The sequence below is a fragment of the Pseudarthrobacter sp. NPDC092202 genome (assembly GCF_044755505.1).
GTDB lineage: Bacteria > Actinomycetota > Actinomycetes > Actinomycetales > Micrococcaceae > Arthrobacter.
The window spans coordinates 1-222,914 of the sequence record NZ_JBIVRG010000005.1; the positions used below are offsets into that span (position 1 = coordinate 1).

Below are 222,914 nucleotides of genomic sequence, written 5' to 3' on the forward strand. Positions count from 1 at the left end.
CGCTCGGCTTCCGCAACCTCGCGAACTACACAGCCAGGAGCCTGCTCGAGGCCGGAGGTTTCAGACCCTCGCTACACCCTTGATTCCGAAGAGCCCCGTTAAGTGCGGGAGCGTTGGTGGGTGAATCGCTGAGTGGCGGGGCGCGGGGCCGGGGGCTCAAAGCTTCATCTTTTCTAACTTGTATTGCTTAGAAAAGATCGCTTTATCTTATGTGAGCGGAAGCTCATACTGGTGAATAAGACCTCCTTGAAACCCCAGGAAAGAACGAGAAACGCCATGACCCACATTGCAATGGAACCGGCAGCCGCCACCGGAACTGCGCCCCGGACTGTCGACGTTGACGTGCCCCAGGCCAAGGCATTGGCCAGTGAAGCGGTGGCACTGGTCCGCCACTGGCTGACCGAGGCGTCGAAGGTTCCCGTGGACGCTTCCGCCCAGCAGCTGGCCGGAGTCCTTAAGGACCCCAACGGCCTGGAATTCACCGTTGGCTTCGTGGACGGCGTGGTCCGCCCCGAGGACCTGAACGTCGCCGCCCGCAACCTCGCCGCGCTGGCCCCCAAAGTCCCCACCTTCCTGCCCTGGTACATGCGCAGCGCCGTGGCGCTGGGCGGGACCATGGCCCCGATGATGCCGCAGGTGGTCATCCCCATCGCCCGCAAGGTTCTGCGCGAGATGGTGGGCCACCTGATCGTTGACGCCACCGACGCCAAGCTGGGCCCCGCCATCGCGAAGATCCGCAAGGACGGCATCAAGCTGAACGTCAACCTCCTTGGGGAAGCAGTCCTGGGGGAGCACGAGGCCTCACGCCGGCTCGAAGGCACGCACACGCTGCTGGCGCGTCCCGACGTCGACTACGTCTCCATCAAGGTCTCCTCCACCGTGGCCCCGCACTCGCCGTGGGCCTTCGACGAAGCCGTTGAGCACGTCGTCGAGAAGCTCACCCCGCTGTTCGAGCGCGCAGCTTCATTTCCGAAGGCCAAGTTCATCAACCTGGACATGGAGGAGTACAAGGACCTGGACATGACCATCGCGGTCTTCACCAGGATCCTGGACAAGCCCGAGTTCAAGAACCTTGAAGCCGGCATCGTGCTCCAGGCCTACCTGCCGGACGCGCTGTCAGCCATGATCCGCCTGCAGGACTGGGCTGCCGAGCGGCGCGCCGACGGCGGAGCCGCCATCAAGGTCCGCGTGGTGAAGGGCGCCAACCTCCCCATGGAGCAGGTGGAGTCCTCGCTGCACGACTGGCCGCTTGCCACGTGGGGAACCAAGCAGGACTCGGACACCAGCTACAAGAGCGTCATCAACTACTCCCTGCACCCGGAGCGGATCAAGAACATCCGGATCGGCGTTGCCGGCCACAACCTGTTCGACATCGCCTTCGCCTGGCTCCTGGCCAAGCAGCGCGGCGTTGAGTCCGGGATGGAATTTGAAATGCTGCTGGGCATGGCGCAGGGCCAGGCCGAAGCAGTCAAGAAGGACGTGGGCTCGCTCCTGCTCTACACCCCGGTAGTGCACCCGGCCGAGTTCGACGTCGCCATCGCCTACCTGATCCGCCGCCTTGAGGAGGGCGCGAGCCAGGACAACTTCATGTCTGCGGTGTTCGAGCTGAGCGAGAATGAGGTGTTGTTCGAGCGCGAAAAGCAGCGTTTCCTTGCCTCACTGGAGGCACTGGACAACAGCGTTCCGGCGCCCAACCGGCAGCAGAACCGCAACCTCCCGCCGCAGTCCCTGCCGCACGATTCGTTCAAGGACACCCCGGACACGGACCCGTCACTGCCTGCCAACCGTGACTGGGGCCGGGCCATCCTGGAGCGCGTCCCGTCTTCCACCCTGGGCAACGCGTCCGTGAAAGCTGCCTTCATCAACGAAGAAGCAAAGCTGAACGAGGCCATCAGCACCGCCGTCGAAAAGGGCAAGGCCTGGGGTGCCCTGTCCGGCGCCGAGCGTGCCGAGATCCTGCACCGCGCCGGAGATGTCCTGGAGGCCCGCCGCGCCGACCTGCTCGAGGTCATGGCAAGTGAAACCGGCAAGACCATCGACCAGGGCGACCCCGAGGTCAGCGAAGCCGTTGACTTCGCCCACTATTACGCTGAGTCCGCCCGGAAGCTGGACACGGTCGACGGCGCCACCTTTGTCCCTGCCAAGCTCACCGTGGTCACGCCGCCGTGGAACTTCCCGGTCGCCATTCCGGCCGGGTCCACCCTCGCGGCACTCGCCGCCGGCTCCGCCGTCGTCATCAAGCCTGCCAAGCAGGCCGCCCGCAGCGGTGCCGTGATGGTCGAGGCCCTCTGGGAAGCCGGCGTGCCGCGTGACGTGCTGACCATGGTGCAGCTGGGTGAGCGGGAGCTCGGCAAGCAGCTCATCAGCCACCCGGCAGTTGACCGCGTGATCCTCACCGGCGGCTACGAGACCGCCGAGCTGTTCCGCTCCTTCCGCCAGGACCTGCCATTGCTGGCCGAAACCAGCGGCAAGAACGCCATCATCGTCACTCCCAGCGCGGACCTGGACCTGGCAGCCAAGGACGTGGCGTACTCCGCGTTCGGCCACGCCGGCCAGAAGTGCTCCGCCGCGTCCCTGGTGATCCTGGTGGGTTCGGTAGCCAAGTCCAAGCGCTTCCACAACCAGCTGGTCGACGCCGTCACCTCCCTGAAGGTGGGCTACCCGGAGGACCCCACCAGCCAGATGGGGCCGATCATCGAGGCCGCCAACGGAAAACTCCTCAACGCCCTCACCACCCTGGGCGACGGCGAAAACTGGGCCGTTGAACCGAAGAAGCTGGACAGCACCGGCCGGCTCTGGAGCCCGGGCGTGCGGTACGGCGTCAAGCGGGGCTCGTACTTCCACCTGACCGAATTCTTCGGCCCGGTCCTCGGCGTGATGACCGCGGACACCCTCGAAGAGGCCATCGCCATCCAGAACCAGATTGAATACGGCCTTACCGCCGGCCTGCACTCGCTGAACTCCGAGGAACTGGGCATTTGGCTGGACAGCATCCAGGCCGGAAACCTCTACGTGAACCGCGGCATCACCGGTGCCATCGTGCAGCGCCAACCGTTCGGCGGCTGGAAGAAGTCAGCTGTTGGCGCAGGCACCAAGGCCGGCGGACCCAACTACCTGGCCGGCCTGGGTGATTGGACCCCAGCCCGGAGCACCGCGAACGCTGAGATCACCCACCCGGGCGTGCGCCGCATCATCGATGCAGCCGAAGCCGCGCTGAAACCTGAAGGCCTCGCGTCCGTCCGGCGCGCACTTGCCTCCGATGCGCAGGCCTGGGCTGATGAATTCGGTACCGCCAAGGACGTCTCCGGACTCACTGCGGAACGGAACATCTTCCGCTACCGCAGCCTTCCCGTGACGGTGCGGCTGTCCGAGGGTGCACCGCTGGCGCACCTGGTGCGGACCGTGGCGGCCGGCGTGCTGGCCGGATCAGAACTGACGGTGTCCACTGCCATCGAGCTTCCCGCCCAGCTGCGCCCGGTACTGATCGCGCTGGACATCGAGGTGACCGTGGAGTCCGACGCCGACTGGCTGGCTTCCGCAGGACGCCTCGCCGCGGCAGGCAAGCTGTCCAACGGACGCATCCGCCTGATCGGCGGGGATTCCACCGAGCTGGCCAAGGCCACAGGCGGCCACCCCGACCTCGCCGTCTACGCCCACCCGGTCACGGAAGCGGGACGCGTTGAACTGCTTCCCTTCCTGCATGAGCAGGCCGTCAGCATCACCGCCCACCGCTTCGGCACCCCGAACCATCTCTCGGACGCGCTGATCTAGCTCCGCGGGGCGCTGGCCCTGGCTGGAGGCGCACTTGCCCGTTCCGCGGACGACGTGGCGCGTGCAAGCAGAAGGCCGGGGGCCACCTTATGGTGGCTCCCGGCCTTCTTTGCCGTCATGAGTCCGCGCCTGTTGCGCGGGTGGAGACCTCGCGGTAGCTAGCCCAAGTACCACCCGGGCGGCGTCCATGTCACTGGAACGCTGTGGGCGGAGAAATCCTCGCACCGGGTGCACGTGTACGCGACCTCGCCCAACGAAGCGACCGTTCCATCACGCCGGTAGGTTGGCGGGATGTAGGACTCCAGATAGACGAACTCGTCCGTCCGGCAGGTGTCGCAGGTGGGTTTTCCTACATAGCCGGTATCGGGTGTTGCGATCCCGGCGCCTAGATTGGAGCGGCGGGTGGCCGGCGTCCGCGCAGTGTTAAGCGGCCGCGCGTGGGCCGAACTGGCATGGGTGTTCCTGGCTGTCGTCATTGGCTGCCTGTCTCGGGCGGAATTCCTGACATGCAGGAGGCCCCCCGTACTTGAGAACCGGCCAGCTGCTTGACCTAGAAAGTCAGCATAGGGGATGCAACCTTCAGCAATCAATGGAAAAGGGGGAATAGCTGCGCCCAAAGGGGCTGCGCCAGCGTTATGCTTGCCGGTTAATTGTCCTGCCCACGATGGACTGCGTCAGCGCATCAATGACCTCTGCGTTAGCCAGCGGGTTGCGGATCAGCGTGAAGTCCACGTCGCCCACCGCCGGCAGGTCGAACCGCCGGGTGATGATTTTCAGGTCCTCGGGAACGAGCGACGACGGCATGACCGCCACGCCGATTCCTGCCCTCACGGCCGCCAGCACCCCACTGATCTGCCGCGTAGTGCAGGTGATCCGCCAGGTCCTGCCATGGGACTCGAGGGCGTCGATGGCCAGTTTCCGGCTCAGGCTGGGGGACGGGTAGGCGATGAGCGGGACCGGCGCTGCCGGATCCAGTGTGGTCTGCTCCAGGCCCACCCAGGAAAAGGAATCGTGCTGGACCACCGTTCCGTCCTTGGCTCCCGCCACCCACTTGACGAAAACCAGGTCCAGCTGCCCCGCGTTAAGCTTCCGGTACAGCTGGTCGCTTTGGCCCACTGTCAGCTCCAGGTTGATCTGCGGGTAGATCTGCCGGAACTCCCGCAGGATCCGGGGCAGGCCGGTGATGGCGAGGTCATCAGCCGTGCCGAAGCGCAGCCGTCCGCGCATGGCGGAGCCGGAAAAGTAGCGGGAGGCCGAGTCGTGGGCTGCCAGGATGTTCCGGGCGAAGCCTGCCATCGCGTCCCCGTTGTCCGTCAGCCTGACATCCCGCGTATCCCGGCTGACCAGGACCCTTTTGGCAGCTGCCTCCAGTTTGCGGACGTGCTGGCTGACCGTGGGCTGGGCCAGGCCCAGCCGCTCGGCTGCCTTGGTGAAGCTCAGTGTTTCTGCGACGGCAAGGAAGGAGCGCAGCTGGGCCGGTTCGAACACGTGGACTCCGGGGGCATCGGGCGGACAACGAGGGCATTGCGGTCTGCAATACGAGTTATAGGGATGATACGCCTCCATAATCACGTGTCCCAGCCTAGCGTTAAGGACATCCCGGACCGCACGCACTTGAGGACACACCTGTGGCACCCCCACCGCCGTCATCGGCAACCGTCACCCAGCCCATCATCGATAACGCCAACCCGGCGCCCCCTGACCACCAGACCCAGCCCCTCGCCGTCGTCAGCGAACGCCTGCCCTGGAAGCACACCTTCATCTCCCTGCGCGTCCCCAACTTCCGTATTTTCGCAGCAGGCCACTTCATCGCCGTCGTTGCCATCTGGATGCAGCGGATCGCCCAGGACTGGATGGTGCTGGAACTCTCCGGTTCCGTGACCGCCGTGGGCATCACCGTGGCGCTGCAGTTCCTGCCATCCCTGCTCCTGGGGCCGTGGGGCGGGATGATCGCCGACAGGTTCGCCAAGCGGAAGATCCTGATTCTCTGCCAGGGCATGGCGGCGGTCCTGGCGGCCGCGCTTGCGGTCCTCGCGCTGACCGGGGCCGTTGAGGTGTGGCATGTCTACGTCATTGCACTGGTGCTTGGCCTGGTGACGGTCCTCGACCAGCCGGCCCGGCAGGTCTTCGTCAACGAACTCGTTGGGCCCAAATACCTGCGCAACGCCATCAGCGTCAACTCCACAACCTTCCAGCTGGGCGGCCTCATTGGTCCTGCCCTGGCCGGGTGGATGCTTACTGCCGTGGGGGCGGGATGGGCCTTCGCCGGCAACGCGCTCGCGTGCTGTTCCACCGTGGCCATGCTGCTTCTTTTGCGCAAGGACCAGTTGTTCGTGAGTGAGCCTGCCCCGAAGACCAAGGGGATGCTGCGCGAGGGACTGCGTTACGCGCTGGGCAAGCCCACTATCTATTGGCCCTGGCTGATGGCAGGCTTCATCGCGGTCTTCGCCATGAGCCTGCCCGTGGTGCTCGCCGCCTTCGCGGACAACGTATTCAACGCCGGTGCCGCCGGGTACGGGCTCCTCAACGCCCTGGTGGCGCTTGGCGCGCTGGCCGGTGCGGTGGCGTCCACCCGGCGCCGCCAGCTCCGCCTGCGCTCGGTGGTGTTCTGCGCGGGAATGTACGGGGCCATGCTGTGCCTGGCTGCGCTGGCACCATCCATGCCGGTGTTCGGCGCAGTGATGGTGCTTTCAGGGTTCTGGTGCCTGATGTTCCTCACCGGGTCCAACCAGCTGGTACAGGTCAGCTCCAACATGGGGATCAGGGGCCGGGTCATGAGCCTGTACATCATGGTCCTGATCGGCGGCCAGGCAATCGGCGGGCCCATGCTGGGCTGGATCGCCGAGCACGCCGACCCGCATGTGGCACTGCTGGTATCCGGCGGCGTGCCCGCCCTCGCGGCGCTGACTGTCGCGGTGATCCTGGCGCGCAAGGGTTCGCTGTTGCTGAGGGTGGACTTCAAGGACCGGCGGCAGCCCGTGCGGATTGTCCGGCGGGCCGCCGCATAGCCAGGATTACAGCGCGAGGTGCGGGTATGCCTCTTCGCGTTTCTGGAATTCCAGGACATCCTTGTTGCGGATGACGCCGTCGCGGATCTCGATGGCACGGGAGATGGTCTCGTTGCCGTCCCACGCCCCGGGGCCGCTGACGACGGTTTCCAGGAAAGGCAGCAGGGCCTGGCTGATTTCCCAGCTGGCGGAGTTCCAGAGGTAGGACGGGCTGTGGTCCACGGCGTAGTAGTTAATGTGGCCGCCCACCGTGAACATGGGGTCGGCGAAGGTGGTGGACCGGGCCCAGCTGAAACCCATGCCTTCGTCGCATGAAACGTCCACAATGAGGCTCCCGGGACTGAACGCTGCCAGGTCCTCCACCCGCAGGTACGTCAACGGGTTGTTGGGGTCCTGCAGGGTGCAGTTGACTACGATGTCGCTCTCGGCCAGGAACGGCGCCAGCGGTACCCGGCCGCGCTCGCTGATGACCTGGCTCAGGAACGGGGCTTCGTCGTCGTGGTCAAACTGGACGATGTTCACCGAGTGGATGGGCGCGCCTACGGCGGCCACGCCACGGTTGGTCAGCACCTGGACGTCGTGGATCCCGTGGGCGTTCAGGGCAGTGACGGCGCCCCGGGCTGTTGCGCCAAAGCCGATGACCGTGGCGCTCAGCCTTCGGCCGTAGTCGCCGGTGGACCCGGTCAGGGCGAGGGCGTGCAGCACGGAGCAGTACCCCGCGAGTTCGTTGTTCTTGTGGAACACGTGCAGCCCGAAGCCGCCATCGCTGGCCCAGTGGTTCATGGCCTCAAAGGCGATCAGCGTCAGCTTCTTGTCGATGGCCAGCTGGGTGATGGCGCGGTCCTGGACACAGTGCGGCCAGCCCCAGAGGACCTGGCCGTCCCGCATATCCTGAAGGTCTTCCGGCTGCGGCTTGGGCAGGAGGACGACGTCGGCCTCCGCCAGCAGCGCCTCCCTGCCGGCCATCCTGCCCACCAAGGGTGAGAGGTGTTCATCGGAGACGCCCAGCCGCTCGCCGTAGCCGGTTTCGAGGATGATGTGCTCGCGGATTTCGGGCGCGATGCGCTCGACGTGCAGCGGGTGGATGGGGAGCCGGCGCTCGTCGGGCTTCTTTGTTGATGCCAGGACGCCGAGGGTGAGTCTGTTCCGGGGCCCCGTCACTTCTTTTTGGCGGCCTTGCCGGGCGTCACGTCCAGGGAGCTGGCCGGGGCGGAAGCGGCTTTTTTGTCGGCCCGCTTTTCCTTGATGGACTTGCCGGATTTTTTGGATGCTGTTTGACGCGGGGACTTGTCAGCCATGAATTGCTCCTGTAGCGGAACCGAAGAGGTTCCTGACTTCTGACCATACACGCCGGTACCTAATGGTCCCGGGGTGGTTTGTCTTCTGTCCCGCTGCGAGCGTGGAGCGGCTGACGGGAATCGAACCCGCGTATCAAGCTTGGGAAGCTAGCGCTCTACCATTGAGCTACAGCCGCGCTGCCCCGCCGTGGAGGGGCAGAACATAGCTTAGCGCAGAAGTTTGCCTGCTCTGCCCACCCGGCCTGCGGACCGCCCGTGTCCCGGTTGCAGGCGCGTCATCCAGTAACTCTTCAATAACGCCGCCTGCCGTAGCTAGGTGCGCCTGCCGCGCGCTGGCTAACCTGTTCCGGGTAGCTGCGGGGCCGGGGGGGATTGCAGCTATGAGCCACGCCGACGTTACCCACAGAAAGATCCCCATGGCATTCGCAGAACACGAGGTCCTCATCCGGCGGGACGCCATGGCCGTGTATCTGTACCTTCTTGATGCGACCAACCTGCCCGTGTGGAGTGATTCGGTGCGCAGCGTCAAACTGCTGCAGGGCGCATCGGCATCCCAGGGAGCGGTGTACCGGAAGATGGTGGCCGGCCGGTCCGGGCTGAGCATCCCGGCGGAGCTGGAGATCACCCACGCCAGGCCCGGCGCCGAAATCCGGTTCCAGGCCATCTCCGGCCCCGCCCACCGTTCGGGCGGTTACTACCTCAGTACGGAGGCGGCGGGAACGCGCGTCAGGTTTGCCCTTGAGGCCCGGGCGGAGGGGGCGGCCGGCATCCTGCACAGGCTCAGGTTCCTCGACCGGATCGGATTCCTCAACAGGATGCTTCAGCGGAGCCTCTGCTCCGAGGTGGCGCAGCTGGAACGGCTCAAGGACGTCCTGGAACTGCAACCGGCCAGGTAGCCCCGTTCCGCCAGCCGGTCAGCCAGCACGCCAGCCGGGCCAGCGCACCAGCCGCTTCAGTCCCGTGGGCCTGCACAGCACGCCAGCCGCCTCAGTGCCGTGGGCCTGCACAGCACGCCAGCCGCCTCAGTGCCGTCGGCCAGCACCAGCACGCCAGCCCCGCCAGCCGCGGGCAGGCTTCGCTGCACGATGTGCGTACCCGCGTTCACCGCGGCGGCGCGCCTACTGGGCCATGCGTTGCCCGGCCCACGGGCCAGGGATGTTCGACGGCGACGCGAGGCTTCCGGAGGTCAGGTCCCAGTACTGCACAACGTCGGATGCCCGTCGCAGGGCCAGCCCGGTGGAGTTCAGGCCGGTTACGTTGCGCAGCGGCCTGATGCCCGTGACGTCACCCCAGCCGGTAGCCACGGTGGCCCTGGCTTCGGCGCGCAGCGCGGTGGTGCCCCAGCCGCGGTGCAGCTGGACTGAGCCGTCAGCCCGGAGCGCCAGGATGTCCTGGAACCCGTCGGCGTCGTAATCCACCATGGACAGCTTCCGGGCGGCACCGATGGAGGCTACGAAGGTCCGTGCGGAGAGGTCGCCCAGGCCCTTATTGGGGTACAGGTAGAGGTTCCCCGCCCCGTCCAGGGCAAGGATCTGGGGGAGCCTGTTGTTGGCACACCACCCGCCCACGGCGAGGGTAAGGGTTTCCCACCCGCCGCTTCCGAGGGTGGCGGGTGGCTGGAATCCGCCGGCGGCAATGCCGCGGTGGAGGGTCAGGGTGCCGCTGCTCCACTGCGTGAGCAGGTCATAGGCGCCGTCCCGGTCCCAGTCGATAGTGAACACTTCCTTGGCGCCGGCAAAACCTGAGCCGATGACCTTGGCCGCGGCGTAGGTGCGCGCGCCCGTGGCTGCACGTGCCAGGAGCTGGCCGGAAGAATCGACGGTCACCAGGTCTGCGGGCCCCTTGATGGCCGCGGCCGAGAGGTCAAGCGTGGGTGGCATGTGCCGTACGGGTGCGTCGCACATGGTGGGCGGCGGTGCCGGGAAGGGTGTGCCCGACCCGGTCCCACCGGGGGAGTCGGTAGTGCCGGCGGGAAGGGTGGTGTAGCCGAAGAAGTTCACCACGCCCCAGATCTTGTACGTGCGGTCCGTATAGCTGATCCCGGCCCCCATGACATTGAAGCGAGGATCGAGCAGCATGGCGTTGTGGCCGGGGGAGCCTTTCCACCATTCCACCAGCAGCGCCGCGTCGCGGTCCGTTCGGATTGCGATGACCTCACCGGCACCGTTGTTCGGGCTCAGGGCGCGCTGATCGGTCCAGAAACTGGCGCGGTGCTCGATAACCTCGCGGGAGGCGATGCTGTCCGACCATTCCTGTGCCAGTGCTGCCACTGTTGCGTGGTACTTCACGGGGTTCAGGCCCTTGGACGCCCGGTACTCATTGATCCGGTTGAACACCGTGAGGATGGCCGCTGCGTTGCTGTCGGGAATGAGGGCTTCGGGCGCCGGAGCAGCCAGGGATTCCGGGGCCGCAAGGCCGGACGCCGATGGCGAGGAAAGTTCAGCGTCCGGCGCCCAGAGGGGAGGAATGGAAGGAACCTCGGGGGAAGGTTCTTCTTCGGAGGCTGGAACGGGTGCCGGTGCCGCAGGCCCGACCGAATCATCAAGGGTGCCGGTGGACGGACTGGTGGCGGGTGGGGGTGCTATAGGTTCCGCCGCCTCAGATTCCGTCGGCAAAGGTTCCGGCACCACAGGTTCCGGCAGCGGGTCCGTAGCCATGGGCCCCGTGGGTGAGGCCGGGCGGATATCCGGTTCAACCGCGGGGGCGAGCAGGGATCCGCCGGAGCCCGCGCCGGAGGGGGCCCCGGCGCCGTCGGTCACGGGCGGAGCGCCCAAGCTGACGCTGCTGGGCCCCGTTGCACCCACCGGCGGCCCTGCGGCCGGCATCGGCGGCGTTCCCGCCGACGAGGAGAGCAGCGCTAAAGCCAAGAGCACCCCGGTAAAAGAGGGCGCGGCCAATCTATTCACAACATCCCCAGCTCTGTTGGGCCATCCGGGAGACCATCCGGCGCCTGAATCACTGCTGTAACAGTAGCCCCACGAGCGCTCTGCAACAACGAAAAAATGTTGCTGTGGATAACTGTCCAGGACGGGCCATACGGTAATTTGGGACCGTGCTGATCTCTGACCGCGATATACGTGCCGAAATAGACTCCCAGCGGATCGTGCTGGAGCCGTACGATCCGGCGATGGTCCAGCCGTCGTCCGTGGATGTCCGGATCGACAAATTCTTCCGCCTGTTTGATAACCACAAGTACGCCCACATCGACCCGGCCGAGGAACAGCCGGAGCTCACGCGCCTTGTGGAAGTGGAGCCGAACGAGCCATTCATCCTGCACCCGGGCGAGTTCGTCCTGGGGTCCACGTACGAGACCGTCACGCTGCCGGACCATATCGCTGCGCGCCTGGAAGGCAAGTCATCCCTGGGCCGGCTGGGCCTCCTGACCCACTCCACCGCCGGCTTTATCGACCCCGGCTTCTCAGGCCACGTAACGCTCGAACTGTCCAACATGGCCACCCTGCCCATCAAGCTGTGGCCGGGCATGAAGATTGGCCAGCTGTGCTTCTTCCGGCTGACGTCTGCTGCGGAACACCCGTACGGCTCGGGCGACTACGGCAACCGCTACCAGGGCCAGCGCGGCCCTACCGCGAGCCGCAGCCACCTGAACTTCCACCGCACGGAGATGTAGAAACAGCGGAGCGCCTGCCACGGAGCCCCCACGCGGGGCAGCGTGTAGGAGCAGCATGTGGGGGCAGCGCGTTCTCAGGCTTTGGCAGCCACGCCTGCGGGCGGCAGCGCTGCCGTCAGGGGCCCTGCGAAACGGGCCGCGAGCGGGCCAATGACCGCCATCAGCAGCACATACGCGGTGGCAAGGGCGGCCAGTTCGCCAGGGACCGCCCCGGAGGCGACTGCCAGTCCCGCGATGACGATGGAGAATTCCCCGCGTGCGATCAGCGTGGCTCCGGCACGCAGGCGGCCGGGCCGGGCAATCCCTGCGCGCTTGGCCGCCCACATGCCGGTGGCCATTTTGGTGGCGGCCGTGATGACGGCCAGCACCAGGGCCCAGCCAAGGACCGGCGGGATGGACGTGGGGTCTGTGTTGAGCCCAAAGGCCACAAAGAAGATGGCGGCAAAAAGGTCCCGCAGCGGCTCCAGGATGCGGGTGGCATTGTGCGCCGTGGCCCCTGAAATTGCGATGCCGAGCAGGAATGCTCCCACCGCGGCGGAAACCTGCATGGCGGAGGCGATGCCGGCCACCAGCAGCGCGGCGCCCAGCACGTTCAGGAGGAATACCTCCGAGTTTTCGCTGTGAACGGCCTTGGACACGTGATGGCCGTGCCGCAGCGCCACCATCAGCACCACACTCACCACTGCCAGGGCGATGCCCACGCTGGTGAGGCCCCCCAGGAAACTGACGCCGGCCAGGATGGTTGTCAGAACGGGAAGATAGACGGCCATGGCAAGGTCCTCGAAGACCAGGATGGACAGCACCACCGGTGTTTCCCGGTTGCCTATCCGGCCCAGGTCGGTGATGACCTTGGCCGCGATTCCGGACGACGAAATGTACGTGACGCCGCCCAGAACCATGGCACCCACCCCGCCCCAGCCCAGCAGGTAGGCAAGTGCGGCCCCGGGCAGGAAGTTCAGGACCAGGTCCAGCACGCCGCCCTGCCAGGACCTGCGCAGGCCGGTGAAGAGCTCCGTCGCCGTATATTCCAGCCCGAGCATAAGCAGCAGCAGGATGACCCCGATTTCACCGGAGACGTGCGCAAATTCCTTCATGCCGTCGAGCTTGACGATGCCGCCTGCTCCGAAAGCGAGCCCGCCCAAGAGGTAGAGCGGGATGGGGGACATTCCGACCCGTCCGGCCAGCCTGGCCAGCAGGCCAAGGCAGAACACAACGGCCCCCAGTTCAATGAGGGTCAGGGCCAGCGGGTCCATGCCGTCTTATCCGCGACGCAGGATATCGGCCGCCGCGTCGAGGCCTTCCTGGGTTCCCACTGCCACCAGCAGGTCACCGGAGTGAAGCACGACGTCGGGTCCCGGCGACGGGAGCACCTCGCCTTCGCGCATGATCGCCACGATCGAGACGCCGCACCGGGTACGGATGCACGCCTTGCCCATGGGCTGGTTCTGGAAGGGGGAGCCCGGAGCGATGGAGAACTGCCGGGTGACGATTCCCGGGACGTCCTTGTGCTCCTCTGTAAGCTTCATGGCCAGGTGCTGCCCGCCAAGGAGGTTGCCAAGGGTGGCTGCTTCCTCGGTGGTGAGGGGGATGGATGCCTGGCAGGTGTCCGGATCATCCCAGGCCGAGACAATGAGCTCGGTCTGGCCCTCGCGCCGCTCCACCACGCCGATCCGGCGGCCCGAGGCGGTCATGAAATCCTTACGCCGGCCCAGACCGGGAAGGTTGGTTTCGTCCACGTTCATAGTTCCAGACTAGTCTGCCTGGCCTTGGTTGGGTGCGGGTCCCGAGGATTCCCGCAGCACCAGCCGCATGCCGGTGGGACCGGGCTCCGCAGCGGGCGTGCCGCCCGGGTTCAACGCTGCGAGCAACTGCCCCATGGCGCTGCTGCCCTGGGCCTCCAGGTCCATATGGACAGTGGTGAGGGAAGGGACCAGGAACGCCGATTCCGGATGGTCGTCCCAGCCAACCACACTTACATCACCGGGAACACGGAGTCCTTGATCGTGCAGCGCCCGGATGGCGCCGATGGCCAGCTGGTCGTTCGCGGCAAAGATGGCAGTGAAGGAAGGATTGGCCAGGAGGGCCCGCGCGGCGTCATATCCGGCGGCTGCACTCCACTGGGCCTCGGCCACCCCGCCGTCCTCCAGCCCGGCGTCGCGGACGGCTTTTCGGTAGACAGCCAAGCGGTTGCGTGCTGCCGGCCACTCCTGTGGCCCGGCAATATGGGCGATCCGCCGGTGGCCGAGGGCAGCGAGGTGCGCCACGATGGCCTGCGCGGCAGAACCGTCTGAAATGCGGCCCTGGCCGCGCATCTTGTCGTCATACTCGCCGGCCACCACCACGGGAATCCGTTCCTGCGCCTGCAGGAGGTCCGTCCCGGAGATGGGAACAAAAGACAGTGCCCCCGCGAACGGCCCGCCCTCCAGGATCCGGCGCAGCCGTTCGGTCCGATCCGGGCCGGTCCCTTCCAGGGCAACGACGTCCAGGTGGTAGCCGGCTTCCTGGGCTGTTGCGGCCGCGCCGTTGAGCATCCGGGACGGAAAGTACGGCGAGGATCCGGGGACCAGGGCCAGGAGCCGGTAGGCAGCCCTGGTCCGCAGCGAGCGGGCGGTGAGGTTGGGCGAGTAGTTCAGTTCCGCCATGGCCCGTTCCACCTTCTCCGAGGTGGCGGCCTTCAGCTTGGACCGGTCAGCCATGTACCGGGAGACCGTCTGGTGGGAGACGCCGGCCAGCCGCGCCACCTCGTAGATCGTGGCTGCACGGGCAGGCTGCGGGGCATCGGCGGGGGTTTGCGTCACGGCCTGGAATCCTCCCAGGTGGTGAGGCGTCCGCACATGCCGAACCCCTCACCCGCGCGCTGTTCGGCGCTGGCTACCGCTGCGCCCGCCAGGGAAGCGGCCGAGCCCTCTGCCAATTCACGGAGTGCTTGCTCCGTTGCCGTCACCTGGTTCTGGACGGTGGCTGCCCAGAGTTCCTTCCAGTGCCCGACGCGCGGGCGGACCAGCCGCGCCGCCGCACGGTGGAACTCCTGCAGCGCCGGAATGCCCTCCCGCATCACAGAGGTATGCAGTTCGGCGTATCCTTCCAGGGCGAGGTCGCGCCGCCTCCGCGCTGCCGCCGCAACTTCGTTTTCCGCTGCTTCCCGCGGCAGGGCGGCATGCTTGGCGTAGAGTTCCGGTTCCTGGAGGATGCGGTGCGGAAAGGTCAGGACGGCGTCTCCGGCCTCCGGCAGGCCCGCGTTGGACATAATCACGTTGAGGGTAAGCCCGCCCGTGTTCACCAGGCGGTGGACGGTACCGGGGCTGAACCACACCAATGATCCGGCTGCCAGGCCGTGCACCTGGACACCTGCCATCGAGATGGTGTGCACCTCTCCGGTGCCGGCCGTGACCACGTACGCCTCGGAAGAGACGGTATGGAGGTGCGGCGAGCCGCCGCACAGCCCGTCTACGGACTCCCAGTCATACACCCGCAGCCCGGTCACTGCGGTGCCGCCGGGAAAGCACGGAGCCGGAGGGGGCTGGCTGTTCACGGGCTGGCCCTTCATTTCCCGGCCGGGGACACCGGCGCAGCCGCAAGGACGCCGCGGGCGGCGGCTGCCAGGGCTTCCGCCCGGCCCAGGTCCGACGGGCCCTCCGCAACCACAACGCCGTACCGGAAACGGAGGGTGGCTCCTGGCTGGAACAGGACTTCCTTGCTGAAGAACGGGGCGGGGCCCATGCAGGCAAACGGTTCGGACCGCGCGAACCACTCCGGCTCCGGATGCGCGCTGCCGGGATCGTCAACCATCACCAGCGTTGAGAAGCGGCACGTCCCATCATGCTGCCCCACGAAGGAAAGCCAGGGGGCCCGCTGGCCGCGGAGCTCCTCGCCGGTGGCGCCACCGGGTCCCATGATGGTTCCGCCCGAAAAGGACCGGGGGCCGCGCCAGAACAGCCCGCCGTATCCTGCGTTCTCACGGCCCTCCGTGGTGGGGGAGCCGATGTGGATGTCGTCTCCGGAAACGTTGGTCATGGCGGTGTCGAACACCAGCGTGTAGCTGGCGTCCGTCCCCGGCACTACCCGGAAGGACCTCTCCTCCTCCACCACGGGCGATCCCTGCTGGGTGATCCATTGCAGCCTGTGCGCGAAACTGAACGTGCCGTCGTCGTCCGCTGCCTTGGTGGTTTCCCGGTGCTGCATGGCGCCGTTGTTGGGCAGCCATTGGTAGTCCTTGCCGCGCCGGTAGCTGGGGCCGCCCCAGAAGTTGTCCGGGCCAAGGTGCGGCAGGGACCAGGCGATGCCTTTGTGCCACACATGGTCGTGCGGGCGGTAGGCGCTCACCAGGTCACCTCCCGGGGTGCGGACCGGATGGAAGTACGGCCGTGGCGATTCGGCCTGGGGATCGTCTGCGGCGTACGTGTAGGTAAGGACGGACACGCCGTCCAGCAAGATTTCGACGGCGGCGCCATCGTCCGTCCAGCCGAGCTGGCGTGCGGGGGCTTGGGCGGTTGTTCCGGCGGTGGTGCTCATGCGTGGCTCTTTTCCAGTTTCCAGGGTTCCAGCCGGCCATCGGCGCGGTCGAAGAACGCGTTTCCTTCAGTGATTTCACCGCGGCGGACGGTCTTGCCGGTGATGGCGGAGGCGTAAAGTGCGGCGGCGAGCTCCATCGTGGGGTAGGCGTCGGCAAGCGTGACCGGCGGAACGGTCCCGGCGCGGACGGCCTCGATGACCCGGGCATATTGCGCGGGATGGCCGCTGGCTGTGCCGGCCTGGCCATTCGCCCACATCGCGGCAAGGTGCTCCTGGCCGGGTGCCGGGGTGAAGCGCCAGTTCGAATCGTCGTAGCCGTAGAGGTGCTCCAGTTCCACGGTGGCATGTTCATAGTCGAACCGCAGCTGGGAGGTTTCCCGGGGCGAGATCACGGAGTTGATGACGGTGCTGAGGGCACCTGACTCGAACCGCACGATGGCAGTGGAGACGTCCTCCGTCTCGGTCCGGCGGGCAAGCCTTCCGGCGAAAGCCGTTACTTCCTGCCATGGCCCCCAGAGGTGGAGGAGGAGGTCGAACTGGTGGATGCCGTGCCCCATGGTGGGACCGCCGCCCTCAACGTCCCACTGGCCGCGCCACGGAACGTCGAAGTATGCCTGGTCGCGGAACCAAAGGGTGTTGCAGAACCCGGTGAGCGGGTTGCCCAGGGCTCCGGACTCCTGCAGGTCCGCAAGCTTCCGGGCGCCGGTGCCGAAGCGGTGCTGGAAGATGCAGCTCACACGTTTGCCCGTGGCGCGTTCCGCTTCCTGCAGCTCCCGCAGCTGCCGGAGCGAGAGTGCGGGGGGCTTCTCCAGGACCACGTCCATGCCCAGTGCCAGGGCTTCCAGTGCCAACGGGGCGTGCGACGACGGCGGGGTGCAGACGGCAACAAGGTCCAGTCCGGCTTCCGCTGCCGCTGCCAGGGTGGAAGCGGTCTGGGCAACACCCACCTTTTGCGCAAATTCTGTTGCCCTGTCGGGGTCGATATCCACCGCCGCTACGAGCTCGGCGCCCGCTAGCTTCAGGGCTTCTGCGTGCGCGTGGGCGATGCCGCCGGTGCCGATGATTCCCGCGCGGGGCCGCTGTGGGGAGTTCGTCATGGTGGTCTCCTCATTGAAAGGATTCATGTTATCGATCACCATTATGTGATCGATAACATCAGGCGTCAAGAGGTGTGTGGCAGAACCCGAGGAAAAACCCGCACGACGTCAGGCAGCAGGAACCGTGGCGATGGTGGACTTGTCCGGCGCCTTCACCGGCAACAGGACCAGCAGCCCCGCCAGCAGTACCACCATGATGCCCAGGATGCCCCAGCGCTGGGCCTCGCCCGGTGCCACCACCGGAGCCGCGAGGGTGATGCTGAGGGTGAAAAGCGCTGGCGCCAGGAAGCTGACGGCGCGACCGGTGGTGGCGTAGAGGCCGAAGAGTTCACCCGACTCGCCGTGCGGGGCCAGCCTGGCCAGGTAGGCGCGCGATGAGGCCTGGGCGGGCCCCACGAACAGGCACAGGAAAAGCCCGAACACCCAGAAGGTGGTGCTGCCCGCCCAAGCCACCCCGAGGAAGGTGTAGTCCCCGTTGCCGAGCACCAGGATGACGCTCCCTGCAACCAGGAGGCCTACCAGCGAGCCGATAATCACCCGTTTGGGGCCTATCCGGTCATCCAGCAGGCCACCCAGGACTGCACCCACGGCGGCCACGACGTTGCCGAAAATGGCGAAGAAAATAACCTGGGACAGCTCAAAGCCGAAGGTTCCCGCAGCGATGATCCCGCCGAACGTAAAGACGGCGGCCAGCCCGTCCCGGAAGACAGCACTGGCCAGCAGGAAGTAGATGGTGTGGGGGCTGGTGGCGTAGATGGCCTTGATCCGCCGGATAAGCAGGCCGTAGCTGGCCAGGAGGCCCAGCCGCTTCGCTTGGGCGGAGCGGGGAAGCTCGGGCACGGCAAACAGCACGGGAAGGGCGAAAACAAGGAACCAGAGGGCCGAGAAAACCGCCACCAGCCGGATGTTCAGGCTGTCCTCGGTGGACGCCCCGAACCAGTCGAAGCTGGGCTGGACGAACAGCTGGAGGACGATCAGCAAGGCAACGATGCCGCCAAGATAGCCGGCTCCCCAGCCGAATCCGCTGACCCTGCCGATGTTCCGCGGCGTGGAGATCTGGGCGAGCATGGCGTTGTAGTTGACACCCGCGAACTCGAAAAACACATTGCCCAGGGCTATCAGGGACACTCCGAGCAGCAGGAACTCAGGCCGCGGGAAAACGAAGAAGCACAGCGCGGTGAGGAGGGCGACAGCCCCTGTGTTGACCCCCAGCCACAGCTTCCGTCGGCCGCCCGCGTCGGAGCGCTGGCCGGTGACCGGAGCCAACAGTGCAATGGCCAGGCCTGCAACTGCCAGCGCACCTCCCAGGACCGCCGAGGCCTGGTCTTCGCCGCCGAAGGCATTGGAGGTGAGGTAGACGGTGAAGACGAAGGTGGTCATCACGGCATTGAAGGCTGCGGACCCCCAGTCCCATGAAGCCCACGCCAGGATGCGGCCCTTGCTGGTGCGCTGGTTCCCGGAGTCAAGTTCCGAGGACGGCTGCGTTGCCCCTGGAGCGCTGGCGCTGTTCATAGGTGCATCGTATCCGCCCGTGGCGAACGGGGGCCGGAGCGAACCCCCGGGGATACCGGGCCGCGCGCCTGGCAGGGCGTAGGGACGGAGGGACGGCCACCTATGCCTTGATAAACTGGATCCTCCCGGACCTAACGAATGAACCGCCTGCTCCAACTTTTGACAATCGAATCCCTGACGACGCGGAGATACCAGTGATAACAGTCCTTGCCGTGCACTTTTCGGTGGCTGTCCTGGCGCCGTTCCTCTTCAGGTCCTGGGGCCGCAACGCGTTCTATGCACTGGCAGCTGTTCCCGGCGCATCCTTCATTTGGCTGCTGCTGCAGCACGGCCCGGTGTACACCGGAATGGGATGGGTCAGCGAAACCGTCCCCTGGATCCCCGGGCTCAAACTCGAGCTTGCCTTCCGCATGGACGCGCTCGCCTGGGTCATGTCACTTCTGGTGCTGGGCGTCGGCTCGCTGGTGCTGGTCTACTGCGCCAGGTATTTCAAGAAAAAAGACCAGGACCTTGGTGCCTTCGGTGCCCAGCTGCTGGCCTTTGCGGGCGCCATGTTCGGGCTGGTGGTGGCCGATGACCTGCTGCTGCTGTTCATCTTCTGGGAACTCACCACCATCCTCTCCTACCTCCTGATCGGATTCGCCCGCACCAGGCTGGCTGCGCGGCGGTCCGCGTTGCAGGCCCTGATGGTCACCACCGCGGGCGGGCTGGCCATGCTGGTGGGACTCATCATGCTGGGCCACACGGCCGGCACCTACCGCATCTCCAGCATCCTGGAGCAGGCGCCCGCCCTGGCAGGCGGAGCCTCCGGCTCCATGGTGAGCGCCGCCGTCGTACTCATCCTGGCGGGCGCCATCACCAAGTCCGCCCTGGTCCCGTTCCACTTCTGGCTCCCCGGCGCCATGGCCGCACCCACGCCGGTCAGCGCCTACCTGCACGCCGCTGCGATGGTCAAAGCCGGCATCTACCTGGTGGCCAGGCTGGCGCCCGGATTCTCCGAGACCGCGTACTGGCAGCCGGTGGTGCTGGGCCTGGGCCTGGCCACCATGCTGGTGGGCGGCTACCGGGCGCTGCGCCAGACCGACATCAAGCTCATCCTCGCCTACGGCACCGTCAGCCAGCTGGGCTTCCTCACCATGGTGGTGGGCCTGGGCACGCCGGACGCGGCGCTCGCAGGGCTCGCGATGCTCCTGGCCCACGGACTGTTCAAGGCCACCCTGTTCCTGGTGGTGGGCATTATCGACCACCAGTCAGGAACGCGCGACGTCCGCAAGCTTTCTGGCGTGTTCCGCTCCTCCCGCGCGCTCGGAGTGGTGGCCGCCATCGGCGCCGCGTCCATGGCCGGAGTTCCCCCGCTGGCCGGGTTCGTGGCCAAGGAATCCGTGCTGGAGTCCTTCGTCCACCACGCAGGAGACGATGCAGCCGGCCCGTGGGGGATGGTGGTCCTGGCCGGGCTGGTCCTGGGATCCATCCTCACCTTCGCCTACAGCGCGCGCTTCATGTGGGGCGCCTTTGCCGTCAAGCCCGGCGTGGAGCCCACCCCGTTCAAGGCCATCAGGCCCTCCTTCCTCGCCGCGCCCGCCATCCTTAGCCTCCTGACCATCGTGTACGGGCTGTGGCCAGCCCCTGTTGACGCGTGGATCCAGCCTTACGCCGCACTGTTCGCGTCCAACGCGCCCGACGCCGGAACAGCCGCCGAGCAGGCCGGTTACCTTGCGCTGTGGCACGGCTTCACGCCGGCGCTGGGCCTGACGGCCCTCACGTTCGCGCTGGGTCTGGCGATGCACTTTGGCCGCGACGCTGTCGCGCGGGCACAGTCCCTGGTGCCGCCGTGGGTGGACGGGGACAAGGCGTACCAGTACACCATCGGCGGGCTGGATGACGCGGCGGTGTGGATTACCGGACGCACGCAGCGCGGTTCGCTGTACTACTACCTGGCCGTCATCCTCAGCGTGGCTTTCGTGCTGCCCCTGTCCGTCATGCTGGTGGCCGGCAAGCCGCTTCCGGACGGGATCTACCTGGTGGACCCCGGATCCCCGCTCCAGCTCGTCGTGGGTGCGGGCATCGTGATCGGCGCCCTGGCGGCCGTCAAAGCCAACAAGCGGTTCCTGGCTGTCCTGATGGTTTCCGTCACCGGCTACGGCATCGCCCTGATGTTCGCGCTCCAGGGCGCTCCGGACCTGGCACTGACGCAGATGCTGGTGGAAACCATCATCCTGGTGGCTTTCGTGCTTGCCATGCGCAGCCTGCCGCCCGAGCTCCGCGACCGGACCGGCGGCAAATACCGGGTGGTGCGCGTGATCATCGGCCTAGCATTCGGCGTCACCATGGTGTTCGCCGCGATCTACGCCATGGGAGCACGGATAGCAACGCCGGTCTCCCTGGAATATCCGCGGCTCGCGTATGAGGGCGGCGGGGGATTGAACATCGTCAACGTGACGCTCGTGGACATCCGCGCCTGGGACACCTTCGGCGAAATCACCGTCCTGGCGCTGGCAGCCACGGGCGTGGCGAGCCTCATTTTCGTCCGTGGCCGCGGTGACAAAATCCTGAACTCCGCCACTGTGGCGGAGGGGACCGTGGGACGCCACCGGGGGGTCGACCCCGGCACCCGGGACGCGGCGGCGCTGGCCGTCAGCCGGAAGTTCGCGGCGTCTGCCCGGGATGCCTGGATCGTCGCGGGCCGGACTCTAGCCCCCGAACGCAGGTCCATCATTTTCGAGGTGGTCACCCGGCTGATCTTCCACTCCATGATCATGTTCTCGCTGTACCTCCTGCTGGCCGGCCACAACCTGCCCGGCGGCGGCTTCGCCGGCGGCCTGACAGCCGGACTCGCCCTGACCATCCGGTACCTGGCCGGAGGCCGGTTTGAGCTCCGGGAGGCTACTCCTGTCAGCGCCGGCGCCCTGCTGGGAATCGGGCTGGCTGTGGCCGCAACCACGGGCGCAGTGCCGCTGCTGCTGGGCGGCCAGGTGTTCCAGAGCGCGATTATCGAACTGTGGCTCCCGGTGTTCGGGGACATCAAGTTCGTCACCTCCACCATCTTCGACATCGGCGTGTACATCGTGGTGGTGGGCCTGGTACTGGACGTCCTGCGGAGCCTCGGCGCCGAAATCGACGAACACTTCGAAGCGCGTTCCGCTGTGGGGGCCCGGAATCCCGGCGAGGAACAGGAATTTGCGGGCGAAGCCTCCACCACAACGTCCGCGCCCGAGCAGGAGCCTGAAGGCGTAGCTTCCGAGACCACCGCAAAGGGCCAAGCATGAGCGTAAACCTGACCCTCCTGATCGTCATGGGGGCCCTGTACGCCTGTGGCATCTACCTGGTGCTGGAACGCAGCCTCACGCGCGTCCTGCTGGGACTGATGCTCCTGGCCAATGCAACCAACCTGCTGATCCTGGCCACCGGCGGTTACGCGGGGCTCGCGCCCCTGTACTCGAAGGACATTGCAGCCGGGGATTACAACGATCCCCTGCCCCAGGCCCTGATCCTGACGTCCATCGTCATTTCCTTTGCCGTCACCGCCTTTATGCTCGGCATCATCTACCGCACCTGGGTGCTGGCCCGCCGGGACGAGATCCAGGACGACGTGGAAGACCTTCGTGTTGCAGTAACGCCAAGCTTCGACGCCGAGGACGACGCCGAGGTCCCCGCCGAGACTTCGGAGTTTCCGCTCACCATGCTGGGCACGGACGGCCGCAGTGTCTCCAACCACGGCGTCTCCAACCACAGTGCCTCCAACGACAGTGCCTCCAACGACGGCGGCACGGGCCAGGGCGGCCCAGGCGGCTCTGCCCTGAATGACGGCGCTGCCGGGACAACGCTGGTAGCCGGCGGCCGCGAGATTCCCGTCGAACAGGCAGCCTCTGAAGAGAAACCCGGCTCCACCAATGTGGCCCCTGGCCCGGAAGGAGGCGGAAAGTGAACCTTGCAAGCCTTGCCCCGCTCGCCGTCGTACTTCCCATCCTGGGCGCCGCCCTGACCTTCATGCTGATCCGGCATTCACGGGCCCAGCGCGCGGTGAGCATCGCCCTGCTGTCCCTCACACTCCTGCTGGAGTGCCTCCTGCTGGCCTCCGTCTGGGACGGCGGCACGTTCGCCGTAACCCTGGGCGGCTGGCTGCCGCCATGGGGCATCGTGCTGGTGGTGGACCAGTTCTCGTCCCTGATGCTGGTGGTCTCCTCGGCGGTGAGCCTCGCTGTGCTGGTGTACGCAACAGGGCAGGGCATGGCCGACGGCGACCAGGACGCGCCCGTCTCGATCTTCCACCCGACCTACCTGATCCTGGTGGCCGGCGTCTCCAACGCATTCCTTTCTGGGGACCTCTTCAACCTCTACGTCGGGTTCGAGATCCTGTTGACGGCAAGCTACGTGCTGATGACGCTTGGCGGCACGGGACCCCGCATCCGGGCAGGCGTCACCTACGTGGTGGTGTCCGTGGTGTCCTCGGTGCTGTTCCTCATCTCGATTGCCATGGTCTACGGCGCCACCGGAACAATCACCATGGCGGACCTGGCCATCAAGCTCGGCGAGCTGGACCAGGGCACCAGGACACTGCTGCACGTGATGCTGCTGGTGGCCTTCGGCATCAAGGCCGCCGTTTTCCCGCTGTCCTTCTGGCTGCCGGACTCCTACCCCACGGCGCCGGCGCCGGTCACTGCCGTGTTCGCGGGCCTGCTCACCAAAGTGGGCGTCTATGCGATGGTGCGCACGGAGACGCTGCTGTTCCCCGGGGACTCGCTGAACACCCCGCTGATGGTTGCCGCCTTACTGACCATGGTGGTGGGAATCCTGGGCGCTTTGGCGCAGAGCGACATCAAGCGCCTGCTCTCGTTCACCCTGGTGAGCCACATCGGCTACATGGTGTTCGGCCTGGCCATGTCCTCCGTGGCGGGGCTTGGCGCGGCGGTCTTCTACGTGGTGCACCACATCACCATCCAGACGTCCCTGTTCCTGGTGACGGGACTGATCGAACGCCGGGGCGGCAGTTCGTCCGTGGACCGGCTGGGCGGCCTGGCTAAGCTGTCTCCGCTGCTGGCTCTGCTCTTCTTCGTGCCCGCCATGAACCTGGCCGGCATCCCGCCCTTCTCCGGGTTCCTGGGCAAGGTGGGGCTCATGCAGGCGGGCGTTGAACTCGGAACACCGCTGGCCTACGTGCTGGTGATCGGCGGCGTGCTGACCAGCCTGCTGACCCTCCTGGCCGTTGCCAGGGTGTGGAACCGCGCGTTCTGGCGCCGGCCCTCGGACGCCGAACATCCGGATCCCGTGCTGCTGGCCACGCCCGCCGCGCGCGTTACCGGGCCGGGAGCCAAGCCGAACACCGTCACCCTGCTGCCGCGGACCATGGTGGGCTCCACTGTTGGGCTGGTGGGCCTGGGCGTGGGCCTGACTGTGTTTGCGGGACCGCTGTTCATGGTTTCGGACCAGGCCGCGCACGACATGCTGGACAGGTCCTCCTACGTCCAGGCTGTCCTGGGGGAGGACACCGACGTTCCGCTGGTCCTTACCGCAGGAGGTGGGAAATGAGCCGCCGGCGCATTTCGCTGCGCCAGGAGCTTCCGCTCCTGGTGTGGCTGGTCATCGTCTGGGGTGCCCTGTGGCAGGACTTCAGCCCAGGCAACCTGCTGTTCGGAGCCCTGCTGTCGGTGGCCGTGGCACGACTGTTCTATCTTCCCCCGGTGGAGCTCAGCGGACGCTTCAATATCCTGTATGCCGTTCCGTTCGCACTGGTGTTCCTGGCCAAGGTGGTGATGGCCAGCATGCAGCTCCTGTACCTCGCCGTAGCCCGGGGTCCCAAGGTGAAGAACGCCGTTGTGGCGGTGACCCTGCGCAGCCACCAGGACCTCCTGGTCACAGCCACGGGCCACGTGATTTCACTGATTCCCGGGTCGCTGGTGGTTGAGGTGGACCGGTCAACATCCACCCTCTACCTGCATGCGCTGAACATCAGCTCTCCGCAGGAAGTCGAAAACTTGAAGAACGAGGTGCTGTCCATCGAAGCGGGGCTGATCAGGATCATGGGTACCAGGGAAGAACTCGAGATTCTGCGGACGGAGGCGGCCGCATGATGCAGATCGTCCTGGCAGTTACCGCCGTGATCTTTTCGCTTGCGGCCGTCGGCGCCATCATCAGGATCTCCCGCGGACCGTCCCTCCTTGACCGGGTGCTGGCCACGGACGTCCTGCTGGCCATCCTGGGCGGGGCCCTGTGTGTGGACATGGCCGTCAACAGGCACCTGAACAACCTGATGCTGGTGGTGGCCATCTCGATCATCGGCTTCATCGGGTCCGTGACCGTAGCAAGGTTTGTGGCAGACCGGAGGGAACAGCCCAATGAGTCCTGATTCCACTGCCCTGGATTCCTGGGTGGACGTGCTGTCCGCGGTGTTCATGATTGTTGGGGCCACCATGTCGCTGGGAGCGGCCATCGGCCTGCTGCGGTTCCCCGATCTCCTGAGCCGCATGCATTCCGCCACCAAGCCCCAGGTTCTGGGGCTGTTCCTGCTCCTGGCGTCCATTGGACTGCAGATGCGCACCTGGTGGGTGTGGCCCGTGCTGCTGGTGGCGTGGATCTTCCAGCTGCTTACCGTACCGGTCTCCGCGCACATGGTGGGCCGCGCCGGCTACCGCACCAAGCACCTGCACCGCGAGCTCCTCACCTCGGATGAGCTGGAGGCCGTGGTGCAAAAAGCCGCCGCCAAAGCCGCCCGTGAGGACGGTTCCGGCGACGGCTCATCCCGCACCTAAGAGTTTTTGTCCAGTTACAGGGACTTCCCGCGTGAGGAACCCGCCTTATCTGGACAAAAACTAGTGGGGAGGGGTCAGACGATGTCCTTGCTCTTGGCGAACCGGGTGATGGCGCGCTGGGTGCCGCGGTTGGCCAGGACCTGGATGATGGTGCTGACCGAGGCTGAGATCAGTGCGAACGTCAGGGCAGACTGCAGGCTCGTGGGAACGTCCTCGTCCTTCCCGGTGGGCGGCTTGCGCCCGGTGGACTTTTCCCAGATGGTGTTGACCAGCTTGGTGCCGACGAAGCCGGCGCCGAGGCTCACGCCGGTGCCGAGCAGCTTAATGAAAAGGTTCATTCCTTGATACTCCTTGCGGGCGGAAAACGGGCTGTCCCTAGCCTATCTGGCGTTTGCGGGGTCTTTTGCTCAGCTGGACGGGGGTTCCGTGCGGAACTTGATCATCTTGTGCGTCCCGTCGCAATAGGGCTTGATGGCGGAGGCACCGCACCGGCACAGCGCCACGGTTTTGCGGTCACGGGGCACCGGTTCGCCGGACGGCGTGACGATCTCGAAGTCGCCGCGCACAATGAGCGGCCCGTCGGGGCAGACCACGATGGAGCTCTCGGCTGGTTCCTGGTTCATTTGTGCTCCTGCTCTGGGTTGCTGTGGTCATCCATACGGTCCTGGTGCCCGTTTTCTGCACGTCTGCTGTGCCGCAGCCGAAGGTCGGCCTCCGAATGCGCGGCTGTCTTGAGGCGGGTCCCTGCGTAGGGCATGCCTCCGCTCAGCCGGAAGCCAAGCGCGATCCAGATGCAGACCGCGCGCTCCACGCCCCACAGCGGGGCAAACCACACCGTGCTGAAGGGGAAGACCGTTGTGCCCCCGTTCCGCCGCCGTCCGGTCCCGGCGGCAATGGCGGATGCGGCTGCCAGCGAAAGAAGGGCGGCCACTCGGAGCCGCGGGGGCAGACGGGCAGCGGCGAGGACTACCGGAAGCAGTGCGAGTTCCGCGCCGAGCCTCCACGGCTGGGCGAAATCGTCGTAGGCCTGGCGGACGCGTTGCTTCAGGAAGTGCCGCGCCTTCGGTGGCCGCCGTGCCACGAACAGGTCCGGGACAACCTTCTCGCAGCCTCCTGCGGCCTTGATGGTCCTGATCAGCTCGAGGTTTTCGAACAGGACCCCGTCGTACCCCTCTGCCGCCACAAGGGTGCTGCGGCGCAGTGCCAGGGTTCCGGGAAAGTCTGCGGACCAGGCGCGGTTTATCAGCTTCCTCGCCGTATCCCACCGCGCGTGCCACGGCAGGCGGTCGAAGTAGTTCTGCGGCCTCACCACGTCTGCTGAGCTGAGGTGCTGGACGACGGCGGCGAGGGACTCGCGCGTGTAGCGGACGTCGTCGTCGGCAATGACCAGCAGGTCCGCCGTCGAGGCCCTTACTCCTGTCATCACCCCCGCCACCTTGCCGTTTCCGCCGCGGCCGGCGCCGGCTTTACCAGGGCGGTCATTGCCGATTGCGGCCATCGGCCGGAGATGCCGGACGGTGGGCGGAAACACCCTGCGGTGTTGCTCGAACAGGTCCGGCGCGGAGCCGTCCACCACCGTGACGGCAATCCAGTTCGTGAGGCGGCGGAGGTAGGCGGCCAGGTCCGGCAGGTCCGAATCATCCGTCCAGCGCAGGGGCAGGATGTACTCAGCCGTCTTGCCTGGCGCCGGGGCGTTCATGCCGCATCCAGCACTTCCGCCCGCAGTGAGGACACGCCGTTTTCCCAGGATTGCAGGATGTGCGAAGACAACCTGCCGTCCACAGCCATGACCGCAGTGGCGCCGAACAGGACATCCGCCAGGAGATGGGGTTCCGCCTCAACCAGCCCGCCCGCAAGGTCCCGGCCGGCGATCTGCTCGTGGACGGCGTCGGCCTCCACATGCTCGTCGAAGTAATGGGTGACCTCCGTATCGAAACCGTGCCGGCGGAAGCCCCTGCCGTAGAGGCGGTTGGGCTGGGACGAGGTCATCTCATAGATGGCCAGGTGTCCGGTGATGGCACCGCGCAGCCGACGGTTCAGGCCGAACAGCGACATCAGGTTCACGGCCGCGAGGGAGACCGCCGGGACGGCGTCCACGTAGGACCCGTACCCGTCATCCATTCCCAGGCCCCGCATGGTGCGGGCAAAAAGGGCGCTGTGCATACGCTCGGGCCGTCCGCCGCCGTACTCATCCGCCTGGATTTCCACCAGTGCCGCTTTGGCCCGCCCCGAGAGCCTCGGGATGGCGAAGGTGTGCGGGTCCGCTTCCTTCAGCTGGTAGATGGACTTGTGGATCAGGAATTCCTTGAGCTGGCCAAGGCTGGCCTGCTTGGCCACATACCGGGAGAGGCTGGGGCCGCTGTCGCGCCCGGCCAGGGCGAACAAAATGTCTGCCACTTCGTCGCTGGTGACACGGGACTGGGCAGGGAGTTCCAGATCCCCGGCGGCCGCCGCGGCAGCTTCCCGGAGCGCGGCTTCGAACGGCTTTTCAAGGAGCTGGCGCACCCGGACCAGTTCCGGCACCCACTCCCAGTCGTCGCTTACGCCCTCAAGCCCGGAGTAATGGAGCTCGTAGAGGCAGAAGAGCGTCAGCTGGAGGTCATCGTCGCCAATGATGTCCAGAGTTGCCGGAAGGTGGCCTTCCACCGTCCGCTGCAGCGCCGCCAGGGCGCCCTCATCGGTGCCCGGCAGCTCCGAAAGGGCGCTGAACAAAGCGGTGCTGACGGGACCCCTTGCTGTTGGGACTTTCATGATGCTCCTTCGGGTCTGGCGTGTAGCGGGTCCGTGCCCCCGGCGCTGGGGGCACGGCAGGAGATGATGGTCAGCGGCGGCGGGTCCCGGGTGCTGACGAACTGGCGGTGCTGCTGGTGTCCGCTGCGGGAGCCGGCCCCCGGGCGAACATGATGGCCAGGGCAATCATCGCCAGGCCAAGAACCAGGTGGAGCCAGTTGTCCGCATGGTTCGCGGGGATGAAGTTCGCAGGGATGGGATCTCCCACCAGGAGCCCGTACAGCCAAAGGACCAGGTAGATGACGCCGCCGTAAATGAGAAAGTTCCGTGCCTGCGGGTGGGAGCGCGACATCAGGATGCCGGCAGCCCCAAAGAGCAGGTGGACGGCGTTGTGGAGGATGGACACCTGGAAGATCCCGAGCAGCAGCGCTTCCGATGCGTGGCCGGCCAGGCGGAGCGAGCCATAATTGGAGGTAATGCCGGGAATGAATCCCAGGATGCCGGCCAGGCTGAAAACGGCGCCCGTTCCGAGGGCAGCGTTCTGCAGGCCTGTGCGGGCGCCTTTCATGCGGATGCTGGCTGCCATGTGCTGTACTCCTCAAACGCTGGAGACAACATAGTAAGCATGATTACTAATAAATGCTAAGCAGCCTTTGTATTCTGCTGGGGCCGGGCGCCGGCGCACTGAACCCAGGCTGCGCAGTGAACGCAGGCTGCTACCCTCCCGCGCCGTTCCACGCGTACGGGTTTGTGGGCGGGCCTCCGCGGCGGCCGTGCTCGTAGCCTTGCTGCCAGGACTTCCCGACGACGGCCACCAGTTCCGCAAGCAGCGGATAGTAGGGGTGGTCCGGGCCGATGAAAAGCATCTCGTCCGAGGCTTTGTCCAGCGCCGCCCGGACCTGGTTCTCGGATGCTGGACCGGTCACGACGCCCTCCTGGATGGAATACCCGCCACTCGGCTCGAATGTACTCCCGCCGCCCCGGGGGTGTCCATGCACGCGGGGGCGTGCGCCGACGGCGTACCCGTCAGTCCGCGCCGGCCTGCCCGAGGATGTCACGCAGGGCCTCGACAACCAGGTCATGGTCCTGCACCTGCGGTAAACCGGACACGGTGACGGTTGCCACGGCACCCACTCCGGTGACGTACAAGGGGAAGGAGCCGCCGTGCGCGGCGTATCGGGTCTGGTCGAACCAGGCGTTGTCTTCGATCCGTCCCCCTTGGAGCCTGGCGCGCAGCCCCACCAGCAGGGAAGGGGCCTCGTACCGGGCGGCGGTCCGCTTCTTGGCCCCGATCCAGTGCCCGTTGTCCGGCGTTGCCCCCGGCAGGGCGACGTGGAAGAGGACCTGCTCGCCCCTGCTGATGTCGATGGCGATGGGCAGCCCGCGTTCCTTGCCCAACTCCACCAGGAGCAGCCCCAGGTTCAGGGCGTCATCCATGGAAAAGCCGGGAAACTGCAACTCCCGGACCTCCGCCTCAATCCGGGCAATCAGTGCTTCCAGGGATCCCTCCGGCTGGGCAGCCTGGGAATCTGGATCGTACCCGGTCATATCTGGTGGATTCGCAGTCATGGCCCACAATCTACCCCTCCCTGCGGTAAACTGAACCACGCCCAACAGGGCGGATATTTCACCAAACACAATCATTCAACGACAGGGGAGCGCCGCCGTCGGCATCACTGGCCATGCCAGGGACCGCAGGTGGGCGCTGAGAGTGCGGACAGCCGCAGACCCTCGAACCTGATCCGGTTAGTACCGGCGCAAGGGAGTCGAGTTCTCGAAGTGCGCGCAGCGGCAGCAGTGCCGGAAACCGCGCCCACTTTCCCCTCCTGTTCCTCAGGAGGACTACATGGCAACAACAGCAATCAAGAAGCCCGCCGGCAAGTCCTGGCGCGTCGTGGACATCGTGGTGGCGGCCCTCATCGCCGTCGCCGGCGGCGTCATCTTCTGGGCCTGGTCCCAGGGTGCCGCCGCGGTCTCCGGGCCCATGAATGCCGTCTACCCGCCCCTGACCGGCCTGATCGCCGGAGGCTGGATGATTCCGGCTGTCCTGGGCATGCTGATCATCCGCAAGCCCGGTGCTGCGCTCTTCTGCGAGACGGTGGCAGCCACCGGTGAACTGCTCATGGGCTCCCAGTACGGGGCGTCCGTACTGTTCTCCGGGTTCGTGCAGGGCCTTGGCGCGGAGATCATCTTCGCCATCTTTGTGTACCGGAAGTTCAACCTGCCCGTAGCCCTGCTGGCAGGCGCTGCCGCCGGTCTTTTCTGCGGCCTGAACGACTCGTTCGCACCGTGGGGCTGGAACATCGCCTACGCCGCCGGCGACAAGCTGGCGTACATCATCTTCACCGCCATCTCCGGCGCCATCATCGCCGGGGCGCTGTCCTGGGTTGCCACCCGCGGCCTGGCCAGGACTGGTGTCCTGAGCTCCTTTGCATCACGCAAGGCGGCAACGGAGCCTGTCTTCTCCTGATGGGCGCCCCTTCGCGGCAGGAGGCATCGACCCCGGTGCGTCCGGCTGCCGTCACGGCCCGCGGCTGGGGCTGGCGGCATGCAGGGCGCACCAGACCGGCCGTGCATGCCCTCGACCTGGAGATCCGCCCGGGGGAGCGGGTGCTTCTCCTGGGACCTTCCGGTGCCGGCAAGTCCACGCTCCTCCACGCCCTGGCAGGGGTGCTGGGGGACATAAACGACGACGGCGGCGACACCGGGGACTCCGACGAGACGGGCTCGCTGCTGGTTGACGGCGCCGTGCCCCGGGAGCAGCGCGGCCGGGCGGGACTGATGCAGCAGGACCCGGAGACGCAGGTGGTCCTTTCCCGCGTTGGCGACGACGTCGCCTTCGGCGCCGAAAACCTTGCCGTGCCCCGCGACGCCATCTGGGCCCGCGTGCACGAAGCGCTGGACGACGTCGGACTTTCCCACCTGCCGCTGGACCATCCGACGTCGGCCCTGTCCGGCGGACAGAAACAGCGCCTTGCGCTGGCAGGGATCCTTGCCATGCGGCCGGGCCTGATCCTGCTTGACGAGCCCACAGCGAACCTGGACCCGGCCGGTGTGCTGGAAGTCCGCGACGCCGTGGACCGCTGCCTGGACAAAACCGGTGCCACGCTGGTTGTGGTGGAGCACCGGGTGGCTGTGTGGAAGGACCTGGTGGACCGGATCGTGGTGCTGCAGCCGGGCAGCGCCACCGATGATGCCGTGCTGCTTGACGGCCCTCCGGACCAGGTGCTCGCCGAAGCCCGGACCATGCTGGCCGCGGCAGGCGTGTGGGTGCCCGGGTACGTTCCGCAGACGCGGGCCCGGTCAGCAAGCCCGGCCGCCCCCTCCGGAGAACTGCTGCTGGCGGCCGAGAAACTTGCGGTCTCTCGCGAACGCCCCCGCCGCAGCGGCTTTCGGAAAATACCCCCGGTCCCCGTCCAGCAGGACATTTCCGCGCAGGTCCGGGCCGGGCAGGCGCTGGCCATCACGGGTCCCAACGGTGCGGGCAAGTCAACGTTTGCGCTGACCCTCGCGGGGCTCCTGGAGCCGGTGGCAGGCAAGGTTTCCGCAACCCTGGAGCTCAGCCGCGGCGCCGGGATTGACCCTTACGCCTGGAAGGCCGAGGCGCTCATTGAGCGGATCGGTACCGTGTTCCAGGAACCCGAGCACCAGTTCGTCACCGGGAGGGTGCTGGATGAGCTGCTCTTCGGCCCGCGGCACCTTGGCCACGGTGAGGAACGCGTTGACGAGCTGCTGGAGCGGTTGCGGCTGACCCACCTGGTGGACGCAAACCCCTATACGCTCTCCGGCGGGGAGAAACGGCGTCTATCCGTGGCCACCGTGCTGGCAGCGCATCCCCAGGTGCTGGTGCTGGACGAGCCAACGTTCGGCCAGGATGCGAACACCTGGGCGGAGCTGGCCTCGTTCCTGTCCGAGCTTTTGGATGCCGGCACCGCCGTGGTGTCCGTAACCCATGACGCCGAATTCACTGCCGCGCTGGGTGGAACTGAGCTGCGGATGGCTGCGGCTGAACCGGTGGCGCCATGAGGCAGGAGCTGAACCTGCGCGGCAACCAGGCCCTGCTGGCCCGCGCCAATCCCCTGAGCAAGTTCGCCGCCGTCTTCCTCATCACCGCCGTACTGGCCCTTTCGATCGACTGGGTTTCCGCATCGGTGGCGCTGGCTTTCGAATTCCTGCTGTTCCCTCTCGCTGGCCTGACGGTGACGCTGCTGTGGCAGCGCGGCTGGCCGCTGATCCTTGCCGCGGCCGTGGGAGGCTGGAGTACCTCCATCCTGGCTCCGGACAGCGGAAGGACGCTGATCGACGTCGGCATCTGGACCATGAGCGAAGGCTCGCTGGAGCTGGGGGTGGGCTTCACCCTGCGCGGGCTGGCCATCGCCCTTCCGGCCGTGCTGCTGATGAGCTGCACGGACCCCACGGACCTCGCCGATGCGCTGGCGCAGAAGGCGCGCCTTCCGCACCGCTTCGTGCTGGGCACGCTCGCGGCCATGCGGCTGGTGGGCCTGATGGCGGAAGAGTGGCAGACCATAGGAATGGCCCGGCGGGCCCGGGGTGTGGGTTCCCGGGGCAGCGCAATGCAGCGGTTGAAGGCGACGTTGGGGCAGAGCTTCGGGCTCCTGGTCCAGGCAATCCGCCGGGCGTCACGGCTGGCCGTGACCATGGAGGCCCGCGGTTTCGGCGGCGGACGCCGGACGTGGGCGCGTGAATCCACCTTCAGCGCGCTGGATGCCTGGGTGCTAGCCGGGGGCGTGGTGATGGCGGGAACAGCCGTGATTGCAGCCGTGTCCCTCGGAACATGGAACATGGTGTGGCTGGGAAGCTGACACCTGCACCGGTCTAAAGGCAGGAATAGTTGTAGTCGAACCCCCTGGATACGAACTGGGCCAGCACCACCTTGCCGCCGGCGGTCAGGGGCTCCTTGGAGCAGGCGTCCGCCGCGCCGGAGGCGTTCAGCGATCCCGCCAGCCAGCTGGGCAGCACATAGAGATTGCTCGAGCTGCTGACCGTTCCAACAATCCGCTCCCACTGTTGGCCGGTCGAGTAGATACCCACCTTGGCCCCGATGCTGTGGAAGAAGTCCGTCATGCCTTCCAGGACTGTCCGGTTGGCGTCTTTGTCGGTGCGGGACCAGCTGTTCTCCGTTTCGACGTCCAGCCACCAGAAGTAGCTGGCGGGGTGGCTGATCCCGCGGAGGTACGCGTCGTCGTACGCCTTGGCATAGCCGTACATGTAGGCGCAGGCCTTGCCGTAATCCCCGTCTTCGCAGGGGCCGTAAGGGTTGTGGACCGTCTGCCCGGCCGGGTATTCGTCGTTTATGGGCCACCAGGAGCCGGCGGCGCCGGGGTTGGCGGTATTGACGTACAGGGAGACGGTGGGCTGGCCGGGGTGGCCGGCGGAATCCTCTGCCCACCGGAGCTGCTCGGACAGGCAGGGATTCGTGGTGTTGGCCAGGCCGTTGTTGACGCCCACAATGGCAAAAGCCTGGTCCATTGGAAAACCGCCGTTGCACTGCGGCCAGGAGATGTCATTCCCCAGAAGCGACTGCTGCCCCTCGCCGGGTGAGGGCGCAGCGTGGGCGGGAGCGCCGGCCACCAAAAGCAGCGCGGCAAAAAACACGCTCAACATTCCCCGCACGGACCGCACGTTCCCGGCGGATAATTCCCGGTGCGGCTCTGCGCTGCCCCGCAGTTTTCTGTTTGGCGCGGCCTCGCTGGCTGGTGTGCGGCGCATGTTGCCTCCGTTGCCCGCTGGACGAAGGGATCCTCCTCCAGTTTCCCGCCGGCGGCAGGGGAGGTCAAGGTGGCCACGCACCGGCCCCTATCGCATGAGACGGGTAGGGGTGCATTTAGTCGGACCTTCAGCTCCCCGGAATTCCTCGCCCGTAGCTCATCTATGATATAAAATTGACTATGACGCAGGAAACCGCCGAACACGTTGCCGCCATGTTGAGGGACGCCCGAAGTGAGAAGGGCTGGACCCAGGGCCAGTTGGCTTCCGAACTAGGAACGAGCCAGAGCGCCGTTGCCCGGATGGAGCAGGGTAAGCAGAACCTGAGCCTCAAAATGATCCAGCGCCTCGAGGCGATCTTCGACAGGAGCATCGTGAACGTGGGCAAGCCGCAGATGACCCACCTGCGGGTTGAGGGCGGCCATACCCTTTCCGGTTCTGTGGATGTCAACAGCAGCAAGAATGCCGGGGTGGCGCTTCTCTGTGCCAGCCTGATCAACCGGGGAACCACCATCCTTCGCCGCATAGCGCGCATTGAAGAGGTGAACCGGATTGTTGAGGTCCTGACCAGCATCGGCGTGGAGTGCACCTGGCTTAACGACACCGACCTGCAGCTCCGGCGGCCGGCCGTGCTGAACCTGGAAGCCATGGATGTTGACGCTGCGCGCCGCACGCGGAGCGTGATCATGCTTCTGGGCCCGCTGCTGGACGAGTCGGCCAGGTACCGTCTCCCGTATGCGGGCGGCTGCGACCTCGGCACCCGTACGGTTGAGCCGCACATGCAGGCGTTGCGGCAGTTCGGCCTCTCAGTGGAGGCCACCGCGGGCTTTTACAGTGTGCAGGCCCCGCCCGCAGACAGCCGGGACCGGTCATTCGTGCTTACAGAGCGCGGCGATACTGTCACCGAAAACGCCATCATGGCAGCAGCCCACCGTGAGGGTACAACCGTCATCCGGAACGCCAGCCCCAACTACATGGTGCAGGACCTTTGCTTCTACCTGCAGATGCTGGGCGTGGAGATCGAGGGGGTGGGCACCACCACCCTGAAGATCACGGGGCGCCTGTCCATCGACGCCGAGATCGAGTATTTCCCGTCAGAGGACCCCATCGAGGCCATGAGCCTGATCACCGCAGGCATTGTCACCAATTCAGAGGTGACCATCCGGCGCGTGCCCATTGAGTTCATGGAGATTGAACTCGCAACCCTGGGCCAGATGGGCCAGGAGCTGGAGATCTCCGGCGAGTATATGGCCCGGAACGGCCGGACGCGCCTGGTGGACGTCACCACCAAGCCTTCGGAGCTGCACGCTCCGGAGGACAAGATCCACCCCATGCCGTTCCCCGGACTCAACATCGATAACCTGCCCTTCTTCGCCGTCATCGCAGCCAACGCCCAGGGCCAGACCATGATCCACGACTGGGTCTACGAAAACCGGGCCATCTACCTTACGGAACTCAACCGGCTGGGCGCCCAGGTGCAGCTGCTGGACCCGCACCGGATCTATGTCAACGGACCCACAAAATGGCGTGCGGCCGAGGTGGGCTGCCCGCCTGCGCTGCGTCCGGCAGCCTGCCTGCTGCTGGCGATGCTTGCTGCGCGGGGAGTGTCAGAGCTGCGGAACATCTATGTCATTGAGCGCGGCTATGAGGACCTGGCGGAGCGGCTGAACGCCATCGGTGCGAAGGTGGAGTACTTCCAGGACTGACCTTTCACGGTTCGTCATGAAAGGCGGATCAACTCCAAAATCTTCCTGCCTGCCGCAGAATGACAGTATGCGTACATTCGGCGTCGAGGAAGAGCTCCTGATTGTTGACCCGGCAACGGGGGAGCCGCTTGCACTGGCCGATGCCCTGCTGTCCGGGCACAGGATGGCCGCCGATGACGCACCGGGTGCCCATGCGCTGGAAACCGAAGACAAGACCGTTTACGACGACGACGAGATGGGCTTGAGTGCCGAGCTTAAGCTTGAGCAGATCGAGACCCAGACGCGGCCCTGCCTGGAGTACGGCGTACTGCTGGACCAGATCCGTGCCGGCCGGACGCTTGCGGACCGGGCTGCCCAAAAGAACGGTGCCCGGGTGGCGGCGCTTGCCACCTCGCCCTTGGCCTCCACCAGCCATACGACGCCGGACCCCCGGTATGCCCTGATGCTGGAGCGCTTCGGCCTCACGGCGCAGGAGCAGCTCACGTGCGGCTTCCATGTGCACACGTATATCGAATCGCCGGAGGAGGGCGTGGCGGTCCTGGACCGGATCCGGGACAAGCTTGCCGTGTTGACCGCGTTGAGCGCGAACTCCCCGTTTTGGAACGGTATGGCGACGGGCTTCGAGAGTTACCGGACGCAGGCCTGGAACCGCTGGCCCACGTCCGGACCCGCGGGGATCTACGGGACCTACCCCGCGTACCGTCGGGTTGTCACGCGGTTGCTGGACAGCGGAGTGATGCTGGACGAGGGGATGCTCTACTTCGACGCCAGGCTTTCCCGGAATCACCCCACTGTGGAAGTGCGCGTGGCCGATGTCTGCCTCCGGGCGGAGGACGCTGCGCTCATCGCGCTCCTGGTCCGCGCACTGGTGGAGTCCGCCAGCCGGGAGTGGCGGGACGGCGTGGACCCTGCGCCGGTGCCCACTGTGCTGCTGCGGATGGCTGCATGGCAGGCAAGCAGCAGCGGGCTCAGCGGGGAGCTTTTGGATTTCGGCACGTTCCGGCCGGCCCGGGCCACGGATGTGGTTCGTTCGCTGGTGGATTACCTCGCGCCCGTCCTGGACGAGCAGGGAGAGCTCGCGATCGTCCGCCAGGGTGTGGAGGACATCATCGCCCGTGGCACCGGGGCAGCGGAGCAACGCCGGGTCCGGGACAAGGCCATGGCAGGTCCTCCGCCCGAAGATCTCGGCCTGGGCGCCGTTGTGAACCACGCTGTCAACATCACCATGCGGGGTGCCCCCGACCTCGCGGAAGTGGAAGCTGCTCCGGACCTGCTGCGCGTCCGGCAGTCCTAGGCAGCCCTGGGCAACCTTGTGCAGCCCTGGGCGTCAGCCGATTCTGGTCTGTCCTGCAGCCCTGGTCTGTCCTACACCCTGGCCTGACATAAAGAGCCGAAAGGGACGCTTCCAGCCATAGGTGCCACTTCGGGAACGGGTCGTTGGGGAGTTCATCCTCCGTGGGTCCGGGGTCTTCCGGCAGGTCCACGTCTGGCGGATCGAAGTCATCGGGCGGGTCTCCACGTCCTGAGGCATCCCAAAATGCTCAACAAAGCCCTGGAGGTCCCTGCCTTCGAACGCAGGCAAAACCGGTTGTCCTGGATCCGGCTGCTTTGCAGCACTCCACATGTCAGTAACCCAGCCTGGCCAGTGGGGTGGTTCCCAGTCCTGGTGTTCGCTTTTGTAGTGCCGGCCGGTGGGTGAGGTCCAGCCGGGCGGTTCATTTTTGGTGGCCGGTGTTGGTATCCACCCGCTGGAATGCCGAAGTTTGTGGTGCTTCGGGCAGGGCTGTCCGAGGTTGCTGATGCCGGTGGTTCCGCCGTGCTGCCAGGCCAGGAGGTGGTCTGCCTCGTTGTCCAACGAGTTGTTGTTGCAGCCGGGGAAGGGGCATTTGCCGTCCCGCATTCGCAGCCAGTTCCGCATGGCTTTGGTGACCCGGTAGCTGGTCCGGCCGATCTCCAACGGGGCCCCGTCCCTCGGATCAACCAGGACCCGGTGGAACGAATCCGTCCCGTTAGCGACGAGTTCGCGGGCCATGGACGCCGGTACCGGACCGTGCCCGTCCAGCATCGCGGGCTCATCCGTCAGTCCCATGAGGGAGAATACCGGCACGGTGACGAGCACCTGCGCCCGGATGGACGTGCCCTGGTCTGTGCCGGAGCCGGTGCTGCTGTCGCCAGGGCCCGAGCCGGTGCTGCTGTCGCCAGGGCCGGTGCCGGAGCCTGTGCTGTCTTTGCCGTGGGTGCAGTCTATGTGGCCAGCGCCGCTGGTGAGGCCCGCGGTGGCGAGGACGTCTGCGCGGAGCTGGGTGAGAGTGCGCGCCTCGTTGGGGCTTTGCATTCCCCGGGAGAGGGCGGTGAGCCGGTTCCAGATCGCCAAGCCCTGGTCAGCGGGTAGGTAGGCCGAGAGCCAGGCCATGCCATCCTGGCCAGGTGCGTACTCCACCCGGCGCTCCGCCACACCCTTGGCGTGGCGGTTCTCCAAAATGATTCGGGATGGTGGCGTTCCCGCCAGGTCCTGGCTTTGGCCCTGAACCGGTACGCCGGCATCTCCCCGATCGTTGCCGCTCCGGGCGGTCTGGGTGTGTCCGGATCCAGGAAGTGGGCCTCCAGGGCCGCGGCACCGGCCGGGTCAAGCGTGGCAGCCTCCTCCGCCATCCCCCGGGCATGGGCCCAGGAGATCGAGCCGCCCTGCAACGCTGCGAGGGTCCGGGGCAGGGACGTGGTCAGGGCGTGGGACTCGGCCAACAGGGCACCGGCGGCCCGGTCACTGATCACCAGTGCGCACCCGACCTCCGCCACCAGGCTCCGCTGCTGGGCCGTGGCCTCATGTGGTGAGGACGGTGGTCCGTTCAGCAGGCCCGTGGCGGCAGCGAGCACCTGAACCGCCTGCGCCTTCAACGCCGCCAGCTTCGCCTCCGATCGCGCCACTCCCGCCAGAACCCACAGTGCCCGGTCAGCAACCCGCTGCAACGGATCATCCAAAGCAGCAGCAGGACTTGGGGTGGCTTCGGGGCTAAGCCCTCCGGCGTCAACCGCAGCGTCCCTGCCATCCAATACAGCAGCTAACGCAGCGACGGCAGCCACAACGGCTGCCTCCGCCTGCTCAACCGCCGGGTCCGTTTCCATACAGACATCATCCTGCGGGGGTCTGACAAAAAGGACCATACGGCAGGGGCTGTGGATAACTAGTGGCCTGCTGGATATCCACAGCCCTGGCGGCACCCCCGCAGGCATGCAATACTCGGCGCGTGACGTCGTCGTACTCGTTCAAAGCGGAACTCTGGCTGTACCCCGGCGAGGCTGGCTGGCATTTCCTCACCCTGCCCCCGGACGTCGCGGACGATGTCCGCGCACAAAATGCAGGGCGCAGCAAAGCGTTCGGCTCAGTCCAGGTGAGTGCGGAAATCGCCGGCCAAACCTGGCAGACCTCGCTCTTCCCGGACACCACAACAGGGACGTACCTTTTGCCGGTCAAGAAGGCTATCAGGGCCAGGGCGCGAATCAGCGAAGGCGACTCCGTGGAAGTGAACCTGTCCGTTCAAGGCGCCTGATTCCCGGTGCAACCCTAAATCTGCTTGAGCGCCTGCTCCAGGTCGCCAATCAGGTCGTCCACATCCTCCAGGCCAACGGAAAGCCGAACAACGCCGTCGCTCAGGCCAATAGCGGCCCGCCCCTCCGGCCCCATGGCGCGGTGCGTGGTGGTGGCCGGGTGGGTGATGAGGGACTTGGCGTCCCCGAGGTTGTTGGAGATGTCGATGATCCGCAGGCCGTCCAGCAGCGCGAAGGCGGCTTCCTTCCCCGAGCGGCCCCCGGAGGGAGCCAGCTCCAGGGTGAGGACCGTGCCGCCGGCACTCATCTGCTTTGCTGCCAGCTCATACTGCGGGTGGGACTTCAGCAGCGGATACTTCACCCAGCTGACGGCCGGCTGTTCCTCCAGCCACTCCGCGAGCCGCAGCGCGGTGGCCGAGGAATGGTTAACACGCAGCGCCATGGTTTCCAGGCCCTTGGTGAGGACCCAGGCGTTGAAGGCGGACAATGCCGGGCCGGTGTGCCGCATCAGCTGCTTCACGGGGCCCTCGATGAACTCCTTGGTGCCCAGGATTGCCCCGCCGAGCACCCGGCCCTGGCCGTCGATGTGCTTGGTCCCGGAGTAGACAATGACGTCCGCGCCAAACTGCCCGCAGCGCTGCAGCAGGGGAGTGGCAAAAACGTTGTCGACGACGACGGTCGCCCCGGCCGCGTGAGCCAGTTCGCTGACCGCCGCGATGTCCACGATCTCCTGCATGGGATTGGACGGCGATTCGAAGAAGACGGCGGTAGTGGGCTGGGACAGGGCCTCGCGCCACTGCTCCAGGTCCGGTCCGTCAACGAAGACCGTCTCCACGCCCCACCGCGGCAGGATTTCGTTCAGGATCACGAAGCAGGACCCGAACAGCGAACGGGCGGCCACTACACGGTCGCCGGCACCGAGCAGGGCACCCAGGGCGGTGAACACGGCCGACATTCCGGACGCGGTGGCAAAGCACGCCTCTGTTCCTTCCAGGAGGCGGAGCCGCTCCTGGAACGTTGCCACGGAAGGGTTGCCGTAGCGGGAGTAGACAAAACGCTCGTCCTCGCCCGTGAAGGCGCGCTCGGCGGCGGCGGCAGATTCGTACACGAACCCTGAATTCAGGAAAATGGCTTCACTGGTTTCCTGGAAGTTGGTGCGGTCCAGGCCGCCGCGCACGGCCTGGGTATCGGGGCTCCAGCCGGCGGCGTCTTCGTTGAAGGTCACTTAGATCTTTCCCAGGTTTGTTGGCAGGCCGCGGTTCTTCCAGCCGTTGACGGTGCGTTCGCCGAAGCGGTCGGGGTCGCCTTCAAAGCCCTCCAGCACGTTGTAGGAGGTGAAGCCGGCCTGGGTGGCCGCTATGGCCGCCGCGATGGACCGCTGGCCGGAGCGGCACAGGAACACCAGTTCAGTTGCCCGGTCTTCGGGCGCCTGCTGGTTGAGGTCGTTGATGAAGTCAGGGTTTGGAATGCCCCCGGGGAAGGTCCACTGGATGAACAGCGGATCGTTCTCTGTTGCCTTGGTGTCCGGGATCCCGATGTGGGCCCATTCGCCCTCGGTGCGTACGTCCACCAGGATGGCGCCTTGTGCCAGCTTGTCCCAGGCCTCCTGCGGCGTCAGGTCTCCTGCGTAGCTCATGCGTGGCCCTCGCCGTCGAACTCAAGGTCGTCGCCTGCGGACTCGAGGTCATCCACGGCATCCGCCACTGCGGCGTCTGCCGAGGCGATGGCTGCCGGCAGGACCACGGCCTGTGCCACGATCACGCTGGTGCCGTTGAAGGTTGCGGCGGGGCTGCCGTGCAGCACATAGCCTTCCGCCAGGGCGTTCGAGATCCGCTCGCAGAATTCACGGTTGTCCGGGCCGCTGATGAGGCGGTAGGACAGTTTTTCTTCAGGGGCAGGTGCGTCAGACACGACGGATCTCCTTCTCTCACGCTTGCAGCTCGAATGGTCGATATGCCGAGTATTCACCTGAGGCACCCCGCCGTGGAAGGAGGGTTGCCGACCGGCCAGTCAGGGCTTGGCGCCGGTACTCATTACTCCCCAAAAACGTAACACTTGCCGCGCACCGCCGCACCGCCGTCGTCGTCATGTTGCGTAACTGAAGGATGCTGTGCGGAGGCACGGCACCAAAGATGCATGCGCCACGTCCGTTCAACGTACGACGGCGGCGCCACCTTGGGCATGCAGGTGCCAGGTGCCTGCCACCAGCGCCAGCCCGGATAAAGTTTGTCCAGGGGCGCCGCCCCGTCACTTGAGGAATAAGTCCCTGGGGGGTCTCATCAGCACGCTATCCGCTCCCGCACGTCCCGCCCCGAGCGGCCGCCCGCGGCCCCTCCACCGGATGGCTGCCGTCCTCGCCGCCGCGCTGATGGCCGTCCTGGCCGTGGTGGTGCCCGCCGGGCCGGCGCAGGCGGCCCGAAACCTCCCGGAGGAAGGCAAGCCGCTGCTGGGCGCAGTCCTCGAATGGGGAGAGGACACCGCCGGGGGCTTCTCCGAGCGGCTCGGGGCATCCCCCGCGATCTTCGGACACGACATCACCTTCCCCTTCCGCGCCTCGGAAGAGAGCGACATCCGGGGCTTCCTGGAACAATCCGCCGGACAGGGCGCCGATGCGATGCTCACGGTAAGGCCTGTTGTCCCGCTGGACCAGGTCACCCCTGACGCCGCTGCAGCTTTTGCCGGGGAAGTGCGCCGGATAAAAGGTGACTCTAAAGGCCAGCTGCTCATCCGCTTCGCTCCGGACATGAATGCCAGCTGGGTGGAGTGGGGCCAGCAGCCGGCCGCCTACCGGCAGTCATTCCAGGCGGTGACAGCGGCTTTCCGGGCGGCCGGGACCGCCGGCGGTTATGCCATGGTGTGGGAACCGTATTTGGGCAGGGACTATCCCTTCGAACGGAACCGGAACGCGCCCGCGCCCGGAACCGAGGGGTTCTCCCTGTTGGACACCAACGGCGACGGCGCCTGGAACGGCTCGGACAAAGCCTACGAACCCTACTACCCCGGGGACGACGCCGTGGACTGGGTGGGCTTGACGGCCTACCACGATGACACTGCAGGGGGCACCGCGGTCAACACCGTTCCCCGCGCCGGTGAGCTGCAGGAGATGCTGACGGCCTCCGGCGGGGAAAACTTCTACGGGACGTATGCGGCGGGGCGGGACAAGCCCTTGATGCTGCAGACTTCGGCCTTTTACAGCCCGTCCGCCGGAGGTGCCGCGGAAGCGGAGATCAAGGACAGCTGGTGGGGCCAGGTCCTGGAAGTTGCCGGATCAGCCGGTTTCGCGATGACGGGCGCGGTGGTCTGGGACGAACGCACCAGTACACGGGACACGGGTGTGGCCAGTATCGACTGGCGCCTCACCGGAAACGCGGGGATTGCCGAGGCTGCCCGCACCCGGCTTGAGGGATCCCCGGTGGTGACGGGGCCGGTTACCGATGTCGCCCCAGGTGCATCGTTCGTCAGGTCCAACACGCTGTCCGGGGCGGCCGCCTGGAGCGTGGGGGCGGCCCTCCTCATCCTCCTGGTGGCACTGTGGCAACTCCCCGCCAAAGTCGGTGCGGTCACGGCCTGGGGCTACAGCGACCCGTCCAGCAGGGACTCCCGCGTGGACCTGCTCCGTGGCCTTGCCATCGTCTTTGTGGTGGTGAACCACCTGGGCCTGGTGTCGCTGTTCCAGCTCCTGACCCAGGAGGCGGTGGGCTTTGTTTCGGGCGCCGAGCTGTTTGTCCTGTTCTCCGGGCTGGTGGTGGGCATGGTCTATGGGCCCAGGGCGAAGGACGACTTTGGAACGGTGGTGGACCTTACTTCGCGCCGGGCAGGAAAGCTCTACCTGACGGCGCTGGTGGTGCTGGTGGGCGTCTTCCTCTTGTCGCTGCTGCCGGTGTTCCGGACAGATGCGCTCACGACCTTCGTGGACCAGGGCACGGGCGGTGCAGGGCACGAAGGTGCCGGCCGCAGCTACGACCTCTATGCAGGCATGGAAACGCTGTTCCAGTTCCCCGTGCCGCCACAGGTTCTTCCCGCCATCCTGCTGCTCCAGTTCGGGCCGTGGCAGTTCAACGTGATGGGCCTGTACGTGGTGCTGCTGCTGGCCAGCCCCCTGATCCTCGCGGCCCTCAACCGCGGTAAAGCCGTGTGGGTGCTGGCGGCATCGCTGGCCGTGTACGCGGCGGGTACGGTGACGCGCTTCCGGATCCTGCCGTCGCAGTTCGAGGATTCATTTCCCCTGCTGGTGTGGCAGGTGCTGTTCGTCGTCGGCCTGGCGGCCGGGTTCCACCGGCGGAGGATCGTGGCCTGGCTTTCAGCGCACCCCTGGGCGGTTGCGGCCTGCACCGCCCTGGCCTTCGCGTTTGCCTTCCTGTCATGGGGCAATCCGTACCTGGCCAACGGGTTTGACGTCCGCCTGGCGATCATCCCGGACACCGCGTACCGGGCCATGTATGACCTGTTCTTCGGACGCACCTACCTCGCTCCGGGCCGGCTGCTGAACGTCCTGGTCCTGGTGGTGGCGGCCTATGCCTTCCTCACCGCGTACTGGAAGCCGGTGCAGCGCGCCCTGGGCTGGTTCCTGGTCCCCCTGGGCCGCGCCACCCTCTATGTGTTCATCATGCATGTGGTGCTCATAGCCGTCGTTGCCAATATCCCTGCCCTCCAGCAGGGAAACATCCTGGTCAACACGCTCGCTTATGCCGTAGTCCTCGGGCTCCTCTGGGTGATGGTGCGGACCCGGTTCCTCTTCAAAATCATCCCCACCTAAGGACGCGACCTCCGCGGAGGCTTATCTGAACTCACTCATGGCTGCGGCAGGATCAGCTGGTGGAGCAGATGGTCCTGCCACCGGCCTGCGATCTTCAGGTATTGCGGCGCAACCCCAATCTCCCGGAACCCTGCCCGCTGCAGGATCCGCTTGGACGCTGTGTTGTGCAGCAGGGTGGCAGCTTGGATGCGGTGCAGGCCAAGCCCGGTGCGGGCGTAGTCGACCGCGTGCAGAACGGCGGCCGTGCCAATCCCTTGCCCGGTGAGTTTGTGGTCCACCCAGTAGCCGAGGTTCGCGCTGAGGAAGGGGCCGCGGACGATCCCCGTCAGCGTGACTGTCCCAGCCACGCGCCCGCCCGCCCGGCCGGTGCGCGGCGTGCCCCCGCCGTCGTCCTCTTCCTGTACCAGTACCCACGGAACTTCCGAGCCCAGCGCGTACTGGCCGAGCTTGGCGCGGATTATGTCCGACTGGTGCCCGCTGGTAAAGAACGCATCCGAGCGTTTCGGCTCCCATGGAGCCAGGTGCTCTCGATTGCGCGCGTAGGCCTCGGACAGCGCGACGGCGTCCGCGGCCGTGAGCAACCTGATGCGTAGTCCTGCGCGCAGGTCAGCGCTGCTGTCAATCATGTACGGATCCTTTCGGGCGGGGCGCTGTGGATGCAGCGTATCCGGCCGCCGCCAAGAAGAGATCCGCAGGAAAAGGAATGGCGTGGACCCCGTGCCCGGAGGCACGTGGTCCACGCCGTTGTCCGTCTGCTGTGGCTTTGCTATACGAGCCCGGGGTAGCTCGCCAGGATGTAGTCGGCGGCAGCGGGGCCCTTCATGCGCAGCCCGTTGTGGCCGGAGGCAATCCTGCGGTGGCTCATGGCTGCCCAGAAGTCCGATTCAGGTCCCGGTTTCTGCTGGTTGATAAAGCACCAGCTGGTGTACAGGCCGTATAGGCGGTCACGGTCCAGCGTGGATTCCGAGGCCTGGTCGAGGTAGGTGGCTTCTTTGAGAAAGAGGTCGAACTGCGAATGTGCCATGACGGCTTCCCTTCGCTAAGTGCGGTGGTACTGCCGTTCGGCTACAGCAGCGAACCTCAATGCCGTGCACAGGGCAATGGAGTGTGGATGAAGCCGCAAAACAGGTGGGCTGCTGGATCAGCGGCACTACGAATTTGCTGACTACCGAATTGTTGGTTCCGGGCGGTGTCACTGCCGCATCTACACTGTAGACTTTAGCCGTAGACAACCAATCAGGCAAGCGCATGGAATTTCCCTCCATATTGAGGGGCTTGCCGCCACCCAGGACGGAAACCATGGCCTCCGCGAAAGTCCCCGCAACCATCACCGGGCCGATCCAAAAGCAGCGTCTAAGCCGGGAGCTCGTGCTGGCGAAAGCGCTCGAAGTGGTTGATGCGGACGGCCTGGACGCGCTGACGATGCGCCGCCTCGGCCAGGAACTGGGCCGGGACCCGATGAGCCTCTACCGCTATGCGGAGAACCGCGCCGCGCTGCTGGACGGGGTCACCGAGCTGGTGCTCAATGAACTCACCATCCACCCCCAGGATCCCGACTGGAAAGCCCAGCTGCGCCAGATCGCGCACGATCTACGCCGCCTGGCCCTGCAGCATCCCAACGTGGTGCCACTGCTCGTGACCAGGCCGCTCTCCACCCCGTTGGGACTGCGGCCGCTGGGCACCCTGCGTCCCCTCGAGCAGATCCTCTCCCTCCTGATCGGGGCAGGCTTCAGCCCGGCCGACGCCCTCCACGTCTACCGCGCCTACTACGGCTTCCTCTATGGCCATATCCTGAACGAACTCCAGGAATTCGTGGTGGACCCGGAGGAGAACGAAGCCTTGCTGCGGCTCGGCCTGCACCGGTTGCCCGCCAAGGAGTTTCCGCGGCTGCGGGCACTGGCCCCCGCCCTGGCCGAGTACGAGGGCTCGGCCGAGCTGGACCAGGGCGTCACCATCCTGCTGTCCGGGCTCGAAGCGCAGCTTTCACTGCGTCTGGGCAGCTCGGCCGGCTAACCGCCGTCCGCAAGTGCCACGCCGCGACCGGCAAGCGCCAAGCCGCCGTTGAAAACTCCCTGCGGACGCCGGACCGGGAACGGAACTACTCGAAGGAAGCGCGGCGCCTGTCCTGGGCGCGGGTGGCCCAGACGTCCGGCCGATTGACCTTGAAGCGGCGGCCCGTGAGCGCGCGGGCCGACAGCCGGATGTAGTTCGCCTTCTCGCCGGGCTGCCATGGTTCAAGCCCTAGGCTGTCCACGGCATCCTTGTCCGCCTGGTCTTCGATGAGCTGGGTATCCCCGCGCAGCACCACGCTCCACGCCTCTTCGGTGTGGGGATCGTAGCCGTCGATTTCCAGGGCCGCAGGCCGTTCGGACAGTGCGCTCCAGAGTTTGGTGACGCCGGCCGTCCGGAACGCGATGCTGCGGCGGTGCACCACGTAGTTGATCGGGAAGATCTCCGGGTGGCCATCCACTACCACGGCAAGGCGGCCGACAGTGTCATTAGCCAGGAGTTCCCAGCATTCGTCAAAGGTCAAGGTGCCATCCGGCTGCGTTTGCGAGTCCATGAAGCACACCTTACGGCCACTGTCGCTGCGGAACCTAGAGTGCAACGGCCCGAATCGCAGGCCGGGCTACTGGATGCCCGCCAACAGTTCGTTCAGCTCTGCGGTGAGCTCCTTCTGCACCGACGGCGTGCCCACCTGCTTGCCGTCGATGTGGTTGACCGGGGCCAGCAGCCGGACGCTGGAGATCAACCACACAGCGTCGGCGTCCAGCAGGTCCTGCGGCTCCAACGGGCCGTAGCCCAGTTCCCATCCTGCTGCCTTGGCGGCGGTGAACAGTGCCCCCTGCGAGGTTCCGGGCAGGATCCCGCTGTCCAGCTGGGGCGTGATGAGGCGCTTCACGGACGTGCCGTCGTCGGCCTTTTCCACGTGGGCCAGCAGCACGGTGGACGTGGGGCCCTCCAGGACCCGGCCGTCCGTGGAAATGAAGATGACGTCGTCCGCGCCCTGTTTGTGGGCGTGCCGCAGGGCAGCCATGTTGACGGCGTAGGAGAGTGTCTTGGCTCCGAGCAGCAGCCAGGGTGCGCGCTCGGCGGCGTCGCTGTCATAGCCGCGGTCCAGGAGGATCACATCGATCCCGGTTTCGCGCTGGCGTCGGGCGCCTTCGCCCACGGGCGAGACCTGCACCCAGCAGGTGGGAGCAGCCGCGCCCTCCACGCTGCGGGTCACCACAAGCTTCACCACCAGTTCGTCCGCGGCGGTGGGAGGGTTCTGGGCCCGGTGCTCGGACAGGGCTGTGGCAATGGCGCGGCGCCACTCGTCCTGGCCCGGGATGGCGAGGTCAAGCGTGTCTGCGGAGCCGTCTAGACGGTCCAGGTGGGCCTGGATTTTCCGGACGTTTCCGCCCACGGCCAGCATGGTCTCGAAGACACCGTCACCGCGGGTGGCGCCCTGGTCTGTCACCATCAGCTGCGGCTGGGAAGCGTCGGCCAGCCGGCCGTCAGGGTAAGTGGGGTCGAGGAAAACGAGAACCACGGGCGCTGGAGAGGTCATGGGTCCAGCTTAGTGCGGCGCCCCACAGATAAGCTGGGCGAAGTGCCCTGGCTGGAAACCGTCCGCCGGGAGCTCATTTTCCGGGGGTTCATCTCACGTGTTGTGGCCATTTTCGCTTGCCGGCACCGCTCCAGGGTGGGTTGTTGTGGTGCTGGGCATCGCCGACCTGGTAATCAGGGTGCTGGCTGTGGGCATCATTCCCGGCAACAGGCGGCCCACCACGGCCATGGCCTGGCTGCTGGGCATCTTCTTCGTTCCGTTCGTGGGCATCATCCTGTTCCTCCTGTTCGGCAACTTCAAGCTCTCCAGCCGCCGGCGGGAGCAGCAGCAGCAGGTCAACGAACGCGTGCGGGCCGGGATTTCCTCGCTTGCCGACGTCGAAAGCGACTACCCCGGACCCGAATGGGTCAAATCCGCCGGGGAACTGAACCGCAGGCTGGGGTCCCTGCCCATGGTGGACGGCAACTCCGTGGACCTGATCCCCGGCTATCCGGATTCCATCCTGGAAATGACGAACGCCGTCCGCAAGGCCAAGAAGTTCGTCAACGCCGAGTTCTACATCATGAGCACGGACCACATCACCGACGACCTCCTCACGGCCCTGGAGGAAGCAGCCGAGCGCGGCGTGGAAGTGCGCGTGCTGTTCGACCACATCGGCACCCTCCGCGTGCAGGGCTACAGGAAACTGCTGAAGCGGCTGCGCGCCGGCAAGATCCAATGGAAGCGGATGCTGCCGCTGCTGCCGATCCACGGCCAATGGCGCCGGCCGGACCTGCGCAACCACCGCAAGATCATGGTGATCGACGGCGAAATCGCCTTCACGGGTTCACAGAACCTGATCGAGCCCTCCTACAACAACCCCCGGCACCGCAAGGCAGGCCGCGAATGGGTGGAGCTGATGGCCTGCCTGCGCGGGCCCATCGTCACCACGCTGAACGTTGTTTTCGCCACCGACTGGCTCAGCGAAACCGATGAATCGCTGGAGCACCAGCTGCAGCTTCCGGCCAATCCGGAACCGGGGAACGTCACCGCCCAGGTGGTTCCCAGCGGCCCCGGGTTCATCACCGAGAACAACCTGCGGCTGTTCAACACCCTGATCTACTCGGCCCAGCACCGGATTTCCATCTGCAGCCCCTACTTTGTTCCGGACGACTCGCTGCTCTACGCCATCACCACAGCCGCCCAGCGCGGGGTGGACGTGGAGCTTTTCGTGTCTGAGAAGGGTGACCAGTTCCTGGTACACCACGCCCAGCGGTCCTACTACGAGGCCCTGCTGGAAGCCGGCGTCCGGATCTACCTCTACAAGGCCCCGTTCGTGCTCCACGCCAAGCACTTCACCATCGACGACGAGGTGGCGGTCCTCGGCTCCAGCAACATGGACATGCGCTCCTTCTCCCTGAACATGGAGGTTTCCGTCATGCTGTTGGGCGAGGACATCGTCACCAAGATGCGGGCCGTGGAGGACACCTACCGGGACATCTCCCACGAGCTCAAGCTGACGGATTGGATCAACCGGCCCCTGGCGGCCCGCTACGTGGACAACGTGGCGAGGCTGACGGCAACGGTCCAGTAAACCCCGGGGGTTTTTGTCCACTTATGTAGGGTTTAGGGGTCCTGAAGTCTGCATATCTGGACAAAAACTCCAGGGGTCAGGTGTGGGGGAAGTCCGCGCCGAGCGTTGAGAGGACGCCGAACGCCTTGGTGCGGATTTCCTCGTATTCGTCCTCCGGATCCGAGTCCGCGGTGATGGCACCGCCGACGCCGAGCGTCAGTTCCGCCGTTCCGTCGCCGCGGGTGCTGGTCACCAGGGTCCGGATGGCGACGGCGAGGTCCGTGGCCCCGTTCAACGAAAAGTAGCCGATGGCTCCCGAGTAGACCCCGCGGGGTCCACCTTCCAGGCTGTCCAGGATGGCCATGGTGCTGATTTTGGGGGCGCCGGTCATGGAGCCGGCGGGGAAGCAGGCGGCCACGGCTTCGGCCCGGGGTGAACCGGGCTTCAGCTGCGCATCGATGGTGCTCACCATCTGGTGCACCGTGGCGTAGCTTTCGATGGCGCAGAGCCTGCTGACGGTCACCGAGCCGGGGACGGCAAAGTGGCTGAGGTCGTTGCGCAGCAGGTCCACGATCATGATGTTTTCGGCGCGGTCTTTCAGCGCCGTGGCAAGGTCGGTTCGAAGTTTGGCGTCCTCCTTGGCGTCTGCACCCCGGCGGCGGGTTCCCTTAATGGGCTCTGCCCGCATGCCGCCGTCGGCCGCGATTTTCAGGAACCGCTCGGGCGAGGTGCTGGCCACCGTGAGGCTGCCAAAGCGCAGGTAACTGGCAAAGGGGGCGGGATTCCTGCGGCGCAGCGCCAGGTAGGTGGTCCACGGATCCAGGGCATCCGCCGGAATGTCCGCCGACAGGGCGGTGGTCAGGCAGACCTCGTAGGAGTTCCCCTCCCCGATCTGGTGCTGTGCCGCAGAGATTTTCGCCAGGTATTCAGCGCGCGTGTCCCGGCTGCGGAATTCCGGCGCTGCCGCGAGGACGACGCCGGTGCTGCCGCCGGACTGGGCGGCCGGCCCTGCGTCTTCCACGGCGGCCCGCGCCCGGTCCAGCCAGTCATCCGCGTCGGGAGCGTCCAGTGCCAGGAGCCAGGCGGTTCCTTCGGCGTGGTCCAGGACCACGGCCCTGCCGGCAAAGATGAGCGCCGCGTCGGCGGTGGGGGAGGGAACGTCGGTGCCGCCCGTCTCGCGCTTGAGCTCGTACCCCAGGCACCCGAGCCAGCCGAGCGTGAACCCGCCGGGGTACGCCTTGGGACTCTCGACGGCGGGGAGGCCCCACACTGTGTCCAGCCAACGGAAAAACGGGCCCTGTACGGTGGCGGTGGCGCATCCCGCGCTCATCAGGCTCTGGCCCGAACGGTGCGTTACAGACTGGCCGAACGTGCCGCCGTCGTCCGCCATGATGCTAAAGCGGCTGCGCTCCGCAGCCGCCGCTTCCCCTCCGTCCTGCTCCGGCAGGGCCCCCACGTTGGAGGAGTCCAGCCAGACGGCGTTGGCCGAGCGGCCGTAGAGGGAACGGAAAAGTCCTGGGCCGTCCGGGCGGATGTCCAGCCGTTCCGCGCGGAGGCGCAGCCCCCGCCGTGCTGACAGTTCCGGTGCCAGGGCCGGGGCCAGCGCCGGAAGGTAGGGGAGGACCTGCAGCACGTCCGCCGGTGCTGATCCGTCCGCGGGGTTCCGGACGCGGATATCGGCAATGCTGGGGACGTTGTCCGCCGCGAGCCACGCCTCTTCCTGCGCTGCCCACTGGTCCCAGAACGGCTCATAGGTTTCGCCATCCCGGTCCAGCGCCCGGGTCCGGCGCACGTCATCCGGCGCTTCGGCCCAGATCACCGCGTTCAGCAGCGGCCGGGCCTCTGCCGCGGCGGCCCCGACGCCCTCCATTATGACGATCTCGGCCGGAAGCGTCACCCGGGATTCGCCGTCGTAATGCTTCTCCCAGTCCCAGCAGACCCAGGCGGCTGCCTCCCCGCGGCTCAGGGGAGCGAGCACCGTGGAGACGTACCTTTCGATGCCGGCCGCCAGCCCATTCCAGCCGGGGTATATGTCCTCAAGGTGGAACAGCGACACCCTGTGGTGCGCGCGCAGCCTGGCGGCCAGTTCGACGGCGAGGGTCGTCTTCCCAGCGCCGGAGCGTCCGTCAATGGCGATGATGACGGGGGCTGGGCTCATGGAGTAGAGCGTACCTTTACGGCCGCCGGCCTTGCACAACGGGCAGGGAGCTAACGGGCCTGCCGCTGCAGTTCCGCGCCCCGGAGGACGGCCGACTTGATGTGCTCCACGATCCCCGGGAGTGCAGCGTGGATCTGGTGCCAGACGGCGTCGAAGTCCGCGTGGCCGCCGTACCAGGGGTCCTCGATGCCCTGGTCCAGCAGGTCCAGGCCTGCCGTGGCGGGATCGAAGCTGCGGAACATGCGGATCTTGTCCAGTGACTCCTGGTCCGGAGCGGCTTCGCTGAGCCAGGCATAGTGGTCGATGTCCAGGGCAAGGATCAGGTCCCTTGAATGGAACCAGTCCAGCTCCCACTCGCGTGCCACGTGCTGCTCTGAGCCAAGCTGGGTGGCGGCGAGCCGGCGGGCGGCCCGGGGGTCAATGGGGCGTCCGGCCTCGTAGCCGGTGGTTCCTGCGGAGTCCACGGCCACCAGGCCGTCCAGGCCTTCGCGTTCAAGGGCCGCGGCGAGCATGAGCTCAGCCATGGGGGACCGGCAGATGTTTCCGGTGCAGACGGCGATGACGCGGTATGGGCTCGACGCTGAGTTCATGAAACTAAGCATGCGCGCTATTGGACGGATTGGCTAGAGAAGTCATTCACATTGCTTGACAGGGTTGTAAAGAAACTTTCTTTCCGCGTCACGAACGCTGGATGGCTGAGTTTAGTGAAGGACGGCGAGGAGGATGCCCACGCCGATGAAGAGCACGCCAAAAACCTTGCTGAGGACCAGCTGCCCCCGGGTGGAGCGCGTAAAGCGGTGGAAGGACCGGGCGGCTGCCGCAAAGAAGAACCACATCACCAGGATGTCAATGGCAATAATCGTGGCAGTCAGCACAAGGTACTGGGGGAGCAGCGGCTGTTCGGGCCTGATGAACTGGGGCATGAAGGCCAAAAAGAAGATGATGGCCTTGGGGTTGAGCAGATTGACCCACAGCCCCCGGCGGAAGATGGACCAGGCGGGCTCATTCCGGAGGGCGGCGGTTTGCTGCTCTTCGAGAACCGGCTTGCTCAGGAACTGCCTGATGCCCAGGTACACCAGGTAGGCGGCGCCTGCGAAGCGGATGATGTTGAAGGCGACGGGAGAGCTTGCCACCAGCACTCCGACGCCGAGCGCCACGATCACCACGTGGATCACCAGGGCTGCCTGTTGTCCCAGGATGCCCCAGATGGACCGGCGGAACCCGGCGTTCAGGGAGTTGCTCATGGTGTTGATGGCTCCGGCGCCGGGCGTGAAGCTGATCAGGGTTCCGGCGCCCACCAGGGCGAGCCAAAGGGAGAATTGCACCATTCGAGTTTAGTGGCCGTTGGCGCCACCTAATCACCTGTTTGCCCTGCTGGCGGGCCGCGACTGCCGTACAGCAGGTGCACCCGGTGAGACCTGTGGGCAAGCCACGTATCAAAGCGCCGCAAGGTCAGGCCCGGGCGATGACCTCGCCGTTGGGGATCAGGAACCACCCGTCGTCGGTGGAACCCCAGCGGTGCCACCCGGCCGAGATCCGGGCCAGGTCCGCAGGGTTGGCGAAGCCGTACTCCAGTGCCTGCTCCGCGAAGGCGGAATGGAGCACGCGTTCGCCCCACACGCGCGCCTGCCACCGGCGCTGCTGGCTGGTGGCATAGAGCCAGTTGCTGCTGGAGGGCGCCACGTCGGTAAAGCCGGCCGCTTGCGCCCAGCTCACCAGCCGCCGGCCGGCGTCGGGTTCCGCCCCGTTCCGCCGCGCGATGCGCTGGTAGAGCTCCATCCACTCGTCCAGTTCCGGAATGGCGGGGTACCAGCTCATGCCGTGGAAATCGGCGTCGCGCACGGCAACGATGCCGCCGGGCTTGGCCACCCGCCGCATCTCACGCAACGCCTCCACCGGGTCCGTAAGGTGCTGGAGCACCTGGTGGGCGTGGACGACGTCGAACGTCTCATCCTCAAAGTCCAGGTCATAGATATTGCCGGCCACGAATTCCACGTTGGGAACCTCGCGCTCCATGGCGAGCGCCTTTGCCTGGGCGATGATGTCCGGGGACCGGTCCAGCCCCGTCACCTTCCCCGGTGCCACCAGGGCGGCGAAGTCGCACGTGATGGTGCCCGGGCCGCAGCCGACGTCGAGCACGCCGGACCCCGGCGTGAGGTGCGGCAGGACGAACGCTGCCGAATTCTCGGCGGTCCTGGCGGCATGGGCGCGGACCACGGATTCATGGTGGCCGTGCGTGTAAACGTCGTCTTCAGGCTGCTGCGCACTCATAACCAAACGCTACCCCCAACTGCTACTTACTTGGGTGGTGGGGATTGCCGGGCGGGGTGGGGCGGGCGAGTTGGTTGGGTCAGGCAGGGTTGTCCGGCTGGCTGGCGGAGGACTCTTCGCGCGCCGCAACCGTGGCCTCCACCATGGCAGTCATGAATCGGGTGACGGTATCCAGCTCCTCGGCCGAGAATCCGGCCATGGCACTGCCCATCTGGCGGGCCAGCGGAGCGAAAATTGCGCCGCCCTCCTGGAAAGCCTTGGGCGTCATCCTGAGCTGGACCTGCCGGCGGTCCGAGCCGTGCCGCTCACGGGTCACATGCCCCGAATGGTCCAGCCGGTCGATCAGGGCAGTAGTAGCGGGGGAGCTGAGGTGCAGTTCCTTGCGCAGGAGCCCTGGGGTAACCACATTTCCCTTGGCGGTGTGGCGCATAATCACAGCCAGGGCGTTGAGGTCTGTCCGGTGCATGTCCTTGCGGCCGCCTGCCGTGTCCACGTAGCGGTTGGCCTCCAGCGTGAACTCCTGCAGGAGGCGCACCAGGGGATGGGGTCCGCCGGCAGGCTGCGGAGGCCCTCCCTGCGGTGCCGGGTCGGTGCCGTCTGCCATGTCCACCTCCTGGTCCTCCTGGTGCTTGGCCGCCTGCAGAGCCATTTGCGCTTTGCGTACTGACGGATATTACTTGAGCGGCCCAAGCGCCCCAGTATCCGGGAAATCCAGAAAAAGCTAGCCAGACGCTTATCTCCATGGTGGAGATACTCTAATATGGAAACAATGTTACTCCCGCCCGTCGTCCGGAAGGCGTCATGAAACACAAATCGGAAAGAACGGAACGCGTGCCGTTCTGGCTGCGCTGGCTGGTCCCCGTCATCCTGGTTCTGACGTGGTTGGCACTCGCCGGCGTCGGAGGCCCCACTTTCGGACGCCTCGAAGAAGTCTCATCCAATGACCAGGCTTCCTTCCTGCCCGCCAGCGCTGAGGCTACGGCCGCACAGGACTGGCAGGCGAAGTTCCGGGATTCGGACGAGGTGCCCGGCGTGATCGTGATCGAGAGCGATGAAGCCTTCACTCCCGCGCAGCTGGGTGAGGTGGCAGGCCTGAAGGAAGAACTGGAGGGGCTGCAGCTTGGCAGCGCCGTCATCGGCCCGATCCCGTCCGAGGGCGGCAAAGCGGTCCAGTTCATCGCGCCGATCGATTCGTCCGCTGAGGTCAAAGAGGCTGTCCAGGAGCTGAGGGACACCGTTGCCGAGGCCGCCCCCGAAGGGATGCAGACCTTTGTGACCGGGCCTGCCGGACTCGCCGCGGACCTCACGGCCGCCTTCGCCGGCATTGACGGAATCCTCCTCCTGGTGGCCCTCGCCGCGGTATTTGTGATCCTCCTGATTGTTTACCGCTCCCTCCTGCTGCCCATCATGGTGCTCCTGACGTCCGTCTTTGCGTTGTGCGCAGCCATCCTGCTGGTCTTCGGCATGGCAAAGGCCGGGTGGATCCAGCTGAACGGCCAAAGCCAGGGAATCCTGTCCATCCTGGTGATTGGTGCCGCAACGGACTACGCCCTGCTCTACGTGGCAAGGTTCCGCGAGGCCCTGACCCACACCACCAACCGCACCGCAGCCGTCCTGACCGCGTGGAAGGCATCGTTCGAGCCCATCCTGGCCTCCGGCGCCACCGTGATCATTGCCCTGCTGTGCCTGCTTTTCTCCGACCTGAACTCCAACAAGGCCCTGGGCCCCGTGGCTGCTGCCGGAATTCTCTGCTCCCTGTTCGCGGCGCTCACGCTGCTTCCGGCACTGATGGCGCTTCTGGGCCGGGCGGCCTTCTGGCCGTTCCGCCCCAAGCTGGTCCCGGAGGACGAGCGCGAGCCCGAACTGGTGACCGGGCTGGAGGGGCAGAAGGGCCTGTGGCGCGCCACCGGATCCCTGGTCTCCAGGCGTCCTCGCGCGGTCTGGATCGCCTCGGTCCTCCTGCTGCTGGTGGCGTCCGCGGGCGTACTGCAGCTCAAGGCCAACGGCGTCCCGCAGACGGACGTGATCCTCACAGCCTCCAACGCTGTCGACGGCCAGGACGCCCTGGCCCGGCACTTCGACGCCGGCAGCGGCAGCCCCGCCGTCGTGGTTGCGGACCAAGGGAAGGCGCAGGAGGTGCTGGATGCGGTGAAAGCGGCCGACGGCGTGGGGGATGCTTACCTGCTGGCGCAGGGCAGCGTACCAGTCACCGGAGCCCCCGGCGCTCCCAGCGCCCCCGACGTCCGCGACGGCAGGGTGCTCATCAACGCCACGCTGAATTCCGCCGCGGACTCCTTGGAGGCCGAGGAAGCGGTCAAGGCCCTGCGTGTAGACGTCAAGGCCGTGGACCCGGAGGCCCTGGTGGGCGGGGTGACGGCGACCGCGCTGGATACCAACACCACCGCCCAGCGCGACCTGGTGATCATCATCCCCGTGGTCCTGGTGGTTATCCTCTTCATCCTGATGCTGCTGCTCCGCTCAGTCCTCGCGCCGGTGCTGCTGGTGCTCTCGGTGGTGCTGTCCTACGCGGCAGCCATGGGAGTTTCGGCGTTCGTGTTCAACAACATCCTGGGTTTCCCGGGCGCTGATGCCACCGTTCCGTTGTTCGGTTTCGTGTTCCTGGTGGCACTTGGGGTGGACTACAACATCTTCCTGATGAGCCGGGTCCGGGAGGAGTCGCTGAAACACGGCACCCGGCCCGGCATCCTTCGCGGCCTGGGCGTCACCGGCGGCGTGATCACCTCCGCCGGCGTGGTCCTGGCCGCCACCTTCGCCGCCCTGGGCGTCATCCCCATCATGTTCCTGGTGCAGCTGGCCTTCATTGTGGCCTTCGGCGTGCTGCTGGACACCGTACTGGTGAGGTCGCTGCTGGTGCCGGCCCTGGCCTACGACATCGGCCCGCGCATCTGGTGGCCCAGCAAGCTGGGGCGGCAGGCGGTTGGGGAGCGTCCGGGCCGGGCTGAGGCCCTGTTGGAGGAAACGCCGGCTCGATAGACTGCCTCTGCGCCCGCATGGACGCGGAACTCAAAGGAGAGATGCACCATGACCGAGAACCAGGAATCCCCGGCCGAGCAGCCCCGCAAGGGAAGCACTGCCCCCGGGCTGGAGGGCGAGGGCGGGCAGTACGTGGACGGCGACTATGGCGATGCCGGTGCCGTGGGGGAGCCGGCCGGCAACCTAGGGGACGGTGAATACCCGGACGGGGACTACGGTGAAGCCGGCACGTCCGGCGCAGCCCGGGAAGCGGGCGCGATCCGGGAAGAGCGGGACCCCCTGCACGGCCGGCGCGACAGCGAGCGGTAGCACCTCAACACAAAGCAGTACGGCGGCAGGTTCTCCAACAGCGAAAGCGGAGAGCCGCCGTCGTCCGCGTTTAAGCGCGGAAATCCGCGCCAGTGCTGGCAGCTGCGCGGTTCCCCGCGCCAACCAAACGACGAAGTTGAGCGTACCTCGCTCAACTTCAGATTGACATCAATCGCGTGCTGAGTAAAGTTGAGTGCAGAACGCTCAATAGCGGGCGCCAACCAGTTTCCAAGGAAAGAAGGAAGCAACACATGTCACGTGCAGTAGGTATCGACCTCGGAACCACCAACTCCGTCGTCTCCGTTCTCGAAGGTGGCGAGCCCACCGTTATTGCCAACGCCGAGGGTGGCCGCACCACGCCGTCCGTCGTTGCATTCTCCAAGTCCGGCGAAGTCCTGGTGGGCGAGATCGCCAAGCGCCAGGCCGTCAACAACATCGACCGAACCATCGCCTCGGTGAAGCGCCACATGGGCACGGACTGGACCGTCAACATTGACGAGAAGAAGTACACCCCGCAGGAAATTTCCGCGCGTATCCTCATGAAGCTGAAGAACGACGCCGAGTCCTACCTGGGTGAAAAGGTCACCGACGCCGTCATCACCGTTCCGGCCTACTTCAACGATGCCGAGCGCCAGGCAACCAAGGAAGCCGGCGAAATCGCAGGCCTGAACGTCCTGCGCATCGTCAACGAGCCCACCGCGGCAGCCCTGGCCTACGGCCTGGACAAGGGCAAGGAAGACGAACTCATCCTGGTCTTCGACCTCGGCGGCGGTACCTTCGACGTCTCGCTGCTGGAAGTCGGCAAGGACGAGGACAACTTCTCCACCATCCAGGTCCGCGCCACCGCCGGTGACAACCGCCTGGGCGGCGACGACTGGGACCAGCGCGTCGTTGACTACCTGCTCAACCAGCTCAAGGTCAAGGGCATCGACCTGTCCAAGGACAAGATCGCCCTGCAGCGCCTCCGCGAGGCAGCCGAGCAGGCCAAGAAGGAACTCTCCTCCTCCTCCAGCACCAACGTCTCCCTCCAGTACCTGTCCGTCACCCCCGACGGCCCGGTCCACCTGGACGAGCAGCTGACCCGCGCCAAGTTCCAGGACCTCACCAAGGACCTGCTGGAGCGCACCAAGAAGCCGTTCCACGACGTCATCAAGGAAGCCGGCATCAAGCTCTCCGACATCGACCACATCGTGCTCGTCGGCGGTTCCACGCGTATGCCCGCCGTCTCCGAACTGGTCAAGGAACTGGCCGGCGGCAAGGAGCCCAACAAGGGTGTGAACCCGGATGAGGTTGTAGCCGTTGGTGCCGCCCTGCAGGCCGGTGTGCTGAAAGGTGAGCGCAAGGACGTCCTGCTGATCGACGTCACCCCGCTGTCCCTCGGCATCGAAACCAAGGGTGGCGTGATGACGCACCTGATCGAGCGCAACACCGCCATCCCCACCAAGCGGTCCGAGACCTTCACCACGGCGGACGACAACCAGCCCTCCGTTGCCATCCAGGTCTTCCAGGGCGAGCGCGAGTTCACCCGCGACAACAAGCCGCTGGGCACGTTCGAGCTGACCGGTATTGCTCCGGCTCCGCGCGGCGTCCCGCAGGTTGAGGTCACCTTCGACATCGACGCCAACGGTATTGTCCACGTCTCCGCGAAGGACAAGGGCACCGGCAAGGAACAGTCCATGACCATCACGGGCGGCTCCAGCCTCTCCAAGGAAGACATCGACCGCATGGTCAAGGATGCCGAGGAGCACGCAGCCGAGGACAAGGCCCGCCGCGAGGCAACCGACACCCGCAACACCGCCGAGCAGCTCGCCTACTCCGTGGACAAGCTGATCGCCGACAACGCCGACAAGCTGCCTGAAGAGGTCAAGACCGAGGTCCAGGCCGACGTCGACGACCTCAAGAAGGCACTCGAAGGCACCGATGACGCCGCGGTGAAGGCAGCCTTCGAGAAGCTGCAGGCTTCCCAGGGCAAGCTGGGCGAGGCCATCTACTCCCAGGCCGGCTCACCCGACGGCGCCACCGGCGCTGCAGGTGCTGAAGGCGCTGCGGGTTCCGCTGCCGGTGACAAGGCTGGCGACGAGGACATCGTTGACGCCGAGATCATCGACGAAGACGAAGCGAAGAAGTAATCATGCCCCATCACGGTAACGAGGAAGAGCACACTTCCACCGGCCAGGACAGGCACGACGGCGAGCCGGTCATCCGGGACAACCGCAAGGTTGACCCGGTGACCGGGCAGGCCCGGCACCCGGAGGGCGGCCACCATGAAGGCGGCCAGGGCGCAGGTTCGGCTTCCGCCGGGCAGGATTCCGACGGCGACGCCCTTGCCCAGGCCGAGGAAATCCTCAACGGCGTGGAGGTGCCGGCGGAGGAATCCGTGGCGCAGGGCGCTGCCGCAGCGGGCTCGGCCAACGCAGAGGCAGCCGAGCTGCGGAACGACCTCCTCCGGCTGCAGGCCGAGTACGTCAACTACCGCAAGCGCGTTGAACGGGACCGCGCCGTGGCAGGCGAGATGGCCGTCATCGGCGTCCTGAACTCACTGCTTCCGGTCCTGGACGACGTGGACGCGGCCCGCCAGCACGGCGACCTGGCCGACGGACCGTTCGCCGCGATCGCCACCAAGCTGGAGAACGCGCTGAAGACCTACGGTTTGGTCCGCATCGACCAGACCGGCGTGGAGTTCGATCCCACGATCCACGAGGCCCTGATCCAGCAGCCCGGCGAGGACATCGAGGTTGACACCGTCAGCCAGGTGCTCCGCTCCGGCTACAAGTCAGGCGACCGGGTCCTCCGCGCAGCCCAAGTGATTGTGGCCGTTCCGGCTTAGCATTACTCCCATCGAGATGACAGTTCGCGGCAGTGATTCGACAGAACATTGGCGCGAACTGTCATCTCGGCACAAATTCTTGAAAGGAAACGCCATTGGCTAGCCAGGATTGGGTGGACAAGGACTTTTACGCGATCCTTGGTATCGCCAAGGACGCTTCCGACGCCGACATCAAGAAGGCGTACCGGAAGCTCGCGCGGCAGCACCACCCGGATACCAATGCGGGCAATGCTGCCTCGGAGAAGAAGTTCAAGGACATCTCCGAGGCCTACTCCGTGCTCTCGGACCCCGATGAGCGCCAGCAGTATGACGCCATCCGGGCCATGGGCGGCGGTGCCCGGTTCGCACCTGGCGGAGCCGGGGCGGGCAGCGCCGGCTTCGAGGACATGTTCGGCGGCCTGTTCACGGGCAACACCGGGCGGCATGCGGGCGGGTTCAACCCCTCCGCCGGCGGCATCCCGCCGGAGTTCGCCGATCTGTTTGGCGGCGGCTTCGGCCAGAGCGGATTCCAGCGGACCCCGCAGAAGGGTGCGGACCGCACAGCTTCCACGAGTATTTCCTTCGCCGGTGCCATCCGCGGCACCACCATCGGCCTTCGGGAGCCCAGCGGCGAAGTGATCGACGTCCGGGTGCCCGCCGGCATCAAGGACGGCCAGAAGGTCCGCGTGCGGGGGAAGGGCCAGCCTGGCGCCGCCGGCTACGGTGACCTGGTGGTGTCGGTCGCTGTCCAGCCGCATGCGTTCTACACGCGCGACGGCGACAACCTCCGGATCCACGTCCCCGTCACCTTCCCCGAAGCTGCTTTGGGAGCAGACATCGAGGTGCCCACCATCGACGGCGAAAAGGTGCGGGTCCGTGTTCCGGCCGGTACGCCGTCGGGCCGCACCCTGAGGGTCAAGGGCAAAGGCGTGAAGACGTCCAAGGGAACCGGCGACCTGCTGGTGACCATCGACGTCGCCGTCCCCAAGAACCTGAACAAGGAAGCCGAAGCCGCGGTCAAGGCATTTGCCGAGGCCACGGCCGGAGCCGATGTCCGTGAGGGCCTGGCCGCCAAGGCCCGGTTGTAGCAGGGGAGGTGTGCTGTGGACGTCAGTGCTGACCAACCTATCTTCGTGATTTCGGTCGCGGCTGAACTTGCGGACATGCACCCCCAGACGCTCCGGCAGTACGACCGCCTGGGCATCGTCTCGCCCAGCCGTGCCCCCGGCAAGTCCCGCCGCTACTCCCAGCGGGACATCAACATGCTCCGTGAGGTGCAGCGGTTGTCCCAGGAAGGCGTCTCGCTGGAGGGGATCAAGCGGATCCTGGAACTGGAGAACCAGGTGGCCGCCCTGCAGAGCAGGGTTGCGGAACTGACCGAGGAACTGGGCCGGCGCCGGCAGCCGCTGGACGCCCGGATCTTCGCTGCGGGCGCTGCGGGCGACGTCGTGAGCCTGGCACGCGGCCAGCGGCCACGCCCGCGCTCGCAGGCTGTGGTCCTGTGGCGGCCTCGCGCCATCGGCAGGTAAGTACAACGCCACGGGTACGGGCAGGAAATAGAGTACCCACTACTCGTGACCCCTGGAGCCCCTGGAAACTTCAATGGAACCATTGCTGGATCAGCAGCAGTGGTTCCAAGGTTTCTGGGGGTTTTTCCATGTGTGGTTTCGCTTTTTGCCGCCCTGCCGCTGGGGTTCACCGATGAGCCCGGGGATGGAGTCGGTGGCAGCGTTCAGCGGCTCGCTTCCCGGCCAGATGCTGCTGGCACTCGGACAAACGGTGGTGGTGGTGTGCGTCTGCTTCGACATGGTGCGGGCGCTGTCTGTCCCGAGGTCCCACCGTCGCTACCTGGCCAGCACGGTGTTCCGTACCCTGGCCATCCCGTCCATCGTGGTGAATGGCCTGACGGTGCTCATCGCCCTGGTGCTGTGGTCCTGGATCGATGTGGTCATGGGCATGTTCGTGCTGGTGGCCATCATCTTCCGCCTCCACCACGACAAGGACGAGGACAACTGGTGGAAGGGCAAGGGCAAGAAGTTGGCCCGCTGGGCGCGCCGGCAGTTTGCCGGCCGCACCTCCGCCGCTCCTGCGATGGGGTAGGCGGCATCGGGGCTAAGCGCGGTAAAGATCCTCATAAAGGTCCCGGACACGGGACCTGATGTCGTCCCGCACCAGGCGCATGCGCTCCATCCCCTCGATGCCGCGCTCGGAGGGCTCGTCGGTCTCCCACACCTCAAAGCGCGTTCCCTCGCGGGGCTCGAGCTTCGCTTCCGTTCCCAGCACGATCACCGCATCCACAACGTCCAGGACGTCCACCGTGACCGGCTTGGGGTGTTCGCTGCTGATGTCGATGCCCAGTTCGGTGAGCGACTCCACGGCCTGGGGGTTCAGGGACTTCCCGGGTTTGGTGCCGGCCGAGTACACGGTGACGTTCCCGTTGGCCAGCTGGTTCATCAGGCCGGCGGCGAGCTGGGATTTTCCGCCGTTCTTGCTGCAGACAAAGAGGACGGCCGGTTTCTTGGACGCGGGTGGCTGGTGGCTGGGGTTGGACATGGTGCTGCTCCGGAGGTCGGTGTTCAGTGTCTGGATCTAGTTGCTGCCGGAGCGGCCGTGGGAAAGCCCCGTGGGAAAGCCCACCAGGACAGGCTCGGGGGATGCACAGCAGCCGGCATCGGGCTGGGCGGCGGATGCGGCGGGGACGTCGCAGCTGGTGCCGGCGTCCGTGGAGCAGACGCCGGTCTCGGGCAGTTCCAGCTGGACGGTGTCAGCCGCCTCGCGGTCCCCGGCCAGGGCGGCCACCACCGAGCGGACCTGCTCATAGCCTGTGGCCAGGAGGAACGTGGGTGCCCGGCCGTAGGACTTCATGCCCACGATATAGAAGTCCTTGTCCGGGTGGGCAAGGAGCTTGGCGCCGTGAGGGGGGACGGTGCCGCAGGAGTGGAATTCCGGGTCGATCAGCGGGCCGAGCTCGCGGGGAGCTTCGACGGCGGGATCGAGCTCCAGCCGGAGCTCGCGCAGGATGTCCAGGTCGGGGCGGAACCCGGTGCAGGGGACCACAACGTCGGCATCAAGGGTGCGGCCATCGGCGGCTTCGACTGTGACATGGGAGTCGAGGGCCTTCAGTGAGCTGATGCCAAAGCCGGTGTGGAGTTCGATTTTTCCCGCCTCCACCAGGCGGCGGACACGGCCGCCGAGCTGTCCCCGGGCAGGAAGCCCGTCGGCGTCGCCGCCGCCGTAGACTTTGGCGGCCGAGGCGCCGCGGACGGCCCAAAGGATCCGGGTGTCGGGCTCGTCCTTGGCGAGGTCTGCGAGGCCGGTCAGCGTGTTGGCAGCGGAGTGGCCGGCACCCACCACCAGGACCCGGCGTCCTGCGAAGGCTGCCCGGTCACGGCCCGTAACGTCCGGCAGCGGTGCGGAGATCCGGTCCGCTGCGGTGTCCTCGCCGATGGCGGGTAGGCCTGAGGTGCCCAAGGGGTTGCGGCGGGACCAGGTGCCGGATGCGTCGATGACGGCGGCAACGGTGTGGTCCCGGGTTTCCCCGTCCGCGTGCTCTGCCCGGACAGTAAAGGGTGTGGTGTCCCGGTTGCGGGTGTGGGTCTTATCCAGCCCCGCCCGGGTCACGGCGGTGACCCGGGCGCCGGTCCGCAGCCGGGAGGCTATGGCGGGCAGCGCAGCCAGCGGCGCAAGGTAATTGTCCACGAGTTCCCCGCCGTATGGCAGCGCGGTGGGCCGGGGGGCTTCCCACCCGGCGGACTCCAGGAGGCGCACCGCGGCGGCGTCAAGGTTGAACCGCCAAGGGGAGAACAGCCGGATGTGCCGCCATTGCTCAATGGCCGCCCCCGCCGTCGTGCCTGCCTCGAAGATGAGCGGCTCGAGGCCGCGCTCCAGCAGGTGGGCCGCCGCGGCCAGCCCCACGGGACCGGCGCCGATCACGGCAACTGGAAGAGCTTGTGCTGCAAGGTTCTGTGCTGCATCCATGGTGTCCTCTGTTTCATCCGTAGGTGTGCGCGGTGGGCGGCCCAACCAGGTAGCAGTAGATGTCGTTTGGGGGCTCATAACGACACTTGCTGCTACCTGGTTGGGGGAGGGGGCGTGCTGGGGTTAGCAGCAGTCCTCGTCAGTGCAGGAACCGTCGTCGCAGCAACCGGAATCGCCGCAGCATCCTGTATCCATTCAGCTCACCCCCTCCCCTGGCAGGATTTCTAGGCGTGGGTTGGTTCCTCCACCAGGGCGGTGGCGATGCTGTCCGCGTCCTCGAGGGCTGCGAGGTAGCGTTCGGCGTCGAGTGCTGCGGCACAGCCGGTGCCGGCAGCGGTGATGGCCTGCCGGTAGCGGTGGTCCACGGCGTCCCCGCAGGCAAAGACGCCCGAGAGGTTAGTGACGGTGGTGGGGGCGTCCACCTTGATGTAGCCCTCGTCGTCCAGGTCCACCTGCCCGGCAACCAGTTCGGTGCGCGGGACGTGGCCGATCGCTACGAAAATACCGGTGGCCGACTGTTCCCGGGTCTCCCCGGTGCGGGTGTCGGTGAGCGTGACGCCGGTGACTTTGCTGTCGCCGTGGATGGCGGTGATGGCAGAGTTCCATGCGAAGCTGATCTTGGGATTGTCCTTGGCACGCTGCGCCATGATGCGGGAGGCGCGCAGCTCCTCGCGGCGGACGACGACGGTCACCGACTTGCCGAAGCGGGTCAGGAACATCGCTTCCTCCATGGCCGAATCACCGCCGCCGACCACGATGATGTCCTGCTCGCGGAAGAAGAAGCCGTCGCAGGTGGCGCACCAGGACACGCCGTGGCCGCTGAGCTTCTTCTCCTCGGGCAGCCCGAGTTCCTTGTAGGCGGAACCCGTTGCGAGAATGACGGCGGGGGCCTCGTGCACGTCGCCGCCGCCCGTGACCACGCGCTTGAGGTGGCCCGCCAGCGCCACCTCCGTGACGTCGTCGAACACTACCTTGGCGCCGAACTTTTCCGCCTGCTGCTGCAGCCCGTCCATCAGTTCGGGGCCCTGGATGCCACCCGGGAAGCCGGGGAAATTTTCCACTTCCGTGGTGTTCATCAGGGCGCCGCCGGCCGTGACCGAACCGGCCAGGACCAGGGGCTGCAGCCCTGCCCGGGCGGCGTAGATGGCGGCGGTGTAGCCGGCAGGGCCGGAACCGATGATGATCAGCTGTTCTTTGTTGACGCTCTCTGCGGTCGCGGTTTCAGTCACGGGAGTCTCCTGATGCTCTTGGGAAGTTACTTGGCGGCGGGGGTAAGGGAAGCGATCAGGTCCTCGATCCGGCCCCTGATCTCGTCACGAATGGGGCGGACGGACTCCACGCCCTTGCCGGCCGGGTCCTCCAGGACCCAGTCCTCGTAGCGCTTGCCCGGGAAGTAGGGGCATTCGTCGCCGCAGCCCATGGTGATGACGACGTCGGATTCCTTCACGGCCTCTGTGGTCAGGACCTTGGGGACCTCCGCGGACATGTCAATGCCTACCTCGGCCATTGCCTCCACGGCGGAGGGGTTGATCTTGTCCGCGGGCTGGGAGCCTGCGGAGCGTACCTCGATCGCACCCTTGGAGAGGCTGGTGAGGAAGGCGGCAGCCATCTGGGAGCGGCCAGCGTTGTGGACGCAGACGAACAGGACGGAGGGCTTCTTGGCAGATTCGGTGGTCATGGTGTTCTCCAGGGGTATGGCGGTGGTCAGAGTGAAGCGGTGGCGGAGCTGAAGAAGCGCTTTCGCGCCCACAGTGCGGCGTATACAAGTGCAACAAGTGCCGGCACTTCAATCAAGGGGCCGACGACGCCGGCAAGGGCTTGGCCGGACGTCACGCCGAAGGTGCCAATCGCCACGGCGATGGCCAGTTCGAAGTTGTTGCCCGCGGCCGTGAAGGCCAGCGTGGTGGTCTTGGCGTAGCCAAGGTCCAGCCACTTGCCGATCAGCATGCCGGCACCGAACACCACCACGAAGTAGACCAGCAGCGGAAGCGCGATCCGGGCTACGTCCAGCGGGCGGGCGGTGATGGTTTCACCCTGCAGGGCGAAGAGGAGGGTGATGGTGAACAGCAGGCCGTAGAGTGCCCACGGGCCGAGCTTGGGAAGGAAGGTGCCTTCGTACCAGTCGCGGCCCTTGGCCATTTCGCCGAGGGTGCGGGTGAGGAAGCCGGCGAGCAGCGGGATGCCCAGGAAGATCAGCACCGAAAGCGTGATGGCCCAGAAGGAGAAATCCGCGCTGATGGTGGGCAGGCCAAGCCAAGACGGCAGGAGCTGCAGGTAGAACCAGCCCAGTGCACCGAAGGCCACCACCTGGAAAACGGAGTTGATGGCCACCAGGACTGCGGCGGATTCCCTGTCCCCGCAGGCGAGGTCGTTCCAGATCATCACCATGGCGATGCAGCGGGCCAGGCCCACGATGATCAGGCCGGTCCGGTATTCGGGAAGGTCCGCGAGGAAGACCCAGGCCAGGACGAACATGAAAGCGGGGGCCAGGAGCCAGTTGATCACCAGGGAGGAGACCATGAGTTTCTTGTCACCGATCACGCGGCGGGTCTGGTCGTAGCGGACCTTCGCCAGGACCGGGTACATCATGACCAGCAGGCCGACGGCGATGGGCAGCGACACTTCGCCTACCTTCACCGCTTCCAGGGCTGTGTTGAGGCCCGGGATCAGGTTGCCGAGCAGCAGGCCGAGGGCCATGGCGGCAATGATCCATACAGGGAGGAAACGGTCCAGGGTGGAAAGTTTGCCGACGACGGCCTCTTCCCCTTGGGTGGGCGGTAACTGGGTCCGGGTGCTCACGGGTCTCCTGCGCTGCTCGGCAATAGATTGATGAAAGTCGATATAGGAAGTATTGCCAGCTATATCGATGGATGTCAATCTATGTGCATAATGGGTGTCATGAACCTCCTGCAGACTGCTGCTCCCGCCGTCGACGCTTCATGCTGCGTTCCCTCGGACAAGCCGGCGCTGGGCATTGAAGAGGCCCAGCGGAAAGCGCTGGTCTTCAAGGCCCTGGCCGATCCCAACCGCCTGCGCCTGCTGTCCATCGTCAAGGCGGAGGAATCGGGGGAGTCCTGCGTCTGTGATCTGACGGAGCCTTTGGACCTGGGGCAGCCCACTGTTTCCCACCACCTGAAGATCTTGGTGGAAGCCGGGATCCTGCACCGGGAAAAACGCGGCACGTGGGCCTACTACTCACTGGTGCCCGGCGTCATGGACGATATCGCCGGGATCCTTTCGGCGCTGTGACGGCGTCCTGCCGGATGAGCTGCACTGGGCTCAGCCGCGCCGGTGATGGTCCGTCCGGCGCATCCGGACGGCCACCAGCACGCCGGATGCTGCGGTGATGGCGGCAACCACAAGCACTGCCGCCGGGATGCCGTAAGCATCGGCAAGAACCCCGGAAAGCAGGGCTCCCACAGCAAAGCCCCCGTCCCGCCACAGCCGGTAGATCCCCACGGAACGTGCCCGCCAGAGTGGATGGGCGACGTCGCCGATCGCCGCGAGGAGGGTGGGGTAGACCATCGCCGTGCCGGCGCCGAGCAGGACCAGCGCTGCGAGCCAGGTTCCAAAATCCTGCCCGACGGCGACCATGGCCAGCGCAGCGGCCTGGACCAGCATGCCTCCGGCGATGAGCGGTTTGCGGCCTATCCGGTCCGAGAGCGGACCCGTCACCATTTGCCCCGCACCCCAGACGGCCGGGTAGACCGCGGCGAGGATTCCGATGCGTTCGATGCTCAGTCCCGCCGCGGCGAAGAGGACGGGGAAAAGTCCCCAGGCGAGGCCGTCGTTGAGGTTGTTCACCAGCCCGGCCTGGCTGACGGAGGAAAGCGACCTGTCGCGGAAGCTGGTGAGCGTAAAAACGTCGCGGCTGCTCAGGCCGGCCCGGGCTCCTGCGTGGACGGAGACGTGGCTGGTAGCCTCGGTTTTTGCGTGGTGGTGTGTCTCGCGCACTGCCAGCACGGACAGCCCCAGGCCGATGGCGATGAACGCTGCCCCGAGCAGGAAGGGCCAGGGCCGCAGCCCGTAGGTTGAGGCGATGTAGCCGGTGGCCAGCGCCGTGCCCGCAACGCCGAGGTAGCCGGCAGCTTCGTTGAGTCCCATTGCCAGGCCCCGGCGTTCGGGGCCCACGAGGTCCATCTTCATCATCACGGTGGTGGACCAGGTGAGGCCCTGGCTGATGCCCAGCACCACGTTGGCAGCCACGATCAGCCCCCAGGAATCACCGAAGATCAGCAGGAGCGGGACCGGGAGGGCAATGAGCCAGCCGGCAATGAGTACCGGTTTCCGGCCGTAGCGGTCCGAGAATGTTCCGGCGAAGTAGTTGGTGGCAGCCTTGGCCAGCCCGAACGCCACGATGTACGTCAGTGCGGTGGTGTACTGGTCCAGGCCAAAGACTTGGTCCGCCAGCAGCGGCAGCACGGTGCGCTCCTGGCCCAGTGTGCCGCCCACCAGGGCGTTGACTGCCACCAGCAGCATGAACTGTGCCAGGTTTTGCCGAAGCCCCAGCACGGTACCGCCTGATCCCCGCCCATGGCGTGGGATTGTCCTGCCCTGCATGCGGATTTCTCCGTTCGTGGTGGGGATATTTCGTGGTGGGGATATAAGGATGCCCGGACGCGCGGGGGCGCGCCCGGGCTGCCCGGGCCGGAGGGGGGTCCTGCCCGGGCGGTCTTAGGGGTTTATTTTGCTGAGACGGCGTTCTGGCGGGTCTGCTGGAAGGCGTCCCAGGCTGCGTAGCTGCCGTCGAGTTCGACGACGTCGTACCCGGCCCGGCGCAGGGCGCTGGCTGCTACGGAGTTCCGGACGCCGGACTGGCAGTAGGTCACGATGGTTCCGTCCGTGGGGAGCTTGTCCAGGTGCCACATGACGCGGCCGCCGCTGAGCTGGTGGGAGCCGGGGATGTTCCCGGCGATGTGTTCGCTGCGGTTGCGGACGTCCACGACCATGGCGGCGTCAAAGCCCTGCAGCTCTTCGGGCTGGATCAGCTTCGGGGTGCTCATGGGGAGCCCTTCGATGCTGGTGAGGTAGCCGGCGACGTTGTCGATGCCGACCCGTACCAGGTGGTCCCACATGTCCATGGCCTGTTCCTGGTCCGGTGCGAGCAGTACCAGGGGGTTTTTGTCGGTCTCGGGGTTCACTACCCAGGCGCCGTAGCTGGCCACGGACTTGCCTGCCGGGACGTTCAGGGAGCGGGCTACGGTGCCTTCGTGGACTTCGCTGTTGGGGCGGGTGTCGATGAAGGTCAGGGTGTCTGCTGCCAGGCCTGCTGCGACGTCAGCGGTGTCCAGTTCCTTGAGCGGGGCGCGTTCTCCCATGATGGCGGGGCCTTCACGGTTTTCGCGCTTCATCCGGCCGAAGTAGGCGTGGGCGTCGGGCTGGCCGTCGAGGAGTTCGTTGATGAAGCCCTGTTCGTCGTTGGCGGCGAGGTAGGGGCCCCACCAGGCGTAGAGCCGCTCGTAACCTACGGTGGAGGAGGGGATGGCGCCGAGGGCCTTGCCGCAGGCGCTGCCGGCGCCGTGGGCGGGGTGGACCTGGACGTAGTCGGGGAGGGTGAGGAACTTGTCCCGCAGGCTGGCGAAGAGCTGCTTGGCGCCTTCGAAGCGGGTGTCGATGCCGCCGGCTGCTTCGTCCAGCAGGTCCGGGCGGCCGAGGTCGCCGGAGAAGACGAAGTCGCCTGAGAGCAGGTAGCCGGGGTGGTCGCTGAAGGCGCCGTCGGTGACCAGGAAGGACAGGTGCTCGGGGGTGTGGCCGGGGGTGTGGAGGGCCTGGATGCTGATGTTGCCGATGGTGATCTTGTCACCGTCGTAGAGGCGTTCGCCGTCGAATTCGTACTGCCAGTCCGGTCCGCCCTCGCCGGAGACGTAGATCTTCGCGCCGGTGGCGGCGGCGAGTTCGCGGGTGCCGGAGAGGTAGTCGGCGTGGATGTGGGTTTCGGTGACGGCGATGATCTTCATGCCGTTCTTTTCAGCCAGTTCCTGGTACACCGCGATGTCGCGGCGGCCGTCCACAACAACGGCCGTGCCGTTGGCCTGGCAGCCGATCAGGTAGCTGGCCTGGGCGAGGTCTTCATCGTAAATACGCTCGATAAGCATCTGGTGCTCTCCTTTGGTTGAAAGGGGTTTGGGGTTTGCTCTGAATCCAGTATAGATACCCCGGGGGGTATCCTGCAAGTGGACTGCGGCCTAGGCCGTTTTTCTTTGGGACAGCTTGTGCAGGAGCCTGCGCAGGCCTGCCGGGGCGTGGCCAGGTTGTTGCCGTGACGGGTTCGGGGCGGGTTGATAGGTGACGGGGTGGCCTGCGCGGTACCACTCGGTGATCCCGCCGGCCACGTTCACGGCCTGGTATCCGCGGTCGGTAAGGATCCGCGCGGCCTGGCTGCTGCGTTTTCCGGAGCCTCACATGAGGTAAAGCGTGCCGCCGGGCAGGTCGGCAAGCCGGGAGGGCAATTCGTCCAGGGGGATGTTCAGGCTGCCCTGGATGAAAGCGGTTGAATGCTCCTCCCGGCTCCTGACGTCCACTACCGTGGCGGCGGGCCAGATTTCGGCGAGGCCGTCCGCGGTGATGGTGCGCAGTGGTTCCCCTGGTGCTCCCGCGTCAGGCGGGCTGGCCGGCTGCATCCGCCCGGAGTTTGTCCATGTCCAGGTTCTTGACGGCCTGGATGACTTCTTCGAGGCCCGTGGCGTTGAGGGCGCCGGGCTGGGAGAAGACGAGGCTTTTGTCCTTGAAGGCCATGAGGGTGGGGATGGAGGTGATGTTCGCTGCTGCGGCGAGGGCCTGTTCTGCTTCGGTGTCCACCTTGGCGAAGGTGATGTCCGGGTGCCGTTCTGCGGCCTTCCCGTAGGTGGGGGCGAACATGCGGCACGGGCCGCACCATGCTGCCCAGAAGTCAACGAAGACGATCTCGTTGCTCTCCAGGGTCTGGGCGAAGCTCTGTTCGGTGACGTCGATGGTTCCCATCGTCTTTCGTTCCTTTCAGGCGTTGTGTGGGGTGGAGGTTGGCGGAACTGCAGGGGTCAGGTGGTGGGGAGCCCGGCGCGGGTCCAGGCGATCATGCCGCCGGCCATGGTGTCCGCGGTGAAGCCGGCTCCGTTGAGGGCGTCGGCCACGCGGGCTGAACGGTTGCCGCTGCGGCAGACCGCAATGACGGGCACTGCGGGGTCCAGTTCGGACAGGCGTGCCTGCAACTGGCCCATGGGGATGTGCAGGGCCCCGGGGATCATGCCCTCGGCGACCTCGAAGTCCTCGCGGACATCAAGGATGCGGGCGCTGGAGCGCCGCTGCTCGGCGTCGGTAATGGTGATTTCAGCCATGATGTTTCTCCTTCGAAAGATTGTGTGCTGGTGTTAGCGGACGGGCTCGCCGGCCGAGCGCCAGGCGCCCATGCCGCCGCGCAGGGAGTAGGCCTGGTACCCCTGGGAGGCGAGGAGCCGTGCCGCTGACGCGGAGCGAACCCCGGAGGCACAGACAGCGATCACGGGCTTGTTCTTGTTGATTCCCGCGGTGCTGGCCTGCAGCCGGTCCAGCGGCACATGCTTGGCCTGCGGGGCCCGTCCGGAGCGCCATTCCTGGGCGGAGCGGACATCGATCAGCGCGGCGCCTGAGGACAGGAGGTCCTTGGCCTCAGCTACTGAGACCGTTGTGTAGGGCTTGCTGAAGGCTTTTTCAGGGAGCTTATGAGGCCCATGGTGTTCTCCTTGGTGGTGATGAATTCAGGCGGGTGAGGGGACTTTGCTGCGGCGGCCGGTGCGGTTGCGCAGGGGGCAGGAGCTGATGAAGAGCCAGCAGATGCCGGCGGTGGCTGCGGTGAGGGCTGCGATTCCGGCGGCGATGAACCAGCGCAGGTCGGCCGGGGCCTGCTGGATGAGGACGAAGGTTCCCATGGCCAGGACGAACCAGCCGAAGGCCTTCCGCAGTGCCGCTTCGGGGATCCGGCCGGCGAGTTTGGAGCCAATGAGGCTGCCAACGATCGCGGCGGCGGTGACGCCGAGGGTGATGCCCCAGTCGAGCTGGACGGTGGTGAGGTATCCGGCGAGTCCGGCGAAGGACTTCATGGCGATGACCACCAGGGAGGTGCCCACGGCCACGGACATCGGCAGGCCGCCGAGCAGTGCCAGGGCGGGGACTACGAGGAATCCGCCGCCTGCGCCGACCAGGCCGGTGATGAGCCCGACGACGGCGCCGTCCAGCAGGACCCGGCCCAGGGGCAGGTCGTGCTTGACCGGTGCGGCGCCGTCGTTGTTCTTTTTCTTCCGGCCGCGGAGCATGGCCACGGAGGTGGCGACCATCATGATGGCGAAGGCGATGAGGAGGATCTGGCCGGGGATGTGCCCGCCGAGGAGGCCGCCGACGAACGCGCCGGCCATGCCGGCGGCGCCGAAGATCAGGCCGGTGCGCCACATCACCCTTCCCTCCCGGGCGTGGCTGAGCACGCTGACCGCGGAGGTGACGCCGACGACGAACAGGGACGCTGCGATGGCTTCCTTGGCCTCGAACCCGGCCACGTAGACCAGGATCGGGACGGTCAGGATCGATCCGCCGCCGCCCAGGACGCCGAGCGAGAGTCCGATCACCACCGAGAGGGCAAGGACCAGGAAGAGGGTGGCGGTCATGATGCCTTGGCCTCGGCGTTCACCTCGGTGTTGACGGGCAGGGCGAGGATGGCGCTTTCGCGGGTGGGCTCCTTGGCGGCCTTGTTCCACGGCATCGCCGAGATCGCCTGGCCCATGGCGCAGGTGTTGGTGGCTGCGGAGAAGGTCAGGCCCGTGCCGATGACCCCGGCGAGGGTCCGGATCTTCGGGGAGACGAACTTGCCGCCGGCCAGGCCCAGGACCACCAGGGACCCGGCCACCAGGCGGACCTGCCGCTCGAGGTCCCAGCGGTCCTTGCCCTTGACCACGTCACCGCCGGCAGCGGCGAAACCGGGCGCCCCGCCGGTCAGGACGTAGGCGGTCTCGATTCCGGCCTTGGCAAGGCGCTGGCGGGCCTGCTCGGCGCGCACGCCGGACTGGCAGACCAGGACAACACGGGAACCCAGCCGGGCAGCGAGCTCATCGGTGTGCTCGGACAAAAGCGGCAGCGGCACGTTGTAGGAGCCGCGGATATGCATGGACTCGAACTCAGCAGCCGAACGCACATCGAGCACCACGAGGTCCTGGTGCTCGTTGAACCAGGACTGGAGGGTTTCAGGGGCGAGTGCAGTAACAGTGGGTGCCGTGGAAGGGGAAGTCATTGCTGGCCTCTCGATAGGGGAAGGATGAATACCCCACCGAGTATTACAGATACCCCCGGGGGTAGTCAAAACACCCCGAGGGGTATATAGTTGGAGGCAAGAACCCCATCTACGGAGACCTCATGGAACTCGACTCGACTGAACTGGCCCCAGTGGTCAACCGCCTCAAGCGCGCCCAGGGGCAGCTCGCCGCTGTCACGCGGATGCTGGAGGAGGGCAGGGACTGCAAGGACATCGTCACGCAGCTCGCTGCCGTATCCAAGGCGCTGGACAGGGCAGGCTTCGCGATCATCGCCAGCGGCCTGGAACAGTGCATTGTCCGCGAGGACAACACCATGGACAGGAAAGAGCTGGAGAAGCTCTTCCTCTCCCTCGCCTAGCCAGGCGGAACAACAGACCCCGCGCCGCGGGCAGGTCCCCCAAACTGCCCCGGCGCGGTCCTTTGTGTTTAAGTCAGTAGCTGGCGGGTGCGCCGCCGTCGGCCGGCTTGGTGTTCGCCGCCTGGACGTACCGAGCGGCGAGGGCTTCGGAACCCCTCGCCAGAAGCGCGACGTCGGCCCCGACCAGGATGAAGTCCGCGCCGTTGGCGAGGTAGTGCTTGGCCGTGTCCGGGTTGAAGGCGTTGACGCCGGCCGGTTTTCCGGCGGCTTTGGCGGCGGCGAGGCAGTGTTCAACGGCGGCGCGCACCTCGGGGTGTTCCTGCTGTCCCAGCAGGCCCATGGACGCGGCGAGGTCCGAGGGCCCGATGAAGATGGCGTCCACGCCGTCCACCTTCAGGATGTCCGCCACCGCGTCCACCGCCGCAGTCGATTCGATCTGCACCGTGACGCTGATGGTCTCACTGGCGCGAGCCAGGTAGTCCGGGACCCGGTTCCAACGCGCGGCCCGGGCCAGCGCAGAACCCACGCCCCGCACGCCGTGCGGCGGGTAGCGCGTTGCCGCCACCGCCGCCTCCGCCTCGGCAACCGAGTTCACCATGGGGACGAGCAGGTTCTGCACGCCAAGGTCCAGGTACTGCTTGATCACCACGGGGTCATTCACGGGCGGGCGGACCATCACCTGGACCGGGTAGCCGTGGATGGCCTGCAGCTGGGACAGGATGGATTCGAGCCCGTTGGGGCTGTGCTCGGCATCCACCAGCAGCCAGTCCAGCCCGGATCCGGCGCAGAGTTCGGCAATCAGCGGGCTGCCGGAGCAGACCCACATTCCTGCCAGCGGCCGGCCTGCTTCACCCTTTTGCGCAGCAAGTGCATCCCGGAAGGTGTCCCCTAGTCGAAACGGCATGTCACACTCCCCAGGGGCCCATAGTCGGCGTGCACGGTGTCGCCCTTGTACACCCAGAGCGGGCGGGTGAAGGATCCGGCCAGGATGATGTCGCCGGCCTGCAGTGAATCCCCGTGGGCGGCGATCTTGTTGGCCAACCAGTGCACGCCGTTGGCCGGGTGGTCCAGGACGCCGGCGGCGACGCCGGTTTCCTCCACTGTCTGGTTCTTGTAGAGGATCGCGGATACCCAGCGCAGGTCCACGGCGTCGGGCTTGACGGGGCGGCCGCCCACCACCATGGCGCCCATGGCGGCGTTGTCCGAGATGGTGTCCACGATGGTCCGGCCCTCCATCTCAATCCGCGAATCAAGGATCTCCAGGGCTGGAACCACGTAGTCGGTGGCATTCAGGACATCGAAGATCGTGACACCGGGGCCTTTCAGCCCGTCCTTCAACACGAACGCCAGCTCCACCTCCACCCGCGGATGGGTATATTTGTCCCACTCCACGGAACACCCGGTTTCCAGCACCATGTCATCAAAGATGGCGCCGTAATCCGGTTCGGTGATGCCGGTAGCGGCTTGCATGGCCTTGGACGTCAGGCCGATCTTGCGCCCCACCAGGGTCCGGCCGGCTTCCTCGTTCCGCCGCCGCCACAACTGCTGGACCGCGTAGGAGTCCTCCACGGTCATGTCCGGGTACCGGGCCGTCAGGCGCGGAACGGGCTTCCGGTTCCGGCCGGCCTCCACCAGCTCGTCCGCGATCGCCTCAATCGTCTTGTCATCCAGCATGGCTACAGCTGCGCCCCAAGCTTGAAACCGGTCCGGTCCTCTTCAGGAGCTCCATCCTTGCGGGTGTAGGAGAAGCCGTCGGCGCCCACCGTGACGGCCATCTCCGATTTTTCCTCGCGCTCGATGACGGGCTGCGGGTTGCCGTCCAGGTCCAGGACCAGGGAGGCCTCGGTGTACCAGGACGGGACCACCGGGTTGCCCCACCAGTCGCGGCGCTGGTTGTCGTGCACATCCCAGGTGATGGTGGGGTTGTCCGGATCGCCGGTGTAGTAGTCCTGGGTGTAGATCTCCACACGGTGGCCGTCAGGGTCCAGGATGTACAGGTAGAACGCGTTGGACACCCCGTGCCGGCCGGGCCCGCGCTCAATCCTGTCGCTGATGCGCAGGGCGCCCATCTTGTCGCAGATCTGGATGATGTTGTGCTTCTCATGCGTGGCAAACGCGATGTGGTGCATCCGGGGGCCGTTGCCGCCGGTCAGGGCGGTGTCGTGGACCGTCTGCTTGCGGTGCATCCACGCGGCGTACGTGACGCCGTCGGAATCCTGGATGTCCTCGGAGACGCGGAAGCCCAGGTCCTCCAGGTACTTGCGGCCGCGGGGGACGTCCGGGGTGACCTGGTTAAAGTGGTCCAGGCGGACCAGTTCGCCGGCGGAGTAGAGATCGTAGCGCTGGGTGAGGCGCTCCACGTGCTCCACCTCGTAGAAGAACTCATATGGGAAGCCCAGCGGATCCTCCACGCGGACGGAGTCGCCCACCCCCTTGGTGAAGCCTTCCTTGCGGCGCTCGGTGCGGCAGCCCAGTTCCTTGTAATACGCCTCGGCGGCGTCCACCTCGGTGGGGGACTTCACCCGGTAGGCGAATGCTGCCACGGCGGCGACTGGTCCCTTGCGCAGCACCAGGTTGTGGTGGATGAACTCCTCGAGGGTCCGCAGGTAGATCGCGTTCTCATCCTCCTCGGTGACGTGCAGGCCGAGCATGTCCACGTAGAAGGCGCGGGACTTGGCGAGGTCGGTGACCACGATTTCCATGTAGGCGCAGCGGACGATGTCCGGCGCCGGGACGGATGGGGTGGGAACGAAGTTGGTCATGATGGTCTCTCTTCTTTGAAAGGTTTTTGGAAAGAACGACGCCGGCGGGCTGGCGTGGGTGCGGGCGCTCAGCCTTCGTTGGCGGCGGAGTCCCCAATGCTGCCGAACTTGGGGGTGTGGACGGTGCCAAGGGTGATGTGCACGGCCTGCTGGTCGGTGTAGAAGTCGATGGAGCGGTAGCCGCCCTCGTGGCCCAGGCCTGAGGCCTTGACGCCGCCGAACGGGGTGCGCAGGTCACGGACGTTGTGGCTGTTCAGCCACACCATGCCGGCTTCGACGTTCTGGGAGAAGTTGTGCGCCCGGGTCAGGTTCTGCGTCCAGATGTAGGCTGCCAGGCCGTACCTGGTGTTGTTGGCCAGGGCGAGGGCTTCGTCGTCGGTGTCGAACGGGGTGATGGCGACGACGGGTCCGAAGATTTCCTCCTGGAAGATCCGGGCGTCGGGGGAGACATCGGCGAACACGGTGGGTGCGATGTAGTTGCCTTCGGGCAGGCCTTCGGGCCGGCCGCCGCCGGCCAGCAGGCGGCCTTCGGATTTCCCGATCTCCACGTAGGAAGCGACTTTTTCGTAGTGTTCCGGGTGGACCAGGGCGCCCACCTCGGTCTTGGGGTCGTGCGGGTCACCTACCACGATGTTCTTGGCGCGGGCGGCGTACTTCTCGCAGAACTCCTCGTAGACCGCCCGCTCCACCAGGATGCGGGAGCCGGCAGTGCAGCGTTCCCCATTGAGGGAGAACACGCCGAACAGGGCGGAGTCGATCGCTGCGTCCACGTCGGCGTCGGCAAACACCACGCAGGGGGACTTGCCGCCGAGTTCCATGGACAGGCCCTTGAGATTCTCTGCAGCGTTGCGGAAGATCGTCTGGCCGGTGGTGGTCTCGCCGGTGAAGGAGATCAGCGGGACGTCCGGGTGCTTGACCAGGGCGTCGCCGGCTTCTTCACCCAGGCCGTTGACCAGGTTGAAGACGCCGTCGGGCAGGCCGGCGTCCTTGAAGATCGTGGCCCACAGGGACGCGGACAGCGGGGTGAACTCGGCCGGTTTGAGGACCACGGTGTTGCCGGTGGCCAAGGCCGGGGCCAGCTTCCAGGACTCGAGCATGAACGGCGTGTTCCACGGCGTGATCAGCCCGGCGACGCCGATCGGCTTGCGGTTCACGTAGTTGATCTGTGAGCCGGGCACTTTCATGGCGTCGTCGAACTGGGCAACTATCAGGTCCGCGAAGAACCGGAAGTTCTCCGCCGCCCGCAGGGCCTGGCCCTTGGCCTGGGTGATGGGCAGGCCGGTGTCGAAGGTTTCGAGCTCCGCAAGCCGGGCCTCCTGGGCCTCGACGGCGTCGGCGATCCTGTTCAGCACGCGGGCGCGTTCGCGGGGCTTCATCCGCGGCCACGGGCCGTTGACGAAAGCTTCGCGGGCGGCGGCAACGGCGAGGTCGATGTCCTCCTTCTGGCCGGCTGCCGCGGTGGCGTAGTTCCTGTTGGACACCGGCTCCAGGACGTCGAAGGTCGCACCGCCCACGGAGTCAACGAACTTCCCGTTGATGTAGTGCTGGATGGAGGTGGGCAGGTCCTGCGGCACGTAATGGGTGCTGGGCGTTTCTACGGGAGAGGTCATCATTGAGTCCTGACTTGTAGGTTTACTGCTTACTTTGTGCCAGGTAGGCATCCAGGGTGGCGGAGCGGTGGCGCCGCGCGGCTTTCTCGATCTCGTCGGCGGTGGCTCCGGACTCGATGAGCTGGAGCAGCGCCTCGTGCTCATTCACAGATTCATGGGCGCGGCCGGGGACAAAACGGAACGTGGAGGACCGCAGTGCTGCCAGCCGGTTCCAGCCCCGGTGGACCAGATCCAGGATGTGCGGGTTGGGGCAGTGCTCGAACAGGATGCCGTGGAAGTCCTGGTTCAGCTGGGTAAACCGGACGGGGTCAAAGTGGTTGAGGCATTCACGCATCTCCTCGTTCACGGCCCGGGCACGGGCAATGGCCACCGCATCGATCAGGGGAGCGGACAGCGCGGTGGCGGCACCCTCCACGATGCTCAGGGTCTGCATCGTGTAGAGGTATTCGGTGGGATCGATCCCGGCCACGGTGGCGCCGACGTTCCGTTCAAACGTCACCAGCCCCTCTGCCTCCAGCCGCCGGATGGCTTCCCGGACCGGAACCACGCTGACCCCGAGGTCCCTGGCGATGCTCCCCAGGACCAGCCTGTAGCCGGGGGAGTAGGTGCCCTCCACGATCCTGGCCTTCACCACTTCGTAGGCCTGCTGGGACTTGCTGCCCGCGGCCAACACTGTTTCAGTCATTGGCCTTGCCTGCCTTCCACTCCTCATACCGTGCCTGCCAGGCGGCATTCATCGGGTAGAGGCCGTCCACGCTGTTGCCCTGCTTGACCATCTCGAAGATGAAGGTCTCCTCCCTCTCCTGGGCGATGCAGTCCTCCACGAGTTCCTCCGCGATGGCCGGCGGGATCACCAGGATGCCGTCGGAGTCGGCCACGATGATGTCCCCGGGCTGGACGGTGGCACCGCCGCAGGCGATGGTGATGTCCGTGTCCCACGGGATATGGCGGCGGCCCAGCACGGCGGGGTGCGGGTTGGCGAAGTAGGTGGGCATCTCCAGCCCGGCCACGGCGGCATAGTCGCGGACGCCGCCGTCCGTGATGATCGCTGCGGCGCCGCGGACCTGGGCACGCAGGGCCAGGATGTCGCCCACGGTTCCGGTGCCCTTTTCGCCGCGCGCCTCCATCACCAGGATCTCGCCCTCGTTCACGGAGTCGATGGCCCGTTTCTGGGCATTGAAGCCGCCGCCGTGGGTCTTGAAGAGGTCCTCCCGGTTGGGCACGTACCGCAGGGTCCGGGCCAGGCCCACCACGCGGCGGTCAGGCCGGGTGGCCTGCAGGCCGTCAATGCTCACGTTGTTGAGGCCGCGCTTGCGCAGCTGCGAGGACAGGGTGGCCGTGGCCACGGACTCCAGCTTGGCTTTCAGCTCAGGGGTAAGGACGCTGGCAGGGGCAGCCAGCCCCGCAGCCTCGCGCGAACCCCACGCCTCCTCCCTTTGCAGGTCATCAACTTTGGGTCCGGCACCAAAGTCCGCGAACGGCGTCGTGCCTTCCTCCACCCGGGTGACCAGCCGGCCGGTGGTGAGGCTGCCGTCAGCGGTGCCCACCTCCACCTCCAGCACATCGCCGGGCCTGGCCACGGACGCGCCCGCCGGAGTGCCGGTGAGGATGATGTCCCCTTCTTCGAGCGTGAGCAGCTGCGAAAGGTCCGCCACCAGCCGGCCGAACGGGAAGAGCAGGTCCTCCGTGGTGTCATCCTGGACCAGCTGGCCGTTGTGCCAGGTGCGGAGGCGCAGGCGGGAGGGGTCGACGGCGTCTGCCGGGATCAGTGCCGGGCCCACCGGCGTGAACCCGTCGCCACCCTTGGAGCGCAGGTTGGAACCCTTGTCCGCGTAGCGGAGGTCGTAGACGCCAAGATCGTTGCTGGCGGTCACGGCGGCAACGTGGCTCCAGGCGTCCTCGAGGCTGACGCGCCGGGCGGCCTTGCCGATGACCAGGGCAATCTCGCCCTCGTAGCCGAGCAGTTCACAGCCCGCCGGCCGTTCAACAGCGCTGCCGCTGAGGGCGAGCGACGACGACGGCTTCAAGAAGTAGGACGGCTGCGCCGGAGTGCGCCCCCGCTGGGCTGCCCGGCTGGGGTAGTTGATGTGCACCGCGATCACCTTGCGGGCCCCTGCCAGGGTGTCTCCGTTGACGTGCTCCAATGCATCTCCTTGCGAGGTACGAAATCGTATACGATCACTATCGCGCTCGCCGGGCCGTCCGTCAACCCCGAATTTTGGCGCATCCGGGCACCCTTGTCGTCCGCGTCACAGGTGGCGTACTGTGGTGCTCAGTCGCACAGCTTTCTTATATGGAAACTGAAATTCTATTATCGAACACCAATTCGCCTGAACCCACATAACGAAGTGAGGAAACCCGTGCAGTTCCACCACCACGGCTATGTATCCGGAGACCCGCGCGTCAGGCCGGCAGCCGGCGTCGGCATCAACCGACCAGCTGAGCTCCCGGACGAGGTTGACGTGCTCATTGTGGGCACCGGGCCCGCCGGCATGCTCGCCGCCGCGCAGCTCTCACAGTTCCCCAACGTGACCACCCGCATTATCGAGCGCCGGGCGGGACGGCTTCCCATCGGCCAGGCCGACGGGATCCAGGCCCGCAGCGTTGAGACCTTCCAGGCGTTCGGGTTCGCCGAGCGCATCATTGCCGAGGCCTACCGGATCACCGAGATGGCCTTCTGGAAGCCGGACCCCGCGGACCACTCCCGCATCGTCCGGGCCGCCCGCGCCGTGGACGACGAAATGGGAATCAGCGAATTCCCGCACCTGATAGTCAACCAGGCCCGGGTCCTTGACTACTTCGCGGAGTTCATGGCCAACTCGCCCACCCGCATGGTGCCGGACTACGGCTACGAGTTCCGCGGCCTTGAGGTCACCGGACAGGGGGAGTATCCCGTCACCGTGACCCTGGCGCACGCCGACGGTGCCAGCGAAGGCCAGGAACGGGTTGTCCACGCCAAGTACGTCATCGGTGCGGACGGCGCGCGGAGCAAGGTCCGGGACGCGATCGGCTGCCACCTTGCAGGCGATGCCGCCAACCATGCCTGGGGCGTCATGGACGTCCTGGCTGTTACGGACTTCCCGGACATCCGCACCAAGTGCGCCATCCAGGGCGAAAAGGGCAGCATCCTGCTGATCCCCCGTGAGGGCGGCTTCCTTTTCCGCATGTATGTGGACCTTGGCGTGGTGGATCCGGACAACAAGGGCGCCGTGCGCGCCACCACCATTGAGCAGATCATCCACCAGGCCAACGAGATCCTCCACCCCTACACCCTTGATGTCCGGAATGTGGCGTGGCACAGCGTGTACGAGGTGGGCCACCGCCTGACGGACAGGTTCGACGACGTCCTTCCGGACCAGCGCGGCAAGCAGACGCCGCGGGTGTTCATCACGGGCGACGCCTGCCACACGCACAGTGCGAAGGCTGGGCAGGGCATGAACGTCTCGATGCAGGACGGTTTCAACCTGGCCTGGAAGCTGGGGCACGTGCTGGAAGGCCGCAGCCCGGAAAGCCTGCTGTCCACCTACTCGGAGGAGCGCCAGGTGGTGGCGAAAAACCTCATCGACTTCGACAAAGAGTGGTCCACCATGATGGCCAAGAAGCCCGAGGAGTTCGCCAACCCTTCGGATCTGGAGGACTTCTACGTCAGTACCGCCGAGTTTCCGGCCGGCTTCATGACCCAGTACACGCCCTCGCTGATCGTTGGCAGCTCCGACCACCAGGACCTGGCCACAGGTTTTCCGGTGGGCAAGCGCTTCAAGTCCGCCCCCGTGGTGCGGGTGGGCGACACCAACCCCATCCACTTGGGCCACCACGCCACGGCGGACGGCCGGTGGCGGATCTACGTCTTCGCCGATCCCGCCCTTCCGGGCACAGGGTCCGCCACGGACAAGCTGGCCGCATGGCTCGCGTCCTCACCCCAATCGCCGCTGGCCGCAACGCCGTCGGATGCTGATCCTGACGCCTGGTTCGATGTGAAGGTGGTTTACCAGCAGCCGCACACAGAGCTGGACATCAATGCGGTGCCGGCGGTCTTCAAGCCGCAGGTGGGCCCGTTCAAGCTGACGGACTACGAGAAGGTTTACGGCACCGACCCCAAAGCTGACATCTTCGAGCTGCGGGGCCTGGACCGCGGGGGTGTTGTGGTGGTGGTGCGGCCGGACCAGTACGTGGCCAACATCCTGCCGCTGACGGCCACCACTGAGCTGGCGGAGTTCTTCGGGCCGCTCCTGAAGCGGCAGCGGGCAGGTCAGCCGCTGACCGTCTGACCCGTCCGGTACTCCGCGGCCGCATAGACGCCGAGGATCCGCACCTCCGTGGTGAAGAAGTCCAGTTCCTCCAGGGCAAGCTTGAGCGGCATGTCCCCGGGGTGGCCTTCGACGTCGGCCATGAACATGGTGGCGGCAAACTCGTTGCCCACCATGTAGCTTTCCAGCCGTGTCATGTTGACGCCGTTGGTGGCGAAGCCGCCCAGTGCCTTGTACAGGGCGGAGGGGACGTTGCGGACGCGGAACACAAAGCTGGTGACGGCCGGTCCGGAGAGTTCATCCCGGGCCGGCAGCTCCTTTTCGCGGGCCAGGACCACGAAGCGGGTGGTGTTGGAGGGGTCGTCTTCAACCCGTGAGGCCAGGACTTCCAGGCCGTAGATCTGCGCGGCGAGCGGCGGCGCCAGGGACAGCTTGCGCGGATCGTTCCACTCGCTGACCTCCCGGGCGGAACCCGCGGTGTCGCCGGCGATGACGGGCTTGAGGCCGTGCTCGCGGATGAGCTTCCGGCACTGGCCCAGGGCGTGGATGTGGCTGTGGACCTCGGTGGCGTCCCCGATGGTGCTGCCCGGGATGCCCAGCAGGTCGAAGTGGATGGGCAGGAAGAATTCGCCCACGATCTGCAGGTTGGACTGGGGCAGCAGGATATGGATGTCCGCCACCCGCCCGGCAATGGAGTTCTCGATGGGGATCATGGCCAGCTCCGCCTCACCGCTGGACACCAGTTCGAAGGCGTCCTCGAAACTCGCGCAGGGCACGCTTTCCATGTCCGGGAACATCTGCTTGCACGCGATATTGGAGTTGGCGCCGGGCTCACCCTGGTACGCAATCTTCTGGGCCATGATCCGTATGGTTTCACGACCCGTGCCCGTGGGCCGAATCAATACCGGGGAGTGACGCGCAGCCAGAGGTACTGGCGGGGGAGGAGCATGACGCCCTCGTCCAGCTGCAGCGCCGCTTCGGAGAGAAGGTCGACGGCGGCGGGATGGAATCCGCTGAAGGTTTCCCTTGGCAGGGACTGGGGTTCATCGCTGAAGTTCGCGAGGGCCAGGACCCGCGTTTCGCCGCCGTCGGCTGCACTTGCCGGCCGCTGGTAGGCCAGGATGCCCCTGTTGTGGGTATCGAAGTCGAGAAGCGTTGTTCCCGCGAGTTCGGGAGCGGCCGCGCGCACCTCGATCATCCGCTTCAGGCCCGCGTAGACGGCACCTTCGGGCGTGGCGGCATCGTGCCGCCGGGCGTACTGCTCCTCCGGATAGTGGGGCCGGTGCACCCAGCGGCTGTCGGCGTCGTGCCCTTCCTCCTTCGCATACCCGTAGTCGTTGAGCTGGCCCACTTCGTCGCCGAGGTACAGCAGGGGGATGCCGCCGGTGCTGAAGGCAACCGAGTGGGCCAGGAGGATCCGCTCCACGGCCTCCGCCGGGTCCACCTCCATGCCGCACAGCGACGCCGTCGTCCCTGAAATCCGGCAGTCACCGGTCTTGGGGTTGTCCTGGAACGGCACCCCGCGGGCGAAGCTGCCGGGGAAGCGGTTGACATAGAAGGAGTTCAGGAAGCGGCGGTGGTCGAAGCCGTTGATTCCCAGTTCCGCCGCGTCCTCGTCGGCGAACGTCCAGCCGATGTCGTCATGGCTGCGGACGTAGTTCACCCACGAGGTGCCGGCGGGGATGTTGTGCCGCCGTTCCAGTGCTTGGGCCAGTAGCGAAACGTCCCGGGTGGCCAGGGATTCCCAGATGAGCGCCATCTGCAACGGGTTGTAGGAGAGCTGGCATTCGGCGGGGTCAATGTAGAGTGCCACCTCGTCCGGATGCACGATTGCCTCGGACTTGAACAGCAGCGACGGCGCGGCCAGCCGGCACACTGCATTGAAGGCCTGGAGGAGGACGTGCGCCTCGGGCAGGTTTTCGCAGGGCGTGCCCAGCTGCTTCCAGATGAAGGCCACCGCATCCATCCGCAGGATGTCCACGCCCTGATTGGCCAGGAACAGCATCTCCCCGGCCATGGCCCGGAACACGTCCGGGTTGGAGTAGTTCAGGTCCCACTGGTACGTGTGGAAAGTGGCCCACACCCAGCGGCCGTCCTCCATCCGGATGAAGGACCCCGCATGGTTCTCCGGGAAGATCTCGCGAACGTTCTGCTCGAAGGCGTCCGGCATGGTCCGGTCAGGGTAGATCCAGTAGTAGTCGCTGTACTTGGGGTCGCCTGCGGCCGCCCGCCGGGCCCACTCGTGCTCGTCCGAGGTGTGGTTGAAGATGAAGTCCACCACCAGGCTGATGCCGTGGCTGCGGAATTCGGCGGCAAGGCCGCGGAGCTGCTCCATGGTGCCCAGCTTCGCGTTCACCTCGCGGTAGCTCGAAACCGCGTATCCACCATCGGAGTGCGGCTCCGGTGCCAGGAACAGCGGCATGAGGTGCAGGTAGGTCAGGCCCAGTTCCTTGAAATACGGGATGTGGGTGCGGAGCCCCTCCAGGCTTTCCGCGTACCTGTCCACGTAACAGACCCCGCCCAGCATGGTGCTGGACAGGAACCAGCCGCTGTCCGCCTCGCGCTGGGCGTCGAGGACCTTCAGCTCGGCGGGCCGCTCCTGCCAGGAGCGTGCGCTTTCCACCACCAGGGCGGTCAGCTGGTCCAGCCAGTCCTGCCGGGATCCGTAGAGGGACCGGAAGAGGCGGCACAGGTCCGGGAAGTGAGCCTCGAACCTCCGCCGGAAGTCAGGATCTGCGGAGTCGCCCGCCCGCGCCAGGGCGTCAAGGACATGCTGCCGCACCGTTTCGTCCACCATGACGAATTCCTGCATCGAAACCCCTTCCGGCCGTCAGCCGGCGGATCCGGCAGGCACTGGTTACGGCAGTATGCCACGGCGCCCAGTTCCGTGCCGCCCAGTGCCGCGCTTCCCAGTGCGGTGCTTCCCAGTCCCGTGCCTCTCAGCGCCGTGCCCTCCGGGGCAGGGCAGCAAGGGTTCCGGGATTCTCCGGTGCGGGCCATTCCCCTGGCGGCCGGCGCCGGGCCAATACGCCTGCGGCGAGGAACAGAAGTCCCAGCAGGCCGGCGGCGCCGGCGGCAACCTGGGCACTGTACGGCCAGAACCCGGCGATCCCCAGGAAGGCCGGTACGGTGGCCGTCACCTGGCTTGCCAGGACGAGCGCCCAGCCGATGAAGGGGTCCAGCCGGCTCCGGCCCAGGGCCAGGGAGGCGAACATCAGTCCCCAGAGCACCGCCCACCCAAGCCACAGCACGGCGAGGAGGGGATCGGGAAGGAGCCAGAAAAGAGCAAGCAGCACGGCAACAAACGCCACCATCCCGCAGAACCAGCCCAGCCCCTTCGATCCAAGGTCCAGCAGGGTATCCAGGCCCACGTAGGCGTAGGTCAGCCCGAAGAGGAGGATCCCGGCGGCCGCCGGTGTTGTGCCGCCGGCACCGTCCAGGGAGAGTACGACGACGCCGAGCACCAGTTGCACGGTTCCCACCAGCAGGCTCAGGACGGCTGCGTCGCGGCGGGGCAGGTGCCCCAGGGTAGCGAGCCCGTTGACCAGGAGGGCGGCGCCGGAGAGGAGGAGGCAGACGTGCGGCATCAGCGGGATCCTGTCGGCATCGTCCTAGCAATTATCACTAAGCGGAATATTTCTGTCACAATACGGACATTAGGGCATTGCTTTCGTGCAACTTAACGGTGCCCGGTCATAATCGGTTAGGTTGAAGCGTAAACTGTTCGGGGATAATGCCGCCCTTCCTGGCAGTCCGCAGTACGCCCACGGTAAGGAAAAGTTCATGGATGCACGGCTGGAGGCCATCAGGGACACCGTCCTGGCCCGGAACCCCGGCGAAACGGAGTTCCATCAGGCAGTAATTGAGGTCTTCGAAAGCCTGGGGCCCGTCCATGACAGGCACCCCGAATTCCTTGAGGCGGCCATCCTTGAGCGGCTTTGCGAGCCCGAGCGCCAGATCATTTTCCGCGTTCCGTGGACCGATGATTCAGGCCGGGTGCAGATCAACCGTGGTTTCCGTGTGGAATTCAACTCGGCACTGGGTCCATACAAGGGCGGGCTGCGCTTCCACCCCTCGGTCTACCTGGGCATCGTCAAGTTCCTCGGTTTTGAACAGATCTTCAAGAACGCCCTCACCGGCATGCCGATCGGCGGCGGCAAGGGCGGCTCGGACTTCGACCCCCGCGGCCGCAGCGACGCCGAGGTCATGCGGTTCTGCCAGTCCTTCATGACCGAGCTGTACCGGCACATTGGCGAATACACGGACGTTCCGGCCGGTGACATCGGCGTGGGCGGCCGCGAAATCGGATACCTGTTTGGCCAGTACAAGCGCATCACCAACCGCTACGAATCCGGCGTCCTCACCGGAAAGGGCATTTCCTGGGGCGGATCCCTGGTCCGGCCGGAAGCCACGGGTTTTGGAACGGTCATCTTCACGCAGGAGATGCTGAAGACCCGCGGGGCGTCCTTCGACGGCCAGCGCGTGGTGGTCTCCGGCTCCGGCAACGTGGCCATCAACGCGATCGCCAAGGCCCAGTCCCTGGGTGCCACCGCGGTGGCCTGTTCCGATTCCTCAGGCTACGTGGTTGATGAGGCGGGCATTGACGTCGCGCTTCTCCGTGAGGTCAAGGAAGTGGAACGCGGACGCCTTAAGGACTACGCCGAACGCCGCGCCGGCGTCTCCTACGTGGAGGGCGGCTCCGTCTGGGACGTGGACGCGTCCGTTGCGCTGCCATGCGCCACGCAGAACGAGCTCGACGGCGATGCTGCCGCCCGGCTGGTGCGCAACGGGCTCCTCGCGGTCGGTGAAGGAGCCAACATGCCGTCCACCCGTGACGCCGTAGCCGTGTTCCAGGACGCCGGCGTGCTCTTTGGCCCCGGCAAGGCGGCAAATGCCGGCGGGGTGGCCACCTCCGCGCTGGAAATGCAGCAGAACGCCAGCCGTGATTCGTGGTCCTTCGAGCACACGGAGGAGCGGCTCACCGAGATCATGGTGGGCATCCACGACCGCTGCGCCTCCACGGCTGACGAGTACGGCGATCCGGGCAACTACGTGCTCGGCGCCAACATCGGCGGGTTCGTGAAGGTTGCCGATGCCATGCTGGCCCAGGGCCTGATCTAAGAGGGTGTAACGGCAGCACGCCCTGCCTTGCGGGACGCGACGGTTATTTCGGCCACGCGTTCAAGGCGCGGATTGAGGTTGTCTCCTCCCTCCACAACGCCCCGCTGCCACCACAGCTTCAGCCCTTCAGGCACTACTTCAAGGCAGGCAAGGTTGTTGTCGAACCATGGGCCCTTGATCCCGGACCAGCGGAACGGCGGGTCCGGGACCTTCGCCGACCGTGCGGCCAGGGCTCCCACCGGGGCGGCCAGGCCGTAGGACATCACGGCGCCGAAGGACCGCATCAGCCGCGGCAGCGGATTGCGGATAGGTGAGCAGACCGCCTGGATGATGCGGCTGCCCGCAGTCCGCTCCACCTCGGAGACGTAGGAGAAATGCACGTCCCCGGACAGGAAGGTCACGCTGTCCGGGGCAGGTCCGCGCCCGCCGTCGGCCACTTCCTTGGCCATCGCAGCGACACGCCGGAAGCTCTCCTGGAAAGCGCCCCAATGCTCCAGATCCGCGGCCTGGCGGAGTTTTTCGCCGATCCGCGCCGGGAATCTGCCCCAGGCGCCCTCGGAGACTGCCTCGTCCCAGGCCTCCAGGTGATGGAGGCCCATGGGCAGGAGGAACGGCAGGGATGTTGCCACCAGCAGATGGCGGAAACCGCCGTGCATCCGGGCATCCAGCCAGTCCATCTCGGCCTCATCGAGCAGGGCGCGGTGGTCCGGATCCAGGTTCCGGGCGGCACGGGAATCAACCACGAGCAGCCGGGTGTCGCCAAAATCGCGGCAAAAGCTCCACCGGTAGGCTTCCGGATCCTGGTCGGCCCTCGCGGCGAAACGGTCCAGCTCCGCGGTGATGTCCGGCTCTCCCTCCCCGCGGTGGGCGGCAATCTGTTGCCAGATCACATCCGAGGCGCGCTCCTTCGGGGACAGGTTCCCCAGATGCTGGTACACCCAGTAGGACGCGAGCCCCGCCACGATCCGCCCCTGCCACCACGTGGTTTTTGACATGGCCTCCCGCCAGCTCCGCGACGCATTCCAGTCGTCACGGATGTCATGGTCGTCGAAGATCATGGCACTGGGCAGCGTGGACAGCAGCCACCGGTTGGCGGGGTCGGACCAGGCCAGGTAGTAGAGGTGTGCGTACTCCTCGAAGTCCTTGAGCTCCTCGCCCGGAGGCGCCGTGATGTCCCGCCGGGCTCTGATGAATTCCTGCATCTGGTCGCTGGTGGAATCGGCGTACACCTGGTCCCCCAGGAACGCCACCAGGTCCGGCCAGGGCTCCTTGCCCCCGGAACCCATTTCCAGGGCGTAGGCCCGCAAGGCGTCCACGCCGTGGCTGCGGTTTCCGGACTCGTCGTGGGGGACGCTGGTGCGGCAGGAACCGAAGGCCAGGCGCAGCGGCTTGCCGGGTTTGAGGGTGGCGATCACCGGCGGCAGGAACCGCGTTCCGGGCTCGGGCCACACCGGTATTCCGTTGACTGCCACGCTGTAGGGCGTCACCGTTCCAGGCTCCAGGCCGTCCACTTCCACCAGGGCGTAGTGATGGCCGTGGACGGCGAAGGTCCGAGCTTCCCACTCCCCGGCTCCGGCGCTGACCGTCACGCTGGCGGTATCCCGGGTTTCCACCCAGATGCTCGCCGAGGTCTGGTCCATGTACCGCATCATGGGGCCTAGCACCAGCTCTGGGGTAGTCATCTCTCAGTTTTACCCGCTGGAACCCGCCCCGGCTATGGGGGAATCCGCAGCTAGGGGGTGCGGAGTGCTGCGTGGAAGGCGTAGGCCGAGTTGCTCCACACCACGAACAGCAGAGGGGCCGGCGCCAGGGCCACACCAAGCACCGGCTGCAGCAGCGCGGCGGAGGCGATGATGCCCAGCAGGACAAGCGCGGCAATGCTCAGGTACCAGCGCTGCACGCACAGGTAGAGGGCTGCCTTGAGCAGGCCCCTGAGTCTGGCTTCGGGAAAGAGCACCACGCCGGCGCTCGCCGTTACGGTGACGGCCACGGTGACGGCGGCGGCCACCACGATGATGGGTACCAGCACGGCCGCTGCCGGCATGGAACTGGTGATAGCCAGGTCCACGCCGAGGAACAGCAGCACCGCCACGGCGGCCAGCCCCAGCGGGGCGGCCTGCCGGAAGCCCCCGTAGTAGCCCCGGAGGAAGGAGGCGACCGGCCTGGCTGTGGCGCCGTCGTCGTTTAGTGACTGGAAGGAGGCAAACAGGCCCGCGAGGGACGGCGGAACGGTCACCGACAACGCAAGGAAGAACGGCCAGGCGGCAATGGGGTCCGCCACCAGGGCCAGGCACAGCACCAGCGGCGCGTTGGCCAGGGCCAGCAGGACGTTCCCGGCCAGGAAGGTGTAGATGAAGCCGAAGATGCCGCCGAAGGTTTCAAATCCGGGGCTGGGAAGGCGTCCGGCCAGGCCGCGCCGGGAGGGGGTTGGGTGCTGCGCCACGGTGGTCATCCTTTCATGCCGCTCGTGGCGATGCCCTGGATGAAGTAGCGCTGGCCCACCAGGAAGATGGCCAGGATGGGGATCACCGAGATGACGGAGCCGGTCATGATCATGGCGTACTCGGCGTCGAACTGGCCCACGAAGGAGCGCAGGCCCAGCTGGACGGTCCAAAGCCGGTTGGACGTCAGGTAGATGAACGGGCCCATGTAGTCGTTCCAGGTGTTCACGAACGTCAGCAGCGCCAGGCTGGCCAGCGCCGGTTTGGACAGCGGCAGGATGACCCGCGCCCAGATGCCATACTCGCTCAGGCCGTCGATCCGGGCGGCCTCGCAGAGTTCATCCGGAATGGTCATGTAGTACTGCCGCATCAGGAACACGCCGAACGCGCCGAAGGCCTGCAGCAGGATCAGGGCGTTGAAGCTGTTGGTCAGGCCCAGGTTCTGCATCATGATGTACTGCGGCACCATGTAGGCCTGCCACGGCACGGCAATGGTGCCGATGTACGCGAGGAACAGCACGTCCCGTCCCGGGAAGCGCACCTTGGAGAAGCCGTAGGCGGCCAGTGAACCGGTGAGGACCTGCAGGCACGTGATGATCACCGCGAGGTACAGCGAGTTCTGCAGGTACCCCATCATGGGGATCCGGGTCCAGATGTCCGTGTAGTTGCTCCAGACGAACTCCGTAGGGATCCACTGGATGGGCACTGTGAGGACCTGGTTGTTCTCTTTCAGCGAGGAGGACACCATCCAGATGAACGGCACCATCAGCGCCACCACCAGCACCACGAGCGCGCCGTAGATGACGGCGTCCGTAGTGCGCTTCTTCCGTTCCCGAGGGGAGTTGCGCTGCGTGCGACGGCGGTCTTCCGGCGCGGGTGCCAGGCCCGTCCCGGCGAAGGGCGCCTCGGCCTTGAGGTCTTCGGCCATGTTGGTCATCAGCGTTCCCTCCGCTGTTGGATCTTGAACTGCAGGACGGTGACCGTCAGGACGATGACGAACAGCACCAGCGAAATGGCGGACGAGTATCCGAACTTCCCTTCGCCAATGCCCTCCTGGTAGATGAGCTGGGACAACACCGTGGTGGAGCGTCCCGGCCCGCCGTTTGTCATGACCACGATCAGGTCGAACACCTTGAAGCTGGAGACTGTCAGCATCACCACCACAAAGAAGGTGGTGGGCCGCAGGGACGGGATGGTGACGTTCCAGAAACGCTGCCATGCGCTGGCACCGTCCACCTCCGCGGCCTCGTACAGCTCGCTGGGGATGGCCTGCAGGCCTGCCAGGTAGAGGACCATGTAGTACCCCATGTCCCGCCAGACGCTGGTGATGATCACGGCTGGCATGGCCCAGTCGGAGCTGGACGTCCAGCCGGGGGTTTCCGCGATCCCGATCGAGTTCAGGAACTGGTTGATGGGGCCTGTGTCCGGGCTGAAGAGCATGTTCCAGACGACGGCCACAGCCACCAGCGAGGTGATATACGGGAAGAAGATGGCCACCCGGAAGAAGCCGATCCCCTTCAGTTTGCGGTTCAGCAGCATGGCCAGGAGAAGGGCCAGGGCCATGGTGAGGGGGACGTGCCCCAGGGCGTAGACCACGGTGTTGCGCAGCGCCACCCAGAAGGTGTCGCTCTGGAACATGCGCTGGAAGTTCTCCAGTCCAACCCAGCGGGGGGCCGTGAACGAGGTCCACTCCATGAAGGAAAGGGCGAAAGCTGCGGTTACGGGGATCAGTGTGAAGGCCAGGAAGCCCAGGAAGTTCGGAAGGATGAACGTCCAGCCGATCAGGGTGTTGCGCCGCGCCTGCTTCCGGTTGCCCCGGCTGTGGACAGGTGCTGGAGCCGGGGCAACGGAAGGAACTGTTTCAGTAGTCATGGCTGCCTGTTACTGACCGAGGACTTCGCTCTTGACGCGCTTGCCCATCTCGGTGATGCCGTCGGCCACGGAGCGCTCACCCACCATGATCAGGTCGTGCTCCTGGTTGAGGATCTTGTCCGTGGCGGCAGACTTGTCGCTGACCGGCATTTCCAGCGCGGTTTCGTCGGGGGAAAACGCCTTCTTGGACAGTTCATCGGTGGGCAGGCCCTCGAGCTGGAAGTAGGTGTCCGTCACGGCATCGTTCTGCAGGGCCGGGACCACGCCGATCTTGGAGATGGCCTTGGCGCCTTCTTCGCCGGCAGCCCATTCGATGAACTTTTTGGCTTCCTCGGAATGCGCGGCGTTCTTGTTGACGGCGAAAGCCGTGGGCGAGCCGAACGTCGATACCTTGCCGTTGGAGTCCTTCTGCGGCAGCGGGGCCAGGCCCCAGTCCACGCTGGTCTTGCCGTCCTTCTTGGCCTGCAGGACACCGGCGATGTACCAGGTTCCCATGGGCATCATGGCGGCCTGGCCGGTTTCGAACATGGTCCTGTAGCTCGTCTTCTGGCTCTTGGCCGTTCCGAAGTCCAGGGTGGCACCGCTCTTCTGCAGCTCCAGGGCGGTGTTGTACTGGTCTTCGAAGAAGCTGTACTCGCCGCTGATCTGGTCACCGTTGTTCTGTGCCGCCGCTATGGCCTGCACAACCGAGCGCCAGATGTGGTGGTAGGTGCCGTAGACCTTCTTCCCGCCCTCTTCGGTGGTGAGCTTCTGGGCCAGCGCGGTGTACTCATCCCAGGTCAGGTCCTTGGGCTCTTCGACGCCGGCTGCCTTGAGCAGCTCCTTGTTGTAGTAGAGCAGCCAGAAGTCCTGCCGGTACGGCGCCGCGTAGTACTTGCCGTCAATGTCGAATGCGTCCAGCCCGGCAAGGTCGTCCTTGCCTACGGCGTCCACCACACCGTTGATTTCCTGGAGCTGGCCGTTGTTGGCGTAGCGGGCGTAGTCGATGACGTTCTTCATGGTCAGGACGTCGGTGGTGTCCCCGCCGGCCAGCATGGTGGTCACCTTCTGCGGGTAGTCGTCCGCGAGGATGTCCACCGGCTCGATGTCCACGTCCGGGTTTGCGGCCTCGTAGCCGTCAAACAGGGCCTTGAATTCCGGTGTGCCTTCGTAGTTCCACACGGATACCGTCAGGCGGGTTTTGCCGTCCTGGCTTTGGGGTTCCGCGGGACCGGCGGCGCCGGCGCAGCCGGTCAGGCCAAGTCCTGCTGTCACTGCCAGGGCGATGGCGGCGAGGGTTGTGCGCTTCATTGCGTTCTCCTTACTAGGGATTCGGGTTTGCCGCGGCTGCGGCGAGGTTTGCGGTTGCGGTTGCCCGGATATCGGACTGCTCAGGCGCTGAGGGAAAGGTCGTCAGGGACCACCTGCGCCAGCAGCTTCTGTCCGGTCAGGTACCGTTCCAGGTCGTTCAGGGCGGCGTCGGACATCCTGCGGGTTTCGGTTCCCAGGGAACCGGCGATGTGCGGAGTGATCACCACGTTCGGAAGGTCATAGAGGACGGACGTTGCCGGCAGCGGTTCGGGTTCCGTGACGTCAAGGAGCGCGTGGATGCGGCCGGTGGCGCATTCGGCTTCCAGCGCGCTGGTGTCCACCAATGAACCACGGGCAGTGTTGATCAGGGTGGCGTGGTCCTTCATCGCCGCCAGTTCGGCTGTCCCGAGCATATGCCGGGTTTCCGGAAGTGCCGGGGCGTGCACGGTGACGATGTCCGACGCCGCGAGGAGCTCCGGCAGGGACACCAGGCGCCCCCCTGCTGCGGCCACGGCTGAAGGATCGGCATGGGGATCGCTCACCAGGCATGTGACGTCCTGGAGCTGCTGGACCAGCTGGACCACCCTGCGTCCAATGCGGGAAAAGCCGATGACCCCGATGGTCCGACCGATGTTGCCCAGCTCGCCGCGCAAGGAGCTGTAGCTCCAGTCCTCCCTGTGGATCCGGGCATCGTTGGACAGCACCTGGGCCTTTTTGCCGGCCAGGACGATGGAGGCAAAGGTGAACTCGGCTACCGGTATGGCGTTCGCGTCGGCGCCGTTGGTCACCAGGATGCCGCGGTCCCACAGTTCCTGGCTGACGAAGCTGCGGACAGTCCCGGCGCAGTGGAAGACTGCGCGGAGCCTCGGCATGTGTGCCAGCGCGGCGGCATCCAGGCGGGGGACGCCCCAGCTGGTGAGGAGGATTTCCACCTCCGCAAGGCGCGGGGCCAGCCCGGGGTGTTCCCTGACGTCGAGTGAATTGGTCCACGGCTGGACGCCGAGATCCACCAGGTGTGCGAGGCGCTCCAGCCGCGAGGCATCAAACTGGTCCGCAAAAGTGCCGCGGTTCATGACCAGCAGCGCCTTGGGTTTTCGGGACACGGGGCCTCCTTTCGGGTCGTGGCGGTGCCCTGCAGCGGGCTTGATTCCATGTCTTGCATCACATCTAACAATCAGTAGATACTCATAAACAAGACAGTTCATCCAAGCTAATCGTATTCATCCAGAAACGTTCACAGTCGAACATTGAGGCTTTCAAGAATGACGCCACACCTCCGCGCTGCGGCCCATCCCACGGCCAGGGCCGCGCAACCCCTCGCAACCGCATGGGGTTCCGCCGCCGGCGCCTCCGGGCTCGTGAGCCTGCTGCACGGCGCACGGGCACGGCTTCAGTTGCCCCGTGAAGGTGGCCCCCGGTGGCTTGCCGCGGACAGCGCTGTCCTTGAGCCGCTGCGGAAGCAGGCCTGCGACGAGCGGGGAAACCCGTGGCCGCAGCCGCTGGTCTCCCACTATGCGCGGTACTTCCGCGACGGAAACCGCACCGCCTACGAGGGGCTGGTGGCCGCCCGCCAGCAACGGCTGACCCGCGCCGTGGTGATGGCCCTGGTGTCAGGACACGCTGGAGCAGCTTCCGGGACGGATGCCGGGCCGACGCCCTGGCTGGATGAAGTGATCGACGGCGCCTACCTCCTCTGTGAGCAGAGCTCCTGGAGCTGGGCTGCCCACGACGACGTGTTTGCCCGCAGCAGGGAAGTGGTGCCGGACCCAGACCGTCCCTTCCTGGACCTGGGTGCCGGTGAAGTGGCAGCACAACTGGCGTGGATTGACCACGTCCTGGGCGGACAGCTGGACGAAAGGGCGCCGGGCCTGCGCACGCGGATCCGAGGGGAGGCCGCCCGGCGCGTTGTCCGGCCCTTCCTGGACCGGATGGACTGGCATTGGCTGGGGTTGGACGGGGACGTCCACAACTGGAATCCCTGGATCCACTCCAATCTCATAGCCACGGCGCTTTTCCTGGTGGACGATCCCGACACCCAGGCGCGCACAATTTCCCGGTGCATCGAGGGCCTGGACCGTTTCCTCGCCTCCCTTCCTGCCGACGGTGCCATAGACGAGGGCTTTGCCTACTGGTGGAACGGTGCCGGACGTGCGCTCGAGGGCCTGGCCCTGCTGGAGCAGGCCACCGGGGGAAGGCTCGACGCCGGCCTGCCCGTGGTCCGCGAAGTGGTGGCTTTTCCGCACCGGATGCACATCGGCGCCAACTGGTTCCTGAACGTGGCCGACGGTCCAGCGCAGGCAGCGGCCGCCCTGCCCTGGGACATGCTCCATGGCTGGGCGGAACGCCTTGGCGACCAGGATGCCGCCCGTCACGCAGCGGCCATGATGGCCTCACAACTTGAGCCTTCAGCAGGGCTGGGACGAGTGCTTCATTCGCTGCTGGCCGGTCTGGAAGAGACCGGCGCGGAGAAGGCGAAGGGAACAAGGACGGCGGAAAGGGTGCACAGCGCGGGCCCGGCGGACCCGCCCGCTCCGCCCCTGGTTCCCTTCACCTACCTTCCGTCCGTCCAGATCATGGTTGCCCGTGAGTCAGCCGGAACGTCCCGGGGCCTTCTCCTGGCAGCCAAAGGCGGGCACAACGGGGAACACCACAACCACCGGGATGTCGGTTCCGTAGTTGTCGCAGTGGACGGAGTTCCCCTGCTGGTTGATGCCGGCCAGCCCACCTATACCGCCAAGACGTTCGGACCGGACCGCTACGGCATCCGCGCTATGCAGAGCGCCTGGCACAGCGTCCCCGCCCCCTTCGGACTGGAACAAGGCACCGGCACGGAGTACGCGGCCGGAGTGCTTGCGGAACCCACGGCCGATGAGCCCTCCCTGGGGCTGGCCCTCGGCGCGGCTTACGGGCTGCAGCCGGATGCGTGGATCCGCACCTCATCCCTGGACCGCAAGGCCTCAAGGATCGTCGTGGCCGACCGCTGGGACCTTGACGGGGCGGCAGGAAACGGAACGTCCGACGTCGACATCACCTACCTGGCGGCAGGCACAGTCAGCAGCGGGCACGGCTATGCCTCAGTGGTTCCAGAGGGGATCCCCGGCGCAGGAGGCAGCAGGGGACTTGCCCTGCGCTGGGAGCCGGCCTCCGCCGTCGTGTTGGTGGACGACTGGACGCTGGAGGACCCCCTCCTCGCCGGCGTTTGGGGCGGCAAGCTGACCCGGCTGCGGTTCCGCCTGCCTTTGACAGAAGAGTCCCGCGCCGCCGGCGCATTCACCCTCACCGCGGAGGTAACGCCATGAGCCCGGAACAACCCGCTGACCCTGCAGGGAAATCCCTGTTTTCCCTGCAGCGCCGGGAACGGCTGATGGAGGAACTCCGCGCCCACGGAGCCATTACTGTCCGCGGCATTGCGGCCAAACTGGGAGTCAGCGAGTTGACCATCCGCCGGGACGTCAACATCCTTGCGGATGAGGGGCTGGTGTCCCGGGTGCACGGCGGGGCCACGCTGCCCAGCAAGCTGGACCGTTCGGCGGCGGGCAGGCTGGCGCAGCACAGCTACTCCATCGGCATGGTGGTGCCGTCGCTGGACTACTACTGGCCGCAGGTCATCAGCGGAGCGCGGGCGGAAGCCGAAGAGCAGAACCTGCGCATCCTGGTGCGGGGTTCCGCCTACGATGCCGCGGACAACCGCCGCCAGGTGCAGGCCCTGCTGGACACACAGAACATCGACGGGCTGATCGTGGCGCCGGACATGACCGGGGACCAGGGCCAGGAACTGCTGCGCTGGCTCAACGCCCTGCCCATCCCCGTGGTACTCGCGGAGCGGCGCTCGCCGATCGAGATTCCCGCCCACCGGCTGGAGTGGGTGGCCACGGACCACGCCTTTGGTGCCGGGATGGCCGTCCGGCACCTATGGCAGGAGGGGCACCGAAGGATCGGCTGCCTCACCGATTCCTCCAGCCCCACCAGCCCGCACGTGGTGCGGGGCTGGCAGCAGGCACTGGCGGCACTGAAGATTCCCCTGGAAGGCTCCGTGTACGAGGATTCAGCGAAGCAGGAGAACGGAGAGCGCGCCTCGCACTTCGACCACGTCCTGGAGCTGTGCCGGAACGCCGGGACCACCGCGATGCTGGTCCACTCCGATACCCAGGCAGTGGCGTTCGTGCAGCACTGCGTGGACAAGGGGCTGCAGGTGCCCGGGGATATCGCAATCGTGGGGTACGACGACGAAGTGGCCTACCTCGCCGAGCCGGCCATCTCCGCGGTGCGGCCACCCAAGCAGTACGTGGGCAAGGTGGCGGTGCAGCTTATGGCGGCACGGCTGGCTGAAGGGCGGATGCGTCCGGTGCACCGGATCGAACTGAACCCGGAACTGATCCTGCGCGAGTCCTCGGTGGGCGCCCCGCAGGCCCCGGCAACGGGCATGATGGAGGTCCTGCAGTGACCGCCGCGCCCACCGGACCGGACACTGCGGCCGCGGCTGCCGGCCAAGACACTGCCGCCGCCCCGAAGGCCCTGCTGCTCAGCGGGGTGGGCCGGTACGCGGACCCGTGGCATCCCTTCGCCGAGACGTCCGCCGCCCTGGCCAGCCTGCTGCGGGAGGCGGGGTTCGACGTCGTAATCCCCGCTGACGTGGACTGCGCTCTGGAGGAACTGGCCGGGACCGCCGAAACTGGCCTGCCGGAACTCCTGGTGGTCAACGTGGGGCTGCCTCGCGACGGGCAGCAGTCTCCCGGAACGCCTGGTGCCACCGCCGGGCTGGTTTGCTGGCTCGGCTCGGGGCGGCCCATGCTGGTGAGCCACTCCAGCGCCACGAGCTTCGTGGACTGCCCGGAATGGGAAGGCGGACTCGGGGGACGCTGGGTCCGCGGAACCTCCATGCACCCCGACTACGGACCGGCCACCGTCCGGATCCGGCCCGCGTCCGGCCCCGTTGTTGACGGAATGCAGGACTTTACGCTGCCCGATGAGCGCTATAGCTTTCTCCGAACCTCGCCCCGCATCACCGTCCATGCCACCCACACCCATGAAGGCACTGAGCACCCGTTGATGTGGTCCCTGCTCCGCCAGCCATCGGACGGACGCTCCGCCGGCCGCACGTTATATGACGCCCTGGGCCACGACGCCGCCTCCTACGAATCGCCCGAACACCGGGAACTGCTGGGGCGGGCCATTTCCTGGCTCACCAGCTGACCGCCTGTTTGCCCGACCCGCCACCACCTGACCTCTGGGGAATCCATGCCCGCCACAGCTCCTCCCGTTTCCTTGACCCTGCCCCCGCTGGACCGGCAGCTCTCGCCGTTCACCGGCCTGACCCGCGAGCATTGGTGCGCCTACGCGGACTATTTGCTGCGCTCGGCACACCGGCACGCCACTGAGGACCACGCGAACCTCCACCTCCCTGGCGCCAACAGCGCCTATGGCCCGCGCAGTGATTCCCTGGAAGCGTTCGCACGGACGTTCCTGCTGGCCTCCTTCCGGATGGCTGGCGATCCTGGCGGCACCGGGTGGATCGCCGACTGGTATGCCAGGGGGCTCGATGCCGGCACCAACCCTTCCAACCCGGACCGCTGGCCCACACCGGGGGAGCTCGGCCAGGCGAAAGTGGAGGCAGCGTCCCTGGCCGTTGGCCTCGCCCTTACCCGGGACATGCTGTGGGACAAGCTGCCGCAGCGGGTCCAGGAGCAGCTCATCGCGTGGTTCGAGACAGTGATTGGGGAGGAATACCCGCCCATCAACTGGGTGTGGTTCCAGATCGTCGTCGAGACTTTCCTGGCCTCGGTGGGCGGCAGGTACTCGGACCAGGACATCGACGCCGGCCTGGCCATCCACGACTCCCTGTACCGGGGCCACGGCTGGTTCGCGGACGGGACCGAGCGGGCCTATGACCATTACGTTGGCTGGGCCTTCCAGGTCTACCCGCAGCTGTGGGAGCTGATGGCGCCCGGCGATCCGCGGGTCAAGGCCCGGGCAAAGCTCGACGGCGGGCGGCTGGCCGATTTCCTGGACGACGCCGTCCATCTGGTGGGGGCCAACGGCGCCCCGCTGATCCAGGGCCGCAGCCTGATCTACCGGTTCGCCGCGGCCGCGCCGTTCTGGACCGGTGAGCTGTCCGGTCACACGCGGCTGAGTCCGGGTGTCACGCGGCGGGCGGCGTCGGGAATCCTGGACTACTTTGTCCGCCGGGGCGCCATCACCGGGGACGGGCTGCTCTCCATCGGCTGGCACGGCGAGTTCCCGGGGATGAAGCAGTCCTACTCCGGCGCCGGTTCACCGTACTGGGCGGCCAAGGGCATGCTGGGCCTTGCGTTGCCGGCGGACCACCGCGTCTGGACAGCCGTTGAGGAACCGCTGCCCGTGGAAACCGGAGACACCCGGCGCCTCATCCAGGCCCCGGGCTGGCAGGTGGACGGGACGGTGGCCGACGGCGTGGTGCGGATCTGGAACCACGGCACGGACCACGCCAACGCCGGCGTCAAAGTGGCAGACTCGCCGCTCTATGCCCGGTTGGGCTACTCCACCGCCACCTTCCCGGACCTGGAGCCGCAGTCCCTGGACAACGCCGTGGTCCTGGTGGACAGTGCAGGGCGGATCACGCACCGGACCGGCTTTGAGTACCTCGGGCAGCAGGACCTCGGAGGCGTGCTGGCGGGCACCTCGCGCAGCACCGTGAACTGGATTGCCGTTGATCCCGACGCCGGGCCGGACCACGGCAGCGGCGTCGGCGGCACGGCCACCCCGGGACCGGAGGTGACGGTAGTGTCCCTGACGCAGGGCGCCGCTGAGCTGCGGCTGGTCCGGGTGCGGGGCACGGACCAGGACCAGGAGGCGAAGCTCCGGATCGGCGGCTGGCCGGTGGACGCGGCGTCCGGCATGGCTAGTGCGGTACGTCCCGTGCCCGGTTTCGGCACTCGCCTTGACGACGCCGGAACCTGGCGACGGGACGCACCGCACCCCATGGGGGAGAGCCTTGTTATCCCCTGGATTGGCACCTCAGGTGCCGTTGGCGACGGCGACTACGCCGCCGTCGTCGTCCTCGCCGGGGAGGACGCTGTGGAAGCTTATGCCGTCCGCCTTGTCCCCGGCGAAGGATTCGGCTTCCCTGACGGCACCGTCATTCCACTCGCCGCGGCAATGGAGTTTTTGTCCAGATAAGACGACTTAAAGGCCTTGGAAGCCTGCGTATCTGGACAAAAACTCCTAGGTGTCGAACCAGTTCCGCGCAGGGTTGGTGACCTCCGGGACGGCACGGTGCAGCTCCGGCTGGGCAGCCCACTTCACGCCGTTGGCCAGGACCCGCTGGATCTGCGGGTGGTGGTACACCGGGTACTCCTGGTCGCCCGGGCTGAAGTAGAAGATGCGTCCCTTGCCGCGGGTGAAGGTCACGCCGGAACGGAACACCTCGCCGCCTGCGAACGAGCTGATGAAGATCAGGTCGTCCGGGTCCGGAATGTCGAACAGTTCCCCGTACATCTCCTGCTCGGGGATGACAATGGGGCTGTCCACGCCTTCGGCAATGGGATGTGACGGCTTCACGGTCCACACAAGCTCGCGCTCGCCGTCGTTCCGCCAGGCCAGCGAGCAGGTGGTGCCCAGCAGCTTGGTGAAGACCTTGGCGAAGTGCCCCGAGTGGAGCACGATGAGCCCCATCCCGCCGAGCACATGCCGGTGGACGCGTTCGACGACGGCGTCACTCACCTCGTGGTGGGCCATGTGTCCCCACCAGAGCAGGACGTCCGTCTCCGCGAGCACCTCCTCGTCCAGGCCGTGCTCGTCGTCGGTGGCCAGCACCGCCGTCGTGATTTCCGCCTCGGGGTAATGGGAGCGAAGCCCTGCCGCGATGGCGCCGTGGATGCCGTCGGGGTAGATCTCCCCGATGTGCGAGGGCTCGTTGATGGCCTCATGGACGCCCTCGTTCCAGACGCGGATTCTCAGCTTGTCGGTCATTAGAGACGAACCTCCCTCTGTTCGCGTGCCGACTGGTAGCACGCATCGATGATCTGTGCCCGGTAGAGCGCCAGGGAGCCGTCGTGCTCGCCCCAGGCCTGCTCGCCGCCGCGCACTGCCGTTACGAAGTCTTCCACCACTGCGTCATGGGCGCGGCCCGGAAGCACCGGCGGCACATAGTCCGCCGATTCGCCCTCCTTGTCGGTGAAGACCCGCAGCTGGCCCACGGGCGGGAAGGGCGCGCCCTGCACCTTGAGCTCGGCTCCGCCGTCGGTGCCGTAGACGGTGAAGTCCAGGAGGTCATCCGTTTCCCGGTACGTTGCCCAGCTGGCCTCGATCACCAGTGTTCCGCCGCCCTCCAGCCGGAGGAACGCCGACGCGAAGTCCTCAACCTCGAATGCGTGGCTGGTGGCCTGCGCTGAGTACCTGCTTCCACCGCCCCGCCCCTGGGGGCCCAGCTCCGAGTGCGTGGCGGCGGAGACCGCCACCACCTTTGGCTCACCGAGAAGGTGCAGGGCGTAGTCCAGCGCGTGGACGCCGATGTCCGCCAGCGGTCCGCCGCCGGCGAGCTCCGGGTTGGTGAACCAGCTGCCCAGCGTGGGGATGCCGGAGCGGCGGAGCCAGGAGGCCTTGGCATAATACGGCCGGCCCAGCCCGCCGTCGTCAATGACACCCTTGAGCGCCTTGATGTCGCCGCGGCGGCGGTGGTTGAAGGCGACGTCCAGGACGCGCCCCGCCTTGCGGGCGGCATCCACCATGGCCTGGCCTTCGACGGCGTTGCGTGCGATGGGCTTCTCGCTCAGCACGTGGATTCCCCGTTCCAGGGCGGCGATGGCGATGGGCGCATGCAGGAAGGTGGGCACTGCCACGCTGATCGCGTCCAGCCCGCCGTGCTCCAGCATGTCTTTCCAGTCGGCGAACGCGTTGGGAATGGAGTATTCGGCCTGCAGCGAGTTGCGGAGTTCCTCCTCCATTCCCGCCAGCGCCACGATTCGGACACCTTCCAGGGCGTTGTAGGCCATGAGGTGCTGCTGTCCGGCCCAGCCGATGCCGACAACGCCTACCCTCAGTTCCTTGGAGTGTGGTTCTTGCAGGGCAGAAGCCTGCAGGCTGGGGGACTGCTCGTTACTCACTGGGTTTTTCCTTTTTCTTGTGGGTGTGAACTTAGGGGTTTCTAGCCCTTGACGGCACCGGCGGTCATGCCGGAAACAATGCGCTTCTGGCACAGGAGCACCAGGACCACCAGCGGGACCGTGATGATCACCGACGCCGCACTGATGGTGCCCAGCGGCTGGTCAAACTCGCTGGTCCCGCTGAAGAACGCTATGGCCACCGGGACGGGACGGGCTTCCGGGGACGTGGTCAGGGTGACGGCAAGCAGGAATTCGTTCCATACCGAGATGAACACGAGGATCGCCGTCGTGGCAAGGCCCGGGACGGCCAGGGGCAGGATGACTTTGCGGAAGGCGGTGAACGGCGTGGCCCCGTCCATGTAGGCCGATTCCTCCAGTTCGCGCGGGATCTCCCGGAAGAAGGAGGTCAGCGTGTAAATAGCCAGGGGCAACGCGAAAGTCAGTTTCGGGATGATCAAGCCCAGGAGTGTGTCGTACAAACCGATTTCCCGCCAGATGGAGAACAGCGGGGCCGCGATGGCAATGGCCGGGAAGGTGGTGACAGACAGGATGAGGGTAAGGATCAGCGCCTTGCGGCGCATTTTGAGCCTGGCCAGGGCATAGGCGGCGAAGGATGCCAGCACCAGGGCCACCGTGGTGGTGACGACGGCGATGATCACCGAGTTGCGCAGGGCCAGGAGGAACTCCGCGTTCTGGAACACGGCCGCATAGTTCTCGAAGGTCGGCTGGCTTGGGAAGAGTTCCCCCTGGGACAGGCTCACGCCTTTCTTGAGGGAGGTGTTGACCAGCCAGTAGAACGGTATGAGCGAGAAGCCCATGACGGCGATGACGAATACCCACACCACCGGATGAAGCTGTGCCCTGCCGCGCGTCCTGCGCCTGGTTGTCCGTGCGCCCGGGGCCGCGGGTTCCGCCGCCGTGCGCTGTGGGGTCAGCGTGCTCATTGTTCCTCCTTGGCAACTTCACGGATGTTGCCCCCTGCGAAGCGGATGTACACCACTGAGACCACCATTACCGTGAGGAAGGTGAGGATGGACAGGGCCGATCCTTCACCCACCAGGCGGTTTTCGCGCAACTCGGTGTAGGCAAGCATGGACATCGACTCGGTGCCGTTCGCGCCGCGGGTCAGCACGAACGGCAGGTCGAAGACGCGCAGGGCATCCATGGTGCGGAAGATCGCCGCCAGCACAATCGCCGGACGGAGCAGGGGCAGGGTGACGTAAAGGAAGGCCTGCCACTTGCTGGCGCCGTCAAGTTCCGCGGCCTCGTAGGTCTCGGCCGAAATGACCTGCAAACCGGCCAGGATGATGAGGGCCGCGAACGGCGTCGTTTTCCAAACATCGGCAAGGACGATCACCGCCATCGCGTAGCCGTGCTCGCCGAGCCAGACGACGTCCCCGCCAGGAAGGCCCAGCGTTGACAGGACATTGGTGACCAGGCCCAGGTTGGGCTGGAACATCGTTTCCCAGGTGATGGCACTGACCACCGTCACCACCGCATAGGGCAGCAGCACCACGGTGCGCAGGAGGGCGCGGCCCTTGAAGGCAAGGTTGAGCAGCAGCGCCATGCCTGTCCCGAGCACCAGCTCGAGCGAGACCGAGAGCCCCGCGAACAGGAACGTCTGGCCGAACGCAGCCCACCAGTGCGGCCCGGTGAGGGCTGCGATGTAGTTGTCCAGCCCGACGAAGCGTGACAGTCCGGCGGTACGGACGCTGTACTGGTTGAGGGACAGCCAGAGGGCATAGCCGATGGGGACAGCCGCCACCAGGGCCATGAGGACCAGGGACGGAGCGGTCATCCGGAACGCCAGGCGCCGCTCCTCCCGGTCACGGCCGCTGACGCCGCGGCTGGATCCCCGGCGGGCGGGGGACAGGGACTTGGTTGCCATGCTCAGAAGCTCGCCTTTGCGGCCGTAAGCTCGTCGGCCATGGTCTTCACCGCATCCTCGGTTGTGGCGGTGCCGGACAGCACGGCGTAGACGTTCTTGTAGATCGCCTGGGAGATCTGCGGGTAGACCGGGGAGATCGGGCGCGGCTTGGCACCCTTCACCGAGGCGAGCAGTTCGGTGGCAAACGGCATCTTGGCCAGGACTTCGGGGTCTGCGTACGCTGCCTCGTTGACGGGGGCCTGCGAGAAGTCCATCGCCACGTGCTTCTGCCAGTCCGGGGTGGTGGCGAAATCAATGAAGGCCACAGCGCCGGCCTGGTTTGCCGAGTGGGCCGAGATGGCCAGGTTCCAGCCGCCCAGGACGCCGGAGGCCTTGCCGCCTTCCCAGGCCGGAAGCGGGGCAACGCCGAAGGTGCCCGCCAGTGGGGTGGCGTTGAGCAGGCGGTAGACGTGCGGCCAGTTGCGCTGGTAGCCAAAGTTGCCGGACTCGTAGGCCAGGCGTGCCGGGTCCTCGTTGTAGGTCAGCACAGCGCGGTCCGCCGCGCCGTCCTTGAGGCCCTGCACCATGAAGTCCAGGACTTCACGTGTTTCCGGTGAATCGATCTTGACGTCGCCGTTTTCGTCCAGCACCTCTCCGCCGGCGCTGTAGAGCATTTCAAGGAAGTTCACCGTGAGGCCCTCGTACTGCTTGCCCTGGTAGACGAAGCTGTTCCCCTCAGCCCCGGCCGCTTCAGCATAGAGCTGCTGCCAGGTTTCGGGTTTGGCTACCTTGTCCTTTTGGTAGTAGACCAGTCCGGCGTTGGTGAAGAACGGGGAAGCCCAGTACTTGTCCTCGTATTTGGCGGTCTCCACCGTGGAGGGGATAAAGCGGTCCTTGCTGGCCTCCACGAGCTCGGTTTGGTCAAGGATCCAGCCCTGGGATGCGAACTCGGAGGTCCAGATGACGTCCGTGACGAAGATGTCGCACTCCGAGGACTTGCCTTCGAGCCGCTGCACAGCCTGTGTGCGGGCCTCATCGGTGGTGGCCCCGATTTCTGTGTATTTGGCGGTGACCTTGCCATTGGCCTTGGTGAAGGCCTCAACCGTGCCCTTGTAGATGCCGGAGGCGTCCTTGCCGCCGCAGACATTGAGGCTGCCGGTGGCATTGGCGGCCGACGCCGGATCCGCTGCGGGTGCCTCCGTTGCCTGGGTTGCAGCTCCGCCACCGCACGCGGTCAGCAGCAGGCCGGCAGCCATGGCCGCAGCCGCGGCCGCGGTGATGCGCGTGCGCCGCCGGGACGCGCCGCCCGTTCCGCTCTTGCGCGTGTTGGGCACGGATGCGGTGGTGTCCTCCGGCGACAGAGAGGTAGGTCGAATCAAGTCCACGAGTGGCTCCTTTGCCTGGCTGGCTTCTTTTTCCGGGTCGTTTTGGAATCGATTCCACAAAGGAGGAAAAGTAATGTCCGCCGTGTTTGGAATCGATTCCAAAGAAGTGTGACAGGAGCCACGTTGGACTGTCAACCCTTGGCCTCAGCCGTTGGTGGAGTCCCGGACCACCAGCTCGTGGGGGAGGAAGGTCCGCCCGCGGCGGTACCCTTCCGGCTCGGTCATCCGCGCCAGGAGTGCTTCGAAGGCCAGCTGTCCCATGGCGTAGGCCGGCTGCCTGATGGTGGTGAGCTCCGGGACGCACATCTCCGCCTGGATGGAGTCGTCAAACCCTGCGACGGCAATGTCGCCGGGTACCCGCAGCCCCGCGTCGGTAATTTCGCGGACGCATCCGGCAGCCACTGTGTCGCTGCCGCAGAACACGGCATCGGGCAGTGGGCGCAAGCCGAGAAGCTCCCGGGCGAGGCGCCGGCCGGCATGGAAATCGAAGTCCCCGTCCGTGAAAAGCATGTGGTCGGGAGACAAGCCCGCTTCGGCAACAGCCCTGCGGAAGCCTTCCTCGCGGAGCCGGCCGGACCGGGCCACCCTGGTGCCGATCATCGCCATCCGCCGGCCGCCGGTCCTGATGAGGTGCCTCGTGATGTCGAAGGCCGCCTGCCGGTCGTCGATGGATACGCCGAATGCCGCCTCGGCGTCAGCGATCTCGCAGACCTGGACCACGCTCAGCTGTTCAGCCATCTCCTCGACGTCTTCGTCCGGCATTGTTGGCGAAAACATGATCAGTCCGTCCACCGAGCCGTTGCGCAGCATGTCCACCAGCTGCTGTTCGCGTTCCCTGTCCCCGGCTGTCGGTGCGATGAGGGTGACGTAGCCGGACAGGGCGGCAGCATCCCCGGCGCCGCGGAAGACTTCGCTGATGACCGGCGAGTACAAGTTCTTGGCCAGGGCGAGGATCCGCATGGTGCGGTCGCGGCGCAGGTCGCGGGCGGAGGCGAGGGGCCGGTAGTTGAGCTCGCGGATGGCTGCGGCCACCTTTGCCTTGCTCGACTCACTGACGGCCGGGCTGCCATTGAGGACGCGGGAGACGGTCCCCACGGAGACGCCAGCCGTCCTGGCGACGTCCTGGACTGTCGCTCGCGCCATTACGCATTCCTTCCGCGGCCAGTGGCAAGGATCCTCAGTGCCGGACCCGCTTAACCCGTGCCGTGCACTCGCCGTGCTGCCGGGTTTTCCCAGCTTAGCTGTCCGGTGCTGGCCGGTTGGCATGGGCGGGAGGTGCTGCGGCCCTCCGGGATCCGCCCAGTGACCGCGAGCCCGCTGCGAAACATCGAATTAACATTGCCGGCGATCCGGCGAAACACCACTTTGGATACTCTGGTGCAACAAGGTTTACTGATAGCTAACCCAATGAACAGGAACGTTTCGATGACCAGTGTCGCAACCCCTGCTGTAACCGCTCCGCCCTTCGCCGAAGAACGCGAAGTATCCGGGGCGCCCACGATTTCCCTGGCGGACATTGCCAAGGCCCACGGCGTACGCTTCCTGCTGGCCACCTTCGTGGACATGACGGGCAAGCCCTGCGCCAAGCTGGTGCCCGTTGAAGCCGCCGACGAACTTGAAGACGGTGCCATGGGCTTCGCCGGCTACGCTGCGGGCCTGATGGGCCAGAAACCGCAGGACCCGGACCTGATCGCCGTGCCGGACCTCGCCTCTTTCACCCCGGTCCCCTTCATCAAGGAGGGCCTGGCCATCATTCACTGCGACCCGCACGTCAACGGCAAGCCCTGGCCCTACGCCCCCCGGGTGATCCTGAAGAACACCCTTGCCCGCCTGGCGGAGAAGGGCATGCAGGCAAAGGTGGGGGCCGAGGTGGAGTACTTCCTGGTGAAAAGGAACGACGACGGGACGCTGAGTACCGCCGATGGCCGGGACGATTCGCCCCGCCCCTGCTACGACGCCCGCGGCGTCACCCGCATGTACGACCACCTCACCGGCATTTCCGAAGCGATGAACGGCCTGGGCTGGGGCAACTATGCCAATGACCACGAGGACGCCGCCGGCCAGTTCGAGCAGAACTTCAACTACGCCGATGCCCTCACCACCGCGGACCGGGTGGTCACCCTCCGCTACATCCTGAACATCCTGGCCGAACAGCGCGGCATGACGGCCACCTTTATGCCCAAGCCTTTTACCGACCGCACCGGCACGGGCCTGCACTTCCACCTGTCCCTTTGGTCCGGCGCCGAGGCGCTCTTCCCGGCAGCGGGCAGTGGTGCAGGCGACGGCGGCGCAACCGGCGGGGGAAACAACGACGACGGCAGGGGCCTTGGGATTTCCGGTCTCGCCTACTCCTTCATCGCCGGCATCCTGGAGCACGCTCCGGCACTTCAGGCGTTCCTCGCCCCGACAGTGAATTCCTACAAAAGGACAGGCGCCACCACCAGTTCCTCGGGTGCCACGTGGTCACCCCACAAGGCATCCTTCGGCGGCAACGACCGCACCCATATGATCCGTGTCCCGGACAACAAGCGGATCGAGCTGCGCTCCGGGGACGGCTCAGCCAACCCGTACCTGGCCATTGCCACCGCGATTTCCGCCGGGCTGGACGGCGTGGAGAAAGCCGCCGATCCGGGCGCCCCGTCCGGTCCCGGCGAGGCCCGGCCTGACGCGCACCAGCTGCCGGCCACCCTGCTCCACGCCGTGGAAGCACTGCGGCAGGACCCCGTCATCCTGGCCAGCCTCAGCGGCAACCCGGAGATCGGCAGGTACTACGCGGACGCCAAGGAAGAGGAATTCCTGAGCTGGCACAACCAGGTCAGCGACTGGGAAATCCGCACGTATTTGACGTCGATCTGACCGGTCCTCCATCCAGTCACACCACCAGACCCTATTGAGTAAGGACCTTCACATGTGCGGAATCGCCGCGCTGCAACTGCGCAACCCCTCGCTGCACCCCCAAATGGGCAGCCTGCTGTCCTCCATGCTGTGCCAGATCGTGGACCGCGGGCCGGACTCCGCCGGCTTGGCCGTCTACAACACCCCCGGCCTGGTTTCGCCAGGAACGTCCACCCTCAGCCTGCTGGGCAAGGACCACGGAATGACGACGGCGGACATCACCGCCGGCGTCGCGGCCCTTCTTGCCGGCGCGCTTCCAGCGGGTGCGGCAGCAGCCGTCAAAGTGGTGGGCGACACCACCCTGGTGAGCGCCGCCGTCGGGACTGACCTGCTGGTGAAAGCGGTCAGCGAAACCCTGCCCGGCGCCACCATCATTGGCCGCGGCGAGCATGTGGCGGTCATGAAGAGCGTGGGCCATCCCATGGAAATCGCCGCCGAGCACGGCCTGGAGGCGATGGCCGGAAGCCAGGGACTGTCCCATACCAGGATGGCCACCGAGTCCGCCGTTACCGCCGGCGGCTCCCACCCCTTTTCCGTGGCCGACGACCTCTGCCTGGTCCACAACGGCTCCTTCTCCAACCATGCCACTGTCCGCCGGGACCTAAAGCGCGAAGGCGTGGTGTTCGACTCCGAAAACGACACCGAGGTGGGCGCCCGCTATGTCGCATCCCGCCTGAAGCAGGGCGACACCCTCGAGGAAGCCCTGGTGAACCTGGGCAAGGTCCTGGACGGCTTCTACACCCTGGTGGTCACCACCGCGGACAGCATGGCCGTGGTCCGGGACCCCATCGCCTGCAAGCCCGCCATCATCGCCGAAACGGACGACTACGTGGCCATGGCCTCCGAATACCGCGCCCTTGCCGCCCTGCCCGGCATCAGCAACGCCCGCATCTTTGAACCGGAACCCGGAAAGGTCTACACATGGTCACTCTGACAGCCCCCGAGAGCACGGCAACCACCGCCCCCGAAGCCCGGGAGCCGGAGGCCACCACCGTGGACCTGGCCGCCACCAGCGTCCGGGAACTGAACCAGGCCGTCCACAACGCGGTTGGCGGACAGGCCTGGGCCGTGGCCAGCCCCGGCGGCAAGCACAGCCTCGCCGTCGGCATCGACGCGGACATCCAGGTGACCATCGACGGCCACGCCGGCTACTACGCAGCCGGGATGCACCAAAAAGGCGACGTCACCATCAACGGCAACGCCGGCGTCGGCCTTGCGGAGAACATCATGTCCGGCCGCGTCCACGTCAAGGGAGATGCTTCCCAGTCAGCAGCCGCAACCGGCCACGGCGGGCTGGTGGTCATCGACGGCAACGCCGGCGCCCGCTGCGGGATCTCGATGAAGGGCGTGGACATCGTGGTGGGCGGCAACATCGGCCACATGTCCGCGTTCATGGCGCAGGCCGGGCGGCTGGTGGTCTGCGGCGACGCCGGGGACGCCCTGGGCGACTCCATCTACGAGGCACGGATCTACGTCAAAGGCACTGTGGCCTCCCTCGGCGCGGACTGCATCGAAAAACCGATGATGCCGGAGCACCTCACAGAACTCGCGGAGCTGCTCGCCGCCGCCGGCCGCACGGACAATCCTGCCGACTTCAAGCGCTACGGCTCAGCCCGGAACCTCTACCACTTCCACGTCGACAACTCGACGCAGTACTAGGAGCCCCCATGACCATCACCTCCGTTCCGCTCCCCACCGAAGCACCCGCACAGAACCTGGCTGAACTGGGCCTCCGTGAGTCCGCCACGTTCGACCGCGCCACCATCGCGGACATCCAGCGCGCTGCGGCCACCGGCGTCTACGACATCCGCGGCTGGGGCGCCAAGCGCAAGGTCCCGCACTTTGATGACCTGCTGTTCCTCGGCGCCTCCATGTCCCGCTACCCGCTGGAGGGCTACCGCGAAAAGTGCGATACCGACGTCGTCCTCGGCGACCGGCACGCCACCCGCCCGCTGCACCTGCAGACCCCGGTGACCATCGCCGGCATGAGCTTCGGCGCACTCTCCGCCAACGCCAAGGAGGCCCTGGGTCGCGGCGCTTCGGAAGTAGGCACCTCCACCACAACGGGCGACGGCGGCATGACGCCTGAGGAGCGCGGCCAGTCCAAGCACCTGGTGTACCAGTACCTCCCGTCCCGCTACGGCATGAACCCGGACGACCTCCGCAAGGCCGACGCCATCGAGATCGTGCTGGGCCAGGGCGCCAAGCCCGGCGGCGGCGGCATGCTGCTGGGCCAGAAGATCACCGAACGCGTCGCCGGGATGCGCACCCTGCCGGTCGGGATCGACCAGCGCTCGGCGAGCCGCCACCCGGACTGGACCGGCCCGGACGACCTTGAAATCAAGATCGGCGAACTGCGCGAAATCACCGACTGGAAGACGCCCATCTACGTCAAGATCGGCGCTTCCCGGCCGTACTACGACACCGCACTCGCGGTGAAGTCCGGCGCCGACGTGGTGGTGGTGGATGGCATGCAGGGCGGGACAGCGGCCACGCAGCAGGTGTTCATCGAAAACGTCGGCATCCCCACCCTGGCCGCCATCCCGCAGGCCGTCCAGGCACTGCAGGAGCTCGGCGTCCACCGCAAGGTCCAGCTCATTGTCTCCGGCGGCATCCGTACTGGGGCGGACGTCGCCAAGGCCATGGCACTGGGGGCTGACGCCGTGGCGATCGGGACCGCTGCCCTGATTGCGCTGGGCGACAATGATCCCCGCTACGCCGCGGAGTACTCGGCCCTCGGCTCCGCCGCCGGTTTCTATGACGACTTCCAGGACGGCCGGGATCCTGCCGGCATCACCACCCAGGACCCGGAGCTGTCCTCCCGGCTCGACCCGGTGGCTGCCGGCAAGCGGCTGGCCAACTACCTGCGCGTCCTCACCATGGAGGCCCAGACCATCGCCCGGGCCTGCGGGAAGTCGCACCTGCACAACCTGGAGCCCGAGGACCTGGTGGCGCTCACCATCGAGGCGTCCGCCATGGCCCGCGTGCCGCTGGCCGGCACCTCGTGGATTCCCGGAGTGCAGGGAAGCTTCTGATGACTGAAGCTTTTTCCGGCGCGTCAGATTTTGTGGTGGCTGGTGCCGGACTGGCCGGCGCCGCCACTGCCTGGCAGCTGGCCGCCCGCGGGCACCAGGTGACCATCCTGGAACGCAACGTTCCGGCCAGCCATGACGGCAGTTCCCACGGGTCCGCCCGGATCTTCCGCTACGCCTACCCCGACCCCTTCTACACCCGGGCGGTGGTGGAAGCGAAGGGCCTGTGGGACGGGCTCTCTGCCGCGTGCGGGACGCCCCTGGTCACCCCGTTCGGCGCGGTGGACTATGGGCCGGAGCGCGACCCGCGGAAGTTGGCGTCCGTGCTGGCCGGCGAAGGGATCGAGCACGAACTCCTGTCCGCGGCCGACGCCCGCGCACGCTGGCCGCAGATCGCCTTCGATACCGAAGTCCTCTGGCACCCCGGCGCGGGGGTGATCGACGCGGAAGGCGCCGTCAACGCGATGGTAAGTCTCGCCGTCGAGCACGGTGCTCGGCTGCTGGCCGGCTGGGAGCTGCAAAGTGTGGAGCCAGCCGGCGCCGGCTACCGGTTGCACTCCACCACGGGACAAACGCACGACGCCGGGAACGTGGTGATCAGCGCCGGCGGGTGGCTGCCGGCGCTGCTGGGGCGGCTGTCCCTTCCGGCAGGTTTCGTGGCCGGGCTCCCGGCCGTCACCGTCCGGCAGGAGCAGGCCTTCCACTTCGAGTACCGGGACCAGGCCCCTGCCGACCACGTGCCCAAAAATTTCGACGGCGGCGCTGCTCCGGGTGCCGGCGGCTGGCCCACCTTCATCCACAAGGCTGCGGACATCCAGGCCTACGGCCTTCCCGGCGGACGGGACGCCGGCTTCGCCGGGCAGAAAGTGGCTGAGTACAACGGCGGCAAGCTGATCCCTTCCGCGGCACGGCAGACCGGGAAAGTGGACCCCGCCAACCGCCGCCGGGTGGTGGAGTACGTGCGGCGCTACCTGCCCGGCCTGGACCCGAAGCCCTACGCCGAAACAACCTGCCTGTTCACCAACACGCCCAATGAGGACTTCCTCATCGACCGCGTGGACAACCTGACAATCGTCTCCCCCTGTTCCGGCCACGGCGCCAAATTCGCGCCGCTGATCGGGCAGTGGGCGGCGGACCTGGCCGACGGTTCCGGCAGTGGTCCGGACCGGTTCCGGACCGCGTCCCCAGCAGCTGTGACCACCTAGAACGGATACCAGTGAGCCTTCCACAGACAATACACACGGCGGATGCCACAACGGACCCCACGGCGGATGCCCTGCCTTCCGGCCGGACAAGCACCCCCACTGTTGCCGGCCTCCTCCGTGACATCTCCACCATCGGCAGGGACGCCTCACGGGGCGGGTACTCGCGTCCGGTGTTCTCCACCGCCGAGACGGACCTCCGCGGCTGGTTCATTGAGCAGGCAGAACGGCGCGGCCTGGATGTCCACACGGACCACAACGGCATCATCTGGGCCTGGTGGGATACCGCAGCACGCACCCGAAAGGACGCCGTCGTCACCGGAAGCCACCTGGATTCCGTTCCTGGCGGCGGCGAGTACGACGGCCCGCTCGGCGTCGCATCGGCGCTGGTCGCCGTCGACATCCTCAAAACCCGTGGCCTGCGGCCCCGGCGTCCGCTGGCCATCGCGGTCTTCCCCGAGGAGGAAGGCTCCCGGTTCGGCGTTGCCTGCCTGGGTTCCCGCCTCCTCACCGGAGCCCTGGACCCGGATAAGGCGCGCCGGCTCAAGGATCCCGACGGCAACACCTACGCCGACGTCGCCGCCGCGAACGGCCAGGACCCGCGCCTGGTCGGGGCGGACTACGGGACGCTCCAGCAGTTGGGCGTCTTTGTGGAACTGCACGTGGAACAGGGCAGGGGGTTGATTGACCTGGAGCAGCCCGTGGCAATCGGATCCTCCATCCTGGGCCACGGCCGCTGGAAGCTGAGCATCAGCGGCCAGGGCAACCACGCCGGCACCACCCTCATGAAGGACCGCAGGGATCCAATGATTGCCGCGGCCAAGGTGATGGTCGGCATCCGCGATACCGCCCGCAAGTACCGCGACGCCAGGGCGACCGTGGGCAGGGTCCAGCCGGTGCCCGGCGGCACCAATGTGATCGCCTCCCGCGTGGACCTGTGGATCGATGCCCGGCACCCTGACGACTCCGTCACCGCGGCACTGGTGGAAGCCATCGGGCTGACTGCGCAGGTGTTCGCCGCGGAGGAGGGCTGCACCGCGAGCATGACCATGGAGTCGCTCAGCCCCACCGTGCATTTCGACGGCGGGCTGCGCGACCGGCTGCAGGAGCTGCTTCCGGCTGCGCCAATTCTGGCCACCGGTGCAGGGCACGACGCCGGCGTCCTCAGTTCCCACCTGCCGACGGCCATGATCTTCGTCCGCAATCCCACGGGCATCTCGCATTCCCCCGAAGAGCTGGTGGAGGACCGGGATGCCGAGGCCGGCGCACATGCGCTGGCGGACTCCCTCGCGGGGCTGGCAGGCGACACCCGCGCACCCAGGTAGCGCCGCCGTCGTCGTCCTCCCGCCCGGTTCCGTGCCTAAGATGGCTGCTATGACCGACCACGCAGCCGAACAGGCAGCCGATTCCGCCAGCGGGCAGGAAGAGGAGCCGGAAGCGGCGCACGAAGAGGCGCGGGCTGACGGGCAGGCTGCGGGCCGGCTGGAGCAGGTCATCGCAGCCCAGGTGCGCCACTATCGCACGGCGGCCGGGCTGTCCTCGGCGGAACTGGCCGCCCGGACAGGCCTCTCCAAGGCAATGATCTCGCGCGTGGAAACTGCCACCACCTCATGTTCCCTGACCACGTTGCAGCGGCTTGCTGACGGACTGAAAGTGCCGGTCACCGCATTGTTCCGCGGCGCGGACACAGACCGCGACGCCACCTTCACCAAGAGCGGCCAGGGAAGCCTCACCGTCCGCAGCGGCACCCAGCACGGCCACGAATACCGCGTTTTGGGCACTCTGAAGGGCCGGACCGATGCCCTGGAACCCACGCTGGTGACGCTCACGGACGCCTCCGACGTGTTCCCGCTGTTCCAGCACCCCGGCACGGAGTTCATCTACATGCTCGCCGGCAGGATGGTGTACGGCCACGGTTCCTACGAGTACGCGATGGAACCCGGCGATTCCCTGCTGCTGGACGGCGAAGGGCCGCACGGGCCGCTGGAGCTGCTGGACCTTCCCATCACGTTCCTGGCCATCTCCGCCAAGTAGGGTCCTTCTTCTTCCGCCCTGCCTTCCCCGTCTCTGACCAGCACTCCGGCTTCAGCACTCCTGCGCAGCACTCCTGCGGTCAGCGGGACGGTTGAAACTCGCGTGTGGATGACCGAAACGATCATTTAACACTCCGGAAACCCAGCCCATTCCTGCCGCCATACAGTTGGAACCAGACGGCAATAGCTGCCCTCCGATGAACGTGGTACTGACTCCGCGTCCCTCCTCCGGAGTGGCTCCAACGGGCGATTTGGCGTTCTCTCCTCGCATCACGAAAGGGGTTTCCCATGGATTCGGGAAATGTCGCTTGGATTTTGGCCAGCGCAGCGCTGGTCTGCATGATGATCCCCGCCCTTGCCCTGTTCTACGGGGGCATGGTGGGCTCGCGCCGCATTCTCAACATGATGATGATGTGCTTCGGCGGCGCCAGCCTGGTGGCCGTCCTTTGGGCGTTGTTCGGATACTCGCTGGCCTTCGGCAATTCAGTGGGCGGCCTGGGCCTGATCGGTGACGTCACGGAGTTCCCCGGCCTGGGGCAGCTGATGGCCGAGGACGCAGAGGCGTCCATTCCGGTGGCCCTGTTCGCGGCCTTCCAGCTGTTCTTCGCCTGCGTCACCACCGCGCTGGTGGCCGGCGCGGCTGCCGGACGGATGAAGTTCGGCGCGTGGATGCTGTTTGCTGGCATCTGGGCCACCATCGTCTACTTCCCGGTGGCGCACTGGGTGTTTGCCTTCTCCTCCGAGGACGGCAGCGTGACCGGCGGCTGGATTGCCAGCGGCATCGAGGCCATCGACTTCGCCGGCGGCACCGCGGTGCACATGAACGCCGGCGCGGCCGCCCTGGCCCTGGCGCTGGTCCTGGGCAAGAGCTCGGGCTGGCCCAAGGTGGAGCACGCTAAGCCGCACAGCCGGCCGCTGGTGCTGGTTGGTGCTGGCCTCCTGTGGGTCGGCTGGTTCGGTTTCAACGCCGGCTCGGCGCTGTCCGCCGGCCACTCGGCGTCGGTGGTCTTCCTCAACACAGCTGTGGCTGCCTCGGCCGGCCTCCTGGCGTGGGCCCTCGTGGAACGGCTCCGCCGCGGCGCAGCCACCAGCATGGGTGCAGCCTCCGGCCTGATCTCAGCACTCGTGGCCATCACCCCCGCCTGCGGTGCGGTAAGTCCGCTGGGCGCGGTGGCCATCGGCGCGATCGCCGGAGCCGTCTGCTCGCTGGCCATCGAACTGAAGTACCGCCTGGGCTATGACGACTCGCTCGACGTCGTCGGTGTCCACCTGGTGGGCGGCATCCTGGGCACGCTGCTGATCGGCTTCTTTGCCACTGATGTGGCGCCGAACGGTGTCAGCGGGCTCTTCTACGGCGGCGGCGTGGAACTGCTCGGTGTCCAGTCCCTGGCAACGGTGACCGTGCTGGTTTACTCCTTCGGGATCACCTGGGTGCTCGCCAAGATCCTCGACAAGACCATCGGCCTGCGGATCAACCCGGAGGACGAGATGCGCGGCATCGACCTCGCGGCACACTCCGAGCTCGCTTACCTTACGGATGAGGATCCGGTGGAGCTGGGCTCTCCGCAGCGCGCTTAGGTTTCCCAAAGATTCCGGATGGGCGTTATCCGGAGCACGAGTCAGGCAGAGGGCCACCCCTGGACCGGTGCCGGCAGCAGCCGGCTTATAGTTCCAGGGGTTGGCCCTTTGTCATGCCTATTCAGTGCTCGCTGCAGACAAGGTTCCCGTCGCGGACTTCCAGCACCGCAGCGCGGACGTGGCTCAGGCGGGTCCTGGGGTCCGGGGCCATGCTGTCGATCTCCTCGCCGCCCCAGTGCGGGTGGGTGAAGTAAACCAGCAGGGCCCGCTCTTTACCGTCTTCCCCAGGTTCGAGGGGCACCACGTCCGCGTGGCGTCCGACGACGGGCCGCCCGTCCACGTGCTCCGGCTGGGTGAGGATCAGGCCGTCGAAGTGCTCCTGCCGGACCCAGTTGCCGGTGGCGTCCGCCGAACGGTAAATTCCCTGGCCCCGCCACTCGTCCACGATCATCCAGTACGTTCCCTCGAGCCTGAAGACTTTGGGCCCTTCGTGCGGGCGGCCGGGAATGGTGATGCCTTCCAGCGTCCAGGACGAGGGGTCACGCGGGGTATCGCTCACCGCGCTGTAGGTGTTGGAGCCGCGTGCCTCGTCCTTGTACCAGAGCCGGTAGCGGCCGTCCCCGCAGCGTGCGACGGCGGCGTCAATCACCCGTGGCGAATCGAGGTTGATGGGGCCGAGGTGCTCCCAGTGCACCAGGTCCCTGCTGGCGAACTGCACGACTTCTGCGTTTCCGTTCCAGTCCTTCCGCACCCCGCCCAGCACGGTCAGGTACATCAGCCACTCGTCGCCGATGCGTACGACGTCGGGCGCCCAGAGGGTTGCCGGAAGTTCAGTTTCCGGCGGCACCAGTCCGCCCACGGTGCCCTGGTACTCCCAGGTTGCGCCGCCGTCGGATGAGCGGGCCGCGCCGATGGCCGTGCCGTGCACCCACTCCACGCCTGACGACCCCGGCGCCGTGGCCCGGCGCTGGGTGTAGAACAGCACCCAGTCGCCGGTGAGGTGGTCGGGAACCAGGATGGGATCCGTTGGGCCGTCCCAAACAGGGTCACGGTAGGGCGCCCCGAAGGCGTCCGGGCGCAGGGGAGTGAGGGGCACTTGCACTGGTTCTCCAACGTTGTAGGTCCTTGGAGCTTCCAGCTTAGCCGTGGGCCTTGCCGTTCCCGCCATGGAGGGCACGGTAGGCGTAGACCAGCAGGGCGACGCCCGCCAGGATCATGAGGGTCAGGACCAGGATGTCCGCGGCGATGAGCAGTGCCGTTGACTGCAGGGCGAAGATCACGCCCAGCACGCCCAGGGCGGCCGCCGGAATCAGGGGCCACTTCATCCGCCCGGCGGCACCGGCACCGGCACCGGCGTCGGGAACGGGAACCAGGGACAGCACACCGAAGGTGGCCGCCAGGCCCAGGAACAGGACGGCCGCCACCGGCATGCCCTGCAGATCCTGCGGGAGGGTAACAATAACTGCCAGCGTGAGCATCACGCCGGTGGGGATCACAGCCCACCAGTTGCCCCGCTGGCGCAGGTAGACCGCGGCGAACCCGGCGGCCATGAAGAGGAACAGGAAACTCGCGCCGGCGCTGCCGTCCGTGAACTGGGAGGCGGCGATCACGGCTGCCAGGCCAAGGAACACGGAGCCGGGGATCGCGGCCCACCAGTTCTCCGGGCTGCGGATGAAGACGGACAGGAACACGGCCCCTATGGCGGCGAAGATCAGCATCGGCACATAGGCGGCGCTCTCGATGACGTTGAGCAGGTCCAGCAGCAGCAGTACGCCCGCCGAGATCAGGACAATGCCGGCGATGATGCTCGCGTTGGCCGATTTCACGGATTGCCTCCCGGATTCGGCAGGCGCCCGCCAGTCGCTCTGCTGGTCCCAGACTACGGTCCGGCCGGCTACGGGTGTAGGGCCCAAAGCCCCGCCTTCACCGCTACTCCTTGAACAGCCCCGCGAGGTCCTCCGCCGTGATGGCGCCGCCGGCCAGGGCATCGCCTTCCATGACATCGGAAAACAGTTGCGACTTCCGGGCCTTGAGCGCCATGACCTTTTCCTCGATGGTGTCCTTGGCAACCAGCCGGTAGACCATCACGTTCCGTGCCTGGCCAATGCGGTGGGTCCGGTCCACGGCCTGCGCTTCGGAAGCCGGGTTCCACCACGGGTCCAGCAGGAACACGTAGTCGGCCTCCGTGAGGTTCAGCCCAAACCCGCCGGCCTTCAGCGAAATCAGGAACACCGGAGCGCTGCCGTTCTTGAACTCGTTGACCACGTCCGCACGGTTGCGGGTGCCGCCGTCGAGGTAGCAGTACTCGATTTTTTCCTCGTCCAGCCGCTCCCGGACCTTCCCAAGGAACCCCGTGAACTGGCTGAAGATCAGTGCCCGGTGGCCCTCAGCCACCAGGTCCTCCAGTTGCTCGAACAGCACGTCCAGCTTGCTTGACCGTACCGAAGAAAGCGCAGGGTCCACCAGGGAGGCGTCCAGGCTGAGCTGCCGCAGCAGCGTCAGCGACTGGAAGATCGTGAACCGGTTCTTGTTCACGTCCTCGATCAGCCCCAGGATCTTCTGGCGCTCGCGCTGCAGGTGCGTCTGGTACACCTTCTGGTGGCGCGGGTTGAGCACCACTTCCAGGATCTGCTCCTGCTTGGGCGGCAGGTCCTTGATCACCTGGTCCTTGGTGCGGCGCATCATCAGCGGACGGACCCGACGGCGGAGCTTGTCCAGCTGCCCCTTGTCACCGTTCTTCTCCACGGGCTTCTGGTAGTACTCGGCAAAGCGCTTGGGGCTGGAGAACAGTCCGGGCGCAACGATCGAGGTAAGCGCCCAGAACTCCATCAGGTTGTTCTCCAGCGGCGTGCCCGTGATGGCCAGCTTGAAGGCCGCCGGGAGTTTGCGGGCGCACTGGTACGCCTTGGACTGGTGGTTCTTCACGAACTGCGCCTCATCCAGCACCAGGCCGGACCAGGTGCGGGAGGCGTACGCCTCGTAGTCGATCCGGAACAGGGCGTAGGAGGTGATCACAATGTCGGCGCCGGACAGTGCCTCCGCCGGGGTCTGGTTGCTCTTGGCGAACGTCTCGCTGACGGCGTGGACTTTCAGGCCCGGAGCGAAACGCGCCGCTTCCGCTGCCCAGTTGCCCACCACGCTGGTGGGGGCAACCACCAAAAAGGGAGCACCGGCGTCGGACTGGCCTGCTGAAGCATCTGCTGCCGCCAGCGAGAGCTCCTTCGCCGCGCACATCAGGGCGAGCGCCTGCACCGTCTTGCCCAGGCCCATGTCGTCGGCGAGGATTCCACCCAGGCTGTGCCGGTACAGGAACGTGAGCCAGTTGAAGCCCTCCAGCTGGTACGGCCGGAGCTCTGCATTAAGGGTGGCGGGCAGCGGCAGGCCGTCCACGCCGCCTTCAAGCAGACCGCCCACCGCTGAACGCCACGCGGCCGCCTGCTCATCCACGATCCCCAGCTGGGCAAGCTCGTCCCACAGCCCGGCCTGGAACCGGCTGATCTGCAGGGGTGCGTCCTTGTTGTCCTGCAGGGAGCGCGCCTCCTCGATCAGTGCGCGCAGCTGGTGCAGCTCGGGCAGGTCCAGGGAGAAGTAGGCGCCGCTGGGCAGCAGCATCTTGGTCTGGCCGGACGCCAGCGCGGAGAAGACGGCCGCGAAGGAGACCGGCTGGCCCTCCAGGGTTATCTGGATGCCGAGGTCGAACCAGTCGCGCTGCTCGGTGGCCTTGGTGGAAATGGATACCACCGGCGCTTCCTCGGCCTCACGGTACTCAGCGATTTCGCCGACGGTGTCCACCTCGACGTCCGGGGCTTCGCGCAGCCGGGGCAGGACTTCCTCGGTGAACGCCAGGGTGTCCAGGCCCTTCAGTTCCGCGGACGCCGCCAGCCGCGGCGTGCCCCAGCCGCCGGTGGCGGACTCACCCAGGGCCGGCACCACGTCCCACGGCTGGCCGAGGCCTTCCAGGATCCGGGCCTCGGCGGTGTCGTCGCGGAAGCCGTGGTCGCCGGGGTGCCGCCAGAGGGGCTGCGCCGTGACCAGGTTTCCGCTCTTGTAGTGCCACTCCCAGTGCAGCCGCACTCTGTGGTCGGCGCCGTAGTTCGCCAGCAGGGACAGGGTGGGGACGGCCAGCGCCGGGAGTTCCACGGACTCGTCCCGGGCGGTGACCCGGGCCGTCTGCTTCAGCTTCGGGTAGAAGCCCGTCAGGAACCGGGACTCGTCCTTGGCTGGGATTTGCAGCGTACTGCCCGCGGTCACGAACGTCAGGAGTTCCTCGCTCAGGCCACCTTCCAGGGCAGCCAGCGTAATCACGTTCTCGCCCGCAGTGGCCTCGCCAACGCCGGGCAGCGCACCGCCGTCGGTGGCCAGGGCATCGGTGGTGAAGAAAATGCCATGGGCGGGGCGGCCGATGGTTCCCACTGACGCCGGATCAATCTCCACGCCCTCAACGGCGATGGTTGGCGAAAGTTCCAGCCCGCCGTCGGACGACTGGTCCTTGGCCGCTGCAGCGGGTGCCGCCTCGTCCGCTGCGGAAGGGGCGGCCAGCGGCGAGCCGTAACGGCTCAGATTAAGGCCGACGGCGGCGGGCGACGCTGCGAGGCGGACCGGCTCAGTGCCGCGCGAGTGGACGAGTGCGAGGCCGATTTTTCCTGCGTCTTCCAGCAGGCTCCACAGGTTCTTCCCTGCGAAAGAGTTCAGCCCCAGCCAGAAGCCCGAGGAGTTGTAGGTCCGGCCTGACGCAACGGAGTGGGCAGCCAGGAATTCCTGCAGCCATTCCACGTGCGCGGGGTTGCACTCGCGCCGGAAGTTCAGGTAGTTCAGCGTGGTCCAGGAGACATCGCCGCGGATCCACTTGCCCTTGGCGCCCATGATGACGGGCCGGGCCTTGAGCTGGCGGACGCTGCGCTGCGGATCACGCCGGCCGGTGTAGGAAAAGTGCGGCGCCGGTTCTTCCACCTCGAACTGGAGTGCCAGCGGAACCCCGGCGTTGGACGGGGTGGCTCCCGGCTGGGAGATCAGCGGGCTGAGGGCCTGCTCCCAGTCGGACAGCGCAGAAACGGAAGGGTTGCGGGACACCTGGGTGGATGTTGACGGCGTGAGCAGCTGGACCCGGATGGCCGGGTTGTCCTCGGCGGCGAAGAGCAGCGCCGCCACGTGCTTGCAATCCTTGCGGACCGGGCAGCTGCACACGCCCACGGTGCAGCTCCAACCGCCGCCCTTGCGGACCAGCTTGGCCGTGGTGGAGTAGGGGAGGTCCGCGCCGCCGCGGACCTTGCCCAGCACGAGCCCGGTGGCGGCGTCGAACGAGATGCCCGAGACGCGGCTTCCCATGGCATACGCCAGCCCGGCCGCCAGGGAGCGGTCGTTGATGGCGGGAGTCTGTATTGCCAGTGCCGCACTCTCGTCCGGTTGGGATGGCATGGTGCGCGCTACTTTCAGCAGGCCACGGCGGGGCCGGGCCGGTGGTTGGTCATCTGATCCATCTTAGTTCGCCTGCGGGGGCGGGAAGCGCCGCCGGCTCCTGGCGGGCGGCAGCGTGGGATCACATGAACAACCAGGGATATAACTGCAGCCAGGATGCGACTGCCGGCCGGGGAGGTGATGGGGCTGCGGCCCGCACCACCTCCCGGCCTGCTAGCTCTGGTGCACCGGCGCCCAGGCGCCCGTCCCTACGGCCTCCCGGGCGGGGGCGCCGGCGTCGAACCGGTCAAGCCGGAAGGCGGCGAGCACGGGAGAGGGGGCTCCGGTAAGGATTTCCTCCGCGAGGAGCTCACCGAGGATCAGCCCCAGCGTCGCGCCCGAGTGGGTGAAAACGGTGTGCAGGCCCGGTATCGAAGGCACCGGCCCCACCACCGGTTCACCGTCGCCGGGAATGGGTTTCAGGCCTGCAGCCACCCGCTGGGCGGTCAGGCGGGGATTCCCCGCGAGTACCTTCGAGGCCTCCTCGAGCAGGCCCTGGACAGACTCCTCGGGAACCGTGAAGGATCCGTCATCTTCGATGATTACAGACTGCTCTGCCCAGTCCGCATCAAGTACCAGCCTGCCGTCAGGCATGGGCCGCACAGCGACGCGGGGGGTGTTCAGCACGGTCTGCACTTTCACGTCGAGCGGTTCTGTGAACACCACGAAGGCGGCCGGGGTGGCATCCGGAACCGTCACACCGAGGGCTGCGAGCTGGGCCGGGACCTCGCCGCCCGTTGCCAGCACCACCTGGTCGGCTTCCAGCCGCGTCCCGTCGCCGAGGATGACGCCGGCCGCGGCGCCGTCGTGCATATCCACCCGGACATCCCCGGCATTCTGGATGATGACCGCCCCGTTGTCCGCCGCCTCGGAAGCCAATGCCGCGATGAAGTCGGGCATGTTGACCCAGCCTTCACCTGGGTTGTAGATGGCACCCTCGCTGGCCACGGCAGCGGCGTCCACATCCGGGGCGACACGGGCCACGTCACTGCTGTCCACCCAGACGGAGTGGTATCCGCCCGAACGCTCGAAGGCGAAGGTTTCGCGGAAGGTTTCGTCCGGGCCGGCCCATTTCAGTGCACCATCGAACTTCAGGTAGTCGCGGCTTTCGGGATGGTGTGCGCTCCAGGTGCGGTAGCGGTCGATCGCAAGCATCCGCAGGTAGTGGTACTCGGCGGAGCGGGCACCGGAGGAGTTGAGCCATGCAATCGAGCGGCCGGAGGCTCCGCTCGCCAGCGGGCCGGACGTGGCAAGCGTTACCTGGGCGCCTCCCTTTGCCAGATGGACGGCGGTGGAAACGCCCAGGATTCCGCCGCCGATGACGGCGACTTTCCTGGCGGGGCTCGTGGAGGACATGGTGGCTCGCTTTCCTGGTGTGGAAGATTGGTGGTGTGAAGATGTGCCGTGGCGACGTACGTCAGGCGAGGACATGGACTTCTTCGATGACTTTGAGGACCGCGACGGCGTCCGCCGGGTCAACAGGGACCGGCCCGCCGTGCAGGAGGGCTCCGGCGAGGAGCCGGTAGAACTGGGGATACGCGCCCCGCTCGGCGGGCACGGCGCGCGTTGCGCCGTCGACTCCCAGGAGCCCCCAAGACTCCTGGGACTCGACGCCGTATGCCGGGTCCGACGGCGGCAGTCCGGCGTCGAGCGCGGGCTCCTGGCCGTCCAGTCCCCACTTTGTGTAGCCGTCGCGTGAGCCCAGGACGTGGAAGCGCGGCCCCGACTGGGCGGCCATGCCGTTCATCCACAGCCGGGAGCGCACGCCCGAGTCGTGCAGCAGGGACACGAAGGCTTCCGTGTCAGCCGCGTCCGGGGCCGGCCCCCGGTGGGCTGTTTCGCCGTAGCTGTGCGCCACGGGTCCGAACAGCTGCACAGCCTGGTCAATCAGGTGGGCGCCAAGGTCGTGGAGGATCCCTCCGCCTTCGGCTGTGGTGGCGGAGTCGCGCCAGTTCCCGAAGCCTTCGGGGCGCCACCACTCGAAGCGGGATTCGAAGGTCCGGACCTCGCCCAGTGCGCCTGCATCCAGGAGCTTCCTGAGGGTGAGGAAATCTGCATCCCAGCGGCGGTTCTGGAAGACCGTCAGCTGCACGCCGGCCTCGGCCGCCCGGGCCATGAGTTCCTCCCCATGGACCGAGGTGGTCACGAAAGGTTTGTCCACCACCACATGCAGCCTGTGGGCGATCGCCGTCGAAGCCATCCCAAAATGCGTGGCCGGAGGGGTTCCCAGGACCACCAGGTCCAGGTCTGCCGCCAGCGCGAACATGGCCCCCGCCGTGGGCACGATGCGCGCCCTCGGGTAGCGGGCGGCCGCTGCTGCGGCGCGATCCGGGTCTGCGGTGACAATGACATCGAGCGAAAAGGACGGGTCTGCCTCAATCAGGGGCGCATGGAAGACCCGTCCCGAGATGCCAAAGCCGACGACGGCGGTACGGATGGGTGCCTGCCCTGCGGTGCCCATCAGAGGACCTCGGAAAGGAAGCGCTGGAGGCGTTCGCTGCGCGGGTTGTCGAAGATTTCCGCGGGCGTGCCCGATTCGACCACTTCGCCTTCATCCATGAAGACCACCTGGTCGGCAACCTTCCGGGCGAAACCCATCTCATGCGTCACCACCACCATGGTCATTCCCCGTTTGGCGAGCGAGGCCATGAGGGTCAGGACTCCTTTGACGAGCTCGGGGTCCAGGGCGCTGGTGGCTTCGTCGAAGAGCATGACTTCCGGTTCCATGGCGAGGGCGCGGGCAATGGCGACGCGCTGCTGCTGCCCGCCCGAAAGGTCCCGGGGGCGGTGGTCGGCGCGTTCGGCGAGCCCCACTTCGGCCAGGCGGCGGCGTGCGCGTTCCCTTGCCTCCGCCTTGGACATCTTCTTGACGCTCCAGAGTGCGAGGGCCACGTTTTCCAGGGCGGTGTGGTCCGGGAAGAGGTTGAAGTGCTGGAACACCATTCCTATCCGGCTGCGCAGGATGTCCGGGTTGACCTTCAGTGCACTGTCCCCGGCGAGGACAACGTCTCCGCTTTTGGGTTCATGCAGCCGGTTGACGCCCCGGAGGAGGGTGGATTTCCCGGACCCGGACGGGCCGATGATGCAGGTGGTGGTGCCGGGTGCCACGGTAAGGCTGACGTTGCGGAGGACCTCGATGTCCCCGTAGGCCATGGTCAGGTTCTTCAGCTCCAGGCTGGAGCCGTGGAAGGTTTCGATGTCAGCGGTGGGATTCGCGCTGGTGCTGGTGATCATGTGTTGCTCCCGGTAGTGAGCGGCGAGGCCGCGTCCAGTTCCTTGACTTCCTTGAGGCCGCTGGTGGGGGCCGACGGACGGCGTTTTCCTGTGCGGAAGCGGCTGTCGAAGTAGTTGACAAGGTGGGTGAGCGGCACGGTGATGATGAGGTAGAAGACGCCCGCCATCACCAGCGGGGAGAGATTCCCGGAGAGTACCGCGGCATCCTGGCCAACACGGAAGAGTTCGCGTTCGCTGACCAGCAGCCCCAGGAAGTAGACCAGCGAGGAGTCCTTGACGATGGCGATGAACTGGTTCACCAGCGCCGGCAGCACGCGGCGGATGCCCTGGGGGATGACCACCAGTGCCATGGATTTGCCATAGCTCATCCCCAGGGCGCGGCATGCTTCGCCCTGGCCCTTGTCCACGCTCTGGATGCCGGCGCGGAAGATTTCACCGATGTAGGCGCTGGCAATCAGGCTGAGGGCGATGATGCCCAGGGGGTACGGCGAGGGGCCAAAGATCGACTGGCTGAGGCGGGCAAAGCCCTGGCCGATCAGGAGGATGGTCAGGATGGCCGGCAGGCCGCGGAAGAGGTCCGTGTAGATGCGGGCCGGGATGCGCAGCCACCTGGACGGTGAGATGCCCATGACGGCCACCACCATGCCCAGGACCACGCCGATAACGGTGGCGGCGACGGAGATGATGAGGGTGTTGAGGAGGCCTACCGCCAGAAGCTGGGGCAGGACTTCAGCCATGGCGCCGAAGTCGAAGAAGGTGCGGATGATGGTGTTGAGCCAGTCCATTGAATGCTCTCAGGTGTTAGTTGTGCCGGTGGCAGCCGGGCGGGCCTTGGTGTGGAAACGTTCGGCCCGCCCGGGCATACCCGTGGTCTACTTGCTTGCTGACGGGGCCGGGGTTGCGGTCTGTTCTGCCTTCGGGAGGTACTGCTCGGGCATCGGGGAACCTGGGAACCACTTCTCGTAGAGCTTCTTCCAGGTGCCGTCCTCCATGGCCTCGGCCAGGCCCTTGTTCAGGGCTTCCTTGAGGGCGGTCTTGCCCTTGGCGACGGCGAACCCGGCCGGCGCGTCGAAGGACGGGATGTCCGCTGCACTGACAAGGCCGAACTGTTCCTGGTAGGACTTTGCGGCCTCGTAGTCCAGGAAGTGGGCATCAACTGAACCGCTGTTGACGGCGGAGACGGCCGTGTTGTTGTCGGGGAACCGCACCAGGCTGGCGGAGGTGAAATTCTTCACCGCGTAGGCTTCCTGCAGCGTTCCCTGCACCACGCCAAGGCGTTTGCCGGACAGTCCGTCGGCGTTGTTGATGCCGGAGGTCTTGGTGGTGATGACGGTCAGGTATCCCGCCAGGTAGCCGTCAGAGAAGTCGACCGTTTCCTTGCGCTTGTCCGTGATGCCGATGGCGGCCACGCCGGCGTCGAACTGCCCGTTTGCGACGGCGGCCAGCAGGCCCGAGAAGTCCTGTCCGGTGAAGACCACATTGTCCACACCGGCGCGGGCGGCAACGTCCGTGAAGAGCTCCACGTCGAAGCCGGTGAACTTACCCTGGGCGTCCGTGAAGGTGTAGGGCTTCGAATCGCCCAGGCTCGCAACGCGGATGGACCCGGGCTCAATCAGGCCATAAGGGTTTTCGGCCGGTGAAGAAGAAGCCGAAGAGGAGCCTCCGCAACCGGAGAGTGCCAGGACGGCGGCAACAGCCGCGGCAATGAGCGCCATGGGGCGCGCAGTGGTTCGAGTAATCACAGCGAGTTTTCCAATCGTGAGGATGCGGGGAGATGGAGGATCGAGATCCGCCGTGGCGGGTTTGCCGGAAACCCTTGCTGAGTCCGGTCTCAATGCCTACGATTGAGACCGGACTCACATCGATGGATAGAAATGTAATCGACGCCACTAAGGGCGTCAAGGGTCCATTACGAAAGGCCGACATGAGTACTGATGCTTCACGTCGACGCGACGTCACTGTTGCGGACGTCGCCAAAGCCGCGCAGGTGTCCAAAGCCCAGGCCGCCCGAGCCCTGGGCAACTACGGGGCTGTGAGCGACGACGTGCGGGAGCGTGTGCTGGCTGCCGCGGAAGAACTGAACTACCGGCCCAACGAGCTTGCCCGCAGCATGAACACCGGAAAATCAAACACCATCGGCGTGGTGGTGGGCGATATCGAAAACCCGCATTTCGGGCTGGCCACCCGGGGAATCACGGACACCGCAAAGAAGAGCGGCTTCAACGTCATCCTGGTCAATACAGATGAAGACTGGGCGGCGGAAGTGGACGCCGTCAGGGTGCTGCTGGACAAGCGTGTTGACGGCCTGATCGTTGCCCCCGCCTCCTCCGTTGAGAGCCGGCACCTGCAGGACGTCCACCACTCGGGAAGGCCACTGGTCCTGCTGGACCGCACGGCGAAAGGGCTGGACGTGGACACGGTGGCCGTGGACATGGAAGGCATTTCCCATGAATCAACCCGTTATCTGATTGAGGCCGGACACAACCGGATCGCCTTCATCTCCACGCTTCGGACGGATGACTCCTACGCCACTGGCCTGTCCCTGGGCTCGTCCCAGATCTCGGACCGGCGGGACGGCATCATGCGGGCGTTCCGGGAAGCGGGCCTCAAGGAACCCGACGATCTGGTGCGCTTCAATGCCGACGGGCCGGAAAACATCAAGAAGATCACGCGTGAACTGCTGCAGCAGCCTGACCCTGCAACGGCCATCATCGCCTCGGACGGCCTGATCGGACTCAGCGTTGTGGAGGCCATCCAGGACCTCGGCCTCGCTATCCCGGATGACGTCTCTTTCCTCATGTACGACGATTTTGCCTGGACCCGCCTCACCAGGCCTCCCTTGACCGTGATCGCGCAGCCTGTGTACGAGATGGGCGTTGCAGCCGCCGAGGCCCTCATCCGGCAGATCCAGGGCAGGAAAGCGCCGGCGGCCAAACCCGAATTCGCCGCGACCCTCGTCAAGCGCGGCTCGGTGGGCGGGCCGGCCGGCGGCAAGGGCAGCCACGACGGCCGGCGGAACGAAAACCTGCCGGCGACGTAAACTTCGCCGGACGTTCATTTCCCCCTCAACGGCGCAGCGGTCCGGTCCACGTAGCGTGAAAAACGTTCCGAGCACCACCCGTACCACCCGTGAGGATTGCCATGATCACCAGCCAGCAGCCCGTCGTCCTGACCAGCAGCAGCATCGACTCGAGTGACGAGGACGTGGTGGAGGCCAACGTCGGCATCGTGGATGCCATGCACGCCGCCCTGCTGCGGACCGAGGAGATGTCGCCCGTCGCCGTCCGCAGCTACTATGTGGATTTCTATCTGGCCCAGGCACTGGAGGGCGGCTTCGCGCAGTACGTGTTCACCGCCGTCGACCGCTCCGAAACAGACACCCTGGTCCGCGAAGGCATGGCGGGCATGGGCGCCCCTGCCCATCTTGACCTGTTCAACCGGGCAGTGGAGGCATTTGATGACTTGTCCGAAGAAGACGAGGAGCGCTACCTGGACGGTGGCCTGGATGAGGACTCCGAGGAAGTTCCCGACGGCGTCCTCCGGATGGAGGAGCTCGACGGCGAGTTTGAGGAGCTGCTGGAACGGGAGAACATCACGGCACTCAACGCTGCCTGGCTCCGCAGCCAGGCGGAGCTGCTGGTGCTGGACGACGAAGAGGTCGGTGCCTACATTGAGCGGCTTGCGTCAATGATTCCCGATCTGCCGGAGCGCCAGGCGCAGGCGGACGCCGAGGCCCTGGAGGATGCGCCCGACTTCGAAATCATCATCCGCGAACTGTGCAGCATTGCCGGGTATGAACTCCTGAAGATCACCATGGGCGATCCCAACTACGTCCACAACGGCGAACGTGCCCTGGCCTGGCACTTCTCAACCGACCACGGAGGGTTCCTGATGGTCGAGGAGGAGGACGAGGCCTTCATGATCAACCCCGACACACAGGAAATCGTGGCCGCCGTGGAGTTCGAAGAAGCAGGCGCGGAGATGGCCGACGCCTAGGACGGCCGTCCCGGCCAGGCCTACGCCAGCTGCACCCGGCCCACCGTAACGGCGCCTTCCAGCACCAGCCGGAAGGCGCCGCTGCCGTCGCCGAATACGGTGCCGGAACGAAGCTGAACCACAAGCTGTCCGCCGCAGCCCGGGACAATCTTGGCGCTCCCCACGGTGTTCCAGGTGTCCGCTGGTCCGGGTATCTGGATGCGCACCCGGCCGGCAGCGCCTGCGGGTTCGTTGGAAACTACATCAAGCAGCACCTTGTTGCCCTCCGCAGGGGCCGGGTCCCAGCCGCAGTAGAGTGCCCAGCCGGGCCGGCTAGTGTCCGCCGGACCTACGGCCGTGCCGGCCAGTGGTGTCTCGGGCACCAGGGCCAGGTTGTGGCAGGAATCGAAGTTTTCCGCCCGGAACCATCGCCCGGAGCGGCGCCCGGGACCGGTATGTCCGGCTACGGTGAACGGTACTGCCAGCGGAAGATTCTCCGCGGACGCACCCACCAGAAGCTGGTACGTTCCCGGTTCCACCAGCATCCGCTCCTCCACCACGCTGTAGGTTGCCAGCCTGTGAAGCGGAACCCGGATCCTCGCCGTGGCCGCGCCTCCCGGCGGAACCTCCACGCGCTGGTGGCCCACCAGCAGGCGGCGGGGGAACTCGAAGCGGTGGCCGGGAGCCGACGCGTAAACCTGCACCAGTTCCGACGCCGGGCGCGTGCCGGTGTTGCGCAGCTCCACCGCCAGTTCCGCCTGGTCCGCGCCCTGGGGGCCTTCGCCCGGCAGTTCGCGCAGGGCCACAGATTCGTAGTGCACCTCGCCGTACGTCAGGCCATGCCCCAGCGGGAACAGGGGTTCCGCGCGGCTGTACAGGTAGGTGGAGCGCGAGGTGATGATGTCGTAGTCCAGGATGTCGGCCAGGTCCCCGTCCCGCCGGAACCAGGTCTGCGGCAGCCGCCCGGACGGCTCGGTATCGCCGCTCAGGACATCCACCACGCCGTTGCCCAGCTCCTGCCCGCCGTGGGACGTCCAGACGATGGCCGGCGTATCCGCGAGCGCCCCGAGTGCATAAGGGTAGGAGGACACAACCACCAGCACCGTGCGCGGGTTGGCCTCGCGCACTATGCGGACCAGTTCCTGCTCTGCCAGCGGGAGGTCCAGCGTGGTGCGGTCCAGCGTCTCCCGGCCCCCGAGGTGGGGGTCGTTTCCCACCACCACGACGGCGGTGCGGGCAGCGGAGGCGGCCTGCCGGGCGGCCTCGTGGCCGGACTTGAGCGTACGGAGCACAAAGCGGTCAGCTGTGCTGGCGCCGGGAACAAGGGCTGCGCTCGCGGTGCCGGCTTCAATCCGCAGCCATTTGCCGGTCCCCACATGCTGCAGCGCGGCAGTGCCGTCCGTGGCACGGTCCAGCCGGAACGTCTCCTGCACCACCCAGCCGCCCACACGGTCAGCCGTGGCGCGCAGGTATCCGTCCCCGGTGTCGGTCACGAACTTTCCGGTCAGTTCGGACTGGAGGGTCAGCTCTCCCTTGCCCCAGTCCTTGACGATAAAACGCTCCGCCGCACCAGGAACAGCGGCCTTTGCGGTCAGGACGGCAGTGCCGTCACCACCCAGGTAGCCGCCGGTCCGGACGCTCCGCAGGGCCACGACATCGGCGCCTTCCTCTGCAACGACGCCGGCTCCGGAACTTCCGCCGTAGCGGCGGGCGAGCCCTTCGGCGATGCTGACCTCGTCCTGCAGGGTTCCGCTGTACCAGTCGCTCAGCACCCGTGACCCAAGGGTCCCGATGACGGCGATGGTTCCGGGGTCGCTGCCCAGCGGAAGCAGCGGAAGCAGGCCGGTGCCGGCGTCGGAGGAGGCCCCTGTGCCCGAGGCTGCATCGTTGCGCAGCACCACCACGGACTTTGCGGCTGCTTCCCGTGCCAGCTGCACGTGTGCGGGCGCGCCGATGGCGTCCGTCCCGATGGCCGCATAGGGGTCACTTTCCGGAGTGAACTCGCCGGTCCTGGCGCGGAGCGTGAGGAGCCGCAGCACCGCCCGGTCAACGTCGGACTCATCGATCAGGCCCTGGCTGAGCGCCTCGTTGAGGTGGGCGATGGACGGCGCCGGGTTGTCGCCGTCGTCCGTGAAGCTGTCCACTCCCGCGTGGAGCGCGGCCGCATAGGCCGCCGGGCCGTCGTCGAAATACTTCTCCGCGCGGAAGAGGGAGCCGGGCGCGCCCGCGTCCGTCACGATGGTGACCGACTCCCCGTTGTGCCACTGCCGCAGCTCGGACTGCACCAGGTCGGAGACGTGCGCGGGCCGGCCGTTCACCAGGTTGTAGGAGAGCATCACTGCCCCCGCCACGCCCTCCTCGATGGGGGAGCGGTAGGCGGGGAGTTCGTACTCGTGCAGGACCCGGGGGCTGAGGAAGCTGGAGGTGACGTTCCTGTCCAGCTCATTGTTGTAGCCGAGGAAATGCTTGAGGGTGGGAACCGTCAGCCACGTGTGCGGGTCCTTTCCCTTGAGGCCGCGGCAGTAGGCGCCGGCCAGCTCCGCCGTGAGGTGCGGGTCTTCGGAGAAGCCTTCCTCGTTGCGTCCCCACAAGGGGTGCCTGAGCGGGTTCACCACCGGTGCCCAGGCGTTCAGGCCCACGGACGGATCCTCCGCCTTCTTTCCGCGGAGTTCGCGGCCCGTGGCCTCGCCGAGCCGTTCGATCAGGTCTGCGTCCCAGGTGGCGGCCATGCCTACGGGCTGCGGAAAGACGGTGGCCGGTCCCAGCCAGGCAACACCGTGCGCTGCCTCCGCGCCTGTGTGGAAGGGTGCCAGCCCCAGCTCCGGAACAGCCGGGGCGTGCTGGTGCAGCATGGCCACCTTCTGCTCGAGGGACAGCGTGCGGAGGATCTGGTGGGCTAGTTCTGCAGCGTTTCCAGTCCCGGGGTCAGCGGCCGGGGAGGCGAGGGTGGCGGGTTGATTGCGCACGGCAGTCCAATCAGCGGGTTATCGAATCGCTTATACAAATTCGGGCGACACCCAGTGTTGCACTCCGGCTTGTGAGTCGCAACACATTTCACTCTTGCCGGATCCTGTGCTGGTGTCATACGCTAGCCCAAGTCGAATCGGTTCGATGAATCGTTGAATCCTTCCCTCATTGGCTCACACAAAGGAGTGCTGTCATGCTTGGTTCCCAGGTAGACCCGTCAAGGGGACGCCCCCATAAATCCGCCAGCCGCCTGCTTGGCGAGGCCTCATCCGCCGGCGTTAACCGCCGCTCCTTCCTTGGCATCCTCAGTGGTGCGGTGTTCCTCGCCGCTGCGCCGGCTGCGTTGACGGCCTGCTCCAGCGGTGCCGCGCCGCAGGCAACAACCTCCGGCAGCCTGTCGGAAACGGTGGCCAAACTGGTCCCCGCGTACAAGCCGCTGGAGCTGGTCAAACCGGATATCCCTTCCGTGAACGGCTCCACGCCGGGCTTCACCAGCATCCCCTCGTCCCTGGTCAAGTCCGTCCCCACCCCTCCCGGGAGCGGCGGAACCTACACGGCCATGACGCCCGCCTGGTGGGCTGTCCCGCCCGCGCTGCCGCAAAACAGCTACTACCAGGCGGTCAACGAAAAGCTCGGCGCCACCATCAACTTCCAGGTCAACGACGGCAACGCCTACGCGGACAAGGTGCAGACAGTCCTGGCCTCGCCCAAGGACGTTCCGGACTGGATGGTCATTCCGGGATGGAACCTGCCGCCGCGCTTCGGGCAGGCAGCCGCAGGCGTCTTCCAGGACCTCTCCGAGTTCATCGCCGGGGACAAGGTCAACAAGTACCCCAACCTGGCAAACATTCCGACGGCGGCATGGAAGATGGGCTGCTTCGAAGGCGGCCTCTACGGGCTGCCCTACCCAGGTGCCCTCATCTCGGATGCCATCTTCTACCGCGCAGACCTCTTCGAGGAACTCGGCGTCAAGCCGCCCACGTCCGCCGACGAATACCGCACGCTGGCCAAGGAACTCACGGACGAATCCAAGAACCGCTGGGGTTCCGAGGACGTCTGGACCGGCGCGCAGATCATGCACGGCGTTGTCCCCAAGTGGAAGCAGGTGGACGGCAAGCTGCAGAACAAGGTGGAAACGGACGAGTACCGGGCTGCGCTTGAGTGGACGGCGAAACTGTTCGCCGACGGCTCGGTCCACCCGGACGCCGTGGCCGGAAACGCGCAGCAGTCCAAGCAGCGCTTCGAATCCGGCGCCTCGTTGATGGCCTCGGACGGCATGGGCTCCTGGCACGAGGCTTTGGCCCGGGTCCTTCCCTCCAACCCGAAGTTCAACATGCAGCCCATGGACTACTTCGCACCCGACGGCGGCAAACCCACCCTGTTCCGCGCACAGCCGGCAGCGATCTTCAGTTTCATCAAGAAGACGGACCCCGCCAAGGTGGAGGAGATGCTGGCCCTGGCCAACTTCATGGCAGCCCCGTTCGGCACCGAGGAGAACGTGCTGATCAACAACGGCGTGGAAGGCGTGCACTTCACCAGGGACGCCCAGGGCATCCCGAAGGCCACGGCCAAGGGTACCGAGGAGGTCACCAGCACCTACGCGTTCCTGGTGAACGCCCCGATCGTGAACTCCATGGTCCAGTACCCGGGGCTGGTGCAGTCGCAATCCGAGTGGGAAGCACGCCAGGCGCCCAACGTTGTGGAGGACGCCTTCTTCGGCATGCAGATCCAGGAACCGGCCAAGTTCGGTTCGCTGTCCAAGCCGTTTGACGACCTCGCCAAGGACATCATCCGCGGACGCAAGAGCATGAAGGACCTCGACGCCGAACTCGCCACCTGGAAGAGCAAGGGCGGCGACGAACTCCGGGACTTCTACGCCGGATTCCTGGCCTAGGGGATGGCGAGGATGAGCACCGGAACAGAGCGCACAGCAGCGCCGCGGCAGGAGGCCGCCGCGGCGCAGGACAGCGGGGATTCGGCAGGAAGTACGACGGCGGCCAGCGCGTTGGGTGCCGGGACGCAGGAGGCCGGAACGCAGGATGCAGGCAGCGCGGCTGCCGCCGGCACGGCCACCCCTGCGCTGAGGCCGAGGGCCAACCTCAAACTGCGGTTCAACCGGGACCGTTCCCTGGTGTTCATGGCATTGCCCGCCGTGATCCTGCTGGCGATCTTTGCGTACCTCCCCATGCTGGGCAACGTGGTGGCCTTCCAGGATTACTCCCCGTACGTGGGCATTCCGGCCAGCCCCTGGGCAGGGATGGACAACTTCGCGCGGGTGCTGGCGGACCCCGACTTCTGGCACGCCGTCAAGAACACCCTGGTGATCACGGCGTTCCAGCTGGTGTTCTTCTTCCCCATCCCCATCGCCCTGGCCATGCTGCTCAACTCCCTGGTCAACCCGCGCCTCCGGGCGGCGATCCAGGCCGTGGTGTACCTGCCGCACTTCTTTTCCTGGGTCCTGGTGGTCTCCGTCTTCCAGCAGATCTTCGGCGGGGCGGGGCTGCTGAACCAGTCGCTGCGCGCCAACGGCTGGCAGGCCGTGGACATCATGACCAACCCGGATACGTTCCTGTTCCTGCTCACCTCCCAGGCCGTCTGGAAGGACGCCGGCTGGGGCATCATCGTGTTCCTCGCAGCCCTCAGCGCCATCGATCCGGCCCAGTACGAGGCAGCGGCGGTGGACGGGGCCGGCCGGTGGAAGCGGATGTGGCATGTCACCCTTCCCGGACTCCGCAGCGTTATCGTTCTGCTGCTGATCCTGCGGCTGGGGGACTCGCTGACCGTTGGTTTCGAGCAGATGATCCTGCAGCGGGACGCCGTCGGGGCGGAGGCCTCCGAGGTCCTCGACACCTTCGTGTACTACACCGGCGTGCAGAACGGCGACTGGAGCTACGCGGCCGCCGCCGGCCTCATCAAGGGCCTGGTGAGCCTGGCCCTGATCCTGACTGCCAACAAAGTTGCCCACATCTTCGGTGAGAGCGGTGTCTACTCCAAATGAGCACACTAACCAGCAAGGCACCCACTACTGCAGACGCCAAACCACCCAGGCAGCCGCGCACCAGACCGGAACGCCCCATCTGGGACGAAGAACCCGGAGCGGCGGCGAAGGCCGGCAAGATCGTGGTGCTCGCCGTCGTCGTCCTTGCGGTCCTGGGGCCGCTGTACACGATCGTCCTCACCAGCATCTCCTCCCAGGCCACCATCACGCAGGCCGGCGGACTGGTCCTGGTTCCCGGGGAAATCTCCTTCGCCGCCTACCAGCAGATCCTCAGCGGCGGGGTGGTCACCAGGGCGGTGCTGGTCAGCGTGGGCGTCACGGCCACCGGCACGGCGTTGAGCATGGTGGTCTCCATCCTCTGCGCGTACGGCCTGTCCCGGCCGGGGTCCTTCGCCCACACGCCCATCCTGTTCACACTGCTGATCACCATGTTCTTCAGCGCCGGCATCATCCCGGCCTACCTGCTGGTGTCCGGACTGGGCCTGATCAACACGTACTGGGCACTGATCCTGCCCAGCAGCATCTCGGTGTTCAACATCATCATCCTGCGCGGCTTCTTCATGGGCATTGACCGGGGGATCCTGGACAGCGCCCGGATTGACGGCGCCAGCGAGTGGCGCACCCTGACGCAGATCGTGCTGCCCATGTCCAAGGCCGTCACCGCCGTCATCGCACTGTTCTACGGGGTGGGCTACTGGAATGCATTCTTCAACGCCATCCTCTACATCAATGACAGCTCCATGAACCCGCTGCAGGTGGTGCTCCGGTCCTACGTGCTCCAGGGCGTCTCGGTGCCCGGCCAGGTGGATGTGGGAACCGGGGCCGCGGCGGGTCCGGCGCTGCAGATGGCCGTGATCGTGCTCGCCATGATCCCCATCCTGATCGTCTACCCCTTCGTGCAGAAACACTTCACCAAAGGCGTGATGATCGGCGCGGTCAAGGGATGAGCGGCCCGGCTTCGGTGTCCTTCATGTGGCCCTCAACGGACCGCCGCGGTGCTTGCCCCCTTGGAAAGGGAGGGGGCAATGAGGCGCAGCTCGGCGGGCTTGGCCAGGCTCAGCCGGTCCATGACCATCTCCACGGCGGCGCGGCCGATGTCCATCGCCGGGATGGACACCGCCGTCCAGGGCAGGAAGGCAGCCGTGGCCACATCGGCCGGGGCAATGACCACCACCGAGATGTCCTCCGGGACGGACCGGCCGTGCGCGGCAAGGTTCTCCCGCAGGATGGGCAGCAACCCCTCGTTGTGCACCAGGAGGGCAGTGATGGCCTCCGGGCCGGCGAAGACCTTCTCCAGCGCCCGGGCCAGGTCCTTGGAGTTTGCCTCGCAGGCCACCGAAACATTGGTGATCTCGAGTTCGCGGCACGCCTCCTCGAAACCGCGCAGGGCCCGGTCCGCGTAGGTTGCGTGCCGGCGCAGCGAGGCGGGCGGGGAGCCGATGAAGGCGATGCCGCGGTGGCCCAGTTCGGCCAGGTGGCGGACGGCGGTGCGGGAGGCTCCGGCGAAGTCGAAGTCAACGCAGCTGAGGCCGCGCGGATCGTCCGGCATGCCGATCAGCACCGCGGGCTTGTCCAGCTTGGCCAGCACGGGGATGCGGGGATCGCGGGCCTCGATGTCCATCATCACCAGGCCGTCCACCATGGACTGGGACGTCACCCGCTCTATGCTGCCGGCGTCGTCCTGGGTCAGAAGCAGGACGTCCTGGTTGAACGTCCGGGCGGTGGTCACTACGGCGGTGACGAACTGCATCACCACACCCACGTTGACGTCCGCGCGGAGGGGCACCACCAGCCCCAGGACATTGGAGCGGCTGGAGGCCAGGGCGCGGGCACTGGACCGGGGGCTGTACTTCAGCCGGCGCATCGCCGCTTCGACGATTTCGCGGGTTTCTTTCGATATGGGACGGTTCCCGCTCATCACGTAGGACACGGTACTCGTGGAGACCCCCGCTTCTTTGGCCACGTCACTGATGGTCGCCGCCGTTGAAGCCTTTCGATTACTCATATCCATCATTTAACCAAGGAATTCCATGCATCCTCGAAGCCACGGCCTGAGCGCCGTGACAGAGCGGGCCGGGCTGCTCTTCGGCGCCGACTACAACCCCGAGCAGTGGCCGGAGGAAAGCTGGCCGGAGGACATCCGGCTGATGCAGGAGGCCGGCATCAACCTGGTCACCCTGGGCGTCTTCAGCTGGGCACGCCTGCAGCCCACCGAGGGCACCTGGGACTTCGGCTGGCTGGACCGGATCCTTGCCCTGCTGGAGGAGGCAAACATCCAGGTCTGCCTGGCCACGCCCACCGCATCGCCGCCGCCCTGGCTGGGGCACCGCTACCCCAGCACGCTGCCCACGGATGAAGCCGGGACAACGCTCTGGTACGGGTCCCGCAACCAGTTCTCGCCGTCGTCGGCCGTGTACCGCAGCGCCGCACGGCAGGTCACCGCGGCACTCGCCGAGCGGTACGGCAAGCACCCCGCCGTTGTGATGTGGCACGTGGGGAACGAGCTGGGACAGATCAGTTACGACGACGAGACCGCCGCCGCGTTCCGCACCTGGCTGCTGCGCCGCTACGGCTCCCTGGAACACCTGAACTCCGCCTGGGGCACCACCTTCTGGAGCCAGGGCTACAGCACCTGGGAGGAAATCCTGCCCCCGCGCACGGCACCCTACCTCCACAACCCCACGCAGGTCCTGGACTTCAAGCGCTTCACCTCGGAGTCGCTGCTCAAACTCTTCACCGCTGAACGGGACATCATCCGCCAGTACTCCCCGGATGTCCCGGTCACCACCAACCTCATGGGGTTCTTCCGCGGCGCGGACTACTTCAGCTTCGCCGGGGAGACGGACCTGGTGGGCAACAACTGGTACACGGATCCCGGGCAGCCGCAGACCTGGGAGCTGGGCGCCCTCACCCACGATCTGTGCCGGGGACTGGCCGGCGGCACACCCTGGCTCCTGATGGAATCCGCAGCCTCAGCCGTGAACTGGCGGCCCCACAACAGCGCCAAGGAACCCGGCGCCCTCCGCGTGGACTCGTTCTCCGCCCTGGCCCGCGGTTCCGACGGCATCTGCTTCTTCCAGTTCCGCCAGTCGGCCTTCGGCGCCGAACGCTTCCACTCCGCCGTGGTGCCGCTGGCGGGGGAGGACACCCGTGTGTTCCGCGAGGTCGCGGAGCTCGGCTCCCAGCTGCAGGACCTGCGGCTCCTCGCCGGCACCCCGGCGCACTCCCGGATTGCCATCCTGTTCGACTGGGACAGCTGGTGGGCGGCTGAGTCCCCCGACTGCCCCACTGACCGGCTCGGCGTCCTGGACCAGCTCCAGGCCTACTACCGGCCGCTGCTGCGCCGCGGCCTGTCCGTGGAAGTGGTGCACCCCTCAACTCCGCTGGACCGCTTCGACCTGGTGCTCGTCCCCAGCCTCTTCCTCCTGGCGGAGGACCATGCCGCGGCCCTGACGGAATGGGTGCACCAGGGCGGGACCGCCGTCGTGGGGCCCTTCACCGGGGTGGCGGACAGCAACGGCCACCTCCGGCAGGGACGCTTCCCGGCGGTCCTGGTGGACCTGCTCGGCACCAGCGGCGAGGAATGGCGACCCCTGGCGGAAGGCATTGGACTCGATTTTGCTTCATCCGGCCCGGGCGGTGACTCTGCAGACGCACCCGCCGGCCTCGAGGCCACTGTCTGGTCCGAGGACCTGCGCCTGGACGGTGCGGGAGCCTCGGCGGCGGCCACGTTTGCCTCCGGCGCCCTGGCAGGAAAACCGGCGGTAGTCCGCAACAGCCACGGCCGCGGCACCGCCTGGTACGCCGGGTGCGACCTGCCCGAAGCCGCCCTGGGCCACATCGTGGGGGAGGCCCTGGCGGCAGCCCGCATTTCCTCGCCGGTGGCAGGAATGCTGCCGGACGACGTCGAACTCGCCACCCGCGGCGGCCACCTTTTCCTGCTGAACCACAGCCCTGAACCGCGCCCCGTGACGCTCACCGGGCAGTCCGTGGACCTGCTCACCGGGAACGCCTGCGGGCCCCACCTGACCCTGGAACCGTACGGCGCCCTGGTCCTCAAAGACAGCACTGCACCTCTTGAGAACGGAAACTGACATCCCATGAAATTCACCGACGGCTACTGGCTGTACCGCAAAGGCTTCTCGGCGCTGCACCCGCGCGACGTCTCGGACGTGGTGGAAGACGGGCGGAGCCTGACGGTTTACGCACCCACCAAGCGCATCAACTCCCGCGGCGATGCCCTGAACCTTCCGCAGCTGACGGTCACCTTCGATGCGCCCCTGCCGGACGTCATCGGCGTGACCATCGAACATTTCCAGGGCGGCCTGGACAACGGCCCCCACTTTGACGTGAGCCGGACAGGGCCGGCGCCGCAGTTCAGCCGTGACGGGGACACGGCCAGCATCACCTCCGGCGGGCTGACGGCGCGGATCAGCACGTCGGGGGACTGGGGGGTGGACTTCCTGGGGAACGGCAGGCTGCTGACCACGTCCACTCCCCGCAGCGTCGGCGTCATCACGGACGACGGCGGGCGGACGTTTGTGCACGAACAGCTCAGCCTGGGCGTGGGTACCAATGTGTACGGCCTGGGCGAGCGGTTCGGCGCGTTTGTCAAGAACGGCCAGTCGGTGGACATCTGGAACGAGGACGGCGGCACCTCCAGCGACCTCGCCTACAAGAACGTGCCGTTCTTCATCACCAACGACGGCTACGGGGTGTTTGTGAACCACCCCGAGAAGGTGTCCTTCGAGGTGGGGTCCGAGGTGGTGTCCCGCACCCAGTTCAGCGTGGAGGGCCAGAAGCTCCAGTACTTCATCATCCACGGGCCCTCGCCGAAGGACATCATCAGGCGGTACACCGAGCTGACTGGGCGGCCGTCACGGATCCCGGCCTGGTCCTACGGCCTGTGGCTCTCCACCTCCTTCACCACGGACTACGACGAAAAGACCGTGAACTCCTTCATTGACGGCATGGAGGAGCGGAACCTGCCCCTGTCCGTCTTCCACTTCGACTGCCACTGGATGAGGTCCTTCCACTGGAGCGACTTCGTCTGGGACCCCGCCACTTTCCCTGACCCGGAGGGCATGCTGGCCCGGCTTCACGACCGCGGGCTCAAGGTCTGCGTGTGGATCAACCCGTACATCGCCCAGCGCTCGCACCTGTTCCGCGAGGGGCTGGAACGGGGCTTCCTGGTCAAGCGGGCGGACGGGTCCGTGTGGCAGTGGGACATGTGGCAGGCAGGCATGGGGCTGGTGGACTTCACCAACCCCGAGGCCGTGCTCTGGTACCAGGACAAGCTCCGCGGCCTGCTGGGCCAGGGCGTTGACTCGTTCAAGACGGACTTCGGCGAGCGCATCCCCACGGATGTGGTGTGGCACGACGGCTCCGATCCGGACAGGATGCACAACTACTACGCGCAGCTGTACAACAGGACGGTTTTCGACCTGCTGTCCAAGGAGCTGGGCGAAGGCGAAGCGGTGGTGTTTGCCCGCTCAGCCACGGCCGGCGGACAGACCATGCCGGTGCACTGGGGCGGCGACTGTGAGTCCACGTTCGCTGCCATGGCTGAATCGCTGCGCGGCGGGCTGTCCCTGGCGGCGTCGGGCTTCTCCTTCTGGAGCCACGACATCGGCGGCTTTGAGGGCACGCCCGAGCCGGAAATCTTCAAACGGTGGATTGCGTTCGGCCTGCTGTCCTCGCACTCGAGGCTGCATGGGTCCAACTCCTACCGTGTGCCGTGGCTGGTGGACGAGGAATCCGTGGACGTGCTCCGGCACTTTACGGAGCAGAAGATGCGGCTCATGCCGTACCTGCTGATGGCGGCGGAGCAGGCTTACGCAGAGGGCATCCCCCTGATGCGCCCGCTGTTCATGGAGTTCCCGGAGGATCCGGGCTGCGCGCACCTGGACCGGCAGTACATGCTGGGGCCGGACATCCTGGTGGCGCCGGTCATGGACCCGTCCGGCACCGTGTCCTTTTACCTGCCCGAGGGCACCTGGACCCATCTGGAAACAGGGGAGCAGCTGGCGGGCCCTCGCTGGCACCGCAAGGAGTATTCGGTGATGCAGGCTGCCACCTGGGTCCGCGAAGCCGCTGTGCTGCCCATCGGCACAGTGTCGGACCGGCCGGACTACGACTGGGCACGGGACATGCAGTTCCGGGCGTTCGCAGCGCCGGACGGGACACGGCGCATTGGGGTGCCCTCGCCGGACGGTTCCACCACGGCCTTTGACGTGACCGTCAGCGGCGGCGACGTTTCCGCCGTCGTAGTCTGATGGAACCTGTCACCGAGGCGAGGATACACACAGCCATGAAGACCCTGGGCCGCACCGGACTCCCCGTCACCGATATTTGCGTCGGCACCAGTTCCCTGGGAAATTACCCCCGGAACGGCAGCGCGGCGGAGCGGACGGAAACGGCGGTGGCCGCCGTCCGCGAGGCGATGGCCGGTCCCTTCAACTTCCTGGACACCTCCAACGAGTACGGGCACGACGGCGGGAGCGAGCGCTGGATCGGGCAGGCCATCCGGGAGGCGGGCGGGCTGCCGGAGGGCTTTGTCCTGTCCACGAAGGTGGATCCCATCGTGGGGACGGCAGACTACTCCGGCGACCGTGTCCGGCGCAGCGTGGAGGAAAGCCTGGAGCGGCTGGGGCTGGACAGGCTCCCGCTGGTCCATCTCCACGATCCGGAGAAGATCAGCTTTGCGGAGGGCGTTGCCGCCGGTGGACCGTTGGAGGCGCTCGTTGACCTGCGGGACCAGGGGGTGATTGGGCACCTCGGCGTGGCCGGCGGACCCATTGACCTGGAGCTGAAGTACCTGGCCCTGGACGTGTTCGATGTTGTCATCAGCCACAACCGGTACACCCTGGTGGACCAGACGGCGGAGCCGCTCATTGAGGACGCACGACGGCGGGGCGTCGCCTTCATCAATGCCGCGCCTTTTGGCGGCGGCCTGCTGGTGAAGGGACCCGAGGCCAGCGCCAACTACTGCTACCGGCCGGCCAGCGCGGAACTGCTGGGCCGGGTCCGGGAGATGCAGGACCTCTGCCGCGAGTACTCGGTGCCGCTTGCCGCCGCGGCGCTGCAGTTTTCCACCCGCGATCCGCGCATCACCTCAACCATCGTGGGGATGGCGGAGCCCGGACGGGTGGCCGAAACCGCACGCCTGGCCCAGTGGAGCATCCCGAATGACTTCTGGGAACGCATGCTGCCGCTGGCTGCAGCCGGGAACGCGGACTTGGGTTAGGGGTTCCGACGTCTCTCGTAACTGAGAGTCAGTACACCGAATCGAGCTGGAGGTGACAGTTCATAAGGTGCCGCCGCCGTCCTCACCTGGTCCCCGAGACGTGACCTCATCCCAAGGGTTTGGAGACGATTTGATGTGTAGCGTTTAGGGCACCTTCACCGGGCAGTTTTGCGTGCGGGTCTTATGGGGATCGTCGGGCACGGGGATGCCGCGCTTCTCAATGGAAATGATCTGCCTGTCGCACTGACCCGCCTGGGGACCCTCCAAAGGACACCCAGCTGGCCTAACTAAAGCGCGCCTTTGGAACCAAGAAATCGGGTCGGCCAGGCCCGGCTGACCCACCGGCGGTATTTTGGTGACGGAAGAGGGTTGGTTTCACCGTTCTAGCTGGTCAGGCTCAAAGGAGTTGCATAGATGGATGAACGTCAGAAGCTGACAGTTCCCGACCTGGTTGGGCAGCCTGTGCACATTGCCCAAGAGATGGCGGCGAACATTGGGTTTGGTCTCGCCGCCGGGGACCCTGACGGGCCGGGGCTCCGTTCGCGTACATGGCCAGGGCTGTTCTGGGTGACCTCCCAAGATCCGTCTGCCGGGTCGGTCCTTGAGCGCGGGAGCCAAATTAGGATTACTTTCGTTCAGGACGGTCAAGCCCGAAGCGACGTGCCGGAGCAGACAGGCGGGCCGACCCCCTCACTTAAGAGTCATGCGGAGGCTGAGAAGGACGAGTGAGCGATGTCCGGTGAGGGATCGTGTGGCGGCCGCTGGTCAGCGATCCGTTGGCTTGGCGGATGTCGGCGCTGTGGTTGAAGAGCCGTAGGTCAGCGGAGACGGATGCGTTTAAGGCGGGCTGTTGGGGCCGGGCTGGAGGCGGGGGCATGGGTAGTGGACTGCGTTTGCAAGCCGCCCCTTGAAGGTCTCCGCGCCTGAAGCGTAACCTGCACGCAAGAAGCGGAGATTGCAAGATTGGCCTAGGAGCGGCATGAATGTGCTGAGCCAGATACTCGCCGGATCCACCGGCCTGGCGCTGATAAGCGTTGGCATCCTGGAGATCTTCTTCCATGGCGATCAACGGTTCCACCGGATCTTCCTGATTAGGCCGGAAGACGTGCGCGCAGTGCGGATGTGGGCGATGAATGTTGGCGCCTACAACATCACCTTCGGCTTGGGCATCGCAGTGGGCCTGTGGCTGGTGAACTTCTCAGGAAATCCCGCCAGCGGGTCGGCCATAGTTATCTTCTGCTGCTCGTGCCACGTCTTCCTTGGTTTCTGGCTGTGGGTCACAGAGAAGCGCCTTTTGGTCAGCGCAATCGGCCAGGCGCTCTTCCCGGCGCTGGCAATCGTCTTCTACGTTCTCTTTCACTAGGGGGTGGTGGTTGGCGAATGCTAGTGGCGGCGTTTTTGGTTGCTACGCGTCACAGCAGCGCCCGTAAGGGGATCCCCTATTGACGCAGGAGCGCCCGTTAGGCCACCCGGCTTACGGGCGGATGTTCTTAGTCCAAGCAGGCACATCAGGATCAGCTCGGACGGCGACTGCAACGCGCAACACTCCTATGACAACAGGGGCGGGACAGGATCTGGAAAGGTAGAACCATGACCTTACGCATCCGGCTCATCAACCCCGGTGACTGTGAAACCCTGGCTGAACTGCAAGTACGCAACCGCGATTTCCTGTCACCGTGGGGTCCCACGCGGGCTGAGGACTATTTCACGGTGGAAGGTCAGCGCGCCGACGTTGAGGCAGCACTGGCACGTCACGGGCGCGGTGATGCAATGCCCTGGGTCATCTTGGACGACGACGGTGCGGTAGCTGGGCGCTTGACGCTCAGCGGCATCACCCGCGGCCCCTTCCAATCCTGCAACATGGGGTACTGGCTGTCGGAGGACCGAACAGGCATGGGTCTGGCGACGGAGGCCGTCCAAGCAGCACTCGTCTCCGCCTACACCGAGCTGGAACTTCATCGAGTGCAAGCCGAAACTTTGATTGCCAATGTCGCTTCTCAAAACGTCCTAGCCAAGACAGGCTTTCAGCAGTACGGACTCGCCCCGAAGTATTTGAAGATCGCAGGCACATGGCAGGACCACCTTATGTTCCAGCACTTGAACGACAGCGTCGGGTGAGGATCCCCAGTCGGGCGCCTAAAACGTCCGGCGAGCCACCGGCTAACGGACAGTGGGATTGCTTGGCTACAGCCGGAACTCAATAAATTTGTGTTCGTATCTGTCGGGTTTCATGTAATCGGACACAAATTCCAGCTCCAGCCCTTCGTCGGTCCACACCGCACGGTATGCCCCGTCGCCGAACGGATCGTGCGCGTTATTGGTAGTCAGCGACCCTACCTCCACATAAGTGGGCCAGTTTCGGGGTTCGTAGACCGTGAAGCCGCCCGCGAGGAGGACAGTCCTGTTGACGATCAGCACGCTTCGTCCATCATTCGGAGATTGCAACGTGTACGCAGTAACCGGGGTGAGCAGAAACATCGCTAATGCCGAGTATGCGGAAACTAAGCCGACGCAGATTCCTGCTACCCAACCGGATGCTTTCACGAGGCGAGCTACCCAACGACTTCGAGTACTGGCAACTGCATATCGGGTTAATAGGTAGATCCCAGTGATGGCGGGCACCATCGCCAGGAGGGAAAGGAGGGTTCCCACAGTTATGGTGTTAATGTCCGGAGCGAGAAGAATATAGATGTCTGCCGAATCTAGCTGAAGCAGCGTCCATGACATCAGCCCTAGACAGGCCGCCACCAGAAGCCATGCGATTCCCAGCCATATGGATGTTCGCGGACGATCTCGTGCCACGGGCAACATGGCTTCCTCATCGACGGTCATTCTTGGGGCGTCACTCCTGGCATCGTTAAATTGTTGGGTGGCAGAACCATCCTTCACCGGACGGCGGACTCAAGTATGACTTGAACCAGAGGCCTAACGGCACACAGCCGGAATTTCATCAGGCGGGCGAATGTCGGCGTTGCCTCTGCCGCCGGGCTGATATCCGCACCACTCCTCGGTGAAGACCTCTGCGGCTACCAAACCAATAGGGACGGATGCTGCTACAACGAAGATGATGGCCAAGCCTGCCCATACCCAGGTCCTACGGGCGGTTACACTGCGTCGCATTATCACGAATGCCCCTAGGCCGGCCATAAAGGTTGCCAGCACGGCGCTGACTTGCAGCGCCTGGTTCGACGTAGCCCCGGTCCCGGTGAGTAAGGACATGATCGTGGCCCCAACAATAAGAGTGGCTGGAATCGCGGGCAGAACTGCCAGAGAGCAGAAAATCGTAGCCAAGACCACGGCTAAACGAGGTTGATCAGGGGTTACCCTGGCAAATTCGTTGTTCAATAAGTCCCCCAAAAGTGTTCGTTGCCCGACGCTACCAGAGCACCGCCCCACTCAGTTCTGTACTAGGCAGCTCGAGTCGCCCCGCTAGCCGGTGGCCACCAGCGTCACCAACTACAGGCCCAACCCCCGCGGTAGGCTCGACCAGACGTTTGTCGATGCCTACCAGGAGGCACCGAAATAGCGGGAGCTTACGCGACCAAATGGGCGTAATGGGGGAACAAACATGGGGACTTCGCGGCATGGAGTCAGGCCCGGATGGATCCTGCTCGGAATCTTTTCCGCGTTCATGGTTCCGATCCTTCTGTTCTTCGGGATCTTTGCTGGAGGCCTCGACGACGAGGAGTCCTGCGAGATATCTCGTCATCAGGCCTATGACCGGGAATACAGGATGGCGCACCCGGAACATGCGGGCAGGAACATCTTCCCGTTGAGCAACAAGTGCAACGCTGACTACGACATGGTCCCCTTCTGGATGAACCCCGCGGTCGTCGGGTTCGCACTACTTGCTGTCGGCGCCTTCATAGTGCCACCACTGATAAACCGGACTGCCCAGCAACGTCCGAACGGTCCTCGGTCAGCGGCCCCGTAGCTTTTCGGAATCTCCACGCCCGCGAGGTGCAAATTCATTTTGAGCCGGCCGAACTTCCGTAACCCTGTGGCCCACGGGACGCTTTTAAACGCCCGATCGGGGGACCGGTTACTGAGACAGACCTGACCGTCCCTTGCCGGGGGAGTGGTTCCGCGGTGAAATGCAGCGATAGATGGTGGCGTTGATTGAGACACCGTCGCACCACTCTAAGCTCTCGAAGAGTGCTTGATATCCAGGCCAATAGGGGTGAGGCCCAAGGCGCGCAAAAAAGTTGGTGACCACCCGTAACCTTTCCGTCGTCCGCTGCGATGTAGGAGGTGATGGGCCCGCCCGGCGGGCCCGAATCACAAGTGTTGTCTAGGTTTTGGAGTTCTAAATGTCGTTGTTCACCGTCCTCGCCACCAGCAAAGTCGCTGCCGGAGTCCTGGCCGCCGGCACCATCGCCGTCGGCGGAACCGGCGCCGCAGCCGTTTCCGGTGTCCTCCCCGCCCAGGCGCAGCAGACCGCCCACGACCTCTTCGGCGCACCCGCCCCGGAATTCGCTGCGGAAGCAGCCGCTGAAGGCCAGGCAACCGCCGCAGCCGCTGTCGAGACTGCTGCTGACGATGCCAAGAACGACGCCGACGCCGACATTGCTGCCGACGCAGAGGCAACAGCGGCAGCCGACGCCAAGGTCACCAACGAGAACGCCTCCGCCAAGGCTTCTGCCTCCGCTGCCGCGGACACCGCCGTTGACGCAGCCGGAGCCGCAGCGTTCGGCCTGTGCACCGCCTTCACCAACGGCGGCCTGAACGCTTCCTCCGAAGCCTTCTCCTCCCTGGTGATCGCCGCGGAAGGCGAAGCGAACATCGAAAGCTACTGCGCCGACGTCGTGACCGAAGCTGGCGCAGCCGCCGAGGCCGGCGCTGCAGCCAACGGTTCCGCAGCTGTTGAGGTTGAGCGCCCTGAACTGCCGGCCGTTCCGGCAGTGCCCGCCGTTCCCGGCGTTGACGGCGAACCCGCCGTTCCTGCCGTCCCCGCTGTTCCCGCCCAGGGCGGCAACGTAGTGGACACCCCCGCCGTTTCGGTCCGCTAAGGACTGATCGCTAGTCTGTACTGCGGGAACCGGCCAAAGGGCTGTTTCCGCAGTACAGACAGCCCCGGCTGACCGGACGCACCGCCGTTCGGGAACGCGCCGGGAGCGCCTGCCGACAGGCAGCAGGAAACACAGGGGACTGGCTGTCCGCTCCGGAGACCGGGACAGCTGCACCCCGCATCCTGGGATGGAGGAGCCGCTGGTGCTCAGCACTTTGGCCCAAGAAGAGACGGACATATTCGAGAGTGCGGCCGGAACAGACCCGGCCGCACTCTTCGGCGCTGCCTACCGGTCCTTCGCCGGGCCGGTGCAGGGATACCTCAAAGCCCGGGGCGTGGATGATCCGGAAGCAGTCACCCAGGACGTGTTCCTGGCCTTCTACCCGAAAATCAGTGAACTTACCGGGGGACTCCAGGGCGCCAAGTCCCTGATCTTCTCCATTGCGCACGCTCGGATGGTGGATTACTACCGCCGGGTGGAGCGCAGGCCCCAGCTCGGCCCCTACGATCCACAACAGGATGCCCGGACCACACCGTCCGCAGAGGACCACGCCATTGAACTCAACGGCGGGGCGGCAGCCATGCTGGACGGACTCAGCGAGGAACACCAGGAAGTGCTGGCCCTTCGCGTGGTGGCCGATCTGTCCATCGAACAGGTTGCCCAGATCATGGGCAAAAGCCCCGGAGCCATCAAGCAGCTCCAGCGCAGGGCCCTCCAGAACCTCAAGGCACAAACGCTCCAGAGAAACCAGGCGAATCATGAGTGACACGGCAGGAACCCGCAGCGACGCCTTCGTCGACCAGCTGCTGCTCGAGGCAGGCATGGACGACGACGGCCGCCTCCGCCCCGCGCTGCTGGAACTCCGTGCGCTCGCGGACACCGCGCCCGAGCCTTCCGCCGCGATCGCGGCATTGATGGCTCCCGCCGGAGCGGCAGGTCCTGCCGCATCCGATGCTGCACCTGCCGCCCCCGAAGAGTCCCCGCGGGTGGACGAGCTGGCCGCCCGCCGCAAAGTTAAGCGCCGGATCGCCCTCACCACCCTTTCCGTGGCTGTTTCGCTGAGTGCCGGCGGGGCTGTTGCCGCAGCATCGGACCAGGGAATCCGGGAGTCCCTCACCCAGCTGAACCACACCATCACCGCCTTCGTGACGGGTGCCGCCCCATCCCCGGCCGGTCACCAGACCGGACAGCCCGCCGCGCCGCTGCCCAGTGCACCCGCCGGAACCGCACCCGCCGGAACCGCACCCGCCGGAACCGCACCCGCCGGAGCCGCGCCGTCCGGCACTGCGCCGGGCGGATCCGCCTCGGTTCCCGGGGACCCCGCCGAAGCCAGGCAACCGGCCGCCGCCCCGCCGTCGGACGGTGCAGTTGCCCCTGGGACCCCTGCAGGCCAGCCAGATTCCCCGGGAAAGTCGGCGGAAGTCCCCGCTCCCGGGGCTGTCCCCGGTCACGTTGCCGATGGGCTGGGCAAGCCGCCGGAAGTCCCGGTCCCCTCAGAGGTTCCGCTGCCCGGGAACCTTCCGTCCGTCCCCCTCCCGTGACGCCTGCCTGCTGCACAGCAGCGCACAGCACAGCAGGGCCCGGCACAGGAAGGCCGGCTCAGTAGCCGGATGCACCCATCCTGATCATTTCGCCGGACGGATCCGCCAGGTACCAGACGCCGTTCACGCCCTGGCCCAGGATGTCGCCCGCCTTGGTGTCCTTGGCGAAGTAGTACAGCGGCAGGCCGTTCAGCGTCACCTGCTTCGCGCCGTCCGGCGTCGCAATGATGCCCACAGTCCCGGTTACCCCTTCCACCTGGGGCGTCTCAGCGGCAGTGGTGACCGGCGGCCACGCTGCCAGGCAGGCGTCGGTGCAGGCGCTGGTTCCGGAGTCCTTCACGTCCTTCGTGAAGAAGTACACGCTCATCCCCTCGGCATCCACCACGATCTCCCCGGCGCTTGAGGCAGCGGTCATAAGGTCGACGGCGGCACTTGCCGGCGGTGCGGACGGCGGGGTGACAGATGCGGCGGGGGCTGTTGCGGAGGCCGGAGGTGAACCCTCCGTGACGGCAGGACTGGAGGTGGCCGGTGCCGTTCCGGTGCTGCCGCCGCAGGCAGTCAGTGCTGCGGAAAGGGCCAGGACGGCGAGTCCTGCGCCCACGTTGAGTTTCATGGCGTTGCTCCTTGCTGGCTGGGCCCGGCGTCGAACCACCGGACGCTAACCCTTACGACGTACCGGGGTGAACAATGGTTCACATATGGCGGCCTCAGGCGGTTGAACCTTCTGTCCGTTCGCGGCGTCTTTACGGAGTAGGCAGGAATGTGCGGGACAGTGCCCGGGCAGGAGGAACGGCATGCCGCTGGATGAGGACGTGGTGGCGTCCATTTACCGCGACCACGGCGCTGCCCTGCGCCGCTTCGTGCTCAGCGCCTCCCACGACCCCCAGCTTGCCGAGGACGTGGTGCAGGAAACGGTGCTGCGCGTCTGGCAGCACACACCTGAGATCACGGGCAGCCTCCGCAGCTACCTGTACCGGACGGCCAGGAACATCATGATCGACAACTACCGCAGGGCACGGCGCCGTCCCGCGGAGACCCTGGAAAGCGGCCTGGCAGAGCCGGCGGCCGCTGTTCCGGAGAAGGTGGACGAACTGCTCAACCGGGTGCTGGTGGAGGAGGCCCTGCTGCGGCTGAGCAAGGAACACCGGGACGTCCTGGTGGCGCTGCATTACCGCAGGTTCACGGTGAACGAGGCCGCCGTCCAGCTCAACATCCCCAGCGGGACGGTCAAGTCGCGCGCCTATTATGCCGTGCGGGCGTTGCGCACCATCCTGGATGAGATGGGGGTGGAACGGTGAACACCGAAGCGCACCACCTGCTGGGCGCCTACCTCCTGGGCGGGCTGGATGCAGGGGACCTGCAGGCCTTCGAGGCCCATCTGCAGGAGTGCGGGCAGTGCCGGAGTGAGCTTTCCGTCCTGGAGAAGGTGCCCGTGTTGCTGGACGCCCTTCCGGTGCCGGACGCCGTTGCGCTGACGGTCGCTCCGGGAGGGGCGGAGGACCGCGTTCCTGCCGCCGATTCCGCGCCGCTGCTGCGTAAGCTGGCCCGCCGCCGTCGGACGTTACGACGGCGGTGGGCGGCGCTGGCGGGCGCGGCAGCCACCGCTTGCCTTGCCTTGGGCCTGGCCGCGGGGCCCCTCCTGGCCCGGCCGCCGCAGCCGGACGCCACCTACTCGGTGCAGGCCGCGGACGGCCTCCAGTTCAGCATCGACCTCGCCCGGAAGACGTGGGGAACGGAGCTGGCCGTGAACGGAAGCAGCCTGCCGCAGGACGGGACGCTGTCCCTGTGGGTCCGCGACCGTGCGGGCGGCGAGGACCGTGCCTGCGCCTGGACCGCCACCCCCAGCGGCAGGGTCAGGATTACGGGGGCCACGCCGGTCCAGCTGGGAAGCATTTCAAGCGTGGAACTGCGGGACGGCACCCAGCGCGCCGTGGCAGTGGTCTCCGTGCCCTGAAGTACTGTGCGGACGGTCTTCCCTGCCCTGGATTACCTGTTCATTCTGGCCAGCTTGGCCCGCACCATCATGAACACGCCGTAACAGATGAGCCCGGCACCCACCGCGGCCAGGAGGTAGATCCCGAAGGGCTGGTCGCGCAGGGCCCGCAGACCGCCGTCGAGCCCGGTGGAGTCCTCCGGATGCGCCTGAAGGGTTGCGATGGCGATCAGCAGGCCCGTCAGCAGCAGGACTATTCCCTTGGCCACGTACCCGGTAACACCCAGGACGGTCACCGCGGTCCGCGCCGAGGGCGATGCGGGCATGACCAGGTGCTTTTCGAACGATTTCCTCAGCCCGCGGATGCCGTACACCACCCCGGTCACGGCTATACCCACACCCAGCAGGACCAGCAGGGCCACGCCGCCGGGGGCCTTCATGAGCGATATGGTCAGATCGCTGGCGGTCCGTTGATTGTCCCCGCCCGAGCCCGTTCCCGTGGCGAAGGACATCAGGGTCAGGGCGAGCCCGGTGAACACCACAGCCTGGGCCCCGGCCTTTGCCTTCTTGCCGGCTTTTTCCTTGGTGGGCAGGTGGTTGTAGTCAAAAATGGCATCGCTGGCCTGCCAGAGCGCAAGCGCAGCGCAGGCTGCGAAACTTGCCCAGAGAAGGAACGGCCCTGCCGGCTGGGTGGCAAGCTCGGACACCGCGCCGCTGAAGTCCGCATTCCCCGTACCGCCAAACGCCAGCCGGATGGCGATTGCCCCCACCAGCAGGTGGAGGATCCCGCTCGCCGCAAACCCCGCCCTCGCCAGCAGTTCCAGCGTCCGCGAGTTGGTGACATTCTCCGCCGCGTCGGCGGCCTGCTTCAGTTCTCTTTTGATGGCGGGTCCTTTGTGCAAGTGCTCTTCCGGTGTGCGCCCCTGCACACTAGGGCAATCGTGCCACGCCCGGGCGGTACTGGAACAGTGGGGGCCTTTCGTGGCCTTGCCGCGGGGGTTTGCGCCCTGGGCCGGCCGATGCCCGGCTGCCCAAGACACCACAGGGATGGGGAGGGATCCCCATCGCCCGGCCGCGGACGCTGTGCAACCATATGGACCAGCGATTGAACACGCACCGCGAACTTCTCCCGGGGGAACACCATGACTTTTTACGGCGCTGACGTCAGCCAGCTGCGGGCCCTGGCCAAAGCCGCCGACCGGGCAGCGGCATCGCTGAGTACCCAGGCAAGCTCACTGCACAGCCAGATCCAGTCGGCACCGTGGAAGGGCAGTGACGGGGACCGGTTCCGGCAGGAGTGGAGCGGAAGCCACCGCCCGGGCCTGGACAAAGTGGTGAACAGCCTGCGGGAGAACTCCAGGATCCTGTTGCAGCACGCTGAGGAACAGGAAAAATCATCCACGTCCTCCCCGGCCGGCAACGGCGGAAACAGCGCCTGGGACCGGATCACATCACTGGCTGACCAGGCCCGGGAATGGCTGAGGGAACAGGCCGCCGCAGCCGCAGCAGCTGCTGAACACCGCCGCGACCTGCAGTCGGACCTGGAGCGCATGCTTGAGGCGGGCCCGGAAGAGCAGGCCGCCTGGTGGGACAGCCTTTCCGCGGCGGACCGGCAGTACCTGATCGAAGGCGGCGACGACGACGGCCCGTTCGCCCGGGACCTCATGCGCATGGACGGCGGGGTCCCCGCCTCCGTGCAGGAGCAGGCCAGGGAACACCTCCAGGAGCTCGCCAAGGCGGACATCCCCGTCTACTCCGAGACCGGCAAGGCTTCCATCGAGGCACGGGTCGCGTGGGTGCACGGCGGCGCCGAAGTGGGGACGGAAGTGGTGGAGAACGCTGACGGCTCCGCCACCATGAAGGTGTACGGGAACATGGGCCTGGGGGTGAACGACACCACCGGCGCTGCGGGAGTTACGCTCAGCGGCGAGGTTTCGCGCGAGTACACGTTCGGGAGCGTTGAGGAAGCCATGGAAGCCCGGGAGCAGATGTACCGTGACCTGCCGCCGGACAGCGTGGGCGAGATCAAGGATGTGGCCGGCAACCCGCCGGGCTACATCCTGGACACCATCAACGAGGCCGCCGGCGACAACGGCTCCACAGGCCAGACGGACAAGGCCAAGGGAGCCCTGTCCCTGGAGGCCACAGGGGAGGCAGGCACCGCGTCCGGCTCCGCGAAGCTGGACCTGGCCTACGAACGGAACCTGACGGACGGGACCGCGACGGCGGGCGGCGAGGTCTCCGCGCAGGGCAAGCTCAACCTGGACGGCCGGGTATTTGAGGCCTCCGGCAAGGGCGGGCTGCAGGTCAGCCTGGACAAGGACAGCAACATCGACTCGGTGACGGTGTCGATGGACGGAACGGTGGCCCAGGGCGTCACGGCAGGAACGGACGTCAAGGCGGCCAAGGTGGAATCATCCGTGAGCGTGGGCAGCCAGGGCACCGTGAAGATCAACGTTGACTACACCCCGGAGAACAGGGACGTGATCGACAGCTACCTGCGGAACGTCGCGCTGGGCAACGACTACGGCGCCGCCCGGGACGCTGCGAAGCTTTACGAGGCCGGTTCTGCCACCGTCCAGGTCAACAGTGTTGTCACCGCCTCCCACGAGGCGGGCCTTGACGTGAAGGTGGGCGAGGTGGAGGTCAAGACCGAACACCAGGCCACCACCAACGTGTCCACGTACTATAAGGTGCCCAACGACACCAAGCTCGAGAGGCTGTGACCCATGTCAGTGCACATCGAATCCCCGCTGGGGTTCACTGCGGAATTTCCCGAGCACACCCAGGTCCTGGAGGATTCCACCGCCGGGCCCAACACCGAGCAGTACGGACTCCTGGGCGATGTCCTGGTGACCGTCATCAAGGACGATGCCTCCGTGCAGGGCGCCCCGCAGGCGAACGGGTGGGCGCACCTGATGTCCGAGTTCTACCGGGACGAGCGGGGCGGCACCCTCCTGGCCGAAGGCGAACTGGACCTTCCGGGGAAAGCCGCGTACGCCGTCGTGGTGGGCTACAACGACGCCGGGGGATCGGCGAAGGTTGCAGCCACAGTGGGTGTCTGGGAGAACGGGCGGTTCATCGGCGTGGTGGTCCTCTGGCCTTACACGGACCCGTCCATTGAACCGAGGCTTGGCATGCTGAAGGAGATTGTGGCCGCCATCAGCGTCACCTGACCTGCGCTGGGCCTTCCCCTGGCTGCCCCTGCCTGCTGCCTGTCCTGCGCTGGTTAGCGCCGGCGGTAGCAGAGGTCGAAGATCAGCCGCCCGGCTTCATGGGCCTTCGCCTCGAAACTGGTCCGGATCCTTCCTTCGAAACGGGGCGCCCAGCCTCCCGTTTCGTCGATGCCCTCATTTGGTCCTGTGTGCGCAGTGCTGACCGGGGCGCGGCCCTCCCTGACCGGTGCCCCGCCAACCACGGACTCGACGCCCGACTGCCACACCTGCGTCAGCGGACTTTCCGGCCCGCGGCGCTCGCCGGTGTGGAGGTTTTCGAAATCCTTGGAGTCCGCCAGGACATCGCGGACGTGGACGGCATAGTTCGACCAGTCGGTGGCAATGCGCCACAACCCGCCCGGCTTCAGCGCCCTCGCTGCCAGGTCCGCGAACTCGGGCTGGATGAGGCGGCGCTTGTGGTGCCGGGACTTGTGCCACGGGTCGGGGAAAAAGACCCAGAGTTCACTGACTGAGGCGGGCGGAAGCATCGTGGCCAGAACCTCGGGCGCGTTGGCCTCAACCACGCGGACGTTGCTGAGCCCGCGGCTGTTGATCTTGATGATGGTGTTGGCCAGGCCAGGGGTATAAACCTCCACTGCTAGGAAATCGGTGTCCGGGTTCTGCTCGGCGGCGTGGCACACGGCATCCCCCAGGCCGGAGCCGATCTCCACAATGAGGGGGGCCGTGCGGCCGAACTCGGCTTCGGCGTCGAAGGTGTAGTCCGGGTGGACGGAGGTGTTGGCAACGTGCCGCGGAACGTCAACAGCCCACCGTTCCGCGTGCTCTTCCCATGCCGCCTGCCGCCGGCCCTGCAGGCGCGTGCCGCGGCGGACAAAGCTCACCGGACGTCCGCCATACGTGCCGAAGGACGCCTGCGTTCCGGGCGTGACGGGCCTCGGGACGTGCGGCTGCTGGGGGTTTTCTGGGGATTCGCTCATCCCTTCCAGAATAGCGGCGCAGGGCGATGCGCTGGAACGCGGGACGCCGGAGCGAAATGGCCTTCCGGCCGTGGAAACGGATGAGTGCACGTCAGCCGAGCTGCATCAGGTACATGAACCGCAACGTGAAAATCAGACCAAGCACGAAGATCACGCCGGATATCCAGAGGGCAGCTATCGCCAGGCCCGACCGCTCGAAAGAGGTGCCCCACTTCCGCAAAGCTGTCAGAGCCAAAGCGGTTGATATTGAACCGAAAATGAACGGCATGCTCCAGAAAACCAGTGGGGCCAGCCATGGGGCTGCCGAAGGTCCCTCATACGGAAAGGTCAGCAACATGGCAAAACTGGCAAAAGTAGCACTTAGTGCAAGGCTGAATGGCGCCACGATTGCAAGCACCAGGCTGGCAACAGCTCTTGCCGCGAGCCCGGGGGGAGGCCCCTGGCCCTGATGGGGAAGGCCGGAAGGGCATTCCGGATCAAAACACCGGTTGCCGGTGGAGCCGCGGCCCCGTTCCGGTCCGGGGTTGGAAGCCGGTCCCGGATCAGTGGCCCGTCCGGCACCGATGTCCGCGCGGGCGACCATGGCATGGTCAACCGCCGGTCCAGCAACGACGGCGACCCCAGGGTCAACGTTCGGTTGGGGGCGCGGATTTCCAGCCGCGGCTGGCATGAATGGCTGTGGTGTGCTCAATTTTCTCCCGATTGTCCTACTTCTCCCCGTCTTCCCTAAGGGTTGAACAGGAAGGCTCAATCAGTTCGTATGGCTGGACGGCTTCCTCCCTTCACCGTAGGCAAGCGGCACGGGAAGCAGCAGGACCAAGTGCCCCTATGTGGATAACCCGGGAAACAAGTCCTGCAAGAATGGGCGGGTGAGGGAAGCGACGAACGCCGGGGCAAGGAAGCAGCGGGCACTTGAACCTGCGGCGAAGGAGCAGCCGGGCACTTTGGTTGACGCCGAGGTTGATGAGGCGCCCGCACCCGGGCCCACCCACGTGGGGAGCCGGCGGCAGCTCGCCTACCTGGGCCTGTGCCTGGTCCTGATCGGGCTCAACCTGCGTACAGTTTTCTCCAGCTTCTCGGCGGTCCTGCCCGAGGTGACGGCCCAGGCCGCCCTTCCCGGCTGGGCCGTGGTGGTGCTGACCACGGTGCCCGTTACCCTGCTGGGCGTGTTCGCGCCCCTTGCCCCGGTCCTGGCAAGGCGGTTCGGCGCTGAACGCGTGCTCCTCTTTGCCATGGCGGTGCTCACAGCCGGACTGCTGCTCCGCCCGGTTGAGCTGCCGGGAGCCAACCACCTGCCCGCGCTGCTCGCCGGGACGGCGGCCTGTGGAGCCGCGATCGCCCTGTGCAACGTCCTGCTGCCCGGTCTGGTCAAGCGGGACTTCCCGCACCGGCTGGGCCTGATGGGAGGGCTCTACACCACAGCCATCTGCGCCTCGGCGGCACTCGGGGCAGGCTTCACCTACCCGGTGTATGCGGCTTCGGGGGAGTGGACCCTGGCGCTGTGGTCCTGGGCGGTTCCGGCCGCCGTCGTACTTCTGCTATTCCTGCCGGTGGCACTCCGCCAGCCCCTCATCCGGCACCAGGCCGTCAGGGACGGCGTCAACGTGTGGCGCTCCCCGGTTGCCTGGCAGGTGACCATCTTCATGGTGCTGCAGGCCATGATGTCCTTCAGCGTCTTCGCCTGGCTGGCGCCCATCCTGCGGGAACGGGGCGTGGACGGGGCCACCGCCGGGCTGATCGTCTCCATGTGCATCGTCCTGCAGATGCTAGGCTCGCTGTTCGCGCCGGCGCTCGCAGCCAGGCTCCGGGACCAGCGTGCCATTAACACTGTGGTGGCCCTGATGACCGGCGGCGGCTTCGCCCTCAGTATCTTCGGGCCCCTTGACCTGGTCTGGGTGTGGGCGGGCTTGCTGGGCCTTGGGCAGGGAAGCCTCACGGCCGTCGCGCTCACCATGATCATGCTCCGGACCCGTGATGGGCACACTGCGGCGCACTTGTCTGGCATGATGCAGGGCGTCGGCTACGGCCTGGGCTCCACGGGGACGCTGATGGTGGGCCAGCTGCACCAGGCCACCGGGTCCTTCACCGCTGCAGGAGTCCTGTTCCTGGTGGTCGGCCTGCTGGCGGGGATTTTCGGGTACCGTGCCGGCCGCAACCGGTACGTCAGCTAAGGGGATAAGGTGCAGGACTCCGTTGTTCCAGCCACCCGTCTGGCGGCGGGCATCCTGAGGGGTCCATACCTCTGGGTGACGGTGGGGACGTGCGCCCTGGTGTTCCTGGCCGCGTTCGAATCCCTCGCGGTGACTACCATCATGCCCCTCGTCAGCCGCGAACTCGACGGCGCCGCCCTCTACGCCCTCGCTTTCGCCGGTCCGCTGGCAACCGGGGTGATCGGCATGGTTGCAGCGGGAAACTGGTCCGACCGGCGCGGACCCACCGCCCCGCTGTACACCTCTGTGGCGTTGTTTGTGCTGGGTCTTCTCATTGCGGGAACATCCATATCCATGCCGGTGCTCGTGGCGGGACGCCTGGTGCAGGGCCTCGGCGGGGGAGCCCTGACCGTCTCGCTGTATGTGCTGGTGGCCCGTATTTATCCCGGCGCGCTGCACCCCAAAATCTTCGCGGCGTTCTCCGCCGCGTGGGTGGTCCCTTCACTGGTGGGACCGTTCGCTGCCGGGATCGTGGCGCAGGTCTTCAGCTGGCACTGGGTGTTCCTGGGCGTGGTGGGACTGGTCATCCCGGCACTGCTCATGATCGCACCTGTCCTTCGGGGGCTGGACAAACCCGCCGCAACGCCCGCCACGCCGTGGGCGGCAGGCCGTCTGGGGTGGGCAGCGCTGGCCGCCGCCGCGGTGCTCGGGCTCAACCTGTCCGCCGGGGTTCGCGTCCCCGGCATCCCCGCAGCTTCGGCCGCCCTCGCCGTCGCGGCCGTGGGCGTGGCGCTGCTGGCGGTCCGGCCACTGGTTCCCCGGGGCACCCTCACGGCCCGCCGCGGACTGCCCAGCGTCATCCTTACCCGGGGACTCGCCTCGGCCGGGTTCTTCGGCGCCGAGGTGTACCTGCCCTACCTGCTGATCGAGCAGTACACCTTCTCGCCCACCTTCGCGGGCCTGACCCTCACAGCCGGGGCATTGTCCTGGGCCGGCGCGTCAGCCGTCCAGGGCCGGCTGGGTGCCAGGCTGCCGCACCGCCGCGCCGTGAGCATCGGGGCGCTGATGGTCCTTGGGGCGGTGGTCCTGGCCCTGGCGACGGCAGCGCTCAACTGGCCGGCCGCCGTCGCCATCGCAGGCTGGATCTCTGCGGGCGGAGGCATGGGACTGCTGTATCCGCGGCTGAGCGTGATGACCCTGGCACTGTCCACCAAGGAGAACGAGGGCTTCAACAGTTCTGCCATGTCCATTGCGGATTCCCTGGGCGGGGCGCTGGCGCTCGCCACCACGGGCCTCGTGTTCGCGGCGTTTACGACGACGGCGGGTTCCTTCGCCGGGGTCTTTGGCCTTGCCGCCGTGCTCGCCGCCGCCGCGGCCGCCGTGGCGCCCCGGGTCACCGCCGCCAAAACCCCCTGACGTACAGAGTTTTTGTCCAGATATGGCGGGTTCCAGGGCTCGGAAGGCTCCATACGTGGACAAAAACTCTCTGTGAGTCAGGGGAGCCGGGTTGCCCGCACCACGACGTCGGCGATTGTTGCGTGCTGGCCCTCCGGGCCGGTCACCGGACGCTCCCGGCTGGTCTGGACCTCCAGCTGCCACTCCGGTCCGTCCAGTCCCAGTTCCTGGACAAGCTCATCGCCCGTGTAGAACATCCCGCGGTGGTGGTGGCTGGCGCCGCCCCACGGCGGCAGCCGGTCCGGGTGGTGGCCCACCACCAGCAGTGTGCCGCCGGGCTTGACCGCTGCCGCAGCCGTGCGCAGCGGGCCCTGCCAGGCGAGCTCCTGGGAGTGCAGGAACTGCGTGGTCACCAGATCGAACGAGTTCCCCGGCTGCCACTGCTCCAGGTCCGCCTGCTGCCAGGTGATCCGGCTGGCGATGGCGCCTTCCGCGGCGTGGACGCTTTCCCGGGCCAGTGCCGCCTTCTCGTGTGAGCGGGCCCGGTCCAGTGCCACCGCGGAAACGTCGACGGCGGTGACGGTCCAGCCCTGCTGGGCGAGCCAGATGGCGTCCGCGCCTTCCCCGCAGCCCAGGTCCAGGGCCTTTCCCGGTCGCAGGCCCCCGGCTTCCCGGACCAGCTGCGGATTGGGTTTGCCGCTCCACATCTGGGGTTTGCTCCGGTACCGCTCATCCCAGGTGGCCGCGGCGTCGGCTGGCGTTCCGCCCGGAAGGCCCGGGCCGCCGTCGTTCGTGTCTTGCTGCGTCTCATGCTGGTGGGCCGCGTGTTCGCTCATGCCACAAGCCTGCCCCGCAGCGCCAACGAAGGCAACGCCCCCAACCAGGTAGCAGCACATGTCGTTATGGGTGCTCGAAGCGACATGTGCTGCTACCTGGTTGGGAGGGGAAGGAAGAACGGGATGTAACCGGGGAACGGGCCGGCTGCGGCGGGATGCTAGACTGGTGGAACTTGATGTGCAGTGATGCCCGGGTTTTCCTGTTCGGAGGTACTCCTCCAGCCAGGGACTGGGCTTTTTTCATGTGAGAGGCACATCCTGCGTCGATGAACGCGTTCCATTTGGTCCCGTCTGACTGCCACAATTTGCAGCGGCCCGGTTGATCACCTGACTTTTCTTCGGCGAACCCCTGGTCCAACCGGCATCGGGGGCCGATATCCGCCTGGATACCGCCTGAAAGACCGTATAAATACATGACTACTTTTTCTGCCCTCGGTACACCCAAGGCCCTTGCAGACACCCTCACCGCACAGGGAATTGTTGAACCGTTCCCCATCCAGGTCAAGACCCTCCCGGACACGCTGTCCGGGCGTGACGTCCTGGGCCGCGGCCGGACCGGATCCGGTAAAACCATCGCTTTCGCCATCCCGCTTGTAGCAAGACTCGCTGAGCGGGAAGCCAAGCACTTCCGCAAGCCCGGACGCCCCATGGGCCTGGTCCTGGCACCCACCCGCGAACTGGCCACCCAGATCAACGCCACCATCGAGCCGCTGGCTAAGGCCGCCGGCCTGAACACCACCGTGATCTACGGCGGCATCTCCCAGGCGCGCCAGGAAAAGGCGCTGCGTGCCGGCGTTGACATTGTGATCGCCTGCCCCGGCCGCCTGGAGGACCTCATCCGCCAGCGCGTCCTCACCCTCGAGGCCGTGGAGATCACGGTCCTGGACGAGGCGGACCACATGGCCGACCTCGGCTTCCTGCCCGTGGTGAAGAAGCTCATGGACATGACCCCCAGCCAGGGCCAGCGCCTGCTCTTCTCCGCGACACTGGACAACGGCGTGGACAAGATTGTCCAGCGCTACCTGTCCAACCCGCTGACCCACTCCGTGGACGATCCGCAGGCAGCGGTGACCACCATGGAGCACCACGTGCTGGTGGTCAACGACCAGACCGTCAAGAAGCAGCTGATCGTTGAGCTTGCCTCCGGTGCCGGCCGCCGCGTACTTTTCATGCGGACCAAGCACCATGCCCGCAAGCTCGCCAAGACCCTGACCGACGCCGGGATCCCGGCCGTGGACCTGCACGGCAACCTGTCGCAGAATGCCCGCGACCGCAACCTGGCCGAGTTCTCCTCCGGTGACGTCCGCGTCCTGGTGGCCACCGACGTCGCAGCCCGCGGCGTGCACGTGGACGACGTCGAACTGGTCATCCACGTTGACCCGCCCACTGAGCACAAGGCGTACCTGCACCGTTCAGGCCGTACCGCCCGCGCTGGTTCCGACGGCACCGTGGTCACGCTGACCCTCCCCGAGCAGCAGGCCGACGTCAAGAAACTGATGAAGGCTGCCGGTGTGGAGGTCAACTTCGAGCGCGTCACCGCCAACTCCCCGCTGGTTGCGGAGCTGGTGGGCGAAATGGCCGAGAAGATCGATCCCCGCACCCGCGCGGCGCTGCTGGCCAAGAAGGCCGCACAGCAGGGCGGCGGCACCTCCACCGGTGCCAACGCCGAGCGCAAGCGGGCCCGCCGCCAGGCTGCACCCACTGCAGGCGGGCGTGGCGGACGCGGTGGACGCGGCCGGGTTTCGGCTGAGCCCACCCGCACCGACATCCCGCGCGCCGAGCGCCGTGCGGTCGCCTTCGAAGGCCGGACCGAAGCCCGGGCAGCATTCGACCGCGTGGCTGAGCAGAACGAGGACCGCGCGGTAGCGGCAGCAGCTGCCCGCCGCAACAACCGCGGACGCGGCACGGCCTCCACACACCGCAACGACGTCCCCGCGGCAGGTGGCCGTGCATCGGCTGGCCGCGGATCGGACGGGCGTGCAGAATCACGCGTCACCCGCAGCGACGCCCCGCGTGGCGGCACCGGACGTCCGGCCAGCTCGGGCCGTCCGGCTTCGTCAGGCGGCCAGCGCAGCGGCAGGCCGGCTACCGGCCAGCGTGCCGCAGCCGGCGCAGGAACGGGTGCCCGGACCGGCGGACAGCGCTCCGCAGGGGCCGGCGCAGCCAGCGGCGGCAACAAGGCCGTTTGGTCCTCCAACACCGGTGGCACCTCCGGCGGGTCGTTCGGTTCAAACAGCGGTGGCGGTTCCGGCCGTCCCGCCCGCAGCGGCCCCCGCCGCGCTTCGGCTCCGGCGTCCAACGAACGGCGCAGCCGCTAGGCACTCGACAGACCTGTTGGGCCCAACCATCCCGGTTGGGCCCTTCGGATTTTAAGGGGATAGACCAGCGCTGCAGGTCACCAGCCGCGTGCGCGCCACTCCTCCAGGTGGGGCCGCTCGGCCCCCAGGGTTGTCGGCTTGCCGTGGCCCGGGTGGACCACGGTGTCATCCGAGTAGGCCCCGAACAGCCGCTGGGCTACATCGTCCAAAAGCTGTGTGAAACGCTCGGGATCGTTCTGGGTGTTGCCCACGCCGCCGGGGAACAACGAATCGCCGGAGAAAATATGCGCGGGTCCTTCGGGGTCCTCATAAACAAAGGCAATCGAGCCGGGCGTGTGCCCGCGCAGGTGGACCGCCGTAAGCGTAAAGCCGTCCACGGCCACCGTGTCCCCGTGCTCCAGGTTCCGGTCCGGCGCAACCGGCAGCGCATCGGCGTCGTCAGTTCCTGCGGCAGTGGGGGCGCCGGTTGCCCCCACCATCTCCTTCAGTGCCCGGACGTGGTCCCAGTGCTGGTGGGTGGTGGCAATGGCAGCGAGCTTCGGCGTCGCGGATGTGTCCGCGGCGGCGTCCCGCAGCAGCTGCCGGATGGCCGGCGCATCATCCGCGGCGTCGATCAGCACCTGTTCGCCGCTGGCTTTGGCAGTCAGCAGGTACACGTTGTTGTCCATCCCGCTGACCGAAATCCGGCGGATGGTGATGTCACGCAGGTCATGAATGAGTGAGTCCATGGGCTTGAGTTTATTCGCGCCCCTCCGAGACCCAGGCGGGATCGGCGGAACGGGAGCCGACGACGGCGTCCGAGGCTTCGCCAAGCGCGTCGAGGTGCGCCGGGGTCAGTTCCCGGTCCAGGGCGCCCAGGTTCTCGTCGATCCGGTGCGCTTTGCGGGTGCCCGGGATGGGGACGACCGGCAGCCCCAGCCTCCTGCCCTGGGCGAGCAGCCAGGCGAGGGCGACCTGTGCCGGCGTCGCGTCCAGCTGGTCCGCGACGGACTGCACCGTGTCCACCACCGCCTGGTTGGCGCCGGCGGCATCCGGGGCGAAACGGGGGATCCGGCGCCGGAAGTCGTTGTCCCCCAGGCTTGAGGCGTCGACGGTGCCGGTGAGGAATCCCCGGCCCAGCGGCGAGTACGGCACGAAGCCCACCCCCAGGGCGGCAGCGGCGGGGACAACGTTGCGTTCGACGTCGCGGCTCCAGATGGACCATTCGCTCTGGACAGCGGCTATGGGATGCACGGCACTGGCTTCCTCCAGTTCCTGGGCCGTCACCTCGGACAGCCCCAGGTGCCGGACCTTGCCCCGCTGCACAAGCTCCGCCATGGCTCCCACGGTTTCCGCCATGGGAACGCGGAGGTCGCGGCGGTGCATGTAGTAAAGGTCGATCACGTCGGTGCCCAGCCGGCGCAGGCTGCGGTCCACGGCCTTGCGGATGTAGGCAGCATCGCCGCGGATGTCCGTGTAGCCGTCCGCCGGCGTGCCCACCAGCCCGAACTTGGTGGCCAGCTGGACCTCGTTCCGCCGCGCCTTCAGCAGCTGAGCGATCAGTTCCTCGTTGCTGCCGCCGCCGTAGATGTCCGCGGTGTCGATGAAGCTGACACCGGAGTCCACGGCGTGGTGCAGCGTGCGGAGCGCGTCCTCCTGGTCCACCTCCCCGTAGACGGGCGTCAGGGCCATGCCGCCGAAGCCGAGCCGGCTGACGTCGAGTCCGTCGCCGAGGGTTACCGCGTGTGCCATGAGTTCTCCTGTTTCTTTGCCATTGCCAGCGCTGTTTTCGGATGCTGCTGGTAGTGGTAACCCCCTAGTGCCAGGGAATAATCCTGCTGGCCGCCGGACGGGTGGCCTCGATCAGCACGGCGTTGGCCTGGTCCGGGCCGGCTGCCCACGCTTCTGCCGCGGCCCGCTCCATCCCGAACGAGATGTGCCGCTCCACCAAGCGGTTCAGCCGCAGTGCCGGGGGTACATCAACAAACCAGACCTCGTCCAGCTGCGACCGGATGTCCTTCCAGGGTTCCTGTTCAAACAACAGGTAGTTGCCTTCCGTGATCACCAGGGGCACCTCCGCAGGGATGGCGATGGAGGCCGCCACCGGTTCATCAAGGGTGCGGTTGAACTCCGGGGCGTACACCACTGCCTCGTCCCGCCGAACCAGGCGGCGCAGCAGCGACAGGTACCCGCCGGCGTCGAACGTGTCGATGGCCCCCTTGCGCTGCCGCAGCGGCGTGCCCTCAATGATGGCGTTGCCCAGGTGGAAGCCGTCCATCGGCACCACCACAGCCTGCCCGGGCCCGAACTGCTGCTGCAGCCAGGCAGCGAAGGTGGACTTGCCGGCGCCCGGCGCGCCCGCGATGCCCAGCAGCATCCGCCGCCCGCCGTGCGGGGCGCCGTTCAAGGCGCCGCGCAGCGCAGCGACGGCCTCGGCGATCTCGGGGGAGTCCATGGCAAAAGCCTAGACTGCCGAAGCTCAGCGGCGGGCCGTTGGCTCCGGCGTGGAGCTGCGGGGTGCGTGTTCGGCCGGCAGAGCCTTGAGGCCGGCTGCGCAGCCGACGATCCCCGCAATGAACACAACCTTCAGCACGCTGAATGGCTCCACGCCGGTGGCCATCGCCCAGCCCACAGTCAGCGCGGCGCCCAGGCCCACCCATACCGCGTAGGCGCTGCCCAGCGGAATGGTGCGGATAGCCCAGCCCAGGCCCAGCATGCTCAGGGTGGCTGTCACGGCGAAAACAAGGGTTGGGCCGGGCCGGCTGAAGCCGTCGGACAGTCCGAGGGCCGTGGCCCATACGGCTTCGAGGACAGCGGAGGCCAGGAGCACCAGCCAGGGAAGTGAACGCCGCAGCATTACGCCACCACCTTCAGGCCAACCACGCACACGGCGATGCCGGAGAGCAAAAGGAGCCGCGCCGCCGTCGGACGTTCCACCCTGGTGACCATGGCATAAGCGGAGGTCAGCACTACGCCTACCCCAACCCAGACCGCGTAGGCGGTGCCGGTGGGGATGGACTGCATCGCGATGGCAAGGCCGCCCGTGCTCGCGGCGACGGAGACCAGGAAGAGGGCCGCGGGGGCCAGGCGCTGCCGTCCGGAGGCCTGGAAGGCGCGGTGCAGGGAGGCGGCCCAGACGGCCTCGAGCGCTCCGGAGAGAAGAAGTATTAGCCACGACATGGCAGATCCTTTGGCCAGTCTTGTCGCGTTCCGGGTACTGAACCGTCGTCCGGAGGCTCAGGTGCGGAGCCTTGGTTTCCAGCGTAGCAACGCCCGACGGCGGCGGGCACTTTTGGTGCCCAACCTCACCAGGGGTGCCTGCCGGGCGGGGCTAGAGGGTGCCGCCGGCTGCCTCGGGGGCAGAGGCGTCACGGCCGCCGTCGCCGATGGTTTCCCGGGCAATGAAGTTTTCGATGTCGAACAGGTTGTCCGCGCGCTCGGCGATGTTCAGCAGGGTGGTCATGGAGGCCACCTCCTCCACCTGCTCCTTGAGGAACCACAGCATGAACTGCTCGCCCAGGGCATCGTTTTCGCCGCGGGCAGCCCGGAACAGGTCCTCGATGTTGCGGGTGACTTCCTTCTCCTGCTGCAGCGCCAGGGCCAGCGGCTCGGTGACGGAAGTGAAGTCGTTGCGGACGGCCGGAACGCCGGGGATGGTGAAGGCAATGTCCCGGTCAAGCATGTACTGCACCATCATCATGGCGTGGTTCCGTTCCTCCACGGACTGGCGGTAGAAGTAGCGTGCCAGCTGGGGGAGGTCCTGGTTGGCGAACCAGGTGGCCACGGCAATGTACTGCTGCGATGCGGTGAACTCGTTGCCGATCTGGGTGGACAGGAGCGCATTAAAGGATGAAGTGGTCATAGCCCGAGTCTAGGGACGGCCCGGGGGCGCCACCAGTGTGGAAAGGCTCTGCTTCTCCAAGGCAAGGCTGCCCTCTGGCACCCGGGTCAGCCGGCCCGCTGCGCCAGCAGCTGTTCCACCCTTTCCGGGGCGTAGAGGCTCTCCTCCACGAGCTTGCACAGTCCAACAGCCGTGGCCGTCCGGCTGTCAGCGGAGACCACCTCAAGGTCCACGAGGGAGGGTTCAAAAGCGTCCTCGAGGATCTGCTGCCGGCAGGCCCGCAGGAAGTCCGGTAGTACGCCCACGAGCCCGCCCACGGCAATCCGGCCGGGGTTCAGCGTCCCCACGGTGGCTGCGAGCGCCCGTCCCAGTACCCGCCCGGCTTCGGTGACGGCGGAGCGCACGGCGGGATCGCTGCCGCATGCATCAACGAGCTGCCGCAGGGTGCGGTAGCCGGTCAGTTCCGGTTCCGCGAGGAGCGCGCGGCCCGACGCCGCCGCCGCAAGGCAGCCGTCCCTGCCGCACCGGCAGCGGCGGCCCGCGGCTTCGGGAATCCGCACGTGCCCGATGTCCCCGGCGGCTCCGTGGGCACCGCGGACCAGGGCTCCCCGCACGATGATGCCGGAGCCGACGCCGGTACTGACCTTTACTGCCACAAGGGACTCAAGCGGCTCCCGGACCTCGCCCACGGCCATCGACCGGGCGTCATTTTCCAGCAGGACCGGGCAGTCGAGCTTCGCCTCCATGACGTCCTGCAGGCGTTGCAGGTCCCAGTGGGCAAGGACAGTGCGTTCCAGGCCCAGCCGGTGGAGGGGGTCCACCGGGGCCGGCAGTCCCACCCCGGCTCCCACCGGCTGGCGCCCGTCAAGGAGCCGGAGGGACTCCTCAATGACGCTGCCGGCCACGCCTTCCTGGGACTGGCTGATCTCGATGGGCAGCCGTGCGGAGGCCAGGATGTCCCGGCCCAGGGAGAGGAGGTGGATGCTGGCGTGGGTGTGCCCGATCTCGATCGCGAGGACCAGCTTGCCGCGGTCATCGAAGCGCAGGGCCCGGGGCGGCCTGCCGCGCTGTGAGCGCAGTGGCGTGGATTCATAGACCAGGCCGGCAGCAAAGAGCGCATCCAGCCGCTCGTACAGGGTGGACCGGGCCATGCCCGTGATGTCCAGCAGGTCCGCGCGGCTGTAGCCGTCCGGGCTTGAGCGCAACAGCTGGAGGATGTGGCCGGCGCTCGTGGCGGGCCCTGCGGGAGGCTGGCCTGAGCCCCCGATGAGCGTCCTCTGCTGGATCATGCTGTCCGTTCCCTTTGCCCTGTGCGGCGTATCTGTGCCGCGGCCTGATCATTGACGTGGTCTGGATCACACAATTATGATCGATCATCAGACAAAAATACTATCTGCCCTTGCAGCAGGAGGTTCCAATGTCGGATCTTGCCCATGACGTCAGCCGGCGGGCCTTGCTGAAGGGAGGGCTGATGGCTCTGGCCACCGGCCCCCTGCTTGCAGCCTGCGGCGTGAACACCAGCGGGAGCGGAGGCGAAGGCTCCGTCAACTTCCTTTCCACCCAGTTCTCCCCGGTGGAAGAGCGGCAGCGGTATGAAGCCACGCTGAAGAAGTTCTCCGGGGACATCCAAGTGGCCTACAACCCCGTTGACACCGGCGTCTTCAACACCACGCTGAAGTCCCAGCTAGCCGCCGGGAAGGTTGAGATAGGCATCGCGGCGGGCCTGCACAGCGACCTCATTCCCTTCGCGTCGCAGTTCGAGGACCTCAGCTCGCTCACCAGCGACCTTTCATCTGCCGGCTACTCCGAAGACCTGCTGGAGCTGGCGAAGCTCGGCACCGATACTCCCCGGTACATCCCCTGGATCCAGGCGACGTACGTGGTGGCGGTCAACAAGAAGGCGCTGGACTGGCTGCCGTCAGGTGCCGACGCCAACAACCTCACCTATGAGGACTTCCTGGCGTGGGCGCAGGCGGCCAAGGCGGCGAACGGGGGGCGCCCGGTGTTCGGTATTCCTGCCGGGCCGAAGGGCCTCCACCACCGCTTCTACCAGGGTTTCCTGCTCCCCAGCTTCACGGGCGGGCAGATCACCACGTTCCGCAATGCCGATGCCGTCACCGCCTGGACCTACATGCGCGACCTCTGGGCCAACATGAACCCGGCCTCGGCGAATTACGACTTCATGCAGGAACCGCTGGGCAACGGGGAAGTCCTGGTGGCGTGGGACCACGTGGCACGCCTTATCAACGCGGTCCAGGACAAGCCTGACGACTGGCTGATGGTGCCCGCCCCGTCAGGCCCGAAGGGCAAGGGCTACCTGCTGGTCGTCGGCGGCATGGCCGTGCCCCAGGGTTCACCGGAAAAGGACAAGGCCTTCGAGCTGATCAAGGCGCTTTCGAAGCCGGAGGCGCAGATCGAGACGCTGAAGTCCAACGCCTTCTTCCCGGTGGTGAAGGCGGACATCGGAAGCGACCTCCCGGGCGGCATCGCCCTGGAGGCCAAGGCGGTCAAGGCGCAGCAGGAAGCCCAGGACGCCATCTTGGCGCTCCCGCCGGTGGGCCTGGGCGACAAGGACCCGCAGGTCTCGCAGCTGTTCAAGAACTGCTTCCAGGAGATCTGCCTGAACAACGCGGACGTCAAGGCGACGCTGGACCGCCAGGGGGCGGAGCTTGCCGGAATCATGGACACGCTGAATGTTCCCTGCTGGGCGCCTGATCCCGACGCTGACCAGTGCAGGGTTGCGTGATGGCTTCCCCCGACGCACCCGCTGCCACCAGGCCGCGGCCCCGGCCCGCCAGGCCCCGCGGCCGGCCGCCGCGGAGGAGCGGAACCTCGGCGGCGATGCTGCTGATTGCCCCGTCGATTGTCTTCATGACCCTGCTGTTCGGCTGGCCCATGGTCAGCGGCATCCTCCAGGCTTTCGGCGGCCCGGAGGGGCTGACCACCGCGAACTTCACCCGGATGGCGCAGGACCCCTACTTCTGGTCTTCCGTGGGCAACACCCTGCTGCTGATCGTGGTGATGATTCCGATCCAATTCGTCCTGGCGCTGGCCATGGCCCTGCTGATCCGGGCCAAACCGCGAGGATCCTCGGTGTACTTCTATATCTGGGCCATCCCCCTGGCGGTCAGCGACCTTGCCGCCGGCCTGGTGTGGCTGACGGTGTTCACGGACCGCGGGTACCTGAACTCCGTGCTGGCCTCCGTGGGCCTTGAACCGTTCTCCTGGCTCGCCTACGACAACTACGCCTCGATGTTCATGGCCGTGCTGATCGCGGAAGTCTGGCGGGCAACCTCGCTCGTGTTCGTGATCGTCGTCGCCGGGCTGCAGTCCATCCCGAAGGACTATGAGGAGGCGGCCGGCGTCTTCGGGGCGGGCTTCTGGGACCGGCTGTGGCACGTGACCCTGCCGCTGCTCCGTCCCAGCCTCCAGACTGCCCTGATCCTGCGGACCATCCTCGCGTTCCAGACCTTCGCGGTGGCGCTGGCCCTCACGGGACAGAACTTCCCGCTGGTGGTCGGCGAGACCTACCGCTGGTACACGGGCCTCCAGGACGCCAACGTGGCGTCGGCCCTGGCCCTGGTGGTCATGGCAGTGTCCATGGTCACCGCCGTCGGTTACCTCAAGCTCCTGAAAGACCAGTCGGAGGCCCCACGATGAGCCACGCCACCACCAACAAGGCAACCGCCCCGGCAGGCCGCCCGGAGCCGGAGGTTGACCGCAGGCCGCTGGCGAAGCGCCGCCGGAACCGGATCCTGCTGCAGGTCGGCTGCATCCTGATCACGCTCTTCATGGCATTGCCCATCTACCTGATCGCGCTGTCCGCCACCTCCAGCAGGGCTGCCCTGCAGGAGTTTCCCCTGAGCTTTATCCCCAACAACTTCTCCCTTGAGACGATGGAGACGTTCCTGCAGTCCACGGGCATCCTTGGCGGGCTCATCAACTCCGTCCAGGTGGGCATTTTCACCCTTGTGCTGTCCCTGATCATCGGCGTCCCGGCCGGTTACGCGGTGGCGCGCTTCGCCTTCCCCGGCAGGGACCCGTACCAGCTCTTCCTGCTCTTCACCCGTGCCCTGCCCATCGTGGTGCTGTCCGTGCCGCTGGCCCAGCTCTTCCTGCAGACCGGGCTGTACGACAGCGTCCTGGCCGTCGTCCTGCTCCACACCGCGCTGGCACTGCCCACCACCATCCTCATCACCTCCTCGGTGTTCCTGGGCGTCCCGCGCGACGTTGAGGAAGCAGCCCGGATCTTCGGCTGCAGCCCGGTGCAGGCCTTCCTCAAGGTGGTCATGCCCATGGCCATCCCCGGCATCGCCGCGGCCTCGATCTTCACCTTCGTGATGTCCTGGAACGAGGTCCTCGGCGCATCCATCCTCACCCTGAACCAGCGCACCCTGCCGGCCCAGGTCCTCAGTTCCCTCGCCGAGTCACCGCTGGCCTACCGGTTCGCCGGCGGTTTCCTGCTGGTGATCCCGGCACTGATCTTCATCTTCTTCATGCGCCGCTACCTCACCAACATGTGGGGCTCCACCATCCGCTGAGCGTGTTTCCAGAGAGGCTGTTCCATGGCTGACATCTCGATCAAGGGTCTCAAAAAGACCTACCCCGGCAGCACCGAGCTGGCCACCAACAACGTTTCCCTCGATGTTGCCGAGGGCGAGTTCATGGTGCTCCTGGGGCCTTCGGGCTGCGGAAAGACCACCCTGCTGCGCATGGTGGCAGGGCTGGACTTCCCGGACGAGGGAAGCATCTCCATCGGGGGCAGGGACGTGACCTACCTGCCGCCGCAGGACCGGAACCTGTCCATGGTGTTCCAGTCCTACGCCGTCTTCCCGCACCGGAAAGTCCGCACCAACATCGGGTTCGGGCTGGTGATGAAGAAGATGCCGCGGGACGAGGTGGAAAAGAAGGTCGCGTGGGCCGCGGACCTGCTCCAGCTCACCCCCTACCTGGACCGGTACCCCGCCCAGCTGTCGGGCGGGCAGCGGCAGCGCGTCGCGGTCGCACGCGCCATCGTCATGGACGCCGACGTGCTGCTCATGGACGAGCCGCTGTCCAACCTCGATGCGCTCCTGCGGCTGGACTTCCGGGCGGAGCTGAAGAAGATCGTCCAGCAACTGGGCTCCACCACGCTGTACGTGACCCACGACCAGGTGGAGGCCATGAGCCTCTCTGACCGGGTGGCCGTGATGAAGAAGGGGCAGATCGCCCAGCTTGGCCACCCCATCACCGTCTACGAGGAACCGGCCGACCGGTTCGTGGGAGGGTTTATCGGCTCCCCGCCCATGAACTTCCTGGAGGGGCGCGTCACCCAGCAGGGGGCCCTGGAAGTGGCGGGCCAGAGCACCGAGGCCCCCGAATTCCTGGCCCACTCAGCGGCCCGGTCCGGAGGCCTCCCCGTGATGGTCGGGATCCGGGCGGAGAACATCTACCTCGAACAGCGCGGCACGCCGGGGACCCTGGACGCCACTGTGGAAGTGGTGGAACCGCTGGGCCACGCCACGCTGTTGACCGTAGACCTGGGCGGGCAGACCATCAAAGTGCAGGTCGCCTCCACGGTGCGGGTCTCTCCGTCAGAAAAGGTCGGACTGCGCTTCGACCAGGCCGCCATCCGGTTCTTCGACACGGAAACCCAGCTGGGACTCACGGCATGAGCCCGGCGCCGGACGGGGGCACGTTTCCGATACGAACCCTTGAGGAGCTGGGGAGCCGGGCGAAGGACGTCCTGGCAGCGAACGACATCGGCACCATGGTGACGGCGGCGCCGAACCTGTACCCGCACATGTGGAGCTGGGATGCCGCTTTCGTGGCCACCGGCCTTTCCACCGTGAGTGTGGCCCGTGCACTCCAGGAGCTGGACTACCTGGTGGCCGCGCAGTGGAAAAGCGGGATGATCCCGCACATCGTGTTCTCCGACGTCCCGGGCTACTTCCCCGACGTGGACCGGTGGGGGACCCGCGGCATTTCGCCGGAGGGCGTGCAGTCCAGCGGCATCTGCCAGCCGCCGGTGCATGCCACCATGCTGCGCCGCATCGTGGAAAGGGCGACGGCGGCCGGCGGCGAGGATGCCAGGCTCACGGAGGAATTCACGCGGCGGACGCTGCCGCAATGGATCGACTGGCACGGCTGGCTGCGGAGCGCACGCGGCGGGGACAGCACGGGCCTGCTCACCATTTACCACGGCTGGGAATCCGGGATGGACAACTCGCCGCGCTTCGACGGCCCGTACTCCCGGGTCCAGCCGGGGCAGATGGAGCCGTTCGTCCGGACCGACACCCTGAAGGTCACGGACCACAGCCAGCGCCCCAGCGACGAGGAGTACAGCCGGTACCTGTGGCTGGTGCAGCAGATGGCTGAGGTGGGGTTCGACGACGCGAGGCTGCCGGGGGTGATGTCTTTCCAGGTCAAGGATGTCTTTATGTCTGCGATCTTTGCCGCGGCCAGCGAGGACCTCGCGGTGCTGGCCGAACAGTTCGGCCTGCCGGAGGAAGCTCCCCAGCTGCGGCAGTGGGCGCAAGAATTCCGCGACGGCGTGGACGCCACCGTGGATGCGCAGACAGGGCTTGCGCGGGACCGGGACGTGCTGACGGGTGAATGGATCGGGCCGCCCACCATCGCCGGTTTCGCGCCCCTGGTTTCCACCGCGGACCAGGCACTCCTGGACCGGCAGCTGGAGATTTTCGAGGGGCCGGACTGGACCGGCGACCCGCGGCTGGCCTTCCCGCTGCCCGCCTCCACGTCCACCACGTCTGAGGGGTTGAAGCCGCGCCAGTACTGGCGTGGACCGGTGTGGCCGGTGATGAACTGGTACCTGGCCCACTGCCTGCGCAGGCGGGGCGACGGCAAGCGGTACCGGCAGCTGCGCGAGGCTTCCCTCGCCCAGCTGATGGAAGGCCATTTCGGTGAGTACTATGAGCCGTTCACCGGTGAGCCGCTGGGCAGCATGGACCAGTCGTGGACAGCGGCCGTGGCGCTGGAGTGGCTCGCCGATCCTGAGAACGGCTGACCCGTGGGTGCCCTGCCGCCGGCCTTTCCCGCAGACGACGACGGCGCGCGCCGGCACACGCGCCCGGTGCGCCTGCTCATTGCCGGCGCCGGGGCCAGAGGTGCGGCCTACGCCCGGCTTGCTGCTGCCACCGGCCGGGCCACCGTGGTGGGCCTTGCGGAACCCCGCGCTGAGCTGCGCGGCCGGCTCGCAAACGAGCTCGGGATACCGGACGGCGGGGTATTCGATACCTGGCAGGCAATGCTGGAATCCCGGCTGCCGGCCGACGGCATCATCATCGCCACGCCGGACCGTGACCATGCAGGTCCCTTTGTGGCAGCCGCAGCCCACGGCTACCCGATCCTCCTGGAAAAGCCCGTCGCCGTCGACCCCTCCGGCTGTGCCGACCTTGACCGCATCAGCCGCGAAACCGGCACCCGGGCAACGGTCTGCCATGTGCTTCGATACACCCCGCTGACGGTCCTGCTAAAGCGGCTCCTGGCCGGCGGTGCGGTGGGCCGGATCATCTCCGTCCAGCACCTGGAACCAGTTGGCTTCTGGCACTTCGCGCATTCCTACGTCCGCGGGAACTGGCGCCGCGAGGAAAACTCCAGTCCATTCCTGCTGGCCAAGTGCACGCACGACGTCGACTGGCTCTCCTTCATCATCGGCAGCAGGCCCATGCGGGTGTCCTCCTTCGGGCGGCTGGCACACTTCCGTCCCGAGGGGGCGCCGGAGGGAGCAGGCCGCCGCTGCACCGACTGCCCGGCTGAGCCGCGCTGCCCGTACTCTGCGCTGAAGATCTACGGCGCCGGGCGGCCGGCGAACGGCGGCAGGCCGGACCCCGCACGGGCGTACTTCGCCGACGTCGTGGATCCCGGAGGTACCCCGGAATCACTGCTGCAGGCCCTGGCCACCGGCCCCTACGGCCGCTGCGTCTACTTCTCGGACAACGACGCCGTTGACCACCAGGTGGTGAACATCGAATACGAGGACGGCACAACCGCCGCCTTCACCGCCACCGCGTTCACAGCCGCGGGCCCCCGGCGGACCCGCATTTTCGGGAGCCACGGCGAGATCACCATCGAGGCCGGAGCCATCTCCGTCTACGACTTCCTGACGGGAACAACCACCGTCCACCCTGTTCCGGCCGCTATTGCGCAGGTCCGGGGCGAAAAACACGAGGGCGGCGACCGCGGCCTCATCGCCGCCTGGGTTGCCGCGCTCGCCGGCGGCGACTGGTCCGGGGTGGTGTCCGGACTGGACGAGTCCCTGGTCAGCCACGCCGCCGTGTTCGCCGCCGAGGAAGCACGCCGTAACAGTGCCGTTGTGGACGTCGGGCGCTTCAGCCTTAGCCAGTGACCTCATCGATGGACACGACGGCCAGGAAGCCGCGGCCCAGGATCTCGGGGGAGCCGCTGTCCGAGCCCACCACGGCGTCATAGCGGTCCAGGGCCACCGGCCCTGGTCCTTCGGTCCCTGTTGCGGTCCCTGCCTCAGCCCCGTCGGTGGCTGTGGCCTGGCCCTGCAGCAGGACACCCAGCTGGCCGGCGAAAAGGGGATGGGCCCGTTTCTTCGAGAGTTCGATGATGGACGTAAAACCCTTGAACTTCCCCGCCCGGGTGATGACGTTCAGGTTCCGCACGTCTCCTGTGGGAAGAGCGCAGGTGGTGCTGGCTTCGCCGGAAAACCGGAACGCACGGTACTTTTCGAGGGGATGTTCAGCACCGTCCACGGTGAGCAGCAGGAGCTCGCCCTCAACCACGGTGAGCACCCGTTCCATGCCGGGGAATGGCGAGAAGTCCCCGGCTTTGCTCACCTCGGCGATGCTGACCCGCCAGTCCCACCCGCCGTTGTGTCCGGTGCCGGGTCCGGAGGCTGCGCCGGGATGGCCGGCAATCTGGCGGGTCACCCCGCCGCCGTTGCGCCAGGGTTCGGGTTTGAGGTCGGCAAAGCGGATGATCTCCATTTGCCCAGCCTAGTTGCCCGCCCCACAGGCAGGAGCAGGCAGCCGGTGTCGGCAGCTCCCATCCTTCCCTGCTACTCTCCTCCGGGGGGACAACACGAAAACAGCCTGAAGGAGCCGGGAATGTTCGTCAAAGTGTGTGGTCTCAGCACGCCAGAAACTGTTCGCGAAGCTGTGGACGCCGGTGCGGATGCGGTGGGTTTCGTCCTCACCGCCAGCCCCCGCGTCGTCTCGCCCTCGCAGGCATCGGCCCTGCTGGCGGAGGTGCCGGAACAGGTTTTGCCGATCGGCGTGTTCCGCGACGAGCCCGTTGTTGACGCCGTGGCCATCGCCCGCGCCGCCGGGCTGGAATGGATCCAGCTGCACGGCACGCGCACCCCCGGGGATGTTGCCACCGTGCACGACGCCGGCATGAAGCTGGTCAGGGCCGTCACCTTGGGTGCCACGCCCGAGGAGCTCGCGGACTGGGGTGAGGACCTGCTCCTGATCGACGCCGCCGTTCCCGGCTCGGGTGAGGCCTGGGACTACGCCTCCGTGGCCGAACTTCCCGTCCTCCAGGGCCGCAACTGGCTGCTGGCCGGCGGCCTGGATCCGGAGAACGTTGGGGCAGCGTCAGCTGCGGCCCACGCCTGGGGAGTGGACGTTTCTTCCGGTGTTGAGGTTTCCCGCGGCGTCAAGGACCTGGCCAAAGTCCGGGCTTTCGTACAGGCAGCGAAAGCCGAATCCAGGGTCTAGCCCAGCACTCCTCCAGCCTGCCTTCCTGCGACTCGTGTTTTCGTTTTCGACGCGCATGTTCACAAGCGCGGCCCGTATTCCGGGTGCGCCAACGAATATGCGGCTCGAAACTGAATGTGCGCGTCGCCCCGACGGTGCAGAGTTCAGGGGCAGCTCAGGGAAGCCCCTGAGCTGCCTGCCGGAGACTCCGGGTCACAATGGATAGATGAAGACACTGCTCAACATCATCTGGCTTGTTTTTGTCGGGTTCTGGCTCGCGCTGGGTTATTTCGCGGCCGGTGTCATCTGCTGCCTGCTGATCATCACCATTCCCTGGGGCATTGCCTCGTTCCGGATCGCCGCATACACGCTCTGGCCCTTCGGCCGGACGGTGGTGGACAAGCCGGGCGGTACCGGCGTCTTCCCGCTGCTGGGCAACGTGATCTGGTTGCTGGTGGCAGGCATCTGGATCGCGATCGGGCATGTGGTCACCGCTTTCGCCATGGCGGTGACCATCATCGGCATCCCGCTGGCCATCGCCAACCTGAAGCTCATTCCGGTGTCCCTGATGCCGCTGGGCAAGCAGATCGTGCCCACCAGCCAGCCGTTCGTCTCCACCTACCGGTAGGCAGGAGCTGCGAAATATGTACAGCGTCAGCGGGGACTGAAGACCCCGTTGACCAGCAGGGCCACGGCGTCGCTGCAGTCCAGTTCGGCGGCGATATCGACGTCGGCCCCGTAACCCCCGCCGGCGAGTTCACGGCCGCTGGAACAGCCGTGGAGCATCTCGCGCAGGCGCGGCTCCGCTGCTTCAAAGGCGGCCATGGCAGCCACCGCCTCCGGGGAATAGCCGTGCCGGCCGTCTTCGGGTTCATACCCGCCCTTGCCCGCGGCCACCAGGCCGGCGATGAACGCGCCTGCGCCGATCTGGTCTTCCACGGCGGGGCGGAGGCAGCCGCCGGGCCAGCGCTCCCCGGCGGCGACCACCGCGATGACGGCATCCGCGGGGAGGTTCGCGGCCACCCACTCCGCGGTGGCAGCGGCGTTGCGGAGGCTCACGGCGGCGACCAGCGGGACGTCGCCGGCCAGGTCGTGGCACAGTGCGGAACCGTTCGGTGACGGCAGGACCACCCGCTCCAGTGATTCCGCGGCCCGGAAGCTCGCGGGGGAGAGGCTGAGGCCGCCCCCGTCGCGGGGACCGGCCAGCTGGGCGCCGTGGTGTGCGGCGAAGTCCTCGGCACTGGTGTCCTTCCAGGGAAAAGGGAATACCTCCGCGCCCCGGTCCAGGGCAACGCTGACGCACGTGCTGAAGGACAGGACGTCCACCACTACGGCAAGGTCGGCGCCGGGCGCTACTGTCCTGGCGCCGTCGAGCCCCCACTCCATCCGGACCGTGAAGGGCAGTTGCCGGTGCGCTGCGCTTGCTGTCACTGTGTGGCGGGGGTTGGAGGGGGACGCGTTCACGCCAGTTCGCCTTTCAAGTTGCGGTGCGCGGCGTCCAGCCACAGCTCCTTTGCCCTGCCGCTGTGGAACAGCGGATCCAGTTCCAGCAGGCGGCGCACGGCGGCGGCGCGTCCGGCTGCGAAGTCGGCGTCGCCGATGTGCGCGTAATCCTGGCGGACGGCGGCAACGTAGCGCGCGTACTCCGCAGGTTCCCCGCCCAGGACGGAAAGGTCGGCGTCGCAGAGGAGGGCGCCGTCGTCGTCCCCTTGTCCCGGCCGGTGGTCCGAGGTCAACCGGACAAGCCGCCCCACCTCATACGCCTCCGCCTCCGGAAGTCCGGCCGCCAGCAGGCGCTCTTCGGCAAGGCGGGCGGACTCCTCCTCGTCCTGGCCGGCCACCCCGCGGTAGACGGCGTCGTGGAACCAGGCCGCCAGCAGGACCATGCGCGGCGGGTCGGCGGGATCGGTGAGCAGGTCGAGGGATTCGAGGACCTGCAGCAGGTGGGTGCAGCCATGATAGTGGCGGTGCGGTTCGCTCCAGCGGTCCAGGAGGTCCAGGAAGAGGGCGTCGTGGCCGGGCATGACCGTATTCCAGCGGTTCAGCAGCGGAACCTTCAACGATTTGTTGCGCTGGCGGGCGGGGATGCGGAGGCCGCTGGCGATCAGCTTGCGGACCAGGATCCGGGCTTCGACGGGAACAGCACCGGCCGCCACCAGGTCCTCGAAGCGGCGCTCCGGGACGTCGTAGTGGTCGCCGTCGAACGCCCGCTCCGGAATGCCGGCCGCAGCTGCAAACACGTGCAGCTCCTCCAGCGACTCATCCGAAACGAGGTGGGAGAAGTGGGTTCCGTGCGCAGGCCACAACGGCGGGTCGATGAAGATGGCCATGGGGGAAGTCTAGTGGGGCTATGCCGTGCGGCGGCGGTGCGCTCCTGCCCGGTTACGTGTTGGCGACAGCCGGTTTACGCACCGGCCCGCCGTCTGATCCGGCGTGTCGGGGCAGGCAATTGGGCGGGAACGCACGCCGGGTCAGGAAGCGCACCGGCCGAGGAAGGGCAGCGGCCCAACAGTCCGTGGAGGTCACCAGTACGAAGAACGTGCATCCGGAGCTGCGGCAATAAACTCCTGCATCTTCCGCAACTGCGGACTAGAGTTGCCCCATGACGATTATTCGCGTGGCGGAGGCCGCCCGGTTCCTGGGCGTCAGTGACGATACCGTCCGCCGCTGGACGGAAAACGGGAGCCTGACGCCACGCAGGGACGAGGCCGGCCGGTTGGCGGTGGACGGCCTGGAGCTGGCCCGGCATGCACAGAAGCTGGCGCAGCTGCCGGACGATCCGCACCGCACCGGCAGCTCGGCCCGCAACCGGTTCGTTGGCTTGGTCACCAGCATCACCGCAGACAAGGTCATGGCCCAGGTGGAACTGCAGTGCGGGCCTTTCCGGGTGGTGTCGCTGATGAGCACCGAGGCCGTGCGGGAGATGGGGCTGGAGCCCGGCTCAGTGGCCACCGCGGTGGTCAAGGCCACCACGGTCATCATCGAAACGCCGCGGGGCAAGGCGCCGTGACGCAGACACGAAAACTGACGGCGCTGCTGACGGCGGTACTGATGACCTGCATGCTGGCCGCGTGCGCCGGAGGTGGCGGCAGTACGCTCACTGTGTTTGCGGCGGCCTCGCTCAAGGGCAGCTTCACCGAGATCGCCGAACGCTTCGAAGGGGAGAATCCGGGCACCACCGTCGCCCTCAGCTTCGCGGGGTCAGCGGACCTGGCCGCCCAGGTCAGCCAGGGGGCGCCCGCGGATGTTTTCGCAGCGGCGGATGCCGGCACCATGGAAATGGTGCAGGACGCTGGCCTGGTGCACGGCGAACCCCGCGTTTTGGCCACCAACACCCTGGCCATCGCCGTCCCGGCAGGAAACCCGGCCGGCATCAGCTCCTTCGCGGACCTGGCCAGGACCGGAACCAAGCTTGTGGCCTGCGCCAGGCAGGTGCCGTGCGGGGCAGCTGCGGCCCGGGTGGCAGCCAGCACCGGGACTGCGCTCAGCCCGGTCAGCGAGGAAAATTCGGTGACGGACGTCCTGGGCAAGGTCATCTCCGGGGAAGCGGATGCAGGGCTGGTTTACGTCACGGACGTCCGGTCAGCCGGCGGCAGAGTGGAGAGCGTCCCGTTCCCCGAGGCTGCCGCTGCCGTGAACCCCTATCCGGCGGCCGTGCTGGCCGGCAGTGGCAACAAAGCCGCGGCCACTAAGTTCCTGGAATTCGTAGCCGGACCCGAAGGCCAGGAGGTCCTGGCGGCGGCCGGCTTCGGACCGGGGACCACATAATGCGTACTGCACCAAGGGGCGGCAGATGAATGGCTGGCAGCCGGCCCGCAACGGGTATACCGGCGTTCCCCGCTGGCTGTATGCCCTTGCAGTCCTGGCGGCACTGGTGGTGGTCCTCCCGCTCGTGGCCATGGTGGCGCGGGTCGACTGGGCCAACTTCATCCCCTTGGTCACCTCCGGCCCAGCCCTGGCAGCGCTGGGCCTGAGCCTCCGCACGGCCGCGGCCAGTACCGCCCTCTGCATCGTGCTTGGGGTCCCGCTTGCGGTGGTCCTGGCCCGCGGCACGTTTCCCCTGCTGGGGATCCTGCGCGCGCTGGTGCTGCTCCCTTTGGTCCTGCCGCCGGTGGTGGGCGGCATCGCGCTCCTGTACACGTTCGGCCGGCAGGGACTCCTGGGCGGGACGATCGAGGTGCTGGGACTGCAGATCGCGTTTTCAACCACTGCCGTGGTGCTGGCCCAGACGTTCGTGGCCCTGCCGTTCCTGGTGGTCAGCCTCGAAGGCGCCCTCCGGACCGGCGGCCAGCGCTATGAGGCGGTGGCAGCGACGCTCGGGGCATCGCCCGGGACCGTGTTCCGGCGCGTCACGCTCCCGCTGGTCCTGCCAGGGCTGGCCTCCGGGGCGGTCCTCTCCTTCGCCCGGAGCCTCGGGGAGTTCGGTGCCACGCTGACGTTCGCGGGCAGCCTGCAGGGGGTGACCCGGACCCTGCCGCTCGAAATCTACCTGCAGCGCGAGACTGACCCGGACGCCGCCGTCGCGCTTTCCCTGGTGCTGGTGGCCGTAGCCATCGCGGTGGTGGCCCTGGCCTACCGGCGCCCGGGCGGGAAGGTGCGAAACCAGCAGGCTTCGGGGGAGCGGCCGACGACGGCTGCCGGCGCAGGCGGTGGCGTCCAGTGACGTTCTCGTTCAAGGCAGCCGTGGAAAGGCGCGGTTTCGACGCCGCCCTTTCGCTCGGCCCCGCGGAGACGGTGGCAGTGATGGGTCCCAACGGCGCCGGCAAGTCCACCCTGCTCTCGGTCATCGCCGGGCTGGTGCGGCCGGACAGGGGTGAGGCCCAGCTGGACGGCCGGACCTTGTTCCGCCTGGGCGAAGGGCAGCCGCGGTGGACCGCTCCCCATCGCCGCGGGACGGCGCTGCTGGCCCAGGAGCCGCTGCTGTTCCCGCACCTTACCGCCGCCGAGAACGTGGCCTTCGGCCCGCGGAGCGCGGGGACGCCGAAACGCCAGGCACTGCAGCAGGCGGTGCGGTGGCTCGCCGACGTTGAAGCCGGGGACCTTGCGGACCGCCGTCCCGCCGAACTCTCCGGCGGACAGGCGCAGCGCGTGGCGGTGGCCCGTGCGCTCGCGGCGGATCCCGGGCTTCTCCTCCTGGACGAACCGATGGCCGCGCTGGACATCCATTCGGCCCCGCTGCTCCGGCGCCTGCTCAAGCGCATCCTGGCGGACCGGCAGGCCATCATCATCACCCACGATGTCCTGGACGCCCTGATGCTCGCCGACCGGGTGGTCATCCTGGAAAACGGCCGGATTGCAGAGGAAGGCCCCACCCGGCAGGTCCTGCAGAAGCCGCGCAGCGCGTTCGCGGCCGGGCTGGCCGGCCTCAATTTCGTCATCGGAACGGCTGCAGGGGACGGCATCCTGACCGGCCAGGGCCTGCACATTGCCGGGCACAGCGAGGACCCGGTCCCCGCCGGCCGGCCCGCCGTGGCCGTGTTCCCGCCGTCGGCCGTTTCGGTGTTCCTCACCGCCGCCCACGGCAGCCCCCGGAACTCCTTCCCGGTGTGCATCACGGACCTGGAGCCGCATGGGGACCAGGTCCGTGTGCGGGGCGGCGGGCTGGCGGCTGACATTACGCCGGCCGCCTTGACGGATCTGGGGCTGCTGCCGGGAATGACGGTGCACCTGGTGGTCAAGGCCGCGGCAGTGTCCGTCTACCCGCTGTAAGGGCCGAGCCTAGGGCCAAACCGCCGCCATACAGGACTAGGGTCTGTCGCCTCTGTCGGCCGCCGCGTGGAGCTGTTTCGCTGTAGGCAAACAGTCGTCAGGAACGACACAAAACCAAAGTTGAGCGTAGTAGACTCAAGTTAATAAAAACTGCCCCCGGAAGGAGCTCTCTTTGGACGTCAAATTCACCACCAAGAGCCAGGAGGCTCTCTCGGCTGCGGCCATGAACGCCTCCACGGCCGGAAACCCGCAGGTTGAGCCGGCCCACCTGCTCAAGGCGCTGATGGACCAGCGTGAAGGCGTCGCCGTGGCGCTGCTCCGCGCCACGGGCGCGGACCCGGACTCCGTCAGCGTGCAGGCGAGCAGCGCCATCAAGGCGCTTCCGGCCACTTCAGGCGGATCCAGCCAGCAGGCGCAGCTCTCGCGCCCGGCACTGCAGGCCATCCAGAATGCCAAGGAGGAAGCGGATCGGCTGGGCGATACCTTCGTCTCCACCGAGGTCCTCCTCCTGGGGATCTCGGCCGGCAACGATGCCGCGGCCCGCCTGCTGCGCGACGCCGGCGCCTCCCACGAGGCGCTGCTCGCCGCCCTGCCGGGTGTCCGCGGCGACGGCAAGGTCACCAGCCCGGATCCGGAAAACACCTTCCAGTCGCTGGAAAAGTTCGGCACGGACCTGACCGCCATGGCCCGCTCCGGCAAGCTTGATCCCGTGATCGGCCGGGACGCGGAAATCCGAAGGATCGTCCAGGTCCTGAGCCGCCGCACCAAGAACAACCCCGTGATCATCGGCGAGCCCGGCGTCGGCAAGACCGCCGTGGTGGAGGGCCTGGCCCAGCGGATCGTGGCCGGGGACGTGCCGGAGAGCCTGCGCGGCAAGACCCTTATCGCCCTGGACCTGGCATCCATGGTGGCGGGCGCCAAGTACCGCGGCGAGTTCGAGGAGCGGCTCAAGGCAGTCCTGGAGGAGATCAAGAACTCCGAGGGCCAGATCGTGACGTTCATCGACGAGATCCACACCGTGGTGGGCGCCGGCGCCACCGGCGACTCATCCATGGACGCCGGCAACATGCTCAAGCCCATGCTGGCCCGCGGCGAGCTGCGGCTGATCGGTGCAACCACCCTGGACGAGTACCGGGAAAACATTGAAAAGGACCCCGCCCTGGAGCGCAGGTTCCAGCAGGTGTACGTGGGCGAGCCGAGCGTGGAGGACACCATCGGCATCCTCCGCGGCCTGAAGGAGCGGTACGAGGCGCACCACAAGGTGACCATCGCGGACGCCGCCCTGGTGGCAGCCGCGACGCTCTCCAACCGCTACATTTCCGGCCGCCAGCTGCCGGACAAGGCCATCGACCTGGTGGATGAGGCAGCGTCCCGGCTCCGCATGGAAATCGACTCGGCGCCCGAGGAAATCGACCAGCTGCAGCGGCTGGTGGACCGGCTCACCATGGAGGAGCTGGCCCTCCAGGACGAAAAGGACGCCGCGTCCGTTGAACGGCTGGCGGCGCTCCGGGCGGACAAGGCGGACAAGGAAGAGGAGCTGAACGCCCTCAAGGCCCGCTGGGAAGCCGAAAAGGCGGGACTGAACCGCGTGGGCGACCTCAAGGCAAAGCTGGATGAACTGCGCAGCGCCTACGACAAGGCCGCCCGCGAAGGCGACCTGGAAACGGCCTCCCGCATCCTCTACGGCGAGATTCCTGCCCTGGAGCGCGAGCTGAGCGCTGCCGCGGAGGCCGAGGCCGCCGTCGTGGACAAATCCACGCAGATGGTTGCCGAACAGGTGACCGCTGACGACATCGCCGAGGTCATCTCCGCCTGGACCGGCATTCCGGCCGGGCGCATGCTGCAGGGCGAGAGCCAGAAGCTGCTCCACATGGAGGAGGAACTGGGCAGGCGGCTGATCGGCCAGGCAAAGGCCGTCACGGCAGTCTCGGACGCCGTCCGGCGCGCACGGGCCGGCATCAGCGACCCCAACCGCCCCACCGGATCATTCCTCTTCCTGGGGCCCACCGGCGTCGGTAAGACCGAGCTGGCCAAGGCGCTGGCGGACTTCCTGTTCGACGACGAACGCGCCATGGTGCGCATCGACATGTCCGAGTACGGCGAGAAGCACTCCGTGGCCCGGCTGGTGGGTGCGCCTCCAGGGTACGTAGGGTACGAGGAAGGCGGCCAGCTCACCGAAGCCGTCCGCCGTCGACCCTACTCGGTGGTGCTGCTGGACGAGGTGGAGAAGGCCCATCCGGAAGTCTTCGACATCCTCCTGCAGGTGCTCGACGACGGCCGGCTCACCGACGGGCAGGGCCGCACCGTGGACTTCCGCAACGTGATCCTGGTGCTGACCTCCAACCTGGGCAGCCAGTTCCTCGTTGACCAGACCCTGGAGGCGGACGCCAAGCGCAACGCCGTCATGGCCACCGTCAACGCATCCTTCAAGCCGGAGTTCCTGAACCGGCTGGACGAGGTGGTGCTGTTCGATGCCCTCACCGTCGAAGAGCTGGCGCACATCGTGGAGCTGCACGTGGACGAACTGGGCCGCCGCCTCCACGACCGACGCCTTACGCTCGAGGTGACGGAGGGCGCGCGGGCCTGGCTCGCCCTCTCCGGGTTCGATCCCGCCTACGGTGCCCGCCCGCTGCGCCGCCTGGTGCAGCGCGAGATCGGCGACCGCCTGGCGAAGGCCATCCTGGCCGGCGACATCAGCGACGGCGACACGGTGCTGGTGGACACGGCAGCGGACGTCGGGGAACTCACCGCAGCCGGAACCGACCTCCCGGCCGCGGAAGGGCGCAGCAGCGGCCTCTCCGTCCGCCGCAAGGACTAGGCCGACCGGAAGGACAAGAAGGCAGGCGTGCTGCCCTGGCGGTGTGGCCGCTAGGGCAGCACGCTTGCGTTGATCACGTTGCCGCCGGGCGCCGTCACGTAGCAGTCCACCCTGCGGTCCCCGGATTCCCAGCTGGTGGTGCTCGGGAAGCTGCGCTCGTAGTTGAGGTCGTAGTCGTTCGCGGCCGGTCCCAGCCGGGCAGCCTGGCACGCTTCGAGCGCCTTGGCCTTCAGTGCCTCGGCGCCGGGATACGAATCATCCTCCGGGTACCGGAACAGCGCCACGAGTTGGGCCGAGTGGCCGGTGTCGCATGCCACCACGGTGGATGCCAGTGCCTCGGGATCGAAATCCTTGAAGCAGTCGCCCAGCGCAAATTCTGCGGGCGGGACCCCCTCGCGCGGCAGGGGCAGCGCTGTGGCGGGAGGCGTCACCGTGGTTTCCAGCACGCCCGCACCGCCGCTCCCGGAAGTTTCCGGATCCTGGTTGGAGTTCAGCCACAGGGCAAGCCACACCAGGGAGCCGATGACCGCCAGCAGCACAACGACGAACACTGCTATCCACAGCATCCGCCCGTTGACCCTCCCGGGGCGCCCTGCAGGTCCGGCCTGCGGTTCCATGCGCGGGTGCAGGACCGGTTCGGCTGCGGGTGCAGGCATGCGCGGCAGGCCAGCCGTGGGCGGCGAGGCCGGCTTGGGCGGGACGTCCTGGTGGTTCACGTAGTGCATCCTCCTGGTTCTCTGCGCAGCGGCCGGACAGCCCGCTGCCCGGATATCAACAGATGTTTTAGCGACTCTACCGAAGAAAAAAGCGGGAAACCCGCGGTTTGGCGCCCTGATGGTAACCCACGCCACCTTCGGGGGCCGCGCGTGGCAAGCGGGGGCAGTCGAAAGCATGTAATCTAGGTGTACGACAAATTGACCAAACATTCCGGGGCCTCACCTACGCCAAGGTGACCACCTCCGGTCCAAGTACAAAAGGGGGTCACGCCATGGGGCGCGGCCGTCAAAAGGCAAAAGCTACCAAGCAGGCTCGGGACATCAAGTACTACTCCCCGAACACTGACTACTCGGCACTTCAGCGTGAGCTGACGGGCCCGGGCAGTCGTGCGACGAGCCATTATGCGAATGAGCCAGTCGAACCTGACTATTCGGCTTATGTGGATAAGTACGCGGATGATTTGGAAGAAGACGACGACGAGGTGGACACCCGTCGGATCGGCTAGTTGTCGCAAGGTGCTGTTGCCGTAACGGGGCAGCCCTGGTGACGCCGCAGCACCAGTGGACCCAGTACATGGATCCTGGTCTTTGGACCAGTGCAGCGCTTCTTTTCGGCTCCCGGTCCCGTTGGACCGCAGGGGTTGACTTCAGTTATTGGGCCCGCTGCCCGCACCGGAAACGGAGCAGGCAGCGGGCTTTCTGCTGCTATTTGGCATCAGGGGTATCCGCACGGCGTAGCCCGTTCCCGGAAACGCCGGCTGGGACCTCTCGCGCCGGGGCCGCACGCGGCCGGGCAGGCCTGACATCCCGGCCGGTACCGGCCAGGCTGACGGCGAGCACCGAGGCGAGGACCAGCGCTGACGCCGGGGCCAGCACAGCCCACGGTGCCCGCTCGACGTAATTGATGCCTTCGGCCAGGATCAGTCCCCACTCCGGTGACGGCTGCTGGGGACCCAGGCCCAGGAAACCCAGCGCGGCCAGGGCGAGCGCGATGCCCGGCAGGCGGAGCATTGCGTGGCGGAGCAGTGGTTGCGCAACGGCAGGCAGGATGTAGCGCAGCATAATCCGGGCACGTCCCACCCCAAGCACCGGCAGGATCTGCACATAAGGCTGTGCCCTGGCCTCCTGCGCCAGCGCTGCCGTATGGGCCGCCAGCGGAGCCCAGCTGACTGCCGCGACGGCAAGGGCAGCCCCGTGTGCTGAAGGGCCCATGAGTGCCGCCACCACCAGGCCGGCCAGGATGGGCGGCGCGGCATTGGTGACCTCCAGGGGGCCGGCGGCAGCAAGCGGGAACAGCCCGACGGCGATCCCCACTGCCAGGCACACCAGGACCACCAGGAGCGCGGTACCCAGGGTTCCCACCGCACCGTGCCCCACCCGTGCCAGCAAATCGCGTCCGCTTGCATCGGCTCCAAAGGGAAGCGACCACCCGGGTACTGCCAGCCTGCTGTGGGCGGAGGTGTAGGGATCTCGCAGCAGTCCCGCCCCGATGATCAGCAGCAGGGCGGTGGCGGCTGCGGCTGGCACAGCCAGCGCTCTCCGGTTCCGTGCGCGGGAGGGCGCAGGCAGGGGGAGCGTGCCAAAGCGGACGGCGGGTCCCAGCAGCAGGTAACGCAATGCTGTGGATACTGTCCCCACCGCCAGCGCCAGGCCCATCAGTGCCAGCATGCCTGCCTGCAGGGTGGGAATGTCCTGGGCGCTGGCAGCACCAAGCAGGGCGCGTCCCAGCCCGGGTATGGCATAGACCTTTTCCACGGCCACCGCACCGCCGGTCAGGCCGATCAGGACCAGCCCGATCTGCGGCAGGACTGCGGGCAGCGAACGCCGGAGGACGGCGGCAGTGAGGCGGGCAGGACCGGCACCGGCGAGCCGCCAGGTTGCCACCCAGCTTTCGCTGAACCCTGCGCGAAGGGCGTCGGAGAGCAGCAGGCCTATCAGGCCTCCGGCGGGAATGCCGAGCGCGAGTGCCGGCAGCACGGCATATTCCGGGCCCTTCCACCCGAAGGGCGGGAACCACTGGAGCCAGATGCTCCCCGCCACCAGCAGCACGGCTGCGAGCAGGAACTCGGGAAGCGAGGTGAGGGCAGCAGAGAATGCTCCGGATGCCGGTCTGCGCCGCTGGCGTATACCGTCCGTGACGGCGGGGATGCACGTCAGCAGGGTAATCAGCACTGCAACGGCGATGGCAAAATCCATCAGCGTGACTGAGACGGCCAAGGCTGCCGTGATACCCGGGCCCACAGCGGTGTTGCTGATCCAGGACGTCCCCAGGTCACCGGAGAATACGCCGCGGGCCCACGCAGACAGGATCGCCACCGGGCCCTGGTCCAGGCCCAGTTCGGCGCGGATGGCAGCCAGCGCCTCCGGGGTGGGTTCCCGGTCCGAGTACCGGGCGCGGAGGATGGTGTATTCAGCCCCGCGCCCGGAGAGCCACGGCAGCAGGCCGATCAGGCCCACGAGCCCCACCAGGGCGGCCATCCGGGACGCGGTGACTTTGATGAAGGCGGCGGCGGGCATTACTTCGGGGATTCGCCGGTGAGGCCTGTTCGGCTGGAGAGCAGCGCACGTTCGCGCGGATCCCGCTCCACCCCGCGGATCCGGCTGGACTCGCCTTGGATGACACGCTCGTGGAGCAGCGGGATGGCGGCATCGCGGGCCAGGATAAGGCTCTCTGCCGCTGCAATGGCTGAGCGGCGTTCCGGTCCTGCGGGAATGCCCGCAGCCTTTGCCAGTGCATCGTCCACCGCCGGATCGCAGAACTGCGAGATGTTGAACGAACCGGCGCAGGAGAAGTCGCTGTACAGGTAGGCCACGGGATCACCGGAATCAAGGACGGTGGCGCGCGAGAGGATAAAGGCGTCGAAGGCGCCCGCCAGGGCATCCGACTCGATGTGCTGGTACTCCCGGACATCCTGTTCCACGGTGAAGCCGGCAGCCTCCAGCTGCTGCTCCAGCTGGACGGCTACTTCCGGGAGTTCGGCGCGGTCCGTGAAGGTGCCCAGCCGGATGGGAGTCCCCTTCACTGCGGTGGCGGCAACCCTGCCGGCCAGCGCCTCCATGTAGGAGTCGCTGGTGCGTTCCCCGGCAGCCCAGGGCAGCGCAGGCCCAAGGAGCCCAGACGCCTGGTCCGCACGTCCCTCATAGACCCTGTCCACGATTGTGCCGGCGTCGATGGCGCTGCGTGCCGCGGCACGGACGGCGGGGTCGGCGAAGGGGCCTGACTTGGTGTTGAGGTACAGGGTGTTGGTCCGCGGCATGGGAACCTCATGCACCAGGGCAGGGTCGATCCGGGCCACCTGTCCCACCGGGATGGCCTCGACGACGTCGGCGCTTCCGGTCCGGAGCGCCGCAGCCCGCGCGGTTCCGTCCGGAACGAACTGGACATCCACGCCCGGCGCTTCTGCCTTCTCGCCCCAGTAGTCGTCGAAGCGGTCCAGCCGCGCCGAGGAGGTCCCGTTCACCGACACCAGGCGGTAGGGGCCGGTTCCGGCATTCACCGGGTCAATGACGCCGCCCTCCTTGTACGCCGCGGAGGCAAAGACTGCCAGCTGCGGGCTGGAGAGCCGCTGGGGGAGCAGCGGATCGGGCGTTGCCGTCCTGACGATCACGGCGTCCTTTCCATCGGTCTCGGCGGTGAGTTCTACGCCGTCGAGGATCCTCGGTTTGGGGCTGGCCTGGGTTGCGGCCCTGATGGACGCGGCCACCTCCGCCGGGGTCAGGTTCGTGCCGTCGTGGAACATGACGCCCTCCCGGACGGCGAACCTCCAGGCTGTCCCGTCCACTTGTTCCCACCCGGTAGCCAGCGCCGGCTGGGCCTCACCCAGCTCATCCAGGACCACCAGCGTCTCGGCGGTCTTCCAGCGCGCGTGCTTAAAGGCATCATCGCTCAGCGGCGTCAGCCCGGACCGGGGCGGCTGCATCATGGCCAGCTGGATCCGGGCAGACGCTGCGCCGGACCCGGCCGCCTGGCCTGTTCCGGCCGCGAAACATCCGGTCAGGCTTGTTGCCAGCAGCACGGCGGAGAGCGCGACGATGCCTGATTGGGGTCGTGAAAGTGGCACGGAAGATACCTGTTCTCTTGTTGTTTGGTTAGCTCGGTGGGGCGCAGTGCCCTGCTTAGGGTTTGGCGGGAAGCAGCCTGGAAAGTCCGACGGCGGGAAGCGCCGTGAGTGCCGCCAGCAGCACCCAGGGCCAGGCGGCGGCAGGTCCCGGCTGGGCGGCTCCCGCGTACAGCGGTCCCAGGGCAACGTTGCCCAGCAGCACGGCACAGCCGCCCATGCTTGCGAGGAGGCCGTAGTAGATTCCGGTCCGGCGGCCGCGGGCAAAGTCCAGGACCAGGGGCATGGCCACAGGGCCGATGCACATGTGGGCCAGGCATAGCCCCACCACGAGCACCAGTGGCGGCAGGAGCTGCAGGGTGCCCGTGGCCTGGAACTGGGCGAGCACGGCCATCGTGCCGAAGGAAAGGCCCTTGAGGACGAATCCGGCCGTGAGGGCCCGCCCTGCGCCCAACCTTGTTGTCAGCCGGGAGATGGGCCATTGCAGTGCAACGGTCATGAGGGAGGCGACGGCGAACAGCCCGGCCAGCGCCCCGGGGCCCGCGCCGGTTCTGCCCAGCTCAATGGGAAGGCCGAAGTAGAGCTGGTTGTAGGCAAGGAGGTTCACGCTGTAGAGGGCGGCGAACGCGACGAAGCGCCTGTCCTGCAGCATGGCAGCGATTCCTTCGGTCCGCCGGGCGGCTGGCTTTGGCGGGACGGCGGGTTCCCCCATGGCCGGCGTGTTCCGTGGAGGTTCCGCAGGCACGCCGTGCCACAACACGCCGGTCATGACGGCGAAGACCGCCGCCCCGGCCAGGGCTGCCCAGCTGAAGGAAATGCCCAGCAGCAGCGCACCCAGCAGGGGCCCCGCCACGGCTCCGATTTCGCCGCAGATGGCGAGCAGCGCAAAAAGCGCCGGTGCCTTCCCGCTGGTGCCCCGCCGTCGTTCTTCCGCCTTCCCAACCAGCGATTCCAGCGCCGGGGAGAACAGGGCGCCACCCATGCCGGTGAGGACGGCACCGAGGAGGAACAGCGGAAAGCTGCCCGCCATGGCCAGCGTGAGGTAGCCCGAAACCCGGACCAGGCAACCCGTCAGCATGGCCCTCCGCGGTCCCCACCGGTCCGTGATCATGCCGCCCACCAAAAATAGGCCCTGCTGGCTGAAGACGCGCGCGCCCAGGACGATTCCCACGGCTGTTGCCGCCAGGCCGAAGTCGCGGGTCATCACCAGGGCCAGGAACGGCACCACGGCATAGAAGCCGATGTTGAAGACCAGTTGGCTGGCCAGGAGCAGGGCGGGGGCGGGATGCTGCGCCGCAGCCGTACGCCCTGCCATCCCTACCGCCATCATGGGGTCCCGGCCGGGACGTCGCGGAAAATCTGGATCGCTTCTGAGGCCTGCACCAGCTCAGCCCCCTCGGGGCTTTCCGGGCTGTCAAGCACCCGGCGGGTGGGTCCGTGCTCCACGATGCGGCCCTGCGAGAGGACGGCGGTGGTGCCGCAGATCCGGGCGGCAGTGGTGAGATCGTGGGTGACCAGGAGCAGCCCCAGCCCGTCCTCGCGCACCAGGCTGCTGAGCAGCGACAGGACGGTGTCCCGCAGGGGAAGGTCCAGGCCGCTGACGGGTTCGTCCGCCAGCAGGTAGGCGGGCCGCACTGCCAGCGCCCTGGCGATGGCCACCCGCTGGTTCTGTCCGCCGGACAGCTCCCCGGGCCGGCGGTCCAGCAGCGCTGCCGGCAGCTCGACGCGTTCCAGCGCCTCGCGCAGGAGGGCCCGGTGGTTTCCTTCCACCCGAAGCTGGCGCAGAGGTTCCTCCAGCAGCCGGGCGACACTCATGCGCGGGTCAAGGCTGCCGGCCGGGTTTTGCGGGATGTACTGCACGGCCTGCCGGTACCAGCGCAGGGACCGCGCATTGCCGGACTTTACCTCGCGCCCGCCCAAGGCCACGGTCCCGGCGCTCGGCCTTGCCAGAGCCAGGAGGACGCGGACCAGGGTGGATTTGCCGGAGCCCGAGCTTCCCACCAGTGCAGTTCCGGTGCCCGGTGCCAGGTGGACGCTGACGTTGTGGAGTACGTTCAGGGGCGTGGTGTTGCGGAAGCGGGCGGCAGGATAGGCGAAGGAAATGCCGTCCGCCGCGAGTGCCCCGGTCACGCCGCCACTGCCGTTCCTGTTGCTGAACGTGTCGCCGTGGTTGCCGCCGGCGGCAGCTCCGTCGACCGTAAGGCGGCCTGCACCAGGCGCACGGTGTACGGATGCCGGGGGTTGCGCAGCAGGTCCGCCATGGGAGCCTGTTCCACGATCCGTCCCGCCTCCATCACCAGGGCCCGCGTGCAGAGTGAGGCGGCTGCGGTGAGGTCATGGGTGACGAAAAGGAGGCTGCGGCGCTCAGTGCTCCACATTCGGAGGGTCTCCAGGACGGTATTTTGCGTGACGGCATCAAGGGCAGTGGTGGGCTCGTCAGCTACCACGACGGAACTGCCGCACGCCAGCGCGAGCGCAATGCAGATTCGCTGCAGCTGTCCGCCGGACAGCTGGCCCGTGTATCGCGGCAGGATTCGGGCGGGTTCGGTGATGCCCGCCTGCGCCAGCAGCCGGCCGGCTTCAGCTTTTGCCTTTGCGCGGCTGTATCCAGCGGAGCGCAGCGGGATGGCGAGCTGCCGGCCGATTGGAACCAGGGGGTTGAGGGCGGTTGCCGGGTCCTGGCGGATGAGTGCGGCGTGGCCGCTTCCCGATCCCGCCGCGAAGGTGATGCTGCCAGTGGCCATGATTCCGTCGGGAAGCGAGCCGGCCAAAGCGGCGGCCGTGAGCGACTTGCCCGATCCTGAGGCACCCAGCAGGGCAACGCGCTCACCAGCCTCTAAGGAAAATGTCAGGGGATGCACAAGCTGCCGGCCGCCGCTCGAGAGCGCGAGGGCCGTCACGGACAGGGCGGGTGCAGGCATGGACGTCATTTCATGTGAGGACTGATGGGTTGAATCACATGCTATCAATAATCATTCGCATTAGAGAATTGTTGATGGAACGCCGGGCGGTACTGAGCGGAAGTGCGAGTATCCCGCAACGCGCCCAAGAGCCCCGGCCGAATGGCCGGGGCTCTTGGGGATGGAACATTACAGGGGAGGCGCTACCTGCGGCGGCCCCCTGGTCCCTGTAAGACCTGCGCTACTTGTTGTTGACGATAGTGACGGGTCCGGTCACGGTGTCGCAGACGGTCCGCTCGGTGCCGGTGGCGTCTACTGCTTCGCCGAGAACGGCGATTGATCCGATGTCAGCGACGTCGCAAAGCGTTGCCGCGACGCTGGCGGCCACGTTGACGTCCACCGCATCCTCGATGGTGATATCTCCCACCGTGACGCTCACGAGGCCATCATTCAGTGTGGTGTTATCTGCCGCCTGCGAGGGTCCGGCAACGGCGCCCAGCAGGAACAGGCTTCCAGCGGCTGCGGCGGTGGTCTTCTTAAGAACTGACATAGTTTTCGCTCCCTTGATATCTGCCCGGGTGCCCCTGTTCAGTGGTCCGTACGTGCTCCTGGACCACCTGGCGGCCGCGCTGATGCACGGTGCAGGGGCGGGCTTCTCTGTGGTTGCTTCTTCTGGCTTCCGCCGGTTCGGCGGGGAAGGCGGTTCGGCCGGGTGGGCGCCCAGGCGCCGGTGGTTTCCGGCGGGGCATCAGGCCTTGGAATGGCCCGGCTGACTGTCTCTCATGCACTTCCACTTAAGACACTAATGCTAAGTATGCTTAGTAGTCAAGGGGAGGGCGCTGAAAGCCTTCCCGTTAAACGCATCGAGTGCTCCGTATCAGCCGTTCTGAAGCGTCAAAACGGCATACGGAGCACTCGATAAAGGATTTATGCGTAGGCGTTAACCATGCTGACCGCGCCGCCGTCCACGCCCTTGGCTCCCTGCACGTAATCCGGCCCGGACTTCAGGATCGAATCCGAATCCTCGGTGACCGTGCCCATAACCCAGGACGGCAGTCCGCGGTCGTTGAGGCGGGCAACAGCCGCATCTGCCGCTTCGGGGGACACGATGGCCACCATGCCCACGCCCAGGTTCAGCGTGCGCTCGAGGTCGGCCATTGGGACGTTGCCCAGTTCGGACACCAGCTTGAAGATGGCCGGAAGTTCCCAGGTGGAGCGGTCCACAGTGGCCACGAGGCCCTGGGGGAGAACGCGGGCCAGGTTGGCGGCCAGGCCGCCGCCGGTGACGTGGCTGAAGCCATGCACCGCGGACGAGCCCGTAACGGGGAACGTGCGTGCAAGGTCCAGGCAGTCCGCTGCGTAAACGCGGGTGGGTTCAAGGAGTTCCTCGCCCAGCGTGCGGCCCAGCTCCGAGACCTGGCGGTCCAGTGCCCAGCCGGCGTGGTTGATGACACGGCGGACCAGGGAGTAGCCGTTGGAGTGGAGGCCCGACGAGGCCATGCCGATCACGACGTCGCCTGCACGGACGCGGTCCGGTCCCAGCAGGTGGTCTGCCTCGATAACGCCGGTGGCAGCTCCCGCGACGTCATACTCGTGCTCGCCCAGCAGGCCGGGGTGCTCAGCAGTTTCGCCGCCCACCAGGGCGGTTCCGGCCACGGAGCAGGCGGCGGCAATGCCACGGACAATGTCGGCGATGCGCTCGGGCACCACCTTGCCGCAGGCGATGTAGTCCGTCATGAACAGCGGCTCTGCGCCCACAACCACGATGTCGTCCACCACCATGCCCACAAGGTCGAACCCGATGGTGTCGTGGATGTCCATGGCCTGCGCGATGGCCACCTTGGTGCCCACGCCGTCCGTGGAGGTAGCCAGCAGCGGCTTCTTGAAGGTAAGCAGCCTGGAGACGTCGTAGAGGCCAGCGAAGCCGCCCACCCCGCCGACCACCGAGGAGTTATGGGTGGCCTTGATGGCACCCTTCATAAGCTCGACGGCGCGGTCGCCGGCTTCAACATCGACGCCCGCGGACGCGTAGGTGATGCCGGCAGTGTTCCCGGAGGTGTTGCCGGAGGCGGGGGCAGCGGAAGTCATACGGACTCTTTCTTGTCGGCGCCGGGGGTGGTGGCTACGTGGTGGGTCTCTGGCACGAGGTCGGCTTCGGTGAGCAGGTTTTCAAACTCGGAGTCCGGCCCGGGATCGCAGCCGGTGGCGCCGGCCTTCTCTGCCGGGTCTTCGTGGGAGTCGACGGAGAGGGCGGCGGTGGAGCCGGGAAGGGCGGACGGTGAGGGCTTCAGCCCGCCGAGGTCCTTGCGTTCCAGCAGGTTCTTGCCCAGCTTGTCCGAGCCCGGAAGCTCGATGGGGTACTTGCCCGTGAAGCAGGCGGTGCAGAGGCGCTCACGCGGCTGGCGGGTTGCCCCGATCATGCCGTCTTCGGAAATGTAGGCCAGCGAGTCGGCGCCAATGGCCTGGGAGATTTCCTCGATGGTGGCGCCGTTGGCAATCAGCTCGGCGCGGGAAGCGAAGTCGATGCCGTAGAAGCAGGGCCACTTCACGGGCGGGGACGAGATCTTGACGTGGACGGCGGCGGCGCCGGCCTCCCGGAGCATCCGGACGATGGCGCGCTGGGTGTTGCCGCGGACGATCGAATCATCCACCACCACCACGCGCTTGCCGCGGATGACGGATTCAAGGGCGTTGAGCTTGAGCCGGATGCCGAGCTGGCGCAGGGTCTGCGAGGGCTGGATGAAGGTGCGGCCCACGTAGGAGTTCTTGACGAAACCGTGCGCGAACGGAATACCGGATTCCTCGGCGTAGCCCACGGCTGCGGGTGTTCCCGATTCCGGAACGGGGATGACGATGTCCGCCACCTGGGTGTTTTCGCGGGCCAGCTGGCGGCCCATCTCCACCCTGGACTCGTACACGGAGCGGCCGGCGATGGCGGCGTCCGGGCGGGCAAGGTAGACGTACTCGAAAACGCAACCGGCCGGCGTCGGCTCTGCAAACTTCTGGGACCGCACACCCTGCTCGTCAATGGCGATGAACTCGCCGGGCTCGATCTCCCGGATGAAGCTTGCGCCCACAGTGGCCAGGGCGGACTGCTCGGAAGCCACAACCCAGCCGCGCTCCAGGCGGCCCAGCACCAGCGGGCGGATGCCGTAGGTGTCGCGCGCCGCGTAGAGGGTGCCTTCATCCATGAAGACGAAGCAGAAGCCGCCCTTGATCTTGGGCAGCAGCTCGGTGGCGGTTTCCTCGAGGCTCTTGCCCGGCTCGCCCTCCAGGAGGGCGGTGACCAGGGCGGTGTCGGAGGTGTTGCCCTGCTTCATTTCGCCGGTGAGCTGGCCGCCGTTCCGTTCCTGGATCATGGCGTTCAGTTCGGCGGTGTTGGTGAGGTTACCGTTGTGCGCCAGGGCCACGGTTCCGGTGCTTGTTGCGCCGAGGGTGGGCTGGGCGTTGGCCCAGTGGCTGGCTCCGGTGGTGGAGTAGCGGCAGTGTCCCACCGCCAGGTGCCCGGTCAGGGTGTTCAGCGTGGTCTCGTCGAAGACCTGGGAAACGAGTCCCATGTCCTTGTAGACGTTGATCCGCTTGCCGTCGCTGGTGGCAATACCAGCCGACTCCTGACCGCGGTGCTGCAGTGCATACAGCCCGTAATAGGTAAGTTTTGCTACTTCTTCACCTGGTGCCCAAACGCCGAAGACGCCACAAGCGTCCTGCGGGCCTTTTTCGCCGGGGAGAAGATCATGGGAAAGTTTTCCATCGCCGCGTGCCACTGGTCGATTATCTCACGACATGGGGTACGACTTTTCCGGCCGCCGGTTTATGACCGTGCTAGGGCTGGAGGTCCGTGTCCGGCTCGGAATCCGGCACGGCTTCAACGACGGCCCGCTGCTGCCGCCTGATGCTCCGGCGGTCCAGGACCAGCGCCAGTACCGCGCCGAGGATCGCACCGCCGCCGGCGAACAGCACCAGGAAGAAGCCAAAGACGGCCCCGGCGTCGAAACTGGGGTTCGCGGGAACCGCGTAGGCCACCACAGCCGCCGCCGCGATACCCACCAGTGCGCCGAGGATGAGGAACGGCACGTACTTGGGCGCGCGGCGGACATTGACTTCGCGGCGCTCGGCTGGGGGTTGTTCAGAAGGCATGCGTTAAGCCTACTGCCGGAGTTTTTGTCCACGTAACGGCCGTTGCAGAGCAGGCTTCGGCTCGATAAACGGACAAAAACTCCAGTGCCAGTTCAGCTGCCGCGGTAGGTGGAGTAGGCAAACGGGCTGAGCAGGAGGGGCACGTGGTAGTGCTCGGGGCCGGTCACCTCGAACACCAGGTCCACCTCGGGGAAGAACGTGGCGGTCTGCAGGCCTGCGTAATAGTCCCCGGTGGCGAAGTTGAGCTTGTAGTGCCCGGGTTCCAGCTGCTCCGGGCCAAGGTCCTTGGCGCGGCCGTCGGCGTCGGTGGTGGAGTCGGCAAGGTGGCGCCAGGTGCCGCCGTCGTTTTGGTAAAGCACGACGGCGACCCCCGCCGCCGGGCGTCCGGCACCTGTGTCGAGGATGTGGGTGGTGACGTGGGAGACGCTCATTCGGTGATCAGTCCTTCCAGCCGCAGTACGGCGATTTCGCGCAGCTGCTGCGCCACGATGGTGTCTTCCTCGGCCGGCGTGTTGGTGAGCCGTTCATTCAGGACCCGGAGGATTTCGGGGGCGGTGCGGCCGGCGGCGCGGATCAGGAAGACCCTGCCGAACTTGTCCTCGTAGTCCCGGTTGCCCCGGGCCAGGGCCTCGGTGAGGGCGCTGTCCGTAGGATCCACCCCGGCCTGCTCGGAACGCGACATGGACGCCTCGGTGGTGGCCGCCGTCGGGCGTTCCCCGATGCGGGGATGGTGTGCCATGGCGGACTCCACCTCGGCGGACGTAAAAGGGCTCGCAGCCTGGGATGCAAAGGCCAGGAGCGAGTCCTTGCTGGCGAACGGGCGGGCGGCGGCGACGGCCTCCACCCAGCGGGCGACGTCGATGCAGGGGCGGAGGGTCTCGGCGGCCCTGATGGGTTCCGCGGAGTTGAATTCGGCGAGCTTCATGCTGGCTGGTCCCTTGGTGAGGTTCTGCTGGCATCCATGGTGACGGCTATGCGGAGGCCGGACTTCCCGGCACCCGGGCGGCGCAACTTCCCGCCACCAAGGCTTCCGCATCATGGAACTGTTATTTCAGCATACGTAATATTCAAAAGCAGGACGCGAGTGGTGTCAAGAAGACTACAACAGCGCTCAGGGCCAGCCGGTATCATCACGGGAGAGCCGGAGGCTCAAGTGGATGATGCTGGGGGGCTCAAAAGAATATGGACGGGACGGCTATGCAAATGCTGACCGATCAGGACGCTCTACGCGAGGCTGGACTGCGGGAGTATGGGCTGGTCCCTTCCGCTGCGGATGAGCTGCCGGTACTGGTGGACGCCTGGACCCGGAGTGCCCTGGACAACCTGGTCCAGCTCGCAGCTTCCCTGTGCGGCGTCCCCTACAGCGTGGTCAATATCATCACCGCGGAGCACCAGCTGCAGATTGCGGCTTTCGGCATTGACCCCGGCATCTGCTCCCGCGAGGACTCGATGTGCGCCAGCGTCTTCCTGAGCCGCAGCACAACAGTGGTTGACGACGCCTCGCAGGATTCCCGCTTCGCCGCCAACCCGTTCGTGACCGGGGAGATCGCCGACGTCCGCTTCTACGCCTCCGTGCCGCTGGAGACCCCGTCCGGGCTTGTGCTCGGTTCGTTGTGCGTCTTCTCCAATGAGCCCGGACGCCCCGGCCCCGGGCAGGTAACGATGCTGGAAATGCTGGCCCAGCAGGTGGTGGAGCTCCTGGAATTGCAGCACCGCACCCTGCAGCTCTCCGACGCCCTGTCCGAGCTGAAGCGCAGCAATGCACTTCTCTCCGAGTTTGCCGGCCGCGTCAGCCACGACCTCCGTGCCCCGCTCACCGCCATCCTCGGGTATGTGGAGCTGGCGGAGGACGATCCGGACATTGCGGCGGACCACCCTTCCGTGGAATATCTGGGGTACGTCGGCAGCAGCGGGCGCCGCATGCTGGGAATGCTGGAGGACGTGCTGGACTATGCCAAGGCGGACGGAGCGCTGAACCGGGAGCGCGTGTCCCTGCTGTCAGTCACGGCGGAGGCTGCGCGGGACCTGGGGGTGGGTTTGGGGGCCGGCAGCGGAATTTCCTGCGAGGACGCGGAACTGTTCGCGGACCGGTCCCAGCTGCGGACCCTGGTGCAAAACCTCCTGGCGAACTCCCTTAACTACCGGAGCGGCTCCCGCCCGGTCCGGGTGGCCGTCACCGCCGACCCCGGACCGCTGGGCGTCACCGTTCACGTGGCAGACAACGGCAAGGGCATGCTGCCGTCAGAGCGGCAGCGGGCCGTGGAACCGCTGGCCAGGCTGAACCGGCCCGGGGACGGCCCCGGAACAGGGCTTGGATTGTCCACCTGCCAGCGCATCGCCCAAGCGCACGGGGGAGAGCTGTCCATCACGGACACCCCCGGCGGCGGAGCTACCGTCTCAGTGCTGTTCCCCTCTAGTGGGCCGATCTCCTAGCGTGCCGGTTACCAAGGAGTTTTTGTCCAGATATGCAGGGTTCCGGCGCCCGAAACCCTGCATATCTGGACAAAAACTCTTATTGGGTTAGCCGTGTTGGGAGGTGCGGGTGAGCACCCAGGTGTTGGTGCCGTCCTGGCGCTCGAACGTGACGGTGGTGACCAGCGCCTCGATTAGCGCCAGGCCGCGGCCCGACTCAGCGTCTTCATCCGGCGACCCCGGAACCATCGGTCCAAACGGCGGCGCGGCGTGATAGGCGCTGACGCGGGCCCGCAGCAGTGCGGGCTGCACCTCGATGTCCACACCGAGCTCCACCGGGTCCTGCCCCACAGGCTCCGCGTGCTGGACGATGTTCGACGCCGACTCGATCACCGCCGTCGTAAACGTCATCTGGTCCATGTCCCCCACGAAGGGGACATCGAGCCAAAGGCTGTCCAGGTCGTTGTGGACGGATTCGATGGCCTCTTCGGCAGCCGGTCCCCGGAAGCTGCGCGACGCCAGGACGTCAGTCATTGCTGAACGCCTCTTCGGCTGAACCGTAGGACGTCAACACCTTGTCCATGCTGGTCAGCTGCAGGACCATCTTCACCTGCGGCTGCACGGCGGCGATCCGGAGGTCCCCGCCGGCCTGGCGCGCAGCCTTGAGGCAGCCAATGAGCGCCCCGAGGCCTGAGGAGTCCATGAACGCCGTGTTTTCCAGGTTGACCACGATCCGGTTGGAACCGCCGGCAATCACATCGGTGACAAATTCCCGCAGCTTCGGTGCGGAGACCATGTTGAGCCGCCCGTCCGCCCTCACCTCGGCGTACGAGTCCTTGACCTCATAACTAAACTCCATCGGCGTTCCTTTCGTGTTGACCGGCTGACGGCGCGGCGGCCGGTTCGTAACCTTTGTAAAGCACTGCGCGGACCAGGATGCTCATGACCACCAGGTCGAAAATGACCCAGGCAACGTTCACCAGCGTGCCCAGGGGTTCCGCGAGTCCGGTGGCCAGGCGGATGATTCCGACGACGGCGGCCACCGCCAGCAGCACGGACACCACGATCTGCGGCTGGATCAGGCTCCAGCTGGGTCCGCCGCTCTGGCGCGCCTTGGGGGTGACGGCAAACCCAAGGGGACGGCCGAACCACACGTTGCGTGCCGCCGTCGAACACGCCTTGATCCAGGTGGGGAACAGCGCCAGGCTGTACTGCTGCCCGCGCCAGGTGGGGATGCCGCGGCCGGCGACCGCGAACAGCAGCTGGTTGACCACCATGAAGGGGATGAACCGAATGAAGAAGTCCCAGCTCAGGCTGGTGACTGGCAGGATGCCCAGCAGCAGGTAGATGATGGGCGCGGCGAAATAGATGACCGCTGCGTAGCCGCTCAGGTAGGTCCACATGGTGGCGAAGTACATGAGCCGCTGGCCGAGCTTGAGGCCCTTCTGGACCAGCGGGTTTTCCCGCAGCAGCACCTGGATGGTGCCCTGCGCCCAGCGGAGCCGCTGGGTGAGCATGGTCTTCAGGTCCTCCGGAGCCAGGCCGTAGGCCAGGACCTCGTGGTGGTAGACGCTCTCCCAACCCATGGCGTGCATGCGCATGGCGGTGGCCATGTCCTCGGTAACGGAGATGGTGGCCAGCGGCATGACCGGCTGGGCTTCGTCGTTGCGTTCCACGGACAGCGCGTCCAGGACGGCCTGCACGGATTCGAGGGCGCCCAGCGGCGACCAGTCGCGGGCGGACATCCGCTGCACGGCGTCGTCCGCCACCACCGGAACACCGGACTCGCCCACATGGGCCAGTTCCATGGCCGCGATCTCTTCAAGGTCCGCCTGGAGGGCTTCGACGTCGGCCATCACCAGGGTCTGCACGGCAGCGTCCACGCGGCGGCGGACCCGATAGGTGATCTCGCCCAGGGGCTGACCGGCGTCGAGTTCCTGCTGGGCCTCGCGGGTGGCGGCTTCAACCTCGTCCAGCACCTGGGCCACCAGCGGTGTTTCCGTGTCCGCTGACTTCCGGGCCTGCTTGATGGCGGAGCGCGAGGCGGCCAGCGCCCGGCGGATGCTCTTCTCGGTTTCCTTGACATAGCCCACCAGGCCCAGCTGCATCAGGGCCTCGCGGCGCAGGATGGCGTTGGAGCCGCAGAAGAAGGCCGCGTTCCAGCCGTCTTTGCCCTGCTGGATGGGGCCGTAGAACAGGGGAGCCTGGCTGCCCAGCGGATCGTCCGCCGGGACGTTGCTGAAGTACTGCGGCGTCTGGACCAGCGCCACCCGGCGGTTGTTGAAGTAGCCGAGGGTCTTTTCCAAAATGTCCGGTTCGGGGATCTGGTCCGCGTCCAGGATCAGGAGGAACTCGCCGTGCGTCTGCATCAGCGCGTTGTTGAGGTTGCCGGCCTTGGCATGCCGGGGCAAGTTGGAGGTCCAGTCCTCGCTCCGGGTGACGTACCCCAGGCCGTGCTGTTCGGCGAGGGCCTTCAGCTCGGGGCGGGCGCCGTCGTCCAGGATCCAGGTGCTGTGCGGGTGCCTGATTTTCTGCGCGGCCAGAGCGGTGGTCATCACCATGTCCAGGTCTTCGTTGTACGTGGTGATGAAGACGTCCACGGTGGCATCGGACGGGGGCGGCGGGGCGCCCTTGCGGATCTTCAGCTTCCACACGGTCATGCCGAAGAGCATGACGTCGATCAGGCTGTAGGTCTCGGCGATCACCAGCGGCAGCGCAATCCACCAGGCGTCCCAGTTCAGCGAGGCGGCCCAGCGCCAGGCGATGTAGTTGACGCCCGTGATGACGGTCAGGACAACAACAAGCCGGGTCCAGAAGCGGGTCATGCCGCGGGTTCCTGCGGCAGCCGGCGGACCACAACCACCGTGACATCATCCTCGGCCGTGGCGGCGGGGGCCAGGGCGAGGATGGCAGTGCTGGCGGCCTGCGCTGACTCCTGGTTGTGCGTTGCATGGAGTACGGCGTCGGTAAAGGCCTCCACGGAGTCGAAAACGTCCAGCACGCCGTCGCTCACAACCACCAGGGAATCACCCGGCTGCAGGTCCAGGGCAGACTGCGGCCATTCCGTTCCTGCCCACGCGCCCACCGGGGGACCGCCCGAAGGAAGCCGGTGCACCGTGCCGCCGGACTGCACGTGCAGCGCAAGCCCGTGGCCGGCGTCGACGTAGCTGACCCTTCCGGAAGCGGCGTCCAGGCGGGCATGGAAGAGGGTGACAAAGGAGTTTGAGGAGTCCAGGTCCGCGGCGATCGCCCTGCTGGCCGAGCCGAAGGCCGTGTCCAGGTCATGCCGCAGGCCAGTGGAGCGCATCACCGCGCGGACCGTTGCGGCGATTAGTGCGGCACCCATTCCCTTGCCCATGGCGTCGGCGAAGGTCAAGTGGAGCCCGTCCGGGGTCAGGTACCAGTCATAGAAGTCCCCGCCTACGTTCTGCGAGGGCCTGAACATCCCGGCGACATCGTAGCCCTCCACCTGGATGTTCTCCTGGGGCAGGAGGCTTTGCTGGACCTCCGTGGCCCGCTCCAGGTCGCTGCGCGCGGCAGAATCCGCGGCTGCGGACGGCCGGCGGCGGAACAGGGCATTGATCCTGGACTGGAGCTCGCGCGGGCTGAACGGTTTGCTGAGATACTCGTCCGCGCCGTTGTCCAGGCCGGTCAGCTTGTCCAGCTCATCGGCCCGGGCGGTCAGCATCACAATAAAGGCGTCGGAAAATTCACGGAGCAGTTTGCAGACTTCAAGGCCGTCAAGGTCCGGCAGGTTCAGGTCCAGCGTGACGAGGTCCGGCTGGACGCGGCGCACTTCCTCCACCCCTGCCAGGCCAGCTTCCGCCTGGGTGACATCGAATCCCTGCTTGGCAAGGACGCGGACCAGCAGCCCGCGGATGTCCGGGTCATCTTCGATGACAACGGCGCGACGGGATTCGGTGGGAGAGGCCATAGGTCTACTTCTACCGTATTAACCCCCGCGGGGCATGTCGCAGCACTTTACATGGGGTGCCAGGCCTCGGCCGCCGGTTCAGGATCTTGTGGAAATCCTTGGACCTGCTTGCCCGGACATTGAGGTCCGCCCGGGACACTCGAAGGCACGGAGCAGCTTTCATCGGAACCGGGCCAAGGACGGCCGGCCGGACGGCTGCACGGCTCGGAAAAGGTGCAGGTCATGGGGCAAATAAGGATCATAGACCAGGCGGCGGTCCACGCGGCCGCCTTTGCGGCCTTGGACAAAGGCCGGGCGCTGCTGCGTGTGTATTTCCACAGGCGGAAGGTGCGCGCTGCCGCCACGGCGCTGGCGGCAGCTTTGGCTGAGTCCCGGGAGGTGTGGAGCTGGCCGGGAGACCGGCTTCCAGTGGGGGACGAGATGTCCCAGCAGGTGGAGAGGCTGACCCGGCGCCTCAAGCTGGAGACGGAGGCACACGTGAGGCTGGAGGCACTTTTTAAGACTGCGGGTGGAGGGCGTTCCGTCCTGGCGCTTTAGGTGCCACACTTATGAGCAATCGAGTGGCTGGGGTTACCGGGTCAGGAGATTGTTATGGGTTGGTGGACAGGTTGGGCGTACCTCATTGCGGGACTCATGACAGTGGATGCACTGCTCCTGGCATTGTGGGCCATTGACGAGGACTGGCCCGGCAAATGGTGGAAGAAACCCTGACTGTTGTGTTTTCCTGTCCGCCCCCGACAGATAAATGACTGTGGGCAGTCCCGGAGGACCGCCCACAGTTTTAGTTGCTGGCTTGGAGCTTAGAGGCCAAGCAGGCGGTTGAGCAGGTTCGCCAGTCCGCTGGTGCCGCTGCCGTCCAGCAGGCCGGTGACGGCGCACAGGAGGTTGCCCACCAGGTTGCCGGCTCCAGGGACGGCAGTGATGTCCAGCTGGATCTGGTTGAGGTCGATGACAAGACCCAGGACGTTGAGGTTCAGTGGTCCCAAGTCGAGGTTGACCACATCGCAGGCGGCGCCGCCTGCAAGGGTCTTCTCAACGCCGCTTGTAACGGCTGTTGTGACCTCGGTTGCCGGGATGGCAGTCGCAGCGCCCGTGGCTGAGGTCAGGGTGCCTTCCACCAGGCCCGTTGCGGTCAGGACGCCATCCTGGACCTGGAAGCTGGTGGGCGTGAACGTACCTGCGAAAGCAGATCCATCGGTTGCGATGCCGGTGACCGTTGAGGTCACGTTGGCCGCATCTGCCGTGTTCGCCGAGGCGGCGGGCGCCGGTGCGGGCGGGGCAGCGGAGGCCGGGGCGCCCGCTCCGAAGATCATGGCTCCGGAAAGGGCTACTGCTGCCATAGGTGCAAGGACTCGTGTGCGCATATCTAATGTTCCTTTCAGTGCCGGTTTACGGCGCTTGAACCCCCGGCGTCCCAGCCCCCATGCGGAACTGCCGGCGGAACTCTTGATTTGCTGGATGAGGTGTTTACAAGCACCCCAACGGCTTTGCGTGATTGGCATCACCGTTACTACGAAACTAATAGTAAGTATGCTGATTAGTCAACTCCTCGACTTGATATGACAAGAGGATGAAGACGGCAGGCCTGAGTGCGGGTGCGTGAAAAGGCGTGCTGCAGCGCCCCCGGATCGAAGTTTGTTCTGCTGCTCAGGCCATGCCCGGGGACGTCCCGCCCAGCTCCAGCCGCATCAGCACCCGCGGGAATCCGTTGAGCACCGACCCGGTGTCCGCAACTTTGGTGAAACCCGCATTCTCGAATAGCTTGCGCGTGCCCACGTAGGCCATGGTGAGGTCCACCTTCCTGCCGCCGTTGTCCACCGGGTACCCCTCAACGGCGGGCGCCCCGAAGCTCCTGGCCATGGCCACCGCACCCGCCAGCAGATGGTGCGATATGCCCTTGCTCCGGTAGCCGGGCCGCACCCTGATGCACCACACGGACCACACCTCCGCATCGTCCACGTGCGGGATCTTGCGGTTACCCGCGAAACTGGTGTCCGCACGGGGGTGCACCGCTGCCCACCCAACTACCTCGCCGCCGTCGTACGCCAAAACCCCCGGGGGAGGACTCTGGGCCACCAACTGCTTCACCAGGTCCCCGCGCTCTGTCCCATGCAGTGCCTGGTTTTGTTTCGACGGGATGCGGTAGCTCAGGCACCAGCAGACGTTGGCGTCCGGCCGCTTGGGGCCCACCATGGTTTTGACGTCCTCGAAGCTGGTTGCGGGACGGACCTCGATCGCCATGCGGCCATCCTGTCACCGGGCAGTGCGGCTCGCAACGGAACTCGCAACTGCGCCCGCGGCGGCACCTGCATCGGCACCTGGATCTGCACCTGCAACGCCTGGCGACAGCACCGCTACACTGTACCGACACGGCAACTGCGGATAGACATGGCGGGCACAATGAACGACAAGCTGCACCTCACTCCGGATGACCAGTTCCCGGAGGACCTGGAAAACGTATCCGATAACGAACTGCAGGTCCTGGACAGCCGTGTCCAGCGCCAGCTCGACCACGAGATGGTGGTGGACGGCGAATCGGACCGTGAAACCGAGTTCCGCCACTACGAGCTGGACCAGGAGTTCAACGACCGCGACAAGCGCTGACGAAAGCCCGGTCCTGACCGTGTCCATGCTCCCGGGGTGTCATTACACTGGGACGCATGACCGACCAGGAACCGGTCCCGCCGCACGCCGCGGCGGCTTCCGACGGCGGGAAAAGATTTAGCGAAGACGCAGCTGTTACCTCTGCCGCGCTTGCGGACGGTGACGTTGAGGGCCTCACGGATCCGGACGCCGTCGACACCTCTTTGCGCACCCCGGCACAGCGGTCCCGCACCTTTGCCGGGATCCTGGTGAACACCGCCGCCGCCAACGTCACCACCAGCTATCTATGGTTCGCCCTGACGTTCTGGGTATACCTGGAGACGCGCAACGTGATCGCCACCGGGGTGGTGGGCGGGGCTTACATGCTTCTTATCGCCGTTTCCAGCATCAGCTTCGGCACGTTCGTGGACCGCTACCGCAAGCTGGCTGTGATGCGCTTTGCCGCCGCTTTCACCCTGGTGATGTTCGCGCTGTCCGGGGCCATGTTCCTGCTGACGCCCACCGCGTGGCTGCTGGACCTGGCCCGGCCGTGGTTCTGGGTTTTCACCTTGGTCATCCTGATCGGTGCGGTGGTGGAAAATATGCGCAACATCGCCCTCTCCACCACGGTGACCATCCTCATCGAGCCGGATCGCCGCGCCAACGCCAACGGGATGGTGGGCATGGTGCAGGGACTGATGTTCATCGTCACGTCCGTGCTTTCCGGACTCTCGGTGGGGCTGCTCGGCATGGGCTGGACCATCGCCGTCGCCCTGGCCCTCACCGCGCTCGCGTTCCTGCACCTGCTGACCCTGCGCATGCCCGAGGAAGTGCGGGCGGCAGCCACGGACGCCCATGGCAGCTTTGACCTGCGCGGTTCCCTCGCGGCCGTGCTGGCCATTTCCGGGCTTTTCGCCCTGATCCTGTTTTCCACGTTCAACAACTTCATTGGCGGCGTGTACATGGCCTTGATGGACCCGTACGGCCTGGAGATGTTCCCCGTGGAGCTCTGGGGAATTTTTTCGGCGGTCGGGTTCACGGGGATCCTTCTGGGCGGCGCGCTGATTGGCAAGTTCGGGCTGGGTTCCAACCCGTTGCGCACCCTGCTCCTTGCGGTCGCGTTGATGGGCGTCCTGGGAGCCGTGTTCACCGTGCGGGAGTGGGCGTGGCTGTATATCGCGGGTATCTGGGCCTACCTGGTCCTGGTGCCCTTTGTTGAAGCCGCGGAGCAGACAGTGATCCAGCAGGTGGTGCCTTTGCAGCGGCAGGGCCGGGTGTTCGGGTTTGCCATGGCGTTCGAGTCGGCAGCTTCGCCCGTCACGGCGTTCCTGATCGCCCCGATCGCCCAGTTCTGGATCATTCCCTATGCACGGTCCGCCGAAGGAGCCGCCCGGTTGGCCCCGCTGCTGGGCGAGGGCACCTCCCGCGGCATCGCCCTGGTGTTCCTCGTGGCCGGAGTCATTATGGTCCTCGCCGCGCTGCTGGCTTTCCTCACACCGGTCTACCGCCGGGTCTCGGAAGAGTATGCCGCCGGGGCGGCAGAGGCGAAAGCGGCGGCCGGCGGCCCTTAACGCCGGACGCTCCTGCAGTTCAAACTGCAGGAGCGTCCGGTGAAAAGCGGCTTTAAGTGGAAGAGCGTCCGGTGGAAAGCGGCGTTAAGTGCGGGAGGGTCAGATTCCCAGGGCTTCCTTCAGGGCGGCCACGTGGCCGTCTGCCTTGACCTGGTACTGGGCCAGGACAACGTTGCCTTCGGGATCCACCACAACGGTGGAGCGGACCAGACCCTCGGTGATTTCGCCGTTGACCAGCTTCTCGCCCCAGGCGCCGTAGGCCAGGGCAACTTCGTGGTCGGGGTCGGAGAGCAGCGGGAAGGTCAGGGAGAAGTCGCCCGTGAAGCCGGCCAGGGCCTCGGGCTCGTCAGGGGAGACGCCGATGACCTCGTAGCCCTTGCCCTGCAGGGAGGCCAGGCTGTCGCGGAAGTCGCAGGCCTCGGTGGTGCAGCCGGGGGTGGCGGCCTTCGGGTAGAAGTACACGATGACGTTCTTGCCACGGTAGTCGGCCAAGGCAGTCTCGCGGCCCTGGGCATCCTGAAGGGTGAAGTCAGGGGCCGGGGTTCCGGGCTGCAGCTTGGTGGTCAGGGTGGGGCTCATGGTGTTCCTTTGGAAGACTTTGTCATTACTGGCAAAACATCAAGTGAAGCGGCTTCCCGCTCAGTGATACAACTCCGGCGTCATATGCAGTATTCCGCCGGCCCGCGGACGGTGGCGCAGGAACCGGGCACAAACTGGTAGCCGCCGCCCCTTACGGTGGCCACGGCATGGCGCGCATTCCCGAGCTTGCGGCGGATCCTGCCCACGTAAACGTCGATGGACCGGGCCGAGGCTCCGGGGGTTTCGAACGAGTCCAGGAACTCCTGCAGTTCCTCCCTGCCCACGGTGCGGGACAGGTGCGTGACCAGGTACCGGAGGACCTTGAATTCGACGCCGGTCAGCGGCACGCGCCGTCCGTCCAGCAAAACCTGGTCAGCGGCCAGGTCCACCGCCATGCGGCTGACGGGGCCGGCCGACGGCGGCAGCCGGGTGCCGCCGTCGTCCTCCCCTGGTGCCCCGGATGGGGCACTGGAAGGGGCCTCCGCTGCGGAGGGAGGATGAGAGGAGTCGTCTGCGGCTCCCCCCGCGCAAGCGGAGGACCCCGGTGTGGGAGCTCCGGCGGCGGGCCAGTGGACTTCCGCCTCCGGAGCAGTCTGAAGGGCCTTGGCCAGGACCAGTTGGGCGGCGCGGGCCAGGAGTTCCGGGCTGGTGCCTTCCTCCGGGACAACCCACACGGCGAGGCCGCGGGCAGCTGCCCCGGTGAAGGCAGGCCTGGCGATGGTTCCGGGACGTGCCCCCGTCCTCGGATGGTGGGCTTCCACTGCCATGGCGCGTCCTTAGACTCCGCCGCGGCGGATCAGCTTGCCCGTGGGGGTCTGCCCGTCCACTACGGACCCGCGCAGGAAGGTCTTGCGGACCACCCCGGAGAGGGCCTTGCCGTCATACGGGGTGATGGGGTTCTTGTGCTTGAGCTTGGAAACGTCCACCACGAAGGCCTCGTCCGGGGCGAAGACGGCGAAGTCGGCGTCGTAGCCCAGGGCCAGCTGTCCCTTGTTGGACAGGCGGGCCAGCGCGGCGGGCTTCTCGCCCATCCAGGACACCACCTGCTCCAGCGGGATGCCGCGGTGGCGGGCCTCGGTCCAGATCAGGGAGAGCCCCAGCTGCAGGGACGAGACGCCGCCCCAGGCGACGGCGAAGTCGCCGTTCTCCAGGTCCTTCAGGTCCAGCGTGGAGGGGGAGTGGTCCGAGACGATGCAGTCGATGGTGCCGTCCAGCAGGCCCTGCCACAGCAGCTCCCGGTTGGAGGCCTCACGGATGGGCGGGCAGCACTTGTAGGCGGTGGCGCCGTCCGGGATTTCCTCGGCCATCAGTGTCAGGTAGTGCGGGCACGTTTCCACGGTGAGCTTCACGCCGTCGCGCTTTGCGCTGGCAATCATGGGCAGCGCGTCCGACGACGAGAGGTGCAGGATGTGGGCACGCGCACCGGTCCAGCGCGCCCGTTCGATGACCTCGGCGATGGCCTTGTTCTCCGCGCCGCGGGGGCGGGAGGCCAGGAAGGTCTGGTAGTGGTCGCCGCCGGGGTGCGGGGCGCGGTCGATCGCGTGGGAGTCCTCGGCGTGGACGATCATGAGGGAATCGAAGGACTTGAGTTCGGCCATGTCCTCCTCCATCTCGTCCGCGTCCAGGTGCGGGAACTCGTCCACGCCGGAGTGCAGCAGGAAGCACTTGAAGCCGAACACGCCCTCGTCATGCAGGGCGCGCAGGTCGCCCTTGTTGCCGGGGATCGCCCCGCCCCAGAATCCGACGTCGACGAACGCCTGGTCCTCGGCCACCTCGCGCTTGAGCTTGAGGTTCTCCACGGTGGTGGTGGGCGGGACGGAGTTCAGCGGCATGTCAATGATGGTGGTCACGCCGCCGGCCGCCGCTGCACGGGTGGCGGAGGCGAAGCCTTCCCACTCGGTGCGGCCGGGCTCATTGACGTGAACGTGGGTGTCCACCAGGCCGGGGATCAGGGTTTCGTCGTCGGCCAGTTCGATGACCTCGGTGCCGGCCAGGCCGTTGCCCAGCGGCTCGAGGGCCACGATCTTGCCGCCGCGGACGCCCACTTCACGTGGAGCCAGGCCGGCGGTGGTGAGGATGCGCTGGCCGCGGATGACCAGGTCAAAACGTTCTTCAGACATGAAGGTCCTCCTTGGTGGTGGCGGAACGGGACAGTGTGGTGGCTGCCAGCCTTCCGCTGATCTGTGTGCCCAGCTGCTCCAGAAGCGGCGCTGCCTCTGCTATGCACCTGTCTACATTGCTTTCAAGCTCGGTCAAAGCGTAAACGTCCTCGAATCCTGCGGCGGCTGCCTGCCCCTGAGCGAGGGTGGTCCGCCCGCAGACGGCAATCACCGGGACGCCCTGCGCGGCGGCTGCCCGGGCAACACCCATGGGGGTCTTGCCCAGCAGGCTTTGCTCGTCCAGGCTGCCTTCGCCGGTGATCACCAGGTCGGCGCCGGCCAGCCGCTGCTTCAATTCTGTGAATTCCAGAACCACGTCGATGCCCGGGCGCCGGGTTGCGGCCAGGACGGCGATGGCCGCATAGCCAACGCCTCCTGCCGCTCCGGCACCCGGGGCATCCGCGGCTTTGAAGGCCCTGTTGCCGGGGCCCTCGGGACCGATTTCCCTGGCCAGGACTTCGACAAACCTGGCCAGGGCGGCGTCGAGCATGCCGACGTCCCGTTGTGTGGCGCCTTTCTGGGGGCCGAAAATCGCCGCTGCGCCGTGGGCGCCCAGCAGGGGATTGTCGACGTCGGACGCCAGCACAAAGCGTGTGTCCTTCAGCCGGGGTTCGAACCCGCTGAAGTCGATCCGGTCCAGCCGGGCCAGGGCGGCCCCGCCGGACGGAAGTTCGTTGCCCTCACTGTCGAGGAATTTGGCGCCGAGTCCCTGCAGGACTCCGGCGCCGCCGTCGGTATTGGCACTGCCGCCTACGCCCAGGATGATCCGGTTGCAGCCGGCGTCCAGGGCGGCGCTGATGAGCTGGCCGGTGCCCAGGCTGGTGGCGGTGCGGGCCGCCGTCGAACCCGGGCGGCCGTGCACCAGGGCGCTTGCCGGGAGCAGGGCCAGGCCCGAGGCCGCCGCCATTTCGATGACGGCCTCATTGCCCCGGACGGCGAACTCGGCCGTGACCGGTTCTCCTGTTGGTCCGGCCACCACGGCGCTGCGGCGGGTGAAGCCGGAGCCGACGGCGGCGTCGAGGGTACCCTCACCGCCGTCGGCTACCGGGATGCGGACGACGTCCAGGTTGCCGCTCGCTCCCCGCTGCAGGCCTTTTTCCAGGTGCAGGCAAACGTCCGGGGCGGAAAGCGATCCCTTGAACTTGTCCGGGGCAATGACGATGCGCATGGTTAGCCCTGCAGTGCCAGGATGGCGGTGGGGGCGTCCGCGGCTGACTCGGCCAGTTCCTCGAACTCGTTCACGGCGTTGATTTCCACGCCCATGGAGATGTTGGTGACCTTTTCCAGGATCACTTCCACCACCACGGGAACCCGGAATTCGCCCATCAGGGCCTTGGCCTTGTCGAAGGCGGCGGCGAGGTCGTTGGGGTCCTCCACGCGCACGGCCTTGCAGCCCAGGCCTTCGGCCACCTTCAGGTGGTCAACGCCGTAGCCGTTGGTCTCAGGCGAGTTGATGTTGTCGAACGCCAGGGACACGTTCTGTTCCATGTTGAACCCGCGCTGGGACTGGCGGATCAGGCCCAGGTAGGAGTTGTTCACCACCACGTGGATGTACGGCAGGTTGAACTGCGCACCCACGGCCAGTTCCTCGATCATGAACTGGAAGTCGTAGTCGCCGGACAGGGCAACCACGGTCTCATCCGGCTTGCCGCGGACCACGCCGAGCGCGGCCGGGGCAGTCCAGCCGAGGGGGCCTGCCTGGCCGGCGTTGATCCACTTGCGCGGGCCGAACACGTGGAGCATCTGGGCGCCGGCGATCTGGGACAGGCCGATGGTGGACACGTAGATGGTGTCGCGGCCGAAGGACTTGTTCATCTCCTCGTACACGCGCTGCGGCTTGATGGGGATGTTCTCGAAGTGCGTCTTGCGGTGCAGGGACGCCTTGCGTTCCTGGCACTCGGCAACCCAGGCGCTGTAGTCCGGCAGGGACCCTGCCGCCTTGCGCTCCCTGGCAAGCTCGACCAGCCCTGCCAGCGCCGCACCGGCGTCGGACGCGATGCCCAGGTCCGGCGAGAACACGCGGCCGATCTGGGTGGGCTCGATGTCGATGTGCACAAACTTGCGGCCGGCGGTGTAGGTCTCCAGGCCGCCGGTATGGCGGTTGGCCCAGCGGTTGCCGATGCCGATCACGAAGTCGCTCTGCAGGTAGTTCTCGTTGCCGTAGCGGTGGGAGGTCTGCAGGCCCACCATGCCGGCCATCAGCTGGTGGTCGTCCGGGATGGTACCCCAGCCCATCAGGGTGGGGATCACCGGAACGTTGAGGAGCTCGGCCAGTTCCACCAGCTGCGCGGAGGCGCCGGCGTTGATGATGCCGCCGCCGGCCACGATCAGCGGGTGCTGGGCTACGGTGAGCATGTCCAGGGCCTTTTCCAGCTGCTTGCGGGAGGCCTTGGGCTTTTCAACGGGGAGGGGCTCGTAGGTGTCGATGTCGAACTCGATCTCGGCCAGCTGCACGTCGATGGGCAGGTCCAGCAGGACCGGTCCCGGTCGGCCGGAGCGCATCAGCTGGAAAGCCTTCTGGAAGGCGCCGGGAACCTGGCCCGGTTCCAGGATGGTCATGGCCATCTTAGTGACGGGCTTGGCGATGGACTCGATGTCCACGGCCTGGAAGTCTTCCTTGTGCAGCTTGGCGACAGGTGCCTGGCCGGTGATGCAGAGCATGGGGATGGAGTCTGCCCAGGCTGCGTAGAGGCCGGTGATCATGTCCGTACCGGCGGGACCGGACGTGCCAATGCAGATGCCGATGTTGCCGTCCTTGGCGCGGCTGAAGCCGTCGGCCATGTGGCTGGCGCCTTCAACGTGGCGGGCCAGCGTGTGGCGGATGCCGCCGTGGGCGCGCATTGCGGAATAGAAGGGGTTGATCGCGGCGCCTGGCAGGCCGAACGCCTCGATGGCGCCTTCCTTTTCCAGGATGGCAACCGCTGCATCAACGGTACGCATCTTGCTCATGGTGTGCTCCTACTTAAGTCTGTTTTTGGGTGTGCTGAAGTACCCCCACGAACCGTCGTGGGGCACTTTGGGGGTGGCCGCCGTCGTAATGGACGACGGCGGCCGGCGTGTCCGTGTCGAAGTGCCCCGTTTCGGGGCGGCCGGCTTCGCCGCGTGAGGGTTACTCGCGGCCGGAGAGCTGGAGGACCTGCTTGAAGAGTCCGGAGTGGTCCAGTGCGCCGTCGCCCTGGTTGACGGTGGCGGCGACGAGCTGGGCCACGACGGCGCCGAGGGGGACGGCGACGTTGGCTTCGCGGGCGGCGGAGGTGACGATACCCAGGTCCTTGTGGTGGAGGGCCAGGCGGAAGCCGGGGTCGAAGTTGCGGTCCAGCATCTTCTGGCCCTTCTGGTCCAGGACCTTGGAGCCGGCAAGCCCCCCGCCGAGGACCTTGAGGGCAGCGTCGGTGTCCACGCGGTAGGCCTCAAGGAAGGCGATGGCCTCGCCCAGGACCTCGATGTTGACGGCGACGATCAGCTGGTTGGCTGCCTTGACGGTCTGGCCGGAGCCCGAGGGGCCCACGTGGACGATCGTTTTGCCGACGGCATTCAGGACGTCCGAGGCTGCGTCGAAGTCTTCTTTTTCGCCGCCCACCATGATGGACAGGACGGCGTCGATGGCGCCCTGCTCGCCGCCGCTGACCGGGGCGTCGAGGGGGCGGATGCCGGCGTCGCGGGCGTCGTCGGAGAGGCGCTTGGCGACGTCGGGGCGGATGCTGGAGGCGTCGATCCACAAGGCGCCCTGCTTGGCGTTGGCGAACACGCCGTCCTTGCCGCTGACCACGCCTTCGACGTCGGGGGAGTCGGGCACCATGGTGATGACGACGTCGGCGTCCTTGACGGCGTCCGCGATGCTGGTGGCACCCTTGCCGCCTTCGGAGACGAGCTTGTCGATTTTGTCCTGGCTGCGGTTGAAGCCGGTGACGGTGTGGCCGGCCTTGACCAGGTTGATGGCCATGGGCAGGCCCATGATTCCGAGTCCGATAACTGCAACGTTGCTCATGGTGGTTCTCTTTCCTGAAGTCTGTGGGGGGCTGCCCAACTGGGTCGCAGTAGATGTCGTAATAGAGGGTCTAAGCGACATCTGCTGCTACTTAGTTGGGCGGGTGGGGATTACTGGCTGACGCGCTGGCGGATGGCCCAGCTGAAGGCCGTTTCTTGCGGCTCCTTGTACTCGAGGCCGATGTAGCCCTCGTAGCCGAGTTCGCGGCTGCGGGCGATCCACTCGCCGAGGGGGAGGGTGCCGGTGCCGGGGGCGCCACGGCCGGGGTTGTCCGCGATCTGGATGTGGCCGAAGTCCCTGGCGTGGTTTTCGATGACAGCCGCCACATCGTCGCCGTTGACTGCCAGGTGGTAGAAGTCGGCGAGGAGCTTGATGTTGCCGACGCCGGCCTCGGCCTTCACGCGGGCGATGACCTTGAGGGCGTCGGCAGCGGTGAGGAGCGGGTACTTGGGTGCACCGCTGACCGGCTCCAGGAGGACTGTCCCGCCGATCCGGGCAACGCCGTCGGCCGCTGCGGCCAGGTTCTTGACCGCCAGTTCGTCCTGTTCCTCGGGAGTGAACTCGTCCTGCCGGTTGCCGTAGAGGGCGTTGAAGGCTTTGCAGCCCAGGCGCTCGCCGATGCCGGCCACGACGTCGATGTTGTCCTTGAACTCGGAGCAGCGTCCCTTCCAGGAGACGAGTCCGCGGTCGCCGCCGGGCATGTTGCCGGCGTTGAAGTTCAGTCCGGTGAGCTGAACGCCGGCGTCCTGGATGGCGTTCTCGAAGTCGGTGACCTGGGCGTCGGACGGGACGGAGCTCTCAAAGGGCCACCAGAACTCGACAGCGTCAAAGCCGGCTGCCTTGGCTGCGGCAGGGCGCTCGAGCAGGGGCAGCTCCGTGAGGAGGATGGAGCAGTTCACTGTGTACGTCATCGTAGGTCCTTCCAAGGAGGGCTTTGATCCATCTTCCCCTGCTTCGAGTCTTTCGAACTTTCCGCTTTGTGGAATTTAGATTCTGCTTTATGAAAAGTGTAGGGAAGGAGGGGGTGGTGCGTCAAGGGGCGCAGCCTGCCCGGGTGCGCTGAGCTGGCGGAGCTGCACGCAGAAGAGCCAGGGGTGGCGGCCCCTGGCTCTTCTGCGTCTTCACCTATGGAAAAGTCCTGCCCTGTCAGCGGCCTTTCGTAACTTCAACCACTGCGCTCTTCTTCCACTCGGTCCAGTCGGACCAATGTCCGTCCTTCTTCACGCGGAAGGAGACCATGTGGTAGACCTCTTCGGCGCCCCGGCGGTCCAGGTTGCGCACTTTGTCAACGCTGTGGATGATCCTGGCGTCGTCCTTCTTGTCGAATTCCTCGTAGAAGTGGGAAGTGCCGAGCAGGTCGTCGGTACGCCGCGGGCCCTTCTCGTCCTCATAGCGGAGCTGGCGGATATGGACGGTCTTCTTGCCGTCGCAATCGGCCTTGATCCTGAAGTCGACCTTGTTGCCGCGGAGGTCCTTGGGATCCAGCGGCTTGACGGTACACCCGTGCCGGTCGTCATTCCTGTCGTCATGCCCAAGGGCTGGGCCGGCGAACGCCACAGAGCCCCCGAGCAGGCCCAGTGAGAGAAGCGGGACCAGTGCGATCCTGGCCCGGGTTGAGCGGATTCCTGTTGATGGAGTGATGGACATTTGTGCTCCTGATAAGGATGCGGTTCACAATTTTGTAAGGGTGCGATTCCCCATGTGGGGCGAGCAGGCACGCGCCGGCTGAGCATCGCGATCAGCGTGGCGGCCGCAGCCTGCCCGCCCCAATTTCAAAGTGCGCCCTGCTAGTGGGGGCGTATGTCCGGCCTCATTGAATGTCGTGATCCGGTAGTTCAATCCTGCTCCTGCAATCGGGCCCGCGCTAGGGTGGTGTCTACCCTTTTTGGTTGCGCTCCCACCCGCGCCTAGTGCGTCAGGTCCTTGCCCTTCGTCTCGGGAATGGTGAACACGAACGCCGCACTGACCACCAGCAGCACCACCGCGTAAATATTGAACAGCTGAGGCATGCCCATGGTGGTTCCGAGCCACTGCTGCAGGTACGGTGCGGTGCCGCCGAACACTGCCACGCAGATGGAGTAGGGCACCCCCACGCCAACGGTGCGGATGGACGTCGGGAACAGTTCGGCGTAAACAGCCGGGACAATCGCGGCGCTCGCAGCAATGAAAATCAGCATCACGGACATGCCTACGGCCAGCTGCCAGGCTGAATCCTTGAGCAGCCAGGTCATGGGGAAGTGCATTACCGCGGAGCCGATGGCCCCGGACCACAGGACTTTTTTGCGCCCGATGCGGTCAGACAGCTTCCCCCAGAAAGGAAGGGCGGCGATGAAGACGATGTTGGCGATGACGGCGGCCCAGAGTGCCTCGCCGCGGTCGATCTTCAGGGCGGTGGTGGCGTAGCTGGGAGCCACGACTCCCCAGACGTAGTAGATGACGGTAAGTCCAACCGTGAGGCCGATGACCTGGAGTGCCTGCTTGCGGTGGCGGACAATCTGCGGCCAGAGCGGAGCCCGCTTTTCGGCCAGCGATTCGCCCTCGAAAGCGTCGGTCTCATGCAGCCGTGACCGCATGATCAGTGCATACAGCCCCATGGCAGCGCCCAGCAGGAACGGGATGCGCCAGCCCCAGGCGTTCATGGCCTCCGCGGTCAGGGACATGTTAAGGACGGCGCCCAGCAGTGTGCCGAACAGGATGCCCACGGTTCCGGAGGTGTAGATCAGGGTGGCCCAGAACCCGCGGTGTTCCTTGGGAGCCATCTCGGACAGGTAGGTCTGCGACGACGGCAGTTCACCGCCGTGCGCCAGGCCCTGGATGAGCCGTGCCACGAGCAGCATCAGGGACGCCCAGGCGCCGATGCTCGCGAAGGTCGGAGCGATGCCGATCATCAGGCTGCCCAGTGAGGCGAGTCCGACGGCGAGGGTCATCGACGTCTTGCGGCCCACCCTGTCGCCGATCCAGCCGAAGAGGAAGCCGCCGAAAGGCCGTGCCACAAAGCCGACGGCGAAAATAGCCAGGGTGGACAGCACGGCCGACGCGGGGTCGGCCTTGCTGAAGAGCTGGCTGGCAATGAAGGGCGTGAAGGTGGCGTAGATGGCCCAGTCGTACCATTCGACGGCGTTGCCGATGCCGGTTCCGACGATGGTCTTGGTAGTGGACACGCGTCCAGTCTGCTGCTTGGTTACTGCAATGGACATGCTTACTTCCTCGGGTTCGTGGTGAAGAGGATGGGGATGGGAAGGACGACGGCGGGTCAGGCCGCCGCCGCCAGCGCGGCAAGGCGCGAGGTGGCCAGTTCGGTGTAGAGCGCGGCTCCATCAACCAGCACGCCGTCGTCGAACGTTGCGTACGGGGAGTGGTTGAACGGTGAGGTGGCCGGATCGCCGCCAGGGGCGACGGCGCTGAGGCCGACGAAGGTGCCCGGCACTTCAGCCAGTACCCGGGAGAAGTCTTCGGAACCGCTCAGGGGAGTGGCCCAGCGCGAAAGACGGCGCTCGCCGAACATTCCCGAAATGACCTTCTCGGCCGTGTGCGTTTCGTCCTCATTGGTGATGGTGAGCGGGTATTCCTCCTGGTAGTCCACGTGGACCTCCACGCCATGGGCTGCTGCTATTCCCTTGAGCAGGCGCGGCACGGCCTCCATCATCCTCAGCCGGGAAGCTTCGGAGAACGTGCGGACCGTCGCCTCGATGCGGGCGGTCTCTGGGATGATGTTCCGCTTGGTGCCGGCATGCAGCACCCCCACTGAGAGCACCACGGGATCGAACATGTTGAACTGCCGGGTCACCATGACCTGCAGGGCGGTGACCATTTCGGCAGCCACTGTGACGGGATCCTTTGCAGCATGCGGGGCGGAACCGTGGCCGCCTGCGCCAAGGATGGTGATTTCCAGTCCGTCCGAGGCGCTCAGCATCACGCCGGGCTTGGTGCAGAAGGTGCCGTGGGGCTCGAGGGAGGAAAACACATGCATCCCGTAGGCCGCCTGCACGCGGGTTCCGGCGGCATCCAGGACGCCTTCGCGGATCATGTAGCTGGCGCCGTCGCAGCCTTCTTCGCCGGGCTGGAACATAAGGACGACGTCGCCCTGCAGTTGGTGCTGCTTCTCGGCGAGGAGGGTGGCGGCTCCGGCGAGCATCGAGGTGTGCAGATCGTGGCCGCAGGCGTGCATGGCGCCGTCCGCCTGTGAAGAGAACTCCACGCCCGTCTTCTCCTGCACGGGAAGTCCGTCCATGTCCGCGCGGAGGAGCACCGCGGGCCGCTGGGAGCCGGTGGTGCCTGCGGGGGCCTTGCCTCCGCGAAGCACCGCGGTGACGGAGGTGGTTTCCGTGCCCAGGGTGATGTCAAACGGAAGCCCGTCGAGGGCCTGGAGGACTTTCTCCTGGGTCCGCGGCAGGTGCAGCCCGATTTCGGGGTAGCGGTGAAGGTCGTGGCGGAGGCGGGTGAGGTCTCCCTGCAGTTCCTTGGCGTCTTCAATTATTGGCACTTTGTCACTCCTGGGCTCGGCTTTCCGGGTCTGTGGACTATTGTGGAGTGGCGCAACTCACATTTATCGAAAGCGCTCGAAATATTCTCCTGGAAGTTAGGTTTCGCAGGATTCATACGTGTGGTAGGGGGGAAACGTGGAACTCAGTGAGGAAGACCTGGCCCTTATTCAGGTGCTGCAGACGTACCCGAGGCTTGGCTGGGCGGACGCCTCCAAGGTGCTGGGGGTGCACGCGACCACCCTTGCCGCCCGCTGGGAACGGCTGACCTCAAGCGGGGCCGCGTGGGTGACGGCGCACCTGGCGGGGGATCCGAAGCAGATGCTCCTCGCCTTTGTGGCGGTGGACTGCGATATGAACCTGAGGGACAGTGTGACGGCGCAGTTGGCAGGTATCCCGGGAATCGTCACCGTGGAGGAGGCTGCAAGCAACCGGGACCTTATGTTGACTGTCATCACCAGGTCGCTGGAGGAGTTCAGCACAACGGTGGTCGCCCAGCTGAAGAACATCGAGGGGCTCATCAAGTACCAGGCTGCCCTGTGCACCCGGCTTCACACCAGCGCCGACGAGTGGCGGCTGAACATCCTGAGCAAGCCGCAGCTGGCACTGCTCAGGACGCTCGGGCACCAGGGCGGCCCGGATGCGCAGCAGGTGGAGGCGGGGCAGCTCCCGCAAAGCCACCTGGACCTGCTGCCGTTCCTGGCCCGCGACGGCAGGGCAACCGCGGCCCAGATAGCGCGGGAGTTGGGGCGGCGTCCGGCAACGGTGCAGCGGCAGCTCAACCGGGTGCTGGCCAGCGGGATCCTGTTGTTCCGGTGCGAAATCGCCCAGGCGTACTCCTCCTATCCGGTGACGTGCCAGTGGTTCGCCAACGTTCCGGCAGGGCAGCACGAGGAAGCGGCCGCCGCCATCCGGACCATAAAAAACGTGCGGCTGAGCGCGTCCACCACCGGGCACACCAACTTCGTGATCATCATGTGGCTGCAGTCCCTTGCGGACGTCATGACTGCCGAACTTGCCCTCCAGCAAAAGGTTCCGGGCATACACCTGGTGGAAAGCGTGGTGATGCTGCGGACGGTCAAGCGGGTGGGCTGGATGCTGAACGAGGACACCACGTCCAGCGGAACGGTCGTGGTCCAGCGCGCGGCGCTGCAGGCTGCGGACTGAACCACCGTTGTTCGCGGACTGAACCGCCCGGATTACTGGGAAAGCTCCGCAGCCTCGTGCGCCTCGAAACGGCCACGGTCCTGTGGAACGGGGGCAGCCGGAACCTTGCCACGGGCGCTCTTGGCGAACGGTTTCCGGGACTTGGACGGATCAACCGAAATCGCCTCGGGGACTTCGCCGGCCGGGTTGGCGGGGCGCCGCAGATGCCAGTCGGTCACGGCCTGGTAGGCAGCGGCCACGGCCAGGAGCCGATCCTCCGCGAACGGCTGGCCGCCGAGGATGGTGCCCACCGGGACGCCTGCCGAGTCAAAGCCGATGGGCAGAGCGAGCTCGGGCAGCCCGATCGCGTCGAAGGGGTTGGGGCTAGTCTGCAGCACCACATCGCACTGCTCGAACAGGTCGTCCAGGACGCGCTCCAGCAGCAGGACCTTGGCGCGCTGGCCCAGGACGTACTCGCTGGCACCCAGCATGGAGCCCTGCAGCCAGCCGGTCACGGACACCCCAAAGCTGCGGAGGTCCTTGCGCAGCATGGGGAGGAACGGCTCGCTCCGTTCCGGCAGCCGCACATTGTTGAAGGCTGTGCTTGTCAGTGTCTCCCAGTCCTCGGGCAGCCGAACGTCCACAACCTGGATTCCCTCAATGCCGGCCAGCTTGTCCAGGAAGGCCCTGCGTGCTGCTGCGGTTTCCGAGGATCCTGCGGTGAAGTCCGGGATCACGCCCACGCGGGTGCCCCAGCGCATGGCCACCTTGTTGCCGCGCTTCACTGGAGTTGCGGCTGTGATCAGGTCGGGGACCGGCGGTAGCCCGAGGGTCCGCGGGTCGTTGGGATCCTCCCCGGCCATGGCGGTGAGCATGATGGCTGCGTCCTTGGCATCCCTGGCGAGCGGGCCGGGGTGGTCGCGTGTGTAGCTCAGTGGGATGATGCCATACAGCGAAACCCGGCCCATGGTCGGCTTGAGCCCGGTGAGGTTCTGGGCGTTGGAGGGTGCGGTGATCGAACCGCCTGTCTGGGTTCCCACGCTGGACGTTGCCATCCGTCCCGCCACTGCGGTGGCTGAGCCTGAAGAGGATCCGCCCGGATTTGTCCGTGGATCTCCGGGGGTCCAGGCATTGACGGTGGTGATGCGTCCGTCCGGAGTGGTGGCGCGGGTGGTGGCCAGCGGCCCCATTTGGGTCTTTCCAAGGACGATGCCGCCGGCACCTGTCAGTTTTGCCACTGCCGTTGCGTCGAATGGGGGCGTGAAGTCCTTGAAGATGTAGGAGTTGGCGGTGGTGGGGTAGGCGCGGGTGTAGTAGTTGTCCTTGATGGCAAGCGGGATGCCGTGGAGGGGTCCCTTGTAGGCGGCTCCGGCCAGGGCCCGGGCACTTGCCAGGGCATCGTCTGCGGCCACCAAATTGAACGCCTGGTAGTCCGCATCGAACGCGCCGATCCGGTCAAGGTAGGCCTCCACCAGCAGTTCGGCGCTGAGCCGGCCCTGCCGGATGAGGCTTGCGGCTTCCGCGATGGTCAGTTCGGTGATGTCCGCCAGGGCTTCGGGCCGGACGTCCCCGTACGCGTTCGGGTTGAGCCCGGCGGGTGCCGCTGCTGAGGGCGCCGCGTGGGCAACAGCGGGAAGCGCCACCGCACCCAGGGAGGTAGCCGCTGCCAGAACGGCAAACCTGTTGACGAAGGACCGGCGGTCAATGGTGCGGTCTGTCGGCTGGCTGTCAACGCTGTCCACCGGGTTCATGCCGTCCTCCGTGCAGTATCGATCGAGGGGTAAAGCGCGGGAGGGGCTGCCTGCTGGGACAGGAGTGCGGGATCCGCAGTTCCGGCCGCACCGGCAAAAGGCACCTGGTAGGCGCTTAATTCAGCCACGGTGGTGCGCATGAAGGAGCGCAGGCTGGCCAGGACCGACGCCTGTCCTGGGCTTCCAGTCTCCGGGTCGCTGGCAGTTCCCGCGGGAAGCTGGTTGAGGTCGATGCCGAGGGATGCCAGGCGTGCCCGGATCATGGTGTCCAGTTCGGCGTCGGATGGGGGAGTGAGGGGCATGATGCTCCTTCTTCTACGGGGCTGGTGTTGCAGCCCGTACAGCTGAGACAGAGCGATACTTCCACTGTCCCGTGGCGGTGTCATGTCACAGAAGTTGCCGGCATATTTCCCTGTCCGCGGACCACCAGGATTAATAGTTCCGCATTATGGATTTATCTTTCCGGAAACATGCCGTCCCTAACGTTGCTCGTGACCCTGCGGCATCCTGCGTGCCGCCGTCCTCCAACGAACAGGCACCGGCATGAACGTCAACGCGCCCGCGGCAGCACCTCCCGCTTCCAGGAAGCCGCTCTACAAATCCCTCTTCTTCCAGATCCTGGTGGCCGTTGTGGCCGGCATCCTGATCGGACACCTGTGGCCGGACATCGGCGCGGCCCTACGCCCCTTGGGCGACGGGTTCATCCAGCTCATCAAGATGATCATCGCGCCGCTGATCTTCCTGGTGATCGTCACCGGCATAGCTGCGGTCAGTGACGTCAAGGCTGTGGGCCGCACGGGCGTCAAGGCCTTGATCTATTTCACGGCAGCCACGCTGTTTGCGCTGGTCTTCGGCTTGGTGGTGGGGAACGTGGTCCAGCCGGGCGCGGGACTGAACATCGATCCGGCGTCGCTCTCCCAGGACGCCCTCAACGCCAAAACCGCCACGGCACCGCCGAAGGATGCCGGCGCCTTCATCCTTGGAATCATTCCCACCAGCGTGGTGGGCGCGTTTGCCAGCAACAGCCTGCTGCAGGTGCTGTGCTTCGCTGTGTTCTTCGGCGCGGCGATCGTCGTCGTCGGCCGTGAACGCTGCATGCCCGTCGTCGCGCTGATGGAGACCGTGCTGGAGCTGTTCTTCAAGATCATGGGCTGGGTCATGCGGGTGGCTCCGGTAGGTGCTTTCGGCGCCATGGCGTTCATCATCGGCCAGTACGGCCTGGGTTCGCTGAGCACGTATGCCCTGCTGATCGCGGCCTGCTACGGCGCAGCGATTGTGTTCATCGGCCTGCTGTTCGTGGTGGCGTGGGTCTATCCGCGCGTGCCGCTGTGGCAGTTCATGAAGTACACCCGCGAGGAATTCCTCCTTGCCCTGGGCACAGCCTCCACCGAATCCGTGCTGCCGCGCATCATGACCAAGCTGACCAATGCCGGCTGCTCCCGCGCCACCACCGGCCTTGTGATCTCCACCGGGTACTCCTTCAACCTCGACGGTGCCGCGCTGTACCTGTCCATCTCGCTGCTGTTCCTGGCTCAGGCCTTCGGCTACAACCTGGACCTCGGCCAGCAGTTGGCCGCGCTGGGCGTCCTTATGCTGACGTCCAAGGGCATGGCCGGTGTCCCGGGATCGGCGTTCCTGGCACTGTCCGCCACGGCGGGTGCGTTGGGAATCTTCCCCGTGGCCGGCGTCGCGCTCCTCCTGGGCGCGGACCGGCTGATGGACTCCATGCGCGTGGTGGTGAACCTGTTGGGCAACTGCGTCGCCACCTTCGTCGTGGCCAAGTGGGAAGGCCAGTTTGACCGTGCGGCCATGGTCCGGGCTTTTGCCGGTGAAACCACGACGACGGATGCGGCCTTGGCGCTGGCAGGAGCCCCGGCGCCCGGCAGCTTGGCCGAGGGGACTGCCGTCGACCAGTCGCCGCTGGGGACGTCGGCGCCAGCCGTGAGATAGCCTCCGGTTTCCCGCCCCGGTGCTGCACACTGTCCCTATGACCTTTGCGAATGTGGGAAGCCTCGAAACCAAGCCGGGCCAGCGCGATGCCGTCCTCTCAATCCTTGTCCGGCCTATGGCCGGGCTGAAGGAGGCGGGTTGCCTGCTGTACGAAGTAGGCGTGAACGACGCCGTGCCGGACACCGTGTTTGTTTGTGAGCTGTGGGAATCGGCGGAGGCGCACCGGGCTTCGCTGGAGCTCGAAAGCGTGCAGACGGCGATTGAAGAAGCCATGCCACTGCTCACCGGTGAAATGGGCGGCAACCAGTTCACGGTGCTGGGTTCCCCGCTTCGTTAGGTTTTCGCGCCGGTAGCTGCCTGCGCTTGCAGGGTTCTAACCCAAGAGCCCTGTGCCGCGCCTGCTCCGGCAAGTAAGCTTCCCGGCATCGACTGGACATGGAGCAAAGGGGTAAGGGAGACACATGAAACCGCTGCCTGCACTGGAACTTGTTACCCGCCTGGAAGACGCCGAGTGGCTGGACCCCGTGTCCAAGAAGGTCCGGAAAGTGGTGAAACGGGCCATCCGTCCGAAGTGGGCGCGCGACGTCCTGCACGGAGTTCCCATTGGACACCCCGTGCATCCTCTGGCGGTCCAGGTGCCCATGGGTGCTTGGATCTCTGCGGCCGTGCTGGATGCCTTGCCTGGTAATGACAGGGCGTCCGCGCTCCTGATCGGCGTGGGCACCGGTGCCGCTGTACCTTCCGCGGTGGCTGGCTTCACCGACTGGACGCAGCTGCACCCCCAGCAGCAGCGGGTGGGGTTGGTCCATGCCGCTGCCAACATCACGGCCACGGGCCTTTATGCTGCCTCCTTGGTTGCCCGTGCGCGGGGCAGCCGGGGAGGAGGCAAGGTACTTGCATACCTGGGCCTTGCCGTGGTGGGTGCAGGCGGTTTCCTGGGCGGCCATCTCACGTACCGGCAGGCGGCGGGCGTGAACCACAGCGAGGAGATCCCGCACCGCTTCCCGAGCGGATGGCACCCGCTGGCGCCGCTGGCTGAAGTGCCCGATGGGAAGCTGCACAAAATCGTTGTGGCCGAGATTCCGCTGCTTGCCTATCGGGAGGGGGACGCCGTGAGCGTATTGTCCGATGTCTGCAGCCACCTCTCCGGGCCGCTGCACGAGGGCAAGATCAAGGGTGGCAGGCTCCAAGACAGGGTCACCCAGAACGGCGGCCCCGACGACGGTGGTGAGCCGTGCGTTGTGTGCCCCTGGCATGGAAGCACCTTCTCGCTGCGGACGGGGGAAGTGCAGGCTGGCCCTGCCACCGCGAAACAGCCACTCTTTGAGACGCGCACGAGCGGCGGCATGGTGGAAGTTTGCCTGCCCGGGGCTGAGTAGACGCTCGTCTGAGGCGCTCGTCCGGCATGTGCTTGGGCCGCTGGGCAGGGTCTGTGTCCCTCCCGGGTGTAGGTCAGCCCTGCGCTCCTGACACGCGTTTCCTGGTTCGCGTCTGCTGGCTCGGGTTCCTGGGGTTTGGGGCGGTGCTTGGGCCGTCTTCCCGGCTCGGGGCTGTTGACCCCCGTCCCCGGCTGCCCGTGTCTGTGGGCATTTGCCGGCTAGGTCAGTGCCGGGTCCCGGTCCCTGATGGGGTCCCAGTCGCTC

208 protein-coding genes, 1 tRNA gene, 2 pseudogenes and 3 riboswitches (1 of these 214 running past the window's edge) are annotated in these 222,914 nt (G+C 66.6%); of the genes and pseudogenes, 88 read left to right on the forward strand and 123 right to left on the reverse strand.

The genetic code is table 11. The features are described from left to right. Positions 1 to 276: 276 nt before the first annotated feature. Positions 277 to 3,771 (forward strand): bifunctional proline dehydrogenase/L-glutamate gamma-semialdehyde dehydrogenase, encoded by a 3,495-nt coding sequence (locus tag ACIQF4_RS09885; RefSeq protein WP_400515940.1) that lies wholly within the window; start codon positions 277 to 279, stop codon positions 3,769 to 3,771. 633 nt (positions 3,772 to 4,404) lie between these two features. Here ACIQF4_RS09885 and ACIQF4_RS09890 read toward each other — a convergent pair. After that, complete coding sequence (locus ACIQF4_RS09890) at positions 4,405 to 5,259, reverse strand: LysR family transcriptional regulator (RefSeq protein ID WP_066279926.1); 855 nt, start codon at positions 5,257 to 5,259, stop codon at positions 4,405 to 4,407. Between the two features lie 140 nt (positions 5,260 to 5,399). Here ACIQF4_RS09890 and ACIQF4_RS09895 point away from each other — a divergent pair, with 140 nt between their 5' ends. Continuing rightward, a complete protein-coding gene (locus tag ACIQF4_RS09895) occupies positions 5,400 to 6,779 on the forward strand; it encodes an MFS transporter (RefSeq protein ID WP_400515941.1) in 1,380 nt (459 codons plus the stop codon). A 6-nt stretch (positions 6,780 to 6,785) separates the two neighbouring features. Here the strand turns inward: ACIQF4_RS09895 and ACIQF4_RS09900 are convergent, their stop codons facing one another. From ACIQF4_RS09900 to ACIQF4_RS09910, 3 genes are all read right to left on the reverse strand, one after another. Then, positions 6,786 to 7,940, reverse strand: a complete 1,155-nt coding sequence (locus ACIQF4_RS09900) for a N(5)-(carboxyethyl)ornithine synthase (protein ID WP_350004108.1) — start codon at positions 7,938 to 7,940, stop codon at positions 6,786 to 6,788. Next, positions 7,937 to 8,077: a hypothetical protein gene (locus ACIQF4_RS09905; RefSeq protein WP_350004107.1), complete on the reverse strand. Its 141-nt coding sequence runs from the start codon at positions 8,075 to 8,077 to the stop codon at positions 7,937 to 7,939. The genes ACIQF4_RS09900 and ACIQF4_RS09905 overlap by 4 nt, the downstream gene beginning before the upstream one ends. Before the next feature lie 102 nt (positions 8,078 to 8,179). Then, positions 8,180 to 8,253, reverse strand: a tRNA-Gly gene (locus ACIQF4_RS09910). Between the two features lie 240 nt (positions 8,254 to 8,493). Here ACIQF4_RS09910 and ACIQF4_RS09915 point away from each other — a divergent pair. Then, positions 8,494 to 8,973 carry a hypothetical protein gene (locus ACIQF4_RS09915; protein WP_350004106.1) on the forward strand — a complete coding sequence of 160 codons (480 nt, stop codon included), beginning with the start codon at positions 8,494 to 8,496 and terminating at the stop codon, positions 8,971 to 8,973. 222 nt (positions 8,974 to 9,195) lie between these two features. Here ACIQF4_RS09915 and ACIQF4_RS09920 read toward each other — a convergent pair whose 3' ends face one another. Next, positions 9,196 to 10,902 carry a CAP domain-containing protein gene (locus tag ACIQF4_RS09920; protein ID WP_400516071.1) on the reverse strand — a complete coding sequence of 569 codons (1,707 nt, stop codon included), beginning with the start codon at positions 10,900 to 10,902 and terminating at the stop codon, positions 9,196 to 9,198. A 227-nt stretch (positions 10,903 to 11,129) separates the two neighbouring features. Here ACIQF4_RS09920 and dcd point away from each other — a divergent pair, with 227 nt between their 5' ends. After that, entirely contained in the window at positions 11,130 to 11,705 is a 576-nt protein-coding gene (gene dcd / locus ACIQF4_RS09925; RefSeq protein ID WP_400515942.1) for a dCTP deaminase, read from the forward strand. A 74-nt stretch (positions 11,706 to 11,779) separates the two neighbouring features. Here the strand turns inward: dcd and ACIQF4_RS09930 are convergent, their stop codons facing one another. The 7 genes from ACIQF4_RS09930 to ACIQF4_RS09960 form a co-directional block, all read right to left on the reverse strand. Continuing rightward, entirely contained in the window at positions 11,780 to 12,958 is a 1,179-nt protein-coding gene (locus ACIQF4_RS09930; RefSeq protein WP_350004103.1) for a cation:proton antiporter, read from the reverse strand. A 6-nt stretch (positions 12,959 to 12,964) separates the two neighbouring features. Then, positions 12,965 to 13,447, reverse strand: a complete 483-nt coding sequence (locus ACIQF4_RS09935) for a cation:proton antiporter regulatory subunit (protein WP_066279916.1) — start codon at positions 13,445 to 13,447, stop codon at positions 12,965 to 12,967. A 9-nt stretch (positions 13,448 to 13,456) separates the two neighbouring features. Continuing rightward, a complete protein-coding gene (locus tag ACIQF4_RS09940; RefSeq protein ID WP_400515943.1) occupies positions 13,457 to 14,503 on the reverse strand; it encodes a LacI family DNA-binding transcriptional regulator in 1,047 nt (348 codons plus the stop codon). After that, positions 14,500 to 15,237, reverse strand: coding sequence for a cupin domain-containing protein (locus tag ACIQF4_RS09945; protein ID WP_400515944.1), 738 nt, complete (start codon positions 15,235 to 15,237; stop codon positions 14,500 to 14,502). Before ACIQF4_RS09945 ends, ACIQF4_RS09940 begins: the two co-directional genes overlap by 4 nt. A gap of 11 nt (positions 15,238 to 15,248) precedes the next feature. Further along, on the reverse strand, positions 15,249 to 16,217 hold the full coding sequence (locus ACIQF4_RS09950) for a PmoA family protein (protein ID WP_400515945.1): 969 nt from the start codon (positions 16,215 to 16,217) through the stop codon (positions 15,249 to 15,251). Beyond that, positions 16,214 to 17,314 carry a Gfo/Idh/MocA family protein gene (locus tag ACIQF4_RS09955; protein WP_400515946.1) on the reverse strand — a complete coding sequence of 367 codons (1,101 nt, stop codon included), beginning with the start codon at positions 17,312 to 17,314 and terminating at the stop codon, positions 16,214 to 16,216. The genes ACIQF4_RS09950 and ACIQF4_RS09955 overlap by 4 nt, the downstream gene beginning before the upstream one ends. A 108-nt stretch (positions 17,315 to 17,422) precedes the next feature. Further along, positions 17,423 to 18,826 (reverse strand): MFS transporter, encoded by a 1,404-nt coding sequence (locus ACIQF4_RS09960; protein WP_400515947.1) that lies wholly within the window; start codon positions 18,824 to 18,826, stop codon positions 17,423 to 17,425. Positions 18,827 to 19,020: 194 nt separating this feature from the next. Here ACIQF4_RS09960 and ACIQF4_RS09965 point away from each other — a divergent pair, with 194 nt between their 5' ends. Genes ACIQF4_RS09965 through mnhG form a run of 6 tightly spaced genes read left to right on the forward strand, consistent with a single transcriptional unit; the run spans position 19,021 to position 25,572 of the window. Continuing rightward, a complete protein-coding gene (locus ACIQF4_RS09965; RefSeq protein WP_400515948.1) occupies positions 19,021 to 22,092 on the forward strand; it encodes a Na+/H+ antiporter subunit A in 3,072 nt (1,023 codons plus the stop codon). Further along, positions 22,089 to 22,751: a Na(+)/H(+) antiporter subunit C gene (locus ACIQF4_RS09970; RefSeq protein WP_400515949.1), complete on the forward strand. Its 663-nt coding sequence runs from the start codon at positions 22,089 to 22,091 to the stop codon at positions 22,749 to 22,751. The genes ACIQF4_RS09965 and ACIQF4_RS09970 overlap by 4 nt, the downstream gene beginning before the upstream one ends. Beyond that, positions 22,748 to 24,352, forward strand: coding sequence for a Na+/H+ antiporter subunit D (locus tag ACIQF4_RS09975; RefSeq protein WP_400515950.1), 1,605 nt, complete (start codon positions 22,748 to 22,750; stop codon positions 24,350 to 24,352). The genes ACIQF4_RS09970 and ACIQF4_RS09975 overlap by 4 nt, the downstream gene beginning before the upstream one ends. Continuing rightward, on the forward strand, positions 24,349 to 24,894 hold the full coding sequence (locus ACIQF4_RS09980) for a Na+/H+ antiporter subunit E (RefSeq protein WP_400515951.1): 546 nt from the start codon (positions 24,349 to 24,351) through the stop codon (positions 24,892 to 24,894). Before ACIQF4_RS09975 ends, ACIQF4_RS09980 begins: the two co-directional genes overlap by 4 nt. Next, positions 24,891 to 25,169, forward strand: a complete 279-nt coding sequence (locus ACIQF4_RS09985; RefSeq protein ID WP_066279895.1) for a monovalent cation/H+ antiporter complex subunit F — start codon at positions 24,891 to 24,893, stop codon at positions 25,167 to 25,169. The genes ACIQF4_RS09980 and ACIQF4_RS09985 overlap by 4 nt, the downstream gene beginning before the upstream one ends. Then, on the forward strand, positions 25,159 to 25,572 hold the full coding sequence (gene mnhG, locus ACIQF4_RS09990) for a monovalent cation/H(+) antiporter subunit G (protein ID WP_400515952.1): 414 nt from the start codon (positions 25,159 to 25,161) through the stop codon (positions 25,570 to 25,572). Before ACIQF4_RS09985 ends, mnhG begins: the two co-directional genes overlap by 11 nt. 74 nt (positions 25,573 to 25,646) lie before the next feature. On the opposite strand, the gene ACIQF4_RS09995 is transcribed toward mnhG, so the two are convergent. From ACIQF4_RS09995 to ACIQF4_RS10025, 7 genes are all read right to left on the reverse strand, one after another. Continuing rightward, positions 25,647 to 25,910: a DUF4235 domain-containing protein gene (locus ACIQF4_RS09995; protein ID WP_350004092.1), complete on the reverse strand. Its 264-nt coding sequence runs from the start codon at positions 25,908 to 25,910 to the stop codon at positions 25,647 to 25,649. 69 nt (positions 25,911 to 25,979) lie between these two features. Next, positions 25,980 to 26,195, reverse strand: a complete 216-nt coding sequence (locus ACIQF4_RS10000; RefSeq protein WP_350004091.1) for a CDGSH iron-sulfur domain-containing protein — start codon at positions 26,193 to 26,195, stop codon at positions 25,980 to 25,982. Then, positions 26,192 to 27,271: a glycosyltransferase gene (locus ACIQF4_RS10005; protein WP_400515953.1), complete on the reverse strand. Its 1,080-nt coding sequence runs from the start codon at positions 27,269 to 27,271 to the stop codon at positions 26,192 to 26,194. Before ACIQF4_RS10005 ends, ACIQF4_RS10000 begins: the two co-directional genes overlap by 4 nt. Then, entirely contained in the window at positions 27,268 to 28,323 is a 1,056-nt protein-coding gene (locus ACIQF4_RS10010) for an iron-containing redox enzyme family protein (protein WP_400515954.1), read from the reverse strand. Before ACIQF4_RS10010 ends, ACIQF4_RS10005 begins: the two co-directional genes overlap by 4 nt. Before the next feature lie 70 nt (positions 28,324 to 28,393). Further along, complete coding sequence (locus ACIQF4_RS10015; RefSeq protein ID WP_400515955.1) at positions 28,394 to 28,888, reverse strand: DUF4383 domain-containing protein; 495 nt, start codon at positions 28,886 to 28,888, stop codon at positions 28,394 to 28,396. A 130-nt stretch (positions 28,889 to 29,018) separates the two neighbouring features. Then, positions 29,019 to 29,228, reverse strand: coding sequence for a hypothetical protein (locus ACIQF4_RS10020; protein WP_350004087.1), 210 nt, complete (start codon positions 29,226 to 29,228; stop codon positions 29,019 to 29,021). 100 nt (positions 29,229 to 29,328) lie between these two features. Then, complete coding sequence (locus ACIQF4_RS10025; protein WP_400515956.1) at positions 29,329 to 29,871, reverse strand: heme-degrading domain-containing protein; 543 nt, start codon at positions 29,869 to 29,871, stop codon at positions 29,329 to 29,331. Between the two features lie 73 nt (positions 29,872 to 29,944). After that, a riboswitch (TPP riboswitch) is annotated at positions 29,945 to 30,084 on the forward strand. 64 nt (positions 30,085 to 30,148) lie between these two features. On the opposite strand from ACIQF4_RS10025, the gene ACIQF4_RS10030 reads away from it, so the two are divergent. The 3 genes from ACIQF4_RS10030 to ACIQF4_RS10040 are packed head-to-tail and all read left to right on the forward strand — an operon-like array spanning position 30,149 to position 33,125. Then, positions 30,149 to 30,772: an ECF transporter S component gene (locus ACIQF4_RS10030; protein ID WP_350004085.1), complete on the forward strand. Its 624-nt coding sequence runs from the start codon at positions 30,149 to 30,151 to the stop codon at positions 30,770 to 30,772. Next, positions 30,772 to 32,328, forward strand: a complete 1,557-nt coding sequence (locus ACIQF4_RS10035; protein ID WP_400515957.1) for an ABC transporter ATP-binding protein — start codon at positions 30,772 to 30,774, stop codon at positions 32,326 to 32,328. The genes ACIQF4_RS10030 and ACIQF4_RS10035 overlap by 1 nt, the downstream gene beginning before the upstream one ends. Next, positions 32,325 to 33,125 carry an energy-coupling factor transporter transmembrane component T gene (locus tag ACIQF4_RS10040; protein WP_350004083.1) on the forward strand — a complete coding sequence of 267 codons (801 nt, stop codon included), beginning with the start codon at positions 32,325 to 32,327 and terminating at the stop codon, positions 33,123 to 33,125. The genes ACIQF4_RS10035 and ACIQF4_RS10040 overlap by 4 nt, the downstream gene beginning before the upstream one ends. A gap of 13 nt (positions 33,126 to 33,138) precedes the next feature. Here the strand turns inward: ACIQF4_RS10040 and ACIQF4_RS10045 are convergent, their stop codons facing one another. Beyond that, positions 33,139 to 33,927 (reverse strand): hypothetical protein, encoded by a 789-nt coding sequence (locus tag ACIQF4_RS10045; RefSeq protein WP_400516072.1) that lies wholly within the window; start codon positions 33,925 to 33,927, stop codon positions 33,139 to 33,141. A gap of 284 nt (positions 33,928 to 34,211) precedes the next feature. On the opposite strand from ACIQF4_RS10045, the gene ACIQF4_RS10050 reads away from it, so the two are divergent. After that, positions 34,212 to 35,735, forward strand: a complete 1,524-nt coding sequence (locus tag ACIQF4_RS10050; RefSeq protein WP_400515958.1) for a UDP-N-acetylglucosamine 1-carboxyvinyltransferase — start codon at positions 34,212 to 34,214, stop codon at positions 35,733 to 35,735. 67 nt (positions 35,736 to 35,802) lie between these two features. Beyond that, positions 35,803 to 37,029 carry a glutamate--cysteine ligase gene (locus tag ACIQF4_RS10055; protein WP_400515959.1) on the forward strand — a complete coding sequence of 409 codons (1,227 nt, stop codon included), beginning with the start codon at positions 35,803 to 35,805 and terminating at the stop codon, positions 37,027 to 37,029. A 341-nt stretch (positions 37,030 to 37,370) separates the two neighbouring features. Here the strand turns inward: ACIQF4_RS10055 and ACIQF4_RS10060 are convergent. Next, positions 37,371 to 38,858: pseudogene (locus ACIQF4_RS10060) on the reverse strand (DUF222 domain-containing protein); the annotation flags it as partial. Positions 38,859 to 38,980: 122 nt separating this feature from the next. Here ACIQF4_RS10060 and ACIQF4_RS10065 point away from each other — a divergent pair. Then, positions 38,981 to 39,283 carry a DUF1905 domain-containing protein gene (locus ACIQF4_RS10065; RefSeq protein ID WP_350004079.1) on the forward strand — a complete coding sequence of 101 codons (303 nt, stop codon included), beginning with the start codon at positions 38,981 to 38,983 and terminating at the stop codon, positions 39,281 to 39,283. 14 nt (positions 39,284 to 39,297) lie between these two features. Here the strand turns inward: ACIQF4_RS10065 and ACIQF4_RS10070 are convergent, their stop codons facing one another. Genes ACIQF4_RS10070 through ACIQF4_RS10080 form a run of 3 tightly spaced genes read right to left on the reverse strand, consistent with a single transcriptional unit; the run spans position 39,298 to position 41,192 of the window. Then, positions 39,298 to 40,506, reverse strand: a complete 1,209-nt coding sequence (locus tag ACIQF4_RS10070) for an O-succinylhomoserine sulfhydrylase (RefSeq protein WP_350004078.1) — start codon at positions 40,504 to 40,506, stop codon at positions 39,298 to 39,300. Then, complete coding sequence (locus ACIQF4_RS10075; RefSeq protein ID WP_400515960.1) at positions 40,507 to 40,917, reverse strand: rhodanese-like domain-containing protein; 411 nt, start codon at positions 40,915 to 40,917, stop codon at positions 40,507 to 40,509. After that, positions 40,914 to 41,192, reverse strand: a complete 279-nt coding sequence (locus tag ACIQF4_RS10080) for a DUF1737 domain-containing protein (protein ID WP_188812037.1) — start codon at positions 41,190 to 41,192, stop codon at positions 40,914 to 40,916. Before ACIQF4_RS10080 ends, ACIQF4_RS10075 begins: the two co-directional genes overlap by 4 nt. Positions 41,193 to 41,205: 13 nt before the next feature. Then, a riboswitch (SAM riboswitch) is annotated at positions 41,206 to 41,319 on the reverse strand. Between the two features lie 303 nt (positions 41,320 to 41,622). Between ACIQF4_RS10080 and opgC the strand changes: the two genes are divergently transcribed. After that, a complete protein-coding gene (gene opgC, locus ACIQF4_RS10085) occupies positions 41,623 to 44,037 on the forward strand; it encodes an OpgC domain-containing protein (RefSeq protein WP_400515961.1) in 2,415 nt (804 codons plus the stop codon). 35 nt (positions 44,038 to 44,072) lie between these two features. Here opgC and ACIQF4_RS10090 read toward each other — a convergent pair whose 3' ends face one another. Next, positions 44,073 to 44,663: a GNAT family N-acetyltransferase gene (locus tag ACIQF4_RS10090; protein ID WP_400515962.1), complete on the reverse strand. Its 591-nt coding sequence runs from the start codon at positions 44,661 to 44,663 to the stop codon at positions 44,073 to 44,075. A gap of 140 nt (positions 44,664 to 44,803) precedes the next feature. After that, a complete protein-coding gene (locus ACIQF4_RS10095; RefSeq protein ID WP_231455181.1) occupies positions 44,804 to 45,061 on the reverse strand; it encodes a hypothetical protein in 258 nt (85 codons plus the stop codon). Between the two features lie 275 nt (positions 45,062 to 45,336). Here ACIQF4_RS10095 and ACIQF4_RS10100 point away from each other — a divergent pair, with 275 nt between their 5' ends. After that, complete coding sequence (locus tag ACIQF4_RS10100; RefSeq protein WP_400515963.1) at positions 45,337 to 46,050, forward strand: TetR/AcrR family transcriptional regulator C-terminal domain-containing protein; 714 nt, start codon at positions 45,337 to 45,339, stop codon at positions 46,048 to 46,050. 85 nt (positions 46,051 to 46,135) lie between these two features. Here the strand turns inward: ACIQF4_RS10100 and ACIQF4_RS10105 are convergent, their stop codons facing one another. Together ACIQF4_RS10105 and ACIQF4_RS10110 are read right to left on the reverse strand one after the other, a co-directional pair. Next, positions 46,136 to 46,600 carry a pyridoxamine 5'-phosphate oxidase family protein gene (locus tag ACIQF4_RS10105; RefSeq protein ID WP_231455179.1) on the reverse strand — a complete coding sequence of 155 codons (465 nt, stop codon included), beginning with the start codon at positions 46,598 to 46,600 and terminating at the stop codon, positions 46,136 to 46,138. A 66-nt stretch (positions 46,601 to 46,666) separates the two neighbouring features. Then, positions 46,667 to 47,590 carry an aminodeoxychorismate lyase gene (locus ACIQF4_RS10110; RefSeq protein ID WP_400515964.1) on the reverse strand — a complete coding sequence of 308 codons (924 nt, stop codon included), beginning with the start codon at positions 47,588 to 47,590 and terminating at the stop codon, positions 46,667 to 46,669. 100 nt (positions 47,591 to 47,690) lie between these two features. Here ACIQF4_RS10110 and cls point away from each other — a divergent pair, with 100 nt between their 5' ends. Next, positions 47,691 to 49,163 (forward strand): cardiolipin synthase, encoded by a 1,473-nt coding sequence (gene cls / locus ACIQF4_RS10115; RefSeq protein WP_400516073.1) that lies wholly within the window; start codon positions 47,691 to 47,693, stop codon positions 49,161 to 49,163. Positions 49,164 to 49,239: 76 nt separating this feature from the next. Here the strand turns inward: cls and pabB are convergent, their stop codons facing one another. The 5 genes from pabB to ACIQF4_RS10140 form a co-directional block, all read right to left on the reverse strand. After that, the gene (gene pabB, locus ACIQF4_RS10120) at positions 49,240 to 51,300 is read right to left on the reverse strand and encodes an aminodeoxychorismate synthase component I (protein WP_400515965.1); all 2,061 of its coding nucleotides are present in this window, start codon (positions 51,298 to 51,300) and stop codon (positions 49,240 to 49,242) included. 50 nt (positions 51,301 to 51,350) lie between these two features. Continuing rightward, entirely contained in the window at positions 51,351 to 51,890 is a 540-nt protein-coding gene (locus ACIQF4_RS10125) for a low molecular weight protein-tyrosine-phosphatase (protein ID WP_350004069.1), read from the reverse strand. A gap of 111 nt (positions 51,891 to 52,001) precedes the next feature. Beyond that, complete coding sequence (locus ACIQF4_RS10130) at positions 52,002 to 52,625, reverse strand: LysE family transporter (RefSeq protein WP_400515966.1); 624 nt, start codon at positions 52,623 to 52,625, stop codon at positions 52,002 to 52,004. 127 nt (positions 52,626 to 52,752) lie between these two features. Next, positions 52,753 to 53,571: a methyltransferase domain-containing protein gene (locus tag ACIQF4_RS10135; RefSeq protein WP_350004067.1), complete on the reverse strand. Its 819-nt coding sequence runs from the start codon at positions 53,569 to 53,571 to the stop codon at positions 52,753 to 52,755. A gap of 79 nt (positions 53,572 to 53,650) precedes the next feature. Then, positions 53,651 to 54,175: a MarR family winged helix-turn-helix transcriptional regulator gene (locus tag ACIQF4_RS10140; protein WP_400516074.1), complete on the reverse strand. Its 525-nt coding sequence runs from the start codon at positions 54,173 to 54,175 to the stop codon at positions 53,651 to 53,653. Positions 54,176 to 54,372: 197 nt separating this feature from the next. Between ACIQF4_RS10140 and ACIQF4_RS10145 the strand changes: the two genes are divergently transcribed. The 7 genes from ACIQF4_RS10145 to ACIQF4_RS10175 all read left to right on the forward strand — a co-directional run bounded on the left by ACIQF4_RS10145 (position 54,373) and on the right by ACIQF4_RS10175 (position 61,780). Further along, on the forward strand, positions 54,373 to 56,565 hold the full coding sequence (locus tag ACIQF4_RS10145) for an MMPL family transporter (protein ID WP_400515967.1): 2,193 nt from the start codon (positions 54,373 to 54,375) through the stop codon (positions 56,563 to 56,565). Between the two features lie 48 nt (positions 56,566 to 56,613). Further along, complete coding sequence (locus ACIQF4_RS10150) at positions 56,614 to 56,874, forward strand: hypothetical protein (protein ID WP_400515968.1); 261 nt, start codon at positions 56,614 to 56,616, stop codon at positions 56,872 to 56,874. 251 nt (positions 56,875 to 57,125) lie between these two features. Next, positions 57,126 to 59,003, forward strand: a complete 1,878-nt coding sequence (dnaK, locus tag ACIQF4_RS10155) for a molecular chaperone DnaK (RefSeq protein WP_231455298.1) — start codon at positions 57,126 to 57,128, stop codon at positions 59,001 to 59,003. A gap of 2 nt (positions 59,004 to 59,005) precedes the next feature. Continuing rightward, positions 59,006 to 59,701 (forward strand): nucleotide exchange factor GrpE, encoded by a 696-nt coding sequence (locus ACIQF4_RS10160; RefSeq protein WP_400515969.1) that lies wholly within the window; start codon positions 59,006 to 59,008, stop codon positions 59,699 to 59,701. Positions 59,702 to 59,796: 95 nt separating this feature from the next. Next, positions 59,797 to 60,768 (forward strand): DnaJ C-terminal domain-containing protein, encoded by a 972-nt coding sequence (locus ACIQF4_RS10165; protein ID WP_231455296.1) that lies wholly within the window; start codon positions 59,797 to 59,799, stop codon positions 60,766 to 60,768. Positions 60,769 to 60,783: 15 nt separating this feature from the next. Continuing rightward, positions 60,784 to 61,209, forward strand: a complete 426-nt coding sequence (locus tag ACIQF4_RS10170; RefSeq protein WP_308192096.1) for a heat shock protein transcriptional repressor HspR — start codon at positions 60,784 to 60,786, stop codon at positions 61,207 to 61,209. A 184-nt stretch (positions 61,210 to 61,393) separates the two neighbouring features. Next, positions 61,394 to 61,780 (forward strand): hypothetical protein, encoded by a 387-nt coding sequence (locus ACIQF4_RS10175; RefSeq protein WP_400516075.1) that lies wholly within the window; start codon positions 61,394 to 61,396, stop codon positions 61,778 to 61,780. A gap of 12 nt (positions 61,781 to 61,792) precedes the next feature. On the opposite strand, the gene ACIQF4_RS10180 is transcribed toward ACIQF4_RS10175, so the two are convergent. The 5 genes from ACIQF4_RS10180 to arsB form a co-directional block, all read right to left on the reverse strand. After that, on the reverse strand, positions 61,793 to 62,233 hold the full coding sequence (locus ACIQF4_RS10180) for a low molecular weight phosphatase family protein (protein ID WP_400515970.1): 441 nt from the start codon (positions 62,231 to 62,233) through the stop codon (positions 61,793 to 61,795). Between the two features lie 36 nt (positions 62,234 to 62,269). Then, on the reverse strand, positions 62,270 to 63,658 hold the full coding sequence (locus ACIQF4_RS10185; RefSeq protein ID WP_400515971.1) for an FAD-dependent oxidoreductase: 1,389 nt from the start codon (positions 63,656 to 63,658) through the stop codon (positions 62,270 to 62,272). Between the two features lie 224 nt (positions 63,659 to 63,882). Further along, a complete protein-coding gene (gene trxB / locus ACIQF4_RS10190; protein WP_400515972.1) occupies positions 63,883 to 64,887 on the reverse strand; it encodes a thioredoxin-disulfide reductase in 1,005 nt (334 codons plus the stop codon). A 26-nt stretch (positions 64,888 to 64,913) separates the two neighbouring features. Next, entirely contained in the window at positions 64,914 to 65,336 is a 423-nt protein-coding gene (locus ACIQF4_RS10195) for an arsenate reductase ArsC (protein WP_231455293.1), read from the reverse strand. 26 nt (positions 65,337 to 65,362) lie between these two features. Beyond that, entirely contained in the window at positions 65,363 to 66,457 is a 1,095-nt protein-coding gene (arsB, locus tag ACIQF4_RS10200) for an ACR3 family arsenite efflux transporter (RefSeq protein WP_400515973.1), read from the reverse strand. Between the two features lie 99 nt (positions 66,458 to 66,556). Between arsB and ACIQF4_RS10205 the strand changes: the two genes are divergently transcribed. Continuing rightward, positions 66,557 to 66,907 (forward strand): ArsR/SmtB family transcription factor, encoded by a 351-nt coding sequence (locus ACIQF4_RS10205; protein WP_400515974.1) that lies wholly within the window; start codon positions 66,557 to 66,559, stop codon positions 66,905 to 66,907. Positions 66,908 to 66,937: 30 nt separating this feature from the next. Here the strand turns inward: ACIQF4_RS10205 and ACIQF4_RS10210 are convergent, their stop codons facing one another. The 8 genes and pseudogenes from ACIQF4_RS10210 to ACIQF4_RS10245 all read right to left on the reverse strand — a co-directional run bounded on the left by ACIQF4_RS10210 (position 66,938) and on the right by ACIQF4_RS10245 (position 72,890). Next, on the reverse strand, positions 66,938 to 68,218 hold the full coding sequence (locus tag ACIQF4_RS10210) for an MFS transporter (protein WP_400515975.1): 1,281 nt from the start codon (positions 68,216 to 68,218) through the stop codon (positions 66,938 to 66,940). A 122-nt stretch (positions 68,219 to 68,340) separates the two neighbouring features. After that, positions 68,341 to 69,753, reverse strand: coding sequence for a rhodanese-like domain-containing protein (locus tag ACIQF4_RS10215; protein WP_400515976.1), 1,413 nt, complete (start codon positions 69,751 to 69,753; stop codon positions 68,341 to 68,343). A gap of 303 nt (positions 69,754 to 70,056) precedes the next feature. Further along, positions 70,057 to 70,278, reverse strand: coding sequence for a rhodanese-like domain-containing protein (locus tag ACIQF4_RS10220; RefSeq protein ID WP_400515977.1), 222 nt, complete (start codon positions 70,276 to 70,278; stop codon positions 70,057 to 70,059). Beyond that, entirely contained in the window at positions 70,256 to 70,618 is a 363-nt protein-coding gene (gene trxA / locus ACIQF4_RS10225) for a thioredoxin (RefSeq protein ID WP_400515978.1), read from the reverse strand. The genes ACIQF4_RS10220 and trxA overlap by 23 nt, the downstream gene beginning before the upstream one ends. Positions 70,619 to 70,674: 56 nt before the next feature. After that, the gene (locus tag ACIQF4_RS10230; RefSeq protein ID WP_400515979.1) at positions 70,675 to 70,971 is read right to left on the reverse strand and encodes a rhodanese-like domain-containing protein; all 297 of its coding nucleotides are present in this window, start codon (positions 70,969 to 70,971) and stop codon (positions 70,675 to 70,677) included. Between the two features lie 33 nt (positions 70,972 to 71,004). Then, positions 71,005 to 71,345 (reverse strand): annotated as a pseudogene (locus ACIQF4_RS10235) (rhodanese-like domain-containing protein). 25 nt (positions 71,346 to 71,370) lie between these two features. Then, positions 71,371 to 72,270 carry a sulfite exporter TauE/SafE family protein gene (locus ACIQF4_RS10240; RefSeq protein WP_400515980.1) on the reverse strand — a complete coding sequence of 300 codons (900 nt, stop codon included), beginning with the start codon at positions 72,268 to 72,270 and terminating at the stop codon, positions 71,371 to 71,373. Beyond that, positions 72,267 to 72,890 (reverse strand): rhodanese-like domain-containing protein, encoded by a 624-nt coding sequence (locus tag ACIQF4_RS10245; protein WP_400515981.1) that lies wholly within the window; start codon positions 72,888 to 72,890, stop codon positions 72,267 to 72,269. The genes ACIQF4_RS10240 and ACIQF4_RS10245 overlap by 4 nt, the downstream gene beginning before the upstream one ends. 122 nt (positions 72,891 to 73,012) lie before the next feature. On the opposite strand from ACIQF4_RS10245, the gene ACIQF4_RS10250 reads away from it, so the two are divergent. Continuing rightward, complete coding sequence (locus tag ACIQF4_RS10250) at positions 73,013 to 73,270, forward strand: metal-sensitive transcriptional regulator (RefSeq protein ID WP_013602647.1); 258 nt, start codon at positions 73,013 to 73,015, stop codon at positions 73,268 to 73,270. A 73-nt stretch (positions 73,271 to 73,343) separates the two neighbouring features. On the opposite strand, the gene ACIQF4_RS10255 is transcribed toward ACIQF4_RS10250, so the two are convergent. From ACIQF4_RS10255 to ACIQF4_RS10280, 6 genes are all read right to left on the reverse strand, one after another. Beyond that, positions 73,344 to 74,174: an HpcH/HpaI aldolase/citrate lyase family protein gene (locus ACIQF4_RS10255; protein WP_400515982.1), complete on the reverse strand. Its 831-nt coding sequence runs from the start codon at positions 74,172 to 74,174 to the stop codon at positions 73,344 to 73,346. Further along, complete coding sequence (hpaH, locus tag ACIQF4_RS10260; protein WP_350004048.1) at positions 74,159 to 74,944, reverse strand: 2-oxo-hept-4-ene-1,7-dioate hydratase; 786 nt, start codon at positions 74,942 to 74,944, stop codon at positions 74,159 to 74,161. The genes ACIQF4_RS10255 and hpaH overlap by 16 nt, the downstream gene beginning before the upstream one ends. Positions 74,945 to 74,946: 2 nt before the next feature. After that, positions 74,947 to 76,032, reverse strand: a complete 1,086-nt coding sequence (hpaD, locus tag ACIQF4_RS10265; protein WP_400515983.1) for a 3,4-dihydroxyphenylacetate 2,3-dioxygenase — start codon at positions 76,030 to 76,032, stop codon at positions 74,947 to 74,949. A 68-nt stretch (positions 76,033 to 76,100) separates the two neighbouring features. Further along, complete coding sequence (hpaE, locus tag ACIQF4_RS10270) at positions 76,101 to 77,642, reverse strand: 5-carboxymethyl-2-hydroxymuconate semialdehyde dehydrogenase (protein WP_400515984.1); 1,542 nt, start codon at positions 77,640 to 77,642, stop codon at positions 76,101 to 76,103. Between the two features lie 22 nt (positions 77,643 to 77,664). Further along, on the reverse strand, positions 77,665 to 78,327 hold the full coding sequence (locus ACIQF4_RS10275; RefSeq protein WP_400515985.1) for a GntR family transcriptional regulator: 663 nt from the start codon (positions 78,325 to 78,327) through the stop codon (positions 77,665 to 77,667). Beyond that, positions 78,320 to 79,786 (reverse strand): fumarylacetoacetate hydrolase family protein, encoded by a 1,467-nt coding sequence (locus ACIQF4_RS10280; RefSeq protein WP_400515986.1) that lies wholly within the window; start codon positions 79,784 to 79,786, stop codon positions 78,320 to 78,322. Before ACIQF4_RS10280 ends, ACIQF4_RS10275 begins: the two co-directional genes overlap by 8 nt. Positions 79,787 to 80,002: 216 nt before the next feature. Here ACIQF4_RS10280 and ACIQF4_RS10285 point away from each other — a divergent pair, with 216 nt between their 5' ends. Beyond that, the gene (locus ACIQF4_RS10285; protein WP_350004043.1) at positions 80,003 to 81,910 is read left to right on the forward strand and encodes an FAD-binding monooxygenase; all 1,908 of its coding nucleotides are present in this window, start codon (positions 80,003 to 80,005) and stop codon (positions 81,908 to 81,910) included. Here ACIQF4_RS10285 and ACIQF4_RS10290 read toward each other — a convergent pair. The 3 genes from ACIQF4_RS10290 to ACIQF4_RS10300 all read right to left on the reverse strand — a co-directional run bounded on the left by ACIQF4_RS10290 (position 81,892) and on the right by ACIQF4_RS10300 (position 85,476). After that, positions 81,892 to 82,749, reverse strand: a complete 858-nt coding sequence (locus tag ACIQF4_RS10290; RefSeq protein ID WP_400515987.1) for a prephenate dehydratase — start codon at positions 82,747 to 82,749, stop codon at positions 81,892 to 81,894. The two genes, ACIQF4_RS10285 and ACIQF4_RS10290, sit on opposite strands and share 19 nt — an antisense overlap. A gap of 38 nt (positions 82,750 to 82,787) precedes the next feature. Beyond that, the gene (locus ACIQF4_RS10295; RefSeq protein WP_400515988.1) at positions 82,788 to 84,701 is read right to left on the reverse strand and encodes an amylosucrase; all 1,914 of its coding nucleotides are present in this window, start codon (positions 84,699 to 84,701) and stop codon (positions 82,788 to 82,790) included. A gap of 127 nt (positions 84,702 to 84,828) precedes the next feature. Then, the gene (locus tag ACIQF4_RS10300) at positions 84,829 to 85,476 is read right to left on the reverse strand and encodes an AmiS/UreI family transporter (protein ID WP_400515989.1); all 648 of its coding nucleotides are present in this window, start codon (positions 85,474 to 85,476) and stop codon (positions 84,829 to 84,831) included. Between the two features lie 196 nt (positions 85,477 to 85,672). On the opposite strand from ACIQF4_RS10300, the gene gdhA reads away from it, so the two are divergent. Continuing rightward, complete coding sequence (gene gdhA, locus ACIQF4_RS10305) at positions 85,673 to 87,010, forward strand: NADP-specific glutamate dehydrogenase (RefSeq protein ID WP_400515990.1); 1,338 nt, start codon at positions 85,673 to 85,675, stop codon at positions 87,008 to 87,010. Here gdhA and ACIQF4_RS10310 read toward each other — a convergent pair. The 6 genes from ACIQF4_RS10310 to ACIQF4_RS10335 form a co-directional block, all read right to left on the reverse strand. After that, positions 87,007 to 88,692, reverse strand: a complete 1,686-nt coding sequence (locus ACIQF4_RS10310; RefSeq protein ID WP_400515991.1) for an alkaline phosphatase D family protein — start codon at positions 88,690 to 88,692, stop codon at positions 87,007 to 87,009. The genes gdhA and ACIQF4_RS10310 overlap by 4 nt on opposite strands. A gap of 50 nt (positions 88,693 to 88,742) precedes the next feature. After that, a complete protein-coding gene (locus ACIQF4_RS10315) occupies positions 88,743 to 89,462 on the reverse strand; it encodes a hypothetical protein (RefSeq protein ID WP_400515992.1) in 720 nt (239 codons plus the stop codon). After that, positions 89,459 to 90,388 (reverse strand): carbohydrate ABC transporter permease, encoded by a 930-nt coding sequence (locus tag ACIQF4_RS10320; protein ID WP_400515993.1) that lies wholly within the window; start codon positions 90,386 to 90,388, stop codon positions 89,459 to 89,461. Before ACIQF4_RS10320 ends, ACIQF4_RS10315 begins: the two co-directional genes overlap by 4 nt. Further along, positions 90,388 to 91,323 carry a carbohydrate ABC transporter permease gene (locus ACIQF4_RS10325; RefSeq protein WP_400515994.1) on the reverse strand — a complete coding sequence of 312 codons (936 nt, stop codon included), beginning with the start codon at positions 91,321 to 91,323 and terminating at the stop codon, positions 90,388 to 90,390. Before ACIQF4_RS10325 ends, ACIQF4_RS10320 begins: the two co-directional genes overlap by 1 nt. A gap of 9 nt (positions 91,324 to 91,332) precedes the next feature. Then, positions 91,333 to 92,613, reverse strand: a complete 1,281-nt coding sequence (locus ACIQF4_RS10330; RefSeq protein WP_400515995.1) for an ABC transporter substrate-binding protein — start codon at positions 92,611 to 92,613, stop codon at positions 91,333 to 91,335. Between the two features lie 80 nt (positions 92,614 to 92,693). Continuing rightward, positions 92,694 to 93,716, reverse strand: a complete 1,023-nt coding sequence (locus ACIQF4_RS10335) for a hydroxyacid dehydrogenase (protein WP_400515996.1) — start codon at positions 93,714 to 93,716, stop codon at positions 92,694 to 92,696. A gap of 159 nt (positions 93,717 to 93,875) precedes the next feature. Here ACIQF4_RS10335 and ACIQF4_RS10340 point away from each other — a divergent pair, with 159 nt between their 5' ends. From ACIQF4_RS10340 to ACIQF4_RS10355, 4 genes are read left to right on the forward strand one after another with little or no spacing between them, the layout of a single operon-like run. Continuing rightward, the gene (locus ACIQF4_RS10340) at positions 93,876 to 95,912 is read left to right on the forward strand and encodes a heparinase (RefSeq protein WP_400515997.1); all 2,037 of its coding nucleotides are present in this window, start codon (positions 93,876 to 93,878) and stop codon (positions 95,910 to 95,912) included. Then, positions 95,909 to 97,057 (forward strand): LacI family DNA-binding transcriptional regulator, encoded by a 1,149-nt coding sequence (locus tag ACIQF4_RS10345; protein ID WP_400515998.1) that lies wholly within the window; start codon positions 95,909 to 95,911, stop codon positions 97,055 to 97,057. The genes ACIQF4_RS10340 and ACIQF4_RS10345 overlap by 4 nt, the downstream gene beginning before the upstream one ends. Further along, the gene (locus ACIQF4_RS10350) at positions 97,054 to 97,806 is read left to right on the forward strand and encodes a ThuA domain-containing protein (protein ID WP_400515999.1); all 753 of its coding nucleotides are present in this window, start codon (positions 97,054 to 97,056) and stop codon (positions 97,804 to 97,806) included. The genes ACIQF4_RS10345 and ACIQF4_RS10350 overlap by 4 nt, the downstream gene beginning before the upstream one ends. 45 nt (positions 97,807 to 97,851) lie before the next feature. After that, positions 97,852 to 99,768 (forward strand): DUF2264 domain-containing protein, encoded by a 1,917-nt coding sequence (locus tag ACIQF4_RS10355; protein WP_400516000.1) that lies wholly within the window; start codon positions 97,852 to 97,854, stop codon positions 99,766 to 99,768. 45 nt (positions 99,769 to 99,813) lie between these two features. Here ACIQF4_RS10355 and ACIQF4_RS10360 read toward each other — a convergent pair whose 3' ends face one another. The 6 genes from ACIQF4_RS10360 to ACIQF4_RS10385 all read right to left on the reverse strand — a co-directional run bounded on the left by ACIQF4_RS10360 (position 99,814) and on the right by ACIQF4_RS10385 (position 106,088). Then, positions 99,814 to 100,560: a ThuA domain-containing protein gene (locus tag ACIQF4_RS10360; RefSeq protein WP_400516001.1), complete on the reverse strand. Its 747-nt coding sequence runs from the start codon at positions 100,558 to 100,560 to the stop codon at positions 99,814 to 99,816. Continuing rightward, a complete protein-coding gene (locus ACIQF4_RS10365; protein ID WP_400516002.1) occupies positions 100,560 to 101,693 on the reverse strand; it encodes a Gfo/Idh/MocA family protein in 1,134 nt (377 codons plus the stop codon). The genes ACIQF4_RS10360 and ACIQF4_RS10365 overlap by 1 nt, the downstream gene beginning before the upstream one ends. Positions 101,694 to 101,734: 41 nt before the next feature. After that, entirely contained in the window at positions 101,735 to 102,637 is a 903-nt protein-coding gene (locus ACIQF4_RS10370) for a carbohydrate ABC transporter permease (protein WP_350004027.1), read from the reverse strand. Further along, a complete protein-coding gene (locus ACIQF4_RS10375; RefSeq protein WP_400516003.1) occupies positions 102,634 to 103,581 on the reverse strand; it encodes a carbohydrate ABC transporter permease in 948 nt (315 codons plus the stop codon). The genes ACIQF4_RS10370 and ACIQF4_RS10375 overlap by 4 nt, the downstream gene beginning before the upstream one ends. Before the next feature lie 2 nt (positions 103,582 to 103,583). Next, positions 103,584 to 104,945, reverse strand: coding sequence for an ABC transporter substrate-binding protein (locus ACIQF4_RS10380; RefSeq protein WP_350004025.1), 1,362 nt, complete (start codon positions 104,943 to 104,945; stop codon positions 103,584 to 103,586). Between the two features lie 144 nt (positions 104,946 to 105,089). Continuing rightward, positions 105,090 to 106,088, reverse strand: a complete 999-nt coding sequence (locus ACIQF4_RS10385; RefSeq protein ID WP_400516004.1) for a LacI family DNA-binding transcriptional regulator — start codon at positions 106,086 to 106,088, stop codon at positions 105,090 to 105,092. A 282-nt stretch (positions 106,089 to 106,370) separates the two neighbouring features. On the opposite strand from ACIQF4_RS10385, the gene glnT reads away from it, so the two are divergent. From glnT to ACIQF4_RS10425, 8 genes are all read left to right on the forward strand, one after another. Beyond that, positions 106,371 to 107,801 carry a type III glutamate--ammonia ligase gene (gene glnT / locus ACIQF4_RS10390; RefSeq protein WP_400516005.1) on the forward strand — a complete coding sequence of 477 codons (1,431 nt, stop codon included), beginning with the start codon at positions 106,371 to 106,373 and terminating at the stop codon, positions 107,799 to 107,801. 52 nt (positions 107,802 to 107,853) lie between these two features. Beyond that, positions 107,854 to 108,774, forward strand: coding sequence for a glutamine amidotransferase (locus ACIQF4_RS10395; protein ID WP_400516006.1), 921 nt, complete (start codon positions 107,854 to 107,856; stop codon positions 108,772 to 108,774). Further along, the gene (locus tag ACIQF4_RS10400) at positions 108,762 to 109,499 is read left to right on the forward strand and encodes a protein glxC (protein WP_400516007.1); all 738 of its coding nucleotides are present in this window, start codon (positions 108,762 to 108,764) and stop codon (positions 109,497 to 109,499) included. Before ACIQF4_RS10395 ends, ACIQF4_RS10400 begins: the two co-directional genes overlap by 13 nt. Positions 109,500 to 109,507: 8 nt before the next feature. Continuing rightward, positions 109,508 to 110,875 (forward strand): FMN-binding glutamate synthase family protein, encoded by a 1,368-nt coding sequence (locus tag ACIQF4_RS10405; protein ID WP_400516008.1) that lies wholly within the window; start codon positions 109,508 to 109,510, stop codon positions 110,873 to 110,875. After that, positions 110,875 to 112,077 (forward strand): FAD-dependent oxidoreductase, encoded by a 1,203-nt coding sequence (locus ACIQF4_RS10410; RefSeq protein ID WP_400516009.1) that lies wholly within the window; start codon positions 110,875 to 110,877, stop codon positions 112,075 to 112,077. Before ACIQF4_RS10405 ends, ACIQF4_RS10410 begins: the two co-directional genes overlap by 1 nt. Before the next feature lie 71 nt (positions 112,078 to 112,148). After that, positions 112,149 to 113,399 (forward strand): allantoate amidohydrolase, encoded by a 1,251-nt coding sequence (locus tag ACIQF4_RS10415; RefSeq protein WP_400516076.1) that lies wholly within the window; start codon positions 112,149 to 112,151, stop codon positions 113,397 to 113,399. Between the two features lie 49 nt (positions 113,400 to 113,448). Beyond that, complete coding sequence (locus tag ACIQF4_RS10420) at positions 113,449 to 114,108, forward strand: helix-turn-helix domain-containing protein (RefSeq protein WP_400516010.1); 660 nt, start codon at positions 113,449 to 113,451, stop codon at positions 114,106 to 114,108. A 287-nt stretch (positions 114,109 to 114,395) separates the two neighbouring features. Next, the gene (locus ACIQF4_RS10425; protein WP_400516011.1) at positions 114,396 to 115,685 is read left to right on the forward strand and encodes an ammonium transporter; all 1,290 of its coding nucleotides are present in this window, start codon (positions 114,396 to 114,398) and stop codon (positions 115,683 to 115,685) included. Between the two features lie 121 nt (positions 115,686 to 115,806). On the opposite strand, the gene ACIQF4_RS10430 is transcribed toward ACIQF4_RS10425, so the two are convergent. The 8 genes from ACIQF4_RS10430 to ACIQF4_RS10465 form a co-directional block, all read right to left on the reverse strand. Continuing rightward, the gene (locus ACIQF4_RS10430; RefSeq protein WP_400516012.1) at positions 115,807 to 116,781 is read right to left on the reverse strand and encodes a glycoside hydrolase; all 975 of its coding nucleotides are present in this window, start codon (positions 116,779 to 116,781) and stop codon (positions 115,807 to 115,809) included. 43 nt (positions 116,782 to 116,824) lie between these two features. Beyond that, positions 116,825 to 117,598 (reverse strand): hypothetical protein, encoded by a 774-nt coding sequence (locus ACIQF4_RS10435; RefSeq protein ID WP_400516013.1) that lies wholly within the window; start codon positions 117,596 to 117,598, stop codon positions 116,825 to 116,827. A gap of 16 nt (positions 117,599 to 117,614) precedes the next feature. After that, on the reverse strand, positions 117,615 to 121,100 hold the full coding sequence (locus ACIQF4_RS10440; RefSeq protein ID WP_400516014.1) for an SNF2-related protein: 3,486 nt from the start codon (positions 121,098 to 121,100) through the stop codon (positions 117,615 to 117,617). Between the two features lie 213 nt (positions 121,101 to 121,313). Next, a complete protein-coding gene (locus tag ACIQF4_RS10445; protein ID WP_400516015.1) occupies positions 121,314 to 122,495 on the reverse strand; it encodes an NAD(P)/FAD-dependent oxidoreductase in 1,182 nt (393 codons plus the stop codon). Positions 122,496 to 122,556: 61 nt separating this feature from the next. After that, a complete protein-coding gene (locus tag ACIQF4_RS10450) occupies positions 122,557 to 123,600 on the reverse strand; it encodes a Gfo/Idh/MocA family oxidoreductase (RefSeq protein WP_400516016.1) in 1,044 nt (347 codons plus the stop codon). Then, positions 123,600 to 124,373 carry an amino acid ABC transporter ATP-binding protein gene (locus ACIQF4_RS10455; RefSeq protein WP_400516017.1) on the reverse strand — a complete coding sequence of 258 codons (774 nt, stop codon included), beginning with the start codon at positions 124,371 to 124,373 and terminating at the stop codon, positions 123,600 to 123,602. The genes ACIQF4_RS10450 and ACIQF4_RS10455 overlap by 1 nt, the downstream gene beginning before the upstream one ends. Next, positions 124,370 to 125,158 (reverse strand): amino acid ABC transporter permease, encoded by a 789-nt coding sequence (locus ACIQF4_RS10460; protein ID WP_400516018.1) that lies wholly within the window; start codon positions 125,156 to 125,158, stop codon positions 124,370 to 124,372. The genes ACIQF4_RS10455 and ACIQF4_RS10460 overlap by 4 nt, the downstream gene beginning before the upstream one ends. Positions 125,159 to 125,245: 87 nt before the next feature. After that, entirely contained in the window at positions 125,246 to 126,088 is an 843-nt protein-coding gene (locus tag ACIQF4_RS10465) for an ABC transporter substrate-binding protein (protein ID WP_400516077.1), read from the reverse strand. A gap of 209 nt (positions 126,089 to 126,297) precedes the next feature. Here ACIQF4_RS10465 and ACIQF4_RS10470 point away from each other — a divergent pair, with 209 nt between their 5' ends. Both ACIQF4_RS10470 and ACIQF4_RS10475 read left to right on the forward strand, forming a co-directional pair. Beyond that, on the forward strand, positions 126,298 to 127,413 hold the full coding sequence (locus tag ACIQF4_RS10470) for a LacI family DNA-binding transcriptional regulator (protein ID WP_400516019.1): 1,116 nt from the start codon (positions 126,298 to 126,300) through the stop codon (positions 127,411 to 127,413). Positions 127,414 to 127,514: 101 nt separating this feature from the next. Next, on the forward strand, positions 127,515 to 128,369 hold the full coding sequence (locus ACIQF4_RS10475; RefSeq protein WP_400516020.1) for a hypothetical protein: 855 nt from the start codon (positions 127,515 to 127,517) through the stop codon (positions 128,367 to 128,369). A gap of 20 nt (positions 128,370 to 128,389) precedes the next feature. Here ACIQF4_RS10475 and ACIQF4_RS10480 read toward each other — a convergent pair whose 3' ends face one another. Beyond that, positions 128,390 to 131,314 carry a glycoside hydrolase family 3 C-terminal domain-containing protein gene (locus ACIQF4_RS10480; protein ID WP_400516021.1) on the reverse strand — a complete coding sequence of 975 codons (2,925 nt, stop codon included), beginning with the start codon at positions 131,312 to 131,314 and terminating at the stop codon, positions 128,390 to 128,392. A gap of 194 nt (positions 131,315 to 131,508) precedes the next feature. Here ACIQF4_RS10480 and ACIQF4_RS10485 point away from each other — a divergent pair, with 194 nt between their 5' ends. From ACIQF4_RS10485 to ACIQF4_RS10495, 3 genes are read left to right on the forward strand one after another with little or no spacing between them, the layout of a single operon-like run. Next, on the forward strand, positions 131,509 to 133,209 hold the full coding sequence (locus tag ACIQF4_RS10485) for an extracellular solute-binding protein (RefSeq protein ID WP_400516022.1): 1,701 nt from the start codon (positions 131,509 to 131,511) through the stop codon (positions 133,207 to 133,209). A gap of 12 nt (positions 133,210 to 133,221) precedes the next feature. Next, positions 133,222 to 134,313: an ABC transporter permease gene (locus ACIQF4_RS10490; RefSeq protein ID WP_400516023.1), complete on the forward strand. Its 1,092-nt coding sequence runs from the start codon at positions 133,222 to 133,224 to the stop codon at positions 134,311 to 134,313. Next, complete coding sequence (locus ACIQF4_RS10495; protein ID WP_400516024.1) at positions 134,310 to 135,260, forward strand: carbohydrate ABC transporter permease; 951 nt, start codon at positions 134,310 to 134,312, stop codon at positions 135,258 to 135,260. The genes ACIQF4_RS10490 and ACIQF4_RS10495 overlap by 4 nt, the downstream gene beginning before the upstream one ends. Positions 135,261 to 135,292: 32 nt before the next feature. Here ACIQF4_RS10495 and ACIQF4_RS10500 read toward each other — a convergent pair whose 3' ends face one another. Beyond that, positions 135,293 to 136,318, reverse strand: coding sequence for a LacI family DNA-binding transcriptional regulator (locus ACIQF4_RS10500; RefSeq protein WP_400516025.1), 1,026 nt, complete (start codon positions 136,316 to 136,318; stop codon positions 135,293 to 135,295). A 25-nt stretch (positions 136,319 to 136,343) separates the two neighbouring features. Here ACIQF4_RS10500 and ACIQF4_RS10505 point away from each other — a divergent pair, with 25 nt between their 5' ends. From ACIQF4_RS10505 to ACIQF4_RS10530, 6 genes are all read left to right on the forward strand, one after another. After that, on the forward strand, positions 136,344 to 138,407 hold the full coding sequence (locus tag ACIQF4_RS10505; protein WP_400516026.1) for a beta-galactosidase: 2,064 nt from the start codon (positions 136,344 to 136,346) through the stop codon (positions 138,405 to 138,407). A gap of 6 nt (positions 138,408 to 138,413) precedes the next feature. Next, positions 138,414 to 140,588, forward strand: coding sequence for an alpha-xylosidase (gene yicI, locus ACIQF4_RS10510; RefSeq protein WP_400516027.1), 2,175 nt, complete (start codon positions 138,414 to 138,416; stop codon positions 140,586 to 140,588). Positions 140,589 to 140,623: 35 nt separating this feature from the next. Beyond that, entirely contained in the window at positions 140,624 to 141,559 is a 936-nt protein-coding gene (locus ACIQF4_RS10515; protein ID WP_400516028.1) for an aldo/keto reductase, read from the forward strand. 414 nt (positions 141,560 to 141,973) lie between these two features. Continuing rightward, entirely contained in the window at positions 141,974 to 142,288 is a 315-nt protein-coding gene (locus ACIQF4_RS10520; RefSeq protein ID WP_374152854.1) for a PASTA domain-containing protein, read from the forward strand. 250 nt (positions 142,289 to 142,538) lie between these two features. Then, positions 142,539 to 142,922: a DUF1304 family protein gene (locus ACIQF4_RS10525; RefSeq protein ID WP_299169048.1), complete on the forward strand. Its 384-nt coding sequence runs from the start codon at positions 142,539 to 142,541 to the stop codon at positions 142,920 to 142,922. Between the two features lie 227 nt (positions 142,923 to 143,149). Then, positions 143,150 to 143,677 (forward strand): GNAT family N-acetyltransferase, encoded by a 528-nt coding sequence (locus tag ACIQF4_RS10530; protein ID WP_350003996.1) that lies wholly within the window; start codon positions 143,150 to 143,152, stop codon positions 143,675 to 143,677. A gap of 66 nt (positions 143,678 to 143,743) precedes the next feature. Here ACIQF4_RS10530 and ACIQF4_RS10535 read toward each other — a convergent pair whose 3' ends face one another. Beyond that, a complete protein-coding gene (locus tag ACIQF4_RS10535) occupies positions 143,744 to 144,391 on the reverse strand; it encodes a hypothetical protein (protein ID WP_350003995.1) in 648 nt (215 codons plus the stop codon). Between the two features lie 736 nt (positions 144,392 to 145,127). On the opposite strand from ACIQF4_RS10535, the gene ACIQF4_RS10540 reads away from it, so the two are divergent. From ACIQF4_RS10540 to ACIQF4_RS10555, 4 genes are all read left to right on the forward strand, one after another. Continuing rightward, a complete protein-coding gene (locus ACIQF4_RS10540; protein ID WP_400516029.1) occupies positions 145,128 to 145,493 on the forward strand; it encodes a hypothetical protein in 366 nt (121 codons plus the stop codon). Positions 145,494 to 145,869: 376 nt separating this feature from the next. After that, positions 145,870 to 146,568, forward strand: a complete 699-nt coding sequence (locus ACIQF4_RS10545; RefSeq protein ID WP_400516030.1) for a protein tyrosine phosphatase — start codon at positions 145,870 to 145,872, stop codon at positions 146,566 to 146,568. 187 nt (positions 146,569 to 146,755) lie between these two features. Next, positions 146,756 to 147,334 (forward strand): RNA polymerase sigma factor, encoded by a 579-nt coding sequence (locus tag ACIQF4_RS10550; protein ID WP_400516031.1) that lies wholly within the window; start codon positions 146,756 to 146,758, stop codon positions 147,332 to 147,334. Beyond that, positions 147,327 to 148,109, forward strand: a complete 783-nt coding sequence (locus ACIQF4_RS10555) for a hypothetical protein (RefSeq protein WP_400516032.1) — start codon at positions 147,327 to 147,329, stop codon at positions 148,107 to 148,109. The genes ACIQF4_RS10550 and ACIQF4_RS10555 overlap by 8 nt, the downstream gene beginning before the upstream one ends. Before the next feature lie 58 nt (positions 148,110 to 148,167). Here ACIQF4_RS10555 and ACIQF4_RS10560 read toward each other — a convergent pair whose 3' ends face one another. Then, a complete protein-coding gene (locus ACIQF4_RS10560) occupies positions 148,168 to 148,722 on the reverse strand; it encodes a hypothetical protein (RefSeq protein WP_400516033.1) in 555 nt (184 codons plus the stop codon). Positions 148,723 to 148,903: 181 nt separating this feature from the next. On the opposite strand from ACIQF4_RS10560, the gene ACIQF4_RS10565 reads away from it, so the two are divergent. Together ACIQF4_RS10565 and ACIQF4_RS10570 are read left to right on the forward strand one after the other, a co-directional pair. Beyond that, positions 148,904 to 149,407 (forward strand): sigma-70 family RNA polymerase sigma factor, encoded by a 504-nt coding sequence (locus ACIQF4_RS10565; RefSeq protein ID WP_400516034.1) that lies wholly within the window; start codon positions 148,904 to 148,906, stop codon positions 149,405 to 149,407. After that, positions 149,404 to 150,063 carry a zf-HC2 domain-containing protein gene (locus ACIQF4_RS10570; RefSeq protein ID WP_400516035.1) on the forward strand — a complete coding sequence of 220 codons (660 nt, stop codon included), beginning with the start codon at positions 149,404 to 149,406 and terminating at the stop codon, positions 150,061 to 150,063. Before ACIQF4_RS10565 ends, ACIQF4_RS10570 begins: the two co-directional genes overlap by 4 nt. Before the next feature lie 32 nt (positions 150,064 to 150,095). Here ACIQF4_RS10570 and ACIQF4_RS10575 read toward each other — a convergent pair whose 3' ends face one another. After that, on the reverse strand, positions 150,096 to 150,944 hold the full coding sequence (locus ACIQF4_RS10575) for a DUF1206 domain-containing protein (RefSeq protein ID WP_400516036.1): 849 nt from the start codon (positions 150,942 to 150,944) through the stop codon (positions 150,096 to 150,098). A gap of 240 nt (positions 150,945 to 151,184) precedes the next feature. On the opposite strand from ACIQF4_RS10575, the gene ACIQF4_RS10580 reads away from it, so the two are divergent. Continuing rightward, positions 151,185 to 152,768 (forward strand): hypothetical protein, encoded by a 1,584-nt coding sequence (locus ACIQF4_RS10580; protein WP_400516037.1) that lies wholly within the window; start codon positions 151,185 to 151,187, stop codon positions 152,766 to 152,768. A gap of 3 nt (positions 152,769 to 152,771) precedes the next feature. Next, on the forward strand, positions 152,772 to 153,218 hold the full coding sequence (locus ACIQF4_RS10585) for a hypothetical protein (RefSeq protein ID WP_400516038.1): 447 nt from the start codon (positions 152,772 to 152,774) through the stop codon (positions 153,216 to 153,218). Between the two features lie 53 nt (positions 153,219 to 153,271). Here the strand turns inward: ACIQF4_RS10585 and trmB are convergent, their stop codons facing one another. Beyond that, a complete protein-coding gene (gene trmB / locus ACIQF4_RS10590) occupies positions 153,272 to 154,195 on the reverse strand; it encodes a tRNA (guanosine(46)-N7)-methyltransferase TrmB (RefSeq protein WP_400516039.1) in 924 nt (307 codons plus the stop codon). Between the two features lie 113 nt (positions 154,196 to 154,308). On the opposite strand from trmB, the gene ACIQF4_RS10595 reads away from it, so the two are divergent. From ACIQF4_RS10595 to ACIQF4_RS10605, 3 genes are all read left to right on the forward strand, one after another. After that, entirely contained in the window at positions 154,309 to 154,644 is a 336-nt protein-coding gene (locus ACIQF4_RS10595; protein WP_400579954.1) for a hypothetical protein, read from the forward strand. A 420-nt stretch (positions 154,645 to 155,064) separates the two neighbouring features. Continuing rightward, positions 155,065 to 156,366, forward strand: coding sequence for an MFS transporter (locus tag ACIQF4_RS10600; protein ID WP_400516041.1), 1,302 nt, complete (start codon positions 155,065 to 155,067; stop codon positions 156,364 to 156,366). Positions 156,367 to 156,375: 9 nt separating this feature from the next. Beyond that, entirely contained in the window at positions 156,376 to 157,761 is a 1,386-nt protein-coding gene (locus tag ACIQF4_RS10605) for an MFS transporter (protein WP_400516042.1), read from the forward strand. A gap of 77 nt (positions 157,762 to 157,838) precedes the next feature. On the opposite strand, the gene ACIQF4_RS10610 is transcribed toward ACIQF4_RS10605, so the two are convergent. Then, entirely contained in the window at positions 157,839 to 158,576 is a 738-nt protein-coding gene (locus tag ACIQF4_RS10610; RefSeq protein WP_400516043.1) for a class I SAM-dependent methyltransferase, read from the reverse strand. Positions 158,577 to 158,989: 413 nt separating this feature from the next. On the opposite strand from ACIQF4_RS10610, the gene ACIQF4_RS10615 reads away from it, so the two are divergent. Then, a complete protein-coding gene (locus ACIQF4_RS10615; protein ID WP_400516044.1) occupies positions 158,990 to 160,894 on the forward strand; it encodes a DEAD/DEAH box helicase in 1,905 nt (634 codons plus the stop codon). 77 nt (positions 160,895 to 160,971) lie between these two features. Here the strand turns inward: ACIQF4_RS10615 and ACIQF4_RS10620 are convergent, their stop codons facing one another. From ACIQF4_RS10620 to ACIQF4_RS10650, 7 genes are all read right to left on the reverse strand, one after another. Further along, positions 160,972 to 161,622 (reverse strand): MBL fold metallo-hydrolase, encoded by a 651-nt coding sequence (locus tag ACIQF4_RS10620; protein ID WP_350005246.1) that lies wholly within the window; start codon positions 161,620 to 161,622, stop codon positions 160,972 to 160,974. A 10-nt stretch (positions 161,623 to 161,632) separates the two neighbouring features. Continuing rightward, a complete protein-coding gene (locus ACIQF4_RS10625; protein ID WP_400516045.1) occupies positions 161,633 to 162,625 on the reverse strand; it encodes an aldo/keto reductase in 993 nt (330 codons plus the stop codon). Positions 162,626 to 162,689: 64 nt separating this feature from the next. Then, the gene (locus ACIQF4_RS10630) at positions 162,690 to 163,328 is read right to left on the reverse strand and encodes a nucleoside/nucleotide kinase family protein (RefSeq protein WP_350005250.1); all 639 of its coding nucleotides are present in this window, start codon (positions 163,326 to 163,328) and stop codon (positions 162,690 to 162,692) included. Between the two features lie 24 nt (positions 163,329 to 163,352). Then, complete coding sequence (locus ACIQF4_RS10635) at positions 163,353 to 163,730, reverse strand: multidrug efflux SMR transporter (RefSeq protein ID WP_350005252.1); 378 nt, start codon at positions 163,728 to 163,730, stop codon at positions 163,353 to 163,355. Beyond that, positions 163,730 to 164,053 carry a multidrug efflux SMR transporter gene (locus ACIQF4_RS10640; protein ID WP_231453838.1) on the reverse strand — a complete coding sequence of 108 codons (324 nt, stop codon included), beginning with the start codon at positions 164,051 to 164,053 and terminating at the stop codon, positions 163,730 to 163,732. The genes ACIQF4_RS10635 and ACIQF4_RS10640 overlap by 1 nt, the downstream gene beginning before the upstream one ends. A 9-nt stretch (positions 164,054 to 164,062) precedes the next feature. Next, positions 164,063 to 164,128: riboswitch (guanidine-III (ykkC-III) riboswitch) on the reverse strand. Between the two features lie 76 nt (positions 164,129 to 164,204). Continuing rightward, positions 164,205 to 164,735 (reverse strand): ferritin, encoded by a 531-nt coding sequence (locus ACIQF4_RS10645; RefSeq protein WP_400516046.1) that lies wholly within the window; start codon positions 164,733 to 164,735, stop codon positions 164,205 to 164,207. Between the two features lie 86 nt (positions 164,736 to 164,821). Continuing rightward, positions 164,822 to 166,003: an ROK family protein gene (locus ACIQF4_RS10650; protein WP_400516047.1), complete on the reverse strand. Its 1,182-nt coding sequence runs from the start codon at positions 166,001 to 166,003 to the stop codon at positions 164,822 to 164,824. A 128-nt stretch (positions 166,004 to 166,131) separates the two neighbouring features. Here ACIQF4_RS10650 and ACIQF4_RS10655 point away from each other — a divergent pair, with 128 nt between their 5' ends. Genes ACIQF4_RS10655 through ACIQF4_RS10680 form a run of 6 tightly spaced genes read left to right on the forward strand, consistent with a single transcriptional unit; the run spans position 166,132 to position 173,061 of the window. Beyond that, entirely contained in the window at positions 166,132 to 167,460 is a 1,329-nt protein-coding gene (locus ACIQF4_RS10655) for an ABC transporter substrate-binding protein (RefSeq protein WP_400516048.1), read from the forward strand. Continuing rightward, entirely contained in the window at positions 167,460 to 168,374 is a 915-nt protein-coding gene (locus ACIQF4_RS10660; RefSeq protein ID WP_400516049.1) for a carbohydrate ABC transporter permease, read from the forward strand. Before ACIQF4_RS10655 ends, ACIQF4_RS10660 begins: the two co-directional genes overlap by 1 nt. Next, positions 168,371 to 169,255 carry a carbohydrate ABC transporter permease gene (locus ACIQF4_RS10665; protein WP_400516050.1) on the forward strand — a complete coding sequence of 295 codons (885 nt, stop codon included), beginning with the start codon at positions 168,371 to 168,373 and terminating at the stop codon, positions 169,253 to 169,255. The genes ACIQF4_RS10660 and ACIQF4_RS10665 overlap by 4 nt, the downstream gene beginning before the upstream one ends. A 24-nt stretch (positions 169,256 to 169,279) precedes the next feature. After that, the gene (locus tag ACIQF4_RS10670) at positions 169,280 to 170,368 is read left to right on the forward strand and encodes an ABC transporter ATP-binding protein (RefSeq protein WP_400516051.1); all 1,089 of its coding nucleotides are present in this window, start codon (positions 169,280 to 169,282) and stop codon (positions 170,366 to 170,368) included. Then, positions 170,365 to 171,720: an MGH1-like glycoside hydrolase domain-containing protein gene (locus ACIQF4_RS10675; RefSeq protein ID WP_400516052.1), complete on the forward strand. Its 1,356-nt coding sequence runs from the start codon at positions 170,365 to 170,367 to the stop codon at positions 171,718 to 171,720. Before ACIQF4_RS10670 ends, ACIQF4_RS10675 begins: the two co-directional genes overlap by 4 nt. Before the next feature lie 3 nt (positions 171,721 to 171,723). Next, on the forward strand, positions 171,724 to 173,061 hold the full coding sequence (locus tag ACIQF4_RS10680; protein WP_400516053.1) for a Gfo/Idh/MocA family protein: 1,338 nt from the start codon (positions 171,724 to 171,726) through the stop codon (positions 173,059 to 173,061). On the opposite strand, the gene ACIQF4_RS10685 is transcribed toward ACIQF4_RS10680, so the two are convergent. Next, positions 173,051 to 173,668 carry a HutD family protein gene (locus ACIQF4_RS10685; protein WP_400516054.1) on the reverse strand — a complete coding sequence of 206 codons (618 nt, stop codon included), beginning with the start codon at positions 173,666 to 173,668 and terminating at the stop codon, positions 173,051 to 173,053. The genes ACIQF4_RS10680 and ACIQF4_RS10685 overlap by 11 nt on opposite strands. A gap of 120 nt (positions 173,669 to 173,788) precedes the next feature. On the opposite strand from ACIQF4_RS10685, the gene ACIQF4_RS10690 reads away from it, so the two are divergent. Next, positions 173,789 to 174,400, forward strand: a complete 612-nt coding sequence (locus ACIQF4_RS10690) for a phosphoribosylanthranilate isomerase (protein ID WP_400516055.1) — start codon at positions 173,789 to 173,791, stop codon at positions 174,398 to 174,400. Positions 174,401 to 174,605: 205 nt separating this feature from the next. Then, complete coding sequence (locus ACIQF4_RS10695) at positions 174,606 to 175,007, forward strand: YccF domain-containing protein (RefSeq protein WP_400516056.1); 402 nt, start codon at positions 174,606 to 174,608, stop codon at positions 175,005 to 175,007. 26 nt (positions 175,008 to 175,033) lie between these two features. Here the strand turns inward: ACIQF4_RS10695 and ACIQF4_RS10700 are convergent, their stop codons facing one another. Together ACIQF4_RS10700 and ACIQF4_RS10705 are read right to left on the reverse strand one after the other, a co-directional pair. Further along, complete coding sequence (locus ACIQF4_RS10700; protein ID WP_350005272.1) at positions 175,034 to 175,843, reverse strand: 2-phosphosulfolactate phosphatase; 810 nt, start codon at positions 175,841 to 175,843, stop codon at positions 175,034 to 175,036. Next, entirely contained in the window at positions 175,840 to 176,709 is an 870-nt protein-coding gene (locus tag ACIQF4_RS10705) for a DUF4031 domain-containing protein (protein WP_400516057.1), read from the reverse strand. The genes ACIQF4_RS10700 and ACIQF4_RS10705 overlap by 4 nt, the downstream gene beginning before the upstream one ends. Before the next feature lie 272 nt (positions 176,710 to 176,981). Between ACIQF4_RS10705 and ACIQF4_RS10710 the strand changes: the two genes are divergently transcribed. The 5 genes from ACIQF4_RS10710 (at position 176,982) to clpB (ending at position 182,906) form a co-directional block, all read left to right on the forward strand. Continuing rightward, positions 176,982 to 177,389, forward strand: coding sequence for a molybdopterin-binding protein (locus ACIQF4_RS10710; RefSeq protein WP_400516058.1), 408 nt, complete (start codon positions 176,982 to 176,984; stop codon positions 177,387 to 177,389). A gap of 41 nt (positions 177,390 to 177,430) precedes the next feature. Then, a complete protein-coding gene (gene modA / locus ACIQF4_RS10715; protein ID WP_400516078.1) occupies positions 177,431 to 178,147 on the forward strand; it encodes a molybdate ABC transporter substrate-binding protein in 717 nt (238 codons plus the stop codon). Positions 178,148 to 178,172: 25 nt separating this feature from the next. Beyond that, positions 178,173 to 179,042: an ABC transporter permease gene (locus ACIQF4_RS10720; RefSeq protein ID WP_400516059.1), complete on the forward strand. Its 870-nt coding sequence runs from the start codon at positions 178,173 to 178,175 to the stop codon at positions 179,040 to 179,042. Beyond that, entirely contained in the window at positions 179,039 to 180,088 is a 1,050-nt protein-coding gene (locus ACIQF4_RS10725; protein WP_400516060.1) for a sulfate/molybdate ABC transporter ATP-binding protein, read from the forward strand. The genes ACIQF4_RS10720 and ACIQF4_RS10725 overlap by 4 nt, the downstream gene beginning before the upstream one ends. 172 nt (positions 180,089 to 180,260) lie before the next feature. After that, on the forward strand, positions 180,261 to 182,906 hold the full coding sequence (gene clpB, locus ACIQF4_RS10730) for an ATP-dependent chaperone ClpB (protein ID WP_400516061.1): 2,646 nt from the start codon (positions 180,261 to 180,263) through the stop codon (positions 182,904 to 182,906). A gap of 50 nt (positions 182,907 to 182,956) precedes the next feature. On the opposite strand, the gene ACIQF4_RS10735 is transcribed toward clpB, so the two are convergent. Continuing rightward, a complete protein-coding gene (locus ACIQF4_RS10735) occupies positions 182,957 to 183,631 on the reverse strand; it encodes a septum formation family protein (RefSeq protein ID WP_400516062.1) in 675 nt (224 codons plus the stop codon). A 263-nt stretch (positions 183,632 to 183,894) separates the two neighbouring features. Between ACIQF4_RS10735 and ACIQF4_RS10740 the strand changes: the two genes are divergently transcribed. Next, entirely contained in the window at positions 183,895 to 184,128 is a 234-nt protein-coding gene (locus ACIQF4_RS10740) for a DUF3073 domain-containing protein (RefSeq protein ID WP_050053419.1), read from the forward strand. A 199-nt stretch (positions 184,129 to 184,327) separates the two neighbouring features. On the opposite strand, the gene ACIQF4_RS10745 is transcribed toward ACIQF4_RS10740, so the two are convergent. The 11 genes from ACIQF4_RS10745 to uraD form a co-directional block, all read right to left on the reverse strand. After that, positions 184,328 to 186,139, reverse strand: a complete 1,812-nt coding sequence (locus ACIQF4_RS10745) for an ABC transporter permease subunit (protein WP_400516063.1) — start codon at positions 186,137 to 186,139, stop codon at positions 184,328 to 184,330. Next, positions 186,139 to 187,683 (reverse strand): ABC transporter substrate-binding protein, encoded by a 1,545-nt coding sequence (locus ACIQF4_RS10750; protein WP_400516064.1) that lies wholly within the window; start codon positions 187,681 to 187,683, stop codon positions 186,139 to 186,141. The genes ACIQF4_RS10745 and ACIQF4_RS10750 overlap by 1 nt, the downstream gene beginning before the upstream one ends. 55 nt (positions 187,684 to 187,738) lie before the next feature. Next, positions 187,739 to 188,995, reverse strand: coding sequence for an MFS transporter (locus ACIQF4_RS10755; RefSeq protein ID WP_400516065.1), 1,257 nt, complete (start codon positions 188,993 to 188,995; stop codon positions 187,739 to 187,741). Between the two features lie 11 nt (positions 188,996 to 189,006). After that, positions 189,007 to 189,810 (reverse strand): ABC transporter ATP-binding protein, encoded by an 804-nt coding sequence (locus ACIQF4_RS10760; protein WP_400516066.1) that lies wholly within the window; start codon positions 189,808 to 189,810, stop codon positions 189,007 to 189,009. Further along, positions 189,807 to 190,601: an ATP-binding cassette domain-containing protein gene (locus tag ACIQF4_RS10765; RefSeq protein WP_400516067.1), complete on the reverse strand. Its 795-nt coding sequence runs from the start codon at positions 190,599 to 190,601 to the stop codon at positions 189,807 to 189,809. The genes ACIQF4_RS10760 and ACIQF4_RS10765 overlap by 4 nt, the downstream gene beginning before the upstream one ends. 220 nt (positions 190,602 to 190,821) lie before the next feature. Beyond that, entirely contained in the window at positions 190,822 to 191,130 is a 309-nt protein-coding gene (locus ACIQF4_RS10770) for a hypothetical protein (protein WP_350005299.1), read from the reverse strand. A 377-nt stretch (positions 191,131 to 191,507) separates the two neighbouring features. Continuing rightward, positions 191,508 to 192,668, reverse strand: coding sequence for a phosphoribosylformylglycinamidine cyclo-ligase (gene purM / locus ACIQF4_RS10775; protein ID WP_400516068.1), 1,161 nt, complete (start codon positions 192,666 to 192,668; stop codon positions 191,508 to 191,510). Continuing rightward, complete coding sequence (gene purF / locus ACIQF4_RS10780; protein ID WP_231453811.1) at positions 192,665 to 194,344, reverse strand: amidophosphoribosyltransferase; 1,680 nt, start codon at positions 194,342 to 194,344, stop codon at positions 192,665 to 192,667. Before purF ends, purM begins: the two co-directional genes overlap by 4 nt. A gap of 58 nt (positions 194,345 to 194,402) precedes the next feature. Then, on the reverse strand, positions 194,403 to 194,717 hold the full coding sequence (locus ACIQF4_RS10785; RefSeq protein ID WP_400516069.1) for a hypothetical protein: 315 nt from the start codon (positions 194,715 to 194,717) through the stop codon (positions 194,403 to 194,405). A gap of 92 nt (positions 194,718 to 194,809) precedes the next feature. Then, positions 194,810 to 195,148, reverse strand: coding sequence for a hydroxyisourate hydrolase (uraH, locus tag ACIQF4_RS10790; protein ID WP_350005305.1), 339 nt, complete (start codon positions 195,146 to 195,148; stop codon positions 194,810 to 194,812). Beyond that, positions 195,145 to 195,642, reverse strand: a complete 498-nt coding sequence (gene uraD / locus ACIQF4_RS10795; protein WP_350005307.1) for a 2-oxo-4-hydroxy-4-carboxy-5-ureidoimidazoline decarboxylase — start codon at positions 195,640 to 195,642, stop codon at positions 195,145 to 195,147. Before uraD ends, uraH begins: the two co-directional genes overlap by 4 nt. A 272-nt stretch (positions 195,643 to 195,914) precedes the next feature. Between uraD and ACIQF4_RS10800 the strand changes: the two genes are divergently transcribed. Next, positions 195,915 to 197,150: an ATP-binding protein gene (locus ACIQF4_RS10800; protein WP_400516070.1), complete on the forward strand. Its 1,236-nt coding sequence runs from the start codon at positions 195,915 to 195,917 to the stop codon at positions 197,148 to 197,150. An 87-nt stretch (positions 197,151 to 197,237) separates the two neighbouring features. Here ACIQF4_RS10800 and ACIQF4_RS10805 read toward each other — a convergent pair whose 3' ends face one another. The 4 genes from ACIQF4_RS10805 to ACIQF4_RS10820 are packed head-to-tail and all read right to left on the reverse strand — an operon-like array spanning position 197,238 to position 201,063. Continuing rightward, positions 197,238 to 197,663: an ATP-binding protein gene (locus tag ACIQF4_RS10805; RefSeq protein WP_350005311.1), complete on the reverse strand. Its 426-nt coding sequence runs from the start codon at positions 197,661 to 197,663 to the stop codon at positions 197,238 to 197,240. Next, on the reverse strand, positions 197,656 to 197,988 hold the full coding sequence (locus ACIQF4_RS10810) for an STAS domain-containing protein (protein WP_350005313.1): 333 nt from the start codon (positions 197,986 to 197,988) through the stop codon (positions 197,656 to 197,658). The genes ACIQF4_RS10805 and ACIQF4_RS10810 overlap by 8 nt, the downstream gene beginning before the upstream one ends. Further along, the gene (locus ACIQF4_RS10815; protein WP_350005315.1) at positions 197,978 to 199,954 is read right to left on the reverse strand and encodes a glycosyltransferase family 2 protein; all 1,977 of its coding nucleotides are present in this window, start codon (positions 199,952 to 199,954) and stop codon (positions 197,978 to 197,980) included. Before ACIQF4_RS10815 ends, ACIQF4_RS10810 begins: the two co-directional genes overlap by 11 nt. After that, entirely contained in the window at positions 199,951 to 201,063 is a 1,113-nt protein-coding gene (locus ACIQF4_RS10820) for a SpoIIE family protein phosphatase (protein WP_350005317.1), read from the reverse strand. The genes ACIQF4_RS10815 and ACIQF4_RS10820 overlap by 4 nt, the downstream gene beginning before the upstream one ends. A 222-nt stretch (positions 201,064 to 201,285) precedes the next feature. Here ACIQF4_RS10820 and ACIQF4_RS10825 point away from each other — a divergent pair, with 222 nt between their 5' ends. Further along, the gene (locus tag ACIQF4_RS10825) at positions 201,286 to 201,600 is read left to right on the forward strand and encodes a hypothetical protein (protein ID WP_400579956.1); all 315 of its coding nucleotides are present in this window, start codon (positions 201,286 to 201,288) and stop codon (positions 201,598 to 201,600) included. Positions 201,601 to 201,863: 263 nt separating this feature from the next. On the opposite strand, the gene ACIQF4_RS10830 is transcribed toward ACIQF4_RS10825, so the two are convergent. Then, on the reverse strand, positions 201,864 to 202,427 hold the full coding sequence (locus tag ACIQF4_RS10830; protein ID WP_350005321.1) for an ABC transporter substrate-binding protein: 564 nt from the start codon (positions 202,425 to 202,427) through the stop codon (positions 201,864 to 201,866). A 283-nt stretch (positions 202,428 to 202,710) separates the two neighbouring features. After that, positions 202,711 to 203,304 (reverse strand): GNAT family N-acetyltransferase, encoded by a 594-nt coding sequence (locus ACIQF4_RS10835; protein WP_350005323.1) that lies wholly within the window; start codon positions 203,302 to 203,304, stop codon positions 202,711 to 202,713. Between the two features lie 159 nt (positions 203,305 to 203,463). Between ACIQF4_RS10835 and ACIQF4_RS10840 the strand changes: the two genes are divergently transcribed. Beyond that, complete coding sequence (locus tag ACIQF4_RS10840; RefSeq protein ID WP_350005325.1) at positions 203,464 to 203,667, forward strand: hypothetical protein; 204 nt, start codon at positions 203,464 to 203,466, stop codon at positions 203,665 to 203,667. 56 nt (positions 203,668 to 203,723) lie between these two features. Further along, positions 203,724 to 205,217, forward strand: a complete 1,494-nt coding sequence (locus ACIQF4_RS10845; protein ID WP_400517404.1) for an MFS transporter — start codon at positions 203,724 to 203,726, stop codon at positions 205,215 to 205,217. A gap of 99 nt (positions 205,218 to 205,316) precedes the next feature. On the opposite strand, the gene bcp is transcribed toward ACIQF4_RS10845, so the two are convergent. From bcp to gcl, 5 genes are all read right to left on the reverse strand, one after another. Next, positions 205,317 to 205,796, reverse strand: a complete 480-nt coding sequence (gene bcp / locus ACIQF4_RS10850) for a thioredoxin-dependent thiol peroxidase (protein ID WP_400517405.1) — start codon at positions 205,794 to 205,796, stop codon at positions 205,317 to 205,319. A gap of 80 nt (positions 205,797 to 205,876) precedes the next feature. Further along, positions 205,877 to 206,563, reverse strand: coding sequence for a winged helix-turn-helix domain-containing protein (locus ACIQF4_RS10855; RefSeq protein WP_400517406.1), 687 nt, complete (start codon positions 206,561 to 206,563; stop codon positions 205,877 to 205,879). Between the two features lie 9 nt (positions 206,564 to 206,572). After that, the gene (allB, locus tag ACIQF4_RS10860; protein WP_400517407.1) at positions 206,573 to 207,916 is read right to left on the reverse strand and encodes an allantoinase AllB; all 1,344 of its coding nucleotides are present in this window, start codon (positions 207,914 to 207,916) and stop codon (positions 206,573 to 206,575) included. After that, positions 207,909 to 209,123: a glycerate kinase gene (locus ACIQF4_RS10865; protein ID WP_400517408.1), complete on the reverse strand. Its 1,215-nt coding sequence runs from the start codon at positions 209,121 to 209,123 to the stop codon at positions 207,909 to 207,911. The genes allB and ACIQF4_RS10865 overlap by 8 nt, the downstream gene beginning before the upstream one ends. 2 nt (positions 209,124 to 209,125) lie before the next feature. Then, positions 209,126 to 210,904: a glyoxylate carboligase gene (gene gcl, locus ACIQF4_RS10870; protein WP_400517409.1), complete on the reverse strand. Its 1,779-nt coding sequence runs from the start codon at positions 210,902 to 210,904 to the stop codon at positions 209,126 to 209,128. A gap of 31 nt (positions 210,905 to 210,935) precedes the next feature. On the opposite strand from gcl, the gene ACIQF4_RS10875 reads away from it, so the two are divergent. Beyond that, a complete protein-coding gene (locus ACIQF4_RS10875) occupies positions 210,936 to 211,061 on the forward strand; it encodes a hypothetical protein (protein ID WP_350005338.1) in 126 nt (41 codons plus the stop codon). A 3-nt stretch (positions 211,062 to 211,064) separates the two neighbouring features. Here ACIQF4_RS10875 and ACIQF4_RS10880 read toward each other — a convergent pair whose 3' ends face one another. The 5 genes from ACIQF4_RS10880 to ACIQF4_RS10900 all read right to left on the reverse strand — a co-directional run bounded on the left by ACIQF4_RS10880 (position 211,065) and on the right by ACIQF4_RS10900 (position 216,426). Further along, complete coding sequence (locus ACIQF4_RS10880; RefSeq protein WP_400517411.1) at positions 211,065 to 212,024, reverse strand: 2-hydroxy-3-oxopropionate reductase; 960 nt, start codon at positions 212,022 to 212,024, stop codon at positions 211,065 to 211,067. A 29-nt stretch (positions 212,025 to 212,053) separates the two neighbouring features. Beyond that, positions 212,054 to 212,854 carry a hydroxypyruvate isomerase family protein gene (locus tag ACIQF4_RS10885; protein ID WP_400517412.1) on the reverse strand — a complete coding sequence of 267 codons (801 nt, stop codon included), beginning with the start codon at positions 212,852 to 212,854 and terminating at the stop codon, positions 212,054 to 212,056. A 235-nt stretch (positions 212,855 to 213,089) separates the two neighbouring features. Further along, positions 213,090 to 213,590 (reverse strand): hypothetical protein, encoded by a 501-nt coding sequence (locus tag ACIQF4_RS10890; RefSeq protein WP_400517413.1) that lies wholly within the window; start codon positions 213,588 to 213,590, stop codon positions 213,090 to 213,092. Between the two features lie 260 nt (positions 213,591 to 213,850). Beyond that, a complete protein-coding gene (locus tag ACIQF4_RS10895; RefSeq protein ID WP_400517415.1) occupies positions 213,851 to 215,140 on the reverse strand; it encodes an MFS transporter in 1,290 nt (429 codons plus the stop codon). Positions 215,141 to 215,196: 56 nt separating this feature from the next. After that, positions 215,197 to 216,426, reverse strand: coding sequence for a M20 family metallopeptidase (locus tag ACIQF4_RS10900; RefSeq protein ID WP_400517417.1), 1,230 nt, complete (start codon positions 216,424 to 216,426; stop codon positions 215,197 to 215,199). 136 nt (positions 216,427 to 216,562) lie between these two features. Between ACIQF4_RS10900 and ACIQF4_RS10905 the strand changes: the two genes are divergently transcribed. Beyond that, positions 216,563 to 217,591, forward strand: a complete 1,029-nt coding sequence (locus ACIQF4_RS10905) for an Lrp/AsnC family transcriptional regulator (RefSeq protein WP_400517419.1) — start codon at positions 216,563 to 216,565, stop codon at positions 217,589 to 217,591. 32 nt (positions 217,592 to 217,623) lie between these two features. Here the strand turns inward: ACIQF4_RS10905 and ACIQF4_RS10910 are convergent, their stop codons facing one another. Further along, a complete protein-coding gene (locus ACIQF4_RS10910) occupies positions 217,624 to 219,321 on the reverse strand; it encodes an amidase (protein ID WP_400517421.1) in 1,698 nt (565 codons plus the stop codon). Continuing rightward, a complete protein-coding gene (locus tag ACIQF4_RS10915; RefSeq protein WP_400517422.1) occupies positions 219,318 to 219,623 on the reverse strand; it encodes a hypothetical protein in 306 nt (101 codons plus the stop codon). The genes ACIQF4_RS10910 and ACIQF4_RS10915 overlap by 4 nt, the downstream gene beginning before the upstream one ends. A gap of 241 nt (positions 219,624 to 219,864) precedes the next feature. Between ACIQF4_RS10915 and ACIQF4_RS10920 the strand changes: the two genes are divergently transcribed. From ACIQF4_RS10920 to ACIQF4_RS10930, 3 genes are all read left to right on the forward strand, one after another. Further along, the gene (locus tag ACIQF4_RS10920; RefSeq protein ID WP_400517423.1) at positions 219,865 to 221,271 is read left to right on the forward strand and encodes a cation:dicarboxylate symporter family transporter; all 1,407 of its coding nucleotides are present in this window, start codon (positions 219,865 to 219,867) and stop codon (positions 221,269 to 221,271) included. Between the two features lie 37 nt (positions 221,272 to 221,308). Continuing rightward, a complete protein-coding gene (locus tag ACIQF4_RS10925) occupies positions 221,309 to 221,608 on the forward strand; it encodes a putative quinol monooxygenase (RefSeq protein WP_400517424.1) in 300 nt (99 codons plus the stop codon). A gap of 124 nt (positions 221,609 to 221,732) precedes the next feature. Further along, complete coding sequence (locus ACIQF4_RS10930; RefSeq protein WP_400517425.1) at positions 221,733 to 222,650, forward strand: DUF2231 domain-containing protein; 918 nt, start codon at positions 221,733 to 221,735, stop codon at positions 222,648 to 222,650. Positions 222,651 to 222,868: 218 nt separating this feature from the next. On the opposite strand, the gene ACIQF4_RS10935 is transcribed toward ACIQF4_RS10930, so the two are convergent. Next, positions 222,869 to 222,914, reverse strand: the 3' end of a protein-coding gene (locus ACIQF4_RS10935; protein ID WP_400517427.1) for a DUF222 domain-containing protein. It continues 1,751 nt past the right edge of the window; only the last 46 of its 1,797 coding nucleotides appear in the window; its start codon lies off the right edge, out of view — the gene reads right to left on this strand; its stop codon occupies positions 222,869 to 222,871.

What these genes read in the sequence shown, in the direction of transcription:
- ACIQF4_RS10930 (WP_400517425.1), top strand. Translation starts at nt 221,733, where the DNA reads ATGAAACCGCTGCCTGCACTGGAACTTGTTACCCGCCTGGAAGACGCC.
- ACIQF4_RS09970 (WP_400515949.1), top strand. Translation starts at nt 22,089, where the DNA reads ATGAGCGTAAACCTGACCCTCCTGATCGTCATGGGGGCCCTGTACGCC.
- ACIQF4_RS10845 (WP_400517404.1), top strand. Translation starts at nt 203,724, where the DNA reads ATGACCGACCAGGAACCGGTCCCGCCGCACGCCGCGGCGGCTTCCGAC.
- ACIQF4_RS10375 (WP_400516003.1), bottom strand. Translation starts at nt 103,581, where the DNA reads ATGGCAACCAAGTCCCTGTCCCCCGCCCGCCGGGGATCCAGCCGCGGC.
- ACIQF4_RS10650 (WP_400516047.1), bottom strand. Translation starts at nt 166,003, where the DNA reads ATGATCCAGCAGAGGACGCTCATCGGGGGCTCAGGCCAGCCTCCCGCA.
- ACIQF4_RS10245 (WP_400515981.1), bottom strand. Translation starts at nt 72,890, where the DNA reads ATGACTTCCCCTTCCACGGCACCCACTGTTACTGCACTCGCCCCTGAA.
- pabB (WP_400515965.1), bottom strand. Translation starts at nt 51,300, where the DNA reads ATGAGCCCAGCCCCCGTCATCATCGCCATTGACGGACGCTCCGGCGCT.
- ACIQF4_RS10205 (WP_400515974.1), top strand. Translation starts at nt 66,557, where the DNA reads ATGAACCTCCTGCAGACTGCTGCTCCCGCCGTCGACGCTTCATGCTGC.
- ACIQF4_RS10620 (WP_350005246.1), bottom strand. Translation starts at nt 161,622, where the DNA reads ATGGACTCACTCATTCATGACCTGCGTGACATCACCATCCGCCGGATT.
- ACIQF4_RS10865 (WP_400517408.1), bottom strand. Translation starts at nt 209,123, where the DNA reads ATGCGCATCGTCATTGCCCCGGACAAGTTCAAGGGATCGCTTTCCGCC.
- ACIQF4_RS10075 (WP_400515960.1), bottom strand. Translation starts at nt 40,917, where the DNA reads ATGAGCTACGCAGGAGACCTGACGCCGCAGGAGGCCTGGGACAAGCTG.
- ACIQF4_RS10215 (WP_400515976.1), bottom strand. Translation starts at nt 69,753, where the DNA reads ATGCTTATCGAGCGTATTTACGATGAAGACCTCGCCCAGGCCAGCTAC.
- ACIQF4_RS10035 (WP_400515957.1), top strand. Translation starts at nt 30,772, where the DNA reads ATGGGCGCCCCTTCGCGGCAGGAGGCATCGACCCCGGTGCGTCCGGCT.
- ACIQF4_RS09920 (WP_400516071.1), bottom strand. Translation starts at nt 10,902, where the DNA reads ATGCCGGCCGCAGGGCCGCCGGTGGGTGCAACGGGGCCCAGCAGCGTC.
- uraD (WP_350005307.1), bottom strand. Translation starts at nt 195,642, where the DNA reads ATGAAGCTCGCCGAATTCAACTCCGCGGAACCCATCAGGGCCGCCGAG.
- ACIQF4_RS10320 (WP_400515993.1), bottom strand. Translation starts at nt 90,388, where the DNA reads ATGACCAACATGGCCGAAGACCTCAAGGCCGAGGCGCCCTTCGCCGGG.
- ACIQF4_RS10220 (WP_400515977.1), bottom strand. Translation starts at nt 70,278, where the DNA reads ATGCAGCCGGCCAGCCCGCCTGACGCGGGAGCACCAGGGGAACCACTG.
- ACIQF4_RS09905 (WP_350004107.1), bottom strand. Translation starts at nt 8,077, where the DNA reads ATGGCTGACAAGTCCCCGCGTCAAACAGCATCCAAAAAATCCGGCAAG.
- ACIQF4_RS10840 (WP_350005325.1), top strand. Translation starts at nt 203,464, where the DNA reads ATGAACGACAAGCTGCACCTCACTCCGGATGACCAGTTCCCGGAGGAC.
- ACIQF4_RS10400 (WP_400516007.1), top strand. Translation starts at nt 108,762, where the DNA reads ATGGTCACTCTGACAGCCCCCGAGAGCACGGCAACCACCGCCCCCGAA.
- ACIQF4_RS10525 (WP_299169048.1), top strand. Translation starts at nt 142,539, where the DNA reads ATGAATGTGCTGAGCCAGATACTCGCCGGATCCACCGGCCTGGCGCTG.
- ACIQF4_RS10710 (WP_400516058.1), top strand. Translation starts at nt 176,982, where the DNA reads ATGACGATTATTCGCGTGGCGGAGGCCGCCCGGTTCCTGGGCGTCAGT.
- ACIQF4_RS10585 (WP_400516038.1), top strand. Translation starts at nt 152,772, where the DNA reads ATGTCAGTGCACATCGAATCCCCGCTGGGGTTCACTGCGGAATTTCCC.
- ACIQF4_RS10105 (WP_231455179.1), bottom strand. Translation starts at nt 46,600, where the DNA reads ATGGACTCGCAAACGCAGCCGGATGGCACCTTGACCTTTGACGAATGC.
- ACIQF4_RS10825 (WP_400579956.1), top strand. Translation starts at nt 201,286, where the DNA reads ATGGGGCAAATAAGGATCATAGACCAGGCGGCGGTCCACGCGGCCGCC.
- ACIQF4_RS10830 (WP_350005321.1), bottom strand. Translation starts at nt 202,427, where the DNA reads ATGCGCACACGAGTCCTTGCACCTATGGCAGCAGTAGCCCTTTCCGGA.
- yicI (WP_400516027.1), top strand. Translation starts at nt 138,414, where the DNA reads ATGAAATTCACCGACGGCTACTGGCTGTACCGCAAAGGCTTCTCGGCG.
- ACIQF4_RS10010 (WP_400515954.1), bottom strand. Translation starts at nt 28,323, where the DNA reads ATGAAAGTCCCAACAGCAAGGGGTCCCGTCAGCACCGCTTTGTTCAGC.
- trmB (WP_400516039.1), bottom strand. Translation starts at nt 154,195, where the DNA reads ATGAGCGAATCCCCAGAAAACCCCCAGCAGCCGCACGTCCCGAGGCCC.
- ACIQF4_RS10445 (WP_400516015.1), bottom strand. Translation starts at nt 122,495, where the DNA reads ATGTCCTCCACGAGCCCCGCCAGGAAAGTCGCCGTCATCGGCGGCGGA.
- ACIQF4_RS10295 (WP_400515988.1), bottom strand. Translation starts at nt 84,701, where the DNA reads ATGCAGGAATTCGTCATGGTGGACGAAACGGTGCGGCAGCATGTCCTT.
- ACIQF4_RS10045 (WP_400516072.1), bottom strand. Translation starts at nt 33,927, where the DNA reads ATGTTGAGCGTGTTTTTTGCCGCGCTGCTTTTGGTGGCCGGCGCTCCC.
- ACIQF4_RS10690 (WP_400516055.1), top strand. Translation starts at nt 173,789, where the DNA reads ATGTTCGTCAAAGTGTGTGGTCTCAGCACGCCAGAAACTGTTCGCGAA.
- ACIQF4_RS10555 (WP_400516032.1), top strand. Translation starts at nt 147,327, where the DNA reads ATGAGTGACACGGCAGGAACCCGCAGCGACGCCTTCGTCGACCAGCTG.
- ACIQF4_RS10885 (WP_400517412.1), bottom strand. Translation starts at nt 212,854, where the DNA reads ATGACGTACACAGTGAACTGCTCCATCCTCCTCACGGAGCTGCCCCTG.
- ACIQF4_RS10785 (WP_400516069.1), bottom strand. Translation starts at nt 194,717, where the DNA reads ATGCCTTCTGAACAACCCCCAGCCGAGCGCCGCGAAGTCAATGTCCGC.
- ACIQF4_RS10705 (WP_400516057.1), bottom strand. Translation starts at nt 176,709, where the DNA reads ATGGCCATCTTCATCGACCCGCCGTTGTGGCCTGCGCACGGAACCCAC.
- ACIQF4_RS10410 (WP_400516009.1), top strand. Translation starts at nt 110,875, where the DNA reads ATGACTGAAGCTTTTTCCGGCGCGTCAGATTTTGTGGTGGCTGGTGCC.
- ACIQF4_RS10835 (WP_350005323.1), bottom strand. Translation starts at nt 203,304, where the DNA reads ATGGCGATCGAGGTCCGTCCCGCAACCAGCTTCGAGGACGTCAAAACC.
- ACIQF4_RS10765 (WP_400516067.1), bottom strand. Translation starts at nt 190,601, where the DNA reads ATGCCTGCACCCGCCCTGTCCGTGACGGCCCTCGCGCTCTCGAGCGGC.
- trxA (WP_400515978.1), bottom strand. Translation starts at nt 70,618, where the DNA reads ATGGGAACCATCGACGTCACCGAACAGAGCTTCGCCCAGACCCTGGAG.
- ACIQF4_RS10015 (WP_400515955.1), bottom strand. Translation starts at nt 28,888, where the DNA reads ATGGCAGCCAGCATCCGCATGAAAGGCGCCCGCACAGGCCTGCAGAAC.
- ACIQF4_RS10720 (WP_400516059.1), top strand. Translation starts at nt 178,173, where the DNA reads ATGAATGGCTGGCAGCCGGCCCGCAACGGGTATACCGGCGTTCCCCGC.
- ACIQF4_RS10755 (WP_400516065.1), bottom strand. Translation starts at nt 188,995, where the DNA reads ATGGCAGGGCGTACGGCTGCGGCGCAGCATCCCGCCCCCGCCCTGCTC.
- ACIQF4_RS10675 (WP_400516052.1), top strand. Translation starts at nt 170,365, where the DNA reads ATGAGCCCGGCGCCGGACGGGGGCACGTTTCCGATACGAACCCTTGAG.
- ACIQF4_RS10805 (WP_350005311.1), bottom strand. Translation starts at nt 197,663, where the DNA reads ATGACTGACGTCCTGGCGTCGCGCAGCTTCCGGGGACCGGCTGCCGAA.
- ACIQF4_RS09955 (WP_400515946.1), bottom strand. Translation starts at nt 17,314, where the DNA reads ATGACGAACTCCCCACAGCGGCCCCGCGCGGGAATCATCGGCACCGGC.
- ACIQF4_RS10565 (WP_400516034.1), top strand. Translation starts at nt 148,904, where the DNA reads ATGCCGCTGGATGAGGACGTGGTGGCGTCCATTTACCGCGACCACGGC.
- ACIQF4_RS10250 (WP_013602647.1), top strand. Translation starts at nt 73,013, where the DNA reads ATGGAACTCGACTCGACTGAACTGGCCCCAGTGGTCAACCGCCTCAAG.
- ACIQF4_RS10640 (WP_231453838.1), bottom strand. Translation starts at nt 164,053, where the DNA reads ATGTCGTGGCTAATACTTCTTCTCTCCGGAGCGCTCGAGGCCGTCTGG.
- ACIQF4_RS10910 (WP_400517421.1), bottom strand. Translation starts at nt 219,321, where the DNA reads ATGAACCCGGTGGACAGCGTTGACAGCCAGCCGACAGACCGCACCATT.
- ACIQF4_RS10800 (WP_400516070.1), top strand. Translation starts at nt 195,915, where the DNA reads ATGCAAATGCTGACCGATCAGGACGCTCTACGCGAGGCTGGACTGCGG.
- ACIQF4_RS10695 (WP_400516056.1), top strand. Translation starts at nt 174,606, where the DNA reads ATGAAGACACTGCTCAACATCATCTGGCTTGTTTTTGTCGGGTTCTGG.
- ACIQF4_RS10100 (WP_400515963.1), top strand. Translation starts at nt 45,337, where the DNA reads ATGGCCTCCGCGAAAGTCCCCGCAACCATCACCGGGCCGATCCAAAAG.
- opgC (WP_400515961.1), top strand. Translation starts at nt 41,623, where the DNA reads ATGGCTGCCGTCCTCGCCGCCGCGCTGATGGCCGTCCTGGCCGTGGTG.
- ACIQF4_RS10630 (WP_350005250.1), bottom strand. Translation starts at nt 163,328, where the DNA reads ATGGACTCCCCCGAGATCGCCGAGGCCGTCGCTGCGCTGCGCGGCGCC.
- ACIQF4_RS10355 (WP_400516000.1), top strand. Translation starts at nt 97,852, where the DNA reads ATGCCCGCCACAGCTCCTCCCGTTTCCTTGACCCTGCCCCCGCTGGAC.
- ACIQF4_RS10595 (WP_400579954.1), top strand. Translation starts at nt 154,309, where the DNA reads ATGAACCGCAACGTGAAAATCAGACCAAGCACGAAGATCACGCCGGAT.
- ACIQF4_RS10185 (WP_400515971.1), bottom strand. Translation starts at nt 63,658, where the DNA reads ATGGATGCAGCACAGAACCTTGCAGCACAAGCTCTTCCAGTTGCCGTG.
- ACIQF4_RS10665 (WP_400516050.1), top strand. Translation starts at nt 168,371, where the DNA reads ATGAGCCACGCCACCACCAACAAGGCAACCGCCCCGGCAGGCCGCCCG.
- ACIQF4_RS10005 (WP_400515953.1), bottom strand. Translation starts at nt 27,271, where the DNA reads ATGAACGCCCCGGCGCCAGGCAAGACGGCTGAGTACATCCTGCCCCTG.
- ACIQF4_RS10055 (WP_400515959.1), top strand. Translation starts at nt 35,803, where the DNA reads ATGCGTACATTCGGCGTCGAGGAAGAGCTCCTGATTGTTGACCCGGCA.
- ACIQF4_RS10540 (WP_400516029.1), top strand. Translation starts at nt 145,128, where the DNA reads ATGGGGACTTCGCGGCATGGAGTCAGGCCCGGATGGATCCTGCTCGGA.
- ACIQF4_RS10385 (WP_400516004.1), bottom strand. Translation starts at nt 106,088, where the DNA reads ATGGCGCGAGCGACAGTCCAGGACGTCGCCAGGACGGCTGGCGTCTCC.
- ACIQF4_RS10880 (WP_400517411.1), bottom strand. Translation starts at nt 212,024, where the DNA reads ATGTCGCTTAGACCCTCTATTACGACATCTACTGCGACCCAGTTGGGC.
- ACIQF4_RS10210 (WP_400515975.1), bottom strand. Translation starts at nt 68,218, where the DNA reads ATGCAGGGCAGGACAATCCCACGCCATGGGCGGGGATCAGGCGGTACC.
- ACIQF4_RS10855 (WP_400517406.1), bottom strand. Translation starts at nt 206,563, where the DNA reads ATGGCAGTGGAAGCCCACCATCCGAGGACGGGGGCACGTCCCGGAACC.
- ACIQF4_RS10030 (WP_350004085.1), top strand. Translation starts at nt 30,149, where the DNA reads ATGGCAACAACAGCAATCAAGAAGCCCGCCGGCAAGTCCTGGCGCGTC.
- ACIQF4_RS10090 (WP_400515962.1), bottom strand. Translation starts at nt 44,663, where the DNA reads ATGATTGACAGCAGCGCTGACCTGCGCGCAGGACTACGCATCAGGTTG.
- ACIQF4_RS10405 (WP_400516008.1), top strand. Translation starts at nt 109,508, where the DNA reads ATGACCATCACCTCCGTTCCGCTCCCCACCGAAGCACCCGCACAGAAC.
- ACIQF4_RS10655 (WP_400516048.1), top strand. Translation starts at nt 166,132, where the DNA reads ATGTCGGATCTTGCCCATGACGTCAGCCGGCGGGCCTTGCTGAAGGGA.
- ACIQF4_RS10455 (WP_400516017.1), bottom strand. Translation starts at nt 124,373, where the DNA reads ATGATCACCAGCACCAGCGCGAATCCCACCGCTGACATCGAAACCTTC.
- ACIQF4_RS10440 (WP_400516014.1), bottom strand. Translation starts at nt 121,100, where the DNA reads ATGCCATCCCAACCGGACGAGAGTGCGGCACTGGCAATACAGACTCCC.
- ACIQF4_RS10530 (WP_350003996.1), top strand. Translation starts at nt 143,150, where the DNA reads ATGACCTTACGCATCCGGCTCATCAACCCCGGTGACTGTGAAACCCTG.
- uraH (WP_350005305.1), bottom strand. Translation starts at nt 195,148, where the DNA reads ATGAGCGTCTCCCACGTCACCACCCACATCCTCGACACAGGTGCCGGA.
- ACIQF4_RS10815 (WP_350005315.1), bottom strand. Translation starts at nt 199,954, where the DNA reads ATGACCCGCTTCTGGACCCGGCTTGTTGTTGTCCTGACCGTCATCACG.
- ACIQF4_RS10745 (WP_400516063.1), bottom strand. Translation starts at nt 186,139, where the DNA reads ATGCCCGCCGCCGCCTTCATCAAAGTCACCGCGTCCCGGATGGCCGCC.
- ACIQF4_RS10890 (WP_400517413.1), bottom strand. Translation starts at nt 213,590, where the DNA reads ATGTCCATCACTCCATCAACAGGAATCCGCTCAACCCGGGCCAGGATC.
- ACIQF4_RS10360 (WP_400516001.1), bottom strand. Translation starts at nt 100,560, where the DNA reads ATGACCGACAAGCTGAGAATCCGCGTCTGGAACGAGGGCGTCCATGAG.
- ACIQF4_RS10610 (WP_400516043.1), bottom strand. Translation starts at nt 158,576, where the DNA reads ATGAGCGAACACGCGGCCCACCAGCATGAGACGCAGCAAGACACGAAC.
- ACIQF4_RS10310 (WP_400515991.1), bottom strand. Translation starts at nt 88,692, where the DNA reads ATGACTACCCCAGAGCTGGTGCTAGGCCCCATGATGCGGTACATGGAC.
- modA (WP_400516078.1), top strand. Translation starts at nt 177,431, where the DNA reads ATGACCTGCATGCTGGCCGCGTGCGCCGGAGGTGGCGGCAGTACGCTC.
- ACIQF4_RS09950 (WP_400515945.1), bottom strand. Translation starts at nt 16,217, where the DNA reads ATGAGCACCACCGCCGGAACAACCGCCCAAGCCCCCGCACGCCAGCTC.
- ACIQF4_RS10895 (WP_400517415.1), bottom strand. Translation starts at nt 215,140, where the DNA reads ATGTCCATTGCAGTAACCAAGCAGCAGACTGGACGCGTGTCCACTACC.
- ACIQF4_RS10615 (WP_400516044.1), top strand. Translation starts at nt 158,990, where the DNA reads ATGACTACTTTTTCTGCCCTCGGTACACCCAAGGCCCTTGCAGACACC.
- ACIQF4_RS10770 (WP_350005299.1), bottom strand. Translation starts at nt 191,130, where the DNA reads ATGTCAGTTCTTAAGAAGACCACCGCCGCAGCCGCTGGAAGCCTGTTC.
- ACIQF4_RS10290 (WP_400515987.1), bottom strand. Translation starts at nt 82,749, where the DNA reads ATGGCCCAGAAGATTGCGTACCAGGGTGAGCCCGGCGCCAACTCCAAT.
- ACIQF4_RS10740 (WP_050053419.1), top strand. Translation starts at nt 183,895, where the DNA reads ATGGGGCGCGGCCGTCAAAAGGCAAAAGCTACCAAGCAGGCTCGGGAC.
- ACIQF4_RS10325 (WP_400515994.1), bottom strand. Translation starts at nt 91,323, where the DNA reads ATGACTACTGAAACAGTTCCTTCCGTTGCCCCGGCTCCAGCACCTGTC.
- ACIQF4_RS10180 (WP_400515970.1), bottom strand. Translation starts at nt 62,233, where the DNA reads ATGTCCAACCCCAGCCACCAGCCACCCGCGTCCAAGAAACCGGCCGTC.
- glnT (WP_400516005.1), top strand. Translation starts at nt 106,371, where the DNA reads ATGACCAGTGTCGCAACCCCTGCTGTAACCGCTCCGCCCTTCGCCGAA.
- ACIQF4_RS10580 (WP_400516037.1), top strand. Translation starts at nt 151,185, where the DNA reads ATGACTTTTTACGGCGCTGACGTCAGCCAGCTGCGGGCCCTGGCCAAA.
- ACIQF4_RS10460 (WP_400516018.1), bottom strand. Translation starts at nt 125,158, where the DNA reads ATGGACTGGCTCAACACCATCATCCGCACCTTCTTCGACTTCGGCGCC.
- gcl (WP_400517409.1), bottom strand. Translation starts at nt 210,904, where the DNA reads ATGAGCAAGATGCGTACCGTTGATGCAGCGGTTGCCATCCTGGAAAAG.
- ACIQF4_RS10240 (WP_400515980.1), bottom strand. Translation starts at nt 72,270, where the DNA reads ATGACCGCCACCCTCTTCCTGGTCCTTGCCCTCTCGGTGGTGATCGGA.
- ACIQF4_RS10545 (WP_400516030.1), top strand. Translation starts at nt 145,870, where the DNA reads ATGTCGTTGTTCACCGTCCTCGCCACCAGCAAAGTCGCTGCCGGAGTC.
- ACIQF4_RS10450 (WP_400516016.1), bottom strand. Translation starts at nt 123,600, where the DNA reads ATGGGCACCGCAGGGCAGGCACCCATCCGTACCGCCGTCGTCGGCTTT.
- ACIQF4_RS10915 (WP_400517422.1), bottom strand. Translation starts at nt 219,623, where the DNA reads ATGCCCCTCACTCCCCCATCCGACGCCGAACTGGACACCATGATCCGG.
- ACIQF4_RS10475 (WP_400516020.1), top strand. Translation starts at nt 127,515, where the DNA reads ATGATCACCAGCCAGCAGCCCGTCGTCCTGACCAGCAGCAGCATCGAC.
- ACIQF4_RS10735 (WP_400516062.1), bottom strand. Translation starts at nt 183,631, where the DNA reads ATGCACTACGTGAACCACCAGGACGTCCCGCCCAAGCCGGCCTCGCCG.
- ACIQF4_RS10330 (WP_400515995.1), bottom strand. Translation starts at nt 92,613, where the DNA reads ATGAAGCGCACAACCCTCGCCGCCATCGCCCTGGCAGTGACAGCAGGA.
- ACIQF4_RS10925 (WP_400517424.1), top strand. Translation starts at nt 221,309, where the DNA reads ATGACCTTTGCGAATGTGGGAAGCCTCGAAACCAAGCCGGGCCAGCGC.
- gdhA (WP_400515990.1), top strand. Translation starts at nt 85,673, where the DNA reads ATGGATGCACGGCTGGAGGCCATCAGGGACACCGTCCTGGCCCGGAAC.
- ACIQF4_RS10230 (WP_400515979.1), bottom strand. Translation starts at nt 70,971, where the DNA reads ATGGCTGAAATCACCATTACCGACGCCGAGCAGCGGCGCTCCAGCGCC.
- ACIQF4_RS10685 (WP_400516054.1), bottom strand. Translation starts at nt 173,668, where the DNA reads ATGGAGATCATCCGCTTTGCCGACCTCAAACCCGAACCCTGGCGCAAC.
- ACIQF4_RS10050 (WP_400515958.1), top strand. Translation starts at nt 34,212, where the DNA reads ATGACGCAGGAAACCGCCGAACACGTTGCCGCCATGTTGAGGGACGCC.
- ACIQF4_RS10550 (WP_400516031.1), top strand. Translation starts at nt 146,756, where the DNA reads ATGGAGGAGCCGCTGGTGCTCAGCACTTTGGCCCAAGAAGAGACGGAC.
- ACIQF4_RS10490 (WP_400516023.1), top strand. Translation starts at nt 133,222, where the DNA reads ATGAGCACCGGAACAGAGCGCACAGCAGCGCCGCGGCAGGAGGCCGCC.
- ACIQF4_RS10255 (WP_400515982.1), bottom strand. Translation starts at nt 74,174, where the DNA reads ATGCCGTTTCGACTAGGGGACACCTTCCGGGATGCACTTGCTGCGCAA.
- ACIQF4_RS10625 (WP_400516045.1), bottom strand. Translation starts at nt 162,625, where the DNA reads ATGGCACACGCGGTAACCCTCGGCGACGGACTCGACGTCAGCCGGCTC.
- ACIQF4_RS10645 (WP_400516046.1), bottom strand. Translation starts at nt 164,735, where the DNA reads ATGACCACTTCATCCTTTAATGCGCTCCTGTCCACCCAGATCGGCAAC.
- ACIQF4_RS10140 (WP_400516074.1), bottom strand. Translation starts at nt 54,175, where the DNA reads ATGGCAGACGGCACCGACCCGGCACCGCAGGGAGGGCCTCCGCAGCCT.
- ACIQF4_RS10110 (WP_400515964.1), bottom strand. Translation starts at nt 47,590, where the DNA reads ATGACCTCTCCAGCGCCCGTGGTTCTCGTTTTCCTCGACCCCACTTAC.
- ACIQF4_RS10560 (WP_400516033.1), bottom strand. Translation starts at nt 148,722, where the DNA reads ATGAAACTCAACGTGGGCGCAGGACTCGCCGTCCTGGCCCTTTCCGCA.
- ACIQF4_RS10465 (WP_400516077.1), bottom strand. Translation starts at nt 126,088, where the DNA reads ATGGCGCTCATTGCCGCGGCTGTTGCCGCCGTCCTGGCACTCTCCGGT.
- ACIQF4_RS10520 (WP_374152854.1), top strand. Translation starts at nt 141,974, where the DNA reads ATGGATGAACGTCAGAAGCTGACAGTTCCCGACCTGGTTGGGCAGCCT.
- hpaH (WP_350004048.1), bottom strand. Translation starts at nt 74,944, where the DNA reads ATGCTGGATGACAAGACGATTGAGGCGATCGCGGACGAGCTGGTGGAG.
- ACIQF4_RS10420 (WP_400516010.1), top strand. Translation starts at nt 113,449, where the DNA reads ATGACCGACCACGCAGCCGAACAGGCAGCCGATTCCGCCAGCGGGCAG.
- mnhG (WP_400515952.1), top strand. Translation starts at nt 25,159, where the DNA reads ATGAGTCCTGATTCCACTGCCCTGGATTCCTGGGTGGACGTGCTGTCC.
- ACIQF4_RS10425 (WP_400516011.1), top strand. Translation starts at nt 114,396, where the DNA reads ATGGATTCGGGAAATGTCGCTTGGATTTTGGCCAGCGCAGCGCTGGTC.
- ACIQF4_RS10810 (WP_350005313.1), bottom strand. Translation starts at nt 197,988, where the DNA reads ATGGAGTTTAGTTATGAGGTCAAGGACTCGTACGCCGAGGTGAGGGCG.
- ACIQF4_RS10920 (WP_400517423.1), top strand. Translation starts at nt 219,865, where the DNA reads ATGAACGTCAACGCGCCCGCGGCAGCACCTCCCGCTTCCAGGAAGCCG.
- ACIQF4_RS10485 (WP_400516022.1), top strand. Translation starts at nt 131,509, where the DNA reads ATGCTTGGTTCCCAGGTAGACCCGTCAAGGGGACGCCCCCATAAATCC.
- ACIQF4_RS10195 (WP_231455293.1), bottom strand. Translation starts at nt 65,336, where the DNA reads ATGACCACCGAATCTGCCAAGAAGCCCTCCGTCCTGTTCGTCTGCGTC.
- ACIQF4_RS10505 (WP_400516026.1), top strand. Translation starts at nt 136,344, where the DNA reads ATGCATCCTCGAAGCCACGGCCTGAGCGCCGTGACAGAGCGGGCCGGG.
- purM (WP_400516068.1), bottom strand. Translation starts at nt 192,668, where the DNA reads ATGACTTCCGCTGCCCCCGCCTCCGGCAACACCTCCGGGAACACTGCC.
- ACIQF4_RS10370 (WP_350004027.1), bottom strand. Translation starts at nt 102,637, where the DNA reads ATGAGCACGCTGACCCCACAGCGCACGGCGGCGGAACCCGCGGCCCCG.
- ACIQF4_RS10160 (WP_400515969.1), top strand. Translation starts at nt 59,006, where the DNA reads ATGCCCCATCACGGTAACGAGGAAGAGCACACTTCCACCGGCCAGGAC.
- hpaD (WP_400515983.1), bottom strand. Translation starts at nt 76,032, where the DNA reads ATGACCAACTTCGTTCCCACCCCATCCGTCCCGGCGCCGGACATCGTC.
- ACIQF4_RS10150 (WP_400515968.1), top strand. Translation starts at nt 56,614, where the DNA reads ATGACCGAGAACCAGGAATCCCCGGCCGAGCAGCCCCGCAAGGGAAGC.
- ACIQF4_RS09915 (WP_350004106.1), top strand. Translation starts at nt 8,494, where the DNA reads ATGGCATTCGCAGAACACGAGGTCCTCATCCGGCGGGACGCCATGGCC.
- ACIQF4_RS10670 (WP_400516051.1), top strand. Translation starts at nt 169,280, where the DNA reads ATGGCTGACATCTCGATCAAGGGTCTCAAAAAGACCTACCCCGGCAGC.
- ACIQF4_RS10125 (WP_350004069.1), bottom strand. Translation starts at nt 51,890, where the DNA reads ATGAACTCAGCGTCGAGCCCATACCGCGTCATCGCCGTCTGCACCGGA.
- ACIQF4_RS10345 (WP_400515998.1), top strand. Translation starts at nt 95,909, where the DNA reads ATGAGCCCGGAACAACCCGCTGACCCTGCAGGGAAATCCCTGTTTTCC.
- ACIQF4_RS09930 (WP_350004103.1), bottom strand. Translation starts at nt 12,958, where the DNA reads ATGGACCCGCTGGCCCTGACCCTCATTGAACTGGGGGCCGTTGTGTTC.
- ACIQF4_RS10275 (WP_400515985.1), bottom strand. Translation starts at nt 78,327, where the DNA reads ATGACTGAAACAGTGTTGGCCGCGGGCAGCAAGTCCCAGCAGGCCTAC.
- ACIQF4_RS10340 (WP_400515997.1), top strand. Translation starts at nt 93,876, where the DNA reads ATGACGCCACACCTCCGCGCTGCGGCCCATCCCACGGCCAGGGCCGCG.
- ACIQF4_RS10820 (WP_350005317.1), bottom strand. Translation starts at nt 201,063, where the DNA reads ATGGCCTCTCCCACCGAATCCCGTCGCGCCGTTGTCATCGAAGATGAC.
- ACIQF4_RS10470 (WP_400516019.1), top strand. Translation starts at nt 126,298, where the DNA reads ATGAGTACTGATGCTTCACGTCGACGCGACGTCACTGTTGCGGACGTC.
- ACIQF4_RS10515 (WP_400516028.1), top strand. Translation starts at nt 140,624, where the DNA reads ATGAAGACCCTGGGCCGCACCGGACTCCCCGTCACCGATATTTGCGTC.
- ACIQF4_RS09935 (WP_066279916.1), bottom strand. Translation starts at nt 13,447, where the DNA reads ATGAACGTGGACGAAACCAACCTTCCCGGTCTGGGCCGGCGTAAGGAT.
- ACIQF4_RS10040 (WP_350004083.1), top strand. Translation starts at nt 32,325, where the DNA reads ATGAGGCAGGAGCTGAACCTGCGCGGCAACCAGGCCCTGCTGGCCCGC.
- ACIQF4_RS10500 (WP_400516025.1), bottom strand. Translation starts at nt 136,318, where the DNA reads ATGAGTAATCGAAAGGCTTCAACGGCGGCGACCATCAGTGACGTGGCC.
- ACIQF4_RS10145 (WP_400515967.1), top strand. Translation starts at nt 54,373, where the DNA reads ATGAAACACAAATCGGAAAGAACGGAACGCGTGCCGTTCTGGCTGCGC.
- ACIQF4_RS09995 (WP_350004092.1), bottom strand. Translation starts at nt 25,910, where the DNA reads ATGAACCTTTTCATTAAGCTGCTCGGCACCGGCGTGAGCCTCGGCGCC.
- ACIQF4_RS09985 (WP_066279895.1), top strand. Translation starts at nt 24,891, where the DNA reads ATGATGCAGATCGTCCTGGCAGTTACCGCCGTGATCTTTTCGCTTGCG.
- bcp (WP_400517405.1), bottom strand. Translation starts at nt 205,796, where the DNA reads ATGAGCCCCACCCTGACCACCAAGCTGCAGCCCGGAACCCCGGCCCCT.
- ACIQF4_RS10135 (WP_350004067.1), bottom strand. Translation starts at nt 53,571, where the DNA reads ATGAGTGCGCAGCAGCCTGAAGACGACGTTTACACGCACGGCCACCAT.
- hpaE (WP_400515984.1), bottom strand. Translation starts at nt 77,642, where the DNA reads ATGACCTCTCCCGTAGAAACGCCCAGCACCCATTACGTGCCGCAGGAC.
- ACIQF4_RS10660 (WP_400516049.1), top strand. Translation starts at nt 167,460, where the DNA reads ATGGCTTCCCCCGACGCACCCGCTGCCACCAGGCCGCGGCCCCGGCCC.
- ACIQF4_RS10495 (WP_400516024.1), top strand. Translation starts at nt 134,310, where the DNA reads ATGAGCACACTAACCAGCAAGGCACCCACTACTGCAGACGCCAAACCA.
- ACIQF4_RS10095 (WP_231455181.1), bottom strand. Translation starts at nt 45,061, where the DNA reads ATGGCACATTCGCAGTTCGACCTCTTTCTCAAAGAAGCCACCTACCTC.
- ACIQF4_RS10025 (WP_400515956.1), bottom strand. Translation starts at nt 29,871, where the DNA reads ATGACTGCGAATCCACCAGATATGACCGGGTACGATCCAGATTCCCAG.
- ACIQF4_RS10300 (WP_400515989.1), bottom strand. Translation starts at nt 85,476, where the DNA reads ATGCCGCACGTCTGCCTCCTCCTCTCCGGCGCCGCCCTCCTGGTCAAC.
- allB (WP_400517407.1), bottom strand. Translation starts at nt 207,916, where the DNA reads ATGTCTGAAGAACGTTTTGACCTGGTCATCCGCGGCCAGCGCATCCTC.
- ACIQF4_RS10635 (WP_350005252.1), bottom strand. Translation starts at nt 163,730, where the DNA reads ATGCTGCGGCGTTCACTTCCCTGGCTGGTGCTCCTGGCCTCCGCTGTC.
- ACIQF4_RS10175 (WP_400516075.1), top strand. Translation starts at nt 61,394, where the DNA reads ATGGAGTCGGTGGCAGCGTTCAGCGGCTCGCTTCCCGGCCAGATGCTG.
- ACIQF4_RS09980 (WP_400515951.1), top strand. Translation starts at nt 24,349, where the DNA reads ATGAGCCGCCGGCGCATTTCGCTGCGCCAGGAGCTTCCGCTCCTGGTG.
- ACIQF4_RS10535 (WP_350003995.1), bottom strand. Translation starts at nt 144,391, where the DNA reads ATGACCGTCGATGAGGAAGCCATGTTGCCCGTGGCACGAGATCGTCCG.
- ACIQF4_RS10000 (WP_350004091.1), bottom strand. Translation starts at nt 26,195, where the DNA reads ATGAACCAGGAACCAGCCGAGAGCTCCATCGTGGTCTGCCCCGACGGG.
- ACIQF4_RS09960 (WP_400515947.1), bottom strand. Translation starts at nt 18,826, where the DNA reads ATGAACAGCGCCAGCGCTCCAGGGGCAACGCAGCCGTCCTCGGAACTT.
- ACIQF4_RS10395 (WP_400516006.1), top strand. Translation starts at nt 107,854, where the DNA reads ATGTGCGGAATCGCCGCGCTGCAACTGCGCAACCCCTCGCTGCACCCC.
- dnaK (WP_231455298.1), top strand. Translation starts at nt 57,126, where the DNA reads ATGTCACGTGCAGTAGGTATCGACCTCGGAACCACCAACTCCGTCGTC.
- ACIQF4_RS10315 (WP_400515992.1), bottom strand. Translation starts at nt 89,462, where the DNA reads ATGACCACCGTGGCGCAGCACCCAACCCCCTCCCGGCGCGGCCTGGCC.
- ACIQF4_RS09885 (WP_400515940.1), top strand. Translation starts at nt 277, where the DNA reads ATGACCCACATTGCAATGGAACCGGCAGCCGCCACCGGAACTGCGCCC.